The following is a 225443-nucleotide window of genomic DNA, read 5'->3' as shown; positions in this document are numbered from 1 at the left end:
CGACATTGCCGGCGGCACGGGCGACCTGGCGCTGGCGTTCGCGCCCAAGGTCGGCGCCACCGGGCGCGTGGTGCATACCGACATCAACGAAGCGATGCTCAGGGAAGGGCGCAACCGGCTGATTGACGCGGGGGTCCATCTTCCGACGCTGGTGTGCGACGCCGAACACCTGCCTTTTGCCGACACCAGTTTTGATGTTGTCACCGTGGCTTTCGGCCTGCGCAACATGACGCACAAGGATGCTGCCTTGCGCGAGATGAACCGGGTGCTCAAGCCTGGCGGCAAACTCTTGGTGCTGGAATTTTCCAAGGTCGCCAAGCCGCTCGAAAAGCTTTACGACTGGTATTCGTTCAAGGTGCTGCCCAAAATCGGCAAGCTGGTGGCCAATGACGACGCCAGCTACCAGTACCTGGCCGAATCCATCCGCATGCACCCAAACCAGGAAGAATTGAAAACCCTTATGCAAAATACTGGCTTTGGCCATGTGGATTACCACAACCTGTCCGGCGGGGTGGTGGCATTGCATGTTGGAATCAAGTGCTGACAGGTCGTGCAGCAGTTTGCTGCAAACAGTTTGTGATTCATTTGATGAAGGAGACGGTATGAAAATTTGGCAGGTCATTCTTTCCGCAGTATTTGCGGTAACCCTCACCCTGTCGGGCGTGCCGGCCGATGCCAAGCGCATGGGCGGCGGCAGTTCGATTGGCAAGCAGTCGTCCAACGTGACGCAGCGCCAGGCACCGGCCAACAATGCGACCAATCCTTCCGCCGCGCCGGGGGCAGGGGCTGCGGCGGCAGCCGCTCCTAAAAAGCCGTGGGGCGCCATGCTCGGCGGACTGGCCGCAGGCCTGGGCCTAGCCTGGCTGGCTTCATCGTTGGGACTGGGTGGGGCTTTCGGCCAGATCATCATGTTTGCCTTGCTGGCGCTGGTGGTCATGGTGGTGATCGGCTTTGTCATGCGCAGGCTCAAGGGCGGTGCGGCGAATTCGCCGGGTGCCACGCGAGCGCAGTCGCCTTTCGCCTTCCAGGGCGCCGGCAATGCGCCTGAAGCCACGACGGCCCGAAACTACAGCCCGGCCAACGTCGGTAACGACGCGTCGGCACGCCCATGGGAGCGCAGCGCAACGGCTTTTGACAGCAATGTGGCCGCCACTAGCTCGGGCGGCTCGATGATCGGCTCCGGCCTGGCGGGTTCGCAGTCCTGGGGTGTGCCCGCCGGCTTTGACGCCGAAGGCTTTCTCAAGGCTTGCAAGTCCAATTTCGTGACCCTGCAGGACGCCTGGGACCGCTCAGACATCCAGAACCTGCGCGCCATGATGACCGACGACATGCTGGAGCAGATCAAGACGCAGCTGGCAGACCGCGAAACCCACACGGGCGGCACGTCAAACAAGACCGAGGTGGTCATGCTCGACGCGCAACTGCTGGGCATCGAGGAAATGAGCGATGTGTACATGGCCAGCGTCGAGTTCTCCGGCATGATCAAGGAAGACGCTTCGGCCGGAGCCAGCCCATTCCGGGAAGTCTGGAATATGACCAAGCCCCGCACCGGCGGCAGCGGCTGGCTGGTCGCGGGTGTCCAGGCATTGCAGTAAGCGGATCATCAAGCAAGCAGTAATACCTTAAGGCCAAGCTAGGGACATTAGGCCCCAAGCGCTTTTTATCCTGCAAAATCGGGGACGTATGAATAACACGTCTCCTTTTTCATTTCTGGAATCCATCGCCACCCGTTTTCAGCCGCCCGCGTGGGTGGTGGACGAAGGGCAGCAGCGGCTGGTACTTTTTCTCAACCATGTTCTCCTGCAGGAAAAGCAGGCCCAAGAACGGCTTTTACGACAAAAAGGCCGCGTGGTGCACTTGCGGTGGGGTTTATTTGCTATTGATTTGATAGTTACTCCGGCTGGCCTCGCAGATCGTGCGCCTGCTTTTTCCACGCCTGATCTGGTTCTTTCGGTTGCCGCTGAATCGCCGCTGGCTGTGGCGCAGTCGGTGCTGGCGGGAAAGACGCCGCCCGTCAAGATCGAAGGCGATGTGCAACTGGCGGCCGATATTGGCTGGCTGGCTGAAAATTTGCGCTGGGATGCTGAAGAAGACTTGTCCCGCCTGATCGGCGATGCGCCAGCCCATGCGCTGGCTGACGCCGGACGACGGCTTGCCACAGGCCTTAGGCAGTTCTTGACCAAGGGTCCGCTGGCACCTGCGGCGCAGGCCGCAACCTCATCCCCGGCTGCTCCGGCGGGTGCCGTACCACCGCGCAGGACGGCGCCTGTCGCGCCCTTGTCGCAGGTATCAGCCATCAGCCCGTTGCCTGCCGAAACGGCCGCAGTTCCTGCCGGGTCCGCTGTTCAGTCTGACACGACCGGCGACCCCTTGCCTTCGGGCGAAACCAGCACCCATGGCTCCACAGGCGAGGTACCCTCCAAGCCACCCGGGGCCGCTGCATGAGCCAGATTTTCCGGGGCTTCATCATTGTCTGGACCGTGTTCAGGTTCGGGCTTGACGAGCTGGTCCTGTCAAGTTTCGAAAAACCACGGATTCGCCTGCTATCGCGCATCGTGTCGTTTGGGCGTAATCTCAAGGCCCCCCGGGGGGAGCGTCTTCGGCAGGCGCTTGAACACCTGGGGCCGATTTTTGTCAAGTTCGGTCAGGTGCTTTCCACCCGCCGCGACCTGCTGCCCCCCGACATTGCCGACGAGCTGGCGCGGCTGCAAGACCGCGTGCCGCCATTCCCGTCTGCCGTTGCGGTGGCGATCATTGAAAAATCTTTTGGCAAGCCGCTGGATCGCATCTTTGAAAGCTTTGACCAGACGCCGGTCGCCAGCGCATCGATAGCGCAGGTTCACTTTGCCACGCTGCCGGGTGGTCGCGAAGTCGCCGTCAAGGTGCTGCGGCCCAACATGGCGGCCGCTTTCAGAAAGGATCTGGCGCTGATGCGCATGATGGCTGGCTGGGTAGAGCGCGCGTCCAAAGACGGCAAGCGCCTCAAGCCGCGCGAAGTGGTGGCCGAGTTCGACAAGTACCTGCACGACGAACTCGACCTGCTGCGCGAGGCGTCAAACGCGGCGCAGCTGCGCCGCAACATGCAAAGCCTTGACCTGGTGATGATTCCGGAAATGTACTGGGACTACTGCATGCCCGATGTGATGGTGATGCAGCGCATGTACGGCGTTCCTATTGGCCAGACCCAGCGCCTGCGCGATGCTGGCGTGGACATGAAAAAACTGTCGCGCGATGGCGTCACCCTGTTTTTTACCCAGGTATTTCGCGATGGGTTTTTCCATGCCGACATGCATCCCGGCAATATTCAGGTCAGCCTGGCGCCTGAAACCTTTGGCCGCTATATCTCGCTTGATTTCGGCATTGTCGGAACGCTCACCGAGGTGGACAAGGAATACCTGGCGCAAAACTTCAGCGCCTTTTTCCAGCGCGATTACAAGCGCGTGGCCGAACTGCATATCGAGTCGGGCTGGGTGCCGCCGGCCACCCGTGTCGATGAACTGGAGTCTGCGATTCGTGCCTGCTGCGAGCCGATGTTCGACCGACCGCTCAAGGAGCTTTCGCTTGGCATGGTGCTGATGCGGCTGTTCCAGACGTCACGTCGCTTCCAGGTGGAAATCCAGCCGCAGCTGGTCCTGCTGCAAAAAACGCTGCTCAACATTGAAGGGCTGGGACGCGACCTCGACCCCGACCTGGACCTGTGGAGCACGGCCAAGCCTTTTCTGGAGCGCTGGATGCTGGAGCAGGTGGGCCCCGAAAAATTGCTGGCCCAACTCAAGGCGGAAGCGCCGTCGTACGCCAAACTGCTGCCCATGCTTCCGCGACTCATGGCGCAATACCTGAAGGCGGGCCCGCCAGCCAACTACAGCCGCTTGAACGAATTGCTTGCGGAACAAAAGCGGACCAACAAGCTGCTGCAAGGCCTGATCTACGGTGGCCTGGGTTTTGTTCTGGGGCTGATTTTCATGCAGGTCGTGTTGCGTATTCGACTGTTTTGATGCGAAATTTCCTTCAGCGGGGAAGGGCGGGGAAGTGGGATCAGCCCGTCGGGGCAAGCCCTATAATTGAAGGCTTTGCACCGCCTGGCCTTTGCTGGCGGCAAACTCCCCGGAAACGAGCTCAAGCACCATGCCTATCTACGCCTACAAATGCGAATCCTGCGGATTCGCCAAGGATGTACTGCAAAAAATGTCGGATGCTCCCCTGTCGGTATGCCCGCAATGCAGCACATCGAGCTTTAAGAAGCAGTTGACCGCAGCAGGTTTTCAGCTCAAGGGCTCTGGCTGGTATGTCACGGATTTCCGGGGTGGCAACAGCGGCGCGCCCGCTGCAAAACCGGCCGAGACGCAGGCCGCAGCTCCAGGCGACGCCAGCAAGACACCCTCTGATGCTGGCCCCAGTAGCGGCTCGGTAGCAAGCCCGGCCGCAGCACCACCGGCGACGGCTTCTCCAGCCCCGTCAAGCAGTAACAGTACCAGCAGTGGCGCTTCTACAAAAACGTCATGATGAGCTCGATTCGCCGGTGGCTGCTGGCTGGACTCTTGGTGCTTGTGCCGCTGGCCATCACGCTGGCGGTGCTCAACTGGATTGTCGCCACGCTCGACCAGACCCTTTTGATCCTGCCGGTTGCGTGGCATCCGGACAGGCTACTGGGTTTTCATCTTCCTGGTTTCGGCGTGCTGCTAACCCTGGGAATCGTGTTGCTGATGGGGGCCATTGCCAGCAACTTCCTGGGCAGGAAATTGCTAATGGTTGGCAATGCGCTGCTGCGCCGCATTCCAATCGTCCGGTCGATCTATTCCAGCGTGAAGCAGGTCTCCGATACCCTGTTTTCCGAAAACGGCAATGCCTTTCGCAAAGCCCTGCTGGTGCAGTGGCCACGTGAGGGCGTCTGGACTATTGGTTTTCTTACCGGTTTGCCGGGCGGCGACGTCGTGAACCACTTGCCGGCGGATTACGTGAGCGTCTACATCCCGACCACGCCAAATCCCACGGGCGGCTATTTTGTCATGCTCAAGAGAGCCGAATGCGTTGAGCTGAAGATGAGTGTCGATGAGGCGCTGACCTATGTCATTTCCATGGGCGTCGTGGTGCCTGCCGCCCGCCCTGTTCCCCCGCTCAATCCCCCCCTGTAAACAGCGCGGCAGCGCTGATCACCCGAGTATTTTTTTATGGCTATCGCCCAAACACAAGGCGCTCAAATGCGTACAACCTATTGCGGTCTGGTGACCGAAAGCCTGATGGGCCAGACCGTGAGCTTGTGCGGCTGGGTCAATCGCCGGCGCGATCATGGCGGCGTGATCTTCATCGACCTGCGGGACCGCGAAGGCTATGTGCAAGTGGTCTGCGATCCGGACCGTGCCGACATGTTCGGCATTGCCGAAGACGTGCGCAACGAGTTCTGCGTTCAAATCAAGGGCCTGGTGCGCGCTCGTCCGGAAGGCACGGCCAACGCCAGCCTCAAAAGCGGCCAGGTTGAGGTGCTGTGCCATGAGCTGATCGTGCTCAACCCCAGCGTCACGCCGCCATTTCAGCTTGATGACGACAACCTGTCAGAAACCACGCGCCTGACGCACCGTGTGCTCGACCTTCGCCGTCCTTACATGCAGAACAACCTGATGCTGCGCTACCGCGTGGCCATGGAGACGCGCAAGTTCCTCGATACCAACGGTTTCATCGACATTGAAACGCCCATGTTGACCAAGAGCACACCTGAGGGCGCGCGTGATTACCTGGTTCCCAGCCGCGTCAATGAAGGCCAGTTTTTTGCCCTGCCGCAAAGTCCGCAGCTGTTCAAGCAGTTGCTGATGGTGGCCGGATTCGACCGCTACTACCAGATTACGAAATGCTTTCGCGACGAAGACCTGCGCGCTGATCGCCAGCCTGAATTTACGCAGATCGATATTGAAACGTCCTTCATGGGCGAGCAGGAAATCCGCGACATGTTCCAGGGCATGATCAGCAACATATTCAAGACGGTGCTGAACACTGACTTGGGCGAGTTCCCGGTCATGGCTTACGCCGACGCCATGCACCGTTACGGCTCGGACAAGCCCGATCTGCGTGTCAATCTTGAATTCACCGAGCTGACCGATGTGATGGGCGATGTGGACTTCAAGGTCTTCAGCGCGCCGGCCACGACACCAGGCGGCCGGGTGGTGGCCCTGCGCGTGCCTGGCGGCGCCGAAATCACCCGCAGCGAGATCGACGGCTACACCGAGTTCGTCAAGATCTACGGCGCCAAGGGCCTGGCCTGGATCAAGGTCAACGACATAGCCAAGGGCCGTGAGGGCTTGCAAAGCCCCATCGTCAAGAACATCCACGATGCGGCCGTGGCCGAGATCCTCAAGCGCACCGGCGCACAGAATGGCGACATTCTGTTTTTCGGCGCCGACAAGGCCAAGGTGGTGAATGACAGCATCGGCGCGCTGCGACTGAAGGTCGGCCACAGCGCCTTCGGCAAGAAGACCTGCTTGTTCACCAAGGGCTGGAAGCCGCTGTGGGTGGTGGATTTTCCGATGTTTGAATATGACGAGGATGGCAAGCGCTGGAGCGCGGTACATCATCCTTTCACCGCGCCGAAAGACGGCCATGAAGACTGGATGGACACCGACCCGGGCCGCTGCATCGCCAAGGCCTATGACATGGTGCTCAATGGCTGGGAACTGGGCGGCGGCTCGGTGCGTATCCACCGCGCCGATGTACAGAGCAAGGTGTTCAGCGCGCTGAACATCGGCCCGGAAGAAGCACAGTTGAAATTTGGCTTCTTGCTCGATGCCCTGCAGTATGGTGCACCGCCGCACGGGGGCTTGGCTTTTGGCTTGGACCGTATAGTGACCATGATGACCGGTGCCGAGTCGATCCGCGACGTGATCGCATTTCCGAAAACCCAGCGCGCGCAGTGCCTGCTGACCCACGCACCTAGCCCCGTTGACGAAAAGCAGTTGCGTGAATTGCACATACGCCTGCGCAACCCATTGCCGCTCTGACCGCATTCAAAAGTAGATAACCAACCGAAAAAAGGGCACTTCAAGAGTGCCCTTTTTGCTTTCCGAATCCACCTCTGCTTTGGCCGGATAGTGATCAATACGGGGCGCATGAGAGCGCTTCACGAATGCCGGTTACGGTTTTGTCAAAGTCGCTTGGTCAGCGCAGGACCAGAACCGGCACGGTGCTGTGCGTCAGTACATGCTGGGTTTCACTGCCCAGCAGTATCCGCTTAATGCCCTTGCGACCATGCGACGCCATGACGACCAGGTCACACCCATGTTTGGTGGCAGCGGACATGATGGACTCGGCAACCAGATCAGACTGCGCAACTACCGCCTTGGCCGTAACGCCCTGGGCCTTGGCTTGTTCTTGCACCGCATTGACAACCGCCTGGCCTTTGTCGCTCCACTGCTTCTCGGTACGGGCAATATCTTCCACCGAAATGGTGATTCCACCTTCAAAGTAACTCACCGGGTAACGCGGCACGACATACAACGCGACCAGCTCGGCGCCTATGGCTGCTGCCAGTTCAATGGCGCTGCTCACCGCCGTACTTGAAAGATCCGAACCGTCGGTGGCGACAAGAATTCGCTGGTACATGATGAGTTCTCCAATTTAGATACAAAGATTCAGCGTAGGTGTATTGAGCCCGGCCGGTCTTGATTCACGTCAAGCTCCGCAAAAGCCTCAATGCTTTTATACCTTGAAAGATTCCACAAGACACATCCTGAATTGCTAACAGTTTTTTCTGCAAAAGTTAGCTGAACTGGGTAGCAAAGTCTGTAACCGCAATAACGCTTTGTAGATAAGCCCTCCCATTCAGCGAACTGCGTTCCCATTTGCTTTAAGGTCATTCCATAAGCAGATGAAGAGATGCGAGTTTGCCATTGTGTCTTTGGGCATAGCGATCAGAAAGGCTTTGAAAAAGCCGCGCATCGCCTGACGACCAGACTGCAAACACGAAATCTTCCGGAGGAACCATGAAAAGCCAGATGCATTTTGAGATTGATTCAAAGAAAACGGTACGGGCGAGGGGAAAGCGGCCAGCCGGTTATCCATTTCGCGGGCTGTCATCTCTCCCTGAAGCATTTATGGTCAATATCCCGCTGGAGTCGACTGAAACCGCACAGCTTATGGAAGAAAGGCGTACCTTCGCTGTCGCGGCACAGGCTATCCGCGAAGAGGAAAAAGCGCGCTTGGCTCGGGAGTTGCACGATGAGCTTGCACAGTCATTGACGGCGCTGAAGATGGACACAATCTGGGTACGCGACCACGCTTCATCCGTCCCCGGGATGGTGACCATGAAGCTGGACGAGATGGTGAAAATGCTTGACCGCACGGTGGCGGCAACACGCCGGATGGCCGCCGACCTGCGGCCGTTGATGCTCGATGACCTGGGCTTGGTGCCGGCGATCGAATGGCTTGCAAGCAATTTCATGCAGCGCTGCGGCGTGCCCTGCACACTTTCGGTCAATGATGAACTGGAACTCGAATTGCCTGAGCCGTACGCAACGGCTGTGTTCCGGATCGTTCAGGAGTCGCTTAACAACATTGCCAAGCATGCGGCTGCCTCGCAGGTCATCGTCACGCTGGACAAAACCCAGGATGCGGTGAGATTGCGAGTTCAGGACAATGGCTGCGGATTCTTTTCGGATGGCGCACGCAAGCCCCAATCACTCGGGCTCATGGGCCTGCGCGAGCGGGCACAACTCCTCGGGGGAAGCGTTGCCATCAGCAGTGCGCGGGGAAAGGGAACTACCGTAGAGGTCAGCATTCCCTTGGACCAGACTGGAGTTCACCAATGATCAGGATCGTGATAGCGGACGATCATGCCATTGTGAGAGAGGGCCTCAAGCGGATTGTTACCTCGGCGGAAGACATGACCGTGGTCGGTGAAGCGTCCAATGGAATGGAGGTCATGCGTCAGGTGCGTGAGTCTGATTTCGATGTTCTCGTTCTTGACTTGTCTATGCCGGGCCGAAGCGGAATGGAACTGATCAAGCTAGTGCGTTGCGAAAAGCCGAAACTGCGCATTCTTGTGCTCAGCATGCATGAAGAACTGCAGTACGCCGTTCGCTCGATCAAGTCCGGCGCCAGTGGCTACCTGACCAAGGAAAGTGCACCGACGCAACTGATGCAGGTGCTGCGCAAGATTGCAGCTGGCGGCGCTTTCATCAGCACAGGGGTTGCCGAGCAACTGGCACTCGGCTCCATGCTGGGATCAACCTCGGCAGCGCATGAAAAGCTGACGGACCGGGAATTCGAGGTCTTCCGTTTGATCGCCATCGGCATGTCTGTCACCGATATTGCGGGGCGGCTGAACCTTTCGGCAAAAACCATCAGCACCCATAAAGCCAATCTCATGCAGAAAATGAATCTGCAAAACCAGAGTGAACTGATTCGTTACGCCATCAAGCATGGCGTGACCGAGCCCTTGGAGCCATGAAACGATTTGAAGGGTCTTGCGTGCACCGGTGATCGTGATGGAGCGGTTTTCATGCCGCCAAGCTTGCCGGGATTGGCTGAGTGGTGGTCGGTGCTGACCTTTGATTCATCCGGATTTTTCCGATGCTGCTTGTCAGGCAACACGCATGGCACGCATCATCAATGGGCGGCATAGTAACGCAATGGGCCAAGATAATGCATCGTTAAGAATCTTTATTGCAGACGATTCACTTGTCATACGGGAACGCGTGGCATCGATACTCGGAGCCAGCGCCATGACCGTCGTCGGCCAGGCCGAAACGCCCCAGGATTCGATCGAGGGCATTCTTGCCGTCTACCCCGATGTGGTCGTTCTGGACGTTCAACTCGAAGGCGGGTCTGGCTTGCAGGTATTGCGGGCAATTCGCCATGCAGCGCCCGACATCGCATTTGTGATCTTCAGCAACAGTTCGGACCCGATCTATAGAAAGCGCTATCTGTGTGCCGGGGCCGAAGATTTTCTGGACAAGACCCATCAATTTGACCAGCTCGCGAAAGCGGTGCTTAACGCCTCACAGCATGCCGACTGTTGAGATTTTTCAGCGTCAGTCGAAGGAGCGTTTGCCATGTCCGCCGTTTTCGAAAACTTAGCCCGTCCCCCAGAGCCGCGCATCCGGCTAAAGGCAGAAACATCCTTACCGGATACGTCCCTCATGGCGCGCTGCGCCACATGCCTTCATAACGAAACGTGCTTTCCGTGCGGAATCGCCGTGAACGATGCGCGTCAGTTGGACGCATTCAGATTCGGCCAGCGCAAGGTCAAGACCGGACAAACCCTCTTCCATGAAGGCGACTACTTTCAGTTCCTGTACGCGGTGCGAAGCGGCACCTTCAAATCCAGGTTGCTGCTGGCGGATGGAAGGGAGCAGGTCAACGGCTTTTGCATGGCGGGTGAAGTTCTCGGTCTGGACGGAGTGGCTTGTGGCACCCATGCGAGCAGCGCCATTGCGCTGGAGGACGCCGACGTTTGCGTGATTTCCTATTCTCATCTGACGGAACTGGCTGCAAGCAACGCTGGCCTTCTGCAGCTGATCGCGCGAATGATGAGCCGTGAAATCTTGCGAGAGCATCGCTTGATCACCCTGCTGGGAAGCATGAATGCGGAAGAGCGGCTGGCTGCCTTTTTGCTGAACCTTTCGCACCGGCTGAAAATGCGGGGTTACTCGGCCGTTGAATTCCACCTGCGGATGTCGCGCGCCGAGATTGGAAGCTACCTTGGAATGACGTTAGAGACCGTGAGCAGGACTTTTTCTGCCTTTCAGCAATTGAATTTACTTGAAGTCGACAAACGGCACATCAGGCTGCTGAACATCGATGGGTTGAAGCGGGCTTTGAAAACAAGCGCGCATTGAACAGCGGTCAAGACAGTCCAGCATTTCCGAACGGTCAATTGGCGAAGACTGCCGGCCCTTGGTGCAGGCGTGTCGATCACCGTCCTTTCTCCCAATCCTGGCTTTTCATGCTGTGTTCCGTACAGGGTTTCGCCGTGCGCATAGCCGAGCGCCAGCGCGAAACCAATCAATGGCAAGGCATCAGCGGAGTGCACGTTGTATGCATTGTCTCCAAAGGCGTCTCATCGACCCGGGCGCTGGCCAGGGTCGCCAGGGGCCGTCGGGAAATTGAAAACCGCCTGCGCTCGGTGCACGAAGATGAATGTCGGGCGCGGAAAAGGCACGCGCCAGCCAATCTCTCGACGACAGGAAAATTTGCCATGGTGCTGCTGCGCCATCGCAGGGAATCACTTTTGAATCTTTCAGGTCCGGGGATAATTGCAATTGCCCTGATTTCTTCTTTGGGAATGATCAGCCAGCTTCAATAATTGCGCTATAATTCGAAGCTTGGCGGCTGTAGCTCAGTTGGATAGAGTACTTGGCTACGAACCAAGGGGTCGTGGGTTCAATTCCTGCCAGCCGCACCATAACAAAAGCGTTATAGAACTACAGCTTAGAGATCAAAAGTCTCTAGGCTGTTTTTCTTTGTGCGTCTCACTTTCTTCCTGAAAGTGTATGTGGTCACCGTTCGGTCACCGTTAACCGCTGGCAGTCCCTAGACGGTGTTGGACTCTTCAAACCCAAGCATCGCAGACGAGCATGAAATTTGGTTGCCAAAGAAGTTTCTGTGGCCTGCTGGTCGGTATCTCTATGACGAGGCAAGATTCATGCCCCTTACAGATCATGCCGACTCCACGTAAAAAAACTGATTTCCCGCTTCAAAGTCAAAATTGCCCCACGCAGTGTTGTTATGAAGCGCGAGCAACCGGCAATCTGGTGCTGCGCGCGATGCGCATTCACAAATTGAATCACCTCATACACCGATTCAATTTGACGCGTCCGACGCCAGCCGCGACAGTGAGGCATGAACCCTGCCAGCCCTGAAAGCCCGGTCCCGGCCATCGCCCTCGCCACGGTGGACCAGTTGCGGGACCGCATCCGCCGCCAAAGCAAGCTCAAGGGCCGACAGGCCGACGACGCCTCCCTTGAAGAAGTCCGCGCGCTGATTGGCGTGCGCCCGGCAGAAGGCCATCGCCGCGACCTGCTGATCGAGCATCTGCACCAGCTCAACGACGCGTACCGCTGCCTGCACGAGCGGCATCTGGTGGCGCTGGCCAAAGAGATGAACCTCCCCATGGCCAAGGTGTATGAGGTGGCGACCTTCTACCACCACTTCGAAGTCGTCAAGGGCGATGCGAAAGGCGATGGACAGGCGCCCGGCCTGACGGTGCGCGTCTGCGACGGGCTGAGCTGCGAGCTGGCCGGCGCGCAGGACTTGCTGGCGCGTCTGCCGGCCTTGCTGGGCGCCGAGGTGCGGGTGATGGCCGCGCCGTGCATCGGCCGCTGCGAGCAGGCGCCGGCGGCGGTGGTGCACCAGACGCCGGTGCCGTTTGCCACGCCTGAAGCCGTGGTTTATGCATCAAATACGGCTATTGCGCAATATCCACGGGTGCTAGTAGCTATTAACTTTGTAGCGTCCGACTGGGCCGAAAAAAGCATTCCAGAACTGTCCGGCCACACCGATTACGCCACCTACCGCGCCCACGGCGGCTATGCGCTGGCCGCTTCTCTGGTCAATGGCATGCAGGACGCCGAGCGCGTCCTGCATGCCATGGAAAACTCCGGCCTGCGCGGCGCGGGTTTTCCGGCCGGGCGCAAATGGCGCATCGTGCGAGAGCAGAGCGCGCCGCGCCTGATGGCCGTGAACATCGACGAAGGCGAGCCCGGCACCTTCAAGGACCGCACCTACCTGGAGCGCGACCCGCACCGCTTTCTGGAAGGCGTGCTGATTGCCGCGCAGGTCGTGGGCGCTGAGGCCTGCTACATCTACCTGCGCGATGAATACCACGATTGCCGTGCGCTGCTGAAGGCCGAAATCGCCAAGCTGCAGGCCGATTCGCCGTGTCCTTTGCCGCTGCTCGAGCTGCGCCGGGGGGCGGGCGCCTACATCTGCGGCGAGGAATCCGCCATGATCGAGAGCATCGAGGGCAAGCGCGGCGAACCCCGGATGCGCCCGCCCTACATCGCCGAGGTCGGCCTGTTCGGCCGGCCGACGCTGCAGCACAACTTCGAAACGCTGTACTGGGTGCGCGACATTGTTGAAAGAGGCCCGCACTGGTTCGGCAGCTTTGGCCGCAACGGCCGCAAGGGGCTGCGCAGCTTCAGCGTCAGCGGACGGGTGAAACAGCCGGGCGTCAAGCTGGCGCCGGCCGGCATCACCGTGCAGGAACTGATTGACGAATATTGCGGCGGAATGGCGGACGGCCACACGCTTTATGCCTACCTGCCGGGCGGCGCGTCGGGCGGTATCTTTCCGGCCAGCCATGCCAATGTGCCGCTGGACTTTGACACCCTGCAGCCGCACGGCGGCTTCATCGGCTCGGCCGCCGTCATCGTGCTCGGCCAGCATGACAAGGCGCGCGACGCGGCGCTGAACATGATGCGGTTTTTTGCCAATGAAAGCTGCGGCCAGTGCACGCCGTGCCGCGTCGGCACGGCAAAGGCCGCGAAGCTGATGGAAGCGCCCCGCTGGGATAACGCCACGCTGGAAGACTTGAACGTGGTGATGACCGATGCGTCGATTTGCGGCCTGGGTCAGGCGGCGCCCAACCCGGTGCGCTGTGTGCAGAAATATTTTGCCCATGAGGTGGCCTGAATGAACGCACGAGCCCAAGCCATTGAAGTCGCGCTGCCCACGGTCGAATTCACGCTCGATCAGCAAACCGTTCACGCCTTCGAGGGTAAAACCATCCTCAAGGCCGCCGAGCGCCATGGCGTGCAGATTCCGCGCCTTTGCCACCAGGACGGCCTGCGGCCCGACGGCAACTGCCGCGCCTGCGTGGTGGAAATTGCGGGCGAGCGCACGCTGGCACCGAGTTGCTGCCGCAGCGTGACGGCGGGCATGGAGGTGCAGGCGCAGAGCGAGCGCGCCGTGAAAAGCCAGAAGATGGTGCTGGAAATGCTGCTGTCGGACATGCCTGATGCGGCTACAAATGGATTGAAGCGGATGAGTCGCTGCAGCACGGCGAACTCAGTGACTGGGCTTCCCGAATGGGTGTCACCGTTCGCCCTGAACTCAAGACACTGCGTCGCGACCAGCCCCAAGCCGACTGGTCCCATCCCGCGATGGCGGTGAACCTGGACGCCTGCATCCAGTGCAACCGCTGCGTGCGTGCCTGCCGCGAGGAACAGGTCAACGACGTGATCGGTTTTGCCCTGCGCGGCGCGCATAGCGAAATCGTGTTCGACCTGAACGACCCCATGGGCGACAGCAGTTGCGTGGCCTGCGGCGAATGCGTGCAGGCCTGCCCGACCGGCGCGCTGATGCCCAAGACGCAAATCGGCTCGCAAATCGTGGACAAGAAGATCGATTCGGTCTGCCCGTTCTGCGGCGTCGGCTGCCTGCTGACCTACAACGTGAAAGACAACGCCATCGTCAGCGTCGAGGGCCGCGACGGCCCGGCCAACCATTCGCGGCTGTGCGTCAAGGGCCGCTTCGGCTTTGACTACGCGCACAGCCCGCAGCGGCTGACGGTGCCGCTGATCCGCAAGGCCGGCGTGGCAAAAGACCCGCAGGCTTTGAAGCACCTGAACCGCGACACGGCCGACTGGACCGAGGTGTTCCGCGAAGCCACCTGGGACGAGGCGCTGGCGCTGTCCACCGGCGCGCTGAAAAACCTGCGCGACACCCAAGGCAAAAAGTCGCTGGCTGGCTTTGGTTCGGCCAAGGGCAGCAACGAGGAGGCGTATTTGTTCCAGAAGTTAATACGCACCGGCTTTGGCAGCAACAACGTGGACCATTGCACCCGGCTGTGCCATGCATCGAGCGTGGCGGCGCTGCTCGAAGGTGTCGGTTCGGCGGCGGTCAGCAACCAGGTTCACGACGTCGAAAACGCGGGCCTGATCTTCATCATCGGCTCGAACCCGACCGGCAACCACCCGGTGGCGGCGACCTGGATGAAGAACGCCGCCAAAAAGGGCGCGAAGATCGTGCTGGCCGACCCGCGCGTCACCGACATCGGCAAACACGCCTGGCGCACGCTGCAGTTCAAGGCCGACACCGACGTGGCGATGCTCAATGCGCTGATTTACACGGTGATCGACGAGGGGCTGGCCGACATGGCGTTCATCGAGGAACGCGCCAGCAACTACGAAGCGCTGCGTGCCAATGTCCAGGGCTACAGCCCCGAGGCGATGGCGCCGATTTGCGGCATCCCGGCCGAAACGCTGTGCGAAGTGGCGCGTGAATTTGCCCGGGCGAAAGGCGCGATGATCTTGTGGGGCATGGGCATCAGCCAGCATGTCCACGGCACCGACAACGCACGCTGCCTGATTGCGCTCTCGACCGTCACCGGCCAGATCGGCAAGCCCGGCTCGGGCCTGCATCCGCTGCGCGGCCAGAACAATGTGCAGGGCGCGAGCGACGCCGGGCTGATCCCGATGATGTTTCCGAACTACCAGCGCGTGACCAACCCGGCCGCGCACGCCTGGTTCGAGGATTTCTGGGGCATGAAGCTTGATGACCAGCCCGGCTACACCGTGGTCGAGATCATGCACAAGATCCTCGCCCCGGAAACCGACCCGCACAGGATTCGCGGCATGTACATCTTGGGCGAGAACCCGGCCATGAGCGACCCCGACCTGAACCATGCGCGCCAAGCGCTGGCCAGCCTGGAGCACCTGGTGGTGCAGGACATCTTCATGACCGAAACCGCCTGGCTGGCCGACGTGGTGCTGCCCGCCACCGCCTGGCCCGAGAAAACCGGCACGGCGACCAACACCGACCGTATGGTGCAGCTGGGCCAGCAGGCGATTGATCCGCCCGGCGACGCTAGGCCGGACCTGTGGATCGTGCAGCAGATGGCGGCCGGCATGGGGCTGGATTGGAACTATGAAGGCCTTAACCACGGCGTCGCTGCCGTGTATGAGGAAATGCGCCAGGCGATGCACAGTTCAATAGCCGGCATCACCTGGGAGCGGCTGGAGCGTGAATCCAGCGTGACCTACCCCTGCCTGAGCGCCGGCGACCCCGGCGCACCAATCGTGTTCATCGACCATTTCGACACCGCAGATGGCCGCGTGCATCTGGTGCCCGCCGACATCATTCCGGCCAACGAGCGGCCCGATGCCGAGTTTCCCTTTGTGCTCATCACCGGCCGCCAACTGGAGCACTGGCACACCGGCAGCATGACGCGGCGCTCGGAGGTCCTCGATGCGCTGGAGCCGATGGCGACCGCCTCGCTGTGCGGCGCCGACCTGCTCGCAATGGGGCTGAAGCCCGGCGATGTGGCCACGGTGCAGTCACGCCGGGGCGCGGTGGCGATCCATGTGCGCCGCGACGACGGCACGCCGCTGGGCGCGGTGTTCATGCCGTTTGCCTACTACGAGGCGGCGGCCAATTTGATGACGAATGCCGCGCTCGACCCGTTTGGCAAGATTCCGGAATTCAAGTACTGCGCGGTGGCGATACGGCGCGGCAGCCAGGCGGCGGTGGCGGCAGGCTACCGCATCCATGCCGCCAGCGGCGCTTGACCAAGCCCCGGGCAGGAGCCAGGTTGTGCGGTGCTCCCGCACAATCAGCCCATGAGTATTGGATTTTTCGGCACACTTCGGCTCAAGAACATGCAGACCAAGGGAGCCGCTGACATGGCACCTTGGGCAAACGCACCCGCCGGGCTGGTGCGGTGCGGCGGTCTGTCCAGGCGGTCAGCCGCCCTCGCGCTGGGCGCTTTTCTGGGCTTGAGCCTGAGCGCCCCGGCGTCGGCTTCAGCCCCGCTGCTTGATGGCGTGGCGCCTGCCGGCCCGGTGCCGCTGGCCGCCGAGTTTGCACGCGAGGTGGCTCCGCGCCTGCTGGTTCCCGACGACGAGCGTGTGGCGTATGCCGCACGCCTGCAGGACGCGCTGACTGCGGCGCAGGTGACGCTGGCCGCGCCCCAGTTCATCGTGCTGGTGGACCGCAGCCCCAACGTGCAGGCCGCGCTGCTGTACTGGGGGTCGGCCGGGCGCGGCTGGGGCTTCATCGGGGCCACACCGGTATCGACTGGCCTGCCGGGGCGCTACGAGCATTTCCTGACGCCGCTCGGCGTTTTTGACCATTCGCTGGCGAACCCGGACTTTCGCGCCGAGGGCACGAAAAACAAGCTCGGCTTTCGCGGCTATGGCGTCAAGGGCATGCGCATCTACGACTTTGGCTGGGTCGAGTCGCCGCGCGGCTGGGGCAATGGCGCGATGGGCACGCTGCGGCTGCAGATGCATTCGACCGATCCGGTTCTGGCCGCGCCGCGCCTGGGCACGCCGCAGTCCGAGGGCTGCGTGCGCATTCCGGCAACGCTCAATGACTTCATCGACCGCCATGCCCTGCTCGATGAAGACTACGAACGCGCAGTGGCCAGCGGAGAGCCGTTGTGGGTGCTGCGCAAGGACCGCACGCCCACGCCATCGCCGGGCCGCTACCTGGTCGTCGTGGACACCGAGCGCCAGGCGCGGCCGGCCTGGTCGCCGCTGCCGGCAAAGCCTTGACCCGCCCTTCATTGCTTTTCATGAAGAAAAAGCGGCTTTGCGCACGGCCTGCCTGCACAGTATGCTATTGATTTTGTAGTGTCGAAAAAAGAGCAGGGCGGGGCGAATCGGTCGTCCCGCAGCGCGTTTAGCCCAGCAATGTTTTCGCGCCTTCGAAACGGGCTGCGTAATACTTGCTGTCGAGCCGGTCGGTCCTGACGCCGGTGCGCGGGTTGCTGGCATGCACGAAGCGCCCGTCGCCCACATAGATGCCGACATGCGAAAAGGAGTAGCCCAGGGTGTTGAAAAACACCAGGTCGCCAGCCATCAGGTCGGCCGGATTGACCGGGCGCGCGGCCTTGGCCATGGACGCTGCGCTTCCCCGCAGCGGGATGCCGGCGGCCTGAAGGTACACATGGGAAACGAGTCCGGAGCAATCGAATCCCGTGGCCGGGCCGCGTCCGCCCGACACGTAAGGCATGTCCAGCAGAGACAGTGCAAACAGGGCGATGTCGCTTCCCGCTTGTGCCGATTTTAAAGAGCGTGGTTCAGAAGCCGGCCGGGTGGCGCAGCCGGCGAAAGCCAGCAGCGTCATGCTACCGAGCCACTGACCCCATCGCCTTCGGGAATACGCCTGATGGTCCATTGGTTCTCCAGCCAAAATTGCGGCAAGCCATGCTCGCCAGCGTGTGATCCAGCGCAGGCGCCTGGAACCGTTGGCGGAACGCAGGCACGGCTGGAAGGGCATCCTACCGCAGACGGCCACGCGGCAAAAGACCTAGATTCGAGCGGGCATAAGGCGCGCCGTACACTTCCGCCATGCTTGACTTTCTAATGCTGTACCCCGAGTCCGATGAGGCGCTTCGCCGCCCGTGCATGGACGTGGCTGTGGTCATGCGCCGCGAGCGCATTGACAACGTCTGGCAGCCGTGGCGCTGGATGCTGGCCGACGTGGTGCCGCACGAAGACGGCTTTGGCCATCAGCCGCGCCTGCTGCTGAAGGACGAACGCGAAGAGCGCTGGCTGCATCCCGGCTTTCGGGTGGAACTGCACCGGGGCGACGCCGAAGGCTATTACCTGAATGTCACCACGCCGCAGCCTTGCTTCTGGGTCGTCTGGCGCATGGAAGAAGAGGCCGGCCTGGCCGATGAGCCCGTCGCCGTGCCGCAGATCGTCACCCTGAGCTACCACGATGCCGGCCGCTGGCTCGATGCGCAGGAAACCGTCGAACAGGTGCCCGCGCCGCCCGATGTGGTGCAGTGGATGCGGCATTTCGTCGACGAGCACCATGTGCTCGAAGCCAAGCGCCGCCAGCGCCCGCAAAGCTTCAAGCCGCTGGTGGACCGCTTCGGCAGCCCGGCGCGCGTAAGCACCGAAAAGAAGTTTGGCGGAGGAGGCGGCCGTGGCTGAAGAGCATTCCGGATTCCTGGGCCGCTGGGCGCGGCGCAAGACCGACGCGCTGCAGGGCAAGCCGCTGGACGAGCCTGCCGCGCCGACGAAAGCCGCGCCACTGTCTGCGGCTGCCGCCGTTTCGCCTGCCGCACTGAAACCCGATCAGGCCCATTTGTCGGCACCTGCGGCGTCCCCGGCGGAACAACCCGAAAAGCTGCTGTCGCTCGACGATGTGAAGGCGCTCACGCAGGACTCCGACTTTAAGCCCTTCATGGCCCGAAATGTCGGCGCCGACGTGCGCAACGCCGCCATGAAAAAACTGTTCACCGACCCGCACTACAACGTGATGGACGGGCTGGACATTTATATTAGCGACTACTCCATCGCCGACCCGATTCCGGAATCCATGCTGCGCCAGATGGTCGGCGCCAGGCTGTTGAAAATTTTTAACGAGGATGATGAAAACAATGATGGTGGCCAGGAAGCCGCTGCATTGCAATCTCCTGTAGATTCATTACCACCGGATGACTTGAATAACCCCACGCCTGAGGCCGTGGCGCAGTCCGGAAATTCCCCAGAAATTCACGGTCCGAAAACCCCAATCGCTGAACTCCCCAGTCAGCCCGAGCCTTTCGAGGATCACGGCGCCAGCCAACCCGACGACCATGCCCACTCTCATTTGCGACTGCAACCAGACCATGCCCCTTCAGCCCCGAGCGCTGGGCACGGCACTTGACGAAAACCTGACGCTGCATTCGACGCTGTGCCGGCGCGAAGCGGGCGCGTTCCAGAAGGCCATCCAGTCAGGCGACGACGTCATCGTCGCCTGCACCCAGGAAACGCGGCTGTTCGCCGAACTCGCGCAGCAGACCGAAGGCGCCACGTCCGTCATCAAGTTCGTCAACATCCGCGAAACCGGCGGCTGGAGCAAGGACGCGGCCCAAGCCAGCCCGAAGATCGCCGCCTTGCTGGCGCTGGCGCATCTGCCCGATGCCGAACCGGTGCCAACGGTGACATACAAGAGTGCCGGCCGCCTGCTCATCATCGGCCCACTCGATGCGGCCGAGCGCGCCGCCGAACTGGTCTCGGATGCGCTCGACGTCACGCTGTTCAGCCTGGGCGCAGGCAGCCATGGCGGTCTGCAGGAGCGGCGCTACCCGGTGCTGGCCGGGCAGATCAGGCAGCTCACCGGCTGGCTGGGTGCTTTCGAGCTGAACTGGACGCGCAGCAACCCGATCGACCTGGACCTGTGTACCCGCTGCAACGCCTGCCTGTCGGCCTGCCCGGAAGGCGCCATCGGCTTTGACTACCAGATCGACATGAGCCTGTGCCAGTCGCACCGGGCCTGCGTGAAGGTCTGCGGCGTCGCCGGCGCCATCGATTTCAGCCGCGAGCCCGAAGCGCTGAGCGAAAAATTCGACCTGGTGCTCGACCTGCGAAGCGCGCCGGCCTTCACCCAGCATGCGCTGCCGCAGGGCTATTTCCGCTGGGACGGCCAGGACAGCCGCACGCTGCTGCAATTGCGTTCGCTGGTGGGCGAGTTTGAAAAGCCCAAGTTCTTCAATTACAGGCAAAAGCTGTGCGCCCACAGCCGCAACAACACCGTGGGCTGCAGCGCCTGCATCGACGTGTGTTCGGCGTCGGCCATCAGCAGCGAAAAAAACCGCCAGCAGATCAAGGTGAACCCGAACCTGTGCGTCGGCTGCGGCGCCTGCACCACCGTCTGCCCGACCGGCGCCATTTCCTATGCCTACCCGCGTCCTGCAGAGCAGGGCGCCAAAATCAAGACGCTGCTGAGCACCTACGCCAAAGCCGGCGGCAAGCATGCCGCGCTGCTGTTGCACAGCCAGGAGGCCGGCACGCGCCTGCTGGGCGACCTGGGCCGCATGGCCCGGCTCGATCCGGCGATTCGCGGCGTGCCGGCGCGCGTGATGCCGCTGGGTCTCTTTCATACTGCCTCCACCGGGCTGGAATTATGGCTGTCCAGCATTGCCTATGGCGCTTCCCAGGTCTGGGTGCTGATGACGGCCGAAGAAGCGCCGCAGTACCGCGAGGCCCTTCGCGAGCAGATGCAAGTCGCGCAGGCGATATTGACGGGGCTAGGCTATCAGGGCGAACACTTCCGTATTTTTGAGGCGAAGGATGCGCGTGACCTGGCCGGCCTGGACGCGCAACTGCAGGCGGCGCCCGCGCAGGGCGTGGCGCAGGCGGCCGGCTTTGCGGTGCAGGCCGACAAGCGCGCCACGCTGGAACTGGCGCTCGACCACCTGATGCTGCAATCGATGGTGCAGGCAGAGCTGATTGCGCTGCCGGCCGCATCGCCGCTGGGCGCGCTGGCCATCGACAAGGACGCCTGCACCCTGTGCCTGAGCTGCGTCAGCGCCTGCCCGGCCAGCGCCCTGCAGGACAACGCCGAACGCCCGCAGCTCAGATTCATTGAAAAGAACTGCGTGCAATGCGGCCTGTGCGTCACGACCTGTCCGGAAAATGCGCTGGCGCTGGTGCCCCAGCTCAGGCTCACGCCGCAGCGCAAGGAAGCCGTGGTGATCAACGAGATGCAGCCCTATGCCTGCATTCGCTGCAGCAAGCCATTCGGCACGCTCAAGGCGATTGAATCCATGCTGGGCAAGCTGGCCGGCCATGCCATGTTCCAGGGTGCGGCGGCGGACCGCCTGAAGATGTGCAGCGACTGCCGCGTGATCGACATCTACTCGGCCGACAACGAAGTCAAGATCGGCGACATCCGCTAATCCCAGTCCACAGGCAAAAATTCCCATGCAAGCCCAACTCACCGCCTCCACCCTCGACGAAGAAACCGCGCGTGCCGAGGTCTACGGACTGCTCGCCGCGCTGCTCTATGCGCCGCCCTCCGCCGACCTGTACGACAGGCTGCGCGTCGCCGCGACCGAAGCCCCGGCCGCCGGCGCGCTGCTGGAAGGCCCATGGGGCGAAGTAGTCGCCGCTGCACGCGAACAGTCGCTGGCCGACACCCGCCATGAATACGACACCCTGTTTGGCGGCGTGGGCAAGCCAGAGGTCTATCTGTTCGGCTCCCACTACCTCAGCGGCTTCCTGAACGAAAAACCGCTGGCAGCGCTGCGCACCGACCTGGCGGCGCTTGGCCTGGCGCGCGACGGCGCCATGTCCGAGACCGAGGACCATGCCGCGTATCTGTGCGAAGTCATGCGTTACCTGATCGCCGGCGATGATGTGGAAGTGGCCAACCTGACGCGCCAGCGCGCGTTTTTCACGCGCCATGTGCAGCCCTGGTTTCCCATGATGTGCGAGGCGGTCATGCGGCATCCGAAGGCGCGTTTCTACCGTACATTCGCGTGCTTTGCGCAAGCGTTTGTCAGTGTTGAATCGCAAGGTTTTGACATGCTGGAGTGAAACATCCCTGATTGCAGCCCTGGCTGCAATTTCTGCCTGATCACGGTTTCAGCCCCCAGCCGCGCAGTACAAAATCTTAGAGAGCCTAAGGTTTTCCCTTGGTTTTAGGGTTGTATTTCCGTGAACCATTGTGGTGCGCCTATGACTAACGTAGAGTTATGCAAGCTTTTACATATCGCCAAAATTTCATGGAGCAAAAAATGCAGGAAAGCCAGCCCAAACCCTCGCGCCGGGGTTTCTTTTTCGGTGCCGCAGCCACCGGCGCAGCCGCCGCTGCCGTGATGGCGCTCCCGCGTGTGCAGGTTGCGGAAGTCGCCGTTGCGGCGCCCAGGCCGGCGCCTGAAAAAGGCGGTGGTTACAGCGCTTCGGAGCATGTCGAGCGCTACTACAAGACCGCGCGCGTCTGATTCCACTTTCCGGTCCAATTTCCGGTTGGCCGTTCTTCAATTCTCACGGAGAGCTTCATGCTGCTCACGAAAAAATCTTCCAGCCTTTCCGGCCTGACTGCGCACCGTGCGGGTGCCCCGCGCTTTGTGCAAAGCCTGACGCGCGGCCTGTCGCACGCCCTGCCCACCATGGACCGGCGCTCGTTCCTGCGGCGCTCCGGACTCGGCGTGGGCGTAGGGCTGGCGGCGACCCAGCTCTCGCTGGTTAAAAAAGCCAGCGCAGCGGCCCCCGGCGAAGCCGGCGGCAATTCCAAAATTGAAGTCAAGCGCACCATTTGCTCGCATTGCTCGGTCGGTTGCGCGGTCGATGCCGTTGTTGAAAACGGCGTCTGGGTGCGCCAGGAGGCGGTGTTTGATTCGCCCATAAACCTGGGAGCGCATTGTGCCAAGGGTGCCGCGCTGCGCGAGCACGGCCACGGCGAATACCGCCTGCGCTATCCGATGAAGCTGGTCAATGGCAAGTACGAGCGCATCAGCTGGGACACGGCGCTGAACGAAATCACCGAGCGCATGCTCGCCCTTCGCAAGGAAAGCGGTCCGGATTCGCTGTATGTGATTGGTTCTTCCAAGCACAACAACGAGCAGGCCTACCTGCTGCGCAAGTGGATGAGCTTCTGGGGCAGCAACAACTGCGACCACCAGGCCCGCATCTGCCACTCGACCACGGTGGCCGGCGTGGCCAACACCTGGGGCTACGGCGCCATGACCAATTCGTACAACGACATGCAAAACAGCAAGTGCGCGTTGTACATCGGCTCGAATGCCGCCGAGGCCCATCCGGTCAGCATGCTGCACATGCTGCATGCCAAGGAAACCGGTTGCAAGATGATCGTGGTCGATCCGCGTTTCACCCGCACCGCCGCCAAGGCCGACGAGTACATCCGAATCCGTTCCGGCTCCGACATTCCTTTTCTGTTCGGCATGCTTTATCACATCTTTAAGAACGGCTGGGAAGACACGAAGTACATCAATGATCGCGTCTATGGCATGGACAAGATCAAGGAAGAAGTGCTGGCCAAATGGACCCCGGACAAGGTGGAGGAAGCGTGCGGCGTGCCTGAGGCGCGTGTTTACCTTGCTGCTGAAATGATGGCCAAGAACCGGCCCTCCACCGTGGTCTGGTGCATGGGGCAAACCCAGCACACCACCGGCAATGCCATCGTGCGCGCTTCCTGCATTTTGCAACTGGCCTTGGGCAATGTCGGCAAGAGCGGTGGCGGCACCAACATCTTCCGCGGCCACGACAATGTGCAGGGCGCCACCGATGTCGGCCCCAATCCTGATTCGCTGCCAGGCTACTACGGTCTGGCCGAAGGTTCCTGGAAGCATTTCGCCAAGGTATGGGGCGTGGACTTCGACTGGATCAAGGCCAAGTACGCTTCGCCCGCCATGATGGGCAAGCCCGGCATCACCGTCTCGCGCTGGATCGATGGCGTGCTGGAAAAAAACGAATTCATCGACCAGGACTCCAACCTTCGCGGCGTTTTCTACTGGGGCCATGCGCCCAACTCGCAGACCCGCGGCCTGGAGATGAAGCGGGCGATGGACAAGCTCGACCTGCTGGTGGTGGTGGACCCGTACCCATCAGCCACCGCCGCCATGGCCGCCATGCCGGGCAAGGCCGAAGACCAAAATCCGAACCGTGCCGTTTACCTGTTGCCGGCCGCCACGCAGTTCGAGACCAGCGGTTCGTGCACCGCGTCGAACCGCTCAGTGCAGTGGCGCGAAAAAGTCATCGAGCCGCTGTGGGAAAGCCGCAGCGACCACATGATCATGCAGCAGTTCGCCGACCGGCTGGGCTTTGGCAAGGAGCTGAGCAAGAACTTCAAGATGCAGCAGGTCAAGGGCATGGACGAGCCGGTGCCCGAAGACATCCTGCGCGAAATCAACCGCAGCTGCTGGACCATCGGCTACACCGGCCAGAGCCCGGAACGCCTGAAGGCGCACATGCGCAGCATGCACCTGTTCGACGTCAAGACGCTCAAGTCCAAGGGCGGCAAGGACAAGCAAAGCGGCTACGACACCACCGGCGACTACTTTGGTCTGCCGTGGCCATGCTGGGGCACGCCGGAGATGAAGCATCCCGGCTCGCCCAACCTGTACGACACCTCGAAACACGTCATGGACGGCGGCGGCAACTTCCGCGCCAACTTTGGCGTCGAGCGCGAAGGCAAGAGCCTGCTGGCCGAGGACGGCTCGCATTCGCTGGGCGCCGACATCACCACCGGCTACCCGGAGTTTGACCATGTGCTGGTGAAAAAACTCGGCTGGTGGGACGAGCTGACCGACGCCGAGAAGGTGGCTGCCGAAGGCAAGAACTGGAAGACCGATTCGTCCGGCGGCATGATCCGCGTGGTCATGAAGAACCACGGCTGCCATCCCTTCGGCAATGCCAAGGCGCGTGCCGTGGTGTGGAACTTCCCCGACGCGATTCCACAGCACCGCGAACCGTTGTACGGCACCCGGCCCGACCTGATGGCCAAGTACCCGACGCACGACGACAAGAAGGCTTTCTGGCGCCTGCCCACGCTCTACAAGACGCTGCAGGACAAGAACATTGCCGACAAGGTGCATGAGAAGTTCCCGCTGATCATGACCTCGGGCCGGCTGGTCGAGTACGAAGGCGGCGGCGAGGAAACCCGCTCGAACCCGTGGCTGGCCGAGCTGCAGCAGGAAATGTTCATCGAGATCAATCCCAAGGTGGCGGCCGAAAAAGGCATCCGCAACGGTGAACGCGCCTGGGTCAGCACGCCGACCGGCGCGCGGCTCAATGTGCAGGCGCTGGTCACCGAGCGCGTCGGGCCGGACACGGTGTTCATGCCGTTTCACTTCTCGGGACGCTGGCAGGGCGCCGACATGCTGGCCTACTACCCCGCAGGCGCTGCGCCCGTGGTGCGCGGCGAGGCCATCAACACCGGCACGACCTACGGCTACGACAGCGTGACGATGATGCAGGAAACCAAGACAACCGTTTGCAATGTCGAACGAGCATAAGGAAGAACAAAAATGGCACGCATGAAATTTGTCTGTGACGCGGAGCGCTGCATTGAATGCAATGGCTGCGTCACTGCCTGCAAGAACGAAAACGAAGTCCCGTGGGGCGTCAACCGCCGCCGCGTGGTCACGCTCAACGATGGTGTTCCCGGTGAAAAATCCATCTCGGTGGCCTGCATGCACTGCAGCGACGCGCCTTGCATGGCCGTTTGCCCGGTTAACTGTTTCTACCGCACCGACGAAGGCGTGGTGCTGCACGACAAGGACATCTGTATCGGCTGCGGTTACTGCTCGTACGCCTGCCCGTTTGGCGCGCCGCAGTTTCCGTCCACCGGCACCTTTGGCGTGCGCGGCAAGATGGACAAGTGCACCTTCTGCGCCGGCGGCCCCGAGGTCAACGGCAGCCAGGCCGAGTTCGAGAAATACGGCCGCAACCGCCTGGCCGAAGGCAAGCTGCCCGCTTGCGCCGAGATGTGCTCGACCAAGGCGCTGCTGGCCGGCGATGGCGATGTGGTGGCCGACATTTTCCGCAACCGGGTGGTGCAGCGTGGAAAAGGCGCCGAGGTCTGGGGTTGGGGAACGGCTTATGGGTCGAAGCAAGCCGGCCAGCCGCCTGCAGGAGCCAAGTCATGATGCGCATGGCATTGACCCTCTGCGCTGTCGTGCTCATAGCGGCCTGTGGTGAAAAACCGCAGACCGGCGCTGGAGTCAAAAGCGACACGCCCGCATTTCAGGGGGCGCAAAACAGCTTTGTTGCACCGGGCTGGACGCCGGGAGGCAAGACCAGCTGGGAGGAGGGGCTCAAGGCCCGCATGCAGAATTCCCAGAACGAATATCCCAAGATGAACACGTCAGAAAAGTGACCGGAGCCCTTATGGAACGAGCACGATTAGCTATATTTGTAATAGCACTCGGTTGGGCCGGGCTGGCTGCCGCCCAAACCCCGGCTGCCCCTCCAGCACAGGCGCCGGTCGCAACTGCGCTAGCGGCGGCTGTGACTTCGGTGGCCCCGGCGGCCACGGGCGGCATTCAGGGCCAGAACATCTTCGACGTCAAGCCCGACGCCAGCGAAGACCCGGGCTATGCCAGGCAGACCAATGGCGAGCGCGCCAAGGTCCAGCCCGGCAACAATACGCCCATGTGGCGCCAGGTGGGCGCAGGCGTGACCGGTTACAGCAGCCTGCCCAAAAGCCAGGCGCCCGAAGCCGGCAACCTGATCCAGCCGTTTGTGCAGTACCCCGGCTCGCGCGTCACCAATGCCGGCGAAGCCTGGCGCCAGGTGCGCAACAACTGGCTGATTCCCTACGGCGGCGCCTTGCTGCTGATTGTGGCCGGTGCGATTGCCCTGTTTTACCTGGGCAAAGGCACGATCAAACTGCACGGCGCCAACACTGGCCGCAAGATCGAGCGCTTCACGCCGTTCGAGCGTTCGGCGCACTGGGCCAACGCCATCGCTTTTTGCGTGCTTGCCATTTCGGGCATCGTCATGGCCTTCGGCAAGTTCTTCGCGCTGCCGGTCATGGGCGGCCAGCTGTTTGGCTGGCTGGCTTATGCGCTGAAAAACGTGCACAATTTTGCTGGCCCGGTGTTCGCGGTGTCGCTGCTGGTCGTGTTTTTCACCTTCGTGCGCGATAACCTGCCACGCCAGGGCGACCTGCACTGGCTGCTCAAGGGCGGCGGCATCCTGTCGGGCAAGGAAGTGCCGTCGCACCGTTTCAACGCGGGTGAAAAGCTGGTGTTCTGGGGCGGCGTGCTGTTCCTGGGCATGGTGGTGGTCGGCTCGGGGCTGGTGCTCGACATGCTGCTGCCCGGCCTGCTGTACGAGCGCAGCACCATGCAGATCGCCCACATGGTCCACGCCGTGGCCACGGTGCTGATGACGGCGATGTTCATCGGCCACATCTACATCGGCACGATTGGCATGGAAGGCGCCTACAAAGGCATGAAAACCGGTTATGTTGATGAAACCTGGGCCAGGGAACACCACGAGTTCTGGTACGACGACATCAAGGCCGGACGTATTCCCGCGCAGCGCACCGAACCAGTGCCGCCCGCCGGTCCTGCCGTGCAGGCTTAAACACACGAGTGAGAATTGCCATGAAAAAATTTCTGATCACCAGCCTGCTGCTTGGCGTCTGTTCGCTGGCGGCGGCCAAACTCCCGCCGCCAGCGCCCGAGGCCAAGGCTAAGTCCGACGAATCCGCAGCCAAGGCCGCTTGGGCCGGCAAGGTCGATGCCTTCCAGTTGTGCCTGTTGCAGGACCGGGTGGCCACCAGCTACCTGAAATCGGCCCAGGCCGCCGGCAAGGAAACCAAGGCGGCGACGGCCACGCCGCCCTGCGCCGAACCGGGCGTTTTTGCCTATACACCGCCTGAAGCGCCCAAGCCCCTGGAAGCTGCGGGCGCCCATTCACCGGCTGAAACCGCTGCCGCCCCACCGAGCACCAAGGTGCCCGACGCAGTGTCGAATCCCGACAAGAAACCTTGATAACCGCAATCTCCCTCAAAAGGCCGGGCCGCAAGGCGCCGGCCTTTTTTACGATAGTCTTCTCGCCATGTCCCTTCCTCTTCTGACGCAAGCCCAGGCCCCTTTGACCAGCGAAATCGAGGCAGTCAACGAATTCGGCGTACTTCAAAAAGTTTCGATTCCTGCCGAACGCGCGCTCACGGTCTATGTCGACAAGCGCGAACTGGTCACGCTGATGACGCTGGGCGCGAACCCGGAACTGCTGGTGCTGGGCTACCTGCGCAACCAGCGCCTGGTGCGGGATGTGGCCGACATCGAGTCGATCACGGTCGATTGGGACGTGGGCGCCGCTGCCGTCAAAACGCGCCATGGTATCGACGATATCGAGGAAAAAACCGCGCACCGGGTGGTCACCACCGGGTGCGGGCAGGGCAGCGTGTTTGGCGGCCTGATGGACGAGGTAGACCAGATTGCGCTGCCCGCAGGCAGCAGCATCACCCAGGGCCAGCTTTACGGTCTGGTCAACACCATCCGGCTCAAGGAAACGACCTACAAGTCGGCCGGCTCGGTGCATGCGTGCGCCCTGTTTTCGGCGGTTGCCGGCGACGCCGACATGCTGTTGTTCGTCGAGGATGTGGGCCGGCACAACGCCATCGACACGATTGCTGGCTGGATGTGGATGAACATGGCCCCCACGCTCCCCACTGCGTGTGGTTCGCTGCCCCCCGAGGGGGCCGCTGCGCCTGCGGCCCGGCAAAGCCGGTTCCGCGGCCCTGACTTGGAGGGCGCAGATGCTTGCATGTCTTCGATCGTCGCGCCTCCTGACCCCGAATTACTCCCTCTCCCTCTGGGAGAGGGCAGGGGTGAGGGCTCCCCGACTTCAGACACGGCGTGCCTGGTTTTCTACACCACCGGCCGCCTGACCAGCGAAATGGTCATCAAGTCGGCGCAGATGGGCGTGCCGGTGGTGGTTTCGCGCAGCGGCATCACGCAGATGGGCCACCAGGTGGCGCAGTCGGTCGGGCTGTGCGCGATTGGCCGGGCAACCAACAAGCGCTTCCTTTGCTACACCCATGCCGGGCGGCTCAGGCTGGAACCTGGGCTGGTGACCGTGGCCGCGCTTTCATCTGAAAAAGAAGCCGGTTAAGGCGTATTCCTGTGCCGGGCGTTCACTCCTTTTTTGATAGCTGCTTGCGCTTACAGAACGTGCGCAAAGGGCCGATTTGGTTCATAAACAATCGCCTGGAGTGACCGGCGCAGCCGACTGACAGCAAGGCCAGCACCCATTCGCATCAACCCTTCATGACGCATCCCTTACCGGTTCTGCGCTAAGGTCAGGCCATGAACACTCTTTTTCTCAAGCTCGGCTGGAAAACCCTGCTGCGCGACTTGCGGGCCGGCGAATTGCGGCTGCTGATGGTGGCGGTCACGCTGGCCGTGGCATCCCTCACGGCGGTCGGATTTTTTGCCGACCGGCTCAATGGCGGGCTGCAGCGCGACGCCCTGCAGTTGCTCGGCGGCGATGCGGTGGTGCGCAGCGATGGCCCGGTGCCGGCGGCGTTCATCGAACAAGCCCAAGCGCTCGGCCTGAACGCCATTTCCACCGTCACCTTTCCGACCATGGCCCGGGCCAGGGACGAGGAGGGCGGGGCCAGCAAGCTGATCGCTTTCAAGGCCGTTCCCGAAGGCTACCCGCTGCGCGGCAGCATGAAGCTGGCCGACAGCCTCGATGAAGCCACGGGTCAGACGACCCGCGACATCCCCGCGCCCGGCACCGCCTGGGCCGATGCGGCGCTGCTCGATGCGCTGGGCCTGAAGCTCGGCCAGCCGCTGCTGATGGGCGATGCCAGTTTCACGGTCACCCGCGTCATCGTGCAGGAGCCCGACCGGGGCGCCGGCTTCATGAGCTTTTCGCCGCGCGTGATGGTCAATGCCGTGGATGTGCCGGCCACTGGCCTGATCCAGCCGGCCAGCCGCACCAATTACCGCTTTGCGGTTGCGGGCGATGACGCGCAAGCCGTCAAGTCCTTTGTCCGCTGGGCAACCGATGAACTGAAGAAGCCGGACGCCGAAACCCGGCTGCGCGGCGCGCGGCTCGAATCGCTGGACAGCGGCAGCCCGCAGATGCAGCAGACGCTGGAGCGGGCCGAAAAATTCCTGAACCTGGTGGCGCTGCTGGCCGCGCTGCTCAGCGCCGTGGCCGTCGCCATCGTGGCGCGCAGCTTTGCCTCAAAGCATCTGGACGACTGCGCCATGCTGCGCGTGCTGGGGCAGCCGCAGCGTACGATTGCGCTGGCCTACAGCTTTGAATTCGTGCTGGCCGGCCTGGCGGCCAGCGCGCTTGGCGTGGCGCTGGGTTTTGCGGTGCATCACGTGTTCGTGCTGCTGCTGGCCGGGCTGGTCAGCGCCACTTTGCCGGCGGCGACCTTGTGGCCGGCGGCTTTTGGCATGGGCATGGGACTGACGCTCTTGCTGGCCTTTGGCCTGCCGCCGGTGCTGCAGCTGGCCCAGGTGCCGCCGCTGCGGGTGATTCGCCGCGATGTCGGCAACCTCAAGCCGGTGTCGATGCTGGTTCTTGGCGTGGGCATCCTGGGGTTTGCCGCATTGCTGATGGCTGCCAGCAGCGACCTCAAGCTCGGCCTGATCGCCGTCGGCGGCTTTGCCGGCGCGGTGGGGGTGTTTGCGCTGGCCAGTTACGCCGCCGTCAGGCTGCTGCGCGCCAGCGTCAACGAAGCCACTGCGCCGCGCTGGATGGTGCTGGCCACGCGCCAGCTGTCGGCCCGGCCGGTGTATGCGGTGGTGCAGACCAGTGCTCTGGCCATCGGTCTGCTGGCGCTGATGCTGCTGGTGTTGCTGCGCACCGACCTGATCAGTAGCTGGCGTCAGTCGACGCCGCCCGATGCGCCGAATCGCTTCGTCATCAATGTGCAGCCCGACCAGGGCGACGCCTTCCGGCAGGCGCTGAAGGACGGCGGCGTGACGAAGTTTGACTGGTATCCGATGATTCGCGGCCGGCTGGTGGCGATCAACGGCAAGAACGTGACGCCCGAGAATTTTCAGGATGACCGCGCCAGAAGTCTTGTGGACCGGGAATTCAACCTGTCCAACAGCGCGGACAAACCAGTGCACAACGAAGTCGTGGCGGGCCGCTGGCTGGCGGGCGAGCCCGGAGCCATCAGCGTCGAGGAAGGCCTGGCCAAAACCCTGGGCTTGAAACTCGGCGACAGCCTGCGCTTTGACATCGCCGGCCAGTCCAGCGAGGCGAAAATCACCAGCCTGCGCAAGGTGGACTGGGGCTCGATGCATGTGAACTTCTTCGTCATGTACCCGGTGGCGCAGCTGGCCGCCGAAGTGCCGGTGACCTTCATCAGCGCTTTTCGCGCGCCCGAACCCGCCGACCCGGTGACCAACGGGCAAGCCCGGCCGCAGAGTTTTGACAACACCCTGGTGCGGGCCTTTCCCAACATCACCAACGTGGACATGAGCAGCACGCTGGCGCAGGTGCAGCGGGTGCTGGACCAGGTGATCCGGGCGGTGGAGTTTTTGTTCGGCTTCACGCTGGCGGCCGGACTGGTGGTGCTGTTTGCCGCCATCACCGCCACCCGCGAGGAGCGCGCCCGCGAATTCGCCATCATGCGCGCCGTCGGTGCCCGCGCCTCGCTGCTGCGGCAGGTGCAGCGCGCCGAATTGGCCGGCGTCGGCCTGCTGGCCGGTTTTCTGGCGTCCATGGTTTCACTGGTGGTCGGCTGGGGCTTGGCGCGCTTTGTGTTCGACTTCAGCTGGACCGGCTCCTGGACCGTGCCGGTGTTTGGCAGCCTGGCTGGTGCCGCCCTGGCGCTGGCGGCCGGCTGGTGGGGGCTGCGCGCCGTGCTGAATACCCCGGTGGTGGAAACGCTGCGCAAGGCGCAATGAAAATTGTTCGCACCGACGCGTCATTCCCGCGAAGGCGGGAATCCAGACGCTTGTACGGATTGGGCCTGGGTTGCTGGATTCCCGCCTTCGCGGGAATGACGGGTGGCTTGATTTATAAAATCTCCTGCATGCAAATCAAAGAAACCCCCGCCGAAGCCCCGCTGTTTGAAACCCCCTTTGCCTGGATGGGCGGCGAGGAGCACGTCAAGGCGCTGGTCGAACGCTTTTACGACCTGATGGACCTGGAACCCGCTTATACGGCCTTGCGCGGCGCGCACGGCAACACGCTGGACAACGCCCGAGAGCGCCTGTTCTGGTTCCTGTGCGGCTGGCTGGGAGGGCCGCAGCACTACACCGAGCGCTTCGGCCACCCACGCCTGCGTCAGCGCCACATGCCGCAGCACACCGGCGGCGGCAGCATCGGCATCCGGGAGCGCGACCAGTGGCTGGCCTGCATGGACCAGGCGATGCAGGAAACCGGCGTGGACGACGCCCTGCGCGCGCGGCTCAATGCGTCGTTCTTTCAGACCGCCGACTGGATGCGCAACCGGGGCGAGTGACGGTCAGGCGCCGGCCATGCTGCTCTGCGCCATCGTCAGCGGCGGCGTGCCCGACTTGAACATCGAGGCCAGCTGCTGGCGCAGCTCTGGCGTGTCAGTGTGGCCATGCACGGCGACGGCATGCTGCACGGCGGCCTCAATCAGTTCCCTGTCGCTGTTGTCGGCTGACAGCGCGACGCTGCAGTTCATGGCGCTGGGAAATTCCCGGCAATCAATGTATTGGCGTGACATGGTGGCTCCTTTCAGTGCTGTGCTTCATCAACCAGGTTCAGCTGCGTCTGGACGGTGCGCCGAACCCGCGGTCTTCTCCCCGCAACCGGGCTTGCACCGGCGTCAAGGACTTCCAGTGACGAAATGCAGGATCGCACAGGAAGCGCCCATCACGACATACTGAAACCGTCAAGAAAAATTGTCAATATGCCGCCCTGCGCAGGCACCAGCCCGCACTGGCAAGCTGCGATCAGTCACCCGCTCGCAAAATTGAAAAATTAGGAGTGAAAATTGGCTCTTGCGCTTTAAGCACGGGCGCTAATAGCTATAGAATAAATAGCATTTCCAGTTTCCGGCACCGCCCTTTCACCACGGTGCCAGCAGCACCACCAGCGCTCCGGCGCCGCCTTGGGCAGGAGGTGCCTTACGGCTACAGCCTCAATAACAATCACGGTTGTATCGGCATTGGAGACTGCTTTGGCATGCCTCGCTTCGCCGTCAAGACCATTCCGACTGGTGGCAGTGTGAAGGACCTCAGCGCTACCCTCGGGCCAAGCGGCTACTCATCCTTGCAGCCATCGCACTGATCGAGATCAAGGATCTGCGCCGGATCTACCGTATCCAGCGCTGGGAGTTCTGGCTGTCCATCGCCTGCATGGCCGGCGTCGCGGTGCTCGGGGCCATCGAGGGCATTGCCCTGGCGATCGTGATGGCCGTCATCGAGTTCCTGTGGGACGGCTGGCGCCCGCACTTCGCGGTGCTCGGCCGGGTCGATGGCGTCAAGGGTTACCACGACATCACCCGCTACCCGCACGCCCGGCGCATTCCGGGGCTGGTGCTGTTTCGCTGGGATGCGCCGCTGTTTTTTGCCAATGCCGAGCTGTTTCGGGACCATGCGCTGGATGCCGTGGCCGCGTCGCCGACGCCCGTGCGCTGGCTGGTTGTCAGCGCCGAGCCGGTCACCAGCGTGGATGTCACCGCCGCCGATGTGCTGGAAGAGCTGGACCACACCTTGCGCGACGCCGGCGTCGCGCTGTGCTTTGCGGAAATGAAGGATCCGGTCAAGGACAAGCTCAAGCGGTTCGGCCTTTTCTCGGCGCTGGGCGAGCAGCGCTTTTTTGCCACGCTGGGCCAGGCCGTGAGCGGCTATCTCAAGGCCACCGAGGTGCCGTGGGTGGACTGGGAGGAGCGTAACGGATGAACCAGTGAGCGGGCGGCTGAGTCATCACGTCTGGCTGCGAGACGAAGGCGTTGACAAGGGAAATATCAAGAATTTGGGCGCTGCATAGCGCCTGTCAGAAGTTGTTCCAGGCTTGCAACCAGTTCTACTCCGGCGGCAACATCATTGCGATGCGCTCACTCAAGCCATCTGCTCTTTCCGATCCTGCAATTTCTTCCACTTTAACAATGATTTCGCGGGCAATAGCCATCATGGATTCGCGGTCACGTGCTTGTCGCAGTTGATCTCGGTACTCTTGGGCCAGTGCGGGAGTCTTTTTGGAAAACATCCGCTCGCAAATGTCAAACAGGAACATCCTGGTGGTCGCCAATGAGCGTTTGCCGTCGAAGTTGTCGCTGGACGATCCGGGCAGTGCGATAGTGGCAGAGGGCAAGTCAAGTGCAGGAGCCACAACTTGAGTGTCAGGAGCCAATGTGCGGTTACTGCTCGCCTGAAGGCGGACCAAATACCCGTCAGAAATCAGTTTTTGCAAGATGCTGCCATCGTCGCGCAGCAATACCTGCATTTCATCCTGTGTTTTACAACCATCTGCGAGAAAGAGCGCACCCCGCTCTCGAATATTGAGCACACGCTGCCCGGAGCTGAGTTCGCGCCTGGCCTTCTCTGACTTGTGGAGGTGCATACGTGAGCCTATTTTTACTTGTAATGAAGTTGTGTATCGTAGAAATTTTCCGTGTCTCATTTATGACTGCTGGCTCCAGCGTCAGGTTTTCATCCCTAAACCGATCGTTTGACCAGGTATCCCCACCTAACGGCAGTTTTTAAAGGCAGAGACAGATAGTTGATCCCTGGCCGGCTTGCCAAGGCACCGAGCAGTGCGGCCAGTACGGCTGCGGGGCAGTGCTGGAAAAAGTGTTCAGCGGCGTGCATGCCAGTGCACCGGGGATCAATATAACGGTAGCTCCGGTGCTGGCTGGGACAGACAGCGTTGCAACTCCAAACAGTAACTGCTTCGACGGGTTTCGTTCCTTCCCCGTCTGCGAAAAGAAGCCTTACGGACACGGGTTCATTCAGTGAGCGGGACGTTGCAGTAACTGCTGCCGGCCTTTTACGTCATGAAGCTGACACCATCACTGCCTACATTGCGACGGTACTTTCCTAACTTGCTTGAGATATTGAAAGAGTTCCATGATGAACAATAAAATTTTTGCTGTTGCCGCACTGTCGTTGGTGGCAGGCTCCGCACTGGTTGCCTGCAGCGGCAACGATGACATCTCGGTCGCCACGCCTACGACGCTGGCTGAACCTTTCACCATCAAAGTGATGGGGTTCAATGACTACCACGGCACACTGGAGTCGCCCGGCACGTTTGGCGAAACCACTGCGGTGCTTGCGGCCAGCCGTCCGGCCGTGGGTGGAGCGGAATTCATGGCTGCCCATATTGCAAGCCTTAAAAAGAAAAATCCGCTCAACGTGGTGGTTGGAGCGGGTGACTCGATTGGCGCCTCACCGCTGATTTCATCTCTGTTTTTCGACGAGCCTTCGGTGGAAACCTTGAACCGCATCGGCCTGGAATTTAATTCGGTCGGCAACCACGAGTTTGACAAAGGCTCGGCCGAACTGCTGCGTCTGCAAAACGGCGGCTGCAAGATGACCGCCGGTGTGGTGGACCCCAACAGTTGCCAAGGTGCTGCAGCCGGCACGCCGGTGCCGTTCGAGGGCGCCAAGTTCAAATGGCTGTCGGCCAACGTAGTTTCCACTGCCACTGGTAAGCCACTGCTGCCTGCATACGGCATCAAAGAGTTCAACGGTGTCAAGGTGGCCTTCATCGGCATGACGCTCAAGGCCACCCCCACCATCGTCACGCCTTCTGGCGTCGCCGGGCTTGAGTTTCGCGACGAAGCACAAACCGTCAATGCGCTGATTCCTGAATTGCGTGCAGCCGGCGTTTCTTCCATCGTAGTCTTGGTGCACGAAGGTGGCTTTCAGAGCGGAACGCTGGGCGACATCAATGCGTGTGAAGGTCAACTGGCCGGCTCGGCGATTGCCAGCATCGTCAGCAAGTTCGACAACGCAGTTGATCTGGTAGTCAGTGGCCATACCCACGCGGCTTACAACTGCATGCTGCCCAACGCCACCGGCCGCAGCATCTCGGTCACCAGCGCCAGCTCGTTCGGCCGGGTGTTGACCGATATTGATGTGACGATTGATCCCGCAACTCGCGACATCACCAAAGTTTTGGCCACCAATAGGCTGGTGCTGCGCAATGACCCCGGCATCATCGCTGATGCCGGGGTAGCAAAGATCGTGGCAGGCTACAAAAGCCTGGTCTCGCCTCTGGCTAACAACATCATTGGCGGCATCACTGCTGACCTGCCCAACAGCCGTACCGACGGCGCCTGCAACATGCCGGCCGGCAACCTGATCGCCGATTCTCAGCTGGCCGCCACTCAGCCGGCCGGCTTCGGCGGCGCCGTGATGGCCTTTATGAATGGCGGCGGCGTGCGCAGCCCCGGCTTTACCTTTGCCTCCAGCACGGCGGGCGAGGGCAATGGCAATGTGACCTACGGCGAGGCTTTCACGGTCCAGCCGTTCGGTAACAGCCTGGTCACTTTGTCACTGAGCACGCAGGACATCAAGGATTTTCTGGAAGAGCAGTTCGCCGGCTGCCGGAAGCAGTCCGCCACTGCCACCCGCTTTGCGATTCCCTCGGCTGGCTTCAAGTACACCTGGGACGGCGCCAAGGCCTGCGACGCGCGCGTCAGCAACGTCACGCTGCGCAGCGGCGGCACCGTTGAAACCCTGGTGGATGCCAGCGGTGTGGTGCAAAACCCCACCAAGTCCTACCGCGTGACGGTCAACAACTTTATGGCGGACGGCGGCGACGGCTACGCCACGCTGGTCAAGGGCACCAACCGCATTGGTGGCGCGCAAGACATCGATGCGCTGACCGCTTACCTGGCCGACTTCAAAGCTCCCAAGGCGCCTTATGCGCCGGGCGTCAACGCAGCCGACACGGGTACTCCACGAATCAATCGTGTGGGTACCAGCGCCGTCTGCCCAAGCGGCGCCAATGTCAATCCGTGAAAAAAGGACGGCAAGCGAACGGCATTTCGTCAAAATGCCGCACGGTTTTATTGCTGGCGCTTGGCCTGCTGGCGGGAGCGGCAGGCAGCACAAGGGCGGCAGGGCCTGACAGCAACGCCCCTCTACATCAGTTTATTGAACAAGGGCGATCTCAGGCTCCTGCTGGCCATGCACATCGTGAAGTGGAGGCAGCATCGCCAGCCCGTTTGCAGGAACGTGCCGAGTTGCTTAAGAAAGGCGAAATCGCGCTGGCCCGGCTCGACGTCAGCGGCGCGCTCGATGCGTTCGAACGTGCTGCGCTGATCCTGCATGCCGCCGACACTGAAATCGCCTTGGTTCGCGCTTACATGCAGTCCGGCGACTACCGACGCGCACTGGCGTTTGGCGCGCATACCGCAGGCGCTCACCTTGACGTGGTGGGTGGATCGCTCCTCTATGTGTGGCTGCTGCATGCGGGCGGCCAGCCTGCAATAGCTCTGCGGCTGCTGGCCGACGCCGAAACCCGCATGCCGGGCAACCTAATGGTTAAGGCAGTTCAGCAGCAACTGCGATCAGGCATGCCGGTCGCCAGCGGCCCGCTGCTGGTGCTGCCGACACGGCTGGCGCCATACGGCGGGATGAAAGGCTTGCCTGCCACTGCCCGCGTCGTGGGCAGTGCGGTACTGCTCCACGGTGGCACGAAAGCGCTGCTGCCCTTGAGCCTGCTGCCGGCCTCTGGCCACCTCTGGTTACGCAACGGAGTGGGCCAGTTGGTGCAAGCCCGGATCGATCAAAAATTCAGCTCATTGGGCGTGGCGCTGGTGCGCCTGCAGAGCCGGCTGCCCGTCCCGGACGACCAATTTTTGGCGGCCAGTGATGCTTTTCCGGGAAGTCCGGGTTTCGCGGTGGAATATTCCGCATCGCCAAATGCCGCGCCTGCTTGGCCAGTGTTGCATACCGGGTTTCTGGGTAATTCCAGTGGCGCCACCGGCGAGCGGCTACTGGGCTTAGCCCTGCCTGCCGGGCCGCGTGGCGGACCCGTGTTTAATGCAGGCGGGCAACTCATCGGCCTGGCGCTGCCGGGTCGGGCTGGCCAAGGCAGCGACCGTCTGGTTCCGGCTTCGGAACTCAGAAAAGCGATTGGCGCCAGCTTCTCGGCCGTACCGCCGCAGGCCGGAACGCCAGCTGCCCCTGCAAGCACCAGACCGCGCGCCTCGGTGGACAAAATTTACGAGGCCGGCCTGAAAACCAGCCTGCAGGTGATTGCCGTGCCCTGAAAGCGCCGTCGGCTTTTGCTCAACAGGCTGCGGCCGGCAGCGGTTCCGGTTTCACCGCATTCTCACAACGCAGCAGCACACTGAAAAGCTTATTCAATACAGGAATTTGTCACATGATCCAGAGGAGCCCAGGCAATCGAGTGCACCAAGAAGTCAAGGCGGCATAGGTCCTTGGCCAAGGCTGTCCCATCAAAAACTGTTCTTCAAAATCAGTCGTAGATTGTCATTTCCCCAGCCCGCTTTTTTGCGCAGCGCCTTGACGCCAACGCCCTTGAATTGTTTTTTCGCGGTGTTCAGCATGTTGAGCACCACATGGTGCACGATGGCCATGTTCTGCGGCGCATGGTCTTTGCGCACAGTTGAGTGGTCCTCGTTAAACACGACATCGAGCGTCCAGTGCAGCGTGTTCTCGATCGCCCAGCGGGCGCGCACCGCCTGGGCAATTTGCCGGGCATTGGCGGGCAAACTGCTGATGAAAAAGCGCCGCTCGCAGCTGACTTTGCCGTTGATGTCGCGCGTCTCTTCGATTCAACAGCGATGCTGCGCAAGCCGCTCCACTAGGGCCTTTGCGCCAGCCAGTCCAGATGGTCGCTGACGATGCACCTGCGTGACTCCACACGCCCGTGCCCGGCGTCGGCTTCGCCCCAGATGTCGTTGATGGCCAGGGACACGGGCTTGGCCGCTTCTGTTTGTAAAAACAAGCGCACATCGTCGTTGCGCGTGCCTTGGTTGCCCTTGAGCGCCAGGACGTAATCGGCGCCCTTGTCGCGGATCTTCTTGGCAATGCTGCGCTGGCAATCCATGGCATCGATCGTGACGGTGTGGCCGCTGACATCGAGCAGATCGAGCAAGGCTGGAATCGCCGTGATCTCATTGGATTTTTCGGCCACTTTTTGGCAAGCGCCAGCACCAGGCGCGAATCGGTGGCAAAGGCGCTGACCATGTGGATTGCCGCCGCCCCGGCAGCGGCGTCGGCGCTGTTGCACAAGGTCTTGCCATCGATGGCGATGACTTCGCCCGACACGCGCGGCAGCGAAGCGGCCCAGGCGAGAAAGCAGGCGCCAAACTGCTCGGGCTCCAGCGCGGCGCACACCCGGGAAAAAGTGTTCTTGCAGGGAATGCCGGCCGAGAAAGGAAAATACTCGCGCAGAAAATCGAGCTTTTCCTGCCCGAATATCACAAAGTCGCGCCAGCTCTCGGCCCCGCAGATCGAGCCGCACAGCAGCACAAAAAGAATCTCCTCCAGCGGATACAGCTTGGTGCGCTCCACCTGCGGATCTGTGCAGAGCGCCGACGAGCACGGCTGGCTCTCGGGCGAGCACTTCAGCGTGGACGGCACGCTTATTCAGGCCTGGGCCAGCCACAAGAGCTTTGTGATTTCAAAATATGAAAAATAATCGGAAAAATAGACCAGTCTGAACCAGTTGCTGCGCCGGCGCAGTCAGTATTTCAGCGGCCTGCTAGGCGTTTGAGCAAGTCATACACACCGTTCAAGTTGTAGGCCACGCCAAACTGCCGGATGTCTTCGCCCGGCACCCGCCCGCCGCCGCGTTCGCGCTGAAGTTGCTCGACCGCTTGTCGAAATGCCTCTTCCTGCTCTTTGGCAAGGCGCTGCGTGCTCCAGTCATGCGGCAGACCGGCCAGACGGGCCACGCCGCCGGCGGTAAACCATTGCATCCAGCGCATGACCGCGTGGCGGGTCACGCGCAGTGCAGCCGCCACTTCGAGATAGCTCTTGCCATCCTTGAGGTGCGCCAGCGCGATCAGGCGCAGTCGGCGGCGCCCATCGTGTTCCCTGCGGGCCAGCCGGTCAAAGTCATAGGGCTGCAGCTGGTCAATGATGTGCTGAGATAACATTTTCGTAATCTCCTGCGAGAGCCAAGACTGCTCAGACTCCGATCACTGGCTTTGGTTCTTTCTCTGTCGGGATTGGTATTAGATGGCGCTGATGTCACTGCAGCCTTGGCCGTCTTTATCGCAGCATAGCGCCGCCGGTCCCCTTCCCGCAGCGTCGCAAACAGCCGTTTCATCATCAGCTCAATGTTTTGCGTGTAACGCGTCCGTGTGCGCATCTCTGGATTTCACGTATCCGGCCTGCTTCTTCAAAAAAACCATCGGGCAACGCCAGATTTTGATCACTTTGATAAAGTTATTTCTGGCGGCATCCATGAGGCCGCCCAGCGCATTGCGTTTTTGCTGCGGTAGCGCGCCTCGGTGTCATACAGCGACTCGATCAGCTCTGGCGTCTGCGCTGCTTCGCGGCTGGAGCAACGCCAGCAGCCCGAACCCGTCTTCGCCGACCATCCGGGCGTACTGCTCGCGCTCCTTGTCGCCGCGCGGTAGGCGCGTGCCGTACGCCAGCGATTTCGCAAAACTGACCGCCTTCAAACTTGATCCGGTGCATCTGCGAAGCCAATACGCCAGAAAGTGCCTTGGTTTTCTTCTCCCACTGGGTCAGTCCCAAAAAATACGGCTCACCAAGCCCTCTCGCCAATAGCTTGTGGGAAAGCATGTCACACAAGTGCCATTGAACTGACATTACTTCGTCACCCCCAGCGCCCAAAATTCTGTCATTCCAGTATGAGGTCGCCTCGGAGTTCAACATGAAACCCATCAGCCAGCTTGAAAAGATTGTCGCTCGCACTCTTGGCGCCATCACTTACGACCTCGACAACCAGCGCCCGCAAATTCTTTGCTGCACCGCGCACGCCATGACTGGCAGCTCCGGGGGGCTGCGCTCCAAATCCTACATCCGTCAATGACTCGAAGAGCTCCCGCCCAGCATGCCAACGTCATCCAGGCGCCACGCTCAACCCAGACCGTCGGAAATGCAACCTTCTGCCATTTGATCTCTACGCCGTTTCAAGCCCTTTGCAACGGCTTTTTTACAACTCTTCCGGTTGGGGCGAACTGGAAGGGGCACTGTGTGATTGCCCCGTCAACCAAGGACATTGCCATGAAAGAACTGCCCACCCCAACTTTCGCCTTTTCGCCAGTTGAAATGCCTCGGAGGTCACTTCATCGAACCCCTCATGAACGCATTCCAATCCCTGTGGAGCCGAAGCCAGCCCCGTACATGGGAAAAATTTCGGTTAGCTGGGCCCGCAATGAAGACGAGGTCCGGGAAGCGCAGCGGCTGAGGTACCAGGTGTTTGCACTCGAAATGGGCGCCAATTTGTCCCAGGTGCTGCCTATGCATGATGTTGATGTGTTCGACGATTACTGTGAGCACCTGCTGGTGCGTGATACGACCAGCCAGGAGGTGATCGGCACCTACCGGGTGCTGACCCCGGCGCAGGCCAAGCGCGCGGGCGGTACCTACAGCGACACCGAGTTCGACCTGGCCAGGCTTCAACCTCTGCGTGAGCGTATGGTCGAGCTGGGCCGCAGTTGCGTGCATGCCGATCATCGCCATGGCGGTGTGATTCTCGCGCTCTGGGGCGCGCTGGCCGAGTTCATGGCTCGCAATCGGCTCGACACCATGATCGGTTGCGCGAGCATTCCCATGCAGCACAACGGGGTGTTGGGCGGCCACGCGGCTGCCAGCATCTGGCGCCAGGTCAGGCAAACGCACCTGGCCCCTATCGACTACCGGGTCACGCCGCGCTTGGCCCTGCCGGTTGAACAGCTTGACGACTCGCTGGTGGTCGAGCCACCCGCGCTGATCAAGGGCTATCTGCGACTGGGAGCCAAGGTGTTGGGTGCGCCGGCATGGGACCCGGACTTCAACTCGGCGGACCTGCCCATGATGATGCGCATTGCGGATTTGCCAGCACGCTACTTGAAGCATTTTTCGGTACGATCAGTGCTGGATTGATGGCGCCCCGTGCACCACAAAAGCAGAATCGGCCACTTTTGCTGCCATCATGAGGGCAGGTTCTGGTTGGCTTGTCAGCAATTGCCGTGGCCTTAAAGCCACAAACAACAGACAAGCTAACTACGGCGATCAGCTCTGCGCACGCCAAGCGCGATAACGAGAGCGCTGCAATGCAAGAAATTCGACAAGGCCTTGTGTGACGCTACTGCACATCACCACCAACTTGAACCCCATCTTGGAAGCGTTGAGATGTCCAGTCACAGCACATACCCGGAACGCTTGTCAACATCAAGGCAGATCCAGTCGCTGCCAAAAATCCAGTCAAGCTTCCTCAGTAAATCAAAAAGTTTCCAGAACATGGTGAGATCCTTGGCGTGATGAACGACTTGAAGACGATAGCGATTTCACGTGACGGTTTTGCGTCAGCCTGCGTCTTTTCTCGCCCGACCTTCTTTCACGATGAGCGCAACTCATGGGCGCGGTGCCAACTTTTGATGGGTACTGGGCCTTGTAACGGCGATTCCCGCAGTGCGTGAACCTTCTTTTTCCGAGCTGTCGGCGCTTGAAAGCGTCATTGAACTGGGCGGCTCGCATCTGGACGTCAGATTGTTGCGCCAGGTGTCTGGGCTAGGGGCGTCGCGTTATCCCGTCTATGCGATTGCCTTGGGCAATCCCAGTCTCGACACACCATCGGTAGGGTTTTTTGGTGGCGTGCATGGGCTTGAGCGCATCGGTGCCCAAGTGGTGATTTCCTACCTGCAAAGCTTGGTGATGCGGTTGCGTTGGGATACCAGCTTGCACCGCCAGCTCGAAAGCGTCCGACTTGTGTTTATGCCGATCGTGAATCCGGCAGGCATGGCATTGGGCACCCGAGCCAATCCTCGCGGCATAGATCTGATGCGCAACGCTCCAGTCGATGCTACTGAAAAGGTACCCTTTCTCGCCGGTGGCCAGCGCCTTAGCCCCGGTCTGCCTTGGTATCGGGGCAAAGCAGGCGAGCCTCTTGAACAAGAGAGTCAGGCCCTGTGTGAGGTTGTGGCGACTGAACTCTTAACCCGAAAGTTCAGTATCGCCCTCGACTGCCATTCTGGACTCGGTTTCAAGGACCGGATCTGGTTTCCGTATGCGCATACCAAAAAGCCCATCGCGCATCTGGCTGAAATGCATGCGCTCAAGGAGATTTATTTGCAAGCCTATAGCCACCATCAGTATGTCTTCGAGCCGCAGAGCGTTCAATATCTGGCCCACGGCGATTTATGGGACCACCTGTATCTCCAGGCTTGTCAAAATACGGAAAGCATTTTTCTGCCTTTGACGCTGGAGATGGGTTCGTGGTCGTGGATCAAGAAGAACCCGTGGCAGGCATTTTCCCGCCACGGAATGTTTAACCCCCTGATCGAGCACCGCGAGCACCGGGTGCTGCGGCGCCATATCGGGTTGCTGGACTTTCTGGGAAGGGCCGCTTGCGGTCACGCGCTTTGGGCGCCTGCGCATGCAGAGCGTGAGCAGCACCATGCCGATGCGCTTGCCCAGTGGTATAGCTAGGCGCTCGAAATGCTCTGGATATTCTTGCGCGGACTGACCCGGGAAACGGCCCACTGGGGCAGCTTCCCCGCTGATTTTGAACAGGCACTGCCCGGATCAAAAGTTATCTGCCTTGATCTGCCTGGCAATGGCGAGCTTCACCACATGACCAGTCCGATGTCCATCTCCAAGATGGTGACGTACTGCCGCGATGAACTCATCAGACGCGGACACCCGCCACCCTACTTCTTGCTGGCCATGTCGCTCGGTGCCATGGTGGCGACCGAATGGTCTTACCGTGGCGCTGGTGAAGTGAAGGGGTGCGTCCTCATGAACATCAGCTTGGGTAAATTCAGCCCCTTTTACCGCCGCATGCGCCCACGTAACTACCTGCCACTTCTCCGGCTTGTCCTGCTGATTCGGGACCCTGAAGAGACAGAACGCATCATCTTGCAGTTGACCAGCAATCAAGCGGCACAGCGCGCGCAGGTTATTGATGACTGGGTTCAAACGCGCATTAAGCACCCAGTAAGCCAGGCCAATGCACTCAGGCAAGTCGTGGCGGCCCTTCGGTATCGAGTCTGTTCACGGGTTCCTGCGACAGACATGTTGATCTTGTGCAGCAAGCAAGACTCGCTCGTGCATGTCGACTGTTCGCTGGTCATCGCGTCTCACTGGAAATGCCCGGTGCAACTGCACCTATTTGCCGGACATGACCTTGCTTTCGACGATCCCAACTGGGTGATCGAGAAGGTCCAGCAGTGGTCAGGCCAATGGGATGGACCGGTGGGTGTGAAGCAAGTCCAGAAAAACTGAACCCTGCCGTGCGGCGAGACATGCTGGCGGGCCCTTCACCACGGCGCCAGCAGCACCACCAGCGCTCCGGCGCCGCCATGGGCCGGCCGCGCCTGCACAAAGGCCAGCACTTCCTTTTTCTGCACCAGCCAGCTTTGCACCCGGCCCTTGAGCACCGGCGTCTTGCCCGGCGAGCCCAGGCCCTTGCCGTGCACCACGCGAACGCAGCGCAGGCCGGCCTTGTTGGCCTCGCGAATGAAGGCGCCCAGCGCGTCGCGCGCGTCCTCGCGCCGAAAACCGTGCAGGTCGAGCTGGCGCTGGATGCTCCAGTTGCCCCGGCGCAGCTTGCGCACCACATCGACACCGATGCCGGGGCGCCGAAAGCTAAGGGCTTCGTCGGTATCTAACAGGCTTTCCACATCAAATCCGTCGGAAAGGGCCTCTTGCATCACGGCCAGCTCGTCGCGCTGGCGCTGCTCGGCCACTGGCGCCGGCCGCGCCCGTTCCAGGCTGGCCTTGTGGCCCGGCCGGTGTTGCGGCGCCAGCGCCATCACGCGTCCGACGGCGCGTGAAAACAACTCCTTTTCAGCCCGGACCAGCGCTGCGGCGGCGCGAACTTCGGCCTGCCGCTCCGCTTCCTGGCGGGCGCGCAATTCCAGTTCGCGGCGAACCGGCAGGAGGTCTTTGAAGTCCCGGATCAGCAGGCTTTTCTGGCGAGGGGAAAAGGAGGCAAACATGACGGCGGTAGGAATGGACGTGCGGCAATACCGAAAGCCCCCATCCTAAAGCAGTCCCCGTTCGGCCATCGAGACCGACTGCGAAGCCGTCACCACGAAATGGTCGAGCACCCGCACATCGACTAGCGCCAGCGCGGTTTTCAGGGTCTGGGTCAGCATTTCGTCTGCTCGCGAAGGCTCGGCCGCGCCGCTGGGGTGGTTGTGCGCCAGCACCACGCTGGCGGCATTCAACGCCAGCGCGCGTATGACCACCTCGCGCGGGTAGACGCTGGTTTGCGTCAAGGTGCCGCGAAACAGCTCTTCCAACGCAATCAGCCTGTTCTGGCTGTTGAGGAACAGCACGGCGAAAATCTCGTGCGGCCGGCTGCCCAGCTGCAGTTGCAGGTAGTCGCGCACCGCCTGCGGTGTGCTGAACAGCGCTTTTTCCTTCAGCTCCTCGGCCAGGGCACGCCGCGCCAGTTCCAGCACGGCGACGATCTCGGCGCGCTTGGCTGGCCCGAGTCCCTTGATGCACTTGAGCGCTTCGGGTCCGGTGTGTAGCAGCCCGGCCACTCCGCCAAAGTTGTCGAGCAGCTCCTGGCCCATCTGCAGCGCATTCTTGCCGGGCAGGCCGGTGCGAAGCAGCAGCGCCAGCAATTCAGCATCGCTGAGCGCCGCAGGGCCGCGAGCCAGCAGTTTTTCGCGCGGACGGGCGTCTGCGGGCAAATCTTTGAGGAGCATGGATGAGGCCGTGGTGGGGAATTTGCAAGTAAAAGTAAGTGGAGTATGCCGCAGGGCATGGCGACCGTTCGCCGTGAACCCCCTGGAAAAAGCATGAAAAGGCCTGCCGGCCGGCCCGCGCAAGCCTGGCTTTCTACAATAGGGCCAGTTCAGCCCATGTTGCTGGCCGATCCTGGCTGGCCCGAAAGTCTTATGTCTACTCTGCAATCCCCAACCGTGTCCGCTGCGCCCCTCGCGGTCGAGCCAGGCTCCTTCCTGACGCTGCATTACCGCATGGCCGCGCCGGGCGGCGCGAGCATCATCAACACCTTCGATGGCAAACCGGCCACGCTGAGCCTAGGCAATGGCGAGTTGTCGCCAGCCATTGAGCAGCGCCTGCTCGGCCTGCTAGAGGGCACGCGCACCATCTTTCAACTGGCCGCTGGCGAGGCATTCGGCGAGCGCAATCCCGAACTGGTGCAATGGGTGGCGCGCAAGCTGCTCAATGACCTGGGCGACCCGGACGAGCGCTACAGCGTGGGCGACGTAGTGCAGTTCCCCACGCCCGATGGCATGGGCCAGTACGCCGGCGCGGTCCAGCAGGTCAAGGAAGACGGCAGTGCCGTGCAATTTGACTTCAACCACCCGCTGGCCGGCCGGCCGGTGGAGTTTGAAGTCCATGTGATCGGCATCCTATGACGGCCCCCGCGCTTGATGCTTCGTTTGCTACACCGCCTGCGCAGCTTGAAGAAATCCTGCTGGCCGAGCCGCGCGGCTTTTGCGCCGGAGTGGACCGCGCGATCGAGATCGTCGAGCGGGCGCTGACCAAGTTCGGCGCGCCAATCTACGTTCGCCATGAGATCGTGCACAACACCTACGTGGTGAACGACCTGAAGGGCAAGGGCGCGATTTTCATTGAGGAACTGTCCGATGTGCCGCCCGGCGCCACGCTGGTGTTCAGCGCCCACGGCGTCAGCCGGGCCGTGCAGGAAGAGGCGATGGCGCGCGGTTTCCAGATTTTTGACGCCACCTGCCCGCTGGTGACCAAGGTGCATGTCGAGGTGGCCAAGCTCAACAAGGAAGGCTACGAGTTCATCATGATCGGCCACAAAGGCCACCCCGAGGTCGAGGGCACCATGGGTCAGCTCGACAGCGGTATCCACCTGGTCGAGGACGTGCTTGATGTGGCGCGCATCTCGCCGCTGCAGACCGAGCGCCTGGCGGTGGTCACGCAAACCACGCTCAGCGTGGACGACGCGGCCGAGATCAGCGCGGCCATCGTCGCCCGCTTTCCGCAGGTGCGCAAGCCCAAGCAGCAGGACATCTGCTATGCCACGCAAAACCGCCAGGATGCGGTCAAGGTGCTCAGCCCGCAGGTCGATATTTTGATCGTGGTCGGCAGCCCGACCAGCTCGAACAGCAACCGCCTGCGCGAACTCGCCGCCAAGCTGGGCACCGAGGCCTACATGGTTGATGACGCCAGCGAACTGCAGGAAGCCTGGTTTGACGGCAAGAGCCGCGTCGGCCTGACGGCGGGCGCTTCGGCCCCCGAGATTCTGGTCAAGCAGGTGATTGACCGCATCAAGTCGCTAGGCGCTGTGTCGATCCGCAAAATGGACGGGGTCGAGGAAACCATCAAGTTCCCGCTGCCCAAGGGGCTCAAGCTGGACGCGCAGGGCCATCAGCTGGAGTTAGGCGGCAGCCAGCTCCATCAGTTGAACTGAACGCCGATGGTTTTAGTTGCTATTAAATAAATAGCTAAAAACGTATATCCGACAAGCGGCAAGGGCACTTTATTCATAAAACTCCGCTGTGGAGGCTGCCCGGTCGGGCGCTGGGCATGGACTGCTAGGTCTTTGTGTCGCAGCTGGGCGAAATGTTTGCCTGCGCATTTGCGGCGCCAACGTCGATCCCGCCAGTCTGACCTGAATCCGCCACTACATTCCTGGCCATTGCGGCACAAAATACAATCGATCCCATGCTAGACATCAACCTGCTCCGTAAAGACCTGCTATCGGCGATTGCCCGCCTGGAAACCCGCAAGACTCCGCAAACCTTCCTCAACGTCGAGGCCTTCCAGACGCTGGAGGCCGAACGCAAGGCTGTGCAGATCCGGACTGAGGAACTGCAAGGCCAGCGCAATATCCAGTCCAAACAGATTGGCATGTTGGCTAGTCGAATCGCTAGGCTCAACGCAGAGGAAGAGTTTGATCAAGCTGACCTTATGGCCGCACAAGTTGAAGCTGCAAAGGCCGGCGTTACATGCATTAAGCAAGAAATGGATCAATCCGCTGCCCGGCTGGACCAGATTCAGCTAGAGATGCAAGCGCTGCTGCTGGCTGTGCCCAACCTGCCACACGACAGCGTGCCGCAGGGCATCGGCGAGGCGGGAAATGTCGAGATGCGCAAATGGAGCCCGTTCGAAGGCCTGGGAGGTGAGCCCGCCGCCTTGAGCTTCGAGCCTAAAGACCATGTCGATGTCGGCCAGCCGCTGGGACTGGACTTCGAGGCGGGCACCAAGCTGACCGGCTCGCGCTTCACCGTGATGAAAGGCCCGCTGGCGCGACTGCACCGTGCGCTGTCGCAGTTCATGCTCGACGTGCAGACGGCCGAGCATGGCTACACCGAATGCTATGTGCCCTACATCGTCAACAGCGATTCGCTGCGCGGCACCGGCCAGTTGCCCAAGTTCGAGGAAGACCTGTTCGCCGCCAAAAAAGGCGGCCAGGAAGGCCAGGCCGAGAATGCCGCGCTGTACCTGATCCCGACGGCCGAGGTGCCGCTGACCAATCTGGTGCGCGGCGAAGTCCTGCCAGAGTCGCAATTGCCGCTGATGTTCACCGCCCACACGCCGTGCTTTCGCTCCGAGGCTGGGAGCTACGGGCGTGACACGCGCGGCATGATCCGCCAGCACCAGTTCGACAAGGTCGAGATGGTGCAGATCGTCCATCCCGAGAAAAGTTACGAAGCGCTCGAAGCCATGACCGGCCATGCCGAGGTCATTTTGCAAAAGCTCGGCTTGCCTTACCGCGTGATGCTGCTGTGCACCGGCGACATGGGGTTTGGCGCCAGCAAGACCTATGACCTGGAAGTGTGGCTGCCGGCGCAGAGTACCTACCGCGAGATCAGTTCGGTGTCCAACTGCGAAGCCTTCCAGGCGCGCCGCCTGCAGGCCCGCTTCAAGAACGCGCAAGGCAAGAACGAGTTCGTGCATACCCTGAACGGCTCGGGCTTGGCCGTGGGCCGCACGCTGGTGGCGGTGCTGGAAAACTACCAGCGCGCTGACGGCGGTGTCGATATCCCGGCCGTGCTGCAGCCTTACATGGGCGGCATGGCGACTCTTTCAGTGCCCGAGGCCTGAGCCAGGCCGGAAACGGCCATCCAGCCTGCTAGAATTGCGGCCACCACACACTGGAGAGGTGGCAGAGTGGCCGAATGTACCTGACTCGAAATCAGGCGTACCGCAAGGTACCGTGGGTTCGAATCCCACCCTCTCCGCCAATCAAAGCCCCGAGTAGTTCAGCTACCCGGGGCTTTTTTCTTGTGCAGCCAATCCGGTGCCGTGGCCGGCGTTGCCCAAGGCCTACGGTTCAGGTCTTCAGGACGCCTGCCAACAAGCGTGGCAGGAATTGAAAGATCATTGCCGCCGTATTTTTTCTTTTTCACCGGCTGCTTTCTCACTGGCCGTTTTTTCACGGATGCTTTTGCAGTAGACGGTTTTGCAGCAGTCGCGGCGACGGGGGAAGGCCTGACCGCGACGGAGAGTCGATCGTTGTCTGCGCGTGGCGTTGCAGTTTCCGATTCGATGTTGGTGTTGGGAAGGTAGGACAGGTCGATTTGAGCCCTTGCCGCCCTGCGTTCGACGTCGGTGAGCATGACTTCAAAAACCGTGATCTTCTGCTTGCGTTCGGTGATTTTTGCGCGAAGTCCCCGGGCCTGCGCGTCCAGTGCCGCTTTGCGGGTCGATGGGTCTGGATTCGAAACGTCGGTGGTCGTGGTGGGCATGGGCGGGGGCGGCGCGGCGCAGCCGGACAGAAACAGGGCCGCCAGGATCACCGATGTTTTCAGCTTCTTCATGTCTTCCTTTCGTTGCCGTCTGCCTGCAACTATCGCTTGCTCAGCAGCACATTGCAAGTAGGTTGCCGCAAGCCAGGGCAGTAGGACGAACTATAGCAATGGATGAGATAACTTCCCGAACCGTCGCGCTTTGTTTGGGAGCAACTTGCAGCCAGCGGTGAATCGTTGCCGACAGACGCGTGACGCACAAAAAAAGCCCCGAACTTCGGGGCTTCTTTCATTTACTCAGCTGCCGGTCAGTGGCTGACCGCACCATCAGCGCCAAAGCCAGTCTGGGCGCGAACCCACTGGTCCGAGTAAGCCGCGCGTTCCTTGGCCGCGCGCGGGCTCTTGTCGGTGATGGAAAACACGTAACCCAGCAGGAAGGCCAGAGGCATGGCGAACAGGGCCGGCTGGTCATACGGGAAGATCGCTGTGGCATAGCCGAACACCGTCACCCAGACTGATTTGGACAGCACCACCAGCACCACGGCGGCGATCAAGCCACCGTACCCGGCTGCCAGTGCGCCGCGCGTGGTCAGGTCTTTCCAGTACATCGACAGGAACAGCACCGGGAAGTTGCCGGCTGCTGCAATGCCGAAGGCCAGCGCCGCCATGAAGGCCACGTTCTGCTTTTCAAAGGCAATGCCCAGCACCACGGCAATCAGGCCAATGCCGAAAGACGCCATTTTGGAAACCTTGATTTCCTGCGCTTCGGACACATTGCCTTTCTTGATCACGCGGGCATACAGGTCGTGCGAGATAGCCGAGGCGCCCGCCAGTGCCAGACCCGACACCACGGCCAGAATCGTCGCGAAAGCCACCGCCGCCAGGAAGCCGAGCAGCAGGTCGCCGCCCACGGCCTTGGCCAGGTGCATCGCCACCATGTTGCCGCCGCCGATGATCTTACCGCCCACCGTGCCGCCCTCGAAGAAATCAGGGTTGGTGCCAACGATGACGATGGCGCACAGGCCCATCAGCAAGATGACGTTGAAGAAGAAGCCGACGAATCCGGCTGCGTACAGCACCGACTTGCGTGCTTCCTTGGCATTGTTCACGGTGAAAAAGCGCATCAGGATGTGCGGCAGGCCAGCCAGGCCGAACATCAGGCCCAGTGCCAGAGAAATCGCATTGACCGGGTCCTGCAGCAGCTTGCCGGGGGCGAACAGCATGTCCTTGAGCTTGTGGACTTCGATGCTTTTCGCGGCCAGGGTGTTGAAGCTGAAGCCGAACTGCGAAAACGCCAGCACCGTGATGACCGTGCCGCCGAACAGCAGCAAACAAGCCTTGATGATCTGCACCCAGGTGGTGGCGACCATGCCGCCGAAGGTCACGTAGACGACCATCAGGGCGCCGACCACGATCACGGCAATGTGGTAGTCCAGGCCGAACAGCAGCTTGATCAGCTGGCCGGCACCGACCATCTGCACGATCAGGTAGAAGCACACCACCGTCAACGAGCCGATGGCCGCCATCGTGCGGACCTTGCCCTGGTCAAGCCGGTAGGAGGTAATGTCGGCAAAGGTGAACTTGCCCAGGTTTCTGAGGCGTTCGGCCATCAGGAACAAGATGACGGGCCAGCCGACAAAAAACGCAATCATGAACAGGTAGCCGTCGTAGCCGTTGGTGAACACCAGGGCGGTCAGGCCGAGCAAGGTGGCTGCCGACATGTAGTCGCCAGCCATCGCCAGGCCATTCTGAAAGCCGGTGATGCCGCCACCTGCGGTGTAGAAGTCCGATGCGGTCTTGGTGCGGCTGGCCGCCCAGTAGGTGATGCCCAGCGTCAAGCCGACAAAGATGGCAAACATCACAATGGCCGGGACGTTGAGCGGCTGCTTTTGCGTGATTTCCACAGCGCCGGCGGCCATCGCCGCGCCGGTGGCGCCCAGTGCCAGCAGGCCGGGGGTCAGTTTTACAAGCGTTTTTTGTATCATTTTTTTGCTTTCAAGGATTCGCGCAGCAGCTCTTCGGTCAGCGTGTCAAATTCAGAATTGGCGCGCACCACGTAAAACGCCGTGAGGACCCAGAACAGGATGAACTGGAACAGGCCAATCACCAGGCCGGTGGTAACAAAGCTGTCGCCCAGCCGGATGGCCAGAACACCGGGGTTGAAGGCCACCGTCAGGAAAAGGCCAAAAAACAGCACCAGCACAATGCCGGTTAAGGTCCAGGCCAGGCGCTCGCGCTTGCTGACCAGTTCCTTGAATTTCGGATTCTTTCGAATCCGGTCATACATTTCAGAGCTCATGCTTCATCCTCCATTAAAAAAACAATTCAATTTCTTGCGGAAAACTGCGGTGGTGCAGCCTGTCGTTCAGAACATCTCAACCGTCATGCGGTTGGTGGTGGGGCCGGCCAGGCAGATGCCTTGGGCCAGGCCAGGCGCCTGCGTCAGCACCGATTCGGCGTAAAAGCGGGCGGTGACCAGCTTGGCGGTGAAAAACGCCGGGTCGCTGTCCATCTTGTCCTGGGCGACCATCAGGGCGCGGGCCATCTGCCAGCCGCACAGCACTACGCCGGCCAATTTCAGATAGTTCACCGCGCCGGCGTAGACCGTTTTCGGATCGCTCCTGCCGTTGGCCACCATGAAGTCGATGGTCTTTTCAAGCGCCAGCCGGCCTTGGCGCAAGGCATCGAGCATGGCGCCGCAGTCGTCGTTGTCATGCGCGGCCAGGTCTTGTTCGGTGGCGGCGATCTGGTTGCACAGGGCCTTGGCCAGGGCGCCCTTGTCGCGCAACGTCTTGCGGCCGACCAGGTCGTTGGCCTGTATGGCGGTGGTGCCTTCGTAGATCGTCAGGATGCGGGCATCGCGCAGGTATTGGGCCGCGCCGGTTTCCTCGATGTAGCCCATGCCGCCATGGACCTGAATGCCCAGGCTGGCCATGTCGATGGACATCTCGGTTGAAAAACCCTTGACGACGGGAACCAGGAACTCGTATAGCGCCTGGTTTTGCGCCCGGGTTGACTCGCTGGTAGCATGGTGCGCCGCGTCGCTGGCGGCTGCGGCCACGTAGGCCAGGGCGCGTGCGCCCTCGACATGGGCGCGCATGGTCAGCAGCATGCGCTTGACATCGGGGTGGTGGATGATGGCGACCGGGCCGGCCGAGCCTGCCAGGTCGCGGCTCTGGGCGCGGTCATGCGCGAAGCGCACCGCTTTCTGGTAGGCGCGGTCGGCAATCGCGATGCCCTGCATGCCCACGGCGAAGCGGGCGGCGTTCATCATGATGAACATGTATTCGAGGCCGCGGTTTTCCTCGCCGATCAGGTAGCCCGCCGCGCCGCCATGGTCGCCGAACTGCAGCACGGCGGTCGGGCTGGCCTTGATGCCGAGCTTGTGCTCGATGCTGACGCAATGCACATCGTTGCGCGCGCCCAGGCTGCCGTCGTCATTGACCGTGAACTTGGGAACGACGAACAAGCTGATGCCCTTGACGCCCTCGGGAGCGCCAGGAATGCGGGCCAGTACCAGGTGAACGATGTTCCCGGTCAGGTCGTGCTCGCCGTAGGTGATGTAGATCTTGGTGCCGAACACCTTGTAGGTGCCGTCCTCCTGGGGCTCGGCGCGGCTGCGCACGGCGGCCAGGTCGGAGCCCGCCTGCGGCTCGGTCAGGTTCATGGTGCCGGTCCACTCGCCGCTGATGAGCCTGGCGGCAAACTTGCGCTTGAGCTCGTCGCTGCCGGCCACCAGCAGCGCCTCGATGGCGCCATCGGTCAGCATCGGGCACAGCGCGAACGACATGTTGGCCGCATGCAGCATTTCGGCGCAGGGCGTGGCAATCAGCTTGGGCAGGCCCTGGCCGCCAAACTCGGCCGGGTGGATCACGCCTTGCCAGCCGCCTTCGGCAAACTGCCTGAAGGCGTCCTTGAAGCCGGGCGTGGTGGTGACGACGCCGTCTTTCCAGCTGCTCGGCGTCTGGTCGCCTTGCCAGTTCAGCGGGGCGACCACGCTTTCGCAGAACTTGGCGGACTCTTCCAGCACGGACTGGGCGGTGTCCAGGTCATAGTCTTCAAAACCGGGCAGGGCGCTGACCTTGGGCAGGCCGGCGAGTTCCTGCATGGCGAACAGCATGTCTTTCAGGGGGGCTTGATAGCTCATGGGGTGCTTTCTGTTGTGAGGGTTGAACGGGAGTCAGGCGGTGGCCTGGACAGCCAGCAGCGCTGCGGTCTTGACGGCGCGCCGGGCCGATGAATCGACCTTGACCAGCGCTTCGCCGTCAATGACCACGACGCCCCTGACGCTGCAGGTGGTGTGCAGCACCACACGGCCACGGTCGGCGATGACCTCGCGCACCTTGACGGTGGCATGCACGGTGTCGCCGGGACGGACCGGCGCCAAAAACTTCAGGTGCTGGTCCATGTAAATCGCGCCCGGGCCGGGCAAACGGTTGGCGACTGCCGCCGAAATCACGCTGGCCGACAGGAAACCATGGGCAATGCGGCCCTTGAAGACGGTCGTCGCCGCGTACTCTTTGTTGATGTGGATGGCGTTGGTGTCGCCCGACACGCCGGCAAACAGCACGATGTCGGCCTCGGTGATGGTTTTGGAAAATATGGCCATCATGCCCACGCTCAGGTCTTCGATGTCGTAGCCGTTCAGGTCGTTCATGTCGGTGTCTCGTGTTGTGGATTAAAGGGTTGAATGTTTCGAAAAGGCGTTACATGCCGCTGTAGTTCGGCCCGCCGCCGCCCTCGGGCGTGACCCAGACGATGTTTTGCGTCGGGTCCTTGATGTCGCACGTCTTGCAGTGCACGCAGTTCTGCGCGTTGATCTGCAGCCGGTCGGTGTTATCGGCGTTTTTCACGTATTCATAGACGCCCGCCGGGCAGTAGCGGCTCTCGGGGCCGGCGAATCTGGCCAGGTTGATGGCGACCGGCACGCTTGCGTCCTTCAAGGTCAGGTGCGCCGGCTGGTGCTCCTCGTGGTTGGTGTTGCTGATGAACACCGAGGTCAGGCGGTCGAACGTCAGCTTGTTGTCCGGCTTGGGATACACGATGGGCTGGCACTCGGCAGCGGGTTTGAGCATCGCGTAATCGGGCTTGTGGCGGTGGATCGTCCACGGCGGGCTCTTGACGCCGATCCTGGGCAGCAGCCAGTGCTCCACGCCCGTCATCAAGGCGCCCACGTACAAGCCCTTCTTGAACCAGGCCTTGAAATTGCGCGACTGGTTCAGTTCTTGAGCCAGCCAGCTGGCTTCGTAGGCTGCGGGGTAGCTGCCCAGCTCGTCGTGCTGGCGCCCGGCCGTCACGGCTTCGTACGCCGCTTCAGCCGCCAGCATGCCGGTCTTGATCGCCGCATGGCTGCCCTTGATGCGCGCCGCGTTCAAATAGCCCGCCTCGCAGCCGATCAGCGCGCCGCCGGGAAACACGGTCTTGGGCAGGCTGAGCGCACCGCCGGCCGTCAGCGCCCGCGCGCCGTAGCCGATGCGCTTGCCGCCTTCGAGGTACTTGCGGATCGCCGGGTGCGTCTTCCAGCGCTGCATTTCCTCGAACGGGCTGAGGTAGGGATTGCTGTAGTCCAGCCCGGTGACAAAGCCCAGCGTGACCTGGTTGTTGTCCAGGTGGTAGAGAAAGCCGCCGCCGTAGGTGTCGCTCGTCATCGGCCAGCCGGCGGTGTGCACGACCAGGCCGGCCTGGTGCTTGGCGGGGTCGATTTCCCACAGCTCCTTGATGCCCAGCGCATAGGCCTGCGGGTCGCGGCCTTCGTCCAGCTTGAAGCGGCTGATCAACTGGCGGCCCAGGTGGCCGCGCGCGCCTTCGGCAAACACCGTGTACTTGCCCAGCAGCTCCATGCCCAATTGAAAGTTCTCGGTCGGCTCGCCGTCCTTGCCCACGCCGAGGTTGCCCGTGGCCACGCCCTTGACCGAGCCATCGTCGTTGTACAGCACTTCGGCGGCGGCAAAGCCGGGAAAGATCTCCACGCCCAGGCTTTCGGCCTGAGTCGCCAGCCAGCGCGTGACGTTGCCCAGGCTGATGACGAAGTTGCCGTCGTTGTGAAAGCAGTCAGGCACGAAAAACGCCGGCGTTTTGGTCGCGCCGGTTTCACTCAGGAACAGCACCTCGTCGGCGGTGACCGGCTGCGTCAAAGGCGCGCCGAGCGCCTTCCAGTCGGGGATCAGCTCGGTGAGCGCCCGGGGGTCCATGACCGCGCCCGAGAGGATGTGCGCGCCGGGCTCGGAGCCTTTTTCGAGCACGACCACCGACAGCTCGGTGCCGTGCTCGGCGGCGAGCTGCTTGAGGCGAATGGCTGCCGACAGCCCGCCCGGGCCGCCGCCGACCACGACCACGTCGTAGTCCATTGCTTCTCGGGGGCCGAACTGGGACAGGATGTCTGCTGGAGTCATGATTTTTAGGTAAAAAGTGCCTGTTGCGCACGCCAGTCGTGCGCAAGCAGCTATGAATTCAGGAGCAGATGCCGGCCTGGTGCCGGCGGCTTCAGAGCCTTGGGCCGGGCGCCGTTCATTCCATGGCGGACGCCGAGCGCATCTGCTCGCGGAGAACGAACTTCTGGATCTTCCCGGTCGAGGTTTTCGGCAGCGTGCCGAACAGCACCTGCTTGGGCACCTTGAAGCGCGCCAGCTGCGCGCGGCAATGCTCAATGATCTCGGCCTCGGTCACGCTGGCGCCCTCGCACAGTTCGATGTAGGCGCAAGGCACCTCACCCCATTTGTCGTCGGGCTTGGCGACCACGGCAGCGACCATCACGGCCGGATGCCGGTACAGCACTTCCTCGACTTCCAGGCTGGAGATGTTTTCGCCGCCGGAGATGATCACGTCCTTGCTGCGGTCCTTGATCTTGACGTAGCCGTCCGGATGAACCACCGCCAGGTCGCCGGTGTGGAACCAGCCGCCCGCAAAGGCTTCGGCTGTGGCTTGCGGATTTTTCAGGTAGCCCTTCATCACCAGGTTGCCCCGGAAGAAAATCTCGCCCATGGTGGTGCCGTCGGCGGGCACCGGCTGCATGGTTTCCGGGTTCAGCACGGCAATGGCCTGCTGCATCGGGTAGGCCACGCCCTGGCGCGCATTGAGCGCGGCGCGCTCGCCAATCGGCAGCTGGTCCCAGCCGGCCTGCTTGGCGCAAACGGCCGCCGGGCCATACACCTCGGTCAGGCCATAGACATGGGTGATGTCAATGCCGATGCGCTCGCAGCCTTCGATAATCGCGGCCGGCGGCGCGGCGCCGGCAATCAGGCCGGCAATCGGGTGCGAAATACCGGCGCGCAGAACCTGCGGGGCATTGATCAGGAGGCCGTAGACAATCGGCGCGCCGCACAGGTGCGTGACGCGGTGCTCGCGGACCAGCGAGAAGATCAGCGCCGGATCGATCTTGCGCAGGCAGACGCTGACGCCCGCCTGCAGCGCCAGCGTCCAGGGAAAGCACCAGCCGTTGCAGTGGAACATCGGCAGCGTCCACAGGTAGACCGAATGGCGCGGCATTTCCCAGGTCACCACGTTGGACACCGCGTTCAGGTAGGCGCCCCGGTGGTGCGTGACCACGCCCTTGGGGTTGCCGGTGGTGCCGCTGGTGTAGTTCAGCGCAATCGCGTTCCATTCGTCCGACGGCAGCGACCATTCGTAGGCCTCGTCGCCGGTCTGCAGGAACGCCTCGTAGTCCATCTCGCCCAGCAGCATGCCGCCTTCGTGCATCGGGTCATCGACGTCGATGACCAGCGGGCGGGGCTGCTTCATCAAAGCCAGCGCCCGCTCGATCAGGGGCGAGAACTCGCGGTCGGTGATCAGCACTTTGGCCTCGCCGTGGTCGAGCATGAAGGCCAGGGCTTCGGCATCAAGCCGGGTGTTCAGGGTGTTGAGCACCGCCCCTAGCATGGGAACGCCGAAATGCGCCTCGAACATGGGCGGCGTGTTCGGCAGCATGGCCGCGACGGTGTCGCCCACGCCGACGCCGCGCAGCGCCAGTGCGCTGGCCAGGCGGCGGCACCGTGCATACGTCTGCGCCCAGGTAAAACACGTGTCGCCGTGAATCAGTGATTCGCGGTCGGGATAGACGCGTGCCGAGCGCTCCAGGAAACTGATGGGGGACAGCGCGCTGTAGTTCGCGCTGTTGCGGTCGAGTCCGTGGTTATAGGCGGTCGTGGGCATGTCGGCAGTCTCCTGGTTTTGGTTCTGGCCTCAGGCTTGAAGGCCTGGGAAGTCATTGACAGGTTGAATGATGGCAGGCGAGTGTTGCGCAATTTCGGGGCAAATGTATCGAATGATTGCCGCCTTCCGGCCAGCGCGGCAGCGCCCTAGAATGGGCCAATCTGCCGGAGCCCGCCTTTCATGCCCTCACACATTTCCCCCGATCCCCAGCAAATCCACTACCGGCACGAGTTGCTCCAGGCCGGGCTTGACCGGCTTGACCAGGGGCTGACGGTGATCGATGGCAACCTGCGCATCGTCGCCTGGAACAAAGCCTTCTTGCGCCTGCTCGATTTCCCCGAGGACATGGCGTTTGTTGGCGCCACCTTCGAGTCCTTCATGCGCTACAACGCCGAACGCGGCGAATATGGGCCGGGCGATGTGGAGGAACTGGTGGCCGAGCGCATGCGCCTGGCGCGGCATTTCACCCCGCACTACACCGAGCGCGACCGGCCCGACGGGCAGATCCTGGCGGTGCGCGGCGAGCCCCTGCCGCACAACGGCTTTGTCACGCTGTACACCGACATCACCGCCAGCCGGCGCCATGAGCAGCAGATCGAGCAGCAAAACGTCGAACTCGAGCGCCGGGTGGCCGAGCGCACGCATGAACTGCAGGCGACCAACCGGCGCCTGATCGTCGCCGACGACGCCAACCAGCGCATCACCGAGGCCCTGCGCCGCAGCGAGGAAAACCTGCGCCTGATCACCGACACCGTGCCGGCGCTGATCGGCTATTTTGATCACCAGGAAATCTACCGCTATGCCAACAAGGGCTACGCCGACTGGTTCGGCACGGTCCGCGAGGGCGTGGTGGGCCGCGCCATCCGCGATGTGGTGGGGGGCGAGGTCTACACCGATATTTCGCGCCATGTGCGCCTGGCGCTCAAGGGCGAGCGCGTCAGCTACGAATACGCCATGCGCCGCCCCGGCGGACGGCTGGTGTATGCGCGCAGCGAACTGGTGCCCGAACTCGACGCCCACGGCCGGGTGGCCGGCTGCTTCGTGCTGTCGGTCAACATCACCGACCTGAAGAACACCCAGGCGGCGCTGGTGCATGCGCAGAAAATGGAAGCCGTCGGGCAGCTCACCGGCGGGCTGGCGCACGACTTCAACAACCTGCTGACAGTCGTGATTGGCAACCTGGTCACCCTGCAGGACCGCTATCCCAACGATCCGGACATTGGCGAATACGTGGCGCCAGCGCTCAAGGCCTCGCGCCGGGGCGCCTCGCTGATCAAGCGGCTGCTGACCTTTGCGCGCAAGCAGCCGTTGTCGCTGCGTTCGGTGAACATGGCCGACACGGTGAACGAAACGCTGCTGCTGCTCAAGCGCACCCTGCCGGCCTCTATCACGGTGACGGCCTCGCCGGTGGACGAGCCGGTCCATGCGATGACCGACGCCCAGCAGCTTGAAAACGCCCTGCTCAACCTGGCGCTGAATGCGCGCGACGCCATGCCCGAGGGCGGCCAGCTGACGATCAAGGCCGCGCGCACGGTCTTGGGCGCGGCGCAGGCGGCCGATTTCGACGTGGCGCCGGGCTGCTACGTGGCGCTGAGCGTGTCCGACACCGGCATCGGCATGGACGCGGCCACGCAGGCGCGCGCCTCCGAGCCTTTTTTCACCACCAAGCGCTTCGGCGCGGGAAGCGGCCTGGGGCTGTCGATGGTGTATGGCTTTGCCAAGCAGTCGGGCGGCGGCATCTGCATCCAGAGCGCGCTGGGCGAAGGCTGCGTGGTCACGCTGGTGCTGCCATGCACCGACGACGAAGCGCTGGAAGCCGAAACGCTGCCCGGCCCGCAGAAGCTGGCTGGCCGGCACGGCGCGCAGCGCCCGCTGGTGCTGCTGGTCGAGGACGACCCCGACGTGCGCCGGGTGATCCGGCTGCAGCTGGTCGGCCTGGGCTATCCGGTGATCGAGGCCGACCATGCGGCCGATGCCCTGCAGCTGCTGGCCAGCGTGCCGACCGTGGGCATCCTGGTGTCCGACCTGGTGATGCCTGGCGGCATGGATGGCCAGGCGCTGTGCAGCGCTGCCAGCCAGCGCGCGCCGCATGTGAAGGCCCTGCTGATCAGCGGCTACGCCGACGGTGATGCCGCACCCGGCGGCGCGCCCACCGGGGTTTCGCTGCTGAAAAAGCCGTTCACCGCCACCGAACTGCAGCAGGCGCTTGACCGCCTGGGCGCATGACGGCCGGCATGTTTCGCCAGCCGGAGGGGCCGCGCTGCATCTACCTGCTCGACGACGACCCCGACATCTGCCGGCTGGTCGGCAGCACGCTGCGCGAGTTCGGTTTCGAGACCGTCGAATGCCACACCGCCGCCGAACTGCACCGCCTGTTGCTGGTGCGGGTGCCCGACCTGTGCATTGTTGACCTGGGCCTGCCCGATGCCGACGGCATGGATGTGGTGCGCGAACTGCAGGCGCGCCATGCCTGCGGCGTGATGGTGCTGACCGGGCGCGGCTACCTCAGCGACCGGGTCATGGGGCTGGAGCTGGGCGCCGACGACTATGTGGTCAAGCCTTTTGAGCCGCGAGAACTGGTGGCCCGCGTGCGCAGCATCCTGCGGCGCCGGGACAAGGCGCCCGGCGCTCAAACGCAAGCGCCAGTGCGTTCGCAGCTGGCCGAGTTTGGCGGCTGGCGGTTTCGGGCCGACTCGAACCTGCTGACGTCGCCGGGCGGCGAGGAATGGACGCTCAGCGCCGGCGAGTCGCGCATGCTGCTGCAATTTTTGCTGCGGCCCAACCGCATCCTGGACCGCGAGCAGCTGTGCGGCGACCGTGACCTGTCGGCACTCGACCGCAGCGTCGATGTGCGGGTTTCCCGGCTGCGGCGCAAGCTCGAATCCGACGCTCAGCATCCCACGACCATTCGCACGGTCTACGGCGCGGGCTACCTGCTGGCGGCCGAGGTGACGTGGCTGTAGGGAAGAGGCCGGCATTTTCGCCCGGATTCCATTTCCGAGCGCACCTGTTTTAGCCAGAAATAAATTTGTATATCAAACAGGCCTAGTGCGCTTTACAGGCGGGCATTGAAAGCTATGAATTCAGTAGCAAAAATCTGTCAGGCGGCGCTGGAGCTTCCAGCCATCAGGCGAACCATCGGCTGTCCGGCCGCATTGGCGCCAGCTGCCGCACCTTGAGCAGGTGACGCGTGGCCGGGCCAGCACCAGGTGCAGGCTGACTTTCTCACAGCGCTTGCTTGTAGGAAATAACTCACGCGGTTTTGCGCCAAACGCCTGTTTTCTAGATGGCTCGGCCTTATTAGCCTGTGAGTTTCATCAACTTGGAAAAGGATTTCGTCATGAACAAGGATCAAGTCAAGGGCGCCGTGAAGGATGCTGCAGGCAAGGTACAGTCCAAGGCAGGCGAGATGACCGGCAACACCAGCCAGCAGGCCAAGGGCATGGCCAGGCAAGCCGAAGGCAAGACCCAGAAGAAAGTGGGCGACGCCAAGGAAGTCATGAAAGACAAGATCGACAAGGCCTGATCGAGCTTTCACGCCATGCCCAAAAAAGGCCGGTTGATCAACCGGCCTTTTTGTGTTTTTTTTCTGGCGAATGGCGTCGATCAGGCTCCCGGAGCGCTGAAGAACGCCAGCGCCGTGGCGAGTTCATCCTGGGTAACTCCCGGCGCGGTTTCCAGCATGTCCTGCATCTTGGCCAGCGCGGCCGATCCTTCTTTTTGCAGCGCTGAAATGGCGAGCGCCGCCGCTTTGGGCGCCTCAAACCCACAGCTTTGCAGCAGCAGCCGCGCATCCGCGTCGAGCAGCTTGAAGTAAAAATTGCCGTCTTTTTCGCGGTATTGCTTGAAAGCCGGAGCGGCTGCTTTGGCCGCCTTGCTTTTGGCGGCCACCGGAGCGTTTGACGCCAGGTTGCGCAGGCCGACTGCGCGCCGCAATTCGCCCATGAACGGCGTGGCCACCGCGCGCGCTTTTTCCGCGCCGGCCTGCAGCAGCTTCTCGATGTCCTGCGGATTTTCGATCAGCGCCTGGTAATGCTCGCGCATCGGCGCGACTTCCTGGTCGATGCGCTCAAACAGCATCTGCTTGGCGTCGCCCCAGCCGATGCCGTCGGCGTAGGCCTGGCGCAGACCAGCGGTTTCGCTTTCGCTGGCAAAGGCCTGGTAGATCTGGAAGAGCGCAGAGCCTTCGGTGTCCTTGGCTTCGCCGGGCGCGCGCGAGTCGGTGACGATGCCGGCAATCAGCTTGCGCAGTTGGTCGCGCGGTGTGAACAGCGGAATCGTGTTGTCGTAGCTCTTGCTCATCTTGCGGCCGTCCAGGCCGGGCAGCAGGGCGACGGATTCTTCAATCGCTGCTTCGGGCAGCACCAGATGCTCGCCGTACAGGTGGTTGAAGCGCTGGGCCATGTCGCGCGCCATTTCGATGTGCTGGATCTGGTCGCGCCCGACCGGCACCTTGTGCGCCTTGAACATCAAAATGTCGGCACCCATGAGCACCGGGTACATGAAGAGGCCAGCCGTCACATCGGCATCCGGGTCGTTGCCGGCGGCTTCGTTTTTATCGACGGAAGCCTTGTAGGCATGGGCGCGATTGAGCACGCCCTTGCCGGTCACGCAGGTCAGCAGCCAGGTGAGTTCGGGGATTTCGGGGATGTCGGACTGGCGGTAGAACATGACGCGCTCCGGGTCCAGCCCGGCGGCCAGCCAGCTGGCTGCGATTTCGAGCGTCGAGCGCTGGATGCGCGCCGGGTCGTCGCACTTGATCAGCGCGTGGTAGTCGGCCAGGAAATAAAAGCTCTGCACGCCGGGAAGGCGGCTGGCCGCCACCGAGGGGCGGATCGAGCCGACGAAGTTGCCCAGGTGCGGCGTTCCGGTGGTGGTGATGCCGGTCAGGAAGCGCTGTAGCGGTGCGGAAGAAGTGGAGTTCATGCGGAAAATGAAGGTGAAAAATCAGACCAGCAGGGCACGCAGCGGAGAGATCAGCGTGTTGATCAGGCCGTAGCCCAGGGTCATGAGCGGGCGCAGCCAAAGGGCGCCAACTACGCCGGCCAGCACCAGGCCCATCACAATGAAAAAGCCCCACGGTTCAATGCGCGACACCATCTGCGCCTGCTTCCATGGCAACAGGCCGACCAGGATGCGGCCGCCATCGAGCGGCGGCAGCGGGAACAGGTTGAAGGCCCACATCACCAGGTTGACCAAAATGCCGGCCTGCGCCATCTTGAGGAAAAAGGGCTCTTCGATGCCCGTGGCCGCCAGCACCACCAGCATCAAGGCCCAGAAAATGGCCTGCGCAAAGTTCGATGCCGGCCCAGCCAGCGCCACCCAGACCATGTCGCGCTTGGGGTTGCGCAGGGCGCCGAAGTTGACCGGAACCGGCTTGGCATAGCCGAATAAAAAAGCGCCCGAGGTGGCGAAGTACAGCATCAGCGGCATCAGGATCGTGCCAATCGGGTCGATGTGCTTGAGCGGGTTCAGCGTCATGCGGCCCTGCAGGTAGGCGGTGTTGTCGCCAAAATGACGGGCCGCGTAGCCGTGGGCTGCTTCATGGATCGTGATGGCGAAGAGCACGGGAAGTGCGTAAAGGGTGACGGTTTGAATCAGGTTGGCAATGTCCATGGCTTGGATTGTCTCAGACGCGCCGGTGGCAGCGCCTCACAGCCCGAGCAGCGCCAGTTCGCCCCGGCCTTGCCGGATCACCACCGGGTCGTTGCCATCGGCCATGGGCGTCAGGTCGACCACGGTGGTGGCGTCCTTGTGGCAGGCGCCAGCGTCAATGATGGCGGCGAGTTCGCGCTCCAGCGGCCCGGTGATGTCCTGCGCATCGCTGATGGATTCGGTCTCGCCGCGCGGAATCAAGGTGGTGGCCAGCAGCGGGCCGCCATGCAGTTCAAGCAGGGCTTGCAGGGCCTTGTGGTCGGGCACGCGCAGGCCGATGGTCTTGCGCGACGGATGGCTCAGGCGGCGCGGCACTTCCTTGCTCGCTTCCAGGATGAAGGTGTAAGGGCCGGGGGTGGCGCCCTTGAGCAGGCGGAACTGCTTGTTGTCCACCCGCGCGTAGTTGGACAGCTCGCTCAGGTCGCGGCACAGCAGCGTGAGGTGATGCTTGTCATCGACCCCGCGAATGCGGCGCAGGTTGTCGGACGCCGCCTTGTCGTCGAGCTGGCAGACCAGCGCATAGCTCGAATCGGTCGGCACGGCCGCAATGCCGCCGCGCTGGATCAGGGCGACGGCCTGCTGGAGCAGGCGCGCCGGTGGGTTGTCAGGATGAACTTCGAATAACTGGGCCATGGCATATCTTTCAGAATTCAGTGGCTTGAACGAGGATACGGTTTTCGCGCACGGCAAGCCAGACCATGGCCGTCACCAGAAACCCCATCCCTGCCAGCGTGTCTGGAGCCGTTCTGGCCGAGCCGCTCATGCCTGGATGCGGTCGGCCAGCAGCTCCCACACCGGCGTCAGATCGCCCGGCAGGAAGGGCAGGGCGCCCAGGTCGGTATGGCTTTCATCGGGGCTGTGAAAGTCGCTGCCGCGCGAGGCAGCCAGGCCGAATTCCTTGGCGGTTTCGGCATATTTCACGAATTCCAGCTTGGTATGGCTGCCAGTCACGACTTCGACGCCGCGCCCGCCATGGGCTTTGAATTCGGTGAACAGCGCGTATTCGGCATTGGCCGAAAAGTTGTAGCGGCCCGGATGCGCAATCACTGCGATGCCTTGCGCCTGCGTGATCCAGGTGACGGCGTCCTTCAGGGAGGCCCAGCGGTGCGGCACGTAGCCGGGCTTGCCTTCGGTCAGGTACTTGCGAAAGACTTCACTGGTTTCCTTGCAGACGCCGGATTCCACCAGATGGCGGGCAAAGTGGGTGCGGGAAATCAGTTCGGGGTTGCCGACGAACTTCAGCGCGCCTTCAAAGGCACCATGAATGCCGACCTTGGCCAGAGAGTCCGACATTTCCTTTGCCCGCTGCTCGCGGCCGTTGCGCGTGTTGTGCAGGCCTTGCTTCAGGTTGATGTCGTCCGGGTCGAAGCCCAGGCCGACGATGTGAACGGTTTCGCCGGCAAAGGTCACGGAAATCTCAGTGCCGGTCAGGTAGGCCATGCCTTGCGCCTTGGCAGCGGCTGCAGCCCGGTGCTGGCCGCCAATTTCGTCATGGTCGGTCAGCGCCCACAACTCGACGCCGTTGGTTTTGGCGCGCTCCGCGAGTGCTTCGGGTGTCAAGGTGCCGTCGGACACGATGGAGTGGCAATGCAGATCGGCGTTCAGGATATTTTGAGGTTTCACGGAAAGATTTTAGGCTTTCCGGCACGCTGGCGCCCGGGCCCACGCTATGCCCCCGTGGCGGGGCGAAAAGCTCAGGTCCGGTTTTTCATCGCGCAGGTGTTCCAGCCAAAGAGTGCATAAGGCGGGCACCAGCCGATGAGGCCGGTCGCCAGCGGCACCACGCCCAGCCAGCCCCACACACCGATGGTGCCGGTCACGCTCAGGCCGATCAGCACCAGGCCGATGGCGATGCGAAGGATGCGGTCAATGCCGCCGACATTGGATTTCATGGCTGTTTCCCCTGAAGTGAAGTGGTTGATAGCTTGATTGGACACCTTGCCCCTCGCCCGGTCTGTGACCTGGGTCACGCAGCCCGCGTGCTGGCGCGCGCTTGGCTCAGGCGGGCAGGCCGGCGGCCACGGCGCGCAGCGCGGCGCTGTCCAGGATGTGGATGCGCTCGCGCGCCAGTTCCAGCCAGCCTTCGCGCTCGAAGCGGCGCAGCAGCCGCGAGACGATTTCGCGCACCGTGCCCAGTTCGTCGGCCAGCGCCTGATGCGTCAGCGCCAGATTCGGCCCCCGGCCCAGCAGCGCGGCGGCCAGCCGCTGGTCCAGCCGTTGAAACGCCACCGCGTCGATCAACCCGGTCAAATCGGCCATGCGTTCGGCGAACAGGCCCAGCACCTCGTTGCGAAAGGCCGGCGTTTCCAGCCAGCGGTTGAACACGTCCGGCGGAATCAAGAGCAAGGTGCTGGCCCGGGTCGTCACGCCATGCGCCGACAGCGGCTGCACGCGAAACAGACAAGCTGACGACACCAGGCACAACTCGCCCGGCACCACCCGGTACAACTCCAGCGAACGGCCATCGCCCGAACTGCGCGAGACCTTGATCTCGCCATCAAGCACCAGCGGAAAGCCCTGGCAGGGGGTGTTTTCAGTGAACAAGACCGTGCCGGCTGGCACGCTGACGGGTGCGATGGCTGGATGCAGGTCGGCCAGCGAAGGTTGCACCTGCGCCAGGGCGGGGTAGAGCGTGGCGGGGGCGGGCAGGGCGGGCGCTGGCGTCATGGGCGAGTCCGGTGAAACTGAGGGTGGAACGCCTCATGATATGTGGCGACGCCTTTGATCAGCGCGCAGCGCCATGCGCTGTTACCGCCAATGAGTGAAGTTGCGAAAATTTTAAGGAAAATAAGGCTCTAGCGCTCGCTGGATATGCATAACCAGCTATTAAATTAGTAGCGATTTAGGGGCTGAAGCGGCGCGTGGCCACCGAATGCACGACCCGCAAGCCGCAGCGCCGAATGTGCTGGAGGTCACATAATGTTTCACCAACTGCTGTATCGGTTGCAAATGGCGCCCGGATGCTGTCACGTCCTGCAATGCCGTCCTCACCGCCCAAAAGCAAGAAAGAACCTTTGATGACCGACAAAGAACGCAATGCGCTGATTCCTTTACCGTCTGGCGGGCTGGAGAACATCGGCAGCGGCCAGAAAAGCATCTTGTCCGGCTTATTGCCAGCGCACCCGGTTAAACACGGTGTTTGGGCGATGTGCTTTTTGCCGATGGAGCCCGTTGGGCGGGGCGCTCTGTCAAACAGCCCGTCACGTACTTGTGCAGCACGCTGGCAATGAGCGTTTGATAGGGGATGCCTTCTTCCAGCGCTTTGACCTGAATGTCGGAAAGGTCTCCCGACGACAGCCGGATGTTGACCCGGCGGTCCTTCAGGGCGGTGGCTCCGGCGGCCGCCTTGAATTTGGCCAACTCGCTTTTGCTGGCGATGGATTTCAGTTCGCCTTGCTCAAAGGCTTGAAGAAGTTCGCTCTCTTCGTGATCAATTTGGTTGGGCATCGTCGGCTCCTTGGTTCGAGTAGTCGCTGCTTGCCTTGCAGCCGGGATGACGGCTTTGAGAAAGAAATAGTCGCCCTCCTCGACGAACGGAACCATTTTGTCATCTATTCCAAGCGTGTAACGTGGGGCGGATTTTCTTTAGCGCGACACATTGCGCGACATAATAGTGTCACGCAATGTGTCGCGCTTTCCGTCAGGCGCGACAAAGCGCGACAAATCCACGCCCTGCAGGAGACACCGATGACGCAGACTGAAAACCTTGCCCTGATTGAATCGCTTATTGCTGAACGGCCGCAAGGTATCGGAATTGCCGAACTGCACAGCATCCTGGCGCAGCGCACGGGGGTGGCTGTGCAGCGGCGAACGCTTCAGCGTCGCCTGGAGCGCCTGCTCAAAGACCGGCGCATCGTCGCCGAAGGCCAGAGCATTGCCGTGGTTTACAAATCGGCCTTGCCGGGCGCTGCTGTCAGCGTTGCAGAAGCAGAACTCTACGTGCCGGTTTCCCCCGAGGGCGCGGCGATTCGTGAGCGGGTGCGCTTGCCGCTGATGCACCGCCGCCCGGTGGGCTATCAGCGCGAATTCCTCGAAGCTTACGTGCCGGGCGTCACCTTCTACCTGCCTGAATCCCTGCGCGCCCAACTCCACGAGATGGGCCGCACGCCGGTTGGCGGGCGGGCGGCCGGCACTTATGCGCGGGACATCATGAACCGCCTGCTGGTGGACCTGTCCTGGGCTTCTTCGCGCCTGGAGGGCAACACCTACAGCCGGCTGGACACGCAAAACCTGATCGAATTCGGCCAGGTCGCCAAGGGAAAGGACGCGCAGGAAACACAAATGATCCTGAACCACAAGGCGGCGATTGAAATGCTGATCGAGGACGCCGAGCAGGTGGGCTTTGATGCGTTCACCTTCCAGAACCTGCACGCTGTCCTGTCGCAAAACCTGCTGCGCGAGGAGGCCGCCTGTGGCCGCCTGCGCCGCAGGCCGGTGGAGATTTCCGGCACCGTGTTTCAGCCGCTGGCGATGCCGCAGGTGCTGGAAGACTGCTTTCGGATGCTGCTGCAAAAGGCCGACGCCATTCCTGATCCGTTTGAGCAGGCGTTTTTCCTGATGGTGCAACTGCCTTACCTGCAGCCGTTCGACGATGTGAACAAGCGCGTCTCGCGCATCGGCGCGAATATTCCGCTGATCAAGCACAACCTGTGTCCTTTGTCCTTCATTGATGTGCCGGAGCGCGCTTACGTGGAAGGCACGCTGGGCGTTTATGAACTGAACCGGGTGGAACTGCTGCAGGATGTGTTCGTCTGGGCTTACGAGCGCTCATGCCAGCGCTACCTGGCCATCACGCAAAGCATGGTCGAGCCTGACCCGCTGAAGATCAAGTACCGCGAGGCCTTGATCGAGGCGGTGCAGTCGGTGGTCAGGGGACTGCAGGCGCCGGATCCGGAAACGCTGGCGCAGCTGGCAGCCAAGCTGGCGTCAGCCGCAGACCAGCAGGCGTTTGCCCAACTGCTCACTGACGCGCTCAGGCAGTTGCACGAAGGCAGCGTGGTGCGCTGGCGGCTCAAGCGTTCGGAATTTCTGGCGTGGCAGGCGCGCAGGCTGATTTTACCAAATTCTTAAGGAAAATAAGCCTCTAGCGCATGTTGGACGTGCGCAAGCAGCTATCAAAAACATAGTAAAAAATTGGATGATTTGCCCACGGCGGCGCAGGGGCCATGGGTCATAATTCAATTTTTCCTCCATTAAAAACCAGGGAGTTGGCGGCGCATGAATCACTTCATCATCGGGCTGGGCGGTACGGGGGGCAAGATCATCCGGGCGCTGCGCAAGAGCTTGTACCAGGAATTCCACGGCAGCCCGATTCCTGATGTCGGCATTGGCTACCTGTATGTCGATTCGTCCAGCGAAATGATGGCCATGGACGACCCGAGCTGGAAAACGCTGGGCACGTCGGTGCAGCTGCCCAAGGCCAGCCAGTTGCTCATCACCGACGCCAATCTGACCTCGCGGCTCGACAACCTCGAGAGCTATCCCGGCCTCAAGCACTGGCTGGGCAGCCCCGAGGCTTGGCGCGACATCTTGAACAGCATCGTCGGCGCCACGCTGGGCGGGCAAAAGCGCCGGCTGGGGCGCTTTTTGTTTGCCTGCAAGGCGGGCAACTACCGCGAACAGGTGCAGACGCAGGTCAAGCTGCTGCAGCAAAGCGGCGAGACCGACGTGACCTTTCACATCGTGCTCGGGCTGGCCGGCGGCACCGGCAGCGGCAGCGTGATCGACGCGGTGGCGCAGTTGCGCGATTTGTACCCCGACTCCAAGCGCTTTCGCATCCTGGTCTATGCGCTGCTGCCCGACGCCTACCCGCACCCGAACTGGGACACGGGTAATTACCACGCCAACGGCTTTGCCGCGCTGGCCGAACTCAACGCGATGTCGGTCGGCAGCTACCGGCCCTACGACGTGACCGGCGTGAAGGAACGGCTCACGCTGAACGACCCGTTCAACGGCTGCTTCGTTTTCAGCAACGAGAACGAAAACGGGCTGACGGTCGATGTGGACAAGGATCTGCCGGGCATCGTCGCCGACTTTTTGTACCAGAAGATCGTCGCCGTCCACAACGTCAACTGGGCGTCGCTGGGCCGCATGGAAAACGCCGAAAACGGCGACGGCTCGCCCGAGACCGCGCCTCAAGGCCGCATGCCTGAACGCTCCAAGCGCTTCTTGACCTTCGGCATCAAGCGCCTCGCGATTCCGGAAGAGGAAATCAGCGAATACCTGACCTACAGCTTTGCCCGGCAGGCAGCGCTGCAGCTGCGCTTCAACCACTGGCAGCCGTCGTCAGGCTTCATCGACGAGCCGCGCAAGCAGGACTTTCACGAGTTCGTGCAGCAAAAGGAAACGCAGCAGCGCTGGCTGCTCTCGGACGACCACCTGACGCTGGCGCTGGGCATTTTGCCCGAAGACGCGGCCAACAAGCGCTGGAAATCCTTCACCGGCGAGTGGGAGGCGGTGATTCCGAACTTCAAGTCGCTGGTGCGCGAGCGCGACCGCGCCACCTGGCTCGACGAGCTGACCAAGCTGTGCGAAAAGCGCTTTCAGGAGGACTACCGCACGCTGGGCGTTCCCGGCTTTTACCGCACCAAGCTGAAAGCTAGAAAAGACATGGCGCGCGAGATTCGCTCGCGCATCGAGCAGGAACTGGTCAACGAATGGAAAGTCGGCGCCAAGTCAGCCTGGGATGTGTCGCGCCTGCTGATTGCGCTGATCGAGACGCTGGACGAGCGCCTCAAGGCCTGCGACGAGAACGTGGTGCGCGCGCGCAACGCGGAAGAGCAAGCCCAGTCGCGCGTGCTGGGCAACCTGCAGAAATGGTCGGGCATGAGTTTGCTGTCCAAGCACTTGCTGGGAACGCCCGACAGCTTGTTAGACGCGCAGGGCGTGCATCTGCAGGAAATGTATGTGTACCGCACGCGCGCCGAGGGCTGGGGCTTTGCCAAGGCGCTGCTGATGGAGGTGATTGCCGAGATCACGGATTTGAAGGGCGAGGTGGACCGCGTCGCCAACACCTTGCAGCAGGCATTGAAAAAGTTCGAGACCGGCATCCAGGCGCGGCTCAACGACGCCGGCTCGGGGGACCTGCGCCAGCATCTGATCCGCTTTTACGACCCGCTGCAGGTCAAGGCCGTCAGCCGCCGGCTGGTGCTCGACGAGGCCGAGCAAAAGACGCAGACCGGCCGGGTGCGCGCCGCGCTGGTCGAGAAAATCGGCCCCGACGGCGGCTTTGCGCAGTTCAACCAGCGCGTGCCGGAATCGACCTTTCTCGATGTGCTGGAAACGGTGTGTGAGGACAACGCGCGCATCGCGCACCAGAACCTGGTGCAAAACCCCAAGGAGCGGCTGTTGGGCATGTCGATCATCGACAAGCTGCGCGACCGCTACGGCGCCGACCCGCAGGAGCTGAAAAGCTATGTCAGCGACCTGGTCAGCCGCGCTGGCAACTTCATGGCGCTGGAGCCGCTGGAAATCCACCGCGCCGCGCCGGGCATTCCGGTCGGCGTGCCGACGGCCATCAGCAAGTTCACCGTCATCCTGCCCCGGGCGCCGGAGCAGGTGGAGTTTTCCAAAGTGCTCAAGGACGCGCTGCGCGAAGCCCGGACCGGCGATGTGGAAATCATCGAGTCCGATGGCCGGCCGAATGAGATCACGCTGGTGTCTATCACCAATTTGCTGCCGCTGCGTTATCTGAAACCGCTCAAGTTCCTGGAAGAAAAATACCGCCGCCGCATCGATACCGGCGGCGCGCGCGCCCGGCTGGAACTGCACACCGAAGGCGACGGCAGCACCTGGCCGCGTCTGTTCGTGGCTTCGAGCGCCGAGGTCCGGGTGCAGGCGCTTCCCTTTTTGCTGCTGGCCAAGGCGCTGGGCCTGATCCACGAAGGCAAGAATCCGGCGACCGGCGCGGACGAGGTGCTGCTGCTGACCAAGGACGCCGACGGCTTCGACAACGACCCGGTGGCGCTGGGCAAGAGCTTTGAGGGCAGCGCCGACGGCATCGACCTGGACACGCTGCACAGCATCAAGTCGGTATGCAGCGCCATGCTGGCGGGTGCCGCCTACGCGCACCAGGACCGGCGCGGCGAGGTGCAGCGGGCCATCCTGGCCGAAGTCGAGGCGGTCAAGGCGGCGCGTGGCGGCAACATCCAAGACGAAACCTACCGCCGTTTCCTCGACGCCGGGCGGCGCGCCGTGGCGATCCTCAAGGGCGAAGCGGCCTGACCCGCTGCTTGCTTGCAGTCTTTAAAACAACAAAAGGAACGTCCCGATGGCATCTTTCACCGGCAAATCCGGCAAGTGTTCGAACTTTGGCAACTGTTCGCTGGCCGACGCCCGCACCACGGTTGAAGTGCCCAACGGGCAGGATTTCGTTTGCACCGAATGCGGCAAGCCGCTGCTGCTGATGGACGCCGGCCCGCAATCTGGCGGCAACTCGAAGGCGCTGGCCGTGGGCGCGCTGCTCTTGGTGCTGCTGCTCGCCGCTGGCGGCATCGGCTGGTCGCTGATGTCCAAGAAGGCGCCCGAGTTGCCCCCGCCGGTGGCTATCGAGCAGCCGCAAACACCGCCCAAGGCGGAATCGGCAGCGCAGCCGCCGATCACCGGCAACTGTTCGGACGCCGACGAGCGCGTGGGCCTGTGCCGCCGCCCTGCCCAGTAAAACCTTTTAATCCGGGAGATTCGCAAAAATGAACCAGTCACCGAAAAAATGGACGCGCGGCTTGATCGTTCTCGCCGGCATTTGCGCCGCAGCTGCCGCGCTGCCGGCCAGCGCCGAGAGCATCGTCACCGGCGGCAAGACGGGCACCTATTACGCCATCGGCAACAACCTGCGCGATTTCGTCAACCCATCGCTGGAGGTCAAGGACTCGCGCGGGTCGTGGGCCAACGTGGAAGACATGAGCCGCACCAAGGGCGTGACGCTGGCCATCGTGCAGTCGGACGTGTATTCGTCGTTCGTGCAGCTGCGCGACTCGAAGGACGTTCCGGAAGCCACGCGGCGCGAATACGCGCAGCTGCTGGCCAATTTGCGCGTGTTCATGCCGCTGTACAAGGAGGAAATCCATTTCCTCGTGCGCAAGGATGACCCGATGGAGTTCATCCACCAGATCAAGGGCAAGCCCTTGTGGATGGATGTGGAGAAAAGCGGCACCTACCTTACGGCGCTGAACATCTACAGCAAGCTGTTCCAGGAGCGGCCGAACGCCGTCGAGCCCTTCATCAACACCACCGCCACGGGCGAGGACGAAGGCACCAAGCGGCGCCGCTCGGCGCTGATGTCGCTGAGTGACCCGGCGTATTACAAGGCCTACCCGAAGATCGACGTCATGGTGCTGGTCGGCGGACAGCCGCTGAGTCTGCTGGAGAAAAACATACCGTCCAACCTCAAGCTGCTGAAATTCGATGCGGCGCAACCCGGCGCTGCCAAGGTGCTGCAGGATTACCAGAAGGCGGGGATTCAAAAGGCCAGCTACCCGCTGTTGAACATCGCGGGCAGCGAATTGGCTTCGCTGGCGGTGGACTCGTATTTGATCACCGCCAATTTTGCCGACCCGCAAAGGAATCAGTTCATCAAGGAGTTTGCCGACCAGTTTTGCAGCAAGTTCGGCGTGCTGCAGGAGCGCGGCCATGCCAAGTGGAAGTCGCTGAGTTGGCAGCCGGGCTCAAGCTTGCCGCCGGTGGCCGCAGGCTGGCAGTATTCCGACAAGGTGAAGGGGCAGCTGGCAAGCTGCCGGACCAGCGCTGCGGCGGCCACGTCAGCCAAGCCCAGCGCCTGCAGCCCTCAGGACCGGGTGACCGGACTGTGCCGCTGATTTTTTGAATGAAAAATGGCTCTTGCGCATGCTGGGTGTGCGCAAGCAGCTATTGAATTGGTAGCTGTCCCTGGCTTGTGTTTTTTTCCCGCTTTCAGCGCAGGCCGAAATAAGACAAGATGACGCCGATGATGACGACCAGGCCGACAATGTAAATGATGGTGTTCATGATTTCCTCTCTGGGACACTGGACGCGCCGGGACGGGCTCCTTGTGAACATCAATCATTGCCGCCGAGACAGCTTTCAGCTGTAGGCAGCCCGACTGAAAAACCGTCGGACAAATCCCTTACAGCCCTTGGGGCTGAATTTCTGCCGCTTCGATCAGAAACTGCACGCGCCGGACGCCCTTCCACTCATTGGTATCGAGCCGAAACGCCAGCGTGACGCGCGCGGGCAGGGCGTCGGTGTGGCCGAACCAGATGCCGTCCACCGGCTCTCCCTGGTGCTTGAGCTTCAGGGATAAATGCTTGTCGTCGCCCACCAGCCGCTGCGACACCACTTCGACTTCTTCGCTGAAGGTTGGCGCGGCAAAGCCCTGTCCCCAGACCTCCTTGTGCAGCGTGTCGACCAGATCGGCGCGGCGGTATTCGGGCGCCAGCGGGCCATCGGTGTCCAGGCGCCGCATCAAGGTGGCGGCGTCCAGCCATTCACGTGCGACCTGCTGCAGCCCATGCTCGAACAGCTCGAAGTTTTCTTCGGCAATCGTGCAGCCGGCCGCCATCGCATGGCCGCCAAAACGCAGCAGCACGCCGGGGTGGCGCTTGGCGACCAGGTCGAGCGCGTCGCGCAAATGGAAACCCGGGATCGAGCGGCCCGAGCCCTTCAGCTCATGCTCCTTGCCCGGCGCCTGGCTGGCGGCAAACACGAAGGTCGGCCGGTGCAGCCTGTCCTTGATGCGCGAGGCGACGATGCCGACCACGCCTTCATGGAATTCCGGGTCGAAAATCGCAATCGCTGGCGGCGGCCCGCTTTCCCCGTGAGCGTCCTCGTCAATCATCGCGTCAGCCGCCAGCTGCGCCTGGTCGCGCATGCCGGACTCGATGCTGCGGCGTTCGCGGTTGATGCTGTCGAGCAGCGTGGCCAGCTCGTCGGCCCGCGCCGGGTCGTCGGTCAGCAGGCACTCAATGCCCAAGGTCATGTCGGCGAGCCGGCCAGCGGCGTTGATGCGCGGGCCGAGCGCAAAGCCGAAATCGAAGGTGGTTGCCGTTAGCGCCTGCCGGCCGGCCGCCTTGAACAGGCTGGCAATGCCGGCGGGCAGCGCGCCGGCCCGGATGCGCTTGAGCCCCTGCGCGACCAGCCGGCGGTTATTGGCATCCAGCTTGACCACATCGGCCACCGTACCCAGCGCGATCAGTGGCAGCAGCGTGTCGAGCTTGGGCTGATGGGCCGCGTCAAACACGCCGCGCTCGCGCAGTTCGGCGCGCAGCGCCAGCAGCACGTAGAACATCACGCCGACGCCGGCGATGGCCTTGCTCTCGAACGCGCAGCCGGGCTGGTTCGGGTTGACGATCACGTCGGCGTCGGGCAGGCCGATCTGCTCGTTGAACAGCGCGGGCAGGTGGTGGTCGGTCACCAGCACCTGCAGGCCCAGCGCCCGGGCGCGCGCCACGCCGTCGATGCTGGCAATGCCGTTGTCCACGGTGACCAGCACATCGGCGCCCGTCGCTTTCACGCGCTCGGCAATCGGCGCGGTCAGGCCGTAGCCGTCGATGATGCGGTCGGGCACCAGGTAGCTGACATTCCGGGCGCCCAGCAGTTTCAGGCCGCGCAGCGCCACGGCGCAGGCGGTGGCGCCGTCGCAGTCGTAATCGGCCACCACGCAGATTTTTTTATCGGCGGCCATGGCATCGGCCAGCAGGATGGCCGCTTCGCGCGTGCCTTTCAGCGACGACGGAGGCAGCAGCAGCGCCAGCCCGTCGTCAAGTTCTGCCGCCGCATGCACGCCGCGCGCCGCATACAGCTGCGCCAGCAAAGGGTGAATGCCGGCCTGCTGCAGCGCCCAGAGGCTGCGCGGGGGCACGTCGCGTACCTGGATTTTCATGATGAGGTGCCTGAGAAAATGATGATTGCTATTATTCTTATAGCTGCTTGAGCACGTCCAGCGTGCGCAAAGGGCTTAAAAAGCTTGAAATTTTGCTCATCAGGCCAGCGCGGTGCGTCTGGAAAGTCTGGGCGCTGCTTTCGCCGCATAGCGTCACCCGCACGCTTTCGCCGGCGCGCTGCCGGGCCTGCAGCGCGGCGATGTCGCCCGCTTCCAGCGCGGCCCAGGCCTGCGCATAGCCGGCCCAGTCTTCCCTGAACACCGCCTGCGCCAGGCTACGCGGCACGCTGACTTGTTCCCGATGAGGCGGGCTGACTTGCTCCCTCTCCCCCTGGGAGAGGGCAGGGGTGAGGGCCTCCCCGAATCCGGCAGGCAAATCCCCGGTGCCGCTGATCCAGAACGAATTGACCGGCAACTGGCGCTGCGCCTCGCGTTCGTCATTGAACGGATGCGTATACAGCAGCATCTGCATTTCATTTTGCAAGCGTCGCAAGGGTCCAGCCCTTTTCGTGTCCGGCAGCCAGGCGTCCACATTGCGCGCCAGCACCCGGTCAATCGAAGCCGTCGGCAGGCCGCGAAACAGCTCGCCCTCGGCAAGCCAGCGCCCCGGCGCCACGCCATGCAGCGTGATGCCGTCGGTTTCAAAATAAGGCTGCATCAGCGCCAGCAGGCGGCGCGATTCGTCCTCCTGCAAACCGAGCAGCGCCGGATCGCTCAGCGTGGCATGCAGGTGTCCCATGGCCCAGTGGCACGGCGTGATCCAGGCCCAGGCCTTGTCCTCCCCAGTCTGCATGTGTTCCATGGCCTCGCTGGCGGCCCACGGCATCAGGCCGTTGGGCGTGTCCAGCGTGGCAATGCCCAGGGCGCGGGCCAGGGCGCGCTCGTGCGGGGGCGACAGCGATTCTGATGGTTGCGTGTCGGTTTCGACCAGTTTCATGCCCTGGAGCAACTGGCCGAGGCGCTTGAAGCTTTCTGGCGGCAGCGATTGCAGCGTGGGCAGCCAGGCTTCGGCGCTGCAGGCGGCAAAGGGAATCAATAAATGGGGGGTCGAGTCAAGGCGCATCGGCCTATTGTCCGGGATGCCACAATCGCTGCCATGCAAATCCCCTATGAGCTGATTTTGGGCTGGCGATACACCCGCGCCGGCCGCGCCACCCGGCGAAACGGTTTTATTTCGTTTATTTCAGGCGTTTCCATGCTCGGCATTGCGCTGGGCGTGGCGGCGCTGATCATTGTGCTCAGCGTGATGAACGGCTTTCAGAAGGAAGTGCGCGACCGCATGCTGGGCGTGATCTCACACATCGAGGTGTTTGCGCCCGGTGGTGGCGCGCTGGCCGATCCGCAGAAAACCCTGGCCGAGATACGGGCCAATCCGAATGTCGTCGGCGCTGCAACTTTCATAGCTGCCCAGGCCCTGCTGGCGCGCGGAGAGGACATGAAAGGCACCTTGGTCCGGGGCATTGACCCGCTGCTGGAGGGGCAGGTGACCGACCTGGCGGTGGAACTGGAAAAGACCGCTTTCCCCCGGCTCGTCAGCGGTGAATTCGGCGTGGTGCTGGGCGGCGAACTGGCGCGCGCCATGGGCGTGCGCGAAGGCGACAGCGTGACGCTGATCGCGCCCAGCGGCCAGGTCACGCCGGCCGGCGTCGTGCCGCGCCTCAAGCAAATGACGGTGGTAGGCACCTTTGACTCGGGTCATTTTGAATACGACTCGGCGCTGGTCATGATGCACCAGGACGACGCGGCGCGGATTTTCCGGCTCGAAGGGCCGACCGGCATCCGCATCAAGCTCAAGGATTTGCACCAAGCGCGGCAGGTGGCGCTGGAGTTGTCGAAAACCCTGAGCGGCGACCTGTTGATTCGCGACTGGACGCGGCAGAACAAGACCTGGTTTGCCGCCGTCGAGCTGGAAAAACGCATGATGTTCATCATCTTGACGCTGATCGTGGCGGTGGCGGCGTTCAACCTGGTCAGCACGCTGGTGATGACGGTGACCGACAAGCGCGCCGACATCGCCATCTTGCGCACGCTGGGCGCCAGCCCGAAAAGCATCATGGGCGTGTTCATGGTGCAGGGCGCCATGGTCGGCGTGATCGGCACGCTGTCGGGCCTGCTGCTGGGCCTTGGCGTTGCCGTGAACATCGACGTGATCGTGCCGGCGCTGGAGCAGCTGCTGAACGCCAGCTTCTTGCCCAAGGACATTTATCTGATCAGCCGCATGCCCAGCGAGCCGCAGTACAGCGACATCATGCCGATTGTGGTGATCTCGCTGATTTTGGCTTTTTTGGCCACCATTTATCCCAGCTGGCGCGCCAGCCGCGTGAACCCGGCGGAGGCCCTGCGCTATGAGTGATATGACCCCCACGCTCTCCACTTCGTGTGGTTCGCTGCCCCCCGAGGGGGCGCTGCGCCTGCGGCCCGGCGAAGCCGGTTCCGCGGCCCCTGCTGGTGGGCAGGGGGTGGCGCTGCAGAGCGTCGCCCCCACGCTCCCCACTGCGTGTGGTTCGCTGCCCCCCGAGGGGGCCGCTGCGCCTGCGGACTGGCAAAGCCAGATCCGCGGCCCTGACTGGCAGGGGAGTGACTCCGCGATCTCCTCTGAATTTCTCCTTCCCCCGCTGGGGGAAGGCAGGGATGGGGGCCTCCCCGAACCGGTCCAAGTCCAAGGCGAAGTCGTGCTGCGCGCCAGCGGCCTGACCAAGCGCTTCACCGAAGGCCGGCTCGACGTGACGGTGCTGCAGGGCGTGGACCTGCAGGTGCATCGCGGTGAGACGCTGGCCATCGTCGGCACGTCGGGGTCGGGCAAAAGCACGCTGCTGCACCTGATGGGCGGGCTGGATGCGCCGACCAGCGGGCAGGTCGAGCTGAAAGGCCAGGTGCTGTCCAGCCTGTCGCCTGCAGAACAGGGCGAATTGCGCAACCGGCACCTGGGTTTTGTTTACCAGTTCCACCATTTGCTGCCCGAGTTCAGCGCGCTGGACAACGTCGCCATGCCGCTGTGGATTCGCCGCCAGGACCGCGCGCAGGCCTCGCAGGTCGCCCGCCGCATGCTGGCCAGCGTGGGGCTGGAAGACCGCATTCACCACCGGCCGTCTGAACTGTCGGGCGGCGAACGCCAGCGCGTCGCCATTGCCAGAGCCCTGGTCACCCAGCCGGCCTGCGTGCTGGCCGACGAGCCGACCGGCAACCTCGACCGCTCGACCGCCGACGGCGTGTTCCAGCTGATGCTCAAGCTGGCCCGGGAACATGGCACGGCCTTTGTCATGGTGACGCACGACGAGGCGCTGGCGGCGCGCTGCGGGCGGCAGCTGCGGCTGGTGCTGGGCAAGCTGTCGAAAGCGTGAACCCGCAAGTCTTCATGGCTGGCGCGGACAAAAGCCAAGGGCCATAAAAAAAGACAGGCAAAGCCTGTCTTTTTTAAGAGCGCGGGAACCGCTTACTTGACGGTGGCGGCTTTCACATCGGCCTTGCCTTCGGCTTTCACGGCGGTGGTGGCCGATGCGGCATTGGCCTTGTCAGCGGTGGCGTCAACCTTCACCTTGTCGGTCTTGGCGGTGGCATTGACGATGGCCTTGTCGGCTTTGGCATCGGCCTTGGCATCGACTTTGTCGGCCTTGGCTTCTGCGGCTACCTTGTCTTTTGGCTCGGCTTTGACAACCTTGGCATGGGCTTTTGCCTTGGTATCGGTGGCCTTTGCGTGGGCCTTGGCCTTGGCATTGCCGGACTTCACTTCGGATTTTTCAACCTTGGCGTCGGCCTTGGCATCGACTTTGGCTTCGGATTCGACGGCCTTGACCGTGGCTTTGTCAGCCTTGACTTCTGCTTTCACGACTGCAGGCGTGGCAGGCGCCTGGGCGAATGCACCGGAAACAAACAGACCGGCGATCAGGGAAGCGAGTAACTTGTTCATGAGAAGCCTTTAGTTGAAATCAATTGACGCAACGGTATCGTTGCAATCAACCTATTAACGACCGTCCAGCCTAGCCAGTTGACGCTGTTTACATTACTTTGCAATTCGAATTCAGACATTTCTGCCGTGCAAGCGGTGACGGGTTGATGGCTTGCTGCGCCCAGGATGGCCCCTGGTCAACCGTTCCTCCCTGCTGAAATGGCACCCCTGAAGCATAATCACCGGTTGCGCGTCGCGCATTGCGGCGGCACGGCTCGTGCCTCGGTCGCGCTTGAATCTGACACGCCAGTGTGCGGCAAGCCGCCCGCCCATCGCTTCGCTGCAAGGAAATTCCCCACAAACGCATGACCGATCACTACACCACCCTGGGGCTCAGCAGCGCGGCGACGCTGGCTGATGTCAAAAAAGCCTTTCGCCAGAAAGCCTCCTTCTGGCACCCTGACAAAAACGCCGCGCCAGAAGCGCCCGCGCGCTTTCGGGCGGTGCAGCAAGCCTACGAAGTGCTGTCCGATCCCGACCGGCGCCAGGCCTACGACGACAACCGCCGCCGCAACCTGCTCGACAGCCCGCTGGAGACTGCGCAGGGCATCTGGCAAAACTATTTCAATTCCCTGCTTTGAAAACCAACCGCAACATGAACATTTCCCCGTTTTTCCGCAACCTGCGCTCGGCCTACCGCGCTGAAATCGACGACCTGACGTTTGACTCCGATGGCCGCGACGTGCTGCGCCAGCGGCTGGCCGAAAAGCGCAAGGAAATCGGCTTTCTGGTGCAGATGATGGAACTCAGCCCCGAGATGGTGGCGGTGGTCTTTCACCAGGGCCTGCGCTTCACCGAGCCGGCCCTGATGGAGCATCTGCTCAGCCACGAATCCGACGAGTTTCCCGAGTGGTCCAGCCTGTCGGGCGGCATCGAGCTGACGCCGTGGGCGCACGAGCTGGCCCAGATCATCCTGAAGGCACCAAGCGGCGAGTGGTTCCTTACAGTGGCGGCGGGCCTGCACTACATGGCGGACAAGCCGGACGCGGCCTTCGGCGGGCAGGGCGGCGGCGACGCACGCGACGAAGACAGCGATGAAGGCGATGAAGGCGATGACGGCGACACCGATGGCCAGGACGATTTCAACGACCACGAAAGCGACGAGGTGCGCGGCGACGCCAGAGACCGCGAAGAGGCGGGCGCCAGCTGGCTCGAAGATCAAGGCTTTGACCGCAAAGACTGACGCAGTGACGCGCCGACTTTTTTGAATAAACACACAGTTAACCCGTATGAACCACCTTGCCCTGATTGAAAAAACCCAGACCTTGATTGCCGCCGGCGACATCGTTGGCGCTGAAAGTGCGCTGGTCGAGCTGGCCGATGCCGAGGGCGACAGCGCGTTGATGGTCGTGCTCGACCTGCTGCCGGCCAAGGACATCCTGGCGGTTATCCGCGAATACGACAATTCGAAGGAATCCATCGTGAACCTGCTGGTCACGCCCGAGCAGTTCGCGCGCGCCGTGGTGATTGAAAAGCAGTACAAGGACCTCACGCGCACTCACCTGCGCGGCATGATGAACGCCATCATCTTCCGCGAGGACGCCGATCCGCTGGAGTTCCTCAATGCCATCGGCGACCTCGAAGGCGGCAGCGAGGCGCTGGCCGACTACTTCACCGAGAAATGGGACCGCATCGAGGCTTTTGCCTGCAATGGCAGCTTCGACACGATGAAGGACACCGGCGAACTGATCTCCAAGGCCGACCTGCAGGCCAGAAGCTACGAACGGCCGCAGGTCGAGCAGGACGAGGTGGCCGACCATGACTGGATGGAACTGGCCTGGCTGCTGCGCTACCAGAACCCGGACCTGTTCATCGAGATGCTTACCGTGCTGCGGGCGAAGGCGCGCGCGCACGACCTGGGCGCGGAGGGCGACGAGTCGCTGGACGACGAGGACGACGGCAAGGTGGAGACCGGCGACACCGACCGGGGCCAGGCCACGCCGGCCGCGCGCGACTCGGACGAGGAATCGGCCATCTGACGCTGGCGCCGTTCGGACCGCCACCCTTCTTCACCATGACGATGAACCCTTCAGCCCCTGTTTCCCCTGTTTCCCCCGCGCCGGTTTCACTCTACGACGCACGTCCGTTTTTTGAAAAAGCGCTGCAGTTCGGCATGCAAAACGGCATCATTGACAGCGCGAAACTCGACGCCATCCGCACCGATGCGCCCAAGGGCATGGTGCAGATTGCGCGTTACTTTGGCAACGAATTCCTGCGTCCGGACATTGAAAAAGCCAGGGACCGCATCATCAACCTGGTGAGCCTGTACCTGGAAAGCACCAGCGGCGGCGATCTGCGCCAGGCCGCCGAGTCGCTGCGCGACCATTCCTTCCTGTCGCGCTCCAAGGGTGGATCGGACATGCTCAAAGCCCTGCTCGCGCTGCCTGAGAGCACCAGCTTTCATGCCAGCCTGGACAGCGGCCTTGATGCCGCCGGCCCGCCCAAAGGGCTGGCCGAATGGTCACTGAAAAGCCTGGCCGACTACCAGGCCGAACTGGCCCGGCGCCGGCCAATTCAGCAGGAAAAAGACGCAGCGCTCTGGCTGGCCGAGCAGCTCGGCCTGGACGTGGAGGCCCTGGAAGAGGCGCACACCCATGCCGAAGCGGTGCTCCGCACGGCCTTGCTGGCGCTGGCCACCCGGCGCACTGAATTCCCCGACTGGGTCGAATTTGAAAAGATGGTGGCCGACCTGCGCAAGAAGTACGAGGCCGCCAGGGCCCGCAGCGAGGCCAAGACCCAGAAAGCCGCCAGCGCCCGGGCGCAGACGCTGTCCATCACGATTCCGCAGGACCTGCCCGATGAATTTCGGGGCGTGGTGCAGGCCGTGCGCCAGTCCGTGCTGGCCGACCTGCCGCAAATATTGGACGGCGCGCTGTCGGCCCGGCCGCTGTTTGCCAATGACAGCGAACACCACCATGCGCCGCTGCTCGGCCGCTATTTCTGGGTGGAAGACATCGCCAGCGAGATGCATTACCACGAGCAGTCGGTATCCAGCGCCTGGGACAAGGTGACAGGCGGCAACTGCGACGACGGCTCGCTGCTGACCCTGCTGGTCTGCGTGGCGGCCGATGCCGTGCCCAAAACCGTCTTGAGCGAAAAAGCCGCCGCCGCGCTGGTGCGCAAGATGCAAAAACCGGGTAGCGAGCCCGGTTTCAGGCCCGAGCTGGCCCGCCAGTACATCGCTGACCATGCGCCTGCGCAGCACCAGGACGCGTATTGGCAGCTATGGGAAGATTTTGTCGAAGAGGCCGGGGCCACGCTGCAAAGCGATTCGACCTACGCGCGCAAGGATGCGCTGGCGCTGCTGCGCCGCGAATGCCATGTGAAGGCGGCCTGAATCCGTGCCTGCAGTGCTGCCCGGTGCTTGCCTTTCGGCCTGTCAGGACAATTCCTGACGTAGCTCATCGGTGCATCCGGTGCTATGCTGCAGTGCAACAAAGTCGCATGCGCCTGAGCCTCGGGCGTATTGCGCAAGCACCGTCAGGAGACGCTTTTGCTTTTTGGAAGACGCAGCCAGCAAACCATCAACCTGGCCCTGCAGGGCGGCGGCGCCCACGGCGCCTTTACCTGGGGGGTGTTGGATCAGTTGCTGGAAGACGGCCGAATCGACTTCGAGGGTGTCAGCGGCACCAGCGCCGGCGCCATGAACGCAGTCGTCCTGGCGCAGGGCCTGATGACCGGCGGCCGCGAGGGTGCACGGGCCGCGCTGCTGGCGTTCTGGTCCCAAGTGGCCGGAAGTCTGCCGTTTGAAATCGCCATCCCGTCCAGGGACGGCCAGAACGTCAGCTTGGTGCCGGCCTTCAAAATGATGCTGCAGTTTGCCCATTACTTTTCGCCGCAACAGCTCAACCCCTTCGATGTCAATCCGCTGCGCAAGATTTTGCTGGCGCAGGTCGATTTTGAACGCCTCCGGAGCGAAAGCCCGGTCAAGCTCTACATTGCCGCGACCAATGCCAATTCAGGCAAGGTGCGGCTGTTTCGCTCGCCAGAGATCAGCGCCGACGCCATCCTGGCCTCGGCCTGCCTGCCGCAGATGGCCCGTCCGGTCGAGATTGAAGGCGAGCCCTACTGGGATGGAGGCTATGCCGCCAATCCGGCGATTTATCCGCTGTTCTACGAATGCAAGACCAGCGACATTTTGATGGTGCTGCTCACGCCCCTAAAGCACAAGGGCACGCCGCACAGCGTCCAGGAAATCAAGGACCGGGTGCTCGAACTGGCCTTCAATTCGACCTTCCTGCGGGAAATGCGCATGTTTGCCCATGCCCGCGAGTACGCCAGCGAATCGTTTTTCTCTTTCGGCCGGCTGGAGCGGCGCCTGGTCCGCCTGAATTTCCATGTGATCGACGCGCAGGAGCAGATGCATGAGTTCAAGACCGAGACCAAGCTCGCGGCGAACATGGGGTTTTTTGAACTGCTAAAGAATCTGGGACGCGAGCAGGCCAGGGCCTGGCTGGAAGCCAATCACGGCGAGATCGGCAAGCACTCCACGGTCGATCTGGCCGAATTGTTTTATTGAAGGTAATGAAGGCAAGGGAATTTTCCCGTTTGGAAACAGTCCATTTTTAAAGGAGTAGCTGTCATGAAAAATCCGTTTATGAGCATGTTTCTCAGTGGCGCCAACAAGATCGCCGGATCGGCCCGGGCCCAGGCGACCGCCGCCGTCAAGCGCGAAACCGCCAAGAACACGCGGCAGGCCACCAAGGCCTGGACCGATGCGCTGATGCCCAAGGCTGCGGCGCCGAAGAAAAGAAAATCAGTGAAGAAGTAAGCTGCTATTTAAATAGTAGCTATTCATGCCCGACCGTATTGCGCAAAAGGCATATTTCGTCGTAAAAATTCCTTTTGACGCCGGCCCGGGTGGCGTCAGAGGATCCGGTTGAACCAGAGCAGCGACAGGCTGGCCGACAGCAGTCCCAGTAGGGCGGCGGCCAATGCCAGCAGCCCGGAAATCTCGGTTTCCTTTTTCTCCACCGTCAGCCGGGCACTCAGCGTCTGGTAGACCTTCTTCAGGTCGCCCGCCGTGCCGGCATAGAAGTATTCGGCCTGGGTGGCGCGGGCAATGCCCTTGAGAGTTTCCTCGTCGAGCTTGACGCGCATCGACCAGCCTTCAAAACCGATGGTCTCGCCTTCGACCGTGCCGACGCCCACGGTGTAAACCCGCACGCCCCGGTCAGCCGCCGCCTTGGCCGCGTCAAGCGAATCGACGCCGGTGGTGCGCTGGCCGTCGGTCAGCAAAATGATGGCGGCGGAACCGTAGGAGCCGGGCGCGACCGGCGTGAACGGTTTGCGATTGCTGGCGTCGTCTTTTCCAGCCTGGTCGAGCGACATGCCACGCTTGCGGTCCCGGCCGGTTTCCAGCGATTCCAGGTCGATGCCCGCGTCGGGAAACAACTCGCCGAGCGACACGATGATGCCGTTGCCGATGGCCGTGCCGCGCTGCAGCTGAAACTTGTCAATCGCCACCGTCAGGTCCTCGCGGCTCAGCGTGGGCGGCTGCACCACGGCGGCGGTGCCGGCAAAAGCCACCACGCCGACCCGCACGCTGCGCGGCAGGTGGGCCAGGAAGGCTTTTGCGGCATTTTGCGACGCCACCAGCCGGTTGGGCAGCACGTCAGTCGCCCGCATGCTGCCCGACACATCCATCGCCAGGATGATGGTTTCATTTTGCGACGGCAGCGTGACGACAGCGAACGGGCGCGACGACGCCACCAGCATGGCGGCCAGCGACAGCAGGAACAGCAGCGGCGGGATATGCCGGCGAAAGCTCTGGCCGGTGCCCATGGCTTCGCGGACGACGCTCAGGCTGGCGTAGCGCAGGGCGACCTTTTTCTTGCGGCGCAGCAGCCACACATACACGGCCACCAGCAGCGGAAGGGCCAGCAGCAGCCATAAAAACTGGGGCCAGAGGAAATTCATAGGAAGGGTCATGGCGGTTTCTCCACGCAGTTCAGCCTGCACGGGCCAGGTGGGCCGGCAGCCGGCTTGATGCCGCATGCGCGCCGCACAAGCGGCTGCGCTGCTTGCGCAGGTCGGTAAAACGCATGATGGCGTTAACCAGGTCGTCGTCGGTCGAAAGCTCCAGCGTGTCCACGCCCGCACTTGCCAGCGCCTGGCGCAGGTAGGCTTCGCGCTGGGCGGCAATGCGCGCAAAGCGCCTGCGAAAGCCGGCATCGTGGGTATCGACCAGCAGTTGCTCGCCGGTTTCGGCATCAAGGATCGGAATCAAGCCCAGGTCGGGCAATTCCAGTTCCAGCGGATCAAGCAGGCGCACCGCCACCACTTCATGGCGCTGGGCCAGCATGCCCAGCGGTTTTTCCCACCCGCCCTCGGTGATGAAGTCGGACACCACGAACACGGTGGAGCGGCGGCGTACCAGATTGGCGGCGGACTCCAGCAGTTCATGCAGCCTGGTGGTTCCCGCGCTGGCCGCTTCCGGCCGCGACCGCAGGGTGTGCAGCAGGTGCAGCACATGGGGGCGGCCGCCGCGCGCCGGCAGCGCGGCATCAACGCCCGAGCCGTAAAGCAGGGCGCCTACGCGGTTGCCATGACGCGTCAAAAGCCGCGCCAGCACGGCGACAAAGTCGGTCAGCACATGGCGCTTGCGCTGCTCGCTGGAGCCGAAATCCATCGACGGGCTCAGGTCGAGCAAAAACCAGGCGCTCATCTCGCGGTCTTCGGTGAACACGCGGACATGCGGTGCTTGCTGCCGCGCCGTGACGTTCCAGTCGATATGGCGCACATCGTCGTGGTATTGGTATTCACGCAGGTCGGCCAGGTCCATGCCGGTGCCGCGCAGCAGCGTGCGGTAGTCGCCCTGCAGCAGCCCGTCGAGCCGGCGCAGCACCGTCCATTCGAGCCGGCGCAGCAAGTGGTCAGCGCTTTCGGCGGGGGCTGGTGCGACAAGTGGCTGCACAGCGTGAGAAAGCTTAGGCATGGCGCATTCCCCGATCGTCCAAGTGCAGGCCGCGGAACCGGCTTAGCCGGGCCGCAGGCGGGGCGGCCCCCTCGGGGCTGCAGGCTACGGCTCCGAGCCCGCCTGCGCGGGCTTGGACAGCCTGCAGATGCGCCGCCTCTGGCGGCGTGGCGCCCTGCAAGGGCAGCGAACCACACGAAGTGGGGAGCGTGGGGGCTCTACTAGGCCACGAGTTTTTCATGGGTGAGCGGCTTGGCCGGAGGCGGGATTCTGGCCATGATCCTGTCCACGATCCGGTCGGCGGAAAAGCCTTCGGACAGCGCTTCGTACGACAGCACCAGCCGGTGGCGCAGCACGTCGGGGATCAGGTCGGTCATGTCTTCGGGCAGCGCATAGCTTCGGCCACGCAGCATGGCCAGCGCGCGGGCGCCTTCGGTCAGATTGATGGTGGCGCGCGGGCTCGCGCCGAAGGTGATGAACCGCGCCAGCTCCTCCAGTCCGTGCCGGCCCGGGTGGCGTGTGCTGGACACCAGCCGCACCGCAAACTGCACCAAGGAAGGATCGACATACACGCGCCGGCATTCGGCCTGCAGCGCGGCCAGCTGTTCGGTGCTGGCCACGGCCGCCACCGCTACCGCCGGGCCGGTGACGCGCTGGACGATCACGAACTCTTCCTCGTCGGTCGGGTAGTCCACCGTCACCTTCATCATGAAGCGGTCCACCTGCGCTTCGGGCAGCGGATAGGTGCCTTCGGTCTCGATCGGGTTTTGCGTGGCCATGACCAGAAAAGGCGAAGGCACCTTGTGGCTGATGCCGGCAATCGTCACCTGCCGCTCCTGCATCACTTCAAGCAGTGCGCTTTGCACCTTGGCCGGCGCCCGATTGATCTCGTCGGCCAGCAGAAGATTGGTGAATACCGGCCCCAGCGAGGTGCTGAAGTCGCCGGTTTTCTGGTTGTAGATGCGCGTGCCCACCAGGTCGGCTGGCACCAGATCGGGCGTGAACTGGATGCGCTTGAACTGGCCGCGAATGGTTTCGGCCAGCGTCTTGATGGTCAGCGTCTTGGCCAGGCCGGGAACGCCTTCGACCAGCAGATGGCCTTGCGCCAGGATGGCGACCATGACGCGTTCCAGGAAGCGGTCTTGCCCGACCACCACGCGCTTGACCTCGTAGAGGATCTGCTCCATCAGTTGCGCGGTGTCGTGGCCGGCGGCGGCCGAATGCTCGAAACGGTTCGAATCCATGGAAAAAGCCTTTCAGGAACTTTCAAAAAGGATGCATGCCGGCAGCCGCAGCGGCATTTTCTATCGGCACGGCAAAACCGATGCCGACAAAGGACCGCTGCTGGTTCGGGTTGTAGATGGCCGTCACGATGCCGATGACCTCGCCTTCCAGGGTGACCAGCGGGCCGCCCGAGTTGCCTGGGTTGGCGGCGGCATCGAACTGGATCAGGTTGGTGATGACCTGTTCGTCCTCGGGCGAGCGAAAGGTGCGCTTGAGCCCCGAGATGACACCGCTGGACGCCGACGGGCCAATGCCGAACGGATAGCCCACGGCCACCACACCGTCGCCCGGCGCCAGGTCGGCGGTCGAGCGCAGCGTGGCAGCGGTCAGGTCGTCGGGAATCTTGTGCGCCTGCAGCACGGCCAGGTCGTTCTCGGGCTGCACGCCGGTGATGCTGGCGGTGGACTCCAGCCCGTCGGCAAAGGTGAGCTTGATGGTTTGCGCGCCCTGCACCACATGCAGGTTGGTCAGGATGATGCCCTTGTCCGTGATGGCGACACCGGTGCCGACGCTGCGGCCGGTGTGCTCGTCGCCGTCCTGGTCCCTGGTCGGCTTGCCCAGCCCGACCACGCGCACCACCGACGGAATGATGGCCTCGTAGGCCTTCACCGCCGGCGAAGGCAGCACTGTCGTTTCCAGGGTTTTCAGCACGGCCGCGTTGATGTCCTTCTGGGTCAGCTTGCGGGCGCCAGGCTGGAGCGAAGAGAACAGGCTGATCGCCAGCAGCAGGGCCAGCAGCCCGACCACCGACCACAGCAGGTGGATGTTGTGCACTGAAAGGTGACGCATGAAGCGCGCGGTGCTTGACAAGGGTTGCTCCGGTCCTTTGTTTCCTGGCGCCGGGGCAGGTTCAGGGTCATCATTGCCCGCCGGTCCCGGCAAGGGACGCTGGCGTTGGGAACTACTGTAGAGGGCAGGCCTGCGCATCCGTTCACCTGTAAGGTTGTGTCAAAAACCGACGGGACAAGAAACGCACCGTATCATGATTTTTACCCGGCTGCACATGTGCAAGTCCTTGCCAGGGGCTTGCTGAAACAAGCGCTTTCGGTTTGTTTCAACTGGTCTCAAGATGCGCTGATTTACGCGGCGGCGCTATCGCGCATGCGGCATTTCGCTTTGAAAAAGCAGGGCCGGTGCCTGTTTAATTTGTGTGTCAATATGCTGGGCCAGGCCAGCCCGCTTTCCCTTGAAACTAACCTTCATGACCTCTTGGATCGACACGCATTGCCACCTCGACGCCGCCGAATTTTCAGCCGACCTGGCCGACGTACGGGCGCGCGCCTTGGCCCAGGGCGTGATGCATTGCGTGCTGCCGGCCGTGGCGGTGGGTAACTTCGAGGCGGTCCGGCTGCTCGCGCACCAGTTTGGCGACAGTTATGCGCTGGGCATTCATCCGCTGTGCGTGCCCGGGGCGCAGGACGCCGACCTGCAGGCGCTGGATGCGGAGCTGAGCCTGCGGCAGGGCGACCCGCGCCTGGTGGCGGTCGGCGAGATCGGCCTGGATTATTTCGAGCCGGCGCTCAAACAAAGTCCGATGCGCGAGCGCCAGGAATTTTTCTACCGCGAGCAGCTCAAGCTGGCGCGCAAGCACGGCCTGCCGGTCATGCTGCATGTGCGGCGCTCGGCCGACCAGCTGCTCAAGCACCTGCGCGAACTCAAGCCCGAAGGCGGCTGGCGCGGCATTGGCCATGCCTTCAACGGCAGCGAGCAGCAGGCGAATGAATTCATCAAGCTCGGCCTGAAGCTCGGCTTTGGCGGCAATGTCACCTTTGATTCAGCGCTGCAGATCAGGCGGCTGGCCGGCGAATTGCCGCTGGACGCGCTGGTGATGGAAACCGACTCGCCCGACATCCCGCCGCACTGGCTTTACCGGACGGCGCAGCAGCGCGAGGACGGGCAGGGCCAGGGCCGCAACGAGCCGGGCGAGTTGCCGCGCATCGCCGCCGCGCTGGCGCAGCTGCGTGGCATGCCGCTTGAAGCGCTGGCGCGGGCCACCACGGCCAATGCGCTGCAAGCTTTTCCCAAGCTCAGGGGCTTGCTGCCGTGTTGACCGGGCTGGCGCCGCTGGTCTCCAGCCGGACACAACTGTTGATCCTGGGCAGCTTTCCTGGCGCGGCGTCCCTGGCGGCGCAGCAGTACTACGGCCACCCGCAAAACCAGTTCTGGCGAATTTTGCAAGCCATTTGGCCTTCTTGCGCACTACCCACGGGCACTAATAGCTATAAAATCCGTAGCGAATGGCTGCTGGACAGGGGTCTAGGCCTGTGGGACGTGTATGCCGCCTGCGAGCGCGAAGGCAGCCTGGACAGCAGCATCCGCCAGCCGCAGATGAATGATTTTTCGCAGCTGCGCTGCTGGTGCCCCGACCTGCAGGCGATTGCGCACAACGGCGGCGAAAGCTTCAAGCATGCGCGCCATGCCGAGCGGCTGGGCCTGCCGGTGTACCGGCTCCCATCCACCAGCCCGGCCAATGCGTCATGGTCGTTTGAGCGCAAGCTCGCCGCCTGGCGCGAGGTTTTTGAGCAACATGGATTGACCGACAAGCAATGAGCAAACTTTCGTTTCCCTCGACCGCCGAGGACGTTTTCAAGGCCTGGGCGCTGGAACGCGCCACCCAGCGCAAAGGCGGCCTGTCGCCGCGTTCGCTGGCGTCTTACCATTCGCTGTGGGCCGGCTGGACTGAATTTCTGACGGCGCATGGCCCGCTGGCCTGGCACGAAGCCAAATCGCCCGATGTGCGCGCCTACCTGGAAGCGCTGAGCCCGCGCGGGCAGGCGCGCGGCATGGTCCATGTCAGCACCGTGACGCAGCGCCGCTACTACCGCGTGCTGAAGAAAATCTATGCCTTTGCCCAGGCGCAGGACTGGGTAGCCGACAACCCGGTGGATGCCGGCGCGTCGGTGTCGCCGACCGAGCAGATGGATTCGCTGGTGTTTCATGCGCTCGACTGGGATGCGCTGCTGCAGGCCGTGGCGCTGCCCGTCGACCCGCCGCCGCAGGACCAGCCGTGGCTGGAGGTGCGCGACCAGGCGATCCTGCGGCTGATGATGCAGGCGGCGCTGACGGTGGCCGAACTGGCGGGGCTGGACATTGGCGACGTGCAGCATCCCCGGCTGGGTTCCAGCCATGGCGTGGGCGAACTATGGCCGGCAGAGGACGCAGCCTTGAACGCAAACGCGCCGCCGGTCATGCTGGACCTCAGTGGCGCCCGAAAGGCGCAGGACCGGCGCATCAGCCTGCCCGAAGAGGCGAGCGCGGCCGTGCTCGCCTGGCTCACGGTGCGCGCCACGCTGCCTTTGGCCCAGGACGCCGGCACGCCGCTGTTTGTCTCGCGCAAGAAGGCCGGCCGGCTGACGCCGCGCGCGCTGTTTCATCTGGCCAACCGCCATGTCAACGCCGTGCTCGGGCCGCGCTATCCGGACACCGTGCTCGCCCATGCCGGGCCGATGACGCTGCGCAATTCGTGCATCGTGCGCTGGCTGGACGCCGGCCTGCTAGACGATGACATCCTGGCGCGCGCCGGCCTGCGCGAAGCCCAGGCTTTGCTGCGCCTGCGCAAGCATGTGCATGCGGTCGATGCGCCGGATTCGGACGCGCCGCAGCCATGAGGCGAAAATGGGTTTGCGCTTATAGCGCGCCCCTGAACCCTGCCGGACTCCACTGATGTCAACCAAAGAAAATCCAAACGTCCCCCGGGACCTGCCCGAAGTCAACTTTTCCGACTTTGGCGACGTGCGCTTCCTGCACCTGGGCACCGAATGGGTGCAGGGCTCGATGCTGAAGGACGCACCCTACGACATCGAGCTGGAATACGTGCAGCGCATGATGGCCGGCCTGCTGTTCATCGACGCCGAATCCGTTGCCAAGAAGCACGCGATGCAGCTCGGGCTAGGGTCGGCTGCGCTGACCAAGTTTTGCTACAAAAAGCTGCGCATGAAAACCACCGCCATCGAGATCAATCCGCAGGTCGTCACCGCGTGCCGCATCTGGTTCAAGCTGCCGCGCGACGACGCCCGGCTGCGCGTCATCGAGGCCGACGCCGCCGGCGAAATCAAAAAGCCGGCGCACCGGGGAACGGTGGACCTGCTGCACGTCGACCTGTACGACCATGAAGCCGCCGCGCCGGTGCTCGACGATGCCGATTTTTACGCCAACTGCCGCGAGCTGCTGACCGAGGACGGCGTGATGACGGTCAATCTGTTTGGGCGCAATTCGAGCTACGAAGCTTCGCTGGTCAAGATGGCCGAAGCTTTTGGCCCGGAGTCGATCTGGGCCTTCAGGCCGACGCGCGAGGGCAACACCGTGGTGCTGGCCCAGTTCGAGCCGACGCGGCCGGACCGCGAGGAGCTGTTGCAACGCGCCGGCGTGATCGAATCGCGCTGGGACCTGCCGGCCAAAAAATGGCTGCGGCTGTTCAAGCCGGTGCTCTGATCCCGGCGTTATCCAGCCCGGCCGATGCGTTACATTGGCTTGCATGAGCGCTGTCCTGCCCCCTTCGCCCCCCGTGAACCCTCCTGCCCGGCAGCCGCATGCCGGCCCGCTGGACTGGCGCATGCTGGTCGAGTGGCTCAGCGAGGACGGCATCATCAGCGCTGCGGACTCGCAGCGCACCATTACCCGCTGCGCGCAGGTGCAAAGCGCCCAGCATCCGATCGTCCGGCTGGCCAGCATCGGCATGACGCGGGTGGCCGACGGCAAGCCGCTGGACGCGGAAGCCATCAGCCAGTGGCTTGCCGGACGCGCCGGGCTGAAGTATTTGCGCATCGATCCGCTCAAGGTCGATGTGGGCAAGGTGGCCGACTCCATGTCGGCGGTCTATGCCGAGCGCCACAAGGTGCTGCCGGTGCAGGTCACGGCGCATGAGCTGGTGATTGCCACGTCCGACCCTTTTGTGACCGACTGGGTGCCCGAGGTCGAGCGCCAGTCCCGGCGCAGCGTGCGCCTGGTGGTGGCCAATCCGCTGGAAATCACCAAGTTCACGGCCGAATTCTTTGCACTGGCCAAATCGGTCAAGGCCGCGCTCAAGTCAAGCAGCGGTTCGGGTTCGGCCAGTTTTGAGCAACTGGTCGAGCTGAACAAGAGCAACCGCCAGCTGGACGCCAACGACCAGGGCGTGGTGCAGGTGGTGGACTGGCTCTGGCAATATGCCTTTGACCAGCGCGCCAGCGACATCCACCTGGAGCCGCGCCGCGAGCAGGGCGTGATCCGCTTTCGCATCGACGGCATCTTGCATCCGGTGTACCAGTTGCCGATGGCCGTGCACAACGCCATGACGGCGCGCATCAAGCTGCTCGGGCGCATGGACGTGGTCGAAAAGCGCCGGCCGCAGGACGGCCGCATCAAGACCCGCAACCCGCGCGGTGACGAAATCGAGATGCGCCTGTCCACGCTGCCGACGGCCTTCGGCGAAAAGATGGTGATGCGCATCTTCGACCCCGACACGACGGTGAAAAACCTCGACGCGCTGGGCTTTTCGGCGCACGATGCCGAGCGCTGGGAGCAGCTGGTCAAGCGCCCCTACGGCATCATTCTGGTCACCGGCCCGACCGGCTCGGGCAAGACCACGACGCTGTATTCGACGCTCAAGCGGCTGGCGACCGAAGAGGTGAATATCAACACGATCGAAGACCCGATCGAGATGATCGAGCCGGCCTTCAACCAGACGCAGGTCCAGCCAATGCTGAACTTTGGCTTTCCCGAAGGCCTGCGCTCGCTGATGCGCCAAGACCCGGACATCATCATGGTCGGTGAAATCCGCGATTTGCAGACGGCTGAAATGGCGGTACAGGCCGCGCTCACCGGCCACCTGGTGTTCAGCACGCTGCACACCAACGATGCGCCGTCGGCGGTCTCGCGGCTGATGGAACTTGGCGTGCCGAACTACCTGATCAACGCCACGCTGCTCGGCGTGCTGGCGCAGCGGCTGGTGCGCACGCTGTGCCCCCAGTGTCGCCAGCCCGACGACAGCGCCAGGCGCGAAACGCTGGCCGAGATGGTCAAGCCCTGGCAGGTGACCGGCAGCTACCGGCCTTACAAGCCGGTGGGCTGCGTCGATTGCCGCATGACCGGTTTTCGGGGCCGCATGGGGCTGTACGAGTTGCTGACCGTGACCGAAGCCTTCAAGGAAAAAGTCTCGAAGGAGCCCAACATGGATGCGCTGCGCCGCCAGGCGATCAGCGAAGGCATGCGCCCGCTGCGGCTGGCCGGCGCGCTGAAAGTCGCCGAAGGCTTGAGCACCATCGAGGAAATCCTGGCCACCACGCCGTCCCTGTCCTGACATTGCATATCCGCGAAACCAGCCTTGTCCGGCATTTCTACGTCTGGATAAACCGGCTAGGGGTATCCCCGATGTAGGTGAAAGCCACATTTTTCGGCAAGGTCTTTGAATGCACAATCCATCGATTCATTCTTTATCGAGGAGACAGACCGTGAGAATCAAGAGTCAAAAAGACTTTTTTTCCGGGCTCATGTTCATGGGCGTCGGCGTGGCATTTGCCTGGGGTGCAACCACCTACAACATCGGCAACGGCGCGCGCATGGGGCCTGGCTACTTTCCGCTTTATCTGGGTGTTTTGATGACGATCCTGGGCGCCTTCATCACCTTCAAGGCGCTGGTGGTTGAAACCATGGGCGGCGACAAGATCGGCAAGTGGGCCTGGAAGCCGCTGTTCTTCGTCATCCTGGCCAACCTGGTGTTTGGTGTCCTGCTGGCTGGTTTGCCTTCGATGGGCGTTCCTGCCATGGGCATGATCGTGGCCATTTATGCCCTGGTGTTCATCGCCAGCATGGCTGAAGACGGCTGGAAATTCAAGACCACCCTCATTCTGGCCACGGTACTGGCCATTGGCAGCTACCTGGCTTTCGTGCTGGCGCTCAAGCTGCAGTTCCCGGTGTGGCCTGCTTTCATCACCGGCTAAGGAGACAAAAAAATGGAATTGTTCGAGCATTTGTCCCTGGGTTTCGGCGTGGCCTTCACGCCGATCAACCTGCTGTACTGCCTGGTGGGCTGCATTTTAGGCACCTTGATTGGCGTGCTGCCCGGCATCGGTCCGGTGGCGACCATCGCCATGCTGCTGCCCGCCACCTACGCGCTGCCCCCTGTGTCGGCGCTGATCATGCTGGCCGGTATTTACTACGGCGCGCAATATGGCGGCTCGACCACCGCCATTTTGGTGAATCTGCCGGGGGAATCGTCCTCGGTGGTCACCTGCATCGACGGCTACCAGATGGCCCGCAAAGGCCGGGCGGGGCCGGCGCTGGCCGCTGCCGGTCTGGGCTCGTTCTTCGCCGGCTGCGTCGGCACCCTGATCCTGGCGGCCTTTGCGCCGCCGCTAACCGAACTGGCCTTTAAGTTCGGCCCGGCCGAATACTTTGCCCTGATGACGCTGGGCCTGATCGGCGCGGTGGTGCTGGCTTCGGGCTCGCTGCTCAAGGCAATTGCCATGATCGTGCTGGGGCTGCTGCTCGGCCTGGTCGGCACCGACGTGAATTCGGGCGTGGCCAGGTTCAGCTTCGACATTCCCGAACTGACCGACGGCATCGGCTTCGTGGTGATTGCCATGGGCGTGTTCGGCTACGGCGAAATCATCAGCAACCTGGCCCAGCCGGAGCATGAGCGCGAAGTGTTCACCGCCGGGGTGTCGGGCCTGTTTCCGACCAAGCAGGATTTCAAGGACATGACGCCGGCCGTGCTGCGCGGCACTTTCCTGGGCTCGGCGCTGGGCATTCTCCCTGGCGGCGGCGCATTGCTGGCGGCCTTTGCGGCGTACGCACTTGAAAAGAAAATGAAGATGAAGCCGAACGAAGTGCCTTTTGGCCAGGGCAACATCCGCGGCGTCGCGGCGCCCGAGTCGGCCAACAATGCCGGATCCCAGACATCGTTCATTCCACTGCTCACGCTGGGCATTCCGCCCAACGCGGTGATGGCGTTGATGGTCGGCGCCATGACGATTCACAACATCCAGCCGGGCCCGCAGGTCATGACCAGCAATCCCGAACTGTTCTGGGGCCTGATCGCCTCGATGTGGATCGGCAATGCGATGCTGGTGATCCTGAACCTGCCGCTGATTGGCATCTGGATCAAGCTGCTGACCGTTCCCTACCGCTATCTGTTTCCGGCCATCGTGCTGTTCTGCGCGATTGGCGTGTACTCGACCAACAACAACACCTGGGACGTGTGGATGGTGGGCCTGTTCGGCATCATCGGCTACAGCTTCGTCAAGCTGGGCTGCGAACCCGCGCCGCTGCTGCTCGGCTTCATCCTCGGCCCGATGATGGAAGAGAACCTGCGCCGCGCGCTGCTCCTGTCGCGCGGCGACTGGAGCGTGTTCGTGACCCGTCCGATTTCCGCCGGTTTGCTGGCCGTGGCGGTGCTGATGATCATCATCGTGCTGCTGCCTGCGGTGAAGAACAAGCGCGAGGAAGCCTTCGTCGAAGAGTGACGCCGGCGCCCTGACGGCCTTCACGAAATCGGCGCCTTCGGGTGCCTTTTTTTATGGGGTCCGCGGATTTTCGCCGGCAGGGCCGCCGGGCAAAAGCCAGCCTTTTCAATACAAGTCGAGTGCCGCCCAAATGCCGGATGCCGTCTGCCGCCCGGCCCGTGCCAAACTTGAGGCCATGCGACACGCGCGATTTCCCGGCGGCCCGGCCACGGCAAGCAATACACACCTTGAACAATATTTCTGAACCAAATACGCCTTCTGCGCATACACCAAAAGCGCAAGCAGCTCCTAAAAGCATAGCGACCGGATTGCTGCTGGCAGGTTTTGGCGCGATTGCCTTCAGCGGCAAGGCGATCATCGTCAAGCTCGCTTACCGCCACGGCGTCGATGCGGTCACGCTGATCATGTACCGCATGTTGTTTGCGCTGCCGATCTTCGCCCTCATGGCCTGGTGGGCCAGCCGGGGCAAGCCGCCGCTGTCCCGCAAGGACTGGCTGGGCATCGTGTGGCTTGGCGTGACCGGCTACTACCTGGCGAGCTTTTTGGACTTTGCCGGACTGGCCTTTATCAGTGCCTCGCTGGAGCGGCTGATTTTGTACCTCAACCCGACGCTGGTGCTGCTGCTGGGCCTGGTGTTCTACCAGCGGCGCATTGCGCCGCCGCACCTCATCGGCATGGCGCTCAGCTATGCCGGCGTGGCGCTGGTGTTCGGCCACGAGATCACGCTGCAGGGAAGCGAAGCCGCCTGGGGCGCGCTGCTGGTGTTTGGCAGCGCGATCAGCTACGCGCTCTATTTGGTCTACAGCGGTGAGATGGTCAGGCGCCTGGGCTCGATCCGGCTGGTCGGGCTGGCGACCAGCGTGGCCTGCCTGTGCTGCCTGCTGCAGTTCGTCGTGCTGCGCCCGCTGAGCGCCGCCGTCGTGGCGCCCGAGGTGATCTGGCTGTCGGTGCTGAACGCCACGCTGTGCACCGCCGTGCCAGTGCTGATGGTGATGATGGCGATTGAGCGTCTCGGCGCCAGCCTGGCCGCGCAGACCGGCATGATCGGCCCGCTGTCCACCATCCTGATGGGCGTGCTGATCCTGGGCGAGCCGTTCACCGCCTGGGTGGCGGCCGGCACGGTGCTGGTGATTGCCGGAATCTTCGTGTTCACACGGGCGGCGCGCTAGCTTTTTCATGTGAACGCCGGCGGGCCAGACTTCGTATCATGGGTATTTTTCCGCCCCATCAAGACAACAAGGAATCGCAATGGATCTAGGTATTTCCGGCAAACATGCGCTGGTCTGCGGCGCCAGCAAGGGCCTGGGTTTTGGCTGCGCCCAGGCGCTGGTGCGCGAAGGCGTGCATGTGCTGATCGTTGCGCGCGGCGCTGAGGCGCTTGAAGCAGCGTCGAATAAATTGATAGCTGACAATGCCCGACCAGCAAGCGCAAACGTGCAATTTTTTGCCGCAGACATCACCACCGCCGAAGGCCGGGCCGCCGTGTTCGCGGTGCGCCGGGAATTCGACATCGTCGTCACCAATGCCGGCGGCCCGCCGCCCGGTGACTTTCGCGACTGGGACCGCGACGCCTGGATCAGGGCGGTGGACGCCAACATGCTCACGCCCATCGAACTGATCAAGGCAACGGTCGATGGCATGGCGGCGCGCGGCTTTGGCCGAATCGTCAACATCACGTCGAGCTCGGTGAAGGCGCCGATCGACATCCTGGGACTGTCCAACGGCGCGCGCAGCGGCCTGACCGGTTTTGTCGCCGGCGTGGCGCGAACCGGGCTGGCGGCGCGCGGCGTGACCCTGAACAACCTGCTGCCCGGCAAGTTCGACACCGACCGCATCGCCACCACGGTGCGCGCCACCGCTGAAAAATCAGGCAAATCCGTTGAGGACATCCGCCGCGCCCAGCAGGCGCAAATCCCCGCCGGACGCTACGGAACGCTAGAGGAGTTCGGCGCCATCTGCGCCTTTTTGTGCAGCGTGCATGCCGCCTATATGACCGGCCAGAACGTGCTGGCCGACGGCGGGGCGTATCCGGGGACGTTTTGATGAATGGCGATGCCGCCATGCAGCTGAATTACCTGAGCTTTGACTACAGCGAAGACACCGAGGGCACGGGTGTGTTCGAGGCCGTGGCATCGGTCTGGCCGGAGCGGGTAGCGGCGGTCCACGCCGAAATTGTGGCGGTGCTGGACTGGGCGCATCGGGATTTTCCCGGCCAGCGCGGCGCGGTGGGCGAGGGCGGCGAGTGGGACTACGAACTGCACGGCCTGCGCGAATATGCCGTGCCCGAGCAGCTGGCTTACGACGCGGCCGCACGCCGGCTGGTCGTGCAGCCGGGCTTGCCGGGAGCGCCGCGCCACACCTTGACGCTGCTGGTCAGCGGAACGGATGAGTTTTGTTCATTCTTCAGGCAGCAGTTCGCACTGGATAAGGCGGCTTGAGGGAGAAAGCATGCTGCTTGCCAGGTATCAGCGGGGGCGTTCGGTTTCAAACCGCTCGACAAGCCTTCTCAAGGTTCGGCCATCCACGGCGTGGCCGCCGCTGGCTTTTCCTTCCTTGATGCTGTCGGCCTGATCCCCGAAAAGAATGGGCAACCAAGCCGTCAGCTTATCTTCCGGGCTGACCAGTTGAAAGCCCCAGCGCTTTTCGGCAAATCGCATCATGGCGATGCCGCGCGCGGCAATGGCTGCGACGTTCCAGTCGGTGCAGACATGCGCCACCTGCCATTCAGAATAACTGCCCGCCTGGTAGCGGAGGGACTTGGCCTTGTCGGGTTCTGCGCCGCCACGGTAAGGCCGGTTTGACAGCGAAGAGTTGCGCGAGCCGGACAGCAAAAGCAGATTGCCCAGAGAGTTGACGACTGAATTTTTCAAAGCGGTGGAAGTTCGCCCGTCAAAGGTGATGGCCTCGCTCCAGTCAATAGCCGCCGGGTTTTGTGGATAGATGTGCTCCACCGACTGATCCCAGGAGAATTTGTCCCAGGGCTTTTTATCGGGCAGGCCCTTGTCGCCGCGCAGTTGCTGTTCCCACTCATGAATGATGAGTTTTCCAAAGCTCCAGCTGTAAAACCCGTTTCCCGACCGGAGTCGGTCTGCGGCGGCATTGCAAACCTTGCTAGGTGAAAAGTAGCCACTCCACTCAAACCGGTCGTCTGCGTAGCTTTTCAAAGCATCTCCTATCCGCCAGTTGTCAACCAGTGACTTGAGATGGTCACGGGAAAACTCGACAGCCCCTATAGCATCCGATGGATGCATGGTATTGATAGTGTTTTTGGGATATGGACGTTTTCCCGGATTGGCGAGGCAGTGCGCAGACCGGTTCAGGTCATTCTGGCCAATATTGGAGCGTCGGTCGTTGGCCGTCAGCACCAGCACCGCAAACCGCTCGGCCTGCTGAAGCAGCGATATAAAAGGCGCGCACCAGTCGCTGCGCTGGGCGGGTTCCGATACCAGGCGCACATCGAGCGACCCCAGCCGAATCAGCGACCACAGCAGCAGGGGGCGTACAGAGGCAAACGCCGTACGTTTAAAAGACTGAAGCTGGCGCTGCACTTCTGGAGGAAGCCGGCTTGGGTGGTTGAGGTGAAACCACCAGGCGGCGGCCGTTTCAAGGCTCCTGACATACGTGGCGATGTACGCGGGGTTTGCGCAAGTGGCAGAGGATGAAAAAACCTCGTCAAACAGTTCGGTGCTCAGCCATTCAGCATTGTTCTCATGACGGAACCAACCCATCGAATGCGCACGCAGGAAATTGTCATCGTCAAGCAGTGAAGGCCCCTTGCCCAGCCAGTGGTAAATGCCTTTCCAGCTCCGGTGAATTTCGGCTGCCGCAAGGTGGCCGGCCTGCTGGTCTGGGGCAATGCTGCTCAGATAGATGAGCCGATTCTTCAGCTTCTCCAGGATCGTCAGCGGCTTGCCCCGGTTGTTGATGGTTTCAAACGCCACATGGACATCAAAGCCGGGCTTGATCGTCAGGATGAAAAGCTTGAACCTGCCCAGCAGCGCATCGGCCAGCTGCTTGCGCGCGGTGTCGTCCAGCACGGCAACTTTTTCGGCAAAAAAACCGGCGGCGTTTTCAATGTTCTTGCCGTAGAAAGACACAAACTGCCCCAGGCGCGGCGCCAGGTCTGGCCTGGACGCTGTGAAGTAATCAAAGTAGGTTTGCAGCGGCTCGTTGTTCTGGAACTCGATGGCCAAGCCTGTGTGTGTAAGTGACCGCAGCAGCAAGGAAATGGTGGTCAGCCGCTGCTGGCCGTCCACCACCTCTACGCTCTCCCGATGATGGGGCGACGCACCCAGCGGCCTGAACATCAAGGTGCCAGCGTAGTGGTCGCCGCTGGGGCGGCTCGCCACGTTGTTCAGGTCATCCCAGAGGTCTTCCCATTGATCTTTTCCCTATGCATAGCCACGCTGGTACTCGGGTATTTGAAGGTGATAAGTGCGATGGATATCGGCAATTGTTGCGAGTTGTGCGTTCTCAAATCCCACGATGCATCTTTCTTGTTGTTGTATCAAATGCTGAATGGCCAAACCGATATAACTTCATCAGGCGCAGGAGAACTGCGGCATGGATTTTCCGCGTAGCTGGGCTTTCGCTGCGCATCAGCGCCGCGCCGACACCACGATTCCGCCGACGATCAGCAGGAAGGCCAGCCCGTGATAGAGATGCGGCAGCTCGCCCAGAAAGGCGGCTGACAGCAGCGCGGCGAACAGCGGCGTGAGGTTGGTGAAAAAACCGGCAACGGCCGGGCCGACCCGCTGCATGCCCAAGCCCCAGCAACGGTAGGCGATGACCGCCGGCCCTACGGCGATATACAGCAGCGCCGCCACCAGCGGCCAGCCCCACGCAATGTGCACATCCACCAGCGCCCATTCACCTGCCGCAAACAAACCCGACCAGCCCAGGCCAAAGAAAATCTGCGCGATCAAAAAGGCGGCCCAGTTGCCGCGAAGTTCAGGCGGCTCCTTGGGCTGCGACAGCAGCCAGCTGTAAAACGCCCAGGCCAGCGTGGCCAGCAGCACATACAGGTCGCCCGGCACCAGCCGCACTTGCAGCAGCAGCGCCCACTGGCCGCGCGACAGCACCACCAGCACGCCGGCGATCGACAGCAGCGCCCCGGCGACCTGCCGGCGCGACACCGGCCTGCCGAAGCAGACAGCGCCCACCAGCAGCATCCACACCGGGATGCTCGACGCCACCAGCGTCACATTGAGCGGCGTCGAGGTCTGCAGCGCCAGGTATTGCAGCGCGTTGTAGCAGCCGATGCCCAGCAGGCCGAGCATCGACAGGCGCTTCCAGTGCGCCCACATGCCGCTGCCCGGGCGCAGCACCCGCCAGGCCAGTGGCAGCAAGATGGCAAAGGCCAGCACCCAGCGCAGGAAGTTCAGCGTCATCGGCGGAATCAGCTCATGCACCACGCGGCCCACCACCGCATTGCCGGCCCACAGCAGGGGCGGCAGCGTCAGCAGCAGGGCGGTGGCGGGGGTCAGGCGTTGAATCATGGGCGTGACTGTACCAAGCCGCCTAACGCCAACGGCGGGCTGCGATTCGTGGCACCATGACGGCCCGGCGCTTGCCCTTGACTCAACGACCAACCCAAGGAAATACCTGATGACCGTCATGACCTCCCAAGCCGTTCGCATCGACCAGCACGGCGGCCCCGAAGAACTCAAGCTGGTACAGGCCCAGGTGGGCGAGCCCGGCCCCGGCGAGATCCGCATCCGCCACAAGGCCATCGGCCTGAACTTCATCGACGTGTACCAGCGCAGCGGTCTGTACCCGCTGCCGATGCCGCTCCAACTCGGCATGGAAGCGTCGGGCATTGTCGAAGCCGTCGGCGCGGGCGTGACGCATTTGCAGAGCGGCGACCGCGCTGCCTATGCCAGCCAGCCGCCGGGCAGTTACTGCGAAGTGCGCGTCATGCCGGCCAAATGCGTCTGCAAGCTGCCCGACGCGATTTCCTTTGAGACCGGCGCGGCGATGATGCTCAAGGGCCTGACCGTGCAATACCTGCTGCGCCGTACCCAGCCGCAGGGCGGGCTCAAGGAAGGCGACTTCGTGCTGTTTCATGCCGCCGCCGGCGGCGTCGGCCTGATTGCCTGCCAGTGGGCCAAGGCCATGGGGCTGCAGCTGATCGGCACGGCTGGATCGGATGAGAAATGCGCGCTGGCGAAGGAACATGGCGCGGCCTTCGTCATCAATTACAACACCGAAGACTTCGTCGCCCGCGTCAATGAAATCACCGGCGGCCAGGGCGTCAAGGTGGTCTATGACTCGGTCGGCAAGGACACCTTTGAGCGTTCGCTCGACTGCCTGCGGCCCTTCGGCCTGATGGCCAGCTTTGGCAATGCCTCCGGCCCGGTCGCGCCGTTTTCGCCCGGCATCCTAGGCCCCAAGGGCTCGCTGTATGTGACGCGCCAGACGCTGTTCAGCCACATCACCACACGCGAAAGCACGCAGGAAATGGCCGACGACTTGTTTGAAATGGTCAGCAGCGGAAAAGTGAAAATTCGCATCGACCAGCGCTTTGCCCTGGCCGACGTGGCCGAGGCGCACCGCGCGCTGGAAGCCCGCAAGACCACCGGCTGCACCATCTTGACGCTGTAGGCGTTTCCAGAGCCGACAGGCAGATGGTTCGGCGCGGGTGCGGGAAGCTGCATCAGTAACGCCTGCAGCGCCTGCTTGCGAAGCGTGCGTCCATGGTGGCAGTAGGGGGCGAAACGTCATCTTTTGACCGACGCCATGGGTTTGCCGCAGATCTCTTTGCGAACGGCTGGCGACACACCGGGCAGCGTGCATGCAGGAAAGAGTCTTTTGTTTACACTGCTTTGGCTTTTGTGAAGCATAATGTATGGCTGCGGGTAGGAAACCTACCTGCACAAATCAGGTGATCGGTTCGTTTCGCGCGCTACGGCGGTACTTTTCGGGTGAGTTGTGCTTTCGGGACCCCATCGCTTTGTTTTTATGTGTTTTTAAGGAGTCCCCATGGGCAACAAACTTTACGTCGGCAATCTGCCATACACGGTCCGTGACGAAGATCTGCAACAGTCTTTCGGCGAATTTGGTTCTATCACCAGCGCCAAAGTCATGATGGAACGCGACACCGGCCGCTCAAAAGGTTTCGGTTTCGTCGAAATGGGCAGCGATGCCGAAGCGCAAGCTGCAATCGCCGGCATGAACGGCCAGTCACTTGGCGGCCGCAGCATCACTGTGAATGAAGCCCGTCCGATGGAGGCACGTCCTCCACGCACCGGCGGCTTCGGCGGCGGCGGTGGCGGCTACGGCGGCGGTGATCGTTCCGGTGGTGGCGGCGGCTACGGCGGCGGCGATCGTTCCGGCGGTGGCGGCTACGGCGGCGGTGGTGGCGGTCGCGGCGGCTACTAAGCCCTGCAAACCCGGTCAACGGCAGAGGTGCCGTTGCACACCAGCTGTCTCAGCCCCGCGCTGAGCAAAGCATAAAAGGCTTCGAAACTTTGGTTTCGAAGCCTTTTTTCTTTGGAAACCTGTACGCCGGCAATTTCATCGACTAAAGCGCCACGATCCTTTGGGGAGGCGGCGACCAGCTGGCGAACACCGGAAAGTCGCTTCAGCTGCCCACTCATCCGGCCGCGCTGCGCGGCAAGATGTTGATCTGAACAGCGACTTTATTTGGCCCGGCGCACCCGGGCCAGCTCATCGAGGATCAGGCAGACGGCGCCGATGGTGATGGCGCTGTCGGCAATGTTGAACGCCGGAAAATGCCAGTTGCCGTAGTGGAAATCCAGGAAGTCCACCACATAGCCGTGCAGCGTTCGGTCCACCACATTGCCGATGGCGCCGCCCAGGATGCAGGCCATGGCAAACGAAAACAGCTTTTGCCCGGCATGCGATTTGAGCATCCAGATGATGAATACCGCCGCCGCCACGCCGATGCCGGTAAAAAACCAGCGCTGCCAGCCCGATTCATTGGCCAGGAAGGAAAAGGCCGCTCCGGTGTTGTGCACCCGGACGACGTTGAAGAAGCTGGTGACGTAAGTGGCATCGCCAAGCTTGTAGTAACCCAGGATCAGCACTTTGGTGAACTGGTCGGCCATCAGCAGGATCAGCGCGAGCCCGAGCCAGGGCAGCATGGCGCTTGTTGCCGATGTTTTCTTGAAGCTCGTCTTCATGCCATTGCTGGTTTTGGGCGCTGTGCGGGTGGCCATTATGCGAACTTCCTGTCTTCGCCCAGCCCGAACAGATTGCTGGTGCAGCGGCCGCAGATCGTTGGATGATCCGGGTCGATGCCGACGTCGTCCCGGTAATGCCAGCAGCGCTCGCATTTTTGATCAATACTGGCGCTCACGCTTGCCTGTAGTTCGCCACCAGCTATTAAATCTATAGCGGATGTGATGAAGACAAACTTCAGGTCACCGCCCAGACTGGCGAGCAGCGCATGGTCGTCGGCGTTGACCTGCAGCGCCACGTTGGCCTGCAAGGATGAGCCGACCTTGCCATCGGCGCGCAAGGCTTCAATGTCTTTGTTGACCGCGTCGCGCACCATGCGAATGCGCGACCACTTGGCCAGTAGCGCTTCGTCGGGTGTGCCGAGGTCGGAGTAGGTTTCGATGAAGATCGATTCCGACGCGCCAAAAATCTTCCACGCCTCTTCGGCCGTGAAGCTCAGGAATGGCGCCATCCAGCGCAGCATCGCGTGGGTGATGGCGTGCAGCGCGGTCTGCGCGCTGCGCCGGGCCAGCGACTTGGGGCCGGTGGTGTAGAGCCGGTCTTTCAGGATGTCAAGGTAGAACGAACCGAGGTCTTCGCTGCAGTAGATCTGCAGCTTGGACACCACTGGGTGGAATTCATACACCTCGTAGTGCGCCAGGATGTCGGCCTGCAGTTGCGCCGCACGGCTCAGCGCATAGCGGTCGATCTCCAGCATGTCGCCGAACGGCACGGCATCCGTGTCCGGGTCAAAGTCGCTGACATTGGCCATCAGGAAGCGCAGCGTGTTGCGGATGCGCCGGTAGGCATCGACCACGCGCGCCAGGATCTTGTCGTCAATCGCCAGGTCGCCCGAGTAATCGGTCGAGGCGCACCACAGGCGGATGATCTCGGCGCCCAGCTTGCCGCTGACGGCCTGCGGCGCGACGACATTGCCTTCGCTCTTGCTCATCTTGCGGCCCTTGCCGTCCACGGTGAAGCCGTGCGTCAGCAGGCCCTTGTAGGGCGCATGGTCGTACATGGCGCAGGCGGTGAGCAGCGATGAATGGAACCAGCCCCGGTGCTGGTCGTGGCCTTCGAGGTACAGGTCCGCCGGCCAGGTCGATTGTTCTGCATGGCTGCGCTTCAGCACATGGTCGTGCGTCGTTCCCGAGTCGAACCAGACGTCGAGGATGTCAGTGCTCTTGAGGTAGTCGGGCGCATCCAGCCCGATGATGGACTCGGCGCTGGCCTTGCTCCAGGCCTCGATGCCGCCGGCCTCTACCATGCGGGCCGCCTGGTCCATGATTTCCATGGTGCGTGGATGCAGCTCGCCGGTGGCGGTGTGGATGAAGAAGGGCAGCGGCACGCCCCAGTTGCGCTGGCGGCTGATGCACCAGTCGGGCCGGCCGGCAATCATGCTCTGCAGGCGCAGCTTGCCGTTTTCGGGGTAGAAGCGGGTTTCGTCGATGGCGGCCAGAGCCAGCTGGCGCAGGGTTTTTCCGGCCTTGTCTTTCGGAAAAACGCCTTGCGTGCCGGCGGTTTCGGCGTCCATGCGGATGAACCACTGGGCGGCGGCGCGGTAGATCACGGGGGTCTTGTGGCGCCAGCAATGCGGGTAGCTGTGGGTGATAGTTTCGGTGGCAAACAACCGGCCGTGCTCTTGCAGCTTCTCAATCACCAGCGGCGCCGCCTTCCAGATGTTCAGGCCACCGAACAGCGGCAGCTCATCCACATAGCGGCCGTTGCCCTGCACCGGGTTCAGGATGTCGTCCGTGGCAATGCCGTTGGCCACGCAGGAGTTGAAGTCTTCCACCCCGTAGGCGGGCGAGGAATGCACGATGCCGGTGCCGTCGTCGGCGGTGGCGTAGTCGGCCAGGAACACCGGGCTGAAACGCCGGTAGCCCGGATCAACGTCGTAAAACGGGTGCATGAAATTGAGCAGCGCCAGGTTCTTGCCTTGCGTGGTCGCCAGCACGGTGCCTGTCAACGCATAGCGCGTCAGGCATTTCTCGACCAGCACGGCGGCCAGCAGCAGGATGCCGCGCTCGGTATCGACCAGCGCGTAGTCCAGCTCCGGGTTCAGGTTCAGCGCCTGGTTGGCCGGAATGGTCCAGGCGGTGGTGGTCCAGATGACGGCGAAAGCGTCTTTCGTCAGCGTTTCAAGGCCGAAGGCGGCGGCGAGCTTTTCGGGCTCGGCGCACTTGAAGCCGACATCGAGCGTCTGCGATTTCTTGTCGGCGTATTCAATCTCAAACTCGGCCAGTGACGAGCCGCAGTCGAAACACCAGTACACCGGTTTCAGGCCGCGGTAGACAAAGCCTCGCTCGATGATGCGTTTCAAGGCGCGGATCTCATTCGCTTCGTTGGCAAAATCCATCGTGCGGTACGGGTTGTCCCATTCGCCGAGCACGCCCAGGCGCTTGAAGTCGGCCATCTGGCCGGCGATCTGCTCGGTGGCGAAGGCGCGGCTCTTGGCTTGCACCTCGTCGCGCGGCAGGCTGCGGCCGTATAACTTTTCAATCGCGTTCTCGATCGGCAGGCCATGGCAGTCCCAGCCCGGCACATACACTGCGTCCAGCCCCTTGAGCTGGCGCGCCTTGACGATCATGTCCTTCAAAATCTTGTTCACCGCGTGGCCGATGTGGATCTGGCCGTTGGCATAGGGCGGGCCGTCGTGCAGCACGAACTTTTCCGCTCCGCAGCGGGCGGCGCGCAGCTTCTTGTAAATGCCTTGTTCTTCCCATTCCTGGGTCCAGCCGGCCTCGCGCTTTGGCAGGTCGCCACGCATCGGAAAAGGCGTGTCGGGCAGGTTCAAGGTGCTGCGGTAATCGGTTTTTGTGTCGAGCATGAGGTACTTTGATGGCGCTTTGGGAAAGGCTGCCCGAAGGGTGAAGCCGCTGGACTAGAGCGTAAAAGGAAGCCGTTCGCACGATTGGCGCAGGGCGAAGGCACAAGCAACGAGATCGTCTAAATTCGGTCGCGCGTGGTCTGGCGGGTCGTCTCAAGATGCATCGAAGCGAAAAACGCACGCGCGTCAATGCAGTCCCGGGCAATGCCTGTTATCAGGCTGTCAAGACTGTCGTATTTCAATTCGTCGTGCAGTTTATGTAGCAGTTCCACGCGGATGATTTTACTGTAAGCACCTTCCGCGCCGAGGCGGACGGGCCAGTCGAGGCAATGCGTTTCCAGCAGCACGCGGCCGCCGTTCACATCGTCCGGGTCAATCGAAGGCCGGATGCCCAGGTTGGCCACGCCTTGCAAGGGCTCGTCGTCCAGGCCGTGCACCAGCACTGCAAAAATGCCGCTGGCTGCCGGTTTCCAGTGAGAAAAGCGCAGGTTGAGCGTGCGAAACCCCAGGTCGCGCCCCAGCTTGCGCCCGTGCACCACATGGCCCGAAATGCTGTAGGGCCGACCCAGCAGGCTGCTAACCCGCGCCATGTCGCCCTGCGCCAACGCATCGCGAACGGCCGAACTGGACACGCGCATCTTGCTCACTTCGTAGCTGTTCATGCGCGCCACATCAAAACCCAGCCGGTCGCCGGCTGCGTCGAGCATGGCGTAGTCGCCAGCGCGCTTCAGGCCAAAGCGGAAGTCGTCGCCCACCAGCACATAGCGTGCGCCCAGGCCCTCAAGGAGGACTTCCCGGATGAAAACCTCTGGCGGCTGCGAAGCCAGCCGGGCATTGAAAGGCAGGATCACGCACTGGTCGATGCCACATCGCTCCAGCTCGCTTAACTTGTCGCGCAGCGTGGCAATGCGTGTAGGCGCCAGTTCAGGCTTTCGGGCAAAAGCCGCGAAATAGTCGCGCGGATGCGGCTCGAAGGTGACGGCACAACTCGGAACGCCCCGGTGCCGGGCCTCGTTTTTGAGTAGGGCCAGCATTGCCTGGTGGCCCCGGTGCACGCCGTCAAAATTGCCAATGGTCAGGGCGCATTCGGGCGCCAGCTGAGGGTGGTGGTGGCCGCGGAAAATTTTCATGCAACTGATTATCGTTTTTATGGCGCCACGGTCCGGCTGGCAAAATCTGTAACGCAGGAAATATCGACTGAAGCAGTTCTCACACCAGGTTCACAATTTCACTGTATATTGACCATTTGACAGTTTGCCCTCGTGTTTCCATGATGATGGAGGTTCGTTTTGAAGGTTCTGAAACTCTCAGCCCAGGGATTGCCCCAAGCCTGGATCAGCCTTGAACTGGCCGTGCTGCATTACGCGGCCGACGAGGTGCGCTGGGAGATGGGCGCGCGCATCGCCACCTTCCATGGCGGGCACAACGCCATCACCGGCGAGCAGTCGATCATCCATGTCAACAGCATCATCGGCACCAAGGGCGTGCCCAGCATCAACCCCTTTGATCTGGTGCCGGGACTGACCAACAGCAAGCTGTTCATCCGAGATCGCAATGTGTGCGCCTACTGCGCCGACCATGTGGGCGAGGATGACCTGACGCGCGAGCACATCATCCCGCTGGCGCAGCGCGGTGCTGACAGCTGGATGAATGTGGTCACCGCCTGCCGCGCCTGCAACCACCGCAAGAGCAACCGCACGCCCGAGCAGGCCCACATGCCGCTGCTCTACACTCCCTATGTTCCCAGCCTGTGGGAAGACTTCATCTTGCGCAACCGCCGCATCCTGGCCGACCAGATGGAGTTCCTGATGGCGCACGTTCCCAAGTCGTCGCGCCTGCTTAGTTGACGCTTGTGCGCTATTTGTCGGGGTGTTTTCGCATCGCGGCTGTGTTCAAATAAGTGTTTACCCTTACCGATTGTCACCATGATCGTTCGTGATCGGCCTTCCGGCATTCGGCTGTTTTTTGTGGTGCGTGGCTCAATCCTGAAACGGATCCGGCTCACCTTGCTGGTCAACACGCTCAGCGCGATTGTGGTCACCGTCGTGCATGGCAACTTTTTCGCCCTGAAAATCACGCTGACGACCATCCCGTTCACGCTGATGGGCCTGCCGCTGGCGATTTTTCTCGGTTTCCGCAATTCTACGGCCTACGATCGCTACTGGGAAGGGCGCAAGCTGTGGGGCGAACTGGTGCTGCGTTGCCGCTCGCTGTCGCGCCAGTGCCAGGCGTTCATCCAGCCCGCTGACATCGCACAGGCGCCCGAGGCCGAGGCAGCGCGCCAGCGCCTGCTGTACCGCGCCATCGGTTTCGTCCATGCGCTGCGGCTGCAACTGCGCGACCGGACCGACTGCGACGAACTTCGGCGCTGGATGCCCCAAGCCGAATGGCCCCGCCTTGAAAACGCTTCAAGCAAGCACGATGCGCTGATGCTGGCCATGGGCCGGGAACTGGGGCAATGCCAGCGCCAAGGCTGGATCGAACCCTGCCTGGTGGTCAGCATCGATGCCACGCTGTCGGGCATGACGGCCGCCGCCGCCTCTTGCGAACGCATCAAGGGCACGCCGATTCCCTTTTCCTACACGCTGCTGCTGCACCGCACGGCCTACCTGTATTGCTTTTTGTTGCCCTTCGGCCTGGTCGATACGATCGGCTTCATGACGCCGTTCGTCGTCGCCATCGTCGCCTACACCTTCTTTGGTCTCGATGCGCTGGGCGATGAAATCGAGGAGCCGTTTGGCCTGGAGGCCAACGACCTGCCGCTCGACACGCTGTGCCGGGCGATCGAAGTCAACCTGCTCGAATCGCTGGGTGAGACGGCGCTGCGTCCCAAACTGGAGCCGCTCAACCGATGCCTGACCTGAGCCGTCAGGCGAACACGGCCGCCGTGTCCTGCATACGGCTGGAGACCTCGCCCAGGTGGTGCAGCGTGTCGCCAAAAGTCATTTCCAGCTGCGTCAGCCGTTTGAAATAGTGGCTGACGATGTACTCGTCGGTCACACCGATGCCGCCATGCAACTGCACCGCCTGCTGGCCGACAAAACGCATCGACACGCCCAACTGGTACTTGGCCCGCGCCAGCGCCTGGCGGCGTTCATCAGCCGGCGCATTGAGCTTGAGCGAGGCGTAATAGCTCATCGAACGGGCAAGTTCAAGCTGCATCTTCATGTCGGCGACGCGGTGGCGCAGCGCCTGAAAGCTGCTGATGGCCACGCCGAACTGCTTGCGGGTGTTCATGTACTCGACCGTGACGGCCAGCGCCCGGTCCATCACGCCGACGGCTTCGGCGCAGGTAGCGGCGATGCCGATGTCGATGGCGTGCTCCAGCGCGCTCAAGCCGTCCAGCGTGACCAGCACGGCAGGCGCATTGGTCAGCGTGACGTCGGCGGCGCGCGCGCCATCCTGCGTGACGTAGCCGCGCGCGCTAACGCCGGCTGCCGCGCGTTCCACCAGGAACAGCGCCATCTTTCCATCGGCCATTGCCGGCACGATGAAGGCGTCGGCGTGGTCGCCGGCTGGTACTATGCTTTTGATAGCTGTCAGCGTCCATCCACCTTGCGTGAAAGCCGCTTTTGCTTCACATTTTTCAACATGGTAGCGTGCGGCGCGTTCCTGGTGGGCCAGCACGACCAGGCTTTCGCCCGAGGCGATTTTTGGCAGCCAGTCGGTTTTGACGGCGCCCGGCGCATAACCCGATAGCAGGGCGCTGGTGATCAGCGTCTGGGCGAAGGGCTCGAGCACGATGCCGCGCCCGAGTTCTTCCATGACGACCATGGCCTCGACCGGTCCCATGCCTATGCCGCCGTCGTCCTCGGGAATGTAAAGCCCCGTCAGCCCCAGGTCGGCCAGCTCGCCGTAGGCTTCGCGTGAAAACCCGCCAGCCTTGACGATGCCGCCGCGCCGTTCGAAGTCGTAACCCTTTTCAACCCATTTGCGCGTCGCGTCGCGCAGGGATTCCTGGTCGTCGGTGAAATCAAAATCCATGATGTCTGTCCTTTTAATCTTGGTGTTTCAGCCGAGCACGAACTGGGCGACGATGTTGCGCTGCACTTCGTTGGAGCCGCCGTAGATCGTCGTCTTGCGCAGGTTGAAGTACGTCGAGGCCAGCGGCGCATTGGCCACCTCGCCGCCTGGGAAGTCGCCCTGCCAGCCGGCTTCCATCGCTTCCTCGATGAAGGGCAGGCTGAACGGGCCGGCGGCCAGCATCATGAGTTCGGCATAGCGCTGCTGGATTTCGCTGCCCTTGATCTTGAGCAGGCCGGCAATGTCGAGCGAATTCTTGCCTGATTTCTCGGCCGACAGCACGCGCAGCACCAGCATTTCCAGCGCCACCACATCGACTTCAAGTTTGGCGATCTCGTCGCGGAAACGCAGGTCGTCGTAAACCCCTTCGGTTTTGGCAATGCGCTTGAGGCGCTCCAGCTCGCGCTTGGAGCGGTTCACGTCGGCAATATTGGTACGCTCGTGGCTGAGCAAATGCTTGGCATAGGTCCAGCCCTTGTTTTCCTCGCCGATCAGGTTGTCAAGCGGCACTTGCACGTTGTCGAACCAGACCTCGTTGACCTCGGATTCGCCGTCAAGCAGCTTGATGGGGCGCACTGTCACGCCGGGCGATGCCATGTCGATCAGCAAAAAGGAAATGCCGGTCTGGGGCTTGCCTTCGTTGCTGGTGCGCACCAGGCAGAAAATCCATTCGCCGTACTGGCCCAGCGTGGTCCAGGTCTTCTGGCCGTTGACGATAAATGTGTTGCCCTGGCGCTCAGCCTTGCACTTGACCGATGCCAGGTCCGAGCCCGCACCGGGCTCGCTGTAGCCTTGACTCCACCACACATCGCCGCTGGCGATGCCGGGCAAAAAGCGCTGCTGCTGTTCAAGCGTGCCAAAAGCCATGATGACCGGCGCCACCATTACCGGGCCGAAGGGCACGACGCGCGGCGCGCCGGCCAGCGCGCATTCTTCCTCGAACAGGTGCTTTTGCACGGCGTTCCAGCCGGGGCCGCCGAATTCCTGGGACCAGCCATGGCCGAGCCAGCCTTTCTTGCCCAAAATTTTGGCCCAGCGCTGCATGTCGTCACGCGACAGGCGCAGTGCGTTGTGGACCTTGTGTGAAATGTCGGCCGGAAGGTTGGCCTGGACCCAAGCGCGAATCTCTTCGCGAAAGGCCTGCTCTTCAGGGGTGAATGCTAAATCCATGAGTTGTGTCTCCAGTTTTTTATTTTTAGCACGCACAAGCGTGCCGCCCTGTCAGGCCTGTGACAGCCCGAGTTCTTTATACAGGTGCGCCACCTGGCTTTCAAGCAATTCAATACGCTGTTGCAATCGTTCGGCCTGGCCCAGAGAAACCGGCTCTGTTTCCCGGTTGATGGCCTCATCGCCCGTGTCCGCCTGCTGGTAGGGCATCAGCAGCGATTCGCCGCACAGCAGGTGCGCCCAGCGCTGCTCGCGCATGCCGGCGGCGCGCGCCAGCTGCACGACCATGGCCGCGCCGCTGTCGTCGCCGCGCGCCTTGAGTTCGGCCAGCGCATCCTCGACGGCGGCGATGTCGGCAAACTTGTACCAGCGCTCGCTGTTCAGCCTGAGTTCGCCCGGCGTCTGCGGGCCGCGCAGCATCAAGAGGCCCAGCAGCACCGCCTGCGGCTCGTTCACGCCGAAACCGCGCTGGAAATTGTGCTCGAAGCGCGTGACGCGGCTGGAACTGGCCTCGAACACCAGGCTCTGCTGTTTCAGTGTGTCGATGGCGGCCTGTGCCTGGGACTCGCTCATGTCCATCACCGGGTCGCGGCTGGTTTTCTGGTTGCAGCCGAGCACCAGCGTATTGAGCGAGAGCGGATAGCTGTCGGGAACGGTGCGGGCTTTTTCCATCAAGGTGGCCAGCACGCGGGCTTCGTGGGGGGTAAGGGTTCTCATGGGGATAATCTTAGAACAATGAAAAACATCGTCATCCTGATTTCAGGCAGCGGCTCGAACATGGCCGCGATTGCCCGCACCGCGCAAAAAGAACACTGGCAGGACAAACTCGGCGTCCGGGTCGCTGCTGTCATCAGCAACCGGCTTGATGCCGGCGGCCTGGCGCTGGCCAGGGGTCTGGGTCTCGCTACCGATGTCGTGAACCACCGCGATTTTGAATCGCGCGAGGCGTTTGACGCTGCCTTGACGACGCGCATCGAGGCGCATGCGCCGCAGCTGGTCGTGCTGGCCGGCTTCATGCGCATCCTGACGCCCGGTTTTGTCGCGCGTTATGCCGGCCGGCTGATCAACATCCACCCGTCGCTGCTGCCGGCCTTTGCCGGCCTGCATACGCACCAGCGCGCCATTGACATGGGCTGCAAGCTGGCCGGCACCACGGTGCATCAGGTCACGGCCGAACTGGACCACGGCCAGATCCTGGCGCAGGCGGCGGTGCCGGTGCTGCCCTGTGATACGGCCGACACGCTGGCCGCCCGCATCCTGACGCAGGAGCACCTGATCTACCCGCAGGCGGTGCGCGCATTTTTTACCGCTTACGCGCATTGACCTGACCGGTCGTCCTTGATTCCAGACTGGCAGGCTTGGATAGAGTTGTTGCAAAAGGTAATGCCTTGAATCCGGCGGACGCATGGCGCCGTATTCTTAGCAGCCGGCCGCGAATCTATCTTGATTGCGGCGGGCCAGGAAGCTCAACCCACGTCAACTTCATTTCAAGGATTTCACATGCAGACAAAACACAAACTCGCGTCCATCGGCCTGGCCATGGCCCTGTCGCTTTCGGCTGCGTCCTCGTTTGCGCAGAAGATGGTGGGCGGCGCCTCGATGCTGCCGACCATGGACATCATCGACAACGCCGTCAATTCCAAGGACCACACCACGCTGGTCGCTGCCATCAAGGCTGCCGGTCTGGTGGAAACGCTCAAAGGCGCTGGCCCTTTCACGGTGTTTGCACCGACCAACGCCGCTTTTGACGCGCTGCCCGCAGGCACCGTCGACTCGCTGCTTAAGCCTGAAAACAAGGCTACGCTCTCAAGCATCCTGACCTACCACGTCGTCGCCGGCAAGATGGACGCCGCCGCGCTGACCAAGGCGATTGCCGCAGGCAAGGGCAAGGCCATGCTCAAGACCGTGGCCGGTGGCAGCTTGACCGCCACCGCCAAGGGCGGCAAAGTCATGGTGATGGATGAAAAAGGCGGATCTTCCACCGTCACCATTGCCGACGTGATGCAGTCCAACGGCGTGATCCACGTTGTGGACAAGGTGCTGATGCCCAAGTAAGCAGATGACGCGCCGGCCTTTTACCGGTTGAGCCGGTTGTGCAGGATAAAAGCCCGCAGGCGGGTCGCATCGCCTATGGGCTTTTTGCGTTCTTGCGTCGGGTGTCGCCTTTGGCAGATCCAGAGCCTGCTTCTTTCTGTTGATTCGATGCCATGAAGAGAAGTGGAAAATGCGCGCCACACGGCACAAAATGACGGTATGAAGCCAAACACCATGCCCACCTTCCTGCCCCTGACCGGTCTTTACGAGCCTTCCGCCATCCATCAGCTTCCCGACGGACGTTTTTTGGTGGTGGAAGACGAAAAAGGTCATTCCTTCAGCCTGGTCACCTTGAATGCGGACGGCACGGTCAAGAGCAGGTCGCTGGGTCCGGGCTGGTTTCAGGGCGGAGCGGCGATCTGGAACCTGGACGACCTGGAAGGGCTTGCGCTCGACCCGCTGGGCTACTTGTATGCCATCACCTCACACTCACGTGAAGATGACGGCAACAAGAAAAAAGGCCGCGATCAATTGGCCCGGTTTCGCATCGAGGCTGACCGGGTGGTCGATCCCGTGGTGGTCGGCGGGCTCAAGGGCTCACTGGTGGCGGCGCATCCTGTGCTTGCGGCCGCCGCTGAAATCCAAGATGTCAAAACCAGCGGCGGGCTCAACATCGAGGCGCTGGAAATCACGCCCGACCGACAGCGGCTGCTGATCGGTTTTCGCAGTCCCTTGCAAGGGCGGCTTGCCATCATCGCCAGCGTTGAAAATCCAGCGGCTATTTTTGAAGCAGACGCGGCGCCGCAAGTCTCCGGCACGCTGCAGACGCTGGACCTGGACGGGCAGGGGATTCGCGGCATGTCCTACATTGCGCCGCTCAAGGGTTATCTGGTCATCAGCGGCCCGGTTTCACGCGAAGGGACGTTCGGGCTCTGGTTCTGGAGCGGCCAGAGCGATGCGCCAGCGCGCCGTGTCACGGTGCCCGGCTTGCCGGGTTTCGGGAATGCGGAAGGGATTTGCCTGGCTGTGATGGAGGGCGTGCCCAAAATCGTCATCGTCAGTGACGACGGCGACCGCGAGAAAGGGCGCTGTGCCCATTTTCTGCTGCTGGACCCCGAAACGCTGCAGATTGCGCCTTGACGCTGAATGTTGGATTTGCTATAAAAATAATAGCTGCTTGCGCTTATTCAGCGTGCGCAAGAGACCTAAAACACTACATTTTCGCCTGAAACACCAGCCCGGCGTGCTCGCGCAGCGCATGGAACTTGATTTTCGGCCACTGCTGCTCGACGGCGCGCAGCGTGGCGCTGTGATCGACCAGCAGCGTCGGCGCATCGACCGCGTCCAGCGCGACGCGGTGCGCGTTGGCGTCCATGAATTTCTTCAGTTCGTTCGGGTCATCGCACGTCACCCAGCGCGCCAGGTTGAAGTTGCTTTGCAGGATGCGCGCCTTGACGCCGTATTCATGCTCCAGCCGGTGCGCCACCACCTCGAACTGCAGCTGGCCGACGGCGCCCAGTAGCAGCAGCGAGCCGGCAATCGGCCGGAACACCTGGATCGCGCCTTCCTCGCCCAGTTGCGTCAGGCCGGCGCGCAGCTGTTTGCTGCGCAGCGGGTCGGCCACTTCGACGGCGCGGAACATCTCGGGCGCAAAGAAGGGCAGGCCGGTGAACTGCAGCGCCTCGCCTTCGGTCAGCGTGTCGCCGAGCTGCAGCACGCCGTGGTTGGGAATGCCGATGATGTCGCCGGCGAACGCCGTGTCCAGCAGTTCGCGGCGCTGGCTCATGAAACTGACCACCGTGTTGGGCCGGATTTCCTTGCCGCTGCGCACCACCTTGAGGCGCATGCCGCGTGTGAATTCGCCACTGGCGACACGTAAAAAGGCGATGCGGTCGCGGTGCGCCGGGTCCATGTTGGCCTGAATCTTGAACACCACGCCGGAGAATTTCTTTTCTTCAGGATGCACGACGCGCTGCATGGCCGGGCGGTCGGCCGGAGCCGGCGCCAGATCGACCAGCGCGTCGAGCACTTCCTGCACGCCGAAGTTGTTGATCGCCGAGCCGAAAAACATCGGCGTCTGCTTGCCGGCCAGGAACTCTGCGCGGTTGAATTCGGGCGAGGCGCCTTCGAGCAGTTCGAGTTCGCCCTGCGCCTGGGTGAATTCGGCGCCGAAGCGTTTGGCGGCTTCCGCATTGCCCAGGCCGGCCAGGATTTCATCGTCGCCGCCGGCCTTGTCCTCGCCGGGGCTGAAGACGCGCATGCGCTCCTCGCGCCGGTCATAGACGCCGTGGAACAGCTTGCCCATGCCGACCGGCCAGGTGAAGGGCACCACGGCCATGCCGAGTTCGCGCTCGATCTCGTCCATGATGTTCATCGGGTCCTGCACCTCGCGGTCCATCTTGTTGACGAAAGTCAGGATCGGCGTGCCGCGCGCGCGGCAGACCTGCAGCAGGCGGCGCGTCTGCGGCTCGACGCCGTTGGCCGCGTCGATCACCATCAGGGCGGCATCGACGGCGGTCAGCACGCGATAGGTGTCTTCGGAAAAGTCCTGGTGGCCGGGGGTGTCGAGCAGGTTGATCACGCAGTCGCGGTATTCCATCTGCATGACCGATGAGGCGACGGAAATGCCGCGCTGCTTTTCGATTTCCATCCAGTCGGATGTGGCGTGGCGCGCGGCCTTGCGGGCCTTGACGCTGCCGGCAATCTGGATGGCGCCCGAGAACAGCAGCAGCTTTTCGGTCAGCGTGGTTTTACCCGCGTCGGGGTGGGAAATGATGGCAAACGTGCGGCGGCGCTTGACTTGCTTGGCGATTTCGGTGGTTTCGGACATAACCAATCATTATCGGCGAGGTGGCCGGGCTGCCTGCTAATCAGCTTCGCGCTGGAAACGCGGCTGGCGAACACCGTCAATCTCCACTTCTTCGTTGAACATCGCGGCCGGCCGCACCCACAGCCCGCGCTCGCCGTAGAGCGCGCGGTACAGCGTCATCGGAGCCAAGGTTTCGCTGTGGCGCGCCGTGCCAACGACTTCATACAGCATGCCTTTGTAATGCCGATAGCGGCCGGGCGGGGTTTCGATCAGCGGCGAAAGGTCTTCTGGCATGGTCAATCGGTGCGGGGGAAATAGCCGGGGTCGGCAGTGGGACAATAGGGGGATGCATCCTAACGCCTTACTCGACTGTTGTACCGAGCTTCTCAAGCAGGTTCTTAAATTTGACCACCCCGCCGACATGGTGGTGTCCCGCTATTTCCGCGAAATGCGGCTTGGCCCCCGCGAGCGCGCCACCGTGGCCGAAACCATCTACGGCGTGCTGCGCAAGAAAAATCTTTATGTCTACATGGCCCAGCACGGCTACGGTGTGCCCGAGCGCCGGCTGGCGATTCTGGGCTTTGCCGCGCCGCGCGACTTCCTGTATGGCGCGCTGACCGAGCAGGAGCAGGACTGGTTGTCGCGCTGCGACCAGGTCAAACCGTCGGACTTGATGGAACTGCACCGCCACAACCTGCCGCAGTGGCTGGTCGAACCGCTGAAGAGCCAGCTGGGCGAGGACTTCTGGCCGCTGGTCGAAAGCCTCAACACCCAGGCCGGGCTTGACCTGCGCGTCAACACTCTGAAGGATAAACGGGCTGACGTGCAAAAGGAGCTTGCGCGAGCAGCTATTAAAACCGTAGCAACTCCGTATTCACCCTGGGGCTTGCGCCTGACGGACAAGCCGCAACTGGCGAATGTGGACGCCTTCAAGCGCGGCGCCATCGAGGTGCAGGACGAAGGCTCGCAACTGCTGGCGCTGCTGGTCGATGCCAAGCGCGGCGAGATGGTGGTCGATTTTTGCGCTGGCGCCGGTGGCAAGACGCTGGCGCTGGGCGCGTCCATGCGCACTACCGGCCGGCTGTATGCCTTTGACACGTCGGCCCACCGGCTGGCCGCGCTCAAGCCGCGCCTGGCGCGCAGCGGGCTGTCCAACGTGCATCCGGTGGCGATTGCCCACGAGCGCGACGACCGCATCAAGCGGCTGGCCGGCAAGATCGACCGGGTGCTGGTCGATGCGCCGTGTTCGGGCCTGGGAACGCTGCGGCGCAACCCCGACCTGAAGTGGCGCCACAACCCCAAGGCGATTGAAGAGCTGACTGCCAAGCAAACAGCCATTTTGCAGAGCGCCGCACGCCTGGTGAAGCCGGGTGGACGGCTGGTGTACGCCACCTGCAGCATCCTGCGCGAAGAAAACGAGGCGATTGCCGAGGCCTTCAGCGCGGCAAATCCCGATTTTCAGGTGCTGGAAGCGGCGCCGCTGCTGACCCATATCGGTGTCGAGCATGCGGACAAACTTTGCCGGGGACCGTACCTGCGCCTCTGGCCCTATCTGCACCAGACCGACGGGTTCTTTGCGGCGGTCTGGCAAAAAGTCTGATGGTTCTGCCGGGAACCGGCTTCACAAAGCAGGAATTGCCTTTTTGCTGAAGGCGGTTCTGTAGCGTTCAAGTCATGGTTTTCTTGTTGAAGGGTTTTTGTGATTCGGGCACGTCCAATTTATAATCGAAAGTTGTCTGGCGCCACCCTGAAGACAAGCTTTGAATGCGTGGCGGCCCTAGGTTAATCTAAAGGACTTTTATGATTTTGTTGGATGCCGCCCTTGACTGGCTGGCCAATGGTCTGTTGGCTGCCAGCTGGTGGCAAATCGTGCTTTACGCGCTGGTAACGACCCACATCACCATTGTCAGCGTGACGCTGTACCTGCATCGTCATCAGGCGCATCGCTCGCTCGACCTGCACGCTATTCCGGCGCATTTCTTCCGTTTCTGGCTCTGGCTGGCCACTGGTCAGGTGACCAAGGAATGGGTCGGCGTGCACCGCAAGCACCACGCCAAGTGCGAAACCATGGAAGACCCGCACAGCCCGCAAGCCCATGGCATCAAGACCGTGCTGTTCACCGGTGCGGAGCTGTACCGGGCTGAGACGAAAAACCTTGAAACCATCGCCAAGTACGGTCGCGGCACGCCCGACGACTGGATCGAGCGCAACCTCTACACCCGCTACAGCTGGCAAGGCGTCGGTCTGATGCTGATCATCAACCTGGCGCTCTTCGGCGTGGCCGGGCTGAGCGTGTGGGCGGTGCAGATGATGTGGATTCCCATCACGGCGGCCGGCATCATCAATGGCATCGGCCACTACTGGGGCTACCGCAATTTCGAGGCGTCCGACGCCAGCACCAATGTGTCGCCCTGGGGCATCATCATTGGCGGCGAAGAATTGCATAACAACCACCATACCTATCCCACGTCGGCCAAGTTCTCGGTCAAGCCGTATGAATTCGACATTGGCTGGGGTTATATCCGCGCCATGGAAATGGTCGGCCTGGCTGCCGTGAAAAAGGTTCCGCCACGGCTCAGGCTGGGCGTGGTGCAGCCGGTGGCTGACGAGAAAACGCTCGAAGCCCTGATTGCCCACCGCTACGAGGTCATGGCCGGTTATGCCCGTGAACTGCGCCGCGCCGGCGAGGTTGAAATTGCCTTGCTGAAAGCCAGGAAAGCCGATGTTTCCATGCTGAAGCTGGCCAACCGCTGGCTGCACCGCGATGAGGACAAGGTGCCAGCCGCCGCCCGGCCGCAAGTTGCTCAGGTTCGTGCCGAGTATCCGGTTCTCGACAAGATGGTCACAATGCGCGAGGAGTTGCGCCAGTTGTGGCTGAGCACGTCGGCATCGCGCGAGCAACTCGCTGCGGACCTTCAGGCCTGGTGCCATCGGGCCGAAGAAAGCGGCATCGCCGCGCTTCGCGAGTTCTCGATGAAACTGCGTTCCGCCCGCGCCTGATCATCCTGCTCGTACGTTTTCCGGAAAACGTGAAAGCCGCCGCAGCGATCGATCGCTGCGGCTTTTTTTGCGCATGGACGGCAGGGCAGGCGAGCCCGCCAAGGCGGGGAAGTGACAAACCGCAGCAGTCCTTGGCGGGCGGCGCCCAAGCTGCCGCGGCTGGGCTCGGGCATGAAAAAACCCGCTGTGATTGGCAGCGGGTTTTCGGGCAGCACCGGTGGGCGCTGCGTGGGTGTCGAACTGAATTACTTCAGCTTCATTTCCTTGTATTCCACATGCTTGCGTGCCTTGGGATCAAATTTCATGATCAGCATTTTTTCAGGGGTGGTCTTCTTGTTCTTGTCGGTCGTGTAGAAGTGACCGGTTCCAGCCGTCGATTGCAGCTTGATTTTTTCGCGTCCGCCTTTAGCCATGGTCGTTCTCCTTAAACTTCACCGCGAGCACGAAGGTCCACCAGGACTGCATCGATGCCGTTTTTATCAATCAAGCGCAGACCGGCTGCAGTGATACGAAGGCGTATGAAACGCTTTTCGCTCTCGACCCAGATACGGCGGTACTGCAGGTTAGGCATGAACCGACGCTTGGTTTTGTTGTTTGCGTGAGAAACATTGTTTCCCACCATCGGGCCTTTGCCCGTTACCTGACAGACGCGTGCCATGAGCGCACTCTCCGTAAAAAATTAGAAATAGGATGCTGAAAAACCCGATGGGCCTGTGCTGGACAGACCCTACAAATGCTCAGCTAAGCCATAAATTATAGCCCGAAAACAAAATTAGCCTAAGCCTGGCGTTTTGGCGACCCCATGGATGAGCGGATGCGCCCTCAGGCCAGAAAATTTGCTTTTATTCGTTTTGCTCCAGAAACCGCTGGGCGTCCAGCGCGGCCATGCAGCCGGTGCCGGCGCTGGTGATGGCTTGCCGGTACACATGGTCCTGCACATCGCCCGCAGCGAACACGCCCGCAATGCTGGTCATCGTGGCCATGCCCTGCAGGCCTGTCTGGGTGATGATGTAGCCGTCCTTCATCTCCAGCTGGCCTTTGAAGATGTCCGTGTTGGGCTGGTGGCCGATGGCAATGAAGCAGCCCTTGAGCGCGATGTCCTGCGTGGCGCCGGTTTTCGTGCTTTTCAGCCGGACGCCGGTCACGCCGGACGCGTCGCCCAGCACCTCGTCGAGCGTTTGGTGCAATTGCAGCTCGATCTTGCCGCTGGCGACCTTTTCATGCAGCTTGTCGATCAGGATGGCTTCGGCCTTGAAGGTGTCGCGGCGATGCACCAGCGTGACCTTGCTGGCAATATTGGACAGGTACAGCGCTTCTTCCACCGCTGTGTTGCCGCCGCCCACCACGCAGACTTCCTGCTCGCGGTAAAAGAAGCCGTCGCAGGTCGCGCAGCCGGAGACGCCGCGCCCCATGAAGGCGGTTTCCGATTCCAGCCCCAGGTATTTGGCTGACGCGCCGGTGGAAATGATCAGCGTGTCGCAGGTGTAGGTGCCGCTGTCGCCGGTCAGCGTGAACGGACGGTGGCTCAGGTCCACCTGATTGATGTGGTCGAAAATGATTTCGGTGTTGAAACGCTCGGCATGGGCCAGGAAGCGCTGCATCAGCTCCGGCCCCTGCACGCCGTCGACATCGGCCGGCCAGTTGTCCACCTCGGTGGTGGTCATGAGCTGGCCGCCCTGGGCCATGCCGGTGATCAGCACCGGCTTGAGGTTGGCGCGCGCTGCATAGACGGCAGCGGTATAGCCGGCCGGGCCTGAGCCAAGAATGAGAACTCTGGAATGTTTCATGATGAAGGACCCGATGGGAATGTGTTGGAACTCAGGTAGAGTCGGCTCGCGTATGTGTTCAGCAAGGTAAAAACTTTGACAGTATCTGTATTTTGCAAAAGCGCGGCCATTGTAGGAAATTGCCCGGCGATTGTCGGCCATGGGGTTGAAGGGGCAAACGCATGACCGCCACCATGGTTTCCCGGCTGGACCTGCTTCGCCGCGTGCCTCTTTTTTCAATGCTGACCACCAGCCAGGCGGTGTCGGTCGCCGACGCCGTGGTCAAGCGGCGTTACCGCAAAGGCGAGGCTATTCTCGAACAGGGGAAAAAATCTTGCGCCCTGACCATTTTGCTGACCGGCCGTGTACGTGTGGTGAGCACTGACACGCGTGGTCGGGAGGTGATTCTGGCCATCCTGCGCCCCGGTGATTACGTGGGTGAAATGAGCCTGATCGACCAGGCGCCGCATTCGGCGTCCGTCGTCGCGGAGGTGCAGACCGATACGCTGGTGCTGGACCAGCTGGAGTTTGCGCGCTGCCTTCCCGACAGTGATTCGATGGCTTACGCGGTACTCAAGGGTCTGGTGCATCGCCTGCGCCAGGCCGACCGCAAGATCGAGTCCCTGGCCCTGATGGACGTGTATGGCCGGGTGGCCGGCGCACTGCTCGACTTCGCCGGAGAGGCGCCCCGCTGCGCAGACGGTGTGGCCGTGATTCGCGGCAGGGTATCGCGCCAGGACATGGCAAAAATGGTCGGCGCTTCCCGCGAGATGGTCAGCCGGGTGATGAAGGACCTAGAAGAGCGCGGCTTCATCGAAACGCAGGACGATGGCTCGCTGCTCATCAAGCCGCACCTGGACTCACTGGTCTGACCGCACGCGCTTACAGTTCAGGGCTGTGCCTGATCCGAAAGCTTCACTCAACTGCGTTAAGCTCCAAGACCCGTTTATGACTTACTCGCTAGATACCCTGAACTCCCGAAATTCCCCCGCTGCAGGCGCGCCCAGCGGCTTTAAACGTGTAGCCCGCGAAGTTGGCCTGATCCTGGGGCTGGTGGGCCTGATTCTCTGGATGGCCGCCTTGCTGAGCTACTCGCCGCAGGATGCGGCCTGGTCAACCTCCGGCAATCCGGACGCCGCCAGCGGCACCCTAGTGGCCGCCAGGAACTGGGGCGGCCACCTCGGCGCCTGGCTGGCCGATGCCAGCTACTTCCTGCTGGGGTTTTCGGTCTGGTGGGCGCTGGCAGCCGGCGCCTGGGTCTGGATGCAGTCGGTGACGCGCGGGCTGCGCCGCGATGTGCTGGCGCCGGTACCCGCTGCCAGCCGCATCCGGTTCTGGCTCGGGCTGGTGCTGCTGCTGGCGGCCAGTGCCGCGCTGGAATGGTCCCGCCTGTACCGCTTCGAGTTCAGGCTGCCGGGCCATGCAGGCGGCGTGATCGGTTTTGTGCTGGGCAACCTGGGCGTCAAATGGCTGGGGTTTGCCGGCTCGGGCCTGGTCTTCATTGCGCTGGGCCTGATTGCCGTGGCCAGCGTGTTCAACTTTTCCTGGGGCCGCGTGGCGCTGAGCCTGGGCGCCCGGATCGACAGCGTTGTGGCCCTGCGCCGTGAAAAGCGCGAACTGGCGCAGGATGTTGCGGTGGGCAAGCAAGCCGTCCGCGAGCGCGAGGAAACGCTGAGCGACGAACGCATCGGGATCGAGGCACTCCACCCGGTGCCGGTCATCATCAAGCAGCCGGTGGTTGAGCTGCCAAAGGTCGAGCGCCCCGTCAAGACAAAACCACAGGTGGCGGCAAGTGCCACGGTGAGCGCTCCGTCATTCCCATCGTCCGTGCCGCCGACGGCGCATGTTCCTTCCATGTTGCACGTGCCTGCCGCCCCGGTTGCATTGGCCGCGCCATCGCAGGGGGGTTCCCACCTGCCGCAGGTCAGCCTGCTCGACACTGCCCTGCTGCGCCAGGAAAGCGTCGCTTCCGAAACGCTGGAGATGACCTCGCGGCTGATCGAGAAAAAGCTCAAGGACTTCGGCGTCGAGGTGCGCGTCGTGGCGGCGGCGCCCGGCCCGGTCATCACGCGCTACGAAATCGAACCCGCCACCGGCGTTAAGGGCTCGCAGGTCGTCACCCTGGCCAAGGACCTGGCGCGTGCGCTGAGCCTGGTGTCGATCCGGGTGATCGAGACCATTCCGGGCAAGAACTACATGGCGCTGGAGCTGCCCAACGCCAAGCGCCAGATGATCAAGCTCAGCGAAATTCTGGGCTCGCAGGTCTACCACGACGCGACTTCGCTGCTGACCATGGGCCTGGGCAAGGACATCGCCGGCCATGCGGTCGTCGCCGACCTGGCCAAGATGCCGCACTGCCTGGTGGCCGGCACCACCGGTTCGGGCAAGTCGGTGGGCATCAACGCGATGATTTTGAGCCTGCTGTTCAAGGCCGACCCGCGCGATGTGCGCCTGCTGCTGATCGATCCGAAGATGCTGGAAATGAGCGTTTACGAAGGCATTCCGCACCTGCTCGCGCCGGTCGTCACCGACATGCGCCAGGCGGCCCACGGCCTGAACTGGTGCGTGGCCGAAATGGAGAAGCGCTACAAGCTGATGAGCAAGCTGGGCGTGCGCAACCTGGCCGGCTACAACGCCAAGATCGACGAAGCCAATGCCAGCGAGGAGTTCATCTACAACCCGTTCAGCCTGACGCCCGACGAGCCCGAGCCGCTGGAGCGCCTGCCTTACATCGTCGTGGTGATTGACGAGCTGGCCGACCTGATGATGGTCGTCGGCAAGAAGATCGAGGAGTTGATTGCGCGGCTGGCGCAAAAAGCCCGCGCAGCCGGCATTCATCTGATCCTGGCCACGCAGCGCCCCAGCGTCGACGTGATCACCGGCCTGATCAAGGCCAACATTCCGACTCGCCTGTCCTTCCAGGTCAGCAGCAAGATCGACAGCCGCACCATTTTGGACCAGATGGGCGCCGAGGCTTTGTTAGGCATGGGTGACATGCTTTACATGCCGAGTGGTACAGGCTATCCGGTTCGGGTGCATGGTGCGTTTGTGAGTGACGAAGAAGTGCACCGGGTCGTGTCCTATCTCAAGCAGCAGGGAACCCCCAACTACATCGACGGCGTGCTGGAAGGTGGCACGGTCGATAGTGAAGGCGGCGACCTGGCGGGCGATGCCGGCGGTGAAAAAGACCCGATGTACGACCAAGCGGTGGAAGTGGTGCTGAAGAACCGCAAGGCCAGCATTTCCCTGGTGCAGCGTCACCTCAAGATCGGCTACAACCGCGCCGCGCGGCTGGTTGAGGACATGGAAAATGCCGGGCTGGTCAGTGCCATGAGTGGCAGCGGCCAGCGCGAAATCCTGGTGCCCGCAAGGGCGGAGTGAACTTGATGAAACGTTTTTTTGCTACTCTTTTAATAGCTGCGTCCGCATGTGCAGCATACGCAAACGGCCTGGAAAGCCTTGAAACCTTCGTCAAGACGGTGAGCAGCGGACGCGCCGACTTCACGCAGGTCGTGACCGCGCCCGCCCGGGAAGGCCAGACCGCCCGCAGCAAGACCTCCAGCGGCACGTTTGAATTCTCGCGGCCGAACCGTTTCAAGTTTATTTACCAAAAGCCGTTCGAGCAAAGCATCGTGGCCGACGGCCAGACGCTGTGGCTGTATGACGCCGACCTGAACCAGGTCACGGCGCGCAAGCAGTCTGCTGTTTTAGGCTCGACGCCCGCCGCCTTGATTGCCGCCGCGCCCGATCTGCGTGCGCTGCAGGCCGATTTCACCTTGGCCGCCGCGCCGGAAAAGGACGGCCTGGAATGGGTCGTTGCCACGCCCAAGACGAAAGACGGCCAGTTGCAGTCGGTGCGCGTCGGCTTTCGCGCTGGCGAGAAACCGGCTGGGTTGGCGGCGCTGGAAATCCTCGACAGCTTCGGCCAGCGCTCGGTGCTGAGTTTCAGCAAGGTGGAAGTCAACCCGGCCCTGGCCAAGGACGCCTTCAAGTTCAGCACGCCCAAGGGCGCGGACGTGATCCGGCAGTAAACATCCCGGCTGTCTGCGCTGCAGGAACGGCGACCCGAAAATTTCATGGCCAAGCCTTCCACCCATCCCCCCCTGGCCGAGCGGCTGCGGCCGAAGAACCTGGGCGAAGTCATCGGCCAGCAGCATTTGCTGGGCGAGGGGCTGCCGCTGCGCATCGCATTCGAGTCGGGCGAGCCGCACAGCTGCATCCTGTGGGGGCCGCCTGGCGTCGGCAAAACCACCATTGCCCGGCTCATGGCCGGCAGTTTCGACGCGCATTTCATCACCATTTCTGCCGTGCTGGGCGGCGTCAAGGACATCCGCGAAGCCGTCGAGCAGGCGACGATCTGGCAAGCGCAAAGCGGGCGGCGAACGATTGTGTTTGTCGATGAAGTCCACCGCTTCAACAAAAGCCAGCAGGATGCTTTCTTGCCGCATGTCGAAAGCGGCCTGTTCATTTTCATTGGCGCGACCACCGAAAATCCGTCCTTCGAGGTGAATTCGGCCCTGCTGTCGCGCGCGGTGGTGTATGTGCTGCAGCCGCTGACGGAAGACGATCTCAAGCAAATAATAGCCAGAGTCCTTGCAGAACGAGCGCTGCCAGCTATTGAAAGCATAGCGGATGAGGCGATCAACCGCCTGGTGGCGTATGCCGACGGCGACGCCCGGCGCCTGCTCAACACGCTCGAATCGCTCAGCGTGGCCGCCAGGGCTGAAAAAATCACCGAGGTGACCGATGCCTGGCTGCTCAAGGTCCTGGGCGAGCGCCTGCGCCGCTACGACAAGGGCGGCGAGCAGTTCTACGACACGATCTCGGCGCTGCACAAGTCGGTGCGAGGCTCCGACCCCGACGCCGCCCTGTACTGGTTCATGCGCATGCTCGATGGCGGCGCCGAACCGCGCTACATGGCGCGCCGCCTGATCCGCATGGCCAGCGAGGACATCGGCCTGGCCGACCCGCGCGCGCTGCGCATGGCGCTCGATGCCGCCGAGGTCTATGAGCGGCTCGGCTCGCCCGAGGGCGAACTGGCGCTGGCGCAATGCGTGGTCTACCTAGCGGTCGCGCCCAAGTCGAATGCGGTGTACCAGGCCTTCAACGAGGCCAAGGCCTTCATCAAGAAAGACGGCACCCGGCCGGTGCCGCTGCACCTGCGCAATGCACCAACAAAGCTCATGAAACAGCTCGACTACGGCAAGAACTACCGCTATGCGCATGACGAGGAGGGCGGCTTCGCGGCCGGTGAAAACTACTTTCCCGAAGGCATGGCCGCGCCGGGCTTTTACCGCCCCGTCAACCGTGGCCTGGAGATCCGCATTGCCGATAAGCTCAATGAACTGAAGGCAAAAAATCATCAGAAGAACTGATGCCCTAAAAATCCCGCTGATACAGCTGGAATCCGCTAAAAAATCCGAATTCTTCAAGGGTTTACCCTGGAAAAACTTTTTCGCTGGCGCGATTCTCGCTAGAACGCTGTCGCTACAATTCGCCCACTAGCTCGCCACCTTCACCCGTTGTCCGACGGGAGACAGGCGGGCTTTTTGTTAACTCACGTGTTTTCACGGTGATCCCGTGCAGGCACGACACCGGCAGAGTTGGCTCATTCAAACAAACGGAGCGGATTATGGAAGTTTTGCTACAGCAAATCATCAACGGACTGGTTCTGGGCAGCATGTACGCCCTGATCGCCCTGGGCTACACCATGGTGTACGGCATCATCAACCTGATCAACTTTGCGCACGGCGAGGTGCTGATGGTCGGCGCGCTGACCAGCTGGACCATCATTGGCCTGATGCAGGAATCCATGCCCGGCACGCCCGGCTGGCTGATTTTGCTGATTTCGCTGTTAATTGCCTTCATCGTCTGCGCCGCTCTGAACTTCACCATCGAAAAGGTCGCCTACCGGCCGCTGCGCAACAGCCCCAAGCTCGCGCCCTTGATCACCGCCATCGGCATGTCGCTGCTGCTGCAGACGCTGGCCATGATCATCTGGAAGCCCAACTACAAGCCATACCCCACGCTGCTGCCGTCCGAGCCCTTCCAGATCGGCGGCGCGGTCATCACCGTGACGCAGATTTTCATCCTGGGCGCCACCGCCGTGTCGCTGGCCATCCTGATGTGGCTGGTGCACTACACCAAGCTCGGCCGCGCCATGCGGGCCACCGCCGAGAACCCGCGCGTCGCCGCCCTGATGGGCGTGCGCCCCGACACCGTCATTTCCGCGACCTTCATCATTGGCGCCATCCTGGCCGCGCTGGCCGGTGTGATGTATGCCTCCAACTACGGCACGGTGCAGCACACCATGGGCTTTTTGCCTGGCCTGAAGGCCTTCACCGCTGCCGTGTTCGGCGGCATCGGCAACCTGGGCGGTGCGGTGCTCGGCGGCATCTTGCTGGGCCTGATCGAGGCGATTGGCGCGGGCTACATCGGCCCGCTGACCGGCGGCGTGCTGGGCAGCCAGTATTCCGACATTTTTGCCTTCATCGTGCTGATTTTTGTGCTCACGCTGCGCCCCTCGGGCCTGCTGGGTGAACGTGTGGCGGACCGGGCGTAAGGCCCATCAACTCACCCACGCACAAGGAGAAAAACCTCATGAACACCAAAAAATTCGCCACCTACCTGATCGTGGCCCTCGGCCTGCTGGTGCTGCCCCTGCTGCTGCAGCAGGGCGGCAATGCCTGGGTACGCATCGTCGACATGGCGCTGCTGTATGTGCTGCTGGCCCTGGGCCTGAACATCGTGGTCGGCTATGCCGGCCTGCTCGACCTGGGCTACGTGGCCTTCTTTGCCGTCGGCGCCTACCTGTTTGCGCTGCTCGGCTCGCCGCACTTGGCCGAGGCCTTTCCATGGATTGCCGCCAATTTCCCGGAAGGCCTGCACCTGCCGATCTGGGCGATCATTCCGGCGGCCGCCGCGCTGGCTGGATTGTTCGGCGTGATGCTGGGCGCGCCCACGCTCAAGCTGCGCGGCGACTACCTGGCCATCGTCACGCTGGGTTTTGGCGAGATCATCCGCGTGTTCCTGAACAACCTGGACCGTCCGATCAACCTGACCAACGGACCCAAGGGCATCAACCAAATCGACTCGATAAAGTTTTTCGGTTTTGATTTGGGCAAGTCGCACACCTTTTTTGGCTTCGAGTTCGCCTCGGTGTCCATGTACTACTACCTGTTCCTGGTGCTGGTGATCTTCTCGGTCATCATTTGCCACCGGCTGGAAACATCGCGCATCGGCCGCGCCTGGATGGCGATCCGCGAGGACGAGATTGCCGCCAAGGCCATGGGCATCAACACCCGCAACATGAAGCTGCTGGCCTTCGGCATGGGCGCGACCTTCGGCGGCGTGTCGGGCGCGATGTTCGCGGCCTTCCAGGGCTTTGTCTCGCCCGAATCGTTCAGCCTGATGGAGTCGATCATGATCGTCGCCATGGTGGTGCTGGGCGGTATCGGGCATTTGCCCGGCGTCATCCTGGGCGCGCTGCTGCTGGCCGCGCTGCCCGAGGTGCTGCGCCATGTGGCCGGGCCGCTGCAAGCCATGACCGACGGCCGGCTCGACTCGGCCATCTTGCGCCAGCTGTTGATCGCGCTGGCCATGATTACCGTGATGCTGATGCGCCCGCGCGGCCTGTGGCCGTCGCCCGAGCACGGCAAGTCGCTGAACAAGCGCGCCGGCAAAGACCCCATCCAGTCCATCAATCCCTAAGGAGACACGGACATGAGCGAAACCATCTTGAATGTCTCGGGTGTTTCCAAGCGCTTTGGCGGCCTGCAGGCGCTGAACGATGTCGGCATCAAAATCCAGCGCGGCCAGGTCTACGGCCTGATCGGCCCCAACGGCGCTGGCAAGACGACTTTCTTCAATGTGCTGACCGGGCTTTACACGCCCGACAGCGGCTTGTTCGAGCTGGCCGGCAAACCCTACAAGCCGACGGCGGTGCATGAAGTGGCCAAGGCCGGCATTGCGCGCACCTTCCAGAACATTCGCCTGTTCGCCGACATGACCGCGCTGGAGAACGTGATGGTCGGCCGGCATGTGCGCACCCATTCGGGGCTGATTGGCGCCGTGTTCCGCACGCCCGGCTTCAAGCGCGAGGAGGCCGAGATCGCGCATCGCTCGCAGGAACTGCTCGATTACGTAGGCATCGGCAAATACGCCGACTTCAAGGCGCGCACGCTGAGTTACGGCGACCAGCGCCGGCTGGAAATCGCCCGGGCCCTGGCCACCGACCCGCAGCTGATCGCGCTCGACGAACCCGCCGCCGGCATGAACGCGACCGAGAAGGTCCAGTTGCGCGAGCTGATCGACCGCATCCGCAAGGACAACCGCACGATCTTGCTGATCGAGCATGACGTGAAGCTGGTTATGGGCCTGTGCGACCGGGTGACGGTGCTCGACTACGGCAAGCAGATCGCCGAGGGTATTCCGGCCGATGTGCAGAAAAACGAAAAAGTGATCACCGCCTACCTGGGCGCAGGCCACTAAAGGAAGCAAAACATGGCAGCGAAAACACTTTTGAAAATTACCGGCCTGCAGGTGGCCTACGGCGGCATCCAGGCGGTCAAGGGCATTGATTTTGAGGTCCACGACGGCGAACTGGTCACGCTGATCGGCTCCAACGGCGCCGGCAAGACCACCACCATGAAGGCCATCACCGGCGGCCTGCCGATCCTGGCCGGCGACATCGAATACCTGGGCAAGAGCATCAAGGGGCGCGGCGCCTGGGACCTGGTCAAGGAAGGCCTGGCCATGGTGCCCGAGGGCCGCGGCGTGTTCGCCCGCATGACCATCCTTGAGAACCTGCAGATGGGCGCTTATATCCGCAACGACAAGGCCGGCATTGCCGACGACATCGAGAAGATGTTCGTGCTGTTCCCGCGCCTGCGCGAGCGCAAGGACCAGCTGGCCGGCACCATGTCGGGCGGCGAGCAGCAAATGCTGGCCATGGGCCGGGCGCTGATGAGCCGTCCCAAGGTGCTGCTGCTTGACGAGCCTTCAATGGGCCTGTCGCCCATCATGGTGGACAAGATTTTCGAGGTAGTTAAGGACGTGTCCGGGCTGGGCATGACGGTGCTGCTGGTCGAGCAGAACGCCAGCCGGGCGCTGGGGATTGCCAACCGGGGCTATGTGATGGAGTCGGGCAATATCACGATGAACGGCGACGCCAAACTGCTGCTGGACGATCCCCGGGTTCGGGCGGCTTACCTGGGCGAGTGATTTTTTAGTGTTTCAGGCTGTTTGCGTATAGCCTGCTTGCGTAGGCAGCTATTGAATTCGTAGCTGGGTTGGCTTCTCGTGGTTTTGCTGGCCGGGGGGTGCCCGGCGGCAAGTAACTTTCTTTTGCTTCGCCAAAAGAAAGTCACCAAAGAAAAGGTGACCCGACTGTCTGGGTCCCTTCGCTGCGCTTCGGGCAACCTGTGATGAGCGGCAAAAGCGGGGGTCCGCGCAAACTCGCCTGCGGCTCAAACAGCGCGCGGCCCTGATCCCGCTTTTGCCGCCCATCACAGGCCCAGCCAGAACGGGTGGAGATGAATACCGAAGACCGACCAGCCAAACTGTGCGGAACCAAGCAGCTATTAATTCAGGGGCTTAGGAAGCAGAGGCGATTAAAGCGGGTTGTTTCTGAGCAAGGCCAGCAGGGCATGATAAAGGCTTTGATGGCGGTGATTGAAGCGGTACTCCGTCTCTTTTAGATGCAGATAGAACGTATGCCGGGGCACGCCGTTGAACTGCACCAGACGACGCTTGGCGTAGCTCCAGAAGCTCTCGATGCCGTTGACGTGAACACTGCCCCGAGCAAACTCGTTGTTGCCGTGGTTGACCCGCAAGTGTTTGTCAAAGCCCACATCGACCAGGCCGTCATAGCCGCGCCAGCGGTCTGTGTGAATCACGCTGGCAATATCGGCCTTGCCCCGAATGATGGCTTGAAGCACGGCTTTGGAGGCGTTGGGCACGATCTCGGTGTATACGTTCTGGCCCCGCTTGAGCAGCCCAAAAACCACTGTTTTGCCCCCCGCGCCCCGACCCCGCAGGCCACGCACTCGGCGAGGACCGAAGTACGACTCATCGGCTTCGAGTTCTCCGCCCAGCGGTGAAACCTGCTCGCAGTGCTCGGCCAGGCGGCGTCGCACGCGCAGGTAAATGGTGTTGACTGAGCGCACTGACACGCCGCTGAGTTCGGCGCAATCGGTGGCCGTCAAGTCCATGGCGAAATAGCGCATTACTTGACGGAATTTGGCTTCACTGATTTTGGAATGCCTGAAATACCGGTTTTTCTGAATCACGATAAGAACTTAGCTTAGCTGTCGATAAGCTCTGGTTCCTAAGCCCCTTTTTTAATAGCAAATGCAGAAAGCGTTCAATGATGGCGTGGGCATAGCGGCTGGCAACGGCATCGACGAAGGCCGGAAAATCGACATGGGCACTGTCGTCCGCCCGGTCTGAAACAGTGCGCATTACGGCAAACGGCACGCCGTAGTCCATGCAGACCTGCGCCACGGCAGCCCCTTCCATCTCCACGGCCAATACCGCATGACCCGCGCCGGCCATCAGCTCGCGCAGACGACTCGATTCATCGGCACCCGAGACAAAACGATCACCGCTGGCAATCAGGCCCTGGTGAACGCAAGCGCCCTCAAACCCGTGCGCCACCAGACTTTCATTCGCCAACGCGCCGCAACTCGCCTCGAACAGCAGCGCGCTCAAGGCCGCATCACAGTGAAACCTGGTTTTGCCGTACAACGGCACTTCATAGCGAGGAAACAGCGGGGAGGCATCCAGATCGTGCTGAACAAAATCGGTCGCCACCACCACATCGCCCACCTTCACGCCGTGGCCCAAGCCACCCGCAACGCCGGTGAACACGATGCGGCGCACGCCAAACCGCTCGATCAGCGCGGTTGTAGTGGTGGCGGCGGCGACCTTGCCAATCTTGGACAAAGCCAGCACCACGGGCTGGCCGTGCAAATCACCTAGCCAGAAGTCGCGACTGGCATGAATCACCTTGCGCGGCCGCTGCAGCAACTCCACGAGGCCGCGCTGCTCCTGCGGTAAGGCGCTGAGGATGGCAATCGGGGTTATGGCGAGGTCGGAAGTCAGTGGCATGCAGTCGATTTTCCAGGCAAATCACTGCCGGAAAAAGTCGACCTCAAACCTGATGACAGGTTTCCAGGAATTTATGGGTTTAGCACTTGTCGCGCAGTTCGCGGCGCAGGATCTTGCCGACCGGCGTCTTGGGCAATTCGGTGCGGAACTCCACGACCCTCGGCTGCTTGTAGCCGGTGAGGTTTTCCTTGCAGAAAGCGCGCACATCGGCTTCGCTCAGGTCGGGGTGCTTCTTCACAATCACCAGCTTGACGGCTTCACCTGATTTTTCGTCGATCACGCCGACGCAGGCGCATTCGAGCACACCGTCCATGGTGGAAACGATTTCTTCAATCTCGTTCGGATAAACATTGAAACCGCTGACCAGCACCATGTCCTTCTTGCGGTCGATGATCTTGAAAAAGCCGTTTTTGTCAATGATGCCGACGTCGCCCGACTTGAAATAGCCGTCGGACGTCATGACCTTGTCGGTTTCGTCAGGCCGCTGCCAGTAGCCCGCCATGACCTGAGGCCCCTTGATGGCGATCTCGCCAGGCTGGCCCGGGGCCACTTCCTGGCCGTCATCATCCAGCAGCTTGAACCAGGTACTTGGAAGCGGCACGCCGATGGTGCCGGTGAAGTTTTTGCTGTTGGTCGGATTGCAACTGGCCGACGGCGACGTTTCCGAAAGGCCATAACCTTCGCAGATCGGACAGCCGGTCTTTTGCAGCCACAGCTTGGCCACTGCGCTTTGCACGGCCATGCCGCCGCCGAGGGAGATTTTCAGGTGCGACCAGTCCACCGTATTGAAATCCGGATGGTTGGCAAGTCCGTTGAACAAGGTGTTAACGGCCGGAAAACTGTTGACCTTGTGCTTGGCAAGCTCCTTGAGCACCGCAGGCAGGTCGCGTGGATTGGGGATCAGGATGTTCTTTCCGCCGGTCCGCATGCCCAGCATCATGTTCACCGTGAAGGCGAAGATATGGTAGAGCGGCAGCGCGCAGACATAAGTGGGCTGCTCTCCTGAGCCCAAGCTGGCCATGGCCGGGCCGTTCCATGCTTCGGACTGCAGCACATTGGCAATCACGTTGCGGTGCAGCAGCACGGCCCCTTTGGAAACACCGGTGGTACCGCCGGTGTACTGAAGCACGGCAATGTCGTCGGGCTTGATGTCCGGCCGCTTGAGCACCCCGCGCGTGCCTTGCGCCAAAGCATCGTTAAAGCGAACGGCGCCCGGCAGGTTGAACGGCGGCACCATTTTCTTGACGTTGCGCACCACATAATTGACAAGCGTCCCCTTGAGCAAGCCCAGCTGGTCGCCCATGGAACACAGCACGACATGCTTGATCGGCGTGTTGGCCAGGCAGTGCTCCAGCGTGCCGGCAAAGTTCTCGACGATCACGATGGCCCTGGCGCCTGAATCCTTGAGCTGATGCTCCAGTTCTCGCGGCGTGTAAAGCGGATTCACATTGACCACGACGTAGCCGGCACGCAAAATAGCCGCCACCGCCACCGGATACTGCGGAATGTTGGGCATCATGATGGCCACACGGTCGCCACGGGCCAAGCCCAGGCCCTGCAAATAGGCGCCGAACGCCAGCGACAGGCTGTCGGTCTGGCCGAACGTGATTTCCTTGCCCATGAAGCTGTAGGCAACCCGGTCCTTGTACGTCTTGAAGCTTTCCTCCATCAAGGCCACCAGCGACGGATATTGCGAGGCATCGACATCGGCAGGAACGCCCGCCGGATAAGCCCTGAGCCACGGGCGTTCAACTTCGTTGGTTTTCATCACTGCATTCATCTTCTTTGCCTCCAGTACTGTTATTTTTACTTACTTGTTGCTTACAGAAATTTTCAGGGAAAGCAGCTCCCGTGGCTATTACGGTTTTCCCTAGTAAATAATGACGTTTAGAAGACTCAGCTCTCTAATCGAGCCGCTTGGCAGTGGCTGATGGCGCTGCGGCACACAGCGTGCCGGCACGGCGAAGGCTTACTCGATCGCCTTGCCCATGTCCTCGATGATTTTCTTGGCATCGCCGAAGACCATCATGGTCTTGTCCATGTAGAACAATTCGTTGTCCAGGCCGGCGTAGCCCGCCGCCATCGAACGCTTGTTGACGATGACCGTCTTGGCCTTGTAGGCCTCCAGGATCGGCATGCCGTAAATCGCGCTGCCCTTGACATGCGCAGCCGGGTTCACCACGTCGTTGGCGCCCAGGATGATGGCGACATCGGCCTGGCCGAACTCGGCGTTGATGTCTTCCATCTCGAACACCTGATCGTAGGGCACCTCGGCCTCGGCCAGCAGCACGTTCATGTGGCCGGGCATGCGGCCGGCCACCGGATGGATCGCGTACTTGACGGTGATGCCTTTGTCGGTCAGCTTTTGCGCCAGCTCCTTGACCGAATGCTGGGCGCGCGCGACGGCCAGGCCGTAGCCCGGCACGATGATGACGGTTTCGGCATTGCTTAGAATGAAGGCGGCGTCGTCTGCCGAGCCAGACTTGACCGGGCGCTGTTCCTTGGCGCCGGTCGTTGTCGTGGCCGCCTCGCCGCCAAAGCCGCCGCCGATCACATTGAAGAACGAGCGGTTCATGGCCTTGCACATGATGTAGCTCAGGATGGCGCCGCTTGACCCCACCAGCGAACCGGCAATGATCAACATTGAATTGTTCAACGAAAAACCGATGCCCGCCGCCGCCCAGCCCGAGTAGCTGTTGAGCATGGACACCACCACCGGCATGTCGGCGCCGCCGATCGGGATGATGATCAAGACGCCCATGACGAAGGACAGCGCCAGCATGGCAAAAAAGGCCGTCCAGCTGCCGGTCAGCATGAAGGTGATACCCAGCGCGACGGTGGCCAGGCCCAGCACCAGGTTGAGCTTGTGCTGGCCGGGAAACGACACCGGCGCGCCCTGGAACAGGCGGAACTTGTACTTGCCCGAGAGTTTGCCAAACGCAATCACCGAGCCGCTGAAGGTGATGGCGCCAATCGCCGCGCCCAAGAACAGTTCGAGCCGGTTGCCCGCCGGAATCGGCATGCCCTTGGCGACGATGTTGAAAGCGTGAGGCTCGGCGACCGCCGCCACGGCGATGAAGACTGCCGCCAGGCCGATCATGCTGTGCATGAAGGCGACCAGTTCGGGCATCTTGGTCATCTCTACGCGCTTGGCCATCAAGGTGCCGGCCGCGCCGCCCACGACCAGCGCGCCCAGCACGTACACCATGCCCTGGGCCTTGCCGCCCGAAATTTCGACAATCAAGGCGCCGGTGGTCAGAATAGCAATGGCCATGCCGACCATGCCGAACAGGTTGCCGCGCAGCGACGTGGTCGGATGCGACAGGCCCTTGAGCGCCTGGATGAAAAAGACCGAAGCCACCAGGTACAGCAGCGTGACGAGGTTCATGCTCATTTGGCGGCTCCCGAATCGGCGACGACCGCGACGGCCTTTTTTTCCTTTTTGCGGAACATCTCCAGCATCCGGCGCGTGACCAGGAAGCCGCCAAAGACATTGACTGCCGCCAGCGCCACGGCCAGGACGCCCATGGTGCGGCCCAAGGTGGTTTCGGTCAGCGCGGCAGCCAGCATCGCGCCGACGATGACGATGGCCGAAATGGCATTGGTCACGGCCATCAGCGGCGTGTGCAGCGCGGGCGTGACGGTCCAGACGACGTGGTAACCGACATAGATGGCCAGCACAAAAATGATCAGGTTGATGAGGGTGGGGGACACGGCATCCATGGTCTTTTCCTTCCGAATGAGATTTTTTCGAGGCTTGAACGGGGCTTGGCGAACGGGACGCGTATCCCGAACCGGCTTACTTGCGCTTGACCTCGCCGCCCTGAGTCATCAGGCAGGCCGCGACGATGTCGTCTTCCAGGTCAAGCTTGAGCGCACCTTCCTTGGTGATGATGAGCTTGAGAAAGTCCAGCAGGTTGCGCGCATACAGCGCGCTGGCGTCGGCCGCCACCAGCGCCGGGATGTTGGTCTGGCCCATCAGCGTCACGCCGTGCTTGACGACGGTCTTGTCCGCCTCGGTCAGCGGGCAGTTGCCGCCTTGCGCGGCGGCCAGATCGACGATCACGCTGCCGGGCTTCATGGCCATGACCATTTCCTCGGTCACCAGCACCGGCGCGGCGCGGCCGGGAATCAAGGCGGTGGTGATCACCACGTCGGCCTGCGCCACGCGCTTGGCGACCTCGATCTTTTGCCGCGCCATCCAGCCGGGCGGCATCGGCTTGGCATAGCCGCCCACACCGACAGCGGCTTCGCGCTCTTCGTCGGTTTCGTAAGGCACGTCGATGAACTTGCCGCCCAGCGACTCGACCTGCTCCTTGACGCTCGGGCGCACGTCGCTGGCCTCAATCACGGCGCCCAGGCGCTTGGCCGTGGCAATCGCCTGCAATCCGGCCACGCCGACACCCAAAATCACCACGCGGGCGGCCTTGACGGTGCCGGCGGCGGTCATCAGCATCGGGAAGAAGCGCTGGTATTCGTTGGCCGCCATCATCACGGCCTTGTAGCCGGCGATGTTGGCCTGGCTCGACAGCACATCCATGCTCTGGGCGCGGCTGGTGCGCGGCGCCGCTTCGAGCGAAAAGGACGTCAGCTGCGCGGCGGCCAGGCGCTGCAGGCCGGCGGGATCGAAGGGGTTGAGCATGCCGACCATCACGCTGCCGGGCCGGGTGTGCGCCATTTCACTGTCCAGCGGGCAGCGCACCTTGAGCACGATGTCGGCGGCGTAAGCGCCCGCCGCATCGGTGATCTCGGCGCCCACTAGCTGGTAGGCGCTATCGGGAACACTGGCGGCCACGCCCGCGCCCGACTGAATGCGGATCGTGTGGCCCTGGGCCTTGAGCTTTTTGGCCGTCTCGGGCGTGATGGCGACGCGTGTCTCTCCGGCCGTGATTTCGGCAGGTATCCCAATCAGCATGGGCTTCTCCTCGATGCTTTATTTTTCTCGGAGGCCCTGAAAAGGGCCTGGGCGGATCTGCAACTGCCGTAAAGCTTACATGAGTTTTTTGTAAATTTTCGTCAACGCAGACTAATGCGCGACCGCCTGGGCAAGCTTAGGGAGAAACCCTGAGGCGAAGAAAAACCCGTCGGCTTGTGACAAACCGACGGGCTCCTTGGAAAAAATCATTGAAGCCGCAAGCGGCTTTGGGCCAGTTTATTTGGCCGTGGGCATCACAAACTCGGCGCCCTTGCCAATGCTTTCCGGCCAGCGCTGCATGATCGATTTCTGCTTGGTGTAGAAGCGAACGCCTTCCTCGCCGTAAGCGTGCATGTCACCGAACAGGCTTTTCTTCCAGCCACCAAAGCCATGCCAGGCCATGGGCACCGGAATCGGCACATTGATGCCGACCATGCCGACCTGGATACGGCGGCTGAATTCACGCGCCACATGGCCGTCGCGGGTGAAGCAGCTCACGCCGTTGCCAAATTCGTGGGCATTGATCAACTCGACCGCTTCGGCCAGGTCCTTCACGCGCACACAGCCCAGCACCGGGCCGAAGATTTCTTCCTTGTAGATGCGCATGTCGGGCGTGACGTGGTCAAACAGCGTGCCGCCCATCCAGAAGCCCTGCGCGCAGCCCTCGCCAGCATCTGCGCCGGTGAAGGTCCGGCCATCGACCAGCAGTTCGGCGCCCTCTGCAACGCCCAGGTCGATGTAGCCGGTGATGCGCTTATGGGCAATGCCGGTGACGATCGGACCCATTTCGGCGTCCGGGTTCACGCCGTTCTTGATCACCAATGTTTCGGCCCGCGCCTTGAGCATCGGGATCAGCTTGTCAGCCACATTGCCGACCAGCACCGCCACCGAGATCGCCATGCAGCGCTCGCCGGCCGAGCCGTAACCTGCGCCGATCAGCGCATCGACCGCCTGCTCCAGGTCGGCGTCGGGCATGACGACCATGTGATTCTTGGCGCCGCCCAGCGCCTGCACGCGCTTGCCGTGATGGGCGCCGGTTTCATAGATGTAATTGGCAATCGGCGTTGAGCCGACAAAGGACACCGCCTTGACGTCAGGATGCACCAGCAGCGCATCGACCGCTTCCTTGTCGCCCTGCACGACGTTGAACACGCCGTCCGGCAGGCCGGCCTGCTTGAGCAAGTCGGCCATGAACAGGCTGGCGCTCGGATCGATCGGGCTGGGTTTCAGTACAAACGTGTTGCCCGCCGCAATCGCCACCGGGAACATCCACATCGGCACCATCACCGGAAAGTTGAACGGCGTGATGCCAGCCACCACGCCCAGCGGCTGGCGCAGCGTCCAGTTGTCGATGCCGGTGCTGACTTGGTCGGTGAAGTCGCCCTTGAGCAGTTGCGGAATGCCGCAGGCGAATTCGACAATGTCGATGCCGCGCGACACCTCGCCCTGCGCATCGGTGAACACCTTGCCGTGCTCGGCGGTGATCAGGTGCGCCAGCTTGTCCTTGTTCTGGTTCAGCAGTTCGAGGAACTTGAACATGACCCGGGCGCGGCGAATCGGCGGGATGTCCGACCACGCAGGAAAGGCGGCCTGCGCGGCGGCGACGGCCGCATCGACGTCAAGCGCGCTGCCCAGCGCCACATGGCCGGAGACCGCGCCGGTGGCCGGATTGAACACTTCCTGGCTGCGCCCGCCGGCGGGCGTGACGGCGCTGCCGTTCACATAGTGGCCAAGGGTGATGTGCGGGGCAATTTCGGCGGGCGATGAAAACATGGCGATCCTTGGAAATGAACAAACGAATGGGCACAGTCTAGGGTTCGCCGCCCGGTTTGATAAGCCCCTGGCAAATGATTACATTGTTCAGATTCCTGAACAATGATGGCCCGCAATGTCCTCTGACCAACTGGCGCCGCTCGTCGCCGACCTGCATCTGCTGACGGTGCTCGCCGCAACCCGCAGCTTCACCGAAACCGCGCGCCGCCTGGGCCTGTCCAAGGCATCGGCCAGCATGCGCATCAGCGAACTGGAGCGCAACGCGGGCGTGCTGCTGGTGCGCCGCACGACGCGCTCGGTCGGTCTGACCGAGGCCGGCCAGCAGCTGGTCAACGACATGCAGCCGGCGTTCCGGCGCATCAGCGAAAGCTATAGCGCGGCCTGCGACTTGGCCGGCACGCCGCGCGGACTGATCCGGCTGACCGCGCCTGTCGCGCTCGGCCGCCAGCACCTTGCCAGCAGCATCGCCACTTTCCTGCAGCAGTTCCCGGACATCCACATCGAACTCGAACTGACCGACCGCTTCATCAACCTGGCCAACGAAGGCTTTGACCTGGCGATCCGGCACACCAACGCGCCGCCCGAAACGCATGTCGCCTGGGTGCTGTGCGAAACCCGTTCGCAGTTGGTGGCCAGCCCGCAGTACCTGGCGCGGCGCGGCACGCCCGCGCATCCGTCCGAGCTGACCGCGCACGATTGCTTGCTCTACCTTCGGGATAGCCATGCCGGCAGCTGGACCTTTGCGCGTCCGGGGACCGGAAAAGGGAAAAAGGCCGGCGCTGAGGTCGAACGCGTTGGCGTGACGGTGGCCGGCTCGCTCAAGGCCAACAACAGCGAAGTGCTGCGCGACGCCCTGCTGGCCGGGCTGGGCATCGGCCTCTTGCCTGATTTCAGCCTGCCGCCCGCAGCCGATGGCCGTGGAGCCGCGCCGCTGGTCCAGGTCTTGCCCGACTGGCAGGTCCAGGGCTTTTTCGGCGAGCGCATCTATGCCCTGCGGCCGTGGTCGGCGCAGGTGCCCAAGGCGGTGCAGTGCTTGGTCGAGCATTTGCGCCAGAGTTTTGCCGGCGGTTTTCCGGCTTTCCTTAAAAACCTGTCACCGCAATAGGCGTCCTGTCAAAAATGCCCCGGATAATCCTGCGCATGAACAAACGATGGAAACCAAATGTTACGGTGGCGGCCGTCATTGAACGGGATTTTGATGGCGTCCGGAAGTTCTTGCTGGTCGAGGAAGAAACCCGCGACGGCTTGAGGCTCAACAACCCGGCCGGCCACCTGGACCCCGGCGAAAGCCCGATCCAGGCCTGCGCGCGCGAAACCCTGGAAGAAACCGCTTTTCACTTCACGCCGACCGCGCTGGTCGGCATTTATTTCTCGCGTTTCGACAGCTCCCAGCCCGGGCAGGCCCTGCCGCAGGACATCACCTACCTGCGCTTCACCTTTTGCGGCGAACTGGGCGAGCATGTCGCCGGCCAGGCGCTGGACGAAGGCATCGTGCGCGCCCTGTGGCTGACGGCGGATGAAATCCGCGCATCCACCGCCATGCACCGCAGCCCCCTGCTGCTGACCAACCTGGAAGACTACCTGGCCGGCCGGCGCTATCCGCTGCACATCATCCATGCCGATGAAAGCGTTTACGCCCGAAAGGCGTGAAAACCAGGCGGCCCGCCCGCGTTGCCAGCGCACCCGGCCCACTCGGTAAAATCGGAGAATGCAAAAGCAACGAATAGTGGTGGGATTAAGCGGTGGCGTCGATTCGGCAGTGACCGCGCACCTGCTCAAGCAACAGGGCCACGAGGTCATCGGCATCTTCATGAAGAACTGGGAAGACGACGACGACAGCGAATTTTGCTCGTCCAACATCGACTTTGTGGACGCCGCCGCCGTCGCCGACGTGATCGGCATCGAGATCGAGCATGTCAACTTCGCCGCCGACTACAAGGACCGCGTCTTCGCCGAATTCCTGCGCGAATACCAGGCCGGCCGCACGCCCAACCCGGACATTTTGTGCAACGCCGAGATCAAGTTCAAGGCCTTCCTGGACCACGCGATGCGCCTGGGCGCCGAAAAAATCGCCACCGGCCACTATGCCCGGGTGCGGCAGAACGACACCACCGGCCTGCACGAACTGCTCAAGGGCCTGGACCCGGCCAAGGACCAGAGCTACTTTTTGCACCGGCTAAACCAGGCCCAACTTTCAAAAACCCTGTTCCCGGTCGGCGAGTTGCACAAGACCGAGGTGCGCCGCATCGCCGACGAGATCGGCCTGCCGAACGCCCGAAAAAAGGACTCGACCGGCATCTGCTTCATCGGCGAGCGGCCGTTTCGCGATTTTTTGAACCGCTACATCGCCAAGGCGCCCGGCCCGATCAAAAACGACCAGGGCCGCATCCTGGGTGAGCATGTCGGCCTGAGCTTTTACACATTGGGCCAGCGCCAGGGCCTGGGCATCGGCGGCGTGAAGGCGCGGGGTGCCGACCTGAAGGCGGCGCAGGCGCGCGGCCAGCGCGGCGTGGGCGAGCATGAACCGTGGTTTGTTGCCCGCAAGGACATGGACAGCAACACGCTGTGGGTGGTGCAGGGCCACGACCATCCGTGGCTGCAATCGACGGTGCTCCATGCGCAGGATTGCAGCTGGGTGGCGGGCAGCGCGCCGGCCTTGGGCGCAATGGCCGCCAAGACGCGCTACCGCCAGGCCGACGCTGCCTGTGAACTGCTTACCGCCACGGGCGGCGGCTGCGAACTGGTGTTCCTGGATGCACAGTGGGCAGTCACGCCGGGCCAGTCGGCGGTGCTCTACCAGGGCGAGGTCTGCCTGGGCGGCGGCGTGATTGCGTCGAGCAATGTGCAGAATTTACCCGGCGGCAAGCCCGCCGCCGCACTTTTTAAGCCAAACAAGCCTTTTGCGCAGGCGGGACAAGCGTAAGCAGCTATCAATATGATTGCAAAACTGCCGCTTCACAGCGCCGATTCGACATAGGTGTAGAGGTAATTGGAGCCACCGTTGACATTGCCCAGCAGGCGCGACGAGCCAAAGATGCCCGAGCGGTGCGACACGCCAAAACCAATGAACGTGTCCTTCAAGGCACGCGAACCGACCAGGTCGCCCAGGCTGACATCAAGCGTCGGGTCCAGGTATTGCAGCATGCGCGAGGTCGGTTTTCCCGCCAGCGCCTGGCTGCTGGCTTCAATGTACGGCGCGCGCTGGGCCAGCGACACGCCCACACCCATGCCCAGACGCGTCTTGACCCGGTCGCTCCACGGAAAGCCGGAATAAAAGGCCTTCATGAACAGGTCAAGCTGCACGCCATTGGCCTGCAGGCCGCGGTCGTTGTGGCTGATCAAGCCGGCATAGCCGACAAAATCAAGCGGCCAGCCGTTCACGTTCTGCAAAAAAGGCTTGCCGACCTGAAGGCCGGTGATGCTGGTCGGGTTCACGCTGGCAACCGACAGGCATTGTGCGGTCGCGATCTTGAGCAGGTGGCAGCCGTCGTCGGTGGCCTTGCCGTAAAGCAGCTTGAACCAGGTGGGTGAGCCGTTCTGCGCCCATTCACGCTGATGCCCGCCAAAGTCATAGGCTGCGCCCACGTACACGCCGGGCAGCACGCGCTTTTGCACGATGGGGCTGTCCTTGACCTGGCGGTCGAGCAGCGTGGCCGACACGCCGGCCAGCAGGCGCCAGCGCTGCGAATAATCATAGGAGCCATACAGGCCAAGCGTGGTGTTCAGGCCCGCGCCCGGCGCATAGGCGGCGCGGCCGGGCGTGGCTTCGCCGGGCCGCACGCCGTAGTAATAGTTGTTCAGCCGCGCATCGCGCAGCGCCACGCTCAGGCTGGGGCGCAGGCTCCACGGGCCGGAACGCCAGTCGTAGGTGTAGCCCAGGCGGAACTCGCTGCCCTTTGAAAACCCGCCGATGTCATGCAGCAGTTCGGCCTGCAGCGTGCCCCAGGGCTGGCGGTAGCGCCACGACAGGCCCAGGTCGATCCCGGAGTCGCGCGTCGCCATGCCGGCCAGGCTGTCGGGCAGACGGTCAGCCGGAAAACCTTCGAGCCGCTGCTCGACGAACAGGTCCATCCGTTGCGTGTCGTCCTGCTGCAGCTTGACACCGCCCCGGTTGGCATGCAGAAAAAAGCGCTCGCCCTCGTAAAGGTAGAGCGGCAGCACGTCATAGCGGTTGCCGCCGTCCTGGTAGGGCGAGCGCTCGAAATGGGCGATCACGCCCAGCCCCGCGCTACCCGGCTCCGACAGGATGTTGGTCAACGGCTCCAGATTGGCGTCCGCGCGCGCAGGCGCCATGGCGCACAAGCCCGTGGCGGCCAAAGCGATTGCGGCCAGCCAGCGGGGAAAACGGGAAGGGGTGGGAAATAGGTTGTTCATCGTGAAGGGTTGGAAACCGGTTGGGCACCCGTTGACGGGGCGTGTTCTGCGCTGACATCTCAATTTACGAGTCAAAAAAGCCTTTTGCGCACGATCCACCTGCACTTACAGCTATATTATTTATAGCAAAATAATTAAAAAACCCGCACGAAGCGGGTTTTTGGCGCGTTTTGCAGCAACACCTCAGAAGGGTTATATACACCTGAGACTCTTTGCAGAAACTGAGTGAGTGAGTGTTTTCACCAATGAAACCTTGGGAAGCCAGCTCGAAGTATGCCATTTTATGTAAGGTTTTTTGTCAATTTTCACCAACATTCGCTTGAAATACTTCACCTTTTTATAAAACTGTCTCATTTCAAGAGAAGTCTTAAATCCTTTAAGACTTCTTAATACTCGGCGTCCAAATCGGGACTGGCTGAGCATGTCCAACCGATTTTCGCTCATGGCATGAACACGCCGTTCATCGTGCAGCCTGGTCAGCGCAAGGTTGAACGTCATGCGCAGCAAGCGCTCGGTACAGCGTGGCCCGGGACACCCCCAAGTTTTTGGCGACATCGTTCGCCACGGTGCCTGCGGCCAGCAGTTGCCGGGCGGCGCCGATCTTGGACAGGTCCATCTTTGCTTTGCGCCCACCCTTTCGGCCTCGTGCCTTGGCCGCAGCAAGGCCTGCCTTTGTACGCTCCTTGATCAATTCGCGCTCCATCTCTGCCATGGCTGCCATCACATGGAAAAAGAATCGGCCTGCTGACGTGCTGGTATCAATGCCGTCCGTCAGGCTTCTGAACTCCACCCCTTTGGCTTTTAGCTGCTCCACAAGTTCAATGAGGCCTTTGACGGTTCGCCCGAGTCGGTCCAGCTTCCACACCACCAGAGTGTCACCCGGGCGGATGTAGTTCAGCGCCGAGGCAAGGCCTTCCTTGAGCTGGGCGGCCCCGGTGATCCGGTCGCTAAAGAGTTGAGTGCAGCCCGAGCCGGTCAAGGCGTCTTGCTGCATGTCCAGATTTTGGTCTCCCGCCGAAACCCGTGCGTATCCCACCAACATTCAGGCTCCCTTGTCTTATTACTCATGTCAGTTTAAACAATGAGACGTAGAAATCAAGACAGGGAATTGAGACTGAAATAGCTTGAGCTTGCTCGCATCAATGACCTCATGTCGAGGTGTCTCAAAAACGTTCGTTTTTGAGACATGATGCTTACGATCATTTTGAGAGACTAAAACCATTGAAGCCAGAGTCTCCTCCCCATTGGGGATAGCTATTTTACGTTTCATGACGTAACATAAGAAATCAAAAGTTCACTTTCTGAAATGCCAGCCGGCTTCGTCACGCCAGTAAAGTGGCTCAAAAAATATTAAATAGGTTGGAATTAAATGAAGTTTCTTGCAGTTGTTCTGGCTTCTTGCGTGCTTGCTGCATGCGGTGGCGGTAGCGGTAGCGGTGGATCATCAAACCAAGGTAGCACTCCGGCAGACCTGACAATCAGCGGAACAGCTGCCACCGGAAGGGCAATTGCTGGAGCCGCAATCAATGCTAAATGTCAAGTTGGCACCGGCGCCGCAACAACGAATGCCGATGGCACTTTCAGTCTTAACGTAATTGGCGGCACGCTGCCTTGCCTTCTTCAGATTGCCAACCCGTTGGACGGCACGAAATTGCACACGGTTGCGACTGGAAGCGGAAATACGGCGATTGCCAACATCACTCCACTTACCGAAATGCTGGTTGCTCGCGTATTGCGAAATGACCCTGCAGTCTTTTTCGCCACTTTTGATCCGGCCATTGCAGTCAACACCATGACAGCTGCCAACTTAAAAGCGGCTCAGGTCGATGTCGGTGCAATATTATCTGGCGCGGTGGATACCAGTTCACTCACCGATTTCATTGCAACGACACTTAGGGCCGCCACGGCAAACGACCTCACCAGGGGCGATGCGCAAGACAAGTTGTTGGACGCACTCAGAGCGAAACTAAGCCCTGCGCAAATCACCCAGGTTGTCTCGGCGCTGGTTAAAACCTCCAGTACGGCAGAAATCAAGCAATTTGTAGCTAATCTATTGGCAGTGCCGCCCACCGCCAATGCAGGCGTTGATCAAAGTGTGGTCACGGGAACTGTTGTTACCCTCGATGGCAGCGCAAGCGCGGTTTCCGCTGCTCGTATGTTGACCTATACATGGACACTTACAGCCAAGCCTGCAAACAGTTCCGCCACTCTTGTTTCGCCAACATCGGCCAAACCGACTTTCACCGCCGATGTTGCAGGAACCTATGTAGCCAGCGTCGTCGTCAATGACGGCTTGGTAAGCAGCAGCACAGCTGCTGTTAGTATCACTGCAAGCGTGCTAAATGCCCCGCCGATTGCGAACGCAGGTGTCTCACAAAATGTCGTTGCAGGCACAATTGTCACGCTGGATGGTAGTGTCAGCTCTGACGCTAACAGTGACCCACTGACTTACTTTTGGACACTGTCAGCGAAGCCTGCGGGCAGCATTGCCATCTTGTCTTCATCAAACTCCGCTAAACCAATCTTCACCGCCGATGTGGCCGGCTCATATGTCGCGACCCTTGTCGTCAACGATAGCAAGGTCAGTAGCAACACAGCAACTGTCAATATTACTGCCGCCCTGGCAAACGTCGCACCAGTTGCCAAAGCAGGTGATGCGCAAAATGCAGTGGCGGGCGAAATTGTTCGCTTTGACGGAAGTGCCAGTTCCGATGCAAATGGCGACACATTGACATATGCATGGACAATGACTTCTATGCCACCTGGAAGTACGGTCAGGTTGATGTGGATGACCTCAGCTAAACCTGATTTCACCGCTGATATGCCAGGAACGTATGTGATGACGCTGGTTGTGAATGACGGAAAAGTCAATAGTGCAGCTGCAACCACCACAGTTACCCTCCTAAGCGCCGGCACTCCAATTGGAGGGATTATTAGCACCGATACTCATCTGTTTTTGGATAAGTCCCCTTATCTAATTACAAATACTCTTCAGATTGCATCTGGTACTACCCTGACCATAGACCCTGGCGTAAAAGTTAAGTCCACTGGTTTTCCGATAAATGTATACGGAACTCTAAAAGTCTCCGGAACGCCTTCTGCTTACGTTCAGCTAGATTCAGTATCAATAAATAACAGTGGGACGAGTTCGACTCTGAGTAGTTCAATCCAAATAAGTTACGCAAAGCTTAATAACGGATCACTCATGCCGCCCAGCGGTAATGCGGTTTATGGAAATATTGTCCTGACTGATTCGATTCTGACTTCAGTAAATACGAGTTCTGGTTCCAATTACATGTATATTTGGTATCCAGAAAAAGATTGTTTTATTGAAAGAAATATTTTCAAAAACTCTGGCGGACTCAGTATTGGGGTTGATACAAGAAATGTTGCTAGGAAGGTATACATCAGAAACAATGTATTCACAGGCATAATCGGCGATGCTGTAAAAAACTGGGCTAGTTACGGAGGCGAGACGACCGTAGTTTCTGCAAATTCTTTCTTGGATATTGGACAAGTCGTGTTGAGACTTCCAAGTGGGTATGATGCTGCAGCAATGACGGCGACAGGAAATTATTGGGGAACATCTGATCAAGTTCAGGTGCAGAGCCGTATCTATGACAAGAGCAATGACCTTAGCTCTGCCGGATTGGTGAATTTTTTGCCGCTGCTTACCAAACCAGATGCATTAACTCCTACCTACCCTTAATTTGATAGATATACGGCAAGCAGGTTTGGGCAAGCATCAACTCTCTCTCAATTTGTTGTAGAGATTGGTCGTATATCCAATTGAATAATCGAATGCTTGCTAGCCCTTGTAGTCGAGTTTGGTAAGTGGTCGGTGTATCGCGCGATTGTGGGAGCAGGAAGTGGCAAAAACAACTTCAAAAGCGCCTCACGGCGCCTGTCTACAAGGAGGGAGCAGATACACACACAAGGAGGTTTTAGTAGCGAAGGAAGTCCGATGTTCCGTTTGGCTTCCGATGCCGGTGTGCAGATGGCGGCCAATGCAGCTTGTTCATCGCCGACCAGAATGACATGGTTAGCGCTGAAAGTCACTGGACCATGCTGGACGGCACGCAGAGGTGCTAGATCTATGCCTGGACAAGACCCTCGCGCCAATCGACCGCGAGCACAGGCAACCAAGCTGGGTGTTCGATAAGCGGTGCAACCTCAGATCTTTGATCTTTTCACCCTGGGTCGGGCTTCGCCACATGACTACGGCCGCTTCGCCGCCTTCGTCATCCTAATGCCTGGGTTGGGGTTCAGGAACGCCTCACGGCGCCTGTCTATCAGGAGAATTCAAGGAGGGAGCGGCACACCCAAGGAGGTTTTGAGTAGCGAAGGAAGCCCGATGTGCCTTCTTGCTGCCGATGCCGGTGCGCGGATGGCGGCCAACGCAGCTTGTTCATCGCCGACCAGAACAACCTGGTCAACCCCGCGAGTCACTGCGGTGTAGATCAGCGTCTGGTCCAGCAACCGGGAGTGGCGAATGGGGACGATGACCCGAGTGAACTGACTGCCCTGCGCCTTGTGCACGGTGATGGCAAACGCATGATTGAGCGCATTGACTTGCCTGGTGGTGAGGTCGTATTCGACACCGTCGAAGCTGCAGGTGCAACAGAGCTCATCGGATCCCTCCACCTGCAGCGCTTTGATGATCTTGCCCAGAGACCCGTTTCGCAACCCCAACTCATAATTGTTCTCGGTGTAAATCACCAGGCTTCCGACCTTGAGCGGGAGCCGATCAATCGTGTTCGCCCACACCACGCCATGCTGCAGATCATGACCGAGAACGGGTTCGGCGCCTTGCAGGTACCGCCCATGCAAGGCGGCGTTGAGCGGTTTGACCCCACCGACGTTGCTGTTCGTGATCGCAAGAATCTGAACACTGAAGTCCGACCCGTCTGCGCCCAGCTCGGCATACACCTGCTGCACCGTCTGCTCCAGACGCTCAGGCGGGCATGGAATAAAGGAAACACCCACATGAGGCTTGCCTTGGTAGGGGCACCATTCTGGTTCTTGATGCGAGCGAATGGCCGCCGCCACCTGGGGAATGCCGCTCGAAGCGCTCTGGCGCTTGACCTGTTTGAGTTCCGTCTGCGGAATTTCGGACAGCCCGGCGAGCGCGTGAAGCACCAGGCCTGGACCAATCGGCGGCAATTGGGCGGGATCGCCCACCAGGATCAACCGCACGCCACAGGGGATGAATCGAAGCAGGCGGTACATGAGAATGACATCGACCATGCTGCTTTCGTCCACAACGATCACCGTGCCCGGACCCAGCTGGCTGGACTCCGTGTTGACGAGAAACCCGGCAATGGTCGAACTCAGCCGGCCTGTGGCTTCGGTCATGCGCTGCGCTGCGCGTCCCGACAGGGCCAGCTGATGGATCACGACACCGGGCTGCAATTCCTCCAGAGCCTCATAGAGCGCCTTGAGCACCGTGGTCTTGCCGGTGCCTGCACCGCCCAGTATCAGGCTCAGGGACGCCCCTGCGCTGGTGCACACGGCGTCGCGCTGCGCCTGGGTCAGGTCGATGGCGTGCGCACGCTCATAGGTATCGAGAATGACGTCCAGCCGCGTCAGATCGGCTGCGGGTGGAACAAAAAGTCCCTGCTGCCCCTGCCCTTGCTCGCCGGCGAGCATGTCGCGCAACCGCTCAGCGACGTAACTTTCGATGAGATACGGCCCCTGCGCCTGAAAGAACCCATTAACCCGCCGGTACACCGTTGAGGTTTCTGCCTGGGACAAGGCCAGTTTGGCCAGCGCCGTCGTGCCGAGCAGCTTGACCAGAGACGAGCGAACTTCCTTTTCCGGCAAGCAGGTATGCCCGCCCGTCATGCCCCGATACAGCGACTCCTCGATGGCCGACTCAAGGCGGCGCCGATCATCGTCCAGAATGCCGAAACGCTTGCGGGCCAGTTCATCGACTGCGGCCCACTTTTCCTCAAACGAAATCAAGATGTACGGGTTGGCCTCGATCTTGGCCTGCGCATTCTCTTTGTAATATGTCACGAGGCTCATGCCAATGCGCCGCTGAATCCCGATCTGATCCAGCCAAAGAAGCGTGTGGGCCACCTTGTACTTGTCAAAGGCGTGGCAGAGCAGTTGCGCGGCCTCGTCGCTGATCACCTCGGTCAAAGCGCCAAAATTCCTTTGCTCGATCAGCTGACCCAGCCGGGGGCCAAAGCGGTCGTACAGCTTGCGGGCCTTGACGTGCCCAATGCCCGCGCAGTCGGGGGACTCAGCGATCCAGGTGATGATGTTGCGGCCAGCTGGGCGAACCAGTTGCGCCGAAACCGCGGCAATCTGCCTTTCCTTGAGGTTGAACCCATTGGCCGCCTGAGACGCACGAATCGACAGCGCGCCCGTCACGCCCCAAATCTGCCCTTTTTGCACCAGACTGGCGTCGGGAAGCAGGGTGAAGGGACACACCGCGACATAGGATTGGCCCTCGTCGCAGATGCCCGAGAAAATCACGCCGCCGAAACTGCCGCGGCTGCGAACGGCGGTGATGCGCAGCTGAACCGACAGATCACTCATGGAGGCAACAGTCGCCCCGTGGCGCACAGGTGGGCGTCCAGGTGGTTGAACCGGATCAGTTTTTCCCGCAAATCCCGCGCTTCGGCTCGCAAGGTGGCGTTCTGTTCTTCAAGCACCTTGACCCGTTGTTCGGTTTTTCCCTTGGCCGCCAGAATGCGTCCGTCCACCGCCAGGCGGGAAGCCTCGGCCACATGCCCGGCGGAGGGGTTTTGAGCGATTTTTGACAGCCCGAACAGGCCCAAGGCCAGGAGTCGCTCTTCCAGAGCGGCCAGCGCCTCCTTGACGGCCGGATTCTGCCTGACCACCGAGAGGGCAAAGCCGCACTCGGCAGCAATCTCGGACCGGTTCAGTTTGTCGCCCCGAATGTAGTCGGGCCAGTCTCCGGCCTTGTCGCGCTCAGCGACCCACGACTCGAACTGAACCAGGTTTTTGACGCCCATGTCGCGCCCGCTTAATTTTTCCATCCTTGGGCGTCTCCGTTGTGCTCAGGCGTCCGTTCTTTCACGGTCAATGCGTGGAAGCGGTTCGTTGAGCTGATGCTCTTTGACGCCGTATTTATGGGCGTTGTACTGCCATCGAGCAAACTGCTCCATCAGTGCCGAGTTGGTCGCTTTCAGTTCATCGATCGCGTTTTGCTGGCGCGCCAGGCGCTGCGCGGCAATCGCCAAACTGCTGGGCGTCGCAGTCCTCGGTTCATGCACCTGCACGCCGCTCTTTTTGGCGCTGAAGGCCTCCTTGATCGGCTGGTGCGTGCTGAGTGTCTGGCGCGTCGTCTTGGCCCCCAGGATGGCGAATGCCGAATCGCAAACGCCTTTCCAGGTCAGCTTGCCGGTCGGCCAGCCGCGAATGATGTCCACGATGGCGTCGACATCCGCCGATGTCAAGTGCTTAGCCAAGGTCAGCACCCAACTGACGGGTCATTTCAGAAAGCAGGCCAGCGTCGCTCGTTTTGCCCACCAAGGCTTGGTCAGCCTTCTCCCGGATGGCCCGGCGCAAGTGGCTGAAGTCCTTGCCGTCGCGCAACTTGATTTGCGATCCGTCTGGCACTTCAGGGTTTTCGAGAATCTGGACCAACTGTCGCACCCGAACGACGGTCTTTTTCTGGATTTCGTACCACCGGTCAGCACCAGAATACTTCTGCTCAATCGCCTCTTTGGCTGCGGCATAGTCCTTCTCGACCTCCTCCAGACGCGCCTTGATGCGCTTGAGGCGTTCGCCATCCCCCTTCAGGCACACCTGCTCCTGGCAGTTCAAACAGTCGCGGAATTTTTCGCAAGGCGACATCGTGTAGTCGTGAACGCAGACCCCGAATTCAGTGATATGCACTGCCCCACGCTCCATCAGGTTGAACTCCTGCGTCGAGATGGGGATGTGCTGGGCGACTTCGCCTGCAGGTCCAAAAAGCGTCAATGCCGTGTCCAGTGCTTCGGCTTTGGCAACCATCTCGAACTCGCTCATGTGGTTGTACACGCTGTTTTGCTTCATGTCGGCGCGACCTGCCCATTTTGCGGCCTTGTCTTCCGAGAGGCCTCCCCTCTTGGCGATGGTGTGAAGCAAATGACGCGCTTGATGAGATGCTAATTGGAGCGGTTGACCATCCATGGACTTGTAGCCATGGCGTTCAAATATGCTCTTGTGAGAATCGCCCGCCAGTGATTCCCTCGGCGACATGGTTGAATTGAAGACGGTTCCAGTTGGCATCCACAAAACAATCGGATTTTTTTCGAAGTTACGGTGCAAGGTGTTGAGGGTCATGCAGAACAACGCATTGCTGTACTTGATTCCTTTCTCCTTGCTCAACCATGGCAGACCTTTAGGTTGACGCGATTTTGTATGCTCCCAGAGACTGCGCAAAGTATGGGTGCCATCGGTTGCAACAAGCTTGGCAGCCTGGAGTGAAGAAGTGCAAACGTTTCTGGTTTTGTTACCCAACCCCAGAAATTTGCACGCCTGGAAAACCGTCAGCGGCTGATCATCCGGCACGTCAGGGCACTGGGCATGCCGATAGACTTGATTCGGGTTGTCTTCCATCCAGCGGGCAAGTTTCCTGCCGTCTTCCGTCATTGAACGAATGCGGCGCATGGCCTCCTTCGCGACCTGAACCATGACCGTGGGTATCCACTTGATGTTCCCGTTATAACCTTTGCCGGAGAAAAAGCGCCAGCCATAACGCAGTATCCCTTTTGAATCGCGTTCCTCCACTTCACAGTCCACAGGCAAGTGCAGTATTTCGGTGATCCGGGAGGGCGCGCACATCGTCAGGGCGAAAGTGGACGTGGTGAACATGTCCTTGGGATTTTGGGGATTGTTTGAAAATATCTCGGCCAGCGCGTCCAGCGCCTCCGTCAGAGGTAACTTTTTTTCCTGAACAGCCTTGGCTTTAGGCCCCGTCTGAATGGTCGCATCCGTCGGTTTTTTGATCGGGTGTTTCCATGTCCCCAGGTCGGTGGCGATCAAGCGCTTGGCGGTGAGAAAATGAGCCAACCGCTCAAGCTCCCGACCGCAGTGATAAGCGGCCTCGGGCGAGTAATGATTTCTGCCGATGAGCGCAGCTTGGTCCAGCGTTGCCATGTCAAGCCCATTGATGGCTGCACTTTCTTTGCGCTGCAACAATGCCCGCTCAAGGGCGCGCAGTGCTTTTGTTTCGTTCATCGTTCCCGTTGGGCGATGACTCTGCTGATACCGAAAATAGGCCTTCGCAAAATCCATCACCGCAGGGTCCAGAGCATCGTTGTCCGTACCGCCCTGTGACATGGTGCCAAGTTTCGTGAACTGGACCCCTGGCCACTTCCAGCTATTCCACTTCAAGTCCCGGCCAAGCAGCGTCAGATCGTCTTTGCACATCCGAATAAATTCGGCAAGATTTTCAGCTGCAGTCAGCTGCGATTGAGGGGAAAAGTGAATCAACTCGGCCATCACGCACCTGCCTCTCGTTGTAGCTCTTCACGGCGGATTTGACACTTCTGAATGACCTGGGCCACCGCGAAGATGGTCCGGTCGTTCACTGCGGCGATCGCTCCATCCCCTGTGATTTCCATGATTCGCTCACGCTCTGCAAGCATGTCGGCATAGATGATTTCATGGGGACCGTCCAACCATGGCTGGAAATGCCTGCAGGTGTAGCAAGGGATGGGCACGTTCGCGCCACAGAACCCGTACGTCCCACAGGTACCGGTTCCTTGGCCCTTGTGGCGTATACGGCTGTTGAGGTCGTCACCACGCAGCGCCTCCCCTTCCCGGTCTACCAAAACGCCTTGAAACGCCTGCGCGAAAGGCGCCATCAGAAGCCCGACGGCCTTGTCTAGTGCTGCAGCGTGTTCGGGGATATTTTTGATGTAGACATCCGCGTTTTGCGTGTCCGAATGATCTAGCAGCTCGGCAATCACCATGGTGCCGTGACCCTCCCGCGCGGCCCGCGTGCCCGTCGTATAACGAAACCGCGTGGCCACGATCTCCAGAAGATCGCCAGTGCGCTCCGAATAGCATTTAGCGGACAGCACCACCTGTCGCAATGTTTTCGTGATTTCTAATGATGCCAGGTGCAGGCGGTCCGTGTCGAGCAACTCCCGCAGCTCAGACACCGACATACCTTTTGTAAACGCCTTCAAGTCAGGAAACAAGGGAAGCATCAAACGGTCAGCCTCCTGCAGTTCGTAACCCAACTTTCGCTCAACCGACTCGATGCATTGTGTGCGTTGGGCGTTCAGCACCACCCATAACTCCTGCGTCATCGCAAACGCCTTGAAACTGTCCCTGAAAACCTCACCCTGTTGCTTGACCCGGGGAATGCGGATGAGGTAGAACGGCTCGCCCTTCTTGTTTTTCTGGGTGCCGTCAAGATCGCAGATCTTCGTATAGGCAATTTGCCTCGGGCGCCGACCAGTATGGCTGGTCAGTAGCGACATCGCCAAGCCGGTGATTGAAATCAGATTGGTCTCAAATCCCCTGACTACCCCTTCGTTGAACGCCATCAGTTCGTTGTCAGTCAGCGGCCCCTGGGTGGGATCAAGCCGTTGAACAGCATCGCCCTTGACATTACCCTTCAGTCTCCACCCATTGAGCAGATCAATGACGTCATCGCCGATGCCCGGGTACCCGAGTGCGTGCCATTTGTAGAGAAATCCTCTTATCGTTCCGAGATACCATTCGGTATCACGATCGAGCGTGGCCCTGTAATTAATCAGGACAGTTGTTGTAATATTTGATGCTTTAGTGTCACTGACCATAACAGTGAATCTGTCGCAAATATTGCGAGTGTGCGCCGCAGACATTGTTCTTGCGTAATGAACAAGAGTTGAAATAAAGGCATCCCACGTTTCTTTATTCAAGTATTGTCGTGCCGTTGATGTATTAATCTTGTTATCTTTATCCAGTATCCAAACGTGGTCTTCTTCAGAAAACAAGTACCCAGCGCGCGATTGATGCTGCTTGGCACTGTGAAGGGCCACCGGATGGAACGTATTTTTCATGCCCGTTGTGCTGGAGGGAATTGGATCAGTCATTTTTTTAGATTCTCCGGAATTCTTGAGATGCCTTCTTGGAGCGCCAAGCCGGCCTCCATGGCCTTGGCCTCGATAAAGCGCTTGTTGTAAATGGCGCTCGTTTTAGAGCCTTTTTTCCAGCCCTGCAGATACGATCTCATCTCTTCCTGCTCTTTCTGCTGCTCAGGTGAGGTTTCACCTTGCCTCTGCTTTTGATCCATCACTTCCGAGAAGTCGTGGTTCCAGGTGTGGCGCAAATCGTGCCCATGCAGGCAAGCCAGTTCTGGCGAAGCACCGGCAATCAAATTGATCACTTGCCTGTATGCAGAGCTAGAAATCGGTTGCCCCTTGGTAGGTCCAGACTTGTGCGTGACAAACAAATAGTCGTTTTTTCTCGCCCCCGGCACCTTTTTTCGGTGATTGGTAACGTATTGGTGAATCGCGTTGGCGAGGGTATCTTTCATGGGGAGCCGTCGATCAAGCGTCTTGACAAGCGGCTGGTCAACCCGGGGGTCTGATTTTTCATCGGCACGCCGGGCAATGACAATTTGATTGTTCGACCAGTCAATGTCCTTGATGCGAAGGTTCAACAGCTCGCCGCCACGGATTCCCAGATGCAGCAGCACCCAGATCATCAACTGGTTTCGAACCTGAATGGCGAGGTTCTCAAAGGGGTTGCCCTCTGCCCCCGGGCGAATGAGTTCCAGCAAAACCGCCACCTGCTCCTTGGTCAGGCCCTTTTCTCGCCCTTCCTGGTTGCGGCCTTTTTTGGCAGGCCGGCGGGACTCCAAGCCTTCCTGCATGGCTTTGATGGCACGGGTGGTCTGCTGATCCTTCGCGGTAGATAACAAAATATCGGCCAGCCACTTGACGTATTTACCAATGTGGGTCAACCGCATGTATTCGCTGGCCAGTCCAGTGACCTTTAGCCGCTTTGGCCTTCCCTTAGGCGACAGCGGGATGACATTTCCCGATGTGTCAACGCGCTCTCGAGCGAAGCGCAACTGACAATGATCCCGAATGGCGTCCAGTTCGTGAAGCTCAAAGAACTCGCGCTTAAGAAATCGAGCCTCTAAGTCTATTTTTCGTTCGCCGCAGAACATCAAAAGTACGTTGATGCTAATGAGTGACTGCTTCATCACGGCGACGGACAGCGAGTTGTTCCTGATTTGCGTGGTCACGAAAAGATTGGGGTAGTACAGCGGCAGCCCGGACACCTTGTCGACCAGAAGGCAATAGCGCTCCCCGCTCTTCATGACGAAGCTTTTGATCCTGTAGCTGTGCAACTTCATAGATGCTCCATTTGCAACGATAAAACTTTACTTTTTTCTCAATATACAGTTTTACCGATTTCAAAGCGAATGAAACTTGACACTTTTTTGTAAGAAAAATTAAAAAAGGCCCTGATTTCTCAGGGCCTTCGGGTCAAAACCTTACAAAACTGGTCGCAGGTGTATTTTAAAATGGAATGTCGTCGTCCATGTCGTCAAAACCGCTGGAGGCTTTGGATGGTGCGGGCGCTGGCGCCTGACGCGGAGCAGGAGGCGCCGAGGGGCGGCTGGCGGGTGCGGCGGACTGGCGCGGTGCTTCGTAGCCACCGCCGTCGTCATGGCCGGCGCCGGGGCCGCCCATGCCCTGGCGGCTGCCGAGCATCTGCATCTGGTCGGCGCGGATTTCGGTGGTGTACTTTTCAACGCCGCTCTGGTCGGTCCACTTGCGGGTGCGCAGGCTGCCTTCGACGTACACCTGCGAGCCCTTGCGCAGGTACTGGCCAACGATTTCAGCCAGCCGGCCGTTGAACACCACGCGGTGCCATTCGGTGGCTTCCTTCATTTCGCCGGACTGCTTGTCCTTCCACTTGTCGGTGGTGGCGATGGTGATGTTGGCGACCTGGTCGCCGCTGGGAAAGCTGCGCATTTCGGGGTCTTTGCCCAAATTGCCGACGATGATGACTTTGTTGACGGATGCCATGGTTTTTTTCTCCTGAACGGGTCTTGAGGGCCGTCCCCCCAAGCGAAGCCGAGAGTTTAACTGGCCGGACGGCTTTGCGGGTCAGGCTTTGCAACGGCACCCTGCGCCGCGCGGCCCGGCGCCTTCATCGGCCAGGCCACCACCAGCCACAGCAGCATCAGGCCGCCGCAGACCATGAACAGCCCCTGCGGCCCGTGGTGCTTGGTGATCCAGCCGCCCACCGCGCCGCCGGCAAAAAAGCCGAGCGACTGCAGCGTGTTGTACACCCCCAGCGCCGCGCCGCGCGCATGCGGCGGCGCCACGCGCGAGGCCAGGCTGGGCTGGCTGGCTTCGAGCACATTGAAGCCGCAGAAAAACAGCACCAGCAGCGCGGCCAGCCAGCCCAGTCCGGGCGCGGCCGGCGACGACACGGTCCACAGCAGCCCGGCCTGCACCAGCCCGATCAGGCCCACGGCGCCCAGGAAAACGGCGCGCAGGTAGCCGCGCTTTTCCAGCGGAAACAGCGTGCCGCCCATGACCACGAAGGATGCCAGCACCGCCGGCAGATAGACCTCCCAATGGCTGGACTTTTCCAGCCCGGCCGACACCAGCAGCGCCGGCAGCGCGACCCACATCGCAAGCTGCACCGCATGCAGCACGAAAACGCCCACGTTGAGCCGCATCAGGGCAGGCACCTTCAGCACTTCCAGCACGCTGCCGCGCGCCCGGCTGGCATGAACGCGCGGCTCGGGCGGCACCCACCACAGCACGGCGGCAATGCCGGCCAGCGCCAGCAGCCCGGTCAGCGCAAACAGGCCGTGCAGGCCGATGTGGCCCGCCAGCCAGGGCGCGACCACCAGCGACAGCGCAAACATCAGTGCAATGCTGCTGCCGACCAGCGCCATCGCCTTGGTGCGCACCTCGTCCCGGGTGGTGTCGGCCAGAAAGGCGGTGACGGCGGCGGAAATCGCCCCCGCCCCCTGAATGGAGCGGCCAATGATCAGCCAATGCAGGTCAGGCGCCCAGGCGGCAACAAAACTGCCCGCCGCGAACAGCACCAGCCCGGCGATGATCACCGGCTTGCGGCCCCACCAGTCGGATGCCAGGCCGAATGGAATCTGCAGGAAGCCCTGGGTCAGGCCGTAGATGCCCATGGCCAGGCCGACACGGGCCGGATCGTCGCCGCCCGGATAGCGCGCCGCTTCCAGCGCAAACACCGGCAGCACCAGGAACAGACCGAGCATGCGCAGCGCAAAAATCGACGCCAGCGAGAAGCTGGCGCGCCGCTCGGTGGCGGTCATGGGAAACGAGGGAACGGCAGAAGACACGGTGTAAGGGTCTCAAAATGAAAAAGCACAGCCAGGGCAGCCTTTGGCCCGAGTCATGAAGGCAGCTCGGCGAAAGCGCGCCCTCGGCGCAAGAACCGCTGGAGGGTTCAAGCAGCCAAGGCCTTGTATTGTGCTTGATGCCCGGCGGCCAGCCGGCCCGCCGGGCTGCTCAGGTCTATGATCGAAGGTTTTTCGGCGCCTGCATTCCCGTGAACTTTTCCAACGACAGCCAACCCCTTGCCCCCGTGCCGACCGCCCCGCTGGCCAAGGCGCATGCTTCAGCTGACGACCTCGACAAGGCCTTGCGCCTTGAAAGAAGCTTTGGCGCTGCCGCCATCAGCATTCGCGGCGCCCGCACCCACAACCTCAAGAACATCGACCTGGACATTCCGCGCAACCAGCTCGTCGTCATCACCGGGCTGAGCGGCTCGGGCAAGTCATCGCTCGCCTTCGACACGCTGTATGCCGAAGGCCAGCGCCGCTATGTCGAAAGCCTGTCCACCTATGCGCGGCAGTTTTTGCAGCTGATGGACAAGCCCGACGTGGACATGATCGAGGGCCTGTCGCCGGCGATTTCCATCGAGCAAAAAGCGACCAGCCACAACCCGCGCTCGACCGTCGGCACGGTGACCGAGATCCACGACTACCTGCGCCTGCTGTTTGCGAGAGCCGGCACGCCGTTTTGCCCTGAACATGATTTGCCGCTGCAGGCGCAAAGCGTCGCCGAGATGGTCGACACCGCCTTGGCCCTGCCCGAAGACACGCGGCTGATGATCCTGGCGCCGGTGGCGCGCGAGCGCAAGGGCGAGTTCGTCGACCTGTTCGCGGAAATGCAGGCCCAGGGCTACGTGCGCTTCCGGGTCGATGGCGCGACCTATGAATTCGACGCGCTGCCCAAGCTCAAGAAAACCGAGAAGCACAACATTGATGTGGTGATCGACCGCGTCAAAGTGCGGCTGGACAAGGACACGCCGCCCGATGCCAAAGCCGGCTCGGTCCCGCCGCCCGCGCTGCGCCAGCGCCTGGCCGAAAGCTTTGAAGCCGCGCTGCATCTAGCCGACGGCCGGGCCATCGCGCTGGAAATGGACTCCGGCAAAGAACACCTGTTCAGCGCCAAGTTCTCCTGCCCGGTGTGCAGCTATTCGCTCAGCGAGATGGAGCCGCGCCTGTTCTCGTTCAACTCGCCGGTCGGCGCCTGCCCGTGCTGCGACGGCCTGGGCCATCGGGACTTTTTCGACCCGGCGCGGGTCGTGGCCTTTCCGTCCCTGAGCCTGGCCAGCGGCGCGGTCAAGGGCTGGGACCGGCGCAATGCGTACTACTTTTCCATGCTAGAAAGCCTGGCCAGCCACTACAAGTTCGACATCGACACGGCGTTCGAGGACCTGCCCGAGGCCGTGCGCCAGGTGGTGCTGCACGGCTCCGGCGAGGAAGACATCAAGTTCAGCTACCTGATGGATTCGGGCGAGAAAGCCGGCAAGAAGGTCAGCAAGAAGCACCCGTTCGAAGGCGTCATCACCAACTTCGAGCGCCGCTACCGCGAGACCGACTCCGCCGTGGTGCGCGATGACTTGGCCAGGTACCGCAGCGTGCAGCCCTGCCCCGACTGCGGCGGCACTCGGCTGCGGGTTGAGGCGCGCCATGTGTACCTGGTCGGCACTGGCGAAAACGGCAAGCAGCCCAGCCGCAAGGCGATCTACGAAGTCAGCCAGATCACCCTGCGCGAGAGCTTCAACTACTTCAGCAACTTGACGATGCAGGGCGCCAAGGCCGAAATTGCCGCCAAGGTGGTGCGCGAGATCGGCCTGCGGCTGAAATTCCTCAACGACGTCGGCCTGAATTACCTGAGCCTGGACCGCAGCGCCGAAACGCTGTCGGGCGGCGAGTCGCAGCGCATCCGGCTGGCGAGCCAGATCGGCTCGGGCCTGACCGGCGTGATGTACGTACTCGACGAGCCCAGCATCGGCCTGCACCAGCGCGACAACGACCGGCTGATCGGCACGCTCAAGCATTTGCGCGACATCGGCAACAGCGTGCTGGTGGTCGAGCATGACGAGGACATGATCCGCGCCGCCGACCACGTCATCGACATGGGGCCGGGCGCAGGCATCCATGGCGGCCGCGTGATGGCGCAGGGCACGTTCGCGCAGGTCCAGGCCAATCCAAATTCACTGACCGGCCAGTACCTGGCGGGAACGCTGAAGATCGCCGTGCCGGCGCGTCGCACGCCGTGGCTACCGACCGTCAAGAACGCCAACGCCTTCGACCGGAGCAAATCACGCTTTGCGCCCAGCCCGGCGGCCGAACGCCGCGCGGCGCGCGAGGCCCAGCATCAGGCAACGCTGGGCGACATGCAGGCGCTGCGCGTGATCAATGCCACCGGCCACAACCTCAAGGGCGTGAGCGTCGAATTTCCGGTCGGTCTGCTGACCTGCGTGACCGGTGTCTCCGGCTCGGGCAAGTCCACACTGGTCAACGACACGCTGTATGCCGCCGTGGCGCGCACGCTGTACCGCGCGCACGAAGAACCGGCGCCGCATGAAGCCATCGAAGGCATCGAGCATTTCGACAAGGTCATCAACGTGGACCAGTCGCCCATCGGCCGCACGCCGCGCAGCAACCCGGCGACCTACACCGGGCTGTTCACGCCGATCCGCGAGCTGATGGCTGAAATGAACACGGCCAGAGAGCGCGGCTACGGCGCCGGGCGCTTTTCGTTCAACGTGGCGGGCGGGCGCTGCGAAGCCTGCCAGGGCGACGGAATGGTCAAGGTCGAAATGCACTTTCTGCCCGACGTGTACGTGCCCTGCGACGTGTGCAAGGGCATGCGCTACAACCGCGAAACCCTCGAAGTCCAGTACAAGGGCAAGAACATCGCGCAGATCCTCGACCTCACGGTCGAAAACGCCGCCGAGTTCTTCAAGGCTGTGCCGACGATTGCGCGCAAGCTGCACACGCTGCTAGACGTGGGCCTGTCTTACATCAAGCTGGGCCAGGCGGCGACCACGCTGTCGGGCGGCGAGGCACAGCGGGTCAAGCTGGCGCTGGAACTGAGCAAGCGCGACACCGGCCGCACGCTCTACATCCTCGACGAGCCGACCACCGGCCTGCACTTCGCCGACATCGACCTGCTGCTCAAGGTGCTGCACCAGCTGCGCGACGCCGGCAACACCATCGTCGTGATCGAGCACAACCTGGACGTGATCAAGACCGCCGACTGGCTGATCGACATGGGGCCGGAAGGCGGCGCGGGCGGCGGCACGGTGGTCGGCGTTGGCACGCCCGAAGACATTGCCGCCAACCCGGAAAGCTTTACCGGGCGGTATCTGGCGCGGCTTTTATAAGCCAAAAATGGCTTTTCCGCACATAGGACGGGCGTCAACAGCTATCAAAATTAGAGCATTCATACGCCCGGGCGGGCAAACAGACGCTGGTCCCAGATGACTTTTTGACCCGGCGCAACTTGCAAGCGGCGGGTATCGGCATGCAGCGGGTTGATGAGCGCATTGCATTCAAGCCGGGCGACGACAGACGGCACCACCAGCACGGCGCTTCTGGCCTCCTGCAGCCATTGGTCGCCAAAACGCCGGGCCACCGAAGGGTCATCACCATCCCAGCCGGCCGGCAATGTGGCCGCATCATGGCGCTCTATGGCCAGGCCGTCAGGCACTTCGGCCACCACATACGCTTGCGTCGCCGGAATGCGGCCAATGTTGGCATGCACCAGGATTTCGAGCATGGCGCAGGCGTAGCTCAGCGACGCGTAGATGACGGGGCGACCCGGGCTGTTCCAGCGCCCACCAACCATCGCGGCCCCGGTGCCGTCCCAGACCGGGTGCCGGCTGTCGGCGATGCGGTAAAGCTGCATCAGGCGCGTCAGGCGGCCAGGCCGTAATACAGCTTCCAGAGCAGTTCCTCGACCCGGCGCGCGCCCAGCTCGGTCATGGACACATCGAGCGGTGTGCGGCCCTGCAGCATGGGATGCGGCGCGCTCAGGAAGGCTCTGGCGTCGTCTTCGGAATTCCACACATAGTCGGCTGTAGCGAAAACGCGCGCCAGCCGTTCGGCCCGCCCGGACTCGTCCGCCGTGAGCGTGCCGCGCCGGCGCTTGTAGGTGGCTTCGGGAACGATGCGGTAGAGCAGTTTTTTGCGGTCTTCGCCGGCAAGAAGCACCCGGTCCACGCTGGCTTTCAGCGCGTCCTTGGGCAAGCCGTGGGCGACCCTGTCATCCAGTTCGGCAAAGGAATGCGGAATGGGGAACAGCGCCATGACAGAGGCGATTTTCTCGGGTGTTACCAGTACCATGATGGTCCTTCAAGTATCAATTGATACCTGTATTATTAGTTATCTGATACCAACTCATATCGTCTTGTGCCGAAAACACCGGGCCGAACGCGATAGATAGGGTGCGGTCAGTAATAACTTCCCTGCGTCATACCCGCGAAGGCGGGAATTCCAGACTCGTTTTAGCGTTTCAGCCCGTGTTACTGGATTCCCGCCTTCGCGGGAATGACGGCCGATTTAAGCGAGTGATGGACGAAAATTTATACGTTTTAAGCGTTTTGCGCACGGCTGGTATGCGCTACTAGCTATATTTTTAATAGCATCACCGCAGCGTTCATAATCCCGCATCACCCCGTGTCCGTTATGCGCAGCAAACCCGGGCATCGCGCCTTGACGCCAACGCTGGCGTAGGACAAATTCAGGGCGTTCAGGCCCGGCAAAAGCGGCAGAATGAACGCTTGCATGGGCACGCTTCATGCAAGCCAAACAGTCCGGCCCGTTCGCATAGTCCCCTCCAAAGGAATTCATCTTGGCAACACTGACTTTCCCTTCTTCGTCTTCGCTGTCCTTGCCGTCACTTTGCCGCCGCGTGCTGTGCGCCACGGCCACAGCGGCTTTCCTGCTGTGCCACGGCGCGGCCGCGCTGGCGGCAACGCCCAAGGACACGCTGGTCATCGCCTTCGGTTTCGACGACATCATCACGATGGACCCGGCCGAGGCCTTCGAGCTGTCGGCGGGCGAGGTCATGGGCAACACCTACGACCGGCTGGTGCGGCTCGATGTCAACGACCCGTCCAAACTGATTGGCGACGTGGCAAAGTCGTGGACGGTGTCGCCCGACGGCAAGACCTACAGCTTCGAGCTGAAACCCGGGCTGAAGTTTGCCTCGGGCAACCCGCTGACTGCCGAGGAAGTGATTTACTCGCTGCACCGCGCCGTCACGCTGGACAAGTCGCCGGCCTTCATCCTGACGCAATTCGGATTCACCAAGGACAATGTCAAGGACAAGATCAAGGCCACCGGCCCGCTCACGCTGACGATGGAAACCGACAAGGCGTATGCGCCGACCTTCGTGCTCAACTGCCTGACGGCCAACATCGGCGCCATCGTGGACAAGAAGCTGGTGATGGCCAAGGAGCAGAACGGCGACTGGGGTTATGGCTGGCTCAAGACCCATTACGCTGGCTCCGGTCCGATGAAGCTGCGCGAATGGCGGGCCAACGAGATCGTCGCGCTGGAGCGCAACGACAACTACTACGGCCCCAAGCCGGCGCTGGCGCGCATCATTTACCGCCATGTCAAGGAGGCGGCCACCCAGCGCCTGATGCTGGAAAAAGGCGACATCGACATTGCCCGCAACCTGAGTCCACAGGACATCGCCGCGCTGGGCAGCAACAAGGATGTCAAGCTGACCTCCGCGCCCAAGGGCACGGTGTACTACATCAGCCTGAACCAGAAAAACCCGAATTTAGCCAAGCCCGAAGTGCGCGAAGCCTTGAAATGGCTGGTCGATTATTCGGCCATCGGCGACACGCTGATCAAGAACATCGGCGTGGTGCACCAGAACTTTCTGCCCATCGGCCTGCTGGGCGCGAGCAAGGACATGCCGTACAAGCTCGACGTGGCCAAGGCCAAGGCGCTGCTGGCCAAGGCCGGGCTGCCCAACGGCTTCAAGGTGACGATTGACATGCGCACCATCCAACCGGTGCAGGGCATCACCGAAGCCTTCCAGCAGACCGCCAAGCAGGCCGGCATCGACATCGAGATCATTCCCGGCGACGGCAAGCAGGTGCTGACCAAGTACCGGGGACGCACGCACGACATGTACATCGGCCAGTGGGGCTCGGACTACTGGGACCCGCATTCGAACGCCGACACCTTCACGCGCAACCCGGACAATGCCGACGACGCCAAGGCCAAGCCGCTGTCCTGGCGCAATGCCTGGGCGATTCCCGAACTGACCAAAAAGTCGGACGCCGCCGTGCTGGAGCGCGATGCCGGCAAGCGCAAGGCGATGTACGAGGAACTGCAGGCCGAGTTCCGCCGGGCCAGCCCCTTCATCATGCTGTATCAGCAGACCGAGGTGGCGGCTTACCGCAGCAACGTCGATGGCCTGAAGCTCGGCCCGACGTTTGACACCAACTACATGTTCAAGGTAGTCAAGCGCTAACGAACTGGCACCGGTCTTGGCAGTTCCCGATCCCCTCGCATTGAGTCCGGCGCCGCTGGCGGCTGTGCGGCGCCCGTCGCGCCATGCGCGCAGCCTGAACGCACTCGGTCGTTTCCTGGTGGTGATCCTGCTCACCTACCTCGGCCTGCTCGCCGTCACGTTTTTCATCGGCCGGGTGATTCCGGTTGATCCGGTGCTGGCGATGGTCGGCGACAACGCGCCGCCGCATGTGGTGGCGCGGGTGCGCGAGGAAATGGGGCTGAACAAGCCGCTGTACACGCAGTTTTATATCTACCTGCGCAAGGTGCTGAGCGGCGACTTCGGCACCTCGGTGCTGACCGCCAACCCGGTGATGCAGGACATACGCCGCGCCTTTCCGGCGACGATGGAGCTGGCCAGCCTGGGCATCCTGTTCGGCGCGGGTTTCGGCGTGCCGCTGGGCGTTTGGGCGGCGGTGCGGCGCGGCAAGCTGGTAGACCAGCTGGTTCGCATCATCGGGCTGGTCGGTTATTCGGTGCCGATCTTCTGGCTCGGGCTGATGGCGCTCTTGGTGTTTTACGCCAAGCTGGGCTGGGTCGGCGGGCCGGGGCGCATCGACGTGGCGTATGAATTCACGCTGACGCCTGTCACCGGGCTGCTGCTGGTCGATACCGCGATGGCCGGCGAATGGGATGCCTTTGGCAATGCGCTGTCGCATTTGATCCTGCCAGCGTCGCTGCTGGGCTATTTTTCGATGGCCTACATCAGCCGCATGACGCGCTCCTTCATGCTCAACGAACTGGCGCAGGAATATGTGATCGCCGCGCGCGCCAAAGGCCTGTCGGAGGCGCGCATCATCTGGCGCCACGCGCTGCGCAATGCCATGGTGCCGCTGGTCACGGTGATTGCGCTGTCGTACGCCGGCCTGCTTGAAGGCTCGGTGCTGACCGAAACCGTGTTTGCCTGGCCGGGGCTGGGCCTGTACATCACCAACTCGCTGCAGAACGCCGACATGAACGCGGTGCTGGGCGGCACCATCGTCGTGGGCTCGATCTTCACCGGTCTGAACCTGTTGTCCGACCTGCTCTACACACTACTGGACCCGAGGACGCGCACGCGATGAGCTCCGCCGCCAAGCCCGGGGAGCCCTCACCCCTGCCCTCTCCCGGGGGGAGAGGGAGCAAGCCGGACTCGCTGCACGATTGGTTAATGTCCGAGCGACCTGCCTCGCGCCGTCAGGCGGCTTGGGGCCGGGCCTACGGCGCTTGCCGCATCTTTGCGCGAAACAGGCTGGCCATGGTCGGGCTGTTCATCGTAGTGGGGCTGGTTTTCGTGGCGGTGTTTGCCGACCTGCTGGCGCCCTACTCGGCCTATATCGGCGACCTGCGCACCACGCGGCTCCTGGCACCATCATGGGCGCACTGGATGGGCACCGACGACCAGGGGCGCGATATTTTGTCGCGGCTGCTCCACGGCTCGCGCATCACGCTGTTCGTGGTGGTGCTGGTGGCCGTGCTGGCCGCGCCCATTGGGCTACTGGTCGGCACCGTGGCCGGTTATGCCGGCGGGCTGGTCGATGCGGCGCTGATGCGCATCACCGACATTTTTTTAGCCTTTCCGCGCCTGATCCTGGCGCTGGCGTTTGTCGCCGCGCTCGGCCCTGGCATCGAGAACGCGGTGATCGCCATTGCCATCACCTCCTGGCCGCCGTATGCGCGCATGGCCCGGGCCGAGACGCTGACGATCCGCCAGACCGATTACATCGCCGCCGTGCAGCTGCTGGGCGCGTCTCCGTGGCGCATTGTGCTGCGCCACATCATGCCGCTGTGCCTGTCGTCGGTGATTGTTCGCGTCACGCTGGACATGGCGGGCATCATCCTGACGGCGGCGGGGCTGGGGTTTCTGGGCCTGGGCGCGCAGCCGCCGATGCCCGAATGGGGCGCGATGATCGCCAACGGGCGGCTGTATGTGCTGGACCAGTGGTGGGTGGCCGCAGCGCCCGGCGCGGCGATCTTCATCGTCAGCCTGGCGTTCAACCTGCTGGGCGACGGCTTGCGCGATGCGCTGGACCCGAAGGCGGCCAAATGACCGCATCTCCCCTGCTGGTCGTCGAGGATTTGCGCGTGGCGTTTCCGGGCCGCGACGGCGGCATGGTCGAGGCGGTGCGCGGCGTGTCCTTCACGCTGGGCCGCGAACGGCTGGGCATCGTCGGCGAATCGGGTTCGGGCAAGTCGCAGACCGGCCGCGCCATCCTCGGCCTGACTGCGCCCGAAGGCCGGATCAGCGCCAAGCGGCTCGAATTTGGCGGCGTTGACCTGCTCAACTGCCCGCCCAGACAACGCCGGGCCTTGCGCGGCGGACGCATCGCGATGGTGCTGCAAGACCCGAAGTTCTCGCTGAACCCGGTGATGACCATAGGCGCGCAGATTGTCGAAACGCTGCAGGCGCATACCCGCGTATCGGGCAGCGAAGCCAAGAAGCGCGCGCTGGCGGCGCTCGAATCGGTGCGCATCGACAACCCCGAGCGCGTCTTCAGGCTTTACCCGCACGAAGTCTCGGGCGGCATGGGCCAGCGCGCCATGATTGCGATGATGCTGATTGCCGAACCCGACATCCTGATCGCCGACGAGCCGACTTCGGCACTCGATGTGACGGTGCAGCTGCAGGTGCTGTCCATCCTCGATGCGCTGGTGGCCGAGCGCGGCATGGGCCTGATCCTGGTGTCGCACGACCTGCGGCTGGTGTCGTCGTTTTGCGACCGCATCCTGGTGATGTACGCCGGCCGGGTGGTTGAGGAACTGACGGCCGGCGGCTTGGCGCATGCGCAGCATCCGTACACGCGCGGCCTGATGGCGTGCCTGCCGCAACTGGGCACGTCCACGCACCCGCTGGCCACGCTGGAACGCCGGCCGGAGTGGGCACTATGAGCGCACATCAAGCTTTAGGCCTGGATGTCAGTGGCCTGCGGGTCAGTTTTGACGGCTTTGTCGCCGTGGCCGACGCCTCGTTTCGCGTCGCGCCCGGCGAAAGCTTCGGCATCGTCGGCGAATCGGGATCGGGCAAATCGACGGTGCTGCGCGCCATCTGCGGCTTGGCGCCGAAAGAATCGGGCACGGTGCATCTGGTCGGCGACGGCAACAGTCCCGCGCCCGGCAGCAAGGCGTTCCGGCGCCGCGTGCAGATGGTGTTCCAGGACCCGTACGGCTCGCTGCACCCCCGGCAAACCGTGGACCGGCTGCTGGCCGAGCCGCTGGCGATTCACGGCATTTCGGACGCCGAAACGCGCATTGAACGTGCGCTCGATGAAGTCGGGCTGGGCCAAGGTTTTCGTTTTCGCTACCCGCACCAGCTGTCGGGCGGGCAGCGTCAGCGCATCGCGATTGCGCGCGCCTTGATCCTGGAGCCGCAAATTTTGCTGCTTGACGAACCCACGTCGGCGCTTGATGCGTCCGTGCAGGCCGAGGTGCTGAACCTTCTCGAAGACCTGCGCCGGCGCCGCAATTTGACGTTCATCATGGTCAGCCACGACCTGGCGGTGGTCACGCATCTGTGCGAGCGGCTGATGGTGATGCAGCGTGGCCAGCCCGTGGAAGTGCTGGCGTCAGCAGACCTGGCGGCCAGCCGCGTGGTCGACCCTTACACGCTGAGCCTGATGCAGGCTTCATCGGGCTTTCGGCGCAAGGCGCTGGCGGCCTGAAAGCCGGCCGCCGCCTTTTTGTTTACAAACGCCGACCCAGCAGCAGGCCGACCACCGCACCCACGCCCACCGCGACGCCAATGGCGGTCCAGGGTGACTCGTGCACATAGTCGTCGGCGGCATGGGCGGCCTCGCGGGTGCGGGCGAGTAGCGCTTCTTCGGCATCGATCAGGCGGAACTTGGCTTCGCGCAGGCGGTTCTCGATGCGGCTACGCAGTCTGGTGATCTTTTCTCCGGCTTGGTCTGCCGTGGCCGACAAGGTCTCTTCGGCGTCGGATATTTCCGAGCGGATGGCGGAAACGAGACGTTCCTGTGTCTGAACCAGGGTGGGGCTGTCATTGGACATGAATGAACCTTTCAAAAAAAAGTAACTGGAACGCCAAAAGGTTAGCAGATTTGCAGCGGTTTCCTGGCCTATCGGCGCAGATCTTCATGCAACCGCCACGGGTTTGGGTCTGCCTTGAAAAGGAAATAAAACGGCAGGCGGCGCCAGTCCCGCCCCTGGGCCTAAAACCGCAGGTGGGGAATAATCCACAAGCCCATCGACTTGCTGCCGGCCTTCCCGATTTCCATTCGCACACCCACCATGCCTATAACTTCCCCACCTCAACGCATTCTCAAGTCTGCCTCGACCCGCTGCGGTGGCCTGTCTTGAACGCCGGGCGCATGAGCGGCCGCGATCTGGCGGCCGCGCTGGTCGTGGTGCTGGTCTGGGGCGTGAATTTTGTCGCAATGAAATTTGCCCTGCGCGACTTTTCGCCGTTCCAGCTGGGCGCTGCCCGCTTCACCTTTGCCCTGCTGCCGCTGGCGCTGTTCATCAAGCCGCCGCAGGTGCCGTGGAAATGGGTGGTGCTGTACGGATTGTTCCAGGGCGTCGGGCAGTTCGGCATCCTGTTCATTGCCCTAAAGGTCGGCATGACGGCGGCGCTGGCGTCGGTGCTGCTGCAGACGCAGGTGTTTTTCACCGCGCTGTTCGGCTTCGTGCTGCTGCACGAGCGCGCCAGCCGGCCGCTGCAGGCGGGCATGGTGCTGGCGGCGCTGGGGCTGGCCTGCTTTGGCACCAACTATGCCAGCCCCGGCGCGGCCAGCGGCACCACGGTGGCCGGCTTTGCGCTGACGCTGTGCGCCGCCGCCATGTGGGCCGCGTCCAACATCGTGGCGCGGCAGGTGCAGAAAGTCTCCAGCCACTACTCGCCCATCGCCTTCGTGGTCTGGAGCGGCGGCGTGGCTATCCTGCCCTTCATGGCGCTGTCCTGGGCTTTCGACGACCCGGCCTTGCGCTGGCAGTGGCTGCAAGCGGGCTGGACCAGCTGGCTGTCCATCGCCTACCTCGGCTGGGTGGCCACCATCGTCGGCTACAGCCTGTGGACCGGCCTGCTCAAGCGCCACCCGGCCAACCGCGTCTCGCCTTTTGGCCTGGGCGTGCCAATTGTCGGACTGAGCGCCGGCATACTGGTGCTGGGCGAGACGGTAACGCCCTGGCAGTGGGCGGGCATTGCGCTGCTGGTGGCGGCGCTGGCCTGCGTGATGCTCGGAGGGCTGCTCAAGCGCAACTGAATACGATGCGGCATTGACGCAGACAGGCGCTGGCGGCAGCGTCTGACACCGGGCTGGCGCGGCGCTGGTTATGGTCAGGTTTTCAAAGGAAACACCGTCATGACCGTTCCCCCGATTCGCTCCCTGAAGGAACTCAAGGACTACGACGAGCGCCGGCCCGGCTTTGCGGGCGAGCACTGGCTGGTGCTTGGCGCCGGCCTGGCCGTGCTGATGGCGTCAAGCCGCAGCCGCTCATGGGTGATGCGGACTGCCGGCTCGGCGCTGGGCAGCGCCTTGCTGTACCGCGCGGCCAGCGGGCGCGACGGCCTGGCCAAGGTGTTGCCTTACCTGCCAGTGGGCAAACGGCGCTGGCCTTAAGAAACCAGCGGATCGGGACGTGCCGCCTGCAGCAGGTCGCGCGTCCTGAGCGCTTCGCGCCGCGCGGCCCCGGCAAAGTCGTCGCCCGATGAGGCGTACAAAATGGCGCGCGATGAATTGACGATGATGGGCGCGCCCGGCCGCCAGCCCGCGCGCACCGTGGCCACGGCATCGCCGCCCTGCGCGCCGACGCCGGGGATCAGCAGCGGCAGCGACGGCGCCACGGCGCGCACCTTTTCGATTTCCGCCGGATAGGTCGCGCCGACCACCAGCCCGAGCTGGCCGTTGAGGTTCCACGGGCCTTGCGCCAGCCGGGCGATGTGTTCGTACAGCAGCGGCTGGCCTTCGACCGACGCCAGGCGCTGGCTTTGCAGGTCGTCGCCGCCGGGATTGGACGTGCGGCACAGCAAAAAAGCGCCCTTGCCGGCGTACTTCAGGTAAGGCGCGACCGAATCAAAGCCCATGAAGGGCGACAGCGTGACCGCGTCGGCGCCGTAGCGCTCGAAGGCCTCGATGGCGTACTGGCCGGCGGTGCTGCCGATGTCGCCGCGCTTGGCGTCGAGGATGACGGGCACCTGCGGCGCGCTGCGGCGCATGTGGTCCATCAGGCGCTCCAGCTGGTCTTCGGCGCGGTGCGCAGCGAAATAGGCGATCTGCGGCTTGAAGGCAATGGCCAGGTCGGCAGTCGCATCGACAATCGCGGCGCAGAAATCGTAAATGCGGCTGGCGTCGCCCTTGAGCTGGCCGGGAAACCTGGCGGGATCGGGGTCCAGCCCGACGCACAGCATGGAGTTATTCTGGCGTTCTGCGGCGCCGAGCATGTCGAGAAAGGTCATGCACGTATTGTAAGAAGCCCGCCGTCAGCGGCTTGCAGCGGCCAGGCGCATCGCCAGGCACAGATCGTCCCAGGCCTTGGCCTTGTCCTGCGGGCAGCGCAGCAGGTAGGGCGCGTCATGGGTGACGACGGTGGGGCGGCCGTGCAGCGCATGCGGCTGGCCGCGCAGCTTGCCGAAGGGCTCGCTGGACGCCAGCAGCGCCTGCGCCGCCAGCCGGCCCATGACCAGCACCACGTCGGGCCGCGCCTGCTCGACCAAGGCCGACAGCGCGGCGGAGAATTCGCCCATCGCTCCGGAAATCGCCTGGCGCACCAGCGGCGCGAACAGCACGGCGCCGGCGTCCTGGTGCAGCCGGGCGGCGCGCAGCATGTTGTCTAGCAGCCGGCCGGCATCACCTTCGAACGCCGGGGCCTGCAAGCCGGCCGGCGGCGTCTGCGCCAGCACCAGCCAGCGCGCGCCGCTGGCCTGGGCGCTGTCGGCATACAGCGCTTGCGCCTGGCCCAGGCGCCAGCCGGGCTGGGCGCCGTCGTCCGGTATAGGGCCTGACGGCGCTGGTGCAGGCGCCGCAGCGCGGGCGGGCCGGGGCGGCGCCACGTCCTGTCGGGCGGCCGGCGGGGGCGCAGCAGCAGCCGCCAACGCCCTATCAGCCTGGAAATTTTGCCCAAAACCGGCTTTTGCGCTTGCTGGGTCTGCATAAGCAGCTATGACTTCAGTAGCAGGCGGCAAATCGGCCGCCGGCGCCAGGGGCTGCCAGACATGCACGCCCATTTCGTGCAGCATGGCGCGCCGGCGCTGGTCGAGGTTCAGGCTCATGGTGGGCGGCTTTTCATCAAAAAATTCACAACTTCAGGCTCATGACGATGGCGTCTTCGCCCCGGGGCGATGCCGCGCTGGCCGGGTAATAGTTGCGCCGGGTGCCGACTTGGCGAAAACCATGGCTTTGGTACACCGCGCGGGCGCGCACATTGCTGACGCGCACCTCCAGCCAGAGCCACTGCGCGCCTTGCCCGCGCGACCAGACGCTAAGCGCATCAAGCATCACCCGCGCCCAGCCCTGGCGCTGGAAGGCGGGCGCCACCGCGATGTTGAGCAGATGCACCTCGTCCACGCCCTTCATGGCGACAAAATAGCCGAGCAGTTCGGGCTGTTCCGCCGGGCCGGCGGTCAGCAGCTGCGCCTGGTAGCCGGCGTGGAGCGAGTCGAGGAAACTGCGCTCGCTCCAGGGATGCGGATAAGCGCTTTGCTCCACCCGGAACACCGTTGGCAGCCAGGCGGGCGTCATGGCTTCAAAGCGGGCTTCGAGCGGCTGGGAGGGCTGAGGGGCGGCGTTCATGTGCAGAGCCTGTCAGCTTTCCAGCGGCATCGCCGGCGCGGCCAGGGCATCAGCCTTGGCGCGGGCGCGCTCGTCGGTGGTCTGGGCGACCTTGTCGCGCACATACAGCGGCAAGGCTTGAGCGGCCTCGATGCAATGCCCGGCGGCGGCCAGCGCGGGCGCCAGGCGCAGCAGCGCGGTGGCGGTCGGCAAGGCCTCGATGCAGTCCAGCCCGGCCAGTTCCGCGGGCAGCCGGCCGGCGTAAACGCCGAACACATTGCCGGCCAGCAGTTGCGCCGCCGCGCCCGGCACCAGATTTTCAGGTCGGATCAGCTCGCAGTCTTTCAGTGGCCTGCATGAGCCGCTCCTGAATTCATAGCGCTGCACATACATCTCGTCCATGCGCGCATCGAGCAGCGCCGTGACGCTCAAGGGCGCGTCGCTTTCCGCCATGGCCCCGAAGCGCTGAAAGCGCGCTTCCTCGGCCACTGCCGCCAGCGTGTCGATGGGCAGCACCGGGATGCCCGCGCCGTGGTTGGCGCCAAAGGCCAGGCCCTGCGCCACCGCGCAGGCGGTGCGCAGGCCGGTGAACGAGCCCGGCCCCCGGCCAAAGGCAATCGCGTCGAGAGCGCCCAGGCCCAGGCCGGACTCGGCCAGCAGCGCCAGAATCGCCGGGATCAGGGTGGTCGAGGCTTGCGCGCCACCCGGGCTGCTGTGCTGCCAGACGCGCGCGCCATCGGTCACGGCAATCGACAGGCGGTCGGTGCTGGTGTCAAACGCGAGGAATTTAAGAGGTTTAGGCATCAAATAAGGCTTTTGCGCTTACTGGATAAGCGCGAGCAGCTATCAAAATCATAGTTATTCAAGCGCCGTGGTGCGCCAGCTTGAGAGCGGTCGGCGGTGCGCATCCGACGATTATCCTGCCTGCCAGCGTGCCACTGCTGCGGCGGATAATTGAGGCATGCTTTTGCCTCCCTTCCCGACCCGATCCCGCGCGCGCCTGGCCGCCGGCCTGCTGGCGCTGCTTGCCAGCGCGTACGCGAGCGCCCAAACCCTGCCGCCCGAGGTCGATGCGCTGCTGGCGCGCGCCAAGGTGCCGCGCGAAGCCTTCGCCGCCGTGGTCGTCGAGGCTGCGCCGGCGCTCAACGGAAAAACCGCGCCGCTGCTCAGCTACCGCGCCGGCAGCGCCATGAACCCGGCGTCGGTCATGAAGCTGGTCACGACCTATGCCGGGCTGGAACTGCTCGGCCCGGCCTACACCTGGGCCACACCGGTCTACACCGACGGTCCGGTGGCCGATGGCGTTCTGAACGGCAACCTGGTCATCCAGGGCCGGGGCGACCCGAAGCTGGTCATGGAGCGGCTGTGGCTGCTGCTGCGCCGGGTGCAGGGCCTGGGCATCAAGACCATCACCGGCGACATCGTGCTCGACCGCAGCGCCTTTGCCGCCTCGGCGCAAAATCCGGGCGACTTCGACGGCGAGGCGCTGCGGCCCTACAACGTGCAGCCCGATGCGCTGCTGGTCAACTACAAGTCGGTGGTGATGACCTTCGCGCCGAATCCCGGCAGCGGCAGCGCCAGCATCAGCTACGACCCGCCGCTGGCCGGCGTGCGGATGCAGGCCAGCGTGCCGCTGTCGGCGGGCAGCAACGGCCGCGCCACTTTGAGTGAATGCGGCGACTACCGCGCGCAGCTCCAGCCCGACCTGGCCGACCCGCTGCGCATGGCGTTTGCCGGCAGCTACCCGGCGGCCTGCGGCGAAAAGACCTGGGCCATCGCCTCGGCCGACCCGGCCAGCTATGCCCAGCGCGCGATTGCCGGGCTCTGGCAGGAAATGGGTGGCCAGTTGAAAGGCCGGGTGCGCGAGGGCACGGCGCCGCCCGGCTCGGCGCCGGCGTTCGAGATGGCGTCGCCGCCCTTGGCCGAGGTGATCCGCGACATCAACAAGTTCAGCAACAACGTGATGGCGCAGCAGCTGTTTTTGACGCTCAGCCTGCAGCGCCCCGGCGGCGCGAGCAACGAGGCGTCGCGCGAGGCGGTGCGCGGCTGGTGGCTGGCGCGCTTTGGTGCGCAGGATGTGCCGGTGCTGGACAACGGCTCGGGCCTGTCGCGGGGGGAGCGCGTCACGCCGCAGGGCCTGGCGCGCATGCTGCAGACCGCGTATGTGTCGGGCGCCATGCCCGAGCTGATGGCGTCGCTGCCGATCAGCGGCGTCGATGGCACCTTGAAGCGCAGCCGCTCGCAGGTGTCGCAAGGCTGGGCGCACCTGAAATCGGGCACCCTGCGCGATGCCACCGCGCTGGCCGGCTACGTCCACACGCCCAGCGGCCGGCGCCTGGTGGTGGTCGGCATCGTCAACCATGCCAACGCCCCGGCGGCGCGGCCTGCGCTCGAAGCGCTGGTGGACTGGGCGGTAAAGGAAGGCAGCCGATGATGGGGCTAAACCTGACCGACCTAGTCGGCTCGACGGCGGCCTTTTTGACGACCGCGAGCTTTCTGCCGCAGGCCTGGCTGAGCTTTCGCACGCGCGATGTCAGCGGCGTGTCGCTGGGGATGTACAGCGTGTTCACCGTGGGCGTGGCGTTGTGGCTGGCCTACGGCTGGCTGCTGGGCTCCTGGCCGATGGTGATTGCCAACACCATTACCTTGGCGCTTGCGGTGATGATCCTGGGAATGAAACTGGCTTACGGCCGGTCACCGGCTGCGAAGCAAGGATCCGGCACGCAGTAAGTTCCTGCTTCAGCGCCACTGCTGCCATGAACAGCCCAAGCGGACGCCTGCTCAAGGCGACACGATGCGGTCGCCGCGCACCGGAAAGCGGCCGCTGAAAAGGATGGGCAGCGGATCGCCACCCAGCGCTGCGCCGGCCGGGCTCGGGGTCTGCGCATGGACATGCAGGTGCGGCTCACCGGTATTGCCCGAGTTGCCGGCCGCTCCCAGCCAGTCGCCGACGGCAACCGTGGCCCCGGCGGGAACCTGGACGCTGCCGGGACGCAGGTGGCCGAGCAGCACATCGGCCCCGGCACACCGCAGCATCACATGGTTGCCCGCCAGGTGGTCGCGGTCCACCTCGGGCACCTGCATGTCGGGCAGCCCGTCCACGGCGAACACCACCTGGCCGGCGCACGGCGCGAGCACGCGGGCGCCGTGGATGCGATAGGCATTCGGGTCGGCAGGCAGCACACCGCGGGCTCGAAGCCCGAACGCGTCGAGCTTGACGATGTCGACGCCATACGACTGCCCGCGCCACTCGCGGAATCGGGGAATGCGGGCATCGAGGGTCATGAGGTGCGCGTTGGTGTTGATGTCACTGCCACCATTGACGACCAGGTAGACGCCAGGCTCCAGCGGGAACGCCAGGGTCACCGCACGCACCGGCGGCGCGGTCCGGCTGCGCAGTGCGATGACAATGCCGTAGGCCGACGCCGCGCCCAATGCAACGAAGAGCCCCGCGACCATCCACCCTCCCCAGGTCGCAGGCAGCCTGGATGCGAAAGGCCGGATGCGGCGCAGCCCCGCCCAGGCCGCCGCCCCGAGCGCCAGTCCGAACGCATAAGGCGCCCACCAGGGCGGCAGCAGCCATACGCCCAGCAAGGCCATCGCCCACAGCGTCATGGCGCTGCCGATGAGCTGAACGCCAAACCCGAACCGGCTCCGTGGCGGCGCGAACCCGATCCAGGCCATCAAGACCAGAGGCAGTGCGAACTGAGCCCAGAAAAGCGGGGTCACGGGGCCCGTTTCGGTTGCGAAAACGCCGGGCCGCCGAATCGCGGTTGCGCCAGCAGCCCCAGCGCCACCAGAACCAGCAGCGCCACCACCAGCGCGTAGGGCCGGTAACTCTCGCCGGTGGGCAACACCGGGATGATGGACGGCCAGGCGTTGATGGCGGTGTGAAGCACCAGGGCCGGCACCACGCTGCCCGCGGTGTGACGGGCAAGCCATGCGAAAAGGACTGACATCGCCACGACGCTGAGCAGGAACAGCGCCAGCGGAATGTGGGCTTGCGAGGTGCCGTCGATGAAAAACAGCGGCAGGTGCCACACGCCCCATACGGCCCCCAGCACCAGGCTGGCCATGCGCCAGCCGTGGCGATCCTGCAGCTGGCCCAGCGCATACCCGCGCCAGCCGAATTCCTCGCCCATCGGTCCGCCGACCAGGAAAATCAAAAAGAAATTCACCGCTGCCATCAGCACATGCCCGGCGGCCGGCGAGGGCGCGATGGCGCCACCCAGCGCGATGTGCATGGCCGCCGCCAGCGACATCAGGGCAAGGGGCAGGAAAAAGGCGAGCGCCATCCACCCGGCACCCACGCGCCATTGCAGGCAACGCCCGAACCAGACGCGCAGGCCGGCTCGCCCGCCGCCGTTCGCAACAACAACCACTGCGGCAATGCTGGGGCCGAAACTGCCCAGGAACATCAGCAGCGTGGCAAGCAGCGACGACTGCGCCTTGAGCGCCGGCGACAGCAGCCAGCAGGCCCACGACCAGGCGAACGTCAGGGCGAAAAAACCGCTCAGCGGATGCCGCCGCAGCCAGGGCTCACGCGTCAAGCCGGGCACGCCGGCAACTGCGGCTGCCACGCGCGGCGTCACGGCGCGAACTCGTAGGTCAGCGACGTGACGGCGCCGACAAAGTAGGGCTTGCGCCCTTGCGGCCGTAGCCAGGCGGCCTCGCCCGTGCGCGGCACCGTCATGCCGCCCTGCACCTGGTAGTCGGACCAGCTGCCTTCCCAGGGAACCATGACCATTTCTTTGCCAACCATGGCGCCCCGCGCCTCGGCGCGCGCTGAATCGATCAGGCCGGCGTCGTTAAAGCTGAACAGCAGCGTCAGCCTGAGCGGGCCGTCCACGATGCTGGCATTCGCCGAGCGGTCGTCGACCGCCTCCCAGCGCACGCCTTGGCTGGGCAGCAGCGCGGTCGGGTACCACGCCATTTCGGCGAAAAAACGCATGAGCTCGCCGCGGGCAATCTCGCCGCCGCCATGGACGTCGGCCACCGGGAACAAGCCTAGAGCCGCAGCGTGCAGCAGCCCCTCGCCAGCGATGTAGCCGTCGTGCACGCGCACCGCCAAACCGGGCAGCATGGACACCTGGGCGTCCCACAGGAAGCCCGGCCGACGGGTGACGACCCGTTGCCGGGAGGTGAACGGCTTCCACTGCTCGCCGGTGGCCGACAGGTTGAAGCTGCCGGCGAGTTCGACCGTGGCGGCGGCGATGATGGGCTGGCCTTCCTTCAGCGCCGCGCGAAAGTAGCGTTGCACCGGCGCGGGCAGGCCGTCGAGTTCGCGCGGGTCGAAGCGCGCCGGGGACGGCGGCCGAACCTTCTCGTCGATTCGCCCCGCTTCGAGCCGGCGGGTCAGCGTCCGCGTGGTATCGGTCCACCGTTTAGTCCCATAAGCCGAGAGGCCGACGGCAGCGACCGCCAGCAGGCAGAAAACCAGACCGAACCACAGCAGCAACGTCATCAGGTTTCCTTGGTGCCAGACCAGGTGCTGTCAGGCCAGCACGGCCTGAACCGGGCGGCGCAGGGACGGCGGCAAGGCCGGCCCTCGGCCGAAGCGCACCACCAGGTCGGGACGCAGGCCGGCCAGCCCGATGGCTGTGGCGAACTGCGGCCGAACCGATGCCACTTCGACCGGCTGGTTCAAAAACGCGTTGCGAATGCCCAGCGCCGTGGCCTGCAGCGCAAAGCGTTCGTAGCAGCGGCCCACGTCCACCCAGTGCGCCTTGTCGGCGGTTGTGCCGACAAACACCGCGATGCCGGCGGAGCTGCGAATCTGCCGCGCGTACTTGTCGTTCTCGCCCTTCGGCGTGAAGAACCGTTCGAAAGCGAGATTGCCCAGCCAGGCAGGAATGTTCGGATTGCCCGAGGACGCGCTGTACAGGCCGTCTCTCCGGCGCACCGCGTCGGCGCCGTTGAAGCGGATCCAGGCCTTGAGCTCCTTGACGAAGGCCGGATCGGCCATCTGGGCCGTGTTGCCCTGAACCACATAGTCGAGCGTTTGCTCCATCGCGGCTCTATCGGTCAACAGCAGCAAACGTGTGTTGTCAGAGCTGCCCGCGCGCTGCAACAGACCGAGTTCTTCGTTCGACAGCGGCTTCGCATCGAAGTCGCCACGGGTGCATTGCCGCTGGGCAATCGCCTTGAACAAGGCCCCGGCCTCGGCCCGGATGGGCTCAAGCGCCACGAACACGACGTCGCGCGCCGTGTCGAAGCGGGCATCGCCCTTGAACCCGTGGGCCAGCGCGGCCTGGGTCAGGTTTTCGGCAGCGCAGCCCAGCGACACGAAAAGGTGATGGTCGTCGGGGTCCACCGCCGGGCATCGCCGCGACAGGTCGGGCAGGAGGGTGATGGCTTTGCGCTTGTCCTGGTCGTCGAGGGCAAATTTCCAGCACTGCGTGTTGTGGCTGGACGGTGCCAGCGTGGCGTAGCGCACCAGTTCCCGGCCAAGCGCGGCGCCTTCGAAACCATCAAGGCCGCCAAGGCGCCAGGTTTGACGCGCGACCGTCTCGTAGCTCTGCGCCGCAGGGTCGGGCGAGCAGCCAGGCAGCGCCCCGGCGCCGCCAAAAAGCAAAGGCGCCGAAGCGGCGAAACGTCTGCGGTTGATCATGTGGGAGGCGCTCCATGCGGCAGGCGTGCCGTGGCCAGCAAGCCGATGGCCACTGTCGCGATGACTGCGACGGCCAAGGCCGCGAGAAACACTGGTGCAGGCCACGCCGCATCGTTGTAGTCGCGAAATACACCGTAAAACTGCTCGCATGAGAACGGTATTTGCATAGCCTTCAGTGTAAGAGGCGTCGACGGCCGCAGTCTGTGCGCTGCCGCACAGGACATGGCGGTGCCTCTCCGCGCGGGCCTGGTTAACGCACGCCGCTGGAGTCACACACCCGACCGCCAGATTTATGGTTGAACGATCATTCCCGTGAAGTTTGGTCAAAACAGCATTTTGCACTCGTCAACAGTTCGTTAGTAGCTATTAAAAACATAGCATATGCTGCGCTGATCGTATTTTGTTCCTGCTCTTGTAGCGGCGCTCCGCTGGCTCGATCCGGTCGATGTCGGCGTTCATCGCCACCTGCTCGCCAGCCAATCAGGGATTTCCCGCCCTAAAACTCGCCTGTTTCCGACAACCGCGCAGCGCCAGCGACGATACGCCGGACGACTGGCTGGCACCATACTTGCATGCAGTTGAACCGGCTCCATCGGGAGCACGTCCTTGTGCTTCCACCCCCCCCTTTTTCGAGCGCACTGCCATGTACATCAAAATTGGTTTTGACATTCAGCTGGCCATCACGTCGCCGATGGCGCTGGTGTATGTGCTGCATGTGCATCCGTCGCGGCGCGACGACCTGCTGGCGCCCGAAATCGTCCTGATCGAGCCCAATTTGCAGGCTGACGAGTACCTGGACGCCTTTGGCAACCAGTGCGGCCGCGTCAATGCGCCGGCCGGGGTCGGCGAGGTGCGCTTTCACAGCCAGTCCATCATCCGCGACCCGGGCCAGCCCGACGAGGTGAACTGGGCGGCCATGCAGCATGACCCGACCGAGCTGCCGCCGGCCACGCTGCAGTTCCTGCTGCCCAGCCGCTACTGCGAGGTGGACAGCGAACTGCTGCAGTTCGCCTGGAACCAGTTCGGCCAGACGCCGGCCGGCTGGACGCGGGTGCAGGCGATTTGCGACTTTGTGCACAACCACATCCGCTTCGACTACAGCGCCGCCCGCGCCACGCGCACCGCCGTCGAAGGCTGGCGCGAAGGCACCGGCGTGTGCCGCGACTTCACGCATCTGGCGGTGACGCTGTGCCGCTGCATGAACATCCCGGCGCGCTACTGCACCGGCTACCTGGGCGACATCGGCATTCCCCCGGTGCCCTATCCGATGGATTTCAGCGCCTGGTTCGAGGTGTTTCTGGGCGGGCGCTGGTACACCTTTGACGCGCGCCACAACACGCCGCGCATCGGCCGCATCGTGATGGCGCGCGGCCGCGATGCCGGCGATGTGCCGCTGACCATGGCTTTCGGGCCGAACACCCTGAAAAAATTCGAGGTCACCTCCTACGAGGTCGATAGGCATGGCCATGCCATCAGCACGGTGTGAACCCGGCGCCTGTCGCTGATGCGCTGGTCATCACCTGCGAGCATGGCGGGCGCGAGGTGCCTGCCGCTTATGCCTTGCTGTTCGCCGGCCACGACGCCCTGCTGGAAACCCACCGAGGCTGGGACCCAGGGGCGCTGGAACTGGCGCGGCAGATGGCCCGGACGCTTGACGCACCGCTGTTCGCCGCCACCACCACGCGCCTGCTGATCGACCTGAACCGTTCCATCGGCCACCGGCAGCTGCATTCGGAGGCCACGCGCGGCCTGCCCGCAGCCGCCCGGCGCGAAATGGCCGCGCAGCATTACCGGCCGCACCGCGATGCGGTCGAAGCCGAAGTCGCGCGCCTGGTTGCCGGCGGCCGGCGCGTCATCCACATTGCCTCGCACAGCTTCACGCCCGAGCTGAACGGCGTGGTGCGCCAGGCCGATGTGGCTTGGCTGTATGACCCGCGGCGCGCCGGCGAGGGCGCGCTGGCATCGCGCTGGCTCGGCGCCTTGCGCCGGCACCGGCCCGAGCTGAAGCTGCGCCGCAATTACCCGTATGAAGGCAAGGGCGACGGCCTGACCTCGCTGCTGCGCAAGCGCCATGCGCCCGGGCAGTATGTCGGCCTGGAACTGGAGGTGAACCAGCGCTTTTTCCTGGCAGGCGGCGACGCCTGGGCGGCGCTGCGCAGCGACATCACCGACGCGCTGGGCGATGTGTTGGCACTGCCGGGCTGACACGGCGCAGGTAGCGTGGCCCCGGCCATCGGGGATACTGCGGGCTTCTGAAATTTTTGCGAATCGAGCAAGCCCATGACCACAGCCCCCGCCTGCCCCCAGTGCGCAATGGAAAACACCTACCCGGACGCTGAAAACTATGTCTGCGCCGATTGCGGCCACGAGTGGCCGATGGCCGCCGTCCTGGACAGCGACGACAGCGCCGAAGCCGTGGTCAAGGATTCCAACGGCAACGTGCTGGCCGACGGCGACGCTGTGGTGCTGATCAAGGACCTGAAGGTCAAGGGCTCGTCCACCACGCTCAAGATGGGCACCAAGGTCAAGAGCATCCGGCTGGTCGGCGGCGACCATGAGGTGGACTGCAAGATGGATACTGGCAGCTTCATGCTGAAAGCCTGCTTCCTGAAGAAGGTTTGAAGCCTGGGTAAGCCCCGGATCATGGAAAATCGACCCCACTCGCGCTAACCTCAAAATAACCCACAAAAGATCTCCATGAACGAAGCAATTTCACGCCCTGCCCTGCCCGACCGCCTGTCCGTTGACCCGCGCAGCCCCCACCATGTTGCTGCCGTGTTCGAGCAGGACATTGGCATTCGCCTGAACGGCAAGGAGCACATCAATGTCGAGGAATACTGCATCAGCGAAGGCTGGGTGAAAGTGCCCGCCGGCAAAACGCTGGACCGCAAGGGCCAGCCGCTGCTGATCAAGCTCAAGGGCAAGGTCGAGGCGTTCTACAAATAACGGGCGCTATGGGCAGGCCGTGCCTGCTATGGCTTGATGGCGATCTTCAGCACCCCGTCGCGCTGGTGCGAAAACAGCTCGTAGGCCTCGACGATATTTTCCAGCTTGTAGGTGTGCGTCACCATCACGCCCAGATCCACCCGGCCGGAAGCCACCACATTCATCAGCCGGCGCATGCGTTCCTTGCCGCCCGGGCACAGGGCGGTGACGATGGCATGGTCGCCCAGGCCGGCGGCAAAGGCCGACAGCGGAATGGTCAGGTCGCTCGAATACACGCCCAGGCTCGACAGCGTGCCGCCGGGTTTGAGCACCCGCAGCGCCGATTCGAACGTCGCCTGCGTGCCGAGGGCCTCGATCGATGAATCCGCGCCGCGCCCGCCGGTGAGCTTCATGATCTCTTCGACCACGTCGCAGTTGTTGAAATTCAGCGTCACGTCGGCGCCCAGCTTTTTCGAAATGCCCAGGCGGTGGTCGTTGCCATCGACGGCGATGATGGTGCTGGCGCCCAGCAAGCGCGCGCCGGCTGTGGCGCACAGGCCGATCGGCCCCTGGGCAAACACCACCACCGTGTCGCCAATCTTGATGCGGGCGTTTTCCGCGCCCTTGAAGCCGGTGGACATGATGTCCGGACACATCAGCACCTGCTCGTCGGTGAGGCCGTCGGGAATCGGCGCCAGGTTGGCCTGCGCGTCGGGCACCAGCACGTATTCGGCCTGCGTGCCGTCGATCAGGTTGCCGAAGCGCCAGCCGGCGGTGGCTTTGTAGCCGTGGCAGCCGCACAGGCCCATCGGCACCAGGTAGCTGCCGTCCTGCGACGGCGCGCCGTCCTGCGCGGCGTAGGAGTTGAAGTTCGGGCAGATGGCGCCGGCAATCACGCGCTGGCCTTCGCTGTAGCCCTGCACGGCGCTGCCGAGCTTTTCGATCACGCCGACCGGCTCATGGCCAATGGTCAGCCCCTTGGCGACGGGGTATTCGCCCTTGAGGATGTGCACGTCCGTGCCGCAGATGGTGGTGGTGGTGATGCGCACCAGGGCGTCATTGGGTCCGACGTCGGGGATGCGCTTGTCGGCAATTTCAATACGGCCGGGTTCAACAAAAATGGCGGCTTTCATCATGGCGGACATGGGCATTCCTTGGCAGTGGACAGGGATTTCGGGCGGGGCGAATCAAGCCAGTCTATGCTTTGGCGCAGGCCGGCGGCAGGGCATGCAGCCCGGGTTGACATAGGTCAAGGCGACGTCAAAGTCAGATTCGCCTTGAAGCGCTGCCAGGTGGCTCATGGCGCAACAGGCTCCGGCACCCAGTCGCTGCTGCCGCTGCCGTGTACCGCATGGCGGTAAATCCTGCCGTCATGCGGCTCGATGCACAGCAGATGCAGCCATCCACCCGCCACCAGCTGGGCCAGCTTTTCATGCCGGTGCACGATGCTGGAAATGGCCTGCCGTGGCGCTTCGATCCAGACGCTCAGGCGCAGCGGCGTGTGCACCCAGCTTGTTCCGTCATGCAGCGACTGCATCGGCAGGCCGATGCGCAGGTCGCCGCCATTGCCCTCGAACACGCCGATGTTGGCGCCCACCACGTTGTGTAGCACCTTGTTGCCGCTGCCCCAGCGGCGGTTGTCGACGGTTGATGCGTAATACTGCATGTTGATCCAGTGGGCGACCACCACCGGCGCGGTGAGGATCAGCTCAAGCACGCCATAGCCGGCATCGTCTGCATGGCTGTAGTCATGCAAAAAGCTGCGCCCCTGCAGATCGAGGTGGCGCGTGCGCTCGCGCGGCGCGGCAATGAAACCGGCATTGTTGGCCAGCCCCCATTCGGGGCGCACCTGGGACCAGTCGCCCGCCCGCTGGCGCAGCGCATCCATCAGCGCCTCCGGCGCCTGGGCGGCCAGGCCCAGGGCGGGCGCGCGCTCGGCACGGATGCGCTGGCCGGCCTGCGCCAGCCATTGCCGCGCCTGCGCCAGCGCGGCCCCGTGGCTGGCTTGCATCTCCTGCGTGTCGAACAGCGTGATTTCATCGGTGGTGGTGTTGTGCAGCCCGGCCACGAAACGGGTGTCCTCGGGCAGTGCCATGCCTTGGGCGACAAGCCCGGCGCGAATGTCGCTGCGGTTGAGCAAGCCGGCCAGCACCCGTGCATTGACCTCGCCGGTCTGGCCGCAGCAGGCGCCGCAGTCCAGGCCGGCCGCATGCGGGTTGTTGGTGGTCTGGCTGCCGTGGCCGATCAGCAGCACCAGTGGCGCAAAGCCGCCCCGCATCGACATCGCGCCCAGCACGCCGGCGGCTAGGTTGATGGAATCAGCCAGCGCCATGCCATTGATCACCGGGCGCAAGCGGGCGTATTCGCCTGGCTGCAGGCCGTCGCTGTCGGCGCCTGGGACGCCGGCAGCGGCCTTGCCGGGCATGCTGGCGCGCAGCAGCTTCCAGGCATAACCCAGGCCTGCGGTTTCGACAAAGCCAAAACCGCTGCTTGCCGTGGTCCGAAAGCCTTCCCACGCCTGGGACAACCCCAACCGAAAGCGCCGGCTGGCCTGCAGCTGCTCTGTGGCCTCGCGCGTGGCGGCCTCGGCGGCCACCCGCAGCTGGGGCGCGAGCAGGCCCGGCAATTGCGGCCGCGCCGTGCTGCCGGCAAAGGGCAGGTATTCGATGGGCAGGCCGAAAAAGCCGGCAAAGCCGTGGGTGCGGATTGCCGGGTCGCTCGTCTCAAGCGCGCGGCGCATCGGCTCGGACCGCACGTCAATGCAGAAAACCGCTTGCATCGCAGGCCGCGCCGGCTGTGCGGATGCCGGGGGCGCCGGCCGCAGCAGGCCCTGGCTGACCTGCTGCTGCCAGCTGATGTCGAGCGCATCCTGCCACACCCAGGCGGGCGAATCATCGCTGGCCGGGCCAGGCGCGCGGCGCGCGGTGCGCCACTGGCCGAACAGGGCCTCGTCGGCTGCGCAGTCGGCCAGTACCCATTCCCAGGCCAGGCGGATGGCGAGCAGTTGCTCCAGGTGATCGTCTAGCTCGCCTTGCTGCCCGGCCTGCCAGCGCAGGTAGGCGCACCAGGCGGCCCAGCCGTTGACGCTCAGCAGCAAGGCGGTGAAATAGGCCGCGTATTCGTCGGGTCCGATTCTCAAGGCCCGGCAGACGAAGCCGATGAGTTCGCCGTGCTGCGCCGGCAGCGCGGCAATGCGCCCTGCGATGCCGTCAATGCCTAGCAGCATCGACGGGCCGTCGTCGTGCGAGGCGATTTCCTGCCACGCCGCATACAGCGAGGTGGCATGCGTCGGCCGCCAGCGCGCCTGGCCCTGGTCGAACCAGGAGGCGCAGTGCTGCCCCATGGCATGGATCACCACGTCCTGGCAGGCGGGCAGATGCCGCAGGTCTCGCCGCGCATCCAGCGCTTCGGTGAACAGCATCAAGCGCGCAGGCTGCGCAGCGCCGGCCCTGTCGGCCGCGCACTGGCGCCGGAAGGCATCGGCATCTAGCGCCAGGCCGCGCCGGCTAAGCGCCTCGCCCAGCCCGCTGTCGGTGATGCGGCCCTCGGCATGCCGGGCGAGATACCAGTCCATCGGCATGGTCAGCGGCGAGCCGCACAGGTGCTTGACGCGCGCAGAAGCTGCCTGGATCGGCTCGTCGACAAAACCCCACCAGGGATTGACGGCAATGAAACGGTCCAGCGGCCAGCTGGGCGCAATGCGCAGGCAGGCCGCCTGCACTGCTTGCGCCAGCAGGTCAGGGTCATGCTCGCCGTCAGGCGCCCTGTCATGGACTGTGTCTGTCGCCATGTCAGGCATACCGCTGCGCAAGGACACAGGCCGGGCCAAATCGATCTGGGTGGAATTAATCATTGCTTTTCCTTGGTTGCTCTGGTTGCTCTGGATGTGGAAATCACCGGCAAGGTGGCCTGGTCGCGCCGCGCCGTACCCATCCGGACAGGCCAGAGGCGCAGCGTGAGGCGGGTAAACAGTTCATCAAGGTGAAAGCCGGCGAAAGCGCGCGGATGCAGCCAGCGCGACAAGCGCCCCTGCGGCTGGCCAAGCACGATTTGCTGCACGACCAGCAGCCCTGCCAGGCAGATGGCGGCCACGGCCAGGCCGAGATGGCCGGGCGGCAAGCTGGACGCCGGCACCAGGCTGGCGAACAGGCGGTGCCACAGGCCGTACAGCAAGGCCAGGCCGAAGGCGCAGGCGATGAGCAGCACCACCTGGCGCGATGCGCGCGTTTCGGCGGGTGCGCTGACCAGCGGCAGCAGGCTGCTGGCCAGCGCGCCGCCCAGCACCCACAGGGCGGGCTCATGGCGCGGGTCCAGCCCGCTGGCAAAGCCCGCCAGCCCCAGGGCCAGCAGCAGCCCGGCCAGCGCGAGCAGCTTCAAGCCGTTGCCCAGCGGACGGTGGACCGGGGCGATGCCCAGCATGCGCTGCCGGGCCACGGTTTCACCGGCGCCCAAAAAGGCATGGGCCTTGTACAGCGAATGCGCCAGCAGGTGCAGCAGCGCCAGCGGATAGGCGCCCAGGCCGATTTCGAGCAGCATGAAGCCCATCTGGGCGCAGGTTGACCAGGCCAGCATCACCTTCACGCTGATGCGCGTCATCATGACCAGCGCCGCCAGCGCTGCGGTGGCGCTGCCCGCCACCACCAGCAGCAGCTGCGCCGCAGGCGCGGTTTCCAGCAGTCCGGCCAGGCGCAGCAGCACAAAGCCGCCGATGTTCACAATGCCGGCGTGAAGCAGCGCGGAAACCGGTGTCGGCGCCTCCATCACCTGCAGCAGCCAGCCGTGGAAAGGCAACTGCGCGCACTTCAGGATGGCGCTCAGCACGAACAGCACGGCCGCCAGCTGAAGGCCGATATCGACCGGATGCCCGCCGGCCAGAAGCTGGCTGATGCGGTCGATTTGCAGCGTGTCCAGGCTGAGGAACACCAGCAGCGTGCCGGCAAGCGTGAGCAGGTCGGCGGCGCGGCTGATCAGGAATTTCTTGTGCGCGGCCACGATGGCGGCAGGCCGGTCCCGGTAGAAGGTGAGCAGCTGGTGCAGCGCCAGGCTGGTGGCGGTCCAGGCCAGGCAGAGCAGCAGCAGGTTGTTCAGCATGACGAGCAGCCACACGGCGGCCAGCGTCAGGCAGAGCCAGGCAAGGTAGCGGCTTTGGCCCGGGTCGCCAGCGAGGTAGTTGCGCGAGTAGCGCACGATGACCCAGCCGAGAAACGTGGTCAGCGCCAGCATCATGACGCTCAGGGCGTCAAGCCTCACCGCAGGCAACCAGGCCGCAGGAGCGACGCTGGCCGCCCCATGCACCGCCACCTCCAGTCCGGCCAGCAGGGCGGTGAGCAGCGCCATCAGGGAAATTCCCTGCGCCAGTGGCCAGGCCTTGTCGGGCCGCGGTGTCCGGCGCGACGCCAGCCAGGCAGGCAGCAGCAGGGCGCAGGGCAAAAACAGGATCAACACCGCCAGCACTGCCTGCAATGCAGACGCCGGGGCATGGGAAATTGGCAACATGGTTCTGGGTCGTCCGTTAGGTAGGAAAACCCGATGGTGGCGCACTTTCCGTGTTCTGTAAAATTCAAAATTAGTCTAATATCGTTCTATTAAACAGAACAATCTACACAAGCAGAGCCGCCATGCCCCATTTGAACTACCACCATCTCAACTACTTCCGGATGGTTGCGCGCACCGGCAACCTGACGCGTGCCGCGCAGCAGCTCAATGTGTCGCAGTCGGCCCTGTCCACCCAGATTCGCCAGCTCGAAGAGCAGTTGGGACAAGCCTTGTTCGACCGCCAGGGCCGCCGGCTGGTGATCACCGAGGCGGGCCGGATTGCCCTGGGCTATGCGGAAACCATCCATGCCAGCGGCAGCGAACTGCTCTCGACCTTTCGCGACGGCGTGCTGCAGGTGCGCCAGGTGCTGCGCATCGGCGCGGTGGCCACGCTCAGCCGCAATTTTCAGGAAAGCTTTGTCGAACCCTTGCTGGGCCGCGGCGACGTGACGCTGGTGCTGCAGTCAGGCAGCCTGCCCGAGATGCTCACCCGGCTGGCAGCGCACAGCCTGGACCTGGTGCTGTCCAACCAGCGGGTGCATGCGGACAGCCTGCACCATGGGCAATGCCGGCGCATTGCGCGCCAGCAGGTCAGCCTGGTCGGTCAGCCGCGCAGCGCTGCCGCGCCGTTTCGCTTTCCGGACGATCTGCAAGGCTTGAACCTGATCCTGCCAAGTCCGCAGAGCGAATTGCGGGCGGCTTTCGACCTGCTGTGCGAACAACACAAACTGCGCGTCACCGCATTGGCCGAAGTCGATGACATGGCCATGGTCCGGGTGCTTGCGCGGGCCAGCGCCGCGCCGGCGGTGGTCCCGACGGTGGTGGTGCGCGACGAGCTTCGCAACGGAACGCTGCAGGAATATTGCCGCCTGCCCAACCTGTGGGAAAACTTTTTCGCCATCAATGTCAAGCGCCAGTACCAGCACCCGCTGATCGAGGGGTTGTTTGAACGAAGCGACAGTGACTTGCTGGCCATCTGACTGAAAAGCAGGCGCCAGTCGCCAGGCGCTGCCGATCAGCTCGGCTATGGGCTGCGCAATCCAGGAGCCAGGTCAGGCGTTCAGCAGCCCGGCCAGCCTGGCCTTCAGCGCCGTATTCTCGGCGCTCAGTTCGGTGATGGTCTGGCGCAGCCGCGCAATCACGCCTTCGGGCGTTTCGGGCTCGGTGCGGGCCACGGCCTTGCTTTCGCGCACCTGGCGGGCGGCCTGCTGCAGCTCTTTCTTGCCGCCGGCCACCGCCGCCACCTGCGCTTCCACCGGCAGCGACGCCACGGTGGCCGCCGCATTGATCGAGATCGTTCCCGACTTCACCGCCGCGACCAGTTCGGGCGCGGCCGACTTCTGGATCTTCTCGATCTGGTGGATGGTGGCATTGCTGATGCGCGCGGACTTGGCGATGGCGCCCATCGTCGGCACGGGTTCGGGCTTGGCAGCAACCGGGGCAGCTTCGGACCCGGACGATTCGGCGGGCGCCGGCTGCACGCGCGCGGTCAAGATGTCCTTTTTGCGCAGCGCCAGCACGCCGCGCTGGAAATCGGACACGCTGCGCCGGCCCAGGTGCTGCTCGATCATCCACAGATGCACGTCGTCAATCGAGGTGAAGCGGGTGTTCTGGACGGTGTTGAAGGGAATGCCGTGCCGGGTGCAGATGCGGTGGCGGTTGTGGCCGTCGACCAGCACCTCGCCCCACAGCACCAGCGCATCGCGGCAACCCTCGGCCAGCAGGCTGCGCTCCAGGGTTTCGTTTTCTTCCGGCGTCAGCGGGTCGATGTAGGCAAGCAGTTCTTCGTTGACGGTGATGTTCATGGCGGGGCCGGCAGGCAGGAATGGAAGGGGCGCCATTCTATAAGACCGGGGTCTTGCGAATGGCGCCCCGGGCTCGGGCGATGCGGCCCTTCAATGCTTCGCAGGCAGCGTGTTCGCCAGGAAGAAGCGCAGCATTTCCTCGGACGCATCGGGGCCGGTGCCATCAGTGTACGAACCCCGCGCGCTGCCGCCCGACCAGGCATGGCCGGCGCCGTGCACCGCCCAATGCTCGGCCACCACGCGACCGCCCGCTGCCTTGTAGACGCGCTGGGTGTAGTCGCGGCCGTTGGCGCTTTTGGCGCGTTTCGTCTCCGGCTGGTGGGCGCCGGCGCTGGCCGCCAGCACCTGCTCGCCGTTGACCGGGTTCACGGTCGCGTCCTTGTCGCCGTGAAAGACGATGGTCGGCGGGCTGGCGGTGGTCCGCGCTGCAGTTGGCGCTGCGCCGGTCTGCATCACGCTGAGCGCGGTCTGCACATTGGTCGCCGAACCGGTGGCCAGGCCCGAATGCACGCCGACGGCGGCAAACAGGTCGGGGTAAGCATCGCCCAAAATCGCCGCCATGGCGCCGCCAGCCGACAGGCCCGCCACATAGACGCGCTTGGGGTCGATGTTGTAACGCGCCATCACGTCACGCGTCATGCCGGCCAGCACCGCCGGCTCGCCCCGCCCGCGCTTTTGGTGGTTGTGCTTGAACCAGTTCCAGCAGCGCGACGAATTGGCATGCTGCGTCTGCGACGGATACAGCACATAGAAGCCGCGCTTCAGCGCCGCGTCGTTCATGCCGGTGCCCGCCGCAAAGTCGTCCGGGTTCTGCGTGCAGCCGTGCAGCATCACCACCAGCGGCAGGGGTTCGGTGAAGGACGCCGGCGGAATGTAGAGCTTGTAGTCGCGGCTGCCGGCCGTTCCTTCGCTATGGCTGCCGCTGATGAACTGGCCGGCGGGGCCGGGCTTGACAGCTGGCTCGGACGATTTCTGCGCCGGCGCTGCACGGCCGACTTCATGCGCTTCCACGTCGATGACATTCAGATCGTCGGCGCTGGCGGGCACCGCAGCGCCGCTGAGTGCGGCCTGGATCGCGGCGGTGGCGGCCTGCAGGTTGCCGCTTTGCATCAGGCGCGTGGCCTCGGCCATGGAATTCTGGAACGCCGGGTTGTTCATCGGATTGGCTGTATTTTTGGGCGCGCCGGCCAGCTGCGGCAGCACGGCCGCGCCGCCGCCCTCCGTGTGCTGGCTGGCCGCTGCCAGTCCTTGCTGGATGGCGTTTTGCGCCAGACGGGAAGCTTCGGCCAGGATGCGTTCAAGGTTCGGGTTCATGGTGTTTCCTTTCAGGGAACAGGGTAGAAAAGACAATGGAATTCAGCGGATGCGGCCAGCTAGCGCCGCCTTCACAGCCGGGCTGGCATGCAGCGCGCCCAGCACCACCACCGAATCAATGGCGGCAAGCGCCAGTTCGGGGGTGACGTCAAGCGCGATGGTGGCCAGGCCCAGCACACGGATCTGCAAGGTTTCGCTAGAGGCCTGCACGGCGCGCAGGTCGTCGGCGGAAAAATGCTGGATGCCGAGCACCAGCGTCTTGCGCGCCACCACCTGTTTCACCACATCGGCATGCGCCGCCAGCTGGTTGCGGATGGCGGTGCGGATCAGGTCGGTGCGGTTGGCGTAAAAGCCTTCCTGCACCAGCAAGTCAATCTGTCCCAGATCGACATAGCCCAGGTTGATGGTGATTTTTTCGTCAGCCGGCTTGGTGACGACGACGGTGTTGGCGGTTCTTGGTGGCATGACATTATCTTAAAACCATCCAAGTGGATGGTATATGGATGTTTCTATTCTTTACATCCTGCTGGATACGCATAGACGTCACTACTATATTGATAGCTACTCATGCCCATGAATACTGCGCAAAGTTCATGTTCCATCATTAATTCAATGACGGAAAGCCAGCCAGGCGCTCAATAATGCGGCGGCAGGTCGTCGCCGGCCCGGCTGAAAACGCCGTTGCCCGCATCCGGAATCTGCTGGCGCAGCCGTTCGACTTCGCGCAGCAGCGCGTCGATCTGCTGCTGCTGGCGGATGACGACCTGGTTCAGTTGGTCGAGCAGGTCTTCGTTGAAGCTGGCCTTGATTTCCAGCTCGGTCAGGCGGTGGTCGATGGCGTCGTGGGGTTCGGTAGGTTGCATGGGCTGATTGGACACGAATTGGTCCCGGACTGGCCCTTGCGCTGGCCGGGGGTAGCGGGGCAAAACCGGGCGTCCTATAATTTTTCTCTTTGCCAGAAAGATTTGACATGCCCGTCCTGTCCCTGCTGACCGCCCGTTCACGTATCGCCCTTGCCGCTGCCGCCTTGTGCCTGGCCGCCCCGATGATCCACGCCCAGGAAGTGCAAACCGTTCGCATCGCCCACGCCGGCCCCACGTCGGGCGGCATTGCACACATCGGCAAGGACACCGAAAACGGCGTGCACCTGGCGATTGACGAGTTGAACACCCAGAACCTGGTGATCGGCGGCAAGAAGATCAAGTTCGAACTGGTGGCCGAAGACGATGCCGGCGACCCGCGCCAGGCCACCGCCGTGGCCCAGAAGCTGTGCGACGCCAAGGTGGCCGGCGTGGTCGGCCACCTGCAGTCGGGCACGTCGATTCCCGCCGCGACGGTCTACAGTCGCTGCGGCATTCCCAACATCACGGCGTCGGCGACGAATCCGGACCTGACGAAACCGGGCTACAAGACCAGCTTTCGCCTGATCGCCAACGACAACGCGCTGGGCGCGGCGCTGGCGATTTTTGCCCACGACGCGCTGAAGATCAAGAAGGTCGCGGTGATTGACGACCGCACCGCCTACGGCCAGGGCCTGGCTGACGTGTTCAAGGCCACGGCGAAGCAAAAAGGCATCGAGGTGGTCGGCGAGGAATTCACCACCGACAAGGCCACCGATTTCATGGCTATCCTGACCGGCATCAAAGCCAGGAAGCCCGATGCGGTGTTCTTCGGCGGGCTCGATGCGCAGGCCGGCCCGATGCTGCGCCAGATGGCGCAGCTCGGCTTGTCCGAAGTGAAGTTCTTCGGCGGCGATGCGCTGTGCACCGAAAAGCTGCCCGACCTGTCGAGCAAGGCCGCGCCCATCAGGAACGTGACCTGCGCCACCGGCGGCGCCTCGATCCAGAAAATGCAGGGCGGCGCCGAATGGAAGAAAAAGTACGACGCCCGCTTCCCTGGCCAGTTCCAGATCTACAGCCCGTATGCCTATGACGCGACCTTCGTGCTGGTCGATGCCATGAAACGCGCCAACTCGGTGGACCCGAAAACTTACCTGCCCTTCATTGGAAAGACGCAGTACAAGGGCGTGACCGCCAGCATCGCCTTCACCGCCAACGGCGAACTGACCCAGCCGGCCGTGACGCTCTACACCTACAAGAACAACGTGCGGACCGCGCTGAACTAAGGGTTTTCAGCGCTTAACTGGCCGCAGCGCGTCCCAGCCGGTCGCGCACGCCGTCCCACTCGATGCCGGCGGGCGGCTGCTCGATCCAGATCAGCCGGGCGCCCTGGGCGTCGAAATCGCGCAGCACGGCGAACAGCTGCTGCGCGGTGGCGGCGGCATCGTCGGGCATGCGGCGGTAGAGCATTTGGGGCGACTTGATGCTGAGCGCGCTGCGGGCATACACCGCGATGTGCGCCGCGTCTGCGCCAAGCAGGTCGAGCGCCGCTTGCAGGGCGCCAGCGTCCATCAGGCGCACCTTGGCGTCGGGCGCGTAATGCGCTTCCAGCGTGCCGGGCGCGCGCGGCGCTTTGCCGGCCGCCTGCGCATCGTCCTTGTTCAGCAGCGGCTCGCCGCAAGCCGCCTCTAACTGGGCGCGCGTCAGCACGCCGGGGCGCAGCAGCACCGGCCGGCCCCGGGTGCAATCGACGATGCTCGACTCAATGCCGACCGCGCACGGCCCGCCGTCGAGCACCAAGAGCGCGTCGCCGAACTCCTGCGCCACATGCTGCGCGCTGGTCGGGCTGACGCGGCCGAAGCGGTTGGCGCTCGGGCCCGCCACACCCGTGCCACAGGCCTTCAGGAAAGCCAGCGCCACCGGATGCGCCGGGCAGCGCAGGCCAATCGAGTCCTGGCCCCCGGCCGCCGCAGTCGCCACGCCGTCGCGGCGCGGCAGGATCACCGTCAGCGGTCCGGGCCAGAAAGCTTTCATCAAGCGCGCGGCAAACGGCGGCACGCTGGCGGCGAAGTCGCTGACCTGCGCGGCATCGGCCACATGCACGATCAAGGGATGGTTGGCGGGCCGGCCCTTGGCCGCAAAAATGCCGGCCACGGCGTCGTCGCTCGACGCGTCGGCGCCCAGGCCATAGACCGTTTCGGTCGGAAAACCGACCAGCCCGCCAGCCTGGATGACACGGGCGGCGTCCTCAATTGCCTGCGGGTCGGTGCCGGCAAGCATCATCCGGCGTCCCCAAAACCGGGCAGGCCCAGAATGCTTGCCGCCTGGCGCGCCGTGGCCTTGACGCCGGCCACGTCAAGGCCGGTGATGGTCAGGTGGCCCATCTTGCGGCCCGGCCGCGCCTCGGTTTTGCCGTACAGGTGCAGGTGCGCGCCGGGCAGCGCCAGCACCGCCTGCCAGTCGGGCGTACGCGCGTTGCCAGCCGCGTCGAACCAGACATCGCCGAGCAAATTGAGCATGATCGCCGGCGAATGCTGGCGCGGCGCGGGCAGCGGCAAGCCGGCCATGGCATGGACCTGCAAGTCGAACTGCGACACGTCGCAGGCGTCCATGGTGTAGTGGCCGCTGTTGTGAGGGCGCGGCGCCATCTCGTTGACCACCAGCGCGCCGTCTTCGCTGCCGTCGTCGATGACGAAGAACTCGACGCACAGCACACCGACGTAGCCGATGTGATGTGCTATGGCTTTGGTAGCTGCTTGTGCCCGTGCAGCAAGCGCGGGAGACATATTTCCTTCATAAACCTCAGTCACGGCCAGGATGCCGTCCACATGCACGTTGCGCTGCGGCGGAAACGCCACGATGGCGCCATCCCAGCCGCGCGCCACGATCACCGAGCATTCGGCTTGCAGCGGCAGCATTTTCTCCAGCACGCAGGCTACATGCTCCAGCTCGTCCCAGGCCGCCGCCAGCTCGGCCCTGTCCTTGACACGCATCTGGCCCTTGCCGTCGTAGCCCATGCGCGCGGTCTTCAAAATGCCGGGCAGCAGGTCGGCCGGCACGGCCTGGAGCTGGCCGGGCGTTTCAATGACGGCGTAAGGCGCGCAGGTCACGCCGGCCATCACCCCCGATTCATCGGCGCTGGCGGTGAAATGCGATTTTTCCTGGACGCGGTCCTGCGCAATCGCCACGGCGGCGGCGCCAGGCGCGACCGGGCAACTGCCGGCCAGCGTCTGCAAGGCGCTGGCCGGCACATTCTCGAATTCAGTGGTGACGGCCGCGCACACGGCGGCCAGCTGCGCCAGCCCTTGCGCGTCGTCGTAGGCAAAGGGAATATGGTGGTGGCTGACCCGGCCGGCCGGGCTTTGCGGGTCCGGGTCAAGCACCGCAGTGAAGTAGCCCAGGCGCTGCGCGGCATGCACGAACATGCGCCCTAACTGGCCGCCGCCCATCACGCCGAGCGTGGCGGGGCGGCCGGCGGCGTCAAAGGTGCCGGGGAAAATCGGAAATTCGGACGGCATGGTCATACCGGAGGCAGCGTCATGGCGCGCGCGGCAGCGGTCTGTTCGGTGCGAAAGGCGTGCAGCTTTTCAGCCAGCGCCGGGTCATGCAATGCCAGCATGGCGACGGCAAACAGCGCCGCATTGGCTGCGCCCGCATGGCCAATCGCAAACGTCGCGACCGGAATCCCCTTGGGCATCTGCACGATGCTGTGCAGCGAATCGACGCCCTGCAAATGCCGGCTGGCGACCGGAACGCCGAGTACCGGAACGATGGTCTTGGCCGCCAGCATGCCCGGCAAATGCGCCGCGCCGCCGGCGCCGGCAATGATCGCCTGCAATCCCCGGCCAGCGGCGGCTTCGGCATAGGCGAACAGGTCGTCGGGCATGCGGTGCGCCGACACCACGCGCGCATCGTGCGCCACGCCAAACTGCGTCAGGATCTGCACGGCGTGCTGCATCGTGTCCCAGTCGCTGCTGGAGCCCATCACCACGCCCACCAGGGGCGTTGCCGGATTGTTTGTTGTCGTCATATGGATTGGAGTGCTGAGGTATCTGAAGGGCTGCGGGCCGGTAAGGCGTGATTTTAAGGGCTGTGGCTGCGGGCCAGGCCATGCCCCGGCGCAGCGGCCGGCCGTGGCTTGCATGCTATCGTGCTGACTGCCGCCAGCGCCGGCGCCCGCGCACCCTTTTCGGGACTCCAGGGCGCTGGCTTGAAACCCTTTGATCCAACCCCTATTCTCTTCACACCATGATCGACGTCACCATCGCCAATTTTCAGGAGGAAGTCATTGCCGCTTCCATGACCACGCCCGTTCTGATTGATTTCTGGGCGCCGTGGTGCGGCCCGTGCAAGTCGCTCGGCCCGATTCTGGAAAAGGTCGAGGTGGCCTATGCCGGGCGCTTCAAGCTGGTCAAGATCGACTCCGACCAGGAGCAGCAGCTGGGCGAGGCCTTCGGCATCCGCAGCATTCCGACCTGCATCCTGCTGATGAACGGCCAGCCGGTCGATGGCTTCACGGGCGCCTTGAGTGAAGGCAAGATCAAGGAATTCCTCGACAAGCACTTGCCGCCCGCCCCGGAAGAAGCGCCGCCCGAGGAAGAGGCTATTTTGGACAACGCCCCCGAAGCCGTGCTTGAAAGGCTGCAGCAGGCGGTCGCGACGAATCCGCTAGACGACCATGCCCGCTTCGACTATGTCAAGCAGCTGCTGAGCCTGGGCCGCGAGGACGATGCCAAGGTGGCCTTCGCGCCGGTGATTGCGCAAACCGCCACGGTGCGCCGCTTCGATTCGCTCAAGCGCTGGATGGATGCTCTTGATTTTGTAGCAGCTCATGCAGACGCAGCAAGCGCAAATACCACATTTGATTCAAAAATAACTGCCAACAAGCGCGATTTTTACGCCAGATTCGACAAGGCTAGAGTGCTGATGGCCGGCCAGCGCTGGACCGACGCGCTGGACGAACTGCTGGAAATCCTGATGCGCGACAAGGCGTGGAACGACGGCCTGGCGCGCAAGACCTACATCGCCGTGCTGGACATCATGGAAGCGCCCAAGCCCAAGGTCGCCGACGGCCAGATTCCGCCGGAAGACAAAGCGGTGGCCAGCTACCGGCGGCGGTTGAGCAGCGTGGTGCTGAGCTGAAGCGCCGAGCTTGAGGCTGCGCGACCGCGCTTACCGCTTGTAATCCCGCTCGCGCTGGCTGCGCACCGCCAGCACGAAGGCAGTGTCCAGTGCCGGATCGTAGCGGTACAGCGCCAGATAGCCGCTGCTGCCGCTGGCAATCACCAGTTCGCGCTGACCGAAGGCCACCGGCCGCCCAATCAGGGGGCTGGTTTCCAGGATATCAATGGCCGCGATGATGCTTCCGATGCGCGCGGCGGCAGAGCCGGGCGCGTACACAAAAAGAAAATCGAAAATCCGGTCGAAATCGGCCCTGACCTGCGGGGCCAGAACGACCCGGCTCACCGCTGGTCTGACGAAGGCTTGCCGGACGCGGCATGGGCGCTGAGGCGGTCGCGCAGGTAGGTGCGCATTTCATGCCATTCCATGCCCGGCTCGCCGGCCTGCAAGGCGGCATCGCGCTGCTGCGCTTCACGTTGCATGGACAGTTTCCATTCGGCTTCATCAACCTTTTGCGCCAGCGCTTCGAGCATGAAGTTATGCGGCGTCTGGCCAGAGGCCTGCGCCAGCCGGGCGATGCGTTCGCGCAAGGTGTCTTCAATGCGCAGGGTGGTGGTGGACATGATGAATTCCTTTGGCGTCAAACTTGTACTACAAGTGTGACACAAACAGGAACACCCCTCAAGCCGTCAGCCGCGCCATCGCCTCCTGGTACTTGGCGGCGGTCTTGGCTGTCACGTCGGGCGGCAGGTGCGGCGACGGCGGGGTCTTGTCCCAGGGCTTGCCGTTGATGCGCACGGCTTCGAGCCAGTCGCGCACGAACTGCTTGTCGTAGCTCGGCGGGTTCGCACCTAGCGCAAAGGCCGCTTCGTAGCCTTCGACCGGCCAGTAGCGCGACGAATCGGGCGTCAGCACTTCGTCCATCAGCGTCAAGGTGCCTTGCTCGTCCAGGCCGAACTCGAACTTGGTGTCGGCAATGATGATGCCCTTGGTCAAGGCAAAGGCAGCGGCAGTTTCGTAAATTTCGATGCTGAGCTTCTTGATCTGCGCGGCCAGCTCGGGACCGACCACCTTGACCACCTGCTCGTAGCTGATGTTTTCGTCGTGCTCGCCGGCCTCGGCCTTAGCGGCGGGCGTGAAGATGGGCTCGGGCAGCTTGCTGGCGTTTTGCAGGCCGGCGGGCAGCGCCACGCCGCAGACCGACTGGCTCTGCTGGTATTCGGCCCAGCCGCTGCCGGCCAGGTAGCCGCGCACCACGGCTTCGACCGGAATCGGCTTGAGGCGCTTGACCAGCATCGAGCGGCCGGTGACTTGTGGAATTTCAGCCGGCGTGACCACGCTCTCGGGCGCTTCGCCGGTCAGGTGATTGGGGCAGATGCTGCCCAGCTTGCCGAACCAGAACAGCGCCATCTGCGTGAGCAGCGCCCCCTTGCCGGGAATCGGCTCGCCCAGAATCACGTCGAAGGCGCTCAGGCGGTCGCTGGCGACCATCAGCAGCCGGTCCTGGCCCACGGCATAGTTGTCACGCACCTTGCCGCGCGCGAGCAAAGGCAGGGAAGTCAAGGCCGAGGTGTGAAGTACGGAGTTCGTGGTGGTCATGCGGGTCTGCGGGTTGGAAAAGTGAAAAAGCCCGTGCGACCTGGGTCCACCACGGGCTTTGAATTATCGCCAATCCGGCAAAGCGGATCGCACGGGCACTTTTTTATTGAACGACCTGGGCCAGCTCGCCCTTGGCGTACTGGGCTGCCATGACGGACAGGCTCTGGCCCTTGATCTTGCCGGCCTGGCCTTCGCAGCCGAACTCGATGTAGCGCTGCTTGCAGATCGCCTTGGCGGCTTCTCTAGCGGGCTTGAGCCATTCCCGGGCATCGAACTTGTCGGGGTTCTCGGCCAGGAACTTGCGCACCGCGGCGGTCATGGCCAGCCGGATGTCGGTGTCGATGTTGATCTTGCGCACGCCGAACTGGATGGCTTTCTGGATTTCCTCGACCGGCACGCCGTAGGTTTCCTTCATGTGGCCGCCGTACTGGTTGATCAGCGCCAGCAGGTCCTGCGGCACGCTGGACGAGCCGTGCATCACCAAGTGGGTGTTGGGAATTCGGCGGTGGATTTCCTTGACGCGCTCGATGGCCAGGATGTCGCCGGTGGGCTTGCGGGTGAACTTGTAGGCGCCGTGGCTGGTGCCGATGGCAATCGCCAGCGCATCTAATTGGGTGCGCTTGACGAACTCGGCGGCTTCCTCGGGGTCGGTCAGCAGCTGGTCGTGCGTCATCACGGCGTCCGTGCCGTGGCCGTCTTCCTTGTCGCCCTGCATGGTTTCCAGGCTGCCCAGGCAACCCAATTCGCCTTCGACCGACACGCCGGTGGCGTGCGCCATCGCGACCACCTTGCGGGTGACCTCGACGTTGTAGTCAAAGCTGGCGATGGTCTTGCCGTCGGCTTCCAGCGAACCGTCCATCATCACCGAGCTGAAGCCCAGGTCGATCGCGCCCTGGCAGACGGCCGGGCTCTGGCCGTGGTCCTGGTGCATCACCAGCGGAATGTGCGGATAAGCCTCGACGGCTGCCAGGATCAGGTGCTTGATGAAGGCCTCGCCCGCATACTTGCGCGCGCCGGCGCTGGCCTGCAGGATGACCGGCGCGCCGACCTCGTCGGCGGCGGCCATCACGGCCTGGACCTGCTCCAGGTTGTTCACGTTGAAAGCCGGAATGCCGTAGCCATTGGCGGCGGCGTGGTCCAGCAGTTCGCGCATCGAAACGAGTGCCATGATTGAGAGTCTCCGGAAAGTTAAAAAGCTGAAGAAAACGGTGGTGTACGTGGCTGGGCGGCGCAGCAGGCGCCGCCACGTTGGCCTGCGGTAACCGCACGGTAACCTTAACCTTCATTCTACTGTTTGCCAATAGTCCGTTAGGTGGCCGTCAGGTCATGAAACCGCCGGAAAACACAGCCGATAACACCGCTTGAACGGCGCCGCCGCCGCGTGCTGCGCGAAGCTGCCGCCATGAATATCCATGACCCGGCCGACGATCTTGTGGCCCAGGCCCAGCCGGTCGGTGAAGGCCGGGGCGGCGGCCGGCGCGTCGTGGCCGCCCTGGCCGTCGTCGCACACCTGCAGCCAGGCATGGCCCGCATCGCTGCCCCACTGCACGCACACGGCCGTGCCCCGGGCGGTGTGCTGCAGGGCGTTGTCAACCAGGTTGCGCAAGGCCAGTTCCAGCAGCAGCGGATGCGCCAGCACGGTTTGGCGTTCAGCCCCCTGCACGCTCAACTGATGCCCGCTTTGCCAGGCCGCCTGCGCATAGCCGGCCACGACCTCGCGCGCAAGCGTGGCCAGGTCCAGCGGCACCAGCGCCTGCTGCATGCCGGCCTGGCCGGTGCGCGCCAGCGCCAGCAGCTGGCTGATGACATGGCCGGCGCGCAGCGCATCGGCGCTGATCTGCTGCAGAGCTGCAGCTTGCGCCTCTTTGGGCAAGGTGCCGCGAAGCGATGCGGCCTGCAGGGCAATCGACGACAGCGGGGTTCGCAGTTCGTGGGCGATTTCACTGGCCAGCTGGCGCTCGCGCTCCAGTGCGGCCTGCTGCTGGCCCAGCAGCCGGTTGATGGAGCGCACCACCGAATTGAATTCGCGGTAGGGATGGCGGGCCTGCAGGCGCTCGGCCTGGTCCACCTCCAGCGCCTCGACATCGCGCGAGAGCGCCTGGAGCGGCCGCAGGCCGCGCAAAATGGCCGCGCCCAGCGCCAGCGCCACCACCGGCAGCAGCCACAGGACGGGCTCGGCCAGCTGGGCGGCCACATCCTCGGCCAGTGCCTCGCGCTCCTCGAACTTCACCAGCACCATCACCTGCCGGCTGTGCGCGGCATCCCATTGCGAAAAGCTGCGCCAGGCGATGGCCGGGCTTCCCAGCCGCAGGTCGGCAAAACCGTCGCGCTGGACAAAAGGCGGCACCGGCGCCTCGCCCGAGCGCGCCAGCAGATGGCCGGCCGCGTCGCGCACCAGCACGCTCAGGGAAAACTGGTAATCGTGGTGCTTCAGGCTGGCCAGCGCCGGCCGGGCCATGCCGAGGTTGGCCTGGCGGTTCGGCTCCAGGGAATTTCCCGTGAAGGGCGGCAGGTCCAGCGTCAGCAGCAGCGCCGCTGTTCCCGCCAGATGGCCGTCGGTCAGCTCGTCGGCCTCGTGAATGCCGGTGCGGTGGCCAACGGCAAAAAACCCGGCCCACACCAGCAGCAGCGCCGCCAGCACGCCGAGCAGCAGGCGGCGCGTCAGCGAGGCCTGGCGGCCTGCGGGCGGCGTCATGGCGCGTCGTCCCGGGGAATGAAGTAGCCGACGCCGCGCAGCGTCTGGATCACGTTGTCGCCGATCTTGCGGCGCAGGTGGTGGACATGGACTTCGACCGCATTGCTGCCCACGGCATCCTGCCAGTTGTAAAGCCGCGCCTCCAGTTGCTGGCGCGACAGCACCCGGCCGCGCGACTCCAGCAGCAGCAGCAGCAGGGCAAACTCGCGCGGTGTCAGCTCCACCGGCTGGCCGGCGCGCAGCACGGTGTGCGCTGCCGGGTCGATCACCAGTGCGCCATGCACCAGCAGCGGGTGGGCGCGCCCCCCGGAACGGCGCAGCAATGCGCGCATCCGGGCTTCCAGCTCGTCCAGGTCACACGGCTTGACGAGGTAGTCGTCGGCGCCCAGGTTCAGCCCGAGGATGCGGTCGGCGACCTGGTCGCGGGCGGTCATGATCAGGACCGGCGTCAGGGTGTCGGGCAGGCCGCCTGCGGCTGCCGGCGCCTGCCGAATGCGCTGCACCAGCTGGCTGCCGTCGCCGTCGGGCAGGCCCAGGTCCAGCAGCACCAGGTCGAACGCCTCGCTGCGCAGGGCCGCCCAGGCGCTGCGCAGCGTGCCGCACACATCGACCGCATAGCCGCGCTGCTGCAAACTGGACTTCAGGCCCAGGGCGATGCCCGTGTCGTCTTCAACCACCAGGATTCTCATGCGCCTATTGTCGCGTCCGCCACTTATTTTTCAGGGTATCGCCGGTCGTTAAGAGTGACTTAAGGCATGGCCGTTACCTTCGCGGAACCCGATATGCCAAAAGCCCACATGTCTTACCTGCTGTTTCCCGTACCCTCGCCCCGCACACACTTTTTACGCTGGACCCTGGGCAGCCTGTTGCTGCTGCTGATCTGGGATTACTCCAGCCTTGACCTGGCCATGGCGCACTGGTTCGGCGCTGCCGGCGGCTTTGCGCTGGAAAGCCACTGGCTGTGGCGCAACCTGCTGCATGACGACATGCGGCCATGGCCCTGGGTGCTGGAGTTGTTCCTGCTGGTCGGCATCTTCCTGCCCCTGGGCAGCCTCAAACGCCTGCCGATGGCGCGGCGGGTGCAACTGGCCTTGACAACGCTGGCCGCGCTGCTGACCGTCTCGACCCTCAAGCTGTACAGCCACACCAGCTGCCCCTGGGATCTGCAGGACTTCGGCGGCGTGGCGACGCATGTGTCGCACTGGGCCTGGGGCATTCGCGATGGCGGCAGCGGCGGCTGCTTTCCGGCCGGCCATGCGTCGGCGGGCTTTGCCTTCATCGGCGGATTTTTCGCCTTCAGGCACGTGCTTCCCCAAACCGCCCGGCGCTGGCTGGCCGGGGCGATGCTGGCCGGCTTCGTCTTCGGGCTGGCGCAGCAGGTTCGCGGCGCCCACTACATGAGCCACACCTTCTGGACCGCCTGGCTGTGCTGGAGCGTGGCGGCCGGCGTGGATGCGGCGGTCAGCCAGCTGATTGCACAAACCCGGCCACGCGCGCCAGCACCGGCGCCCGGCTTCTGAGCACTTGCGCCATCGACGCCAGCAAGGTGACGTGGCTGACGCCGGCGAACAATTCGGACTCGACCCGCACGCCGCTGGCCCGAAGCCGCGCCGCCATCGCCACCGTGCTGCGCTGCGGATTGACCACGCGGTCTTCGGCCGGCGCCAGCAGTAGCGCCGGCGGCGAGGCCCGGGACGCATGGATGATCGGCTGGCTGTCGGCCGAGGTCTGCGGCCAGTCGAAGGCGACCCGGGTCTGGGCGTCGCCTATCGGCAGAAAATCATAGGGGCCGGCCAGACCAATCCAGCCCGCCAGCTGCGCGGGCGCCAGGCCGACCGCCGCCAGCCAGCGCGGGTCCAGAGCGACCATGGCGGCGTTGTAGGCGCCGGCGCTGTGGCCCATGACAAAAATCCGGCGCGCATCGGCGCCGAATTCGGCCGCATGGTCAACCGCCCAGCGAACCGCGCTGGCGCTGTCCTGCACGAAGGCCGGGTAGCGGAAGGCCGGGCTCAGCCGGTAGTCGGCGACCAGCGCCACGATGCCGGTTGAGGCCAGCGCCTCGCCGACAAACCGGTAATCTGCGCGCTCGCCCGACGACCAGCTGCCGCCATAGAAAAACACCACCATCGGCGCATTTCGGATTCCCGCAGCCGGCTGGTACACGTCAAGCAGCAGGCGGGGATCGGCGCCATAAGCCAGTCCCTCGATGCGCCGGTAGCTGTCGGTGGAAACGGTGGCGTTGAGCAGGTCGGCGCCCGAGCAGGCGGTGAGCAGCGCCGGCAGCATGGCCAGCAGCGAGCGCCGGGGCAATCTTGAAGTGAATGTGTTCATGGAACACGGTGATACGCACGGCCGGTGCGTACGGATTCAGCGCGGCTTCAGGCCACGCGGCAGATCTTCAGCATGTTGGTGCCGCCGGGCGCGCCCATCGGCTCGCCGCAGGTGATGGCGTACACGTCGCCGCTTTGCACGATGTCCAGGCGCAGCAGGTGGCTTTCAGCTTGTTCCAGCGCGGTGTCGCGGTCGGCGCTGCTGTCCATAAGAATGGGGCGCACGTTGCGGTAAATCGCCATCTTGCGCTGGGTTTCCAGGCGCGGCGTCAGTGCGTAGATCGGCACATGGATGTCGTGGCGGCTCATCCACAGCGCGGTCGAGCCGCTGTCGGTCAGCGCCACGATGGCCTTGGCTCCCAGGTAATGAGCGGTGAACAGCGCGCCCATGGCAATCGACTGGTCAATGCGCGCAAAGTTCTTGCCGGAGAAATCGCCGGTCAGTTCCTTGTATTCGGCTTTTTCGGCTTCCTCGCAAATTTTCGCCATTTCCTCGACGGTTTCGAGCGGAAAGCGGCCGGCGGCGGTTTCGGCGCTGAGCATCACCGCATCGGTGCCGTCGAGCACCGCATTGGCCACGTCGCTGACCTCGGCGCGCGTGGGCACCGGATTCAGGATCATGCTTTCCATCATCTGCGTGGCGGTGATGACGACCTTGTCGGCGGCGCGCGCCATCTTGATCATGCGTTTTTGCAGCGCCGGCACGGCCGCATTGCCGACTTCGACCGCCAGGTCGCCGCGCGCCACCATGATGCCGTCGCTGACCTTGAGGATTTCCTCCAGCTTCGGAATCGCCTCGGCGCGCTCGATCTTGGCGATCAGGCCGGGCTTGTGCCGGTAAGGCGCGGCGGCCACGTTGCACAGCTGGCGCGCCATTTCCATGTCGGTGGCGTTTTTCGGAAAGCTCACCGCCACGTAGTCGGCCTGAAAGCTCATGGCCGTCTTGATGTCGTCCATGTCCTTGGCTGTCAGCGCCGGCGCGGTCAGGCCGCCGCCCTGCTTGTTGATGCCCTTGTTGTTCGACAGCTCGCCGCCGAGCTTGACGGTGGTGTGGACTTCCTCGCCGCGCACCGCATCGACGGTCAACACGATCAGGCCGTCGTTGAGCAGCAGCACGTCGCCGGCTTTCACATCGCGCGGCAGTTCCTTGTAGTCGAGCCCGACGCCCTTGACATCGCCCGGCTCGGTGCGCGAGGCGTCGAGGATGAATTTCTCGCCCGGCACAAGCATCACTTTGCCCTCTGCGAACTTGCCGACGCGGATTTTCGGGCCCTGCAGGTCGGCCATGATGGCGACCTCGCGGCCGGCGCGCTGGGCCACTTCGCGCACCACGGCGGCCAGGTTGATATGGTCCTGCGCCTTGCCGTGGCTGAAGTTCAGGCGCACCACGTTGACGCCAGCGCGGATCATTTTTTCCAGCAGCACTGGGTCGCTGGAAGCGGGACCGAGGGTGGCAACGATTTTGGTGGCGCGACGCGTCATGAAGGTGTCTCCTTTTGTAATTTAGTTTCCGGTTTATACACGAAACAGGTTACACGGCGGGTACCAGAAACAAGCGCCGCACGCCAGCCAGACCGCTCAAGGGCGGCGCAAACCCCCGAACGCTGCAAACCAGCGCTCCAAACGGCTTTTTATAAGCAAAACAGGCCGTTTGCGCACACCCCGCCTGCGTGAGCAGCTATCAAAACAGAAGCCGTAAGCGTCAGCCCGCCGCCCGCTTTTGCAAAATCTCGAACGCCGGCAGCGTCTTGCCTTCGAGCACTTCGAGGAAAGCGCCGCCGCCGGTGGAGATGTAGCCCACGTCTTTTTCAATGCCGTACTTGGCGATGGCCGCCAGCGTGTCGCCGCCGCCAGCAATTGAAAAGGCGCTGGACTCGGCAATCGCGCGGGCGATGCCTTCGGTGCCCCTGGAAAAAGCCTCGAACTCGAACACGCCGACCGGGCCGTTCCAGACGATGGTGCCGGCGCTTTTGAGCTGCGCGGCCAGCCGGGCGGTGGTGTCGGGGCCGATGTCCAGGATCAGGTCGTCGTCCTCGACCTCGCCGGCCTGCTTGACGGTGGCGACGGCGTCGGCCGCAAAGGCCTTGGCGCAGACCACATCGGTCGGAATCGGCACCTCGGCGCCGCGCGCCTTCATCGCCTCGATCACGGCGCTGGCCTCGGCCAGCAGGTCGGGTTCGGCCAGGCTCTTGCCGATGTTCAGGCCCTGCGCCAGCATGAAGGTGTTGGCGATGCCGCCGCCGACGATCAGCTGGTCGACGTTGGCAGCCAGCGCCTTGAGGATGGTCAGCTTGGTCGAGACCTTGCTGCCGGCGACGATGGCGACCAGCGGCCTTTTCGGATGGGCAAAGGCCGCCGTGATCGCGTCCATCTCGGCGGCCAGCAGCGGTCCGGCGCAGGCGACGGGCGCGTATTGCGCGATGCCGTAGGTCGAGGCTTCGGCGCGGTGCGCGGTGCCGAAGGCGTCATGCACGAAGATGTCGCACAAGTCCGCCATCTTGCGCGCTAGACCTTCGTCGTTTTTCTTCTCGCCCTTGTTCAGGCGGCAGTTTTCCAGCATGACCAGCTGGCCGGGCTGGACGTCAACGCCATCGATCCAGTTGCTCACTACGGGAATCTCGCGCTGCATCAGTTCGCCGAGCCGTTTGGCGACCGGCGCCAGCGAATCGGCGGGCTTGAATTCGCCTTCCACCGGGCGTCCGAGGTGCGAAGTGACCATCACCGCCGCGCCGGCGTCGAGCGCCATCTGCAGGCAGGGCCTTGATGCGCGGATGCGCGTGTCCTCGGTGATGGCGCCGCTGGCGTCCTGCGGCACGTTCAGGTCGGCGCGGATGAACACGCGCTTGCCGGCCACCTGGCCGCTGGCGCACAAATCGGAAAAACGGATGAAATTCATGAAAACTTCCAAAATACGATGATTGAATTAGCCACTGACCGACGGCCGGCTGAAATTGTAGGCGGGCAGCCAGGTTACCCAAGACCCGTTGATACGCGCTACCAACCTGCACCCAGGTGCAATGACAGGTACACCGCCATCCCGCTGACGATGGTGCCCAGCACGCCACGGCGCCAGAAGAACCAGGCCACGCCCGCCGCCGTGCCGAACAGCCGGGCATCCTGCCAGGTGCTGATGAGGTGGCCCTGCGTCATGACGATCTCGGGAACGATCACCGCCGCCAGCGCGGCAATCGGCGCATAGTCCAGGCCGCGCCGGGCTAGTTCCGGCAAGGTCCACGGCTTGTTGGAGAGGAAAAAAAAGCAGCGGGTCAGCACCGTCACGCCCGCCATGCCGGCGATGGTCGCGACGGTCCAGAGATCGGTCTCGTTCATGGCTTGTTGTTCCCAGGGGCAGCGCCCGGCGTCTGCGCCGCCGCGCCCAGGCCCGCCGCCCGTTCAAGCATCAGGCACACGGCAACCGCCGCCGCGATGGCCACCAGGATGTTGAGCTTGAGCGGCAGCGCGAACGCGGCCACCGCCGCAACGCCCGCCACCAGCGCCGCGATGATGCGCAAACGTGTGGTGACCAGCGAGAAAGAGATGCCAAGCAGCGCCAGAATGCCGGCAAAGCCCAGCCCCCAGGCGGTCGGGATGAAATTGGCCAGCGCGATGCCGACCAGGCCGCTGCCGACCCAGTTGGCCCAGCACAGCCCGCAATTGCCCGCCAGGTAGGCCTGCTGCGCCAGGCGCTGGTCCGGCGTGTCGCCGGGCGCGGGAAAGCGGCGAACGAACAGCACATAGCTCAGGTCGGTCGTCAAAAAGCCGGTCAGCAGGCGCTGACCCAGCGGCAGGTGCATCAGGTAGGCGCGCAGGTGCGCGCTGAACACCACGAAGCGCAGGTTGACGCAAAACGCCGTCGCCAAAATCACCCAGGCCGGCGCGCCCGCGACCAGCAGCGGAATGGCGGCCAGCTGCGCGCTGCCGGCATACACCAGCACCGTCATCAACAGCGCCTCGATGACGCTCATGCCCGACTTGACCATGGCCACGCCGGTCATCATTCCCCAGGCGGCAAAACCCGGCGCGACCGCGAACATGTCGCGCGCGCCCTGGCGGAATTCAGCGTGTCGGTAGTAGGCGGCGCGAAGGAACACCGGGGCTCACTTTGCGAAGAGCATGCCGGGCGCCAGCGCAAAGCCGCGCAGGAAGTCGGCGGCGCCCAGGCGCTTGCCGCCGGCGCGCTGCAGTTCAGTGACATTCAGCACGCCATCGCCGCAGACGACCCGCACGCCATCGGCATTTGCAGACAAAATCTGGCCTTCGCGCACATCCGGCGGGCGTGGGCAGCTATCAATTTCAGAGTTCCATAGCTTCAGGGTGTCCGGCCCGAGCTGCGCGCTGGCGCCCGGAAAAGGCGTCATGGCGCGAATGTGCCGGTCAATCACGGCCACCGGCTGCGTCCAGTCCACCGCTGCTTCGGCTTTTTCAATCTTGTGGGCATAGCTCACGCCTTGGGCAGGCTGGCGGACCGGATGCAACTGGCCGCCGCCGGCAAGATTGAGCGCCTGCACGATCATCTGCCCGCCCAGCGCGGCCAGCCGGTCGTGCAGCGCGGCCGTGGTGTCGGTGTGTTGAATCGCGAGTTTTTCGACCCCCAGCATGTCGCCGGTGTCCAGCCCGGCGTCCATCTGCATGATGGTGATGCCGGTTTCTAAATCACCGGCCTGGATCGCGCGGTGAATCGGCGCCGCGCCGCGCCAGCGCGGCAGCAGCGAGGCATGGATGTTGAAGCAGCCCAGCCGGGGCATGTCAAGCACCCACTGCGGCAGGATCAGCCCGTAGGCGGCGACCACCATGGCATCGGCCTGCGCCGCTTCGATCGCTTCGCGCGCTGCAGCGGCGTCCTCGGGGTATTTGCCGTCCAGCCGCAGGCTTCTAGGCTGGGCGACGGGAATCTGATGGCTTTCAGCCCACTGCTTGACGACAGAGGCCTGCAGCTTCAGGCCCCGGCCAGCGGGGCGGTCGGGCTGGCTCAAGACCAGGGGGATTTCAAAACCGGCGCCGTGCAGTTGTGCAAGCGCCACTCGGGCAAATTCAGGGGTTCCGGCAAAAATAACGCGCATGGGCGCTATTTTCACCCAAGCCCGCGCACAGGGCAGCCTTCACCAGTCAGGGCCACGGAACCGGCTTTGCCGGGTCGTAGGCGCAGCGGCCTCCTCGGGGGGCAGGAAGCCACACGCAGTGGGCGACCGTGGGGGCTATTTAAGTTGTTTGATCAGCTTGGTCTTGATACGGTTGCGCTTCAGGGGCGACAGATATTCGACGAACACCTTGCCGATCAGGTGGTCCATTTCATGCTGGATGCAGACCGCCAGCATGCCTTCGGCCTCGTGAATTTGCTTCTGGCCGTCCAGGTCGAGCGCCTCGACCCTCACCGCCAGCGAACGCTCGACGCCGTCGTAGATGCCGGGCACTGACAGGCAGCCTTCGTCGCCGGTGCGCGTCTCAAGGCTGGCCCAGACGATCTCGGGATTGATCAGCACCAGCGGCTGGTCGCGCGCTTCGCTCACGTCGATGACCAGCAGCCGTTCATGCACATCGACCTGCGTGGCGGCCAGGCCGATGCCCTCGGCGTCGTACATGGTCTGGAACATGGCGCCCGCCAGTTGGCGGACTCTGGCGTCGATGGCGGCCACCGGTTTGGCCACGGTATGCAGGCGCGGATCGGGATAGCGAAGAATGGTGAGTTGGGTCATGGCGGGAATGAGGAGAAGTCGCTATTTTCGCCACTTTTCCCGATTTTCAAAGGCTCCAATCCTCTCAGAATCGCCTAATCATTGCTTAATCAAGGGCTTGGGTACAGAATCGCTGAAAATTTGCGCGGATACAAGCATTGCAAAATGCGTTTCCTTGTAGCGTAAAGTAAACGCAGCCGTCCCAACAAGCTTCTCAAGATGCACACAACTTTTGGTCGTTTCCGCCCTGTTTCAATGGCTGCTGCCGTATTGCTGTCCCTAGCAGCCAGCGCGCAGGCCCAGAACTTCCCCATCACGCCCGGCCAGCAGGCCACGGCCGCGCAGGTGGCCCGGACCGGCATCCCCGTGGCAGACCTGATGCCCAATGCCCCTGACAGCTACACCGTCAGGTCGGGCGACACACTGTGGGCGATCTCGGGCCTGTTCCTCAAAAGTCCCTGGCGCTGGCCCGAACTGTGGGGCATGAACCTGGAAGACATCCGCAACCCGCACCGCATCTACCCCGGCCAGCAGTTGTTCCTTGACAAGAGCGATGGCCGGGCGACCTTGCGCACCCGGCGGGCTGGCGGCGATGGTGCGCCGCAGGGCACCGTCCGGGTATCGCCACGCACCCGCTACGAGTCGCTGGCCGATGCCTCGATTCCCACGCTGGCGCCGCAGGACATCGAGCCCTTCCTGGCCGAGCCCCTGATTGTTGATGAACTGAGCTTTTCGCAGGCGCCGCGCATCGTCGCCACCCAGGAAGGCCGGGTGCTGCTCAGCCGTGGCGACCGCGCCTACGCGCTGGGCGGCTATGCCGGCGGCGATGGCCCGGGCAAGCCGCTGAGCGACCACAAGGGCGAGCCGCTGGATTACCGGGTGTTTCGCAATGCCACGCCGCTAAAAGACCCGACCACCCAGGAAATCCTGGGTTACGAAGCGCACTACGTCGGCAAGGCCGAACTGGTGCGCGGCGAATCCAGCGTCCAGAATACGGACAAGGACAGCAAGCTGCAGACCGAGCGGGTGCCTGCCACCATCGACATCATCGCCGCCAAGGAAGAAATGCGGGTCGGCGACCGCCTGATTGCCGAGCCGGCCCGCGAGTTGCGCAGCTATGTGCCGCGCGCGCCCTCGTCGCCCATGGCGGGACAGATCGTCTCGGTCTACGGCAACGCCGTGGCCTGGGCTTCTGAAAACCAGATCGTGGTGATCAACCGGGGAAGCCGCGACGGCCTGGATCGCGGCCATGTCATGGCTATCTTGAAGGACGGCGAGCGCCTGCGCGACAGGACCGACAGCGCCCGGCCGGACATCAAGCTGCCGAACGAGCGCAACGGCCTGCTGATGGTGTTTCGCACTTTCGACCGGCTGTCATATGCGCTGATCCTGCGGGCCACCGACGGCATCAAGGTCGGCGACCGCTTCACCAACCCGGATTGAACCGCTTGCGGCCGGTTCACAGCGCGCCAAGGCGCTGGCCCAACGGGCCTCTTGCTAAAGGGTGACTCCCATGGATTCCGAAGAACTCCGAGCCTGGCTGCGGCTGGCGCTCACGCCCGGCGTGGGCAACACCACGGCGCGCAAGCTGCTGACGGCCTTCGGATCGGCGCAGGCCATTTTTGAACAAAGCAGCGCGACCCTGCAACAACTCGGCTCCGACAAGCTGGCCAGCGCCCTGCGCAGCGAGCCGCCCGGCTTGGCGGCCCAGCTGCAAGCCACGCTGGACTGGCTCAAGGCCGGGGACGACCGGCGCATCGCGGTACTGGGGGATGCGGCTTACCCGGCGGCCCTGCTCGACATCGAAGACCCGCCCTTGATGCTTTACATGCTCGGGACGCTTGCCAGTCAATCGGATAAAGCTATCAAAACAATAGCAAATAGCTTGGCCATCGTCGGCAGCCGCAATCCGACGCCGCAAGGCGAAAGCAATGCCCGGCAGTTTGCCAGGGCGTTTGGCGGCGCCGGCATCTGCGTGGTGTCGGGGCTGGCGCTGGGCATTGACGGCGCGGCCCACGATGGCGCGATGCTGGGCGGCGGCGAGACGATTGCGGTGGTCGGCACCGGGCTGGACCGGGTCTATCCCAAAAAACACCTCGACCTGGCGCACCGCATTGCCCGCCAAGGCATGATCATCAGCGAATTTCCGCTCGGAACGCCGCCGCTGACGGCTAACTTTCCCAAACGCAACCGCATCATTTCCGGCCTGAGCCGGGGAACGCTGGTGGTTGAGGCGGCGCTGCAGTCGGGCTCGCTGATCACCGCCCGGCTGGCGGCCGAGCAGGGCAAGGAAGTGTTTGCCATTCCCGGCTCGATTCATTCGCCGCAGTCGCGCGGCTGCCATGCGCTGATCAAGCAGGGCGCCAAGCTGGTGGAGGTGGCGCAGGATGTGCTCGAAGAGCTGCGGCTGGTCCCTGCAGGTTCTGGCGCCGCGCCTGCTGCCCCGCCAGAATGTGACGAGGCGGATGCAACCGCTGGCGCTAGAAACGATCCGCTGCTGGAGGCGCTCGGGTTCGATGCGGTCAGCCTCGACGCCGTACAGGCGCGAACGGGCCTGGACACCGCCCATCTGCAGGCTAAATTGCTCGAACTCGAACTCGACGGACAGGTCGCTCGCCTGCCGGGTGGACTGTTTCAGCGCATGGCGGCGGGTTGAGCTTATCTGCGTTATATTGAATGCATGTTTGAAGTTCTGGTCTACGTTTACGAAAATTACTGGCAGGGTGCCGCCTGTCCAGAAATCGACAGGCTGGGGCGCAAACTGATCGCGGCAGGCTTCGAAGCCGAGGAAATCCAGGAAGCGCTGGTCTGGCTCGACGGGCTGAACATTGCCGCCAAAGGTACGAAAATCAGTCCACCCGATGCGCCAGACACCGACGCCGGCGGTACGCTGGACCCAGGCAGCACGCCTGCGCACATGCAGGCGCAATCGAGCAACAGCCTGCGCATCTATTCCGTGGCCGAACAGGCGCACCTGGGCGCGCAAAGCCTCGGGTTTGTCTGCTTTCTGGAAACATCGGGGGTGCTGCCACCGCACATGCGCGAAATCGTGATGGACCGGGCCATGGCAGCGCCTGGCGACCCCGTGTCGCTTGATGACCTGAAGATCATCGTCCTCATGGTGTACTGGAGTTTTGGCGAAGAGCCCGACGCGCTGGTGCTCGATGAACTGTGCGACGACGCCGAAGGCCGCCTCGCGCATTGACCGGCGGCCTTGCAATCGCCATGGCGCTGCGCCTTTCTCTACAGAGCCGCATCTGGCCAGTTGCCTTGGCAAGGATGCCGGTCAGGGCCAATCACCAGAACCCATACTTCTTAAGCATAAAATACGCCTTTCGCGCAAGCGCAGTAAGCGTTAGAAGCTATGAATTCAGTAGCAAAAAGTTGCCAGCCACTCACGTTCCATGACCACAGGTCACGGGCGACTTCGCTCTAGCCCAGCAACCGTTCGGGATTGGCGTCCAGCTTGGCCAGGGCATCGCGCGTGGCGCGCACCGTCAGCGCTTCCTCTTCCGTCGGCACCAAGAGCCCAGCCTGCAGGTAGGCCGCCAGCCGGCGCATCTGGATCAGGAAGCTGCGGCCGTCCGATGCGGCGAACAGGTGCAGCTGCTTGCGCTCGCTGCACCAGGCAAACTGCACATGGCTGATTTTTCCGTTGTGGTCCAGGTTGAACCAGCTGCCCGGCTGCAATTCCCTGGCCCAGGCGCGCATGGCGTCGGTCGGCTGGCTGCCGCCGTCGGCAATCACCTCGATATGGGCCGAATCGATCCCGATCATGGTGACCAGCCTTTCGGCATCGAGCGGAAAGTCGCCGACATCCTGCTCTGAAAGATAGTCTTCCAGGTTGGTCAGGCGCTTGGCCATGGCATCGATTTTTTCAAGCGGAATCGCATCGGTCTTTGACATGAAGGCATCGGCCATGGTGGCGCTGATGATCTTCAGCTGGGCATCCTGCGCCGCCAGGTCCAGCCCCAGCAGGGTCATGCCCTGGCGCAGCAGTTGCAGCTGCCTGGGCAGCGCGGCAATCACACGCGACCGGTCGCTGCGGTTCGGCTTGGCGCTTGCCGACCACACCAGATCGGCCGCAGCCTGCTTGAACAGCAGGGTCTGCGCATGCTGCGGGCCATTTTTCATCGCGGCAATCGCCAGCACCTCGGCCCAGATCCTGAACAGGAATTCGCGTATCTCCTCGCGCACCGGCATGTCATCGAGCATGGTGCGCATCTCGATGGTGTACTGCACGGTCATGGTTTCCTTCTGCTCCAGCTGCTGGGCCAGACTGACCGCCCGGGCCACGCTGCCCTGCTCGGCAAAGAAACGCGACAGGAACTTGTCGAATTCTTCATAGACCAGCTGGAACACGCGGCGTCCGGTCTCCGGGTACTGTTCGATGACCTGCACGACGCGCTTGATTTCCGTCTCAAGAACATCGCCCTCGACGGTCACATCGAAGCCCAGCGCGCACGATCCCATGCGGTCGATCAACTGGCGCGCCGGATGCTCCAGCGAGCTGAAAAACTCCGGCTCAGCGACCGCCACCCGAAGAACCGGCATCTGCAGGCGTGCAAACCAGACCCGGATCTGGGGCGCAATACGGTCTTCCGCCAGGATGCTCTGGAACATCAGGGCGACGATTTCAATCGTGGCTTTTTCCGCGGAACTGGAAGCCGCCTGTTTCAGCACGCTGGTTCGCTGGCGCAGTTCATGCAGCGCTTGGTCAACCTGCGTGCGGGCAAAGCCCTGGTCCGACTGCCGGGATTGCCCGGAGCCGTCCAAAATCGCTTCTTCAGCCTGCTGCTGCAGGCGGTTCATGGCGTGTTCAAGCTGTGGCGAGGCTCGGCGCGCGCTGGTCTGGTCGAACCCTTCGACGCGGCTCATGAGCATTTGCTTGAGATGCCCGAGCACGCCCTGCGCCCGCATGCGCACGCGGGCCAGCGGCGTGGTCGCGGTCTGCATGCGCGTTTCTTCCTGCACGGTATTGCCCGACCAGCCGCTTCGCACCGCTGCCGGCGGCTGGCCTGGCTCGCCAGGGCCGGCCGCCATCCTGCCTGGCGCCGGGGCATCCCGACTGTCCAGAATGCCGGCGCCGGCAGACGTCGTTTTGCCCAGATTTTCGTCACTTTCTGGAACGCTGGCGGTCCTGGCGGCATTCACGGCGGAAGGCGTGCGCCGGACCAGGGGCCGCAGGTCGATTTCCGCCATGACGCCGCGTTCAATCAGGAACGCGTTGGTCGCGTGGTAGATCTCCAGCATCCAGGCCGCCATGTTCTTGTGGATCGTGTCCTGGCCCAGCAGCCATGCCGAATGCGGCAGGCCCGCCAGCGTCCATTGCTCGACCAGGTGCTGCGCAATCACTTCCGGGCGGAACAGGTCGCGCCGGCCCAATTCGGACTGGCCTTCCAGGCTCTGAATGCGCAGGCGCAGGTCATTGAGTTCCCAACTCGCGAAATCCAGCAGGCGCAGGGCCAGGCGCGAGGCAAGAATGCGGTGCTCCACGGCATCGTTGCCGACCAGTTCCATTTTTCCAGGCTCCAGCAGCCCTAAAGCCGCCGTCTTGGCGGACGGGGGGAATGGTTGGCGAACGGCGCCCAGGATTCCCTGAACCCAGGCCGGGCTGTTTTCCTGGTAAAGCCGCAGAGCGTCGCGCAGATCCTGTATTTCGCGTGCGTTCCCTGTCCGCAGCGCAAGTTCAGACAGCGTGTCGCCAATACTCTTGGCCAGCATGGGCACCATCTGGACCACGCGCTCTGTAAACAGGGCGCGAGCCTGTCCAGCAAGAAAGCTTTGCGACGGATTGCGGGACAGCACGGCTGACGATGACGCGTTGTCGAATCGGCCTAGACTATCGCGCCCGCATTGGGATCATTCGGGTCTTCGTCTTTTTTCGACGGCCCCTTGATCAGGTCTTCGCGCTTGATGCCCAGCCACATGGCAATCGCGGCGGCCACAAACACCGACGAGTAAATGCCGAACAAAATGCCGATGGTCAGCGCCAAGGCGAAGTAAAACAGCGTGGGGCCCCCGAACAGCAGCATCGACAGCACCATGATCTGGGTCGAGCCGTGGGTGATGATGGTCCGGCTGATGGTGGAGGTGATCGCGTTGTCGATGATCTCCTCAGTGTTCATCTTGCGGTAACGGCGGAAGTTCTCGCGAATCCGGTCAAAGATCACCACCGATTCGTTGACCGAATAACCCAGCACGGCCAGCACGGCGGCCAGTACCGCCAGCGAGAACTCCCACTGGAAAAAAGCGAAAAAGCCCAGAATGATGACCACATCGTGCAGGTTGGCGATGATGGCCGCCACCGCATACTTCCACTCGAAACGAAACGCCAGGTAGACCATGATGCCGAACACCACCATGGCCAGGGCCTTGAGGCCGTCCTGCGCCAGTTCCTCGCCGACCTGCGGGCCGACGAACTCGGTGCGGCGCAGCGTCACGTCAGGGCTGGCGGCTTTCAGCGCGGCAATCACGGTATCGCTCTGCTGCGCCGTGCTGACGCCTTTTTGCGCCGGCAGACGGATCATCACGTCGCGCGAAGTGCCGAAACTCTGCACCTGGACATCGTTCAGACCCAGCTTGGCCACCGTGTCGCGAATCTTGCCGACATCGGCTGCTTGGGTGTAGTTCACCTCCATCAGCGTGCCGCCGGTGAACTCGACCGACAGGTGCAGGCCTCGCGAGAACAGGAAGAACACCGCCAGCGCAAAGGTGGCGAAACTGACGACGTTGAAGATCAGCGCGTGCCGCATGAACGGGATGTCGCGCCGGATTTTGAAAAATTCCATCTGGGATCCTTGGAAAGCAGCTCAGGAAAAAGAGGCGGTCATGGCTTGGCGAGCGCGCCGTCCGAGGGCGGGCGCCAGATCGTGCCGATGGACACCGTCTTGAGCTTTTTTTGCCGGCCGTACCAAAGATTGACCAGGCCGCGCGAGAAGAAAACCGCAGAGAACATGCTGGTCAGGATGCCGATGCAGTGCACCACCGCAAAGCCGCGCACCGGCCCGGAGCCGAAGGCCAGCAAGGCCACGCCGGCAATCAGGGTCGAAATGTTCGAGTCCAGAATCGTCGCCCAAGCGCGCTCGTAGCCTGAATGAATGGCGGCCTGCGGTGAGGCGCCGCCGCGCAGTTCCTCGCGGATGCGCTCGTTGATCAACACGTTCGAGTCAATCGCCATGCCCAGCGCCAGCGCCATCGCCGCCATGCCCGGCAGCGTCAGCGTGGCCTGCAGCATCGACAGCACGGCCACCAGCAGCAGCAGGTTGACCGCCAGCGCAATGCCAGAGAACAGGCCGAACAGCATGTAGTAGCCGGCCATGAAGGCCACGATCACTGCAAAGCCCCAGGACACGCTGTGAAAGCCCTTGGTGATGTTTTCGGCGCCCAGCGTCGGGCCGATGGTGCGCTCCTCGATGATGTCCATGGGCGCGGCCAGGGAACCGGCGCGCAGCAGCAGTGCCAGGTCGCTGGCTTCGGCCACGCTCATGGAGCCGGAAATCTGGAAACGGTTGCCCAGTTCGCCCTGGATGACCGGCGCGGTCAGCACTTCGCCCTTGCCTTTTTCAAACAGCAGGATCGCCATGCGCTTCTTGAGGTTCTCGCGGCTGGTGTCGCGCATGATGCGGCCGCCCTTGGCATCGACGGTCAGATCCACCTTGGGCTGCTGGTTCTGCGAATCAAAGCCCGGCTGGGCGTCGGTCAGGTTTTCGCCGGTCAGGATGACCTGCTTCTTGACGATCACCGCCTGGCCGTTGCGCTCGAAGAAGCGCTCGGCGCCAAACGGCACCGGGCCGTTGTTGTTTTCGGCGGCGCGCGCTTCCGCGCTGTCTTCGACCAAACGCATCTCCAGCGTCGCGGTACGGCCCAGGATGTCCTTGGCCTTGGCCGTGTCTTGCACGCCGGGCAGCTGCACCACGATGCGGTCGATGCCCTGCTGCTGGATCACCGGCTCAGCCACGCCGAGCTCGTTGATCCGGTTGTGCAGCGTCACCATGTTCTGCTTGAGCGCCTGGTCCTGAATGCGGCGTGCGGCCTCAGGCTTGATGGTCGCGGTCAGCTTGTAGTCGGTGCCGTCTGGCGCCTCGGCCATTTGGAGGTCGGGAATCTGGTCCTGGATCAGATTTTTGGCCAATTCAAGCGTGGCGGTGTCACGAAAGCGGATCTCAATGGCCTGGCCATTGCGGACGATGCCACCGTGCCGGATGTTCTTTTCACGCAGCGACAGGCGAATGTCGCCGGCCAGCGATTCGGCGCGCTTGGTCAGCGCCGCCTGCATGTCCACCTGCAGCATGAAATGCACGCCGCCGCGCAAATCGAGCCCAAGGTACATCGGGTTGGCATTGAGCGCCGTCAGCCAGGCCGGAGAGCGGGACAGCAGATTGAGCGCGACCACATAAGCCGGGTCGGCAGGGTCTGGTGAAAGCGCCGCCTGAATGGCGTCCTTGGCCTTGCCTTGGGTGTCGGTATCGCCAAAACGGGCCTTGATGGAACCGGCTTCCAGCGTGATGCCGTCTGCCGTGATGCTGGCTTGCTTGAGCGCCTGCTCGACCTTTGCCAGTGTCGTCGTGTCCACCTTCACGGTGGACTTGCTACTGGAAACCTGTACCGCAGGCGCTTCACCGAAGAAATTGGGCAGCGTGTAAAGCGCTGCAATCAGCACCACCACCGCCATGATGGCGTACTTCCAGGCCGGATAACGATTCATGAGAGATTTGTTCCTGATGAACGGAAAACAAAAGGCGCACTGGATGGCCCAGTCTTGCCGGCTGTACCGTCTTGTCTAACTGCGGTAGGGCCTTATTTGGCGCTGCTGATGGCGCCCTTGGGCAACACTTGGACGATGGCGCTGCGCTGCAGCTGCACTTCGACGCCGGAAGCGATCTCCAGCGTCAGGTAGCCTTCACCCAGACGCGTGACCCGGCCCAGCAGGCCGCCGGCCGTGGCAACTTCGTCTCCCTTGGCCAGTGCCTCGATCATGGTGCGGTGTTCTTTCTGCTTCCTCATCTGTGGCCGGATCATCACAAAATACAGCACCACGAACATCAGCACCAATGGCAGCATGCCGGTCAGGGTGGACATCATGTTACTGCCGCCGGCTGCGGCAGCAGGGGCAGTCTGGGCAAAAGCTGAAGAAATAAACACGGCTGACTCCACATTTTTAAAGGAACACTGACGAGCGCCCCGGCCACAAAGGCCGGAGCATGAACCGGTGGATTGTATGCGTCCGCAGCGCAAGCGCTGAATTCAACTCGCGTGCGTGCGGCTATTTCGGCCCGCCCTTGGCGGGCTCAAGCCGCCGCGACCTCACGAACCCGCTCCGGCTGGCGAAACGCCTGCATCAGCGCCGTCCATTGCGGCCGGGCAGCGGCCAGGTGGCGCGCCTTGACATGGCCGTAGCCCTTGATGAGTTCGGGAATCCGGGCGATTTCCGCCGCTGTGGCATGGTTCTCAAGCCTCAAGCCGGCCAGCACTTCCTCGATGCTGGCGCGGTACTCGGCAATCAGCGCGCGCTCTTCCCGGCGCTCGTCGGTCCGGCCAAACACGTCAAAAGGCGTGCCGCGCAAGCCCTTGAGCCTGGCCAGCAGCTTAAAGCCGGTCAGCATCCACGGTCCGAATGGCTGCTTTTGCAACTCGCCCTTGTCGTTTTTCTTGGCCATCAGCGGCGGCGCCAGGTGGTAGTTGAGCTTGAAGTCGCCTTCAAACATGGCGTTGACCTTGTTCAGGAAACCGGTATCTAGGTGCAGCCGCGCCACTTCGTACTCGTCCTTGTAGGCCATGAGCTTGAAGAGGTAACGCGTGACGGCCTCGGTCAGCGTGGTCTTGCCCAGCGGCGCCTCCACGGCACGCACTTTTTCCACAAACGCCTGGTAGGTCTGCGCATAAGCCGCATTCTGGTAGTCGGTCAGGAACGCCACGCGCTTGCTCAGCATTTCGGTCAGGGACGGCTTTTTGACGAACTGGATCACCTGCGCGGCCTTGAACAGCGCCTGCACGGAAGCCAGGTCATGCGCGCAGCGGCGGCCCCATTCGAACGCCGCCTTGTTGTTGTCCACCTGCACGGCGTTGAGCTCAATCGCCCGCATCAGCGCGGCGTGCGACAACGGCACCCGGCCCTTTTGCCAGGCAAAGCCCAGAATCAGCGGGTTGGTGTAGATCGAGTCGCCAATCAGCTGCACCGCGACCTGCTCGGCGTCAAAACTCGCCATGCCTTCGGCGCCCACGGCCGAACGCACGGCGCTTTCGCAGTTGCCGCCCGGAAACTGCCAGCCGGGGTTGGTCACGAAAGCCGCCGTCGGCGTGCCGTGGGAATTCATCGCCACGAAGGTACGGCCCGGCTGCATCGTCGCCAGGGTGTACGGGCTGGCCGTCACGATCGGGTCGCAGCCGATCACCAGGTCGGCCTTGGCCGTATCGACCTTGCTGGTGTAGATGGCTTCCGGCCGGTTGGCGATCTGGATGTGGCTCCAGGTAGCGCCGCCCTTTTGCGCCAGGCCGCCGGCATCCTGCGTGACCACGCCCTTGCCTTCGAGGTGCGCGGCCATGCCCAGCAGCTGGCCGATGGTGATGACGCCGGTGCCGCCGACGCCACCGACCACGATGCCCCAAGCGCTTTCGGCCACCGGCAGCACCGGATCGGGAACCGGCGGCAGGCTGGACAAATCGCCCTTTTTCTCTTTCTTTGGCTTTTTGAGTTGGCCGCCTTCAACCGTCACGAAGCTCGGGCAGAAGCCCTTGACGCAGGAGTAATCCTTGTTGCAGGTGTTCTGGTTGATCTGGCGCTTGCGGCCAAATTCAGTTTCCAGCGGTTCGACAGACAGGCAGTTGGACTGCACCGAACAGTCGCCGCAGCCTTCGCACACCAGTTCGTTGATGACGACACGCTTGGCCGGGTCTACCAGCGTGCCGCGCTTGCGGCGCCGGCGCTTTTCCGTCGCGCAGGTCTGGTCGTAAATGATGACGGTCGTGCCTTTCAGTTCGCGGAACTCGCGCTGGAGTTTGTCGAGTTCGTCGCGGTGGAAGACCTCAACGCCCGGCGGCAGGTCGTTGATCAACTCGGCGTGGCTGGCGCGTGCGGCGCTGCTGTCCAGCGTATGCGTGCGGCCATGGTATTTTTCGGGCTCGTCGGTAACCACCACCAGCCGGGCCACGCCCTCGGCCCGCAGGCTGTGCGCAATCTGCGCCACCGAATGGCCTTCGGGCCGCTCGCCGACCTGCTGGCCGCCGGTCATGGCCACGGCGTCGTTGTACAAAATCTTGTAGGTGATGTTCACGCCGCTGGCAATGCTCTGGCGGATCGCCAGCAGGCCGCTGTGAAAGTAGGTGCCATCGCCCAGATTGGCAAAGATGTGCGGCTCGGTGGTGAAAGCCGACTGGCCGACCCACGGCACGCCCTCGCCGCCCATCTGGGTAAAGGTCGAAGTGCTGCGGTCCATCCAGGTCGCCATGTAATGGCAGCCAATGCCAGCCACGGCGCGCGAGCCTTCGGGCACGCGGGTGCTGGTGTTGTGTGGGCAGCCGCTGCAGAACCACGGGGCGCGCTCGCCTGTATCGGTTTTGGTTTCAATCAAGGCGCGTTCGCGGGCGGCAATGATGGCCAGCCGGCCCTGCATGCGGGCCACGATGTCGCCGGGAACGCCGAGCTTGGTCAACCGCTTGGCAATCGCCTTGGCAATGATGGCCGGCGTCAGGTCGGCTTTCGCCCGCAGCAGCCAATTCTCGCTCGGGTTGGACCGACTCCATTCGCCTCCCGACTCGTCGCCTTCGGGTTCGTCGAACTTGCCCAGCACATTGGGCCGCACGTCGGCGCGCCAGTTGTAGAGTTCTTCCTTGATCTGGTATTCGATGACCTGGCGCTTTTCCTCGACCACCAGGATTTCCTGCAGGCCCTGGGCGAAGTCGCGGGTGATGGTGGCCTCTAACGGCCAGACCACATTGACCTTGTGCAGCCGAATACCTAGCTGGTGGCAGGTGTCCTCGTCCAGCCCCAGGTCGTTGAGCGCCTGGCGCGTGTCGTTGAAGGCCTTGCCACTGGCGATCAGGCCGAAGCGGTCGTTCGGCCCTGAAATCACGTTGTAGTTGAGCTTGTTGGCGCGTACATACGCCAGCGCTGCATACCACTTGTAGTCCATCAAGCGCGCTTCCTGCTCCAGCGGCGCGTCGGGCCAGCGGATGTGCAGGCCGCCCGGCGGCATCTGGAAGTCCTCGGGAATGATGATCTTGACGCGGTCCGGATCGACCGACACCGAACTTGACGACTCGACCACTTCCTGGATCGTCTTCATGCCCGACCAGACGCCCGAAAAGCGGCTCATGGCAAAGGCATGCAGCCCCATGTCAAGGATTTCCTGCACGCTCGACGGAAAGAACACCGGCAGGCCGCAGGCCTTGAAGATGTGGTCGCTCTGGTGCGGCGCGGTCGAGCTTTTGCTGATGTGGTCGTCGCCGGCAATCGCAATCACCCCGCCATGTTTGGCCGTGCCGGCCATGTTGGCATGCTTGAACACGTCCGAACAGCGGTCCACGCCCGGCCCCTTGCCGTACCAGATGCCGAACACGCCGTCGAACTTGTTGGTCTGCGGGTACAAATCCAACTGCTGCGTGCCCCAGACGGCGGTGGCGCCGAGTTCCTCGTTCACACCGGGCTGGAAGACGATGTTCTGCGCCGCCAGATGCTTCTTGGCGGCCCACAGCGCCTGGTCGTAGCCGCCCAGCGGCGAGCCCCGGTAGCCGCTGACGAAGCCGGCGGTGTTCAGGCCGTCGATGGCGTCACGCGTGCGCTGCAGCATCGGCAGACGGACCAGCGCCTGCACACCGCTCATGAAGGCGCGGCCGTGGCCAATCGAATATTTGTCGTCGAGCGTGACGGTTTCCAGCGCTTTGCGGATGTGCTCGGGCAGCGGTGCGTTCATGGTTTTGTCTCCAGAAATTATGGTCATGACCGGCCTTGTGAGACGGTGGTTTTGCCAGCGTCAAGCCCGGTCAGGCCCGCACTTTGGCTTTAAGCAAAAGTGTATGGCCCGCTCCCGGATATGTCTTTGCTTTTTTTGCCTGATTTTGCCTACCTGGCGCAAGAATCTTGCCGCAAAATGCCCGATATGGAAACATTGGACAAGTTTGACATCGCCATCCTGAACGAGTTGCAACGCGAGGCGCGTCTCACCAACACCGAACTGGCCTCGCGCGTCGGCCTGTCGGCCGCGCCCTGCTGGCGGCGCGTGCGGGCGCTGGAGGACGCCGGCTTCATCACCGGCTACCGGGCCGAGATCAACCGCCACAAGATCGGCCTGGGCGTGCTGGCCTTCGTGCGGCTTGATGCGGCCCGCAACACCGGCGAGGTGCTGCAGGCGCTCGAAGAAGCCATCCGCACCATTCCCGAGGTGGTGAGCTGCCACTACATCAGCGGCACCGGCACCTTCGAGCTGCAGGTGGTCAGCCGCGACCTGAACACCTTCAGCCAGTTCGCTAGAGACGTGCTGATCAACCTGCCGAATGTGAAGGATTTGCACACCAGCTTTTCGCTGGGCGAGGTCAAGGCCGGCGGCGCGCTGCCGCTCGGGCATTTGACCGGCTAGCCGCACGGAGCAGGCGTTGTTTCACAGATTTGTCATGAAAAAATCGGATTATTCGAGACTGACCATTCTGTCAATTTGGAGCACCTCAATGTCTGAAAAATTTCCCCAGGCTCAATCAATTTTCACGGACCCGGACGATCTGGAAAACAACACCAGCGGCAACCACAGCATTCACGACGTGCTTGCGGCCCGTCTGCACCGCCGACATGTGCTGGGCGGAGGCATCGGAGCCATGGCCATGGCCGGTTTTGGATCTCTGAGCGTGGCCGCTTGCGGCAGTAGTGATAGTTCGGAAGTTGCTCCTACCCCCACACCAGCCCCGGTTGGGCTTAACTTTGCAGCTGTAAATAAGTCAAAACTCGACCGCGTCACGGTACCTGCGGGATACACAGCCACAGTCATCTATGCTACGGGCGACTCTATCGACCCGAACGTACCCGACTACCTGAACAACGGCTCACAGGACAATTTTGCCCGCCGCTCGGGTGATCACCACGACGGCATGCACTTCTTCGGCCTGAGCGCAGCGGACACGCCCGCGCCCACCAACAACGACCGCGCCTTGCTGGTCATGAACCATGAAAACATCACGGGCACCGTGCAGTTCATGCATGCCACAGGCCAGACCAACATCGCTGCAACCGCCGGCCCGCGCCCGGAAGCTGAAGTCGTCAAGGAAATCGAAGCCCACGGCGTCTCGATCATCGAGCTGGGCAAAACGGCTGGTAAATACGGTTACGTGAAGGCTTCGACTTTTAACCGCCGCATCACGGGTTCGACACTGATGGAACTGACCGGTCCTGCCCGTGGCTCGGCTTTCACCAAGACAGTTTTTTCGCAGGCCGGCACACAAACCCGCGGCACTATCAATAACTGCGGCAACGGCTACACGCCGTGGGGCACCTATTTGGCGGCTGAAGAAAACTGGGCCGGCTACTTCATTCGCGGTGCAGACGCCGCTGTTCGCACGCAAAAAGACAATAGCGCCTTGCTGCGCAACGGCATCCGTCCACCAGTTGCGCCAGCCACCACGTCTTCAGGCTTTGCTCACAACCGTTGGGCTTCTGTCGTGCCTGCCACCCCCGGCAGCACCGACTTCAGCCGCTGGGACATTACCGCCGACCCAGCGAAGCCAGCCGATGGCACGGGTGACTTCCGCAACGCGCACAACACCTTCGGCTACATCGTCGAAATCGACCCGTACAACCCAACTTCGGTGCCAGCCAAGCGCACCGCGCTGGGCCGCCGCGCCAACGAAGGCGCCTGGCCCAGCCTGGCCGTTGTCGGGCGTCCACTGGCGTTCTACATTGGCTGCGATTCACGCGGAGAGTACATCTACAAGTTTGTGTCGAAAAAGCCTTGGGTCGCTGCAGACGCCAATCGCGCCGACCGCCTGAACGTGGGCGCCGAGTACATGGATGAAGGCACGATTTACGCAGCCCGCTTCAACGCCAACGGCACCGGCACATGGGTCAAGCTCGATTTGAGCAATCCTGACGTGGCGGCCGGCGTGCCGGTGAGCGCGCAAAACCCCGCAGGCTACAAGCATGACAGCCTGGCCGACATTTGCGTGAACACGCGACTGGCGGCTGACGCGGCCAAGGCCACGCGCATGGACCGGCCGGAATGGACCGCCGTGAATCCGAAGAACGGCGAAATCTACATCACGCTGACCGAAAACCCGGACCGTGGCAACACGACCGCCGTGTCTGGCAACAACTTCCTGAACCCGGATGTTGACCCGGCCAACCCCCGCTACTGGCTGGACAGCAAGGGAACTTCGTCGCAAAACGCAGCACCCATTGCAGCCCAGCGCGGAAACGTCAACGGCCACATCATGCGCATTCGCGAAGATGGCGACAACGCCGGCGCCGAGAGCTTTAAATGGGACATCTTCCTGTTTGGCGCACAGGCCAAGGCCGATACGGGCCTGGACGACGTCAATTACCAGGCCAATGTGAATTTGTCAGGCCTGAGCGACTTCAACGACCTGTCCAAGCCTGATGGTTGCTGGTTCTCCAAAGTCAGCGGAATCTTGTGGATCGAAACCGACGACAACACCTACACCGACGTGAGCAATGCCATGCTGCTGGCTGCCGTGCCGGGCACGCAAGGCGATGGCGGCTCCATCACGGTCATCGACAAGGCCGATGGCAGCCCGAACCGTGCGGTGACGACCGACAAGACGGTGCAGACATTCATCGGCAAGAAAATGACGGACGTCACGTTCAAGCGCTTCCTGACCGCCCCCACGGGCGCGGAAGTCACAGGCGTGGCCGAATCTCCAGACGGAAAGGCGCTGTTTGTAAACATTCAGCATCCTGGCGAGAACACCTCGACAGCCAGCTTTGCACTGGGTTCGTTTGAAAGCAACTGGCCAGGAACCACGGTAGGTGGCCTGGCGACGCCCTACGGTCCGGGCGGTGCATCGGCCCGTCCCCGTTCAGCGACCGTGATGATCACCAAAGACGACGGCGGCATCATCGGCCTTTGATTCCGTTGCCAGACCAGCCGTGCGCGCGAAGGCAAAAAGCGCACGGCTGACAGGGCAAACCAGTGCGCCCTTCCCAATATTGGGCGTCTGGTGCTAACACCTGAAAACGGCGATGGATTTAAATCCCATCGCCGTTTTAGTTACGCAAACGGCTTTTCCAGCATTAAATATGCCTTTTCCGGCTGGATTGCGTAAACAGCTATTATTTTAGGGGCTTAGGAACCAGAGCTTATCGACAGCTAAGCTAAGTTCCTATCGTGATTCAGAAAAACCGGTATTTCA

207 protein-coding genes, 2 tRNA genes and 4 pseudogenes (1 of these 213 running past the window's edge) are annotated in these 225443 nt (G+C 62.8%); 109 read left to right on the top strand and 104 right to left on the bottom strand.

Features of this window, described 5'->3' with window-relative positions; translation table 11 throughout:
• The 7 genes from ubiE to aspS all read left to right on the top strand — a co-directional run.
• On the top strand, positions 1-544 hold the 3' portion of the coding sequence (gene ubiE / locus ACP7AD_RS04950) for a bifunctional demethylmenaquinone methyltransferase/2-methoxy-6-polyprenyl-1,4-benzoquinol methylase UbiE (RefSeq protein ID WP_426146023.1). 188 nt of this gene lie to the left of the window's left edge; only the last 544 of its 732 coding nucleotides appear in the window; its start codon lies beyond the left edge, outside the window; its stop codon occupies positions 542-544.
• Positions 545-602: 58 nt separating this feature from the next.
• Positions 603-1595: a Tim44 domain-containing protein gene (locus ACP7AD_RS04945; protein ID WP_426146022.1), complete on the top strand. Its 993-nt coding sequence runs from the start codon at positions 603-605 to the stop codon at positions 1593-1595.
• Positions 1596-1683: 88 nt separating this feature from the next.
• Entirely contained in the window at positions 1684-2445 is a 762-nt protein-coding gene (locus ACP7AD_RS04940) for a ubiquinone biosynthesis accessory factor UbiJ (protein WP_426146020.1), read from the top strand.
• A complete protein-coding gene (ubiB, locus tag ACP7AD_RS04935; protein ID WP_426146019.1) occupies positions 2442-3995 on the top strand; it encodes a ubiquinone biosynthesis regulatory protein kinase UbiB in 1554 nt (517 codons plus the stop codon). The genes ACP7AD_RS04940 and ubiB overlap by 4 nt, the downstream gene beginning before the upstream one ends.
• Positions 3996-4125: 130 nt before the next feature.
• Positions 4126-4503: an FmdB family zinc ribbon protein gene (locus ACP7AD_RS04930; RefSeq protein WP_426146018.1), complete on the top strand. Its 378-nt coding sequence runs from the start codon at positions 4126-4128 to the stop codon at positions 4501-4503.
• Positions 4503-5132, top strand: a complete 630-nt coding sequence (locus ACP7AD_RS04925; RefSeq protein WP_426146096.1) for a DUF502 domain-containing protein — start codon at positions 4503-4505, stop codon at positions 5130-5132. The genes ACP7AD_RS04930 and ACP7AD_RS04925 overlap by 1 nt, the downstream gene beginning before the upstream one ends.
• A 66-nt stretch (positions 5133-5198) precedes the next feature.
• Positions 5199-6986 carry an aspartate--tRNA ligase gene (gene aspS / locus ACP7AD_RS04920; RefSeq protein WP_426146016.1) on the top strand — a complete coding sequence of 596 codons (1788 nt, stop codon included), beginning with the start codon at positions 5199-5201 and terminating at the stop codon, positions 6984-6986.
• A gap of 157 nt (positions 6987-7143) precedes the next feature.
• Here aspS and ACP7AD_RS04915 read toward each other — a convergent pair whose 3' ends face one another.
• Complete coding sequence (locus tag ACP7AD_RS04915) at positions 7144-7587, bottom strand: universal stress protein (RefSeq protein WP_426146015.1); 444 nt, start codon at positions 7585-7587, stop codon at positions 7144-7146.
• A 380-nt stretch (positions 7588-7967) separates the two neighbouring features.
• Here ACP7AD_RS04915 and ACP7AD_RS04910 point away from each other — a divergent pair, with 380 nt between their 5' ends.
• From ACP7AD_RS04910 to ACP7AD_RS04870, 9 genes and pseudogenes are all read left to right on the top strand, one after another.
• The gene (locus tag ACP7AD_RS04910) at positions 7968-8792 is read left to right on the top strand and encodes a sensor histidine kinase (RefSeq protein ID WP_426146013.1); all 825 of its coding nucleotides are present in this window, start codon (positions 7968-7970) and stop codon (positions 8790-8792) included.
• Positions 8789-9433 (top strand): response regulator, encoded by a 645-nt coding sequence (locus tag ACP7AD_RS04905; RefSeq protein WP_029527669.1) that lies wholly within the window; start codon positions 8789-8791, stop codon positions 9431-9433. The genes ACP7AD_RS04910 and ACP7AD_RS04905 overlap by 4 nt, the downstream gene beginning before the upstream one ends.
• Positions 9434-9578: 145 nt before the next feature.
• The gene (locus tag ACP7AD_RS04900) at positions 9579-10004 is read left to right on the top strand and encodes a response regulator (protein ID WP_426146011.1); all 426 of its coding nucleotides are present in this window, start codon (positions 9579-9581) and stop codon (positions 10002-10004) included.
• A gap of 33 nt (positions 10005-10037) precedes the next feature.
• Positions 10038-10823 (top strand): helix-turn-helix domain-containing protein, encoded by a 786-nt coding sequence (locus tag ACP7AD_RS04895; protein ID WP_426146009.1) that lies wholly within the window; start codon positions 10038-10040, stop codon positions 10821-10823.
• 134 nt (positions 10824-10957) lie between these two features.
• Positions 10958-11290 carry a hypothetical protein gene (locus ACP7AD_RS04890; RefSeq protein WP_426166020.1) on the top strand — a complete coding sequence of 111 codons (333 nt, stop codon included), beginning with the start codon at positions 10958-10960 and terminating at the stop codon, positions 11288-11290.
• A gap of 22 nt (positions 11291-11312) precedes the next feature.
• Positions 11313-11389, top strand: a tRNA-Arg gene (locus tag ACP7AD_RS04885).
• A 437-nt stretch (positions 11390-11826) separates the two neighbouring features.
• A complete protein-coding gene (locus ACP7AD_RS04880) occupies positions 11827-13617 on the top strand; it encodes an NADH-ubiquinone oxidoreductase-F iron-sulfur binding region domain-containing protein (RefSeq protein ID WP_426146005.1) in 1791 nt (596 codons plus the stop codon).
• A pseudogene (gene fdhF, locus ACP7AD_RS04875) lies at positions 13618-16493 on the top strand (formate dehydrogenase subunit alpha). It begins immediately after the preceding gene.
• 51 nt (positions 16494-16544) lie between these two features.
• Positions 16545-17480, top strand: coding sequence for a L,D-transpeptidase (locus ACP7AD_RS04870; protein WP_426146003.1), 936 nt, complete (start codon positions 16545-16547; stop codon positions 17478-17480).
• Positions 17481-17607: 127 nt separating this feature from the next.
• Here the strand turns inward: ACP7AD_RS04870 and ACP7AD_RS04865 are convergent, their stop codons facing one another.
• Positions 17608-18054, bottom strand: coding sequence for a C40 family peptidase (locus ACP7AD_RS04865; protein WP_426146001.1), 447 nt, complete (start codon positions 18052-18054; stop codon positions 17608-17610).
• A gap of 224 nt (positions 18055-18278) precedes the next feature.
• On the opposite strand from ACP7AD_RS04865, the gene ACP7AD_RS04860 reads away from it, so the two are divergent.
• The 13 genes from ACP7AD_RS04860 to ACP7AD_RS04800 all read left to right on the top strand — a co-directional run bounded on the left by ACP7AD_RS04860 (position 18279) and on the right by ACP7AD_RS04800 (position 32619).
• Positions 18279-18869 (top strand): DUF3305 domain-containing protein, encoded by a 591-nt coding sequence (locus ACP7AD_RS04860; protein WP_426146000.1) that lies wholly within the window; start codon positions 18279-18281, stop codon positions 18867-18869.
• Complete coding sequence (locus tag ACP7AD_RS04855) at positions 18862-19587, top strand: DUF3306 domain-containing protein (RefSeq protein WP_426145999.1); 726 nt, start codon at positions 18862-18864, stop codon at positions 19585-19587. Before ACP7AD_RS04860 ends, ACP7AD_RS04855 begins: the two co-directional genes overlap by 8 nt.
• Positions 19550-21601, top strand: a complete 2052-nt coding sequence (locus tag ACP7AD_RS04850) for a 4Fe-4S binding protein (protein ID WP_426166017.1) — start codon at positions 19550-19552, stop codon at positions 21599-21601. The genes ACP7AD_RS04855 and ACP7AD_RS04850 overlap by 38 nt, the downstream gene beginning before the upstream one ends.
• Positions 21602-21626: 25 nt before the next feature.
• The gene (locus ACP7AD_RS04845; protein ID WP_426145996.1) at positions 21627-22241 is read left to right on the top strand and encodes a TorD/DmsD family molecular chaperone; all 615 of its coding nucleotides are present in this window, start codon (positions 21627-21629) and stop codon (positions 22239-22241) included.
• A 200-nt stretch (positions 22242-22441) separates the two neighbouring features.
• Positions 22442-22648: a formate dehydrogenase gene (locus tag ACP7AD_RS04840; protein ID WP_426145995.1), complete on the top strand. Its 207-nt coding sequence runs from the start codon at positions 22442-22444 to the stop codon at positions 22646-22648.
• Between the two features lie 57 nt (positions 22649-22705).
• The gene (locus ACP7AD_RS04835; protein ID WP_426145993.1) at positions 22706-25681 is read left to right on the top strand and encodes a formate dehydrogenase subunit alpha; all 2976 of its coding nucleotides are present in this window, start codon (positions 22706-22708) and stop codon (positions 25679-25681) included.
• A 12-nt stretch (positions 25682-25693) separates the two neighbouring features.
• Entirely contained in the window at positions 25694-26314 is a 621-nt protein-coding gene (gene fdh3B, locus ACP7AD_RS04830; protein WP_029525759.1) for a formate dehydrogenase FDH3 subunit beta, read from the top strand.
• Positions 26311-26544 (top strand): hypothetical protein, encoded by a 234-nt coding sequence (locus tag ACP7AD_RS04825; RefSeq protein ID WP_426145991.1) that lies wholly within the window; start codon positions 26311-26313, stop codon positions 26542-26544. Before fdh3B ends, ACP7AD_RS04825 begins: the two co-directional genes overlap by 4 nt.
• 11 nt (positions 26545-26555) lie before the next feature.
• Complete coding sequence (locus tag ACP7AD_RS04820) at positions 26556-27758, top strand: formate dehydrogenase subunit gamma (RefSeq protein WP_426145989.1); 1203 nt, start codon at positions 26556-26558, stop codon at positions 27756-27758.
• A gap of 20 nt (positions 27759-27778) precedes the next feature.
• Positions 27779-28168, top strand: coding sequence for a hypothetical protein (locus ACP7AD_RS04815; protein WP_426145988.1), 390 nt, complete (start codon positions 27779-27781; stop codon positions 28166-28168).
• A gap of 67 nt (positions 28169-28235) precedes the next feature.
• Positions 28236-29294 (top strand): formate dehydrogenase accessory sulfurtransferase FdhD, encoded by a 1059-nt coding sequence (locus ACP7AD_RS04810; RefSeq protein WP_426145986.1) that lies wholly within the window; start codon positions 28236-28238, stop codon positions 29292-29294.
• Positions 29295-29488: 194 nt separating this feature from the next.
• On the top strand, positions 29489-32059 hold the full coding sequence (locus ACP7AD_RS04805; protein ID WP_426145984.1) for an ABC transporter permease: 2571 nt from the start codon (positions 29489-29491) through the stop codon (positions 32057-32059).
• 128 nt (positions 32060-32187) lie between these two features.
• Complete coding sequence (locus ACP7AD_RS04800; protein WP_426145982.1) at positions 32188-32619, top strand: group II truncated hemoglobin; 432 nt, start codon at positions 32188-32190, stop codon at positions 32617-32619.
• Between the two features lie 3 nt (positions 32620-32622).
• Here the strand turns inward: ACP7AD_RS04800 and ACP7AD_RS04795 are convergent, their stop codons facing one another.
• Positions 32623-32850, bottom strand: coding sequence for a DUF1059 domain-containing protein (locus ACP7AD_RS04795; RefSeq protein WP_426145980.1), 228 nt, complete (start codon positions 32848-32850; stop codon positions 32623-32625).
• 538 nt (positions 32851-33388) lie between these two features.
• Between ACP7AD_RS04795 and ACP7AD_RS04790 the strand changes: the two are divergent.
• Positions 33389-34030 (top strand): annotated as a pseudogene (locus ACP7AD_RS04790) (STAS domain-containing protein); the annotation flags it as partial.
• Between the two features lie 124 nt (positions 34031-34154).
• Here ACP7AD_RS04790 and ACP7AD_RS04785 read toward each other — a convergent pair.
• A complete protein-coding gene (locus ACP7AD_RS04785; protein ID WP_426166014.1) occupies positions 34155-34751 on the bottom strand; it encodes a hypothetical protein in 597 nt (198 codons plus the stop codon).
• 446 nt (positions 34752-35197) lie between these two features.
• On the opposite strand from ACP7AD_RS04785, the gene ACP7AD_RS04780 reads away from it, so the two are divergent.
• Together ACP7AD_RS04780 and ACP7AD_RS04775 are read left to right on the top strand one after the other, a co-directional pair.
• The gene (locus ACP7AD_RS04780) at positions 35198-37096 is read left to right on the top strand and encodes a bifunctional metallophosphatase/5'-nucleotidase (RefSeq protein ID WP_426145977.1); all 1899 of its coding nucleotides are present in this window, start codon (positions 35198-35200) and stop codon (positions 37094-37096) included.
• A gap of 224 nt (positions 37097-37320) precedes the next feature.
• Positions 37321-38352 (top strand): hypothetical protein, encoded by a 1032-nt coding sequence (locus ACP7AD_RS04775; RefSeq protein WP_426145975.1) that lies wholly within the window; start codon positions 37321-37323, stop codon positions 38350-38352.
• Positions 38353-38541: 189 nt separating this feature from the next.
• Here ACP7AD_RS04775 and ACP7AD_RS04770 read toward each other — a convergent pair whose 3' ends face one another.
• From ACP7AD_RS04770 to ACP7AD_RS04755, 4 genes and pseudogenes are all read right to left on the bottom strand, one after another.
• Positions 38542-38880, bottom strand: a complete 339-nt coding sequence (locus ACP7AD_RS04770; protein ID WP_426146095.1) for an ISAs1 family transposase — start codon at positions 38878-38880, stop codon at positions 38542-38544.
• A gap of 29 nt (positions 38881-38909) precedes the next feature.
• On the bottom strand, positions 38910-39242 hold the full coding sequence (locus ACP7AD_RS04765) for an ISAs1 family transposase (RefSeq protein WP_426145974.1): 333 nt from the start codon (positions 39240-39242) through the stop codon (positions 38910-38912).
• 68 nt (positions 39243-39310) lie between these two features.
• A pseudogene (locus tag ACP7AD_RS04760) lies at positions 39311-39580 on the bottom strand (ISAs1 family transposase); the annotation flags it as partial.
• Between the two features lie 221 nt (positions 39581-39801).
• On the bottom strand, positions 39802-40209 hold the full coding sequence (locus tag ACP7AD_RS04755; protein ID WP_426145973.1) for a helix-turn-helix domain-containing protein: 408 nt from the start codon (positions 40207-40209) through the stop codon (positions 39802-39804).
• Positions 40210-40955: 746 nt separating this feature from the next.
• Between ACP7AD_RS04755 and ACP7AD_RS04750 the strand changes: the two genes are divergently transcribed.
• From ACP7AD_RS04750 to ACP7AD_RS04735, 4 genes are all read left to right on the top strand, one after another.
• On the top strand, positions 40956-41114 hold the full coding sequence (locus ACP7AD_RS04750) for a hypothetical protein (RefSeq protein WP_426145972.1): 159 nt from the start codon (positions 40956-40958) through the stop codon (positions 41112-41114).
• A 194-nt stretch (positions 41115-41308) separates the two neighbouring features.
• Entirely contained in the window at positions 41309-42169 is an 861-nt protein-coding gene (locus ACP7AD_RS04745; protein ID WP_426145970.1) for a GNAT family N-acetyltransferase, read from the top strand.
• A gap of 528 nt (positions 42170-42697) precedes the next feature.
• Positions 42698-43714, top strand: a complete 1017-nt coding sequence (locus ACP7AD_RS04740; protein ID WP_426145969.1) for a M14 family zinc carboxypeptidase — start codon at positions 42698-42700, stop codon at positions 43712-43714.
• A gap of 9 nt (positions 43715-43723) precedes the next feature.
• Positions 43724-44509 (top strand): alpha/beta fold hydrolase, encoded by a 786-nt coding sequence (locus tag ACP7AD_RS04735; RefSeq protein WP_426145967.1) that lies wholly within the window; start codon positions 43724-43726, stop codon positions 44507-44509.
• A 35-nt stretch (positions 44510-44544) separates the two neighbouring features.
• On the opposite strand, the gene ACP7AD_RS04730 is transcribed toward ACP7AD_RS04735, so the two are convergent.
• Positions 44545-45225, bottom strand: coding sequence for a Smr/MutS family protein (locus ACP7AD_RS04730; RefSeq protein ID WP_426145966.1), 681 nt, complete (start codon positions 45223-45225; stop codon positions 44545-44547).
• A 45-nt stretch (positions 45226-45270) separates the two neighbouring features.
• On the bottom strand, positions 45271-45945 hold the full coding sequence (gene radC / locus ACP7AD_RS04725; RefSeq protein ID WP_036805482.1) for a RadC family protein: 675 nt from the start codon (positions 45943-45945) through the stop codon (positions 45271-45273).
• Positions 45946-46137: 192 nt separating this feature from the next.
• On the opposite strand from radC, the gene ACP7AD_RS04720 reads away from it, so the two are divergent.
• From ACP7AD_RS04720 to ACP7AD_RS04705, 4 genes are all read left to right on the top strand, one after another.
• Positions 46138-46623 (top strand): FKBP-type peptidyl-prolyl cis-trans isomerase, encoded by a 486-nt coding sequence (locus ACP7AD_RS04720; RefSeq protein ID WP_426145963.1) that lies wholly within the window; start codon positions 46138-46140, stop codon positions 46621-46623.
• Complete coding sequence (ispH, locus tag ACP7AD_RS04715; RefSeq protein ID WP_426145961.1) at positions 46620-47648, top strand: 4-hydroxy-3-methylbut-2-enyl diphosphate reductase; 1029 nt, start codon at positions 46620-46622, stop codon at positions 47646-47648. Before ACP7AD_RS04720 ends, ispH begins: the two co-directional genes overlap by 4 nt.
• Positions 47649-47902: 254 nt before the next feature.
• Positions 47903-49285, top strand: coding sequence for a serine--tRNA ligase (serS, locus tag ACP7AD_RS04710; RefSeq protein WP_426145959.1), 1383 nt, complete (start codon positions 47903-47905; stop codon positions 49283-49285).
• 52 nt (positions 49286-49337) lie between these two features.
• A tRNA-Ser gene (locus ACP7AD_RS04705) sits at positions 49338-49425 on the top strand.
• Between the two features lie 18 nt (positions 49426-49443).
• Here ACP7AD_RS04705 and ACP7AD_RS04700 read toward each other — a convergent pair.
• The 7 genes from ACP7AD_RS04700 to ACP7AD_RS04670 all read right to left on the bottom strand — a co-directional run bounded on the left by ACP7AD_RS04700 (position 49444) and on the right by ACP7AD_RS04670 (position 58077).
• Positions 49444-50001 (bottom strand): hypothetical protein, encoded by a 558-nt coding sequence (locus ACP7AD_RS04700; protein ID WP_426145957.1) that lies wholly within the window; start codon positions 49999-50001, stop codon positions 49444-49446.
• A 236-nt stretch (positions 50002-50237) separates the two neighbouring features.
• Positions 50238-51914, bottom strand: a complete 1677-nt coding sequence (locus ACP7AD_RS04695) for a cation acetate symporter (RefSeq protein ID WP_426145955.1) — start codon at positions 51912-51914, stop codon at positions 50238-50240.
• The gene (locus tag ACP7AD_RS04690; RefSeq protein WP_426145953.1) at positions 51911-52228 is read right to left on the bottom strand and encodes a DUF485 domain-containing protein; all 318 of its coding nucleotides are present in this window, start codon (positions 52226-52228) and stop codon (positions 51911-51913) included. Before ACP7AD_RS04690 ends, ACP7AD_RS04695 begins: the two co-directional genes overlap by 4 nt.
• Positions 52229-52294: 66 nt before the next feature.
• Positions 52295-54076, bottom strand: coding sequence for an acyl-CoA dehydrogenase (locus tag ACP7AD_RS04685; RefSeq protein WP_426145951.1), 1782 nt, complete (start codon positions 54074-54076; stop codon positions 52295-52297).
• A 33-nt stretch (positions 54077-54109) separates the two neighbouring features.
• A complete protein-coding gene (locus tag ACP7AD_RS04680) occupies positions 54110-54586 on the bottom strand; it encodes a MaoC family dehydratase (protein ID WP_426145949.1) in 477 nt (158 codons plus the stop codon).
• A 49-nt stretch (positions 54587-54635) separates the two neighbouring features.
• Complete coding sequence (locus tag ACP7AD_RS04675; protein WP_426145947.1) at positions 54636-56321, bottom strand: electron transfer flavoprotein-ubiquinone oxidoreductase; 1686 nt, start codon at positions 56319-56321, stop codon at positions 54636-54638.
• Between the two features lie 115 nt (positions 56322-56436).
• Positions 56437-58077: an acyl-CoA synthetase gene (locus tag ACP7AD_RS04670; RefSeq protein ID WP_426145946.1), complete on the bottom strand. Its 1641-nt coding sequence runs from the start codon at positions 58075-58077 to the stop codon at positions 56437-56439.
• A gap of 180 nt (positions 58078-58257) precedes the next feature.
• On the opposite strand from ACP7AD_RS04670, the gene ACP7AD_RS04665 reads away from it, so the two are divergent.
• From ACP7AD_RS04665 to ACP7AD_RS04655, 3 genes are all read left to right on the top strand, one after another.
• Positions 58258-60303 carry a PAS-domain containing protein gene (locus tag ACP7AD_RS04665; RefSeq protein WP_426145945.1) on the top strand — a complete coding sequence of 682 codons (2046 nt, stop codon included), beginning with the start codon at positions 58258-58260 and terminating at the stop codon, positions 60301-60303.
• 8 nt (positions 60304-60311) lie between these two features.
• Entirely contained in the window at positions 60312-61040 is a 729-nt protein-coding gene (locus ACP7AD_RS04660; RefSeq protein WP_426166011.1) for a response regulator transcription factor, read from the top strand.
• A gap of 377 nt (positions 61041-61417) precedes the next feature.
• Entirely contained in the window at positions 61418-61603 is a 186-nt protein-coding gene (locus ACP7AD_RS04655; protein ID WP_426145942.1) for a CsbD family protein, read from the top strand.
• Positions 61604-61683: 80 nt separating this feature from the next.
• On the opposite strand, the gene ACP7AD_RS04650 is transcribed toward ACP7AD_RS04655, so the two are convergent.
• From ACP7AD_RS04650 to ACP7AD_RS04615, 8 genes are all read right to left on the bottom strand, one after another.
• Complete coding sequence (locus ACP7AD_RS04650) at positions 61684-63003, bottom strand: tryptophan--tRNA ligase (RefSeq protein WP_426145940.1); 1320 nt, start codon at positions 63001-63003, stop codon at positions 61684-61686.
• A 21-nt stretch (positions 63004-63024) separates the two neighbouring features.
• On the bottom strand, positions 63025-63693 hold the full coding sequence (locus tag ACP7AD_RS04645) for a site-2 protease family protein (RefSeq protein WP_426145939.1): 669 nt from the start codon (positions 63691-63693) through the stop codon (positions 63025-63027).
• Positions 63694-63729: 36 nt separating this feature from the next.
• Positions 63730-64365 (bottom strand): L-threonylcarbamoyladenylate synthase, encoded by a 636-nt coding sequence (locus tag ACP7AD_RS04640; protein ID WP_426145938.1) that lies wholly within the window; start codon positions 64363-64365, stop codon positions 63730-63732.
• Between the two features lie 126 nt (positions 64366-64491).
• Positions 64492-65355: a 3',5'-nucleoside bisphosphate phosphatase gene (locus ACP7AD_RS04635; RefSeq protein ID WP_426145936.1), complete on the bottom strand. Its 864-nt coding sequence runs from the start codon at positions 65353-65355 to the stop codon at positions 64492-64494.
• A 71-nt stretch (positions 65356-65426) separates the two neighbouring features.
• Complete coding sequence (locus ACP7AD_RS04630) at positions 65427-65624, bottom strand: YgaP family membrane protein (RefSeq protein WP_426145934.1); 198 nt, start codon at positions 65622-65624, stop codon at positions 65427-65429.
• A gap of 106 nt (positions 65625-65730) precedes the next feature.
• A complete protein-coding gene (locus ACP7AD_RS04625) occupies positions 65731-66399 on the bottom strand; it encodes a Crp/Fnr family transcriptional regulator (protein ID WP_426145932.1) in 669 nt (222 codons plus the stop codon).
• A gap of 175 nt (positions 66400-66574) precedes the next feature.
• Positions 66575-66829 (bottom strand): hypothetical protein, encoded by a 255-nt coding sequence (locus tag ACP7AD_RS04620; RefSeq protein ID WP_426145931.1) that lies wholly within the window; start codon positions 66827-66829, stop codon positions 66575-66577.
• 29 nt (positions 66830-66858) lie between these two features.
• Positions 66859-67275 carry a hypothetical protein gene (locus tag ACP7AD_RS04615; protein WP_426145930.1) on the bottom strand — a complete coding sequence of 139 codons (417 nt, stop codon included), beginning with the start codon at positions 67273-67275 and terminating at the stop codon, positions 66859-66861.
• Between the two features lie 144 nt (positions 67276-67419).
• On the opposite strand from ACP7AD_RS04615, the gene ACP7AD_RS04610 reads away from it, so the two are divergent.
• From ACP7AD_RS04610 to ACP7AD_RS04595, 4 genes are all read left to right on the top strand, one after another.
• Complete coding sequence (locus ACP7AD_RS04610; protein ID WP_426145928.1) at positions 67420-68802, top strand: Fic family protein; 1383 nt, start codon at positions 67420-67422, stop codon at positions 68800-68802.
• Positions 68803-68949: 147 nt separating this feature from the next.
• Positions 68950-71955, top strand: coding sequence for a tubulin-like doman-containing protein (locus ACP7AD_RS04605; RefSeq protein ID WP_426145926.1), 3006 nt, complete (start codon positions 68950-68952; stop codon positions 71953-71955).
• Between the two features lie 46 nt (positions 71956-72001).
• Positions 72002-72391, top strand: a complete 390-nt coding sequence (locus tag ACP7AD_RS04600) for a hypothetical protein (protein ID WP_426145924.1) — start codon at positions 72002-72004, stop codon at positions 72389-72391.
• A 28-nt stretch (positions 72392-72419) separates the two neighbouring features.
• Positions 72420-73544, top strand: coding sequence for a TAXI family TRAP transporter solute-binding subunit (locus ACP7AD_RS04595; RefSeq protein ID WP_426145922.1), 1125 nt, complete (start codon positions 72420-72422; stop codon positions 73542-73544).
• 94 nt (positions 73545-73638) lie between these two features.
• On the opposite strand, the gene ACP7AD_RS04590 is transcribed toward ACP7AD_RS04595, so the two are convergent.
• The 3 genes from ACP7AD_RS04590 to ACP7AD_RS04580 form a co-directional block, all read right to left on the bottom strand.
• A complete protein-coding gene (locus ACP7AD_RS04590; RefSeq protein ID WP_426145920.1) occupies positions 73639-73764 on the bottom strand; it encodes a hypothetical protein in 126 nt (41 codons plus the stop codon).
• A 67-nt stretch (positions 73765-73831) separates the two neighbouring features.
• Complete coding sequence (recJ, locus tag ACP7AD_RS04585; RefSeq protein ID WP_426145918.1) at positions 73832-75586, bottom strand: single-stranded-DNA-specific exonuclease RecJ; 1755 nt, start codon at positions 75584-75586, stop codon at positions 73832-73834.
• A gap of 37 nt (positions 75587-75623) precedes the next feature.
• Complete coding sequence (locus tag ACP7AD_RS04580) at positions 75624-76649, bottom strand: hypothetical protein (RefSeq protein WP_426145916.1); 1026 nt, start codon at positions 76647-76649, stop codon at positions 75624-75626.
• A gap of 33 nt (positions 76650-76682) precedes the next feature.
• Between ACP7AD_RS04580 and ACP7AD_RS04575 the strand changes: the two genes are divergently transcribed.
• Positions 76683-77939 carry a lipoprotein-releasing ABC transporter permease subunit gene (locus ACP7AD_RS04575; RefSeq protein WP_426145914.1) on the top strand — a complete coding sequence of 419 codons (1257 nt, stop codon included), beginning with the start codon at positions 76683-76685 and terminating at the stop codon, positions 77937-77939.
• 262 nt (positions 77940-78201) lie between these two features.
• Positions 78202-78927, top strand: a complete 726-nt coding sequence (gene lolD / locus ACP7AD_RS04570) for a lipoprotein-releasing ABC transporter ATP-binding protein LolD (RefSeq protein ID WP_426146093.1) — start codon at positions 78202-78204, stop codon at positions 78925-78927.
• 92 nt (positions 78928-79019) lie between these two features.
• On the opposite strand, the gene ACP7AD_RS04565 is transcribed toward lolD, so the two are convergent.
• The gene (locus ACP7AD_RS04565; protein ID WP_426145912.1) at positions 79020-79493 is read right to left on the bottom strand and encodes a hypothetical protein; all 474 of its coding nucleotides are present in this window, start codon (positions 79491-79493) and stop codon (positions 79020-79022) included.
• A 344-nt stretch (positions 79494-79837) separates the two neighbouring features.
• On the opposite strand from ACP7AD_RS04565, the gene ACP7AD_RS04560 reads away from it, so the two are divergent.
• The 6 genes from ACP7AD_RS04560 to ACP7AD_RS04535 all read left to right on the top strand — a co-directional run bounded on the left by ACP7AD_RS04560 (position 79838) and on the right by ACP7AD_RS04535 (position 84303).
• Positions 79838-80113 carry a DnaJ domain-containing protein gene (locus ACP7AD_RS04560; protein WP_426145910.1) on the top strand — a complete coding sequence of 92 codons (276 nt, stop codon included), beginning with the start codon at positions 79838-79840 and terminating at the stop codon, positions 80111-80113.
• 14 nt (positions 80114-80127) lie between these two features.
• Complete coding sequence (locus ACP7AD_RS04555) at positions 80128-80715, top strand: hypothetical protein (protein ID WP_426145908.1); 588 nt, start codon at positions 80128-80130, stop codon at positions 80713-80715.
• Positions 80716-80761: 46 nt separating this feature from the next.
• On the top strand, positions 80762-81511 hold the full coding sequence (locus tag ACP7AD_RS04550; protein WP_426145907.1) for a hypothetical protein: 750 nt from the start codon (positions 80762-80764) through the stop codon (positions 81509-81511).
• 41 nt (positions 81512-81552) lie between these two features.
• A complete protein-coding gene (locus ACP7AD_RS04545; RefSeq protein WP_426145906.1) occupies positions 81553-82869 on the top strand; it encodes a hypothetical protein in 1317 nt (438 codons plus the stop codon).
• Between the two features lie 156 nt (positions 82870-83025).
• The gene (locus tag ACP7AD_RS04540; RefSeq protein ID WP_426145905.1) at positions 83026-84051 is read left to right on the top strand and encodes a patatin-like phospholipase family protein; all 1026 of its coding nucleotides are present in this window, start codon (positions 83026-83028) and stop codon (positions 84049-84051) included.
• Between the two features lie 63 nt (positions 84052-84114).
• A complete protein-coding gene (locus tag ACP7AD_RS04535; RefSeq protein WP_426145903.1) occupies positions 84115-84303 on the top strand; it encodes a hypothetical protein in 189 nt (62 codons plus the stop codon).
• Positions 84304-84398: 95 nt separating this feature from the next.
• On the opposite strand, the gene ACP7AD_RS04530 is transcribed toward ACP7AD_RS04535, so the two are convergent.
• The 4 genes from ACP7AD_RS04530 to ACP7AD_RS04515 all read right to left on the bottom strand — a co-directional run bounded on the left by ACP7AD_RS04530 (position 84399) and on the right by ACP7AD_RS04515 (position 88659).
• Entirely contained in the window at positions 84399-85451 is a 1053-nt protein-coding gene (locus ACP7AD_RS04530) for a VWA domain-containing protein (RefSeq protein WP_426146091.1), read from the bottom strand.
• 31 nt (positions 85452-85482) lie between these two features.
• Complete coding sequence (locus tag ACP7AD_RS04525; protein ID WP_426145901.1) at positions 85483-86469, bottom strand: DUF58 domain-containing protein; 987 nt, start codon at positions 86467-86469, stop codon at positions 85483-85485.
• Positions 86470-86669: 200 nt separating this feature from the next.
• Positions 86670-87692, bottom strand: coding sequence for an AAA family ATPase (locus ACP7AD_RS04520; RefSeq protein WP_426145899.1), 1023 nt, complete (start codon positions 87690-87692; stop codon positions 86670-86672).
• Positions 87693-87714: 22 nt separating this feature from the next.
• Positions 87715-88659 (bottom strand): S1C family serine protease, encoded by a 945-nt coding sequence (locus tag ACP7AD_RS04515; protein ID WP_426145898.1) that lies wholly within the window; start codon positions 88657-88659, stop codon positions 87715-87717.
• Between the two features lie 274 nt (positions 88660-88933).
• On the opposite strand from ACP7AD_RS04515, the gene ACP7AD_RS04510 reads away from it, so the two are divergent.
• The 10 genes from ACP7AD_RS04510 (at position 88934) to ACP7AD_RS04465 (ending at position 98611) form a co-directional block, all read left to right on the top strand.
• On the top strand, positions 88934-89782 hold the full coding sequence (locus ACP7AD_RS04510) for a TatD family hydrolase (protein ID WP_426145896.1): 849 nt from the start codon (positions 88934-88936) through the stop codon (positions 89780-89782).
• Positions 89776-90282: a DNA-deoxyinosine glycosylase gene (locus tag ACP7AD_RS04505; protein WP_426145894.1), complete on the top strand. Its 507-nt coding sequence runs from the start codon at positions 89776-89778 to the stop codon at positions 90280-90282. Before ACP7AD_RS04510 ends, ACP7AD_RS04505 begins: the two co-directional genes overlap by 7 nt.
• A complete protein-coding gene (locus tag ACP7AD_RS04500) occupies positions 90279-91340 on the top strand; it encodes a tyrosine-type recombinase/integrase (RefSeq protein WP_426145892.1) in 1062 nt (353 codons plus the stop codon). Before ACP7AD_RS04505 ends, ACP7AD_RS04500 begins: the two co-directional genes overlap by 4 nt.
• Positions 91341-91395: 55 nt before the next feature.
• Positions 91396-92163: a spermidine synthase gene (locus tag ACP7AD_RS04495; RefSeq protein ID WP_426145890.1), complete on the top strand. Its 768-nt coding sequence runs from the start codon at positions 91396-91398 to the stop codon at positions 92161-92163.
• 43 nt (positions 92164-92206) lie between these two features.
• Positions 92207-94009 carry a GspE/PulE family protein gene (locus tag ACP7AD_RS04490; protein ID WP_426145889.1) on the top strand — a complete coding sequence of 601 codons (1803 nt, stop codon included), beginning with the start codon at positions 92207-92209 and terminating at the stop codon, positions 94007-94009.
• Between the two features lie 151 nt (positions 94010-94160).
• Entirely contained in the window at positions 94161-94649 is a 489-nt protein-coding gene (locus ACP7AD_RS04485; protein WP_426145887.1) for a tripartite tricarboxylate transporter TctB family protein, read from the top strand.
• 12 nt (positions 94650-94661) lie between these two features.
• Positions 94662-96173 carry a tripartite tricarboxylate transporter permease gene (locus ACP7AD_RS04480; protein ID WP_426145885.1) on the top strand — a complete coding sequence of 504 codons (1512 nt, stop codon included), beginning with the start codon at positions 94662-94664 and terminating at the stop codon, positions 96171-96173.
• 227 nt (positions 96174-96400) lie between these two features.
• Positions 96401-97342, top strand: coding sequence for a DMT family transporter (locus ACP7AD_RS04475; protein ID WP_426145883.1), 942 nt, complete (start codon positions 96401-96403; stop codon positions 97340-97342).
• Between the two features lie 79 nt (positions 97343-97421).
• A complete protein-coding gene (locus tag ACP7AD_RS04470; protein ID WP_426145881.1) occupies positions 97422-98216 on the top strand; it encodes an SDR family oxidoreductase in 795 nt (264 codons plus the stop codon).
• Positions 98217-98233: 17 nt separating this feature from the next.
• A complete protein-coding gene (locus ACP7AD_RS04465; RefSeq protein ID WP_426166008.1) occupies positions 98234-98611 on the top strand; it encodes a hypothetical protein in 378 nt (125 codons plus the stop codon).
• A gap of 27 nt (positions 98612-98638) precedes the next feature.
• On the opposite strand, the gene ACP7AD_RS04460 is transcribed toward ACP7AD_RS04465, so the two are convergent.
• From ACP7AD_RS04460 to ACP7AD_RS04450, 3 genes and pseudogenes are all read right to left on the bottom strand, one after another.
• Complete coding sequence (locus ACP7AD_RS04460; RefSeq protein WP_426146089.1) at positions 98639-99424, bottom strand: GmrSD restriction endonuclease domain-containing protein; 786 nt, start codon at positions 99422-99424, stop codon at positions 98639-98641.
• Positions 99425-100057: 633 nt separating this feature from the next.
• Positions 100058-100549: pseudogene (locus tag ACP7AD_RS04455) on the bottom strand (DUF262 domain-containing protein); the annotation flags it as partial.
• Between the two features lie 222 nt (positions 100550-100771).
• Complete coding sequence (locus ACP7AD_RS04450; protein ID WP_426145877.1) at positions 100772-101671, bottom strand: DMT family transporter; 900 nt, start codon at positions 101669-101671, stop codon at positions 100772-100774.
• A gap of 109 nt (positions 101672-101780) precedes the next feature.
• On the opposite strand from ACP7AD_RS04450, the gene ACP7AD_RS04445 reads away from it, so the two are divergent.
• Positions 101781-102776 carry a quinone oxidoreductase family protein gene (locus ACP7AD_RS04445; protein ID WP_426145875.1) on the top strand — a complete coding sequence of 332 codons (996 nt, stop codon included), beginning with the start codon at positions 101781-101783 and terminating at the stop codon, positions 102774-102776.
• A 378-nt stretch (positions 102777-103154) separates the two neighbouring features.
• Positions 103155-103553, top strand: coding sequence for an RNA recognition motif domain-containing protein (locus ACP7AD_RS04440; protein WP_426145873.1), 399 nt, complete (start codon positions 103155-103157; stop codon positions 103551-103553).
• 260 nt (positions 103554-103813) lie between these two features.
• Here the strand turns inward: ACP7AD_RS04440 and lspA are convergent, their stop codons facing one another.
• From lspA to ACP7AD_RS04425, 3 genes are all read right to left on the bottom strand, one after another.
• Positions 103814-104353 carry a signal peptidase II gene (gene lspA, locus ACP7AD_RS04435; protein WP_426145871.1) on the bottom strand — a complete coding sequence of 180 codons (540 nt, stop codon included), beginning with the start codon at positions 104351-104353 and terminating at the stop codon, positions 103814-103816.
• Positions 104353-107184: an isoleucine--tRNA ligase gene (gene ileS, locus ACP7AD_RS04430; RefSeq protein ID WP_426145870.1), complete on the bottom strand. Its 2832-nt coding sequence runs from the start codon at positions 107182-107184 to the stop codon at positions 104353-104355. The genes lspA and ileS overlap by 1 nt, the downstream gene beginning before the upstream one ends.
• 119 nt (positions 107185-107303) lie before the next feature.
• Positions 107304-108314: a bifunctional riboflavin kinase/FAD synthetase gene (locus ACP7AD_RS04425; protein ID WP_426145868.1), complete on the bottom strand. Its 1011-nt coding sequence runs from the start codon at positions 108312-108314 to the stop codon at positions 107304-107306.
• A gap of 159 nt (positions 108315-108473) precedes the next feature.
• Here ACP7AD_RS04425 and ACP7AD_RS04420 point away from each other — a divergent pair, with 159 nt between their 5' ends.
• Both ACP7AD_RS04420 and ACP7AD_RS04415 read left to right on the top strand, forming a co-directional pair.
• Positions 108474-109031 (top strand): HNH endonuclease, encoded by a 558-nt coding sequence (locus tag ACP7AD_RS04420; RefSeq protein WP_426145867.1) that lies wholly within the window; start codon positions 108474-108476, stop codon positions 109029-109031.
• 78 nt (positions 109032-109109) lie between these two features.
• Positions 109110-110048: a bestrophin family protein gene (locus tag ACP7AD_RS04415; protein WP_426145865.1), complete on the top strand. Its 939-nt coding sequence runs from the start codon at positions 109110-109112 to the stop codon at positions 110046-110048.
• A gap of 4 nt (positions 110049-110052) precedes the next feature.
• On the opposite strand, the gene ACP7AD_RS04410 is transcribed toward ACP7AD_RS04415, so the two are convergent.
• From ACP7AD_RS04410 to ACP7AD_RS04400, 3 genes are read right to left on the bottom strand one after another with little or no spacing between them, the layout of a single operon-like run.
• Complete coding sequence (locus ACP7AD_RS04410) at positions 110053-111168, bottom strand: acyl-CoA dehydrogenase family protein (protein ID WP_426145863.1); 1116 nt, start codon at positions 111166-111168, stop codon at positions 110053-110055.
• Positions 111169-111195: 27 nt separating this feature from the next.
• Positions 111196-112377, bottom strand: coding sequence for an acyl-CoA dehydrogenase family protein (locus ACP7AD_RS04405; protein WP_426145861.1), 1182 nt, complete (start codon positions 112375-112377; stop codon positions 111196-111198).
• A gap of 51 nt (positions 112378-112428) precedes the next feature.
• A complete protein-coding gene (locus ACP7AD_RS04400) occupies positions 112429-113091 on the bottom strand; it encodes a YceH family protein (protein WP_426145859.1) in 663 nt (220 codons plus the stop codon).
• Between the two features lie 18 nt (positions 113092-113109).
• On the opposite strand from ACP7AD_RS04400, the gene purN reads away from it, so the two are divergent.
• The 3 genes from purN to ACP7AD_RS04385 all read left to right on the top strand — a co-directional run bounded on the left by purN (position 113110) and on the right by ACP7AD_RS04385 (position 115548).
• Positions 113110-113697, top strand: a complete 588-nt coding sequence (gene purN, locus ACP7AD_RS04395; RefSeq protein WP_426145858.1) for a phosphoribosylglycinamide formyltransferase — start codon at positions 113110-113112, stop codon at positions 113695-113697.
• Between the two features lie 177 nt (positions 113698-113874).
• Complete coding sequence (locus ACP7AD_RS04390) at positions 113875-114429, top strand: fasciclin domain-containing protein (RefSeq protein ID WP_426145856.1); 555 nt, start codon at positions 113875-113877, stop codon at positions 114427-114429.
• Positions 114430-114627: 198 nt separating this feature from the next.
• Complete coding sequence (locus ACP7AD_RS04385; protein WP_426145854.1) at positions 114628-115548, top strand: DUF3616 domain-containing protein; 921 nt, start codon at positions 114628-114630, stop codon at positions 115546-115548.
• 73 nt (positions 115549-115621) lie between these two features.
• Here ACP7AD_RS04385 and ACP7AD_RS04380 read toward each other — a convergent pair whose 3' ends face one another.
• A complete protein-coding gene (locus tag ACP7AD_RS04380) occupies positions 115622-117238 on the bottom strand; it encodes a peptide chain release factor 3 (protein WP_426145852.1) in 1617 nt (538 codons plus the stop codon).
• A 36-nt stretch (positions 117239-117274) separates the two neighbouring features.
• Positions 117275-117511: a DUF1653 domain-containing protein gene (locus ACP7AD_RS04375; protein ID WP_426145850.1), complete on the bottom strand. Its 237-nt coding sequence runs from the start codon at positions 117509-117511 to the stop codon at positions 117275-117277.
• Between the two features lie 52 nt (positions 117512-117563).
• Here ACP7AD_RS04375 and ACP7AD_RS04370 point away from each other — a divergent pair, with 52 nt between their 5' ends.
• The gene (locus ACP7AD_RS04370; RefSeq protein WP_426145848.1) at positions 117564-118817 is read left to right on the top strand and encodes an RsmB/NOP family class I SAM-dependent RNA methyltransferase; all 1254 of its coding nucleotides are present in this window, start codon (positions 117564-117566) and stop codon (positions 118815-118817) included.
• A 200-nt stretch (positions 118818-119017) separates the two neighbouring features.
• Positions 119018-120217: a DesA family fatty acid desaturase gene (locus ACP7AD_RS04365; protein ID WP_426145847.1), complete on the top strand. Its 1200-nt coding sequence runs from the start codon at positions 119018-119020 to the stop codon at positions 120215-120217.
• Between the two features lie 245 nt (positions 120218-120462).
• On the opposite strand, the gene rpmG is transcribed toward ACP7AD_RS04365, so the two are convergent.
• The 3 genes from rpmG to trxB all read right to left on the bottom strand — a co-directional run bounded on the left by rpmG (position 120463) and on the right by trxB (position 122004).
• Complete coding sequence (rpmG, locus tag ACP7AD_RS04360; RefSeq protein WP_196864108.1) at positions 120463-120630, bottom strand: 50S ribosomal protein L33; 168 nt, start codon at positions 120628-120630, stop codon at positions 120463-120465.
• 11 nt (positions 120631-120641) lie between these two features.
• On the bottom strand, positions 120642-120875 hold the full coding sequence (gene rpmB / locus ACP7AD_RS04355; RefSeq protein ID WP_029525655.1) for a 50S ribosomal protein L28: 234 nt from the start codon (positions 120873-120875) through the stop codon (positions 120642-120644).
• Positions 120876-121059: 184 nt separating this feature from the next.
• Positions 121060-122004 (bottom strand): thioredoxin-disulfide reductase, encoded by a 945-nt coding sequence (gene trxB / locus ACP7AD_RS04350; RefSeq protein ID WP_426145844.1) that lies wholly within the window; start codon positions 122002-122004, stop codon positions 121060-121062.
• Positions 122005-122165: 161 nt separating this feature from the next.
• On the opposite strand from trxB, the gene ACP7AD_RS04345 reads away from it, so the two are divergent.
• From ACP7AD_RS04345 to ACP7AD_RS04310, 8 genes are all read left to right on the top strand, one after another.
• Entirely contained in the window at positions 122166-122855 is a 690-nt protein-coding gene (locus ACP7AD_RS04345) for a Crp/Fnr family transcriptional regulator (RefSeq protein WP_426145842.1), read from the top strand.
• 76 nt (positions 122856-122931) lie between these two features.
• On the top strand, positions 122932-125364 hold the full coding sequence (locus ACP7AD_RS04340) for a DNA translocase FtsK (RefSeq protein ID WP_426145840.1): 2433 nt from the start codon (positions 122932-122934) through the stop codon (positions 125362-125364).
• Positions 125365-125369: 5 nt separating this feature from the next.
• The gene (gene lolA, locus ACP7AD_RS04335; RefSeq protein ID WP_426145838.1) at positions 125370-126014 is read left to right on the top strand and encodes an outer membrane lipoprotein chaperone LolA; all 645 of its coding nucleotides are present in this window, start codon (positions 125370-125372) and stop codon (positions 126012-126014) included.
• A gap of 45 nt (positions 126015-126059) precedes the next feature.
• A complete protein-coding gene (locus ACP7AD_RS04330) occupies positions 126060-127358 on the top strand; it encodes a replication-associated recombination protein A (protein ID WP_426145836.1) in 1299 nt (432 codons plus the stop codon).
• Between the two features lie 257 nt (positions 127359-127615).
• On the top strand, positions 127616-128545 hold the full coding sequence (locus tag ACP7AD_RS04325) for a branched-chain amino acid ABC transporter permease (protein ID WP_426145834.1): 930 nt from the start codon (positions 127616-127618) through the stop codon (positions 128543-128545).
• Between the two features lie 38 nt (positions 128546-128583).
• Positions 128584-129693, top strand: a complete 1110-nt coding sequence (locus ACP7AD_RS04320) for an ABC transporter permease subunit (RefSeq protein ID WP_426145832.1) — start codon at positions 128584-128586, stop codon at positions 129691-129693.
• Positions 129694-129705: 12 nt separating this feature from the next.
• Positions 129706-130473, top strand: a complete 768-nt coding sequence (locus ACP7AD_RS04315) for an ABC transporter ATP-binding protein (protein ID WP_426145830.1) — start codon at positions 129706-129708, stop codon at positions 130471-130473.
• Between the two features lie 12 nt (positions 130474-130485).
• Positions 130486-131205, top strand: coding sequence for an ABC transporter ATP-binding protein (locus ACP7AD_RS04310; protein ID WP_426145828.1), 720 nt, complete (start codon positions 130486-130488; stop codon positions 131203-131205).
• A gap of 389 nt (positions 131206-131594) precedes the next feature.
• On the opposite strand, the gene ACP7AD_RS04305 is transcribed toward ACP7AD_RS04310, so the two are convergent.
• The 7 genes from ACP7AD_RS04305 to ACP7AD_RS04275 all read right to left on the bottom strand — a co-directional run bounded on the left by ACP7AD_RS04305 (position 131595) and on the right by ACP7AD_RS04275 (position 139780).
• Positions 131595-132209, bottom strand: coding sequence for an IS1595 family transposase (locus tag ACP7AD_RS04305; RefSeq protein ID WP_426166004.1), 615 nt, complete (start codon positions 132207-132209; stop codon positions 131595-131597).
• A 19-nt stretch (positions 132210-132228) separates the two neighbouring features.
• Positions 132229-133092, bottom strand: a complete 864-nt coding sequence (locus ACP7AD_RS04300) for a 5'-methylthioadenosine/adenosylhomocysteine nucleosidase (RefSeq protein ID WP_426148158.1) — start codon at positions 133090-133092, stop codon at positions 132229-132231.
• A gap of 79 nt (positions 133093-133171) precedes the next feature.
• Complete coding sequence (locus ACP7AD_RS04295; protein ID WP_426148157.1) at positions 133172-134860, bottom strand: long-chain-fatty-acid--CoA ligase; 1689 nt, start codon at positions 134858-134860, stop codon at positions 133172-133174.
• Positions 134861-135061: 201 nt separating this feature from the next.
• Positions 135062-136486 carry an NAD(P)(+) transhydrogenase (Re/Si-specific) subunit beta gene (locus ACP7AD_RS04290; RefSeq protein WP_426148156.1) on the bottom strand — a complete coding sequence of 475 codons (1425 nt, stop codon included), beginning with the start codon at positions 136484-136486 and terminating at the stop codon, positions 135062-135064.
• Positions 136483-136815, bottom strand: a complete 333-nt coding sequence (locus ACP7AD_RS04285) for an NAD(P) transhydrogenase subunit alpha (protein ID WP_426148155.1) — start codon at positions 136813-136815, stop codon at positions 136483-136485. The genes ACP7AD_RS04290 and ACP7AD_RS04285 overlap by 4 nt, the downstream gene beginning before the upstream one ends.
• Positions 136816-136891: 76 nt before the next feature.
• Positions 136892-138007: a Re/Si-specific NAD(P)(+) transhydrogenase subunit alpha gene (locus tag ACP7AD_RS04280; protein WP_426148154.1), complete on the bottom strand. Its 1116-nt coding sequence runs from the start codon at positions 138005-138007 to the stop codon at positions 136892-136894.
• 237 nt (positions 138008-138244) lie between these two features.
• Positions 138245-139780 carry a CoA-acylating methylmalonate-semialdehyde dehydrogenase gene (locus ACP7AD_RS04275; RefSeq protein ID WP_426148153.1) on the bottom strand — a complete coding sequence of 512 codons (1536 nt, stop codon included), beginning with the start codon at positions 139778-139780 and terminating at the stop codon, positions 138245-138247.
• Between the two features lie 115 nt (positions 139781-139895).
• On the opposite strand from ACP7AD_RS04275, the gene ACP7AD_RS04270 reads away from it, so the two are divergent.
• The 3 genes from ACP7AD_RS04270 to mnmA are packed head-to-tail and all read left to right on the top strand — an operon-like array spanning position 139896 to position 142703.
• On the top strand, positions 139896-140885 hold the full coding sequence (locus ACP7AD_RS04270) for a LysR family transcriptional regulator (RefSeq protein WP_426148152.1): 990 nt from the start codon (positions 139896-139898) through the stop codon (positions 140883-140885).
• A gap of 35 nt (positions 140886-140920) precedes the next feature.
• Entirely contained in the window at positions 140921-141430 is a 510-nt protein-coding gene (locus tag ACP7AD_RS04265; protein WP_426148151.1) for an NUDIX hydrolase, read from the top strand.
• A gap of 58 nt (positions 141431-141488) precedes the next feature.
• A complete protein-coding gene (gene mnmA, locus ACP7AD_RS04260; RefSeq protein ID WP_426148150.1) occupies positions 141489-142703 on the top strand; it encodes a tRNA 2-thiouridine(34) synthase MnmA in 1215 nt (404 codons plus the stop codon).
• Between the two features lie 32 nt (positions 142704-142735).
• On the opposite strand, the gene ACP7AD_RS04255 is transcribed toward mnmA, so the two are convergent.
• On the bottom strand, positions 142736-144154 hold the full coding sequence (locus tag ACP7AD_RS04255) for a MipA/OmpV family protein (protein WP_426148149.1): 1419 nt from the start codon (positions 144152-144154) through the stop codon (positions 142736-142738).
• Between the two features lie 460 nt (positions 144155-144614).
• A complete protein-coding gene (locus tag ACP7AD_RS04250) occupies positions 144615-145196 on the bottom strand; it encodes a recombinase family protein (protein WP_426148148.1) in 582 nt (193 codons plus the stop codon).
• A 327-nt stretch (positions 145197-145523) separates the two neighbouring features.
• On the opposite strand from ACP7AD_RS04250, the gene ACP7AD_RS04245 reads away from it, so the two are divergent.
• A complete protein-coding gene (locus ACP7AD_RS04245) occupies positions 145524-147863 on the top strand; it encodes a PKD domain-containing protein (protein WP_426148147.1) in 2340 nt (779 codons plus the stop codon).
• A gap of 593 nt (positions 147864-148456) precedes the next feature.
• On the opposite strand, the gene ACP7AD_RS04240 is transcribed toward ACP7AD_RS04245, so the two are convergent.
• The 8 genes from ACP7AD_RS04240 to ACP7AD_RS04205 all read right to left on the bottom strand — a co-directional run bounded on the left by ACP7AD_RS04240 (position 148457) and on the right by ACP7AD_RS04205 (position 158432).
• A complete protein-coding gene (locus ACP7AD_RS04240) occupies positions 148457-150700 on the bottom strand; it encodes an AAA family ATPase (RefSeq protein WP_426148146.1) in 2244 nt (747 codons plus the stop codon).
• Complete coding sequence (locus ACP7AD_RS04235) at positions 150697-151164, bottom strand: VPA1267 family protein (RefSeq protein WP_426148145.1); 468 nt, start codon at positions 151162-151164, stop codon at positions 150697-150699. The genes ACP7AD_RS04240 and ACP7AD_RS04235 overlap by 4 nt, the downstream gene beginning before the upstream one ends.
• Positions 151165-151185: 21 nt before the next feature.
• Complete coding sequence (locus ACP7AD_RS04230) at positions 151186-151596, bottom strand: hypothetical protein (protein ID WP_426148144.1); 411 nt, start codon at positions 151594-151596, stop codon at positions 151186-151188.
• Entirely contained in the window at positions 151589-153616 is a 2028-nt protein-coding gene (locus tag ACP7AD_RS04225; RefSeq protein WP_426148143.1) for a hypothetical protein, read from the bottom strand. Before ACP7AD_RS04225 ends, ACP7AD_RS04230 begins: the two co-directional genes overlap by 8 nt.
• Positions 153616-155169: a site-specific integrase gene (locus ACP7AD_RS04220; RefSeq protein ID WP_426166001.1), complete on the bottom strand. Its 1554-nt coding sequence runs from the start codon at positions 155167-155169 to the stop codon at positions 153616-153618. The genes ACP7AD_RS04225 and ACP7AD_RS04220 overlap by 1 nt, the downstream gene beginning before the upstream one ends.
• A gap of 29 nt (positions 155170-155198) precedes the next feature.
• Positions 155199-156473 carry a tyrosine-type recombinase/integrase gene (locus ACP7AD_RS04215; protein WP_426148141.1) on the bottom strand — a complete coding sequence of 425 codons (1275 nt, stop codon included), beginning with the start codon at positions 156471-156473 and terminating at the stop codon, positions 155199-155201.
• A 166-nt stretch (positions 156474-156639) separates the two neighbouring features.
• Complete coding sequence (gene ssb / locus ACP7AD_RS04210; RefSeq protein ID WP_426148140.1) at positions 156640-157152, bottom strand: single-stranded DNA-binding protein; 513 nt, start codon at positions 157150-157152, stop codon at positions 156640-156642.
• A gap of 56 nt (positions 157153-157208) precedes the next feature.
• On the bottom strand, positions 157209-158432 hold the full coding sequence (locus ACP7AD_RS04205; RefSeq protein WP_426148161.1) for an MFS transporter: 1224 nt from the start codon (positions 158430-158432) through the stop codon (positions 157209-157211).
• 236 nt (positions 158433-158668) lie between these two features.
• On the opposite strand from ACP7AD_RS04205, the gene uvrA reads away from it, so the two are divergent.
• Positions 158669-161800 carry an excinuclease ABC subunit UvrA gene (gene uvrA, locus ACP7AD_RS04200; RefSeq protein WP_426148139.1) on the top strand — a complete coding sequence of 1044 codons (3132 nt, stop codon included), beginning with the start codon at positions 158669-158671 and terminating at the stop codon, positions 161798-161800.
• Positions 161801-161859: 59 nt separating this feature from the next.
• On the opposite strand, the gene ACP7AD_RS04195 is transcribed toward uvrA, so the two are convergent.
• Both ACP7AD_RS04195 and ACP7AD_RS04190 read right to left on the bottom strand, forming a co-directional pair.
• Complete coding sequence (locus tag ACP7AD_RS04195) at positions 161860-162324, bottom strand: RES family NAD+ phosphorylase (protein ID WP_426148138.1); 465 nt, start codon at positions 162322-162324, stop codon at positions 161860-161862.
• 8 nt (positions 162325-162332) lie between these two features.
• On the bottom strand, positions 162333-162761 hold the full coding sequence (locus tag ACP7AD_RS04190; protein WP_426148137.1) for an antitoxin Xre/MbcA/ParS toxin-binding domain-containing protein: 429 nt from the start codon (positions 162759-162761) through the stop codon (positions 162333-162335).
• Between the two features lie 517 nt (positions 162762-163278).
• On the opposite strand from ACP7AD_RS04190, the gene ACP7AD_RS04185 reads away from it, so the two are divergent.
• The 5 genes from ACP7AD_RS04185 (at position 163279) to ACP7AD_RS04165 (ending at position 168586) form a co-directional block, all read left to right on the top strand.
• Positions 163279-164910, top strand: a complete 1632-nt coding sequence (locus ACP7AD_RS04185; RefSeq protein ID WP_426148160.1) for an ABC transporter substrate-binding protein — start codon at positions 163279-163281, stop codon at positions 164908-164910.
• A gap of 16 nt (positions 164911-164926) precedes the next feature.
• Positions 164927-166012, top strand: a complete 1086-nt coding sequence (locus ACP7AD_RS04180) for an ABC transporter permease (RefSeq protein ID WP_426148136.1) — start codon at positions 164927-164929, stop codon at positions 166010-166012.
• An 86-nt stretch (positions 166013-166098) separates the two neighbouring features.
• Complete coding sequence (locus ACP7AD_RS04175; protein WP_426148135.1) at positions 166099-166977, top strand: ABC transporter permease; 879 nt, start codon at positions 166099-166101, stop codon at positions 166975-166977.
• Positions 166974-167816, top strand: a complete 843-nt coding sequence (locus ACP7AD_RS04170) for an ABC transporter ATP-binding protein (RefSeq protein ID WP_426148134.1) — start codon at positions 166974-166976, stop codon at positions 167814-167816. Before ACP7AD_RS04175 ends, ACP7AD_RS04170 begins: the two co-directional genes overlap by 4 nt.
• On the top strand, positions 167813-168586 hold the full coding sequence (locus ACP7AD_RS04165; protein WP_426148133.1) for an ABC transporter ATP-binding protein: 774 nt from the start codon (positions 167813-167815) through the stop codon (positions 168584-168586). The genes ACP7AD_RS04170 and ACP7AD_RS04165 overlap by 4 nt, the downstream gene beginning before the upstream one ends.
• A gap of 22 nt (positions 168587-168608) precedes the next feature.
• Here the strand turns inward: ACP7AD_RS04165 and ACP7AD_RS04160 are convergent, their stop codons facing one another.
• Positions 168609-168947 (bottom strand): DUF883 family protein, encoded by a 339-nt coding sequence (locus tag ACP7AD_RS04160; protein WP_426148132.1) that lies wholly within the window; start codon positions 168945-168947, stop codon positions 168609-168611.
• Between the two features lie 305 nt (positions 168948-169252).
• Here ACP7AD_RS04160 and ACP7AD_RS04155 point away from each other — a divergent pair, with 305 nt between their 5' ends.
• Together ACP7AD_RS04155 and ACP7AD_RS04150 are read left to right on the top strand one after the other, a co-directional pair.
• Positions 169253-170143, top strand: coding sequence for an EamA family transporter (locus ACP7AD_RS04155; RefSeq protein WP_426148131.1), 891 nt, complete (start codon positions 169253-169255; stop codon positions 170141-170143).
• Positions 170144-170242: 99 nt separating this feature from the next.
• Complete coding sequence (locus ACP7AD_RS04150; RefSeq protein ID WP_426148130.1) at positions 170243-170500, top strand: hypothetical protein; 258 nt, start codon at positions 170243-170245, stop codon at positions 170498-170500.
• Here the strand turns inward: ACP7AD_RS04150 and pyrF are convergent.
• From pyrF to tsaB, 4 genes are read right to left on the bottom strand one after another with little or no spacing between them, the layout of a single operon-like run.
• On the bottom strand, positions 170497-171336 hold the full coding sequence (gene pyrF / locus ACP7AD_RS04145; RefSeq protein WP_426148129.1) for an orotidine-5'-phosphate decarboxylase: 840 nt from the start codon (positions 171334-171336) through the stop codon (positions 170497-170499). The genes ACP7AD_RS04150 and pyrF overlap by 4 nt on opposite strands.
• Positions 171337-171360: 24 nt before the next feature.
• Positions 171361-172149, bottom strand: a complete 789-nt coding sequence (locus tag ACP7AD_RS04140; protein ID WP_426148128.1) for a uracil-DNA glycosylase family protein — start codon at positions 172147-172149, stop codon at positions 171361-171363.
• Between the two features lie 25 nt (positions 172150-172174).
• On the bottom strand, positions 172175-172669 hold the full coding sequence (gene rimI, locus ACP7AD_RS04135; RefSeq protein ID WP_426148127.1) for a ribosomal protein S18-alanine N-acetyltransferase: 495 nt from the start codon (positions 172667-172669) through the stop codon (positions 172175-172177).
• A 12-nt stretch (positions 172670-172681) separates the two neighbouring features.
• Positions 172682-173452, bottom strand: a complete 771-nt coding sequence (gene tsaB, locus ACP7AD_RS04130; protein ID WP_426148126.1) for a tRNA (adenosine(37)-N6)-threonylcarbamoyltransferase complex dimerization subunit type 1 TsaB — start codon at positions 173450-173452, stop codon at positions 172682-172684.
• A gap of 157 nt (positions 173453-173609) precedes the next feature.
• On the opposite strand from tsaB, the gene dacB reads away from it, so the two are divergent.
• Positions 173610-175082, top strand: a complete 1473-nt coding sequence (dacB, locus tag ACP7AD_RS04125) for a D-alanyl-D-alanine carboxypeptidase/D-alanyl-D-alanine endopeptidase (RefSeq protein WP_426148125.1) — start codon at positions 173610-173612, stop codon at positions 175080-175082.
• On the top strand, positions 175082-175378 hold the full coding sequence (locus ACP7AD_RS04120) for a SemiSWEET family sugar transporter (protein WP_426148159.1): 297 nt from the start codon (positions 175082-175084) through the stop codon (positions 175376-175378). The genes dacB and ACP7AD_RS04120 overlap by 1 nt, the downstream gene beginning before the upstream one ends.
• A gap of 51 nt (positions 175379-175429) precedes the next feature.
• On the opposite strand, the gene ACP7AD_RS04115 is transcribed toward ACP7AD_RS04120, so the two are convergent.
• From ACP7AD_RS04115 to ACP7AD_RS04095, 5 genes are read right to left on the bottom strand one after another with little or no spacing between them, the layout of a single operon-like run.
• Complete coding sequence (locus ACP7AD_RS04115) at positions 175430-176377, bottom strand: peptidoglycan DD-metalloendopeptidase family protein (RefSeq protein ID WP_426148124.1); 948 nt, start codon at positions 176375-176377, stop codon at positions 175430-175432.
• Positions 176374-177240 (bottom strand): CPBP family intramembrane glutamic endopeptidase, encoded by an 867-nt coding sequence (locus ACP7AD_RS04110; protein ID WP_426148123.1) that lies wholly within the window; start codon positions 177238-177240, stop codon positions 176374-176376. Before ACP7AD_RS04110 ends, ACP7AD_RS04115 begins: the two co-directional genes overlap by 4 nt.
• Positions 177237-178112: a DUF6920 family protein gene (locus ACP7AD_RS04105; RefSeq protein WP_426148122.1), complete on the bottom strand. Its 876-nt coding sequence runs from the start codon at positions 178110-178112 to the stop codon at positions 177237-177239. The genes ACP7AD_RS04110 and ACP7AD_RS04105 overlap by 4 nt, the downstream gene beginning before the upstream one ends.
• Positions 178113-178142: 30 nt before the next feature.
• Positions 178143-179258: an Acg family FMN-binding oxidoreductase gene (locus ACP7AD_RS04100; RefSeq protein ID WP_426148121.1), complete on the bottom strand. Its 1116-nt coding sequence runs from the start codon at positions 179256-179258 to the stop codon at positions 178143-178145.
• Positions 179255-179425: a hypothetical protein gene (locus ACP7AD_RS04095; RefSeq protein WP_426148120.1), complete on the bottom strand. Its 171-nt coding sequence runs from the start codon at positions 179423-179425 to the stop codon at positions 179255-179257. Before ACP7AD_RS04095 ends, ACP7AD_RS04100 begins: the two co-directional genes overlap by 4 nt.
• Before the next feature lie 476 nt (positions 179426-179901).
• Here ACP7AD_RS04095 and ACP7AD_RS04090 point away from each other — a divergent pair, with 476 nt between their 5' ends.
• The 4 genes from ACP7AD_RS04090 (at position 179902) to ACP7AD_RS04075 (ending at position 182204) form a co-directional block, all read left to right on the top strand.
• Positions 179902-180744 (top strand): transglutaminase-like domain-containing protein, encoded by an 843-nt coding sequence (locus ACP7AD_RS04090; RefSeq protein WP_426148119.1) that lies wholly within the window; start codon positions 179902-179904, stop codon positions 180742-180744.
• Positions 180741-181463, top strand: coding sequence for an N-formylglutamate amidohydrolase (locus ACP7AD_RS04085; protein WP_426148118.1), 723 nt, complete (start codon positions 180741-180743; stop codon positions 181461-181463). Before ACP7AD_RS04090 ends, ACP7AD_RS04085 begins: the two co-directional genes overlap by 4 nt.
• 75 nt (positions 181464-181538) lie before the next feature.
• Positions 181539-181880, top strand: coding sequence for a zinc ribbon domain-containing protein YjdM (locus ACP7AD_RS04080; protein ID WP_426148117.1), 342 nt, complete (start codon positions 181539-181541; stop codon positions 181878-181880).
• Positions 181881-181955: 75 nt separating this feature from the next.
• The gene (locus ACP7AD_RS04075) at positions 181956-182204 is read left to right on the top strand and encodes a DUF3297 family protein (RefSeq protein ID WP_426148116.1); all 249 of its coding nucleotides are present in this window, start codon (positions 181956-181958) and stop codon (positions 182202-182204) included.
• A gap of 26 nt (positions 182205-182230) precedes the next feature.
• Here the strand turns inward: ACP7AD_RS04075 and ACP7AD_RS04070 are convergent, their stop codons facing one another.
• The 3 genes from ACP7AD_RS04070 to ACP7AD_RS04060 all read right to left on the bottom strand — a co-directional run bounded on the left by ACP7AD_RS04070 (position 182231) and on the right by ACP7AD_RS04060 (position 187679).
• Entirely contained in the window at positions 182231-183328 is a 1098-nt protein-coding gene (locus tag ACP7AD_RS04070) for an NAD(P)-dependent alcohol dehydrogenase (protein WP_426148115.1), read from the bottom strand.
• 152 nt (positions 183329-183480) lie between these two features.
• Complete coding sequence (locus ACP7AD_RS04065; protein ID WP_426148114.1) at positions 183481-186036, bottom strand: YbcC family protein; 2556 nt, start codon at positions 186034-186036, stop codon at positions 183481-183483.
• Positions 186033-187679: an NADH-quinone oxidoreductase subunit L gene (locus ACP7AD_RS04060; RefSeq protein WP_426148113.1), complete on the bottom strand. Its 1647-nt coding sequence runs from the start codon at positions 187677-187679 to the stop codon at positions 186033-186035. Before ACP7AD_RS04060 ends, ACP7AD_RS04065 begins: the two co-directional genes overlap by 4 nt.
• A 122-nt stretch (positions 187680-187801) precedes the next feature.
• Here ACP7AD_RS04060 and ACP7AD_RS04055 point away from each other — a divergent pair, with 122 nt between their 5' ends.
• Positions 187802-188698 carry a LysR family transcriptional regulator gene (locus ACP7AD_RS04055; protein ID WP_426148112.1) on the top strand — a complete coding sequence of 299 codons (897 nt, stop codon included), beginning with the start codon at positions 187802-187804 and terminating at the stop codon, positions 188696-188698.
• A gap of 72 nt (positions 188699-188770) precedes the next feature.
• Here ACP7AD_RS04055 and ACP7AD_RS04050 read toward each other — a convergent pair whose 3' ends face one another.
• From ACP7AD_RS04050 to ACP7AD_RS04035, 4 genes are all read right to left on the bottom strand, one after another.
• A complete protein-coding gene (locus ACP7AD_RS04050) occupies positions 188771-189523 on the bottom strand; it encodes a hypothetical protein (protein ID WP_426148111.1) in 753 nt (250 codons plus the stop codon).
• Positions 189524-189613: 90 nt separating this feature from the next.
• Positions 189614-190837, bottom strand: coding sequence for an extracellular catalytic domain type 1 short-chain-length polyhydroxyalkanoate depolymerase (locus tag ACP7AD_RS04045; RefSeq protein ID WP_426148110.1), 1224 nt, complete (start codon positions 190835-190837; stop codon positions 189614-189616).
• A gap of 42 nt (positions 190838-190879) precedes the next feature.
• The gene (locus tag ACP7AD_RS04040; protein WP_426148109.1) at positions 190880-191302 is read right to left on the bottom strand and encodes a CopG family transcriptional regulator; all 423 of its coding nucleotides are present in this window, start codon (positions 191300-191302) and stop codon (positions 190880-190882) included.
• A 170-nt stretch (positions 191303-191472) separates the two neighbouring features.
• A complete protein-coding gene (locus ACP7AD_RS04035) occupies positions 191473-191700 on the bottom strand; it encodes a SlyX family protein (RefSeq protein ID WP_426148108.1) in 228 nt (75 codons plus the stop codon).
• A 107-nt stretch (positions 191701-191807) separates the two neighbouring features.
• Between ACP7AD_RS04035 and ACP7AD_RS04030 the strand changes: the two genes are divergently transcribed.
• Positions 191808-192962: a branched-chain amino acid ABC transporter substrate-binding protein gene (locus ACP7AD_RS04030; RefSeq protein ID WP_426148107.1), complete on the top strand. Its 1155-nt coding sequence runs from the start codon at positions 191808-191810 to the stop codon at positions 192960-192962.
• 13 nt (positions 192963-192975) lie between these two features.
• Here the strand turns inward: ACP7AD_RS04030 and ACP7AD_RS04025 are convergent, their stop codons facing one another.
• Genes ACP7AD_RS04025 through purE form a run of 3 tightly spaced genes read right to left on the bottom strand, consistent with a single transcriptional unit; the run spans position 192976 to position 195706 of the window.
• Positions 192976-193959, bottom strand: coding sequence for an L-threonylcarbamoyladenylate synthase (locus ACP7AD_RS04025; protein ID WP_426148106.1), 984 nt, complete (start codon positions 193957-193959; stop codon positions 192976-192978).
• A complete protein-coding gene (locus ACP7AD_RS04020; protein WP_426148105.1) occupies positions 193956-195200 on the bottom strand; it encodes a 5-(carboxyamino)imidazole ribonucleotide synthase in 1245 nt (414 codons plus the stop codon). The genes ACP7AD_RS04025 and ACP7AD_RS04020 overlap by 4 nt, the downstream gene beginning before the upstream one ends.
• On the bottom strand, positions 195197-195706 hold the full coding sequence (gene purE, locus ACP7AD_RS04015) for a 5-(carboxyamino)imidazole ribonucleotide mutase (protein WP_426148104.1): 510 nt from the start codon (positions 195704-195706) through the stop codon (positions 195197-195199). Before purE ends, ACP7AD_RS04020 begins: the two co-directional genes overlap by 4 nt.
• Positions 195707-195924: 218 nt before the next feature.
• On the opposite strand from purE, the gene trxA reads away from it, so the two are divergent.
• A complete protein-coding gene (trxA, locus tag ACP7AD_RS04010; RefSeq protein WP_426148103.1) occupies positions 195925-196818 on the top strand; it encodes a thioredoxin in 894 nt (297 codons plus the stop codon).
• Between the two features lie 30 nt (positions 196819-196848).
• Here trxA and ACP7AD_RS04005 read toward each other — a convergent pair whose 3' ends face one another.
• From ACP7AD_RS04005 to ACP7AD_RS03980, 6 genes are all read right to left on the bottom strand, one after another.
• The gene (locus tag ACP7AD_RS04005) at positions 196849-197142 is read right to left on the bottom strand and encodes a type II toxin-antitoxin system RelE/ParE family toxin (RefSeq protein WP_426148102.1); all 294 of its coding nucleotides are present in this window, start codon (positions 197140-197142) and stop codon (positions 196849-196851) included.
• On the bottom strand, positions 197139-197420 hold the full coding sequence (locus ACP7AD_RS04000) for a CopG family ribbon-helix-helix protein (RefSeq protein WP_426148101.1): 282 nt from the start codon (positions 197418-197420) through the stop codon (positions 197139-197141). The genes ACP7AD_RS04005 and ACP7AD_RS04000 overlap by 4 nt, the downstream gene beginning before the upstream one ends.
• A 58-nt stretch (positions 197421-197478) precedes the next feature.
• The gene (locus ACP7AD_RS03995) at positions 197479-198396 is read right to left on the bottom strand and encodes a phosphoribosylaminoimidazolesuccinocarboxamide synthase (RefSeq protein WP_426148100.1); all 918 of its coding nucleotides are present in this window, start codon (positions 198394-198396) and stop codon (positions 197479-197481) included.
• 103 nt (positions 198397-198499) lie between these two features.
• On the bottom strand, positions 198500-199564 hold the full coding sequence (fba, locus tag ACP7AD_RS03990; RefSeq protein WP_426148099.1) for a class II fructose-bisphosphate aldolase: 1065 nt from the start codon (positions 199562-199564) through the stop codon (positions 198500-198502).
• Between the two features lie 156 nt (positions 199565-199720).
• On the bottom strand, positions 199721-201091 hold the full coding sequence (locus ACP7AD_RS03985) for a sensor histidine kinase (RefSeq protein ID WP_426148098.1): 1371 nt from the start codon (positions 201089-201091) through the stop codon (positions 199721-199723).
• Positions 201088-201780 (bottom strand): response regulator, encoded by a 693-nt coding sequence (locus ACP7AD_RS03980; protein ID WP_426148097.1) that lies wholly within the window; start codon positions 201778-201780, stop codon positions 201088-201090. Before ACP7AD_RS03980 ends, ACP7AD_RS03985 begins: the two co-directional genes overlap by 4 nt.
• A 93-nt stretch (positions 201781-201873) precedes the next feature.
• On the opposite strand from ACP7AD_RS03980, the gene ACP7AD_RS03975 reads away from it, so the two are divergent.
• Positions 201874-202611, top strand: coding sequence for a phosphatase PAP2 family protein (locus ACP7AD_RS03975; protein WP_426148096.1), 738 nt, complete (start codon positions 201874-201876; stop codon positions 202609-202611).
• On the opposite strand, the gene ACP7AD_RS03970 is transcribed toward ACP7AD_RS03975, so the two are convergent.
• The 7 genes from ACP7AD_RS03970 to def form a co-directional block, all read right to left on the bottom strand.
• Positions 202553-203422, bottom strand: coding sequence for an alpha/beta hydrolase (locus ACP7AD_RS03970; protein WP_426148095.1), 870 nt, complete (start codon positions 203420-203422; stop codon positions 202553-202555). The genes ACP7AD_RS03975 and ACP7AD_RS03970 overlap by 59 nt on opposite strands.
• A 47-nt stretch (positions 203423-203469) precedes the next feature.
• Positions 203470-204903, bottom strand: a complete 1434-nt coding sequence (gene pyk / locus ACP7AD_RS03965) for a pyruvate kinase (RefSeq protein WP_426148094.1) — start codon at positions 204901-204903, stop codon at positions 203470-203472.
• Between the two features lie 220 nt (positions 204904-205123).
• Positions 205124-206317: a phosphoglycerate kinase gene (locus ACP7AD_RS03960; RefSeq protein WP_426148093.1), complete on the bottom strand. Its 1194-nt coding sequence runs from the start codon at positions 206315-206317 to the stop codon at positions 205124-205126.
• Between the two features lie 98 nt (positions 206318-206415).
• The gene (locus ACP7AD_RS03955; protein WP_426148092.1) at positions 206416-206751 is read right to left on the bottom strand and encodes an AzlD domain-containing protein; all 336 of its coding nucleotides are present in this window, start codon (positions 206749-206751) and stop codon (positions 206416-206418) included.
• On the bottom strand, positions 206748-207512 hold the full coding sequence (locus ACP7AD_RS03950) for an AzlC family ABC transporter permease (protein ID WP_426148091.1): 765 nt from the start codon (positions 207510-207512) through the stop codon (positions 206748-206750). Before ACP7AD_RS03950 ends, ACP7AD_RS03955 begins: the two co-directional genes overlap by 4 nt.
• Positions 207513-207518: 6 nt before the next feature.
• Positions 207519-208481 (bottom strand): methionyl-tRNA formyltransferase, encoded by a 963-nt coding sequence (fmt, locus tag ACP7AD_RS03945; protein ID WP_426148090.1) that lies wholly within the window; start codon positions 208479-208481, stop codon positions 207519-207521.
• Positions 208482-208616: 135 nt separating this feature from the next.
• Positions 208617-209114, bottom strand: a complete 498-nt coding sequence (gene def / locus ACP7AD_RS03940; RefSeq protein ID WP_426148089.1) for a peptide deformylase — start codon at positions 209112-209114, stop codon at positions 208617-208619.
• 198 nt (positions 209115-209312) lie between these two features.
• Here def and ACP7AD_RS03935 point away from each other — a divergent pair, with 198 nt between their 5' ends.
• From ACP7AD_RS03935 to ACP7AD_RS03925, 3 genes are all read left to right on the top strand, one after another.
• Positions 209313-210536, top strand: coding sequence for a LysM peptidoglycan-binding domain-containing protein (locus ACP7AD_RS03935; protein ID WP_426148088.1), 1224 nt, complete (start codon positions 209313-209315; stop codon positions 210534-210536).
• 70 nt (positions 210537-210606) lie between these two features.
• Positions 210607-211749, top strand: a complete 1143-nt coding sequence (gene dprA, locus ACP7AD_RS03930) for a DNA-processing protein DprA (RefSeq protein WP_426148087.1) — start codon at positions 210607-210609, stop codon at positions 211747-211749.
• Between the two features lie 24 nt (positions 211750-211773).
• On the top strand, positions 211774-212298 hold the full coding sequence (locus ACP7AD_RS03925) for a DUF494 domain-containing protein (RefSeq protein WP_426148086.1): 525 nt from the start codon (positions 211774-211776) through the stop codon (positions 212296-212298).
• 227 nt (positions 212299-212525) lie between these two features.
• Here the strand turns inward: ACP7AD_RS03925 and ACP7AD_RS03920 are convergent, their stop codons facing one another.
• From ACP7AD_RS03920 to ACP7AD_RS03900, 5 genes are all read right to left on the bottom strand, one after another.
• The gene (locus tag ACP7AD_RS03920) at positions 212526-214901 is read right to left on the bottom strand and encodes a DUF1631 family protein (protein ID WP_426148085.1); all 2376 of its coding nucleotides are present in this window, start codon (positions 214899-214901) and stop codon (positions 212526-212528) included.
• A 29-nt stretch (positions 214902-214930) separates the two neighbouring features.
• Complete coding sequence (gene secF / locus ACP7AD_RS03915) at positions 214931-215884, bottom strand: protein translocase subunit SecF (RefSeq protein WP_426148084.1); 954 nt, start codon at positions 215882-215884, stop codon at positions 214931-214933.
• A 38-nt stretch (positions 215885-215922) separates the two neighbouring features.
• Positions 215923-217800 carry a protein translocase subunit SecD gene (secD, locus tag ACP7AD_RS03910; protein ID WP_426148083.1) on the bottom strand — a complete coding sequence of 626 codons (1878 nt, stop codon included), beginning with the start codon at positions 217798-217800 and terminating at the stop codon, positions 215923-215925.
• A 92-nt stretch (positions 217801-217892) separates the two neighbouring features.
• Positions 217893-218237 carry a preprotein translocase subunit YajC gene (gene yajC, locus ACP7AD_RS03905; RefSeq protein WP_426148082.1) on the bottom strand — a complete coding sequence of 115 codons (345 nt, stop codon included), beginning with the start codon at positions 218235-218237 and terminating at the stop codon, positions 217893-217895.
• Positions 218238-218383: 146 nt separating this feature from the next.
• Complete coding sequence (locus ACP7AD_RS03900) at positions 218384-222004, bottom strand: indolepyruvate ferredoxin oxidoreductase family protein (protein WP_426148081.1); 3621 nt, start codon at positions 222002-222004, stop codon at positions 218384-218386.
• 186 nt (positions 222005-222190) lie between these two features.
• On the opposite strand from ACP7AD_RS03900, the gene ACP7AD_RS03895 reads away from it, so the two are divergent.
• Positions 222191-222667: an Lrp/AsnC family transcriptional regulator gene (locus ACP7AD_RS03895; RefSeq protein ID WP_426148080.1), complete on the top strand. Its 477-nt coding sequence runs from the start codon at positions 222191-222193 to the stop codon at positions 222665-222667.
• 88 nt (positions 222668-222755) lie between these two features.
• Positions 222756-225161 carry a PhoX family protein gene (locus ACP7AD_RS03890; RefSeq protein WP_426148079.1) on the top strand — a complete coding sequence of 802 codons (2406 nt, stop codon included), beginning with the start codon at positions 222756-222758 and terminating at the stop codon, positions 225159-225161.
• Positions 225162-225443: the final 282 nt, after the last annotated feature.

This window comes from Polaromonas sp. DSP2-3-2b2, from assembly GCF_049895905.1.
Taxonomy (GTDB): domain Bacteria; phylum Pseudomonadota; class Gammaproteobacteria; order Burkholderiales; family Burkholderiaceae_C; genus Polaromonas.
Note: the sequence above shows the minus strand (reverse complement) of the source record. Positions and strands in the feature narration are given on the sequence as shown.

Bases quoted from the DNA above. Each gene is read 5' to 3' on its own strand.
- ACP7AD_RS04840 (WP_426145995.1), top strand. From the start codon at position 22,442: ATGCAGGAAAGCCAGCCCAAACCCTCGCGCCGGGGTTTCTTTTTCGGT.
- ACP7AD_RS04670 (WP_426145946.1), bottom strand. From the start codon at position 58,077: ATGCCCACGACCGCCTATAACCACGGACTCGACCGCAACAGCGCGAAC.
- secF (WP_426148084.1), bottom strand. From the start codon at position 215,884: ATGGAATTTTTCAAAATCCGGCGCGACATCCCGTTCATGCGGCACGCG.
- ACP7AD_RS04530 (WP_426146091.1), bottom strand. From the start codon at position 85,451: ATGAATTTCCTCTGGCCCCAGTTTTTATGGCTGCTGCTGGCCCTTCCG.
- ACP7AD_RS04190 (WP_426148137.1), bottom strand. From the start codon at position 162,761: ATGGTACTGGTAACACCCGAGAAAATCGCCTCTGTCATGGCGCTGTTC.
- ACP7AD_RS03895 (WP_426148080.1), top strand. From the start codon at position 222,191: ATGGAAACATTGGACAAGTTTGACATCGCCATCCTGAACGAGTTGCAA.
- ACP7AD_RS04100 (WP_426148121.1), bottom strand. From the start codon at position 179,258: ATGATCAACCGCAGACGTTTCGCCGCTTCGGCGCCTTTGCTTTTTGGC.
- ACP7AD_RS04945 (WP_426146022.1), top strand. From the start codon at position 603: ATGAAAATTTGGCAGGTCATTCTTTCCGCAGTATTTGCGGTAACCCTC.
- ACP7AD_RS04675 (WP_426145947.1), bottom strand. From the start codon at position 56,321: ATGACTCCAGCAGACATCCTGTCCCAGTTCGGCCCCCGAGAAGCAATG.
- ACP7AD_RS04075 (WP_426148116.1), top strand. From the start codon at position 181,956: ATGAACGAAGCAATTTCACGCCCTGCCCTGCCCGACCGCCTGTCCGTT.
- ACP7AD_RS04405 (WP_426145861.1), bottom strand. From the start codon at position 112,377: ATGGATTTAGCATTCACCCCTGAAGAGCAGGCCTTTCGCGAAGAGATT.
- ACP7AD_RS04850 (WP_426166017.1), top strand. From the start codon at position 19,550: ATGCCCCTTCAGCCCCGAGCGCTGGGCACGGCACTTGACGAAAACCTG.
- ACP7AD_RS03890 (WP_426148079.1), top strand. From the start codon at position 222,756: ATGTCTGAAAAATTTCCCCAGGCTCAATCAATTTTCACGGACCCGGAC.
- ACP7AD_RS04235 (WP_426148145.1), bottom strand. From the start codon at position 151,164: ATGGAAAAATTAAGCGGGCGCGACATGGGCGTCAAAAACCTGGTTCAG.
- ACP7AD_RS04800 (WP_426145982.1), top strand. From the start codon at position 32,188: ATGCAAATCAAAGAAACCCCCGCCGAAGCCCCGCTGTTTGAAACCCCC.
- ACP7AD_RS04340 (WP_426145840.1), top strand. From the start codon at position 122,932: ATGACTTACTCGCTAGATACCCTGAACTCCCGAAATTCCCCCGCTGCA.
- rimI (WP_426148127.1), bottom strand. From the start codon at position 172,669: ATGAACGCCGCCCCTCAGCCCTCCCAGCCGCTCGAAGCCCGCTTTGAA.
- ACP7AD_RS04510 (WP_426145896.1), top strand. From the start codon at position 88,934: ATGACCTCTTGGATCGACACGCATTGCCACCTCGACGCCGCCGAATTT.
- ACP7AD_RS04685 (WP_426145951.1), bottom strand. From the start codon at position 54,076: ATGAGCTATCAAGCCCCCCTGAAAGACATGCTGTTCGCCATGCAGGAA.
- secD (WP_426148083.1), bottom strand. From the start codon at position 217,800: ATGAATCGTTATCCGGCCTGGAAGTACGCCATCATGGCGGTGGTGGTG.
- ACP7AD_RS04660 (WP_426166011.1), top strand. From the start codon at position 60,312: ATGTTTCGCCAGCCGGAGGGGCCGCGCTGCATCTACCTGCTCGACGAC.
- ACP7AD_RS04835 (WP_426145993.1), top strand. From the start codon at position 22,706: ATGCTGCTCACGAAAAAATCTTCCAGCCTTTCCGGCCTGACTGCGCAC.
- ACP7AD_RS04365 (WP_426145847.1), top strand. From the start codon at position 119,018: ATGATTTTGTTGGATGCCGCCCTTGACTGGCTGGCCAATGGTCTGTTG.
- ACP7AD_RS04745 (WP_426145970.1), top strand. From the start codon at position 41,309: ATGAAAGAACTGCCCACCCCAACTTTCGCCTTTTCGCCAGTTGAAATG.
- fba (WP_426148099.1), bottom strand. From the start codon at position 199,564: ATGGCACTCGTTTCGATGCGCGAACTGCTGGACCACGCCGCCGCCAAT.
- ACP7AD_RS04940 (WP_426146020.1), top strand. From the start codon at position 1,684: ATGAATAACACGTCTCCTTTTTCATTTCTGGAATCCATCGCCACCCGT.
- ACP7AD_RS04025 (WP_426148106.1), bottom strand. From the start codon at position 193,959: ATGATGCTTGCCGGCACCGACCCGCAGGCAATTGAGGACGCCGCCCGT.
- ACP7AD_RS04305 (WP_426166004.1), bottom strand. From the start codon at position 132,209: ATGCGCTATTTCGCCATGGACTTGACGGCCACCGATTGCGCCGAACTC.
- ACP7AD_RS04425 (WP_426145868.1), bottom strand. From the start codon at position 108,314: ATGAAAATTTTCCGCGGCCACCACCACCCTCAGCTGGCGCCCGAATGC.
- trxA (WP_426148103.1), top strand. From the start codon at position 195,925: ATGATCGACGTCACCATCGCCAATTTTCAGGAGGAAGTCATTGCCGCT.
- ACP7AD_RS04815 (WP_426145988.1), top strand. From the start codon at position 27,779: ATGAAAAAATTTCTGATCACCAGCCTGCTGCTTGGCGTCTGTTCGCTG.
- ACP7AD_RS04250 (WP_426148148.1), bottom strand. From the start codon at position 145,196: ATGTTGGTGGGATACGCACGGGTTTCGGCGGGAGACCAAAATCTGGAC.
- ACP7AD_RS04490 (WP_426145889.1), top strand. From the start codon at position 92,207: ATGAGCGCTGTCCTGCCCCCTTCGCCCCCCGTGAACCCTCCTGCCCGG.
- ACP7AD_RS04370 (WP_426145848.1), top strand. From the start codon at position 117,564: ATGCATCCTAACGCCTTACTCGACTGTTGTACCGAGCTTCTCAAGCAG.
- ACP7AD_RS04215 (WP_426148141.1), bottom strand. From the start codon at position 156,473: ATGAAGTTGCACAGCTACAGGATCAAAAGCTTCGTCATGAAGAGCGGG.
- ACP7AD_RS04500 (WP_426145892.1), top strand. From the start codon at position 90,279: ATGAGCAAACTTTCGTTTCCCTCGACCGCCGAGGACGTTTTCAAGGCC.
- ACP7AD_RS04895 (WP_426146009.1), top strand. From the start codon at position 10,038: ATGTCCGCCGTTTTCGAAAACTTAGCCCGTCCCCCAGAGCCGCGCATC.
- ACP7AD_RS04465 (WP_426166008.1), top strand. From the start codon at position 98,234: ATGCAGCTGAATTACCTGAGCTTTGACTACAGCGAAGACACCGAGGGC.
- ACP7AD_RS04095 (WP_426148120.1), bottom strand. From the start codon at position 179,425: ATGCAAATACCGTTCTCATGCGAGCAGTTTTACGGTGTATTTCGCGAC.
- ubiB (WP_426146019.1), top strand. From the start codon at position 2,442: ATGAGCCAGATTTTCCGGGGCTTCATCATTGTCTGGACCGTGTTCAGG.
- ileS (WP_426145870.1), bottom strand. From the start codon at position 107,184: ATGCTCGACACAAAAACCGATTACCGCAGCACCTTGAACCTGCCCGAC.
- ACP7AD_RS04630 (WP_426145934.1), bottom strand. From the start codon at position 65,624: ATGAAATCCAATGTCGGCGGCATTGACCGCATCCTTCGCATCGCCATC.
- ACP7AD_RS04345 (WP_426145842.1), top strand. From the start codon at position 122,166: ATGACCGCCACCATGGTTTCCCGGCTGGACCTGCTTCGCCGCGTGCCT.
- ACP7AD_RS04625 (WP_426145932.1), bottom strand. From the start codon at position 66,399: ATGACGCCAGCGCCCGCCCTGCCCGCCCCCGCCACGCTCTACCCCGCC.
- ACP7AD_RS04860 (WP_426146000.1), top strand. From the start codon at position 18,279: ATGCTTGACTTTCTAATGCTGTACCCCGAGTCCGATGAGGCGCTTCGC.
- ACP7AD_RS04645 (WP_426145939.1), bottom strand. From the start codon at position 63,693: ATGGACATTGCCAACCTGATTCAAACCGTCACCCTTTACGCACTTCCC.
- ACP7AD_RS03960 (WP_426148093.1), bottom strand. From the start codon at position 206,317: ATGAATTTCATCCGTTTTTCCGATTTGTGCGCCAGCGGCCAGGTGGCC.
- purN (WP_426145858.1), top strand. From the start codon at position 113,110: ATGAAAAACATCGTCATCCTGATTTCAGGCAGCGGCTCGAACATGGCC.
- ACP7AD_RS04320 (WP_426145832.1), top strand. From the start codon at position 128,584: ATGAACACCAAAAAATTCGCCACCTACCTGATCGTGGCCCTCGGCCTG.
- ACP7AD_RS04270 (WP_426148152.1), top strand. From the start codon at position 139,896: ATGTCCTCTGACCAACTGGCGCCGCTCGTCGCCGACCTGCATCTGCTG.
- ACP7AD_RS04240 (WP_426148146.1), bottom strand. From the start codon at position 150,700: ATGAGTGATCTGTCGGTTCAGCTGCGCATCACCGCCGTTCGCAGCCGC.
- ACP7AD_RS04195 (WP_426148138.1), bottom strand. From the start codon at position 162,324: ATGCAGCTTTACCGCATCGCCGACAGCCGGCACCCGGTCTGGGACGGC.
- ACP7AD_RS04265 (WP_426148151.1), top strand. From the start codon at position 140,921: ATGAACAAACGATGGAAACCAAATGTTACGGTGGCGGCCGTCATTGAA.
- def (WP_426148089.1), bottom strand. From the start codon at position 209,114: ATGACCCAACTCACCATTCTTCGCTATCCCGATCCGCGCCTGCATACC.
- ssb (WP_426148140.1), bottom strand. From the start codon at position 157,152: ATGGCATCCGTCAACAAAGTCATCATCGTCGGCAATTTGGGCAAAGAC.
- ACP7AD_RS04655 (WP_426145942.1), top strand. From the start codon at position 61,418: ATGAACAAGGATCAAGTCAAGGGCGCCGTGAAGGATGCTGCAGGCAAG.
- aspS (WP_426146016.1), top strand. From the start codon at position 5,199: ATGCGTACAACCTATTGCGGTCTGGTGACCGAAAGCCTGATGGGCCAG.
- ACP7AD_RS04410 (WP_426145863.1), bottom strand. From the start codon at position 111,168: ATGGATTTTGATTTCACCGACGACCAGGAATCCCTGCGCGACGCGACG.
- ACP7AD_RS03985 (WP_426148098.1), bottom strand. From the start codon at position 201,091: ATGACGCCGCCCGCAGGCCGCCAGGCCTCGCTGACGCGCCGCCTGCTG.
- ACP7AD_RS04295 (WP_426148157.1), bottom strand. From the start codon at position 134,860: ATGAAAACCAACGAAGTTGAACGCCCGTGGCTCAGGGCTTATCCGGCG.
- ACP7AD_RS04385 (WP_426145854.1), top strand. From the start codon at position 114,628: ATGAAGCCAAACACCATGCCCACCTTCCTGCCCCTGACCGGTCTTTAC.
- ACP7AD_RS04280 (WP_426148154.1), bottom strand. From the start codon at position 138,007: ATGCTGATTGGGATACCTGCCGAAATCACGGCCGGAGAGACACGCGTC.
- ACP7AD_RS04545 (WP_426145906.1), top strand. From the start codon at position 81,553: ATGAACCCTTCAGCCCCTGTTTCCCCTGTTTCCCCCGCGCCGGTTTCA.
- ACP7AD_RS04900 (WP_426146011.1), top strand. From the start codon at position 9,579: ATGGCACGCATCATCAATGGGCGGCATAGTAACGCAATGGGCCAAGAT.
- ACP7AD_RS04460 (WP_426146089.1), bottom strand. From the start codon at position 99,424: ATGCATCCATCGGATGCTATAGGGGCTGTCGAGTTTTCCCGTGACCAT.
- ACP7AD_RS04070 (WP_426148115.1), bottom strand. From the start codon at position 183,328: ATGTCCGCCATGATGAAAGCCGCCATTTTTGTTGAACCCGGCCGTATT.
- ACP7AD_RS04045 (WP_426148110.1), bottom strand. From the start codon at position 190,837: ATGAACCCGAACCTTGAACGCATCCTGGCCGAAGCTTCCCGTCTGGCG.
- ACP7AD_RS04065 (WP_426148114.1), bottom strand. From the start codon at position 186,036: ATGATTAATTCCACCCAGATCGATTTGGCCCGGCCTGTGTCCTTGCGC.
- rpmG (WP_196864108.1), bottom strand. From the start codon at position 120,630: ATGGCTAAAGGCGGACGCGAAAAAATCAAGCTGCAATCGACGGCTGGA.
- ACP7AD_RS04730 (WP_426145966.1), bottom strand. From the start codon at position 45,225: ATGTTTGCCTCCTTTTCCCCTCGCCAGAAAAGCCTGCTGATCCGGGAC.
- ACP7AD_RS04035 (WP_426148108.1), bottom strand. From the start codon at position 191,700: ATGCAACCTACCGAACCCCACGACGCCATCGACCACCGCCTGACCGAG.
- ACP7AD_RS04175 (WP_426148135.1), top strand. From the start codon at position 166,099: ATGTCCGAGCGACCTGCCTCGCGCCGTCAGGCGGCTTGGGGCCGGGCC.
- ACP7AD_RS04905 (WP_029527669.1), top strand. From the start codon at position 8,789: ATGATCAGGATCGTGATAGCGGACGATCATGCCATTGTGAGAGAGGGC.
- ACP7AD_RS04315 (WP_426145830.1), top strand. From the start codon at position 129,706: ATGAGCGAAACCATCTTGAATGTCTCGGGTGTTTCCAAGCGCTTTGGC.
- trxB (WP_426145844.1), bottom strand. From the start codon at position 122,004: ATGAAACATTCCAGAGTTCTCATTCTTGGCTCAGGCCCGGCCGGCTAT.
- ACP7AD_RS04695 (WP_426145955.1), bottom strand. From the start codon at position 51,914: ATGATACAAAAAACGCTTGTAAAACTGACCCCCGGCCTGCTGGCACTG.
- ACP7AD_RS04275 (WP_426148153.1), bottom strand. From the start codon at position 139,780: ATGTTTTCATCGCCCGCCGAAATTGCCCCGCACATCACCCTTGGCCAC.
- ACP7AD_RS03935 (WP_426148088.1), top strand. From the start codon at position 209,313: ATGCACACAACTTTTGGTCGTTTCCGCCCTGTTTCAATGGCTGCTGCC.
- purE (WP_426148104.1), bottom strand. From the start codon at position 195,706: ATGACGACAACAAACAATCCGGCAACGCCCCTGGTGGGCGTGGTGATG.
- ACP7AD_RS04810 (WP_426145986.1), top strand. From the start codon at position 28,236: ATGTCCCTTCCTCTTCTGACGCAAGCCCAGGCCCCTTTGACCAGCGAA.
- ACP7AD_RS04755 (WP_426145973.1), bottom strand. From the start codon at position 40,209: ATGTTATCTCAGCACATCATTGACCAGCTGCAGCCCTATGACTTTGAC.
- ACP7AD_RS03975 (WP_426148096.1), top strand. From the start codon at position 201,874: ATGCCAAAAGCCCACATGTCTTACCTGCTGTTTCCCGTACCCTCGCCC.
- rpmB (WP_029525655.1), bottom strand. From the start codon at position 120,875: ATGGCACGCGTCTGTCAGGTAACGGGCAAAGGCCCGATGGTGGGAAAC.
- ACP7AD_RS04565 (WP_426145912.1), bottom strand. From the start codon at position 79,493: ATGAACAAGTTACTCGCTTCCCTGATCGCCGGTCTGTTTGTTTCCGGT.
- ACP7AD_RS04225 (WP_426148143.1), bottom strand. From the start codon at position 153,616: ATGGCCGAGTTGATTCACTTTTCCCCTCAATCGCAGCTGACTGCAGCT.
- ACP7AD_RS04825 (WP_426145991.1), top strand. From the start codon at position 26,311: ATGATGCGCATGGCATTGACCCTCTGCGCTGTCGTGCTCATAGCGGCC.
- ACP7AD_RS03900 (WP_426148081.1), bottom strand. From the start codon at position 222,004: ATGAACGCACCGCTGCCCGAGCACATCCGCAAAGCGCTGGAAACCGTC.
- ACP7AD_RS04090 (WP_426148119.1), top strand. From the start codon at position 179,902: ATGTACATCAAAATTGGTTTTGACATTCAGCTGGCCATCACGTCGCCG.
- ACP7AD_RS04300 (WP_426148158.1), bottom strand. From the start codon at position 133,092: ATGCCACTGACTTCCGACCTCGCCATAACCCCGATTGCCATCCTCAGC.
- ACP7AD_RS04140 (WP_426148128.1), bottom strand. From the start codon at position 172,149: ATGAGCCTGAACCTCGACCAGCGCCGGCGCGCCATGCTGCACGAAATG.
- ACP7AD_RS04620 (WP_426145931.1), bottom strand. From the start codon at position 66,829: ATGCTTTTCTGGCCGCTGCCGATGTTCTCCAGCCCGCCAGACGGTAAA.
- ACP7AD_RS04925 (WP_426146096.1), top strand. From the start codon at position 4,503: ATGAGCTCGATTCGCCGGTGGCTGCTGGCTGGACTCTTGGTGCTTGTG.
- ACP7AD_RS04050 (WP_426148111.1), bottom strand. From the start codon at position 189,523: ATGAACATCACCGTCAACGAAGAACTGCTTGCCTACATCGACCCGCTG.
- fmt (WP_426148090.1), bottom strand. From the start codon at position 208,481: ATGCGCGTTATTTTTGCCGGAACCCCTGAATTTGCCCGAGTGGCGCTT.
- ACP7AD_RS04380 (WP_426145852.1), bottom strand. From the start codon at position 117,238: ATGTCCGAAACCACCGAAATCGCCAAGCAAGTCAAGCGCCGCCGCACG.
- pyrF (WP_426148129.1), bottom strand. From the start codon at position 171,336: ATGACCTTTCTCGACATGCTCGGCGCCGCAGAACGCCAGAATAACTCC.
- lspA (WP_426145871.1), bottom strand. From the start codon at position 104,353: ATGGCCACCCGCACAGCGCCCAAAACCAGCAATGGCATGAAGACGAGC.
- ACP7AD_RS04325 (WP_426145834.1), top strand. From the start codon at position 127,616: ATGGAAGTTTTGCTACAGCAAATCATCAACGGACTGGTTCTGGGCAGC.
- ACP7AD_RS04310 (WP_426145828.1), top strand. From the start codon at position 130,486: ATGGCAGCGAAAACACTTTTGAAAATTACCGGCCTGCAGGTGGCCTAC.
- ACP7AD_RS04930 (WP_426146018.1), top strand. From the start codon at position 4,126: ATGCCTATCTACGCCTACAAATGCGAATCCTGCGGATTCGCCAAGGAT.
- ACP7AD_RS04650 (WP_426145940.1), bottom strand. From the start codon at position 63,003: ATGAACTCCACTTCTTCCGCACCGCTACAGCGCTTCCTGACCGGCATC.
- ACP7AD_RS04580 (WP_426145916.1), bottom strand. From the start codon at position 76,649: ATGCGCCTTGACTCGACCCCCCATTTATTGATTCCCTTTGCCGCCTGC.
- ACP7AD_RS04560 (WP_426145910.1), top strand. From the start codon at position 79,838: ATGACCGATCACTACACCACCCTGGGGCTCAGCAGCGCGGCGACGCTG.
- ACP7AD_RS04205 (WP_426148161.1), bottom strand. From the start codon at position 158,432: ATGACCGCCACCGAGCGGCGCGCCAGCTTCTCGCTGGCGTCGATTTTT.
- ACP7AD_RS03980 (WP_426148097.1), bottom strand. From the start codon at position 201,780: ATGAGAATCCTGGTGGTTGAAGACGACACGGGCATCGCCCTGGGCCTG.
- ACP7AD_RS04055 (WP_426148112.1), top strand. From the start codon at position 187,802: ATGCCCCATTTGAACTACCACCATCTCAACTACTTCCGGATGGTTGCG.
- ACP7AD_RS04165 (WP_426148133.1), top strand. From the start codon at position 167,813: ATGAGCGCACATCAAGCTTTAGGCCTGGATGTCAGTGGCCTGCGGGTC.
- ACP7AD_RS04030 (WP_426148107.1), top strand. From the start codon at position 191,808: ATGCCCGTCCTGTCCCTGCTGACCGCCCGTTCACGTATCGCCCTTGCC.
- ACP7AD_RS04535 (WP_426145903.1), top strand. From the start codon at position 84,115: ATGAAAAATCCGTTTATGAGCATGTTTCTCAGTGGCGCCAACAAGATC.
- ACP7AD_RS04375 (WP_426145850.1), bottom strand. From the start codon at position 117,511: ATGCCAGAAGACCTTTCGCCGCTGATCGAAACCCCGCCCGGCCGCTAT.
- ACP7AD_RS04255 (WP_426148149.1), bottom strand. From the start codon at position 144,154: ATGAACAACCTATTTCCCACCCCTTCCCGTTTTCCCCGCTGGCTGGCC.
- ACP7AD_RS04910 (WP_426146013.1), top strand. From the start codon at position 7,968: ATGAAAAGCCAGATGCATTTTGAGATTGATTCAAAGAAAACGGTACGG.
- ACP7AD_RS04720 (WP_426145963.1), top strand. From the start codon at position 46,138: ATGTCTACTCTGCAATCCCCAACCGTGTCCGCTGCGCCCCTCGCGGTC.
- ACP7AD_RS04785 (WP_426166014.1), bottom strand. From the start codon at position 34,751: ATGAGACACGGAAAATTTCTACGATACACAACTTCATTACAAGTAAAA.
- mnmA (WP_426148150.1), top strand. From the start codon at position 141,489: ATGCAAAAGCAACGAATAGTGGTGGGATTAAGCGGTGGCGTCGATTCG.
- ACP7AD_RS04525 (WP_426145901.1), bottom strand. From the start codon at position 86,469: ATGCCTAAGCTTTCTCACGCTGTGCAGCCACTTGTCGCACCAGCCCCC.
- ACP7AD_RS04575 (WP_426145914.1), top strand. From the start codon at position 76,683: ATGCAAATCCCCTATGAGCTGATTTTGGGCTGGCGATACACCCGCGCC.
- ACP7AD_RS04245 (WP_426148147.1), top strand. From the start codon at position 145,524: ATGAAGTTTCTTGCAGTTGTTCTGGCTTCTTGCGTGCTTGCTGCATGC.
- ACP7AD_RS03970 (WP_426148095.1), bottom strand. From the start codon at position 203,422: ATGAACACATTCACTTCAAGATTGCCCCGGCGCTCGCTGCTGGCCATG.
- ACP7AD_RS04445 (WP_426145875.1), top strand. From the start codon at position 101,781: ATGACCGTCATGACCTCCCAAGCCGTTCGCATCGACCAGCACGGCGGC.
- ACP7AD_RS04600 (WP_426145924.1), top strand. From the start codon at position 72,002: ATGGCATCTTTCACCGGCAAATCCGGCAAGTGTTCGAACTTTGGCAAC.
- ACP7AD_RS04590 (WP_426145920.1), bottom strand. From the start codon at position 73,764: ATGTTCACAAGGAGCCCGTCCCGGCGCGTCCAGTGTCCCAGAGAGGAA.
- ACP7AD_RS04495 (WP_426145890.1), top strand. From the start codon at position 91,396: ATGTCAACCAAAGAAAATCCAAACGTCCCCCGGGACCTGCCCGAAGTC.
- ACP7AD_RS04220 (WP_426166001.1), bottom strand. From the start codon at position 155,169: ATGAAAAATACGTTCCATCCGGTGGCCCTTCACAGTGCCAAGCAGCAT.
- ACP7AD_RS04470 (WP_426145881.1), top strand. From the start codon at position 97,422: ATGGATCTAGGTATTTCCGGCAAACATGCGCTGGTCTGCGGCGCCAGC.
- ACP7AD_RS04150 (WP_426148130.1), top strand. From the start codon at position 170,243: ATGACCGTTCCCCCGATTCGCTCCCTGAAGGAACTCAAGGACTACGAC.
- ACP7AD_RS04555 (WP_426145908.1), top strand. From the start codon at position 80,128: ATGAACATTTCCCCGTTTTTCCGCAACCTGCGCTCGGCCTACCGCGCT.
- ACP7AD_RS04845 (WP_426145996.1), top strand. From the start codon at position 21,627: ATGCAAGCCCAACTCACCGCCTCCACCCTCGACGAAGAAACCGCGCGT.
- recJ (WP_426145918.1), bottom strand. From the start codon at position 75,586: ATGAAAATCCAGGTACGCGACGTGCCCCCGCGCAGCCTCTGGGCGCTG.
- ACP7AD_RS04595 (WP_426145922.1), top strand. From the start codon at position 72,420: ATGAACCAGTCACCGAAAAAATGGACGCGCGGCTTGATCGTTCTCGCC.
- ACP7AD_RS04415 (WP_426145865.1), top strand. From the start codon at position 109,110: ATGATCGTTCGTGATCGGCCTTCCGGCATTCGGCTGTTTTTTGTGGTG.
- ACP7AD_RS04780 (WP_426145977.1), top strand. From the start codon at position 35,198: ATGATGAACAATAAAATTTTTGCTGTTGCCGCACTGTCGTTGGTGGCA.
- ACP7AD_RS04735 (WP_426145967.1), top strand. From the start codon at position 43,724: ATGCTCTGGATATTCTTGCGCGGACTGACCCGGGAAACGGCCCACTGG.
- ACP7AD_RS04700 (WP_426145957.1), bottom strand. From the start codon at position 50,001: ATGAAGAAGCTGAAAACATCGGTGATCCTGGCGGCCCTGTTTCTGTCC.
- ACP7AD_RS04680 (WP_426145949.1), bottom strand. From the start codon at position 54,586: ATGAACGACCTGAACGGCTACGACATCGAAGACCTGAGCGTGGGCATG.
- ispH (WP_426145961.1), top strand. From the start codon at position 46,620: ATGACGGCCCCCGCGCTTGATGCTTCGTTTGCTACACCGCCTGCGCAG.
- ACP7AD_RS04605 (WP_426145926.1), top strand. From the start codon at position 68,950: ATGAATCACTTCATCATCGGGCTGGGCGGTACGGGGGGCAAGATCATC.
- ACP7AD_RS04480 (WP_426145885.1), top strand. From the start codon at position 94,662: ATGGAATTGTTCGAGCATTTGTCCCTGGGTTTCGGCGTGGCCTTCACG.
- lolA (WP_426145838.1), top strand. From the start codon at position 125,370: ATGAAACGTTTTTTTGCTACTCTTTTAATAGCTGCGTCCGCATGTGCA.
- ACP7AD_RS04750 (WP_426145972.1), top strand. From the start codon at position 40,956: ATGAAACCCATCAGCCAGCTTGAAAAGATTGTCGCTCGCACTCTTGGC.
- ACP7AD_RS04155 (WP_426148131.1), top strand. From the start codon at position 169,253: ATGAGCGGCCGCGATCTGGCGGCCGCGCTGGTCGTGGTGCTGGTCTGG.
- ACP7AD_RS04610 (WP_426145928.1), top strand. From the start codon at position 67,420: ATGACGCAGACTGAAAACCTTGCCCTGATTGAATCGCTTATTGCTGAA.
- ACP7AD_RS04290 (WP_426148156.1), bottom strand. From the start codon at position 136,486: ATGAGCATGAACCTCGTCACGCTGCTGTACCTGGTGGCTTCGGTCTTT.
- dprA (WP_426148087.1), top strand. From the start codon at position 210,607: ATGGATTCCGAAGAACTCCGAGCCTGGCTGCGGCTGGCGCTCACGCCC.
- ACP7AD_RS04795 (WP_426145980.1), bottom strand. From the start codon at position 32,850: ATGTCACGCCAATACATTGATTGCCGGGAATTTCCCAGCGCCATGAAC.
- ACP7AD_RS03995 (WP_426148100.1), bottom strand. From the start codon at position 198,396: ATGACCACCACGAACTCCGTACTTCACACCTCGGCCTTGACTTCCCTG.
- dacB (WP_426148125.1), top strand. From the start codon at position 173,610: ATGCTTTTGCCTCCCTTCCCGACCCGATCCCGCGCGCGCCTGGCCGCC.
- ACP7AD_RS04820 (WP_426145989.1), top strand. From the start codon at position 26,556: ATGGAACGAGCACGATTAGCTATATTTGTAATAGCACTCGGTTGGGCC.
- ACP7AD_RS04515 (WP_426145898.1), bottom strand. From the start codon at position 88,659: ATGCGCAGGCCTGCCCTCTACAGTAGTTCCCAACGCCAGCGTCCCTTG.
- radC (WP_036805482.1), bottom strand. From the start codon at position 45,945: ATGCTCCTCAAAGATTTGCCCGCAGACGCCCGTCCGCGCGAAAAACTG.
- ACP7AD_RS04020 (WP_426148105.1), bottom strand. From the start codon at position 195,200: ATGACCATGCCGTCCGAATTTCCGATTTTCCCCGGCACCTTTGACGCC.
- ACP7AD_RS03925 (WP_426148086.1), top strand. From the start codon at position 211,774: ATGTTTGAAGTTCTGGTCTACGTTTACGAAAATTACTGGCAGGGTGCC.
- ACP7AD_RS04285 (WP_426148155.1), bottom strand. From the start codon at position 136,815: ATGGATGCCGTGTCCCCCACCCTCATCAACCTGATCATTTTTGTGCTG.
- serS (WP_426145959.1), top strand. From the start codon at position 47,903: ATGCTAGACATCAACCTGCTCCGTAAAGACCTGCTATCGGCGATTGCC.
- ACP7AD_RS04615 (WP_426145930.1), bottom strand. From the start codon at position 67,275: ATGGTTCCGTTCGTCGAGGAGGGCGACTATTTCTTTCTCAAAGCCGTC.
- ACP7AD_RS04550 (WP_426145907.1), top strand. From the start codon at position 80,762: ATGAACCACCTTGCCCTGATTGAAAAAACCCAGACCTTGATTGCCGCC.
- tsaB (WP_426148126.1), bottom strand. From the start codon at position 173,452: ATGCCTAAACCTCTTAAATTCCTCGCGTTTGACACCAGCACCGACCGC.
- ACP7AD_RS04080 (WP_426148117.1), top strand. From the start codon at position 181,539: ATGACCACAGCCCCCGCCTGCCCCCAGTGCGCAATGGAAAACACCTAC.
- ACP7AD_RS04390 (WP_426145856.1), top strand. From the start codon at position 113,875: ATGCAGACAAAACACAAACTCGCGTCCATCGGCCTGGCCATGGCCCTG.
- ACP7AD_RS04040 (WP_426148109.1), bottom strand. From the start codon at position 191,302: ATGCCACCAAGAACCGCCAACACCGTCGTCGTCACCAAGCCGGCTGAC.
- ACP7AD_RS04805 (WP_426145984.1), top strand. From the start codon at position 29,489: ATGAACACTCTTTTTCTCAAGCTCGGCTGGAAAACCCTGCTGCGCGAC.
- ACP7AD_RS04690 (WP_426145953.1), bottom strand. From the start codon at position 52,228: ATGAGCTCTGAAATGTATGACCGGATTCGAAAGAATCCGAAATTCAAG.
- ACP7AD_RS04665 (WP_426145945.1), top strand. From the start codon at position 58,258: ATGCCCTCACACATTTCCCCCGATCCCCAGCAAATCCACTACCGGCAC.
- ACP7AD_RS04000 (WP_426148101.1), bottom strand. From the start codon at position 197,420: ATGTCCACCACCACCCTGCGCATTGAAGACACCTTGCGCGAACGCATC.
- ACP7AD_RS04450 (WP_426145877.1), bottom strand. From the start codon at position 101,671: ATGATTCAACGCCTGACCCCCGCCACCGCCCTGCTGCTGACGCTGCCG.
- ACP7AD_RS04865 (WP_426146001.1), bottom strand. From the start codon at position 18,054: ATGACGCTGCTGGCTTTCGCCGGCTGCGCCACCCGGCCGGCTTCTGAA.
- ACP7AD_RS04880 (WP_426146005.1), top strand. From the start codon at position 11,827: ATGAACCCTGCCAGCCCTGAAAGCCCGGTCCCGGCCATCGCCCTCGCC.
- ACP7AD_RS03955 (WP_426148092.1), bottom strand. From the start codon at position 206,751: ATGAACGAGACCGATCTCTGGACCGTCGCGACCATCGCCGGCATGGCG.
- ACP7AD_RS04330 (WP_426145836.1), top strand. From the start codon at position 126,060: ATGGCCAAGCCTTCCACCCATCCCCCCCTGGCCGAGCGGCTGCGGCCG.
- ACP7AD_RS04400 (WP_426145859.1), bottom strand. From the start codon at position 113,091: ATGAGAACCCTTACCCCCCACGAAGCCCGCGTGCTGGCCACCTTGATG.
- ACP7AD_RS04170 (WP_426148134.1), top strand. From the start codon at position 166,974: ATGACCGCATCTCCCCTGCTGGTCGTCGAGGATTTGCGCGTGGCGTTT.
- fdh3B (WP_029525759.1), top strand. From the start codon at position 25,694: ATGGCACGCATGAAATTTGTCTGTGACGCGGAGCGCTGCATTGAATGC.
- ACP7AD_RS04915 (WP_426146015.1), bottom strand. From the start codon at position 7,587: ATGTACCAGCGAATTCTTGTCGCCACCGACGGTTCGGATCTTTCAAGT.
- ACP7AD_RS04105 (WP_426148122.1), bottom strand. From the start codon at position 178,112: ATGACGTTGCTGCTGTGGTTCGGTCTGGTTTTCTGCCTGCTGGCGGTC.
- pyk (WP_426148094.1), bottom strand. From the start codon at position 204,903: ATGACGCGTCGCGCCACCAAAATCGTTGCCACCCTCGGTCCCGCTTCC.
- ACP7AD_RS04870 (WP_426146003.1), top strand. From the start codon at position 16,545: ATGAGTATTGGATTTTTCGGCACACTTCGGCTCAAGAACATGCAGACC.
- ACP7AD_RS04520 (WP_426145899.1), bottom strand. From the start codon at position 87,692: ATGGATTCGAACCGTTTCGAGCATTCGGCCGCCGCCGGCCACGACACC.
- ACP7AD_RS04120 (WP_426148159.1), top strand. From the start codon at position 175,082: ATGGGGCTAAACCTGACCGACCTAGTCGGCTCGACGGCGGCCTTTTTG.
- ACP7AD_RS04640 (WP_426145938.1), bottom strand. From the start codon at position 64,365: ATGGCCCAGTTATTCGAAGTTCATCCTGACAACCCACCGGCGCGCCTG.
- ACP7AD_RS04440 (WP_426145873.1), top strand. From the start codon at position 103,155: ATGGGCAACAAACTTTACGTCGGCAATCTGCCATACACGGTCCGTGAC.
- ACP7AD_RS04060 (WP_426148113.1), bottom strand. From the start codon at position 187,679: ATGTTGCCAATTTCCCATGCCCCGGCGTCTGCATTGCAGGCAGTGCTG.